The organism is Corynebacterium mustelae (assembly GCF_001020985.1).
In the GTDB taxonomy this organism is placed as follows: Bacteria; Actinomycetota; Actinomycetes; order Mycobacteriales; family Mycobacteriaceae; genus Corynebacterium; species Corynebacterium mustelae.
In genome coordinates, this window is the sequence record NZ_CP011542.1 from 3,227,162 (window position 1) to 3,391,554 (window position 164,393).

A 164,393-nucleotide genomic window follows, 5' to 3' on the forward strand; every position below is an offset into this window, starting at 1 on the left:
CGGTGGTATCAACTATCTCCATTCCGGTTGCGGCAGCCACGCTGAGTGCCTCGGGATGGATAACCGGATCAGTGATGGCAACAAGGATAACTGGAGTGGTCATGCTTTAAGTCTTCGCCACATCCACGGCACTTTTGCTCTAGCATCACCATCCTGTGGATAACCCACCATATGGCTGATGTGTCCACAATTTTTCTGTGGAATTTTATCCTCTCAGATCACATACGTACCACCAGCAACAGGCTTGCGGGTGGTACGCACCCCCGCTCGTCACACCCCCTGACGGGCCATCACTGCCATCACTGTTTCCAACCGCATCGATTCGGAAGCCGGATCGTAGGTTCCCAACCACACATCTTCTGCTATCTGACCATCAGCAAGCACCAAAACCCGCTGCGCATGACTAGCCACCAGGGGATCGTGTGTAACCAATATGATCGTTGTTCCAGCACCATGAATATCGTGCAGCAAGGACAAAATCTGGACAGATGTTGCGTGATTAAGAGCACCAGTGGGTTCGTCACCGAAAATAATTGCCGGTTCATTTATAAGTGCCCGACAAATCCCGGCGCGTTGCAACTGACCACCAGATACTTCCGAGATCGCCCGATCCCCCAATTCCCCAATACCCATGCGCTCCAACAGGCCATTTGCTAACTGTGTTACTTCCTGGCGTTGCCGTTTCGCAGCCAAGAATCCTGGCAAAATAATGTTATCGCGCACGCTTATCGACGGTAGAAAATGCGGCTGCTGAAAAACAAACCCTATATTTTGTAACCGAAATTGTGCCCGCTGTTGGTCTGTTAAAGCGGTTATTTCCGTGCCCTTTAGCTGCACAGATCCTCCGGTAGGACAATCAAGCCCACTGAGAATATGCAGCAGGGTAGATTTACCTGAGCCGCTTGGCCCCATGATCGCAACGAATTGTTCCTGCGGTATATCTACATCAATTCCCGCTAAAACCTGACTGTCATAGGTTTTTGTTATATTTTTGGCTTGCAGCATCGTTTTTCCTTCGTTCTTGTTTTAAGTCGCCGCTATGCAGGAGTGATTTTCTTTGCGGCAATCAGGGTGGCAACAACCATCACACCGAGCACCAGAGCGGGCAGGAGTATATAGCTGATCACAGGATTCGGTAGTAATTGCACACCTGGCGCGCCCACAAGTCCCAATGCGGAAGATAACAACGCAGTTCCGCCGAAAGCTGCGACGATCACCCCTATTCCGATTCCTATAATTCCAACCGTGAAAAATCGCGCAAGGTACTGCCCAATGATGGTTCTTCTACTGGCTCCGATCATATAGAGGGTACTGATTTGGCCCCGTTCTTGAGCGAATACCAAGATCAGAAACAATACAGTCATCAAAAACACTAAGCCGAGCGCCGCCCCTGCGGACAGCGCCACAATGATCGAGATTTGACCGGTAGTCGCACCAAGCGTTTGTCGGGTGTAGTCAGCAACATCGGTGATCGTGGCGAAGGGGAATTCCTCACTTAAAGCTTGTGTTTTGGCAGCGATATCCACGCCAGGTTTCACGGTTACATACATCACTTGCCATAGTGTGGGCGCATCGGTGGCAAAGGTGGCTTTAGCGGTTCGCCCGCCGTTTGTAATGTCTTGGTAGATTCCGCTAACCCGCACGTTGCGTTTGTCTGTGCCATCGGTTATCTGGATTTCTTGCCCCACCACCGCTTCTAGTTCCTGCGCCTGGTTGACTGAGACTGCTATTTCCGTCTCAGTAGTCGGGGCAACCCCACTGGTGTAATTCAATGGAAATACGGAATGATCGCCTCGCTCTACCACAATGTTTTCCCAACCTTCTGACCCTAAAACTTGAAGCCGGTTGGTCACAAGCGACACGCTTTCCGCTATATCCTCATCAGTTTGTATTTCCGCGGAAAGTTCCGAGAAATCCACACCACTACCAGCGCGGACGTCAATTCGGATATCAGACTTACCGATACCCAAATAGGTTGAGAAATTCGCGTTGTTGAAGGTGGCTAGGAGAGAGACGGGGAAAACCAACAGGAACGTAGCGACGGCAATCACCGCGACGAGTAATGCGTGAGATTTTTCAGTTGCTGCCGTCAAACCAAGCCAGATATTTGCTGGCAACATTCTACTGTTGCCCAAACGGAACTGACGTCTCCAGGTTCGGCGCTCAGTTCCGCTTCCTGCTAACACTTCAGTTGGGCTGACATGATCGAGTCGGCGTAAGAGCAACCAACAAAACGCAGCCACGATGAGTGGCACCACGAACGCTGCCACGATCGGCGGCGCAACCGTCGTAAAGCTTTGCGACGGTTTACCCAGGTACAATAAGACGGGTTTCATGGCCAGCCGGGTCAAGCCAACAGCCGCCACCGCCCCAATGAGGGTACCAATAACCGATAACACCAAATATTTCATGATGTACATGCGTTTAATCGCCCTACCTGGTGCGCCAATTGCCTTGAGAGTACCAATGTGCTGTATGTCATTGACAATGGACGTGATAAACGCAAACCGCAACGCCAAAACCGCGATACAAACCAGTAGCAATGCAATGCACAAGGCAAGCACTGCAGTAATCAACGTGGTGAGCGCATTCATAAGCTTCAACACTGCAGCGTCGATAGCAACACCCTGGGCAGGTAATTGTGCCTGGGTGTAGGCGTCTTGGATCGTACTGATGCTGGCATCATCAGCAACCATAAACTCAATGAGGTATTCGCTCTCAAGCCCCTTGTTGGCGAAATACTCGAAGTCTTCTGGGTGCACCACTAGCCGTTTGGAGGTAACCATTGACGGATTCATTTGCATGTCCCTGGCAAACCCCGCCACCCGCAGCCGTTTTTCTTCTCCTGCGATTGCGACGAGCATCTCATCACCTAAATCGGCGGTCCCCACTGCACTGTAATGTACTGGCAATATCACTTCCCCCGGCTCAGGTTGTACCCGCTGACCTGTTTCAGTGAGAAGAAAATCGAATTTTTCTGATGGTGTGACCAACGCCGGTTCAAGCACAGAGTCCGATTGTGAGGTGCCCGCCAGCCACAAACCATCAGGCGGGATTGGTAGGGTGCGAATGATCTGCACATCATCAATACCTGATTGGGACTGTGCCCAATCATAGATTCCTTGCTCATCGAGCGGACCAGCATGCATCTGCATCAAATCGGGTGGTTGCGCTTTATTCCACATTGCCGAAACCGCGCCAAAAGTTTGACTGGTCATAGCGGTTCCACTGATTACCAAAGTCGCCGCCACCGCTATCAGCAAGGTGAGGGTAATCGACAATGGAATACTTCGTCTAAAATCACCGATGAGAATTTGTCGCCACATGATCATCCTTAACCAAAAAGGCCGTTAACGTACCCGAGGAAAGCTGCAAGAGACGTTCGGCAGCAACAAATAACCCCATCAGACGCGCCGAACTAAGCTCCACAGATGCCGGGAAGAACCCGTGATCCGGCAAAATAAAACCTGCAGTGAGCAGAATTTCAGCATCCCGCAAAGGCTGCGGTGACGAACAACTGCCTGCAGTAACCCCCTCCGCAATCACATCGCCAAGAATCGGTGCGAGCTTTTCGACGGTTTTAGTTACCGACTGGATATGAAATTCCGCATTTGGCGCCTCATGCATATCCGAGACAAGACTTCGCGCCGGGCCTGAAACCTGCGCGGCTTGAACCACCCGAAGAAATTTCATTGGAAAATCTATTACCTCATTCGCCACCAACTGCGCCTGATGCGCAATTTCCCCTGCCGTTCGGTCAATAATCTGCATCATAATGTCAGTTTTGCTGTGAAAATGGTAATACAACGTGCCCCGGGCGATGCCGGTCGCAGCCAAAATATCCTCAATGGTGGCTTCCTGGAATCCTTTGGTAACAAACAATTCCAAGGCCGCATCCAAGATTTGTTCTTTTTTACTCTTTCCTGATGGTGACGCCATAGTGATCGCTTCCACTAACTCCACAGTTCTCGACCGACTGTCGGTCTAAAAGCAAGTCTAGCAGTTCCCCTGTAATTGAGGGTGGAAATAATAAATAAAAGGGCGACCTGCGCTAAAGGGGGGGGGGTACTGCGCAGGTCGCCAACCCGGCCATTTCAAAAGGGGGGGGATCCGGCCGGGGCAGGCCGCACTGTATATCGGGGCCTTGCATCGCCCATTATGACATACCCACCAACCCCGGAGCAATCCGAACATACTAAACTCTTGACAAGGAGGTCATCGATGAGTACCAACACCAGCCGTGAAATCGCACAACACCCACCTGAGGTCGCCGCTTTCTTCGATCTTGATAAAACGATCATCGCAACCTCCTCCGCCTACGTCTACGGAAAAGAATTCCTCAATTCCGGCCTTATCAGCCCAGCCGAAGCACTTCACATGTCCATGTCCAAAGCCAGTTACATGTTTAGCGGACACTCAAGCGAACAAATGGACGCAACCCGAGACCACCTATCCAACCTGGTCACCGGATGGGATGTCGAACAAATCCGAACCATAGCAAACGAAACCATGCATTCCGTGGTTACCCCCACCATCTATGCCGAAGCCCGCGCACTCATCGCCGACCACAAAGCAGCTGGCCACGACGTCGTTATCATATCAGCCTCAGCGCGAGTCCTCGTCGAACCCATAGCCAAGGAACTCGGAGTCGCCACCGTCATTGCCACCGAACTTGAGGAAGAAAATGGCAAATTCACCGGCAATATCTCGTTCTACTGCAAAGGCGACGCCAAAGCTGAAGCCATTCTCAGCCTCGCCACTCGCAACAACTACGATCTCAGCAAAAGCTACGCCTATTCCGATTCGGCTACCGATCTACCTATGCTTCAACTCGTTGGTTTTCCCAATGCAGTCAATCCAGACCGAGCATTGCGGAGAACAGCCATAGAAAAGAACTGGACCATTCACGCCTTCCGCAATCCCATCCCGCTGATTCCCCTACCCAGCGGCAAGGACATCAGCATCGGCACCGGAGTAGTCGCAGGCATTGCCGCCCTCACCGCAGGAATATGGTGGTGGATGCGCACCAAAACCCCCACCACCTAAACAGCCGCAACAATTCCAGCCGCCTCGGTTGCCCCAGCAACCATCGCCTGCAAGTAAAACCGCACGAAATCTCGAACCCCATCCTGCCCCGAAAAACCAGCGATCAACTCAGCAAATTCCGCTTTTCGACGCCCAAACCACACCTCAGGAACCATCAACCCCAATGGATCAAACCCACCAGCAACCGCCGCAACACGACTAGCAACCTGAGCCACAACGCCGCTGCGCTCGTCGAAAAGCTGATAGGCGAGAATCTCCCCCAAAACCACCGCCGGAATCACCGCCTCATGAGGCTTTGACACCACGACTTTCCCCAATAGAGACAACCGCCTAGCCGCAGCCTCATCCCCTGGACGCCCATCACCGCCACAAAGCAGATCAATACGCGCCAACACCTGCAATGGAGCCCGAAGAAATGTCCGCGCCGTTTCCTCCCGTACCGCAGGGACAAGCACCCCAAACGCACTCAATGCCTCCAATTGGGACACCCAACCCGCCTGGGCGCATAGCTTCGCACCGCGGGCCACCGACTCCGAACACACAACCTGTTCCTGGCGCAACACCGGCGGACGCCGATACACCGCCCCAATAGCGGCAGACGCCTCCCCAATCAGCAGGCGCACTGATTCGTCAGCAGCAATATGACCCAAAACATCCATGATTGTTAAGGAGAATAAAGCAAAAAGGTAACAAAACCCAACAAAAATTCCCCTTCCACACAAATTCGTGGCACGATTGGCAGTAACTGATGAAAAATCCCGGAAGGAACAACCCACGTGAGCAACGACAACGGAATGTTTACCAACAACCCCGAAACCTTTAAAACACAGGTAAACTCCATCCCGCTTTCCGACGTCGACACCAACACCCAAGGCTCTATTGGGGAACTCGTCTCTAATGCCACCGAACAAATGTCTTCCTTGGTGCGTGCCGAGATCGAACTAGCCAAAGCAGAGCTACGCGGCGAAGTCAAAAAAGGCGTCATCGGTGGCGGACTCTTTGGCGTCGCTGGAGTCATTGCACTCTACAGCTCATTCTTCTTCTTTTTCTTCGTGGCAGAACTTCTCAGCCTCTGGATCGAACGCTGGGCCGCATTCCTGATTATCTTCCTTGTCATGATCATCACGGCCGCACTGCTAGCACTTTTAGGCTTCAAGAAAATCCGCAAGATCAAAGCCCCCACCAAAACGATCGAATCCGCCAAAGAGCTCAAAGAACTAGTACCAGGTAAAGCTGAAGAAAAACTCGACGCCAAGCGGCGCGGCATGTTCAGCTAACCAACCCCGAACCACGCCCCTTCCGTAACAACCGAAGGGGCGTGCCCGTTTTACTCCACCGGAAAGCCCCAACCGTGAAAAACCTCTCCCCCAATGTGGTAGCACTTGAAGGCGAATTCCACCACCACAACGTACATACCCGCGGTATCCGACTCCACGCAGCCACCGCTGGTGACCCCAGCAACCCAGCCATAGTGTTGCTCCACGATGCGGTTAGTTGTTGGACAGATTTTAAAGATGTCCTCCCCTTATTGGGGAAAATGGGGTTCCATGCAATCGCCATTGACTTTCGAGGATTCGGTATGTCGGATAAGCCCCCAACCGGATACGACCTACGCCACTTTACCGGCGACATCGCAGGCGCAATCCGCACCCTCGGGCATGAAAGCGCTCACCTTGTCGGCATGGGCACTGGTGCGACAATCGCCTGGACCATGGCCACAAGTCACCCAAATCATGTCGCATCCATCACCACCTGCGGGGCGATCCACCCAACGGATATGCGTCGTATAGTGCTACGCAAACCATGGCTATTTTCAAACCTCATTACAAACTCACTGCTTTTTCGCTTACCAACATCAGTCATCAGGCGGCTGTGTGCAAGCCACAGTCGATTCATCCGCCGCGATCTTCGCAATAACACCGGCCTAGAATTCCAACAAACCCCCCAATTCACCCAAAGCATCCGACTACGCGAAACCGCCTTGGCAATCACCAACACCCGCAACGCAATGATTCGCAGCTTTCGCCTCATGTTGCGGCAACCACCCATGAAGTGGCTGGGCGAAAAAATCCATGTTCCGGTCCACATGCTTGTCGACGATTCCCTGCAATCCGCAGCCCTAATCACTGCAGCACGCCACCGCTGCCTATTGGGGATTCGCCTGACCCAAATCCCCAAGACCCGACTTCAACCACACTTAGAAAACCCTCAGGCATTCACCTCATTCGTGGGTACTTTCGTCAAAGAAATAGAGCAGCACTAAATATTAGACTCAAAAACCTACCCTGTTGGTTCCCAAATTGCTTAAATTAGAACACCAGATGTGACCTGCACAAACATATTCTTAAAGTTGGCAGCAACTCTTGAAACATCGGATGCAAGTTACATACGGTTGAAGCTATGACTACCGCAATTGAGGAGTTCGCCGCAACCGCGCAAAGCGGCTCTCAATTATTGGCAGAATTGCTCACCACACAACTCACCAAGGACGAACTGGCCGTCACACTAGCAATCAGCCGAACCGAAGCCAGCCTATACTTCTCCGTTGCCAAAACATTCGATGCAGACGAACTTTCCTACGCATGCGAACGCAAGCTCTCATTTTCGAAAATGCGACTCATAGCTCGCACCGAACGCCAATTAGCAAACCCAGATGTCGATCGTCGAAAAGTACGAATTGAACTCATGGATTTTGCCCACACCGCCTCCGTCGACGAACTAAAAGAACACATCACACACACCATCGCCGAACTTAACGACGGACACAGCCGCTGCCGCAAATGGTACCTACGCTACTCAAACCAAGCCGATGCTGACGGCATGCGTCACGTCATCATGAAGCTTCCCAGCCATATCGCATCCCGTATGGCAACTTCATTGGAGCCCCAAGCAACTCACCTAGCAGCAACAGGCGAAGCTGTCGACAAATCAGAAGGACATGCGCGAGCCCTTGTCGATAGGGTGCTCAACGGATACAAACTCTCCTCATTAGAAAAAATCGAAGAAGGAGAAAACCCTGAAAACCCACGTGACCTAAGGCAACGTCCCTGCTTCCTCGTCCCCATAGCAGAAATCACCGAAAATATCGACGGCACCATCACTAACACCGATGGTGAAACAATCAACATTGAAACCATGGTCGACGCCAAACTCGCCGACTTTGGCTTTGCAGTCGTCAGCTATAAAGACCAAAACGGAATAGCCCGCCCACAAAAAGTCCTCGAAGTCAAAAGACTTGCCGATGCCAACGATCGATTCCTCAGCATCGTAAGCCACCTCATCTGCCAAAATCCGCACTGCCGAATACCCGCAGTACGATGCGAAATCCACCATATCACAGCCTTTTCACGCGGAGGCAGCACCACGGCTGACAACCTGTGCCCCCTATGCCGCGAGCACAACCTCCACAACGACGACGATCCCCAAAAACTCGTCCACGGGCGCGTCATGACAGACCCAAAAACCGGACTAACCTGGTACAAACTCCCCGACGGCACCCTCACCCGCAACAAATCAAACGCCAACCGACGAAACGCAATCCACCACGCCAACCGAATACTCACACCTGAATGCGAGCATTCCTGGTACCCAATGGAGGAATAACCCCACACATTTCATGACAACCGGCCGAGCCAATCATGGCATCGGCCTATAACTGCTGCCCATTGGGGCGTCGAAAAGCTGGCTACCTAATAACGCATTCCTGGGTATCCACTGGTTGCGCCAATTGGGAAATATTCCCCACCGCCTTTCGGACCTCCGCCGCAGTCAACGCATAACCAATATCCGACGCATCAGCACTCGCACCAAATACAACGCCGATCACTTCACCATCCAAATTCAACATTGGGCCACCAGAATTACCCTGGCGAATGGATCCACGTGCCGTGTAAGCCTCACGCTCCACTCTGCCTGAAGCATAAATATCAGGCCCGGCGATCAACAACCGATCCGAAATGCGAGCTGGGGCTGCCTCAAATGGTCCCGATTCCGGGAACCCCATCACGATCGCATCATCACCGGTGGACGACACCTTGTCAGCCCACCGCAGCGGATCGATCTTCATCTCATCTGAACGCAAAACCGCAATATCAAGCGATGGATCATAAAAAACGACTGTAGCTGTATGAGTTCCCAATACAGTGTCCAACCGCACCACCTCAGTTCCCGCAACAACATGAGCATTGGTGATCACATGGTTTCTATCTATAACAAAACCAGAGCCCATTAACCGGCGACCACAGGCCTGTGATTCCCCCAAAACATGCACAACCGACGGGCGCAGCCTCTCCACCAAAACAACATCCTCAATAGTGATTGCAGGAGCCTCAACCGCAACATTTTTCGCAGAGTTAAACGGAGAAATGAGCGGAGGCAGCCCAGTCTCCGACAGCATTGCCGAAACCCGGGTAGGCAAATTCGCCAAAAACGGCGGAGCAGCTTTATCCACGTATCCCAATATCTGAGAGCTCTTAATACCATTTGCAAATCCACCAGGCAGCCCAGTAACCAAAGGAATAGCAACCAACCAGGCAACCACCAAGCTCGCTAGCGCCTGAAACGCCGAGCCAATGATCGAATCGAAAATGAGCGACGAACGCCACCTAATCCGGTCTCGCAACGCTGAACCCAATGCGCCGCCCACCAAATTTCCCACCCCCACAAGAAAAAAAATGATGCCTATAGCAAGCAAAAACCGCAATGCTACCGATTCAGTCAGCTCCATCATCAACGGAGCAAACGCAGCACCACAAATCAGTCCAGCGATAACACCAACAGTAGACAGCACCGAGGCAAACGCACCCTGACGCCACCCCGCATATATTGCAAAAACCACAACAAGCGCAATAACAACGTCCACTATAAGACCGGATGTAGAAAAACTACTCACTTCGGGCCGATCCTGCCTTTCCTAAAAATGCCGCTCATTATTCCGCGAAGCAGCAATCATCTCCGCTAAATCGTAATAGGTATCTTCATCCCATGGCATATCCCAGCCTGCATGAGTTAAAAGCGCATTCAACATTCCACCTGTAAAACCCCATATAATATAATCACGAATTCTAAATGCCGGCCCGCGCCAAGCCCCCTTCGAAACCACCAACCGATTCTCAGGAGCAGCAAGTTCCCCAATAGGGACGCTAAAAACCGCATCTGCTTCCACTGGATTCACTACACCAACACCATCAAGGTTTTCCCGATACGCCACAATAGGGTGAACCGGATTCCCCGTCACCCTGATGTGCACTTCCGGCAATTGCGCCAATGGCGTGACGGTTGCTCGATTAAGTCCAGTTTCTTCCCACGCTTCTCGTAATGCCGCGTCAACAGGATTTCTATCTGTCGGGTCAATCCTGCCACCGGGGAATGCAATTTGGCCTGAATGCGCCCTCAAATGTGGGGAACGATGAGTCAGAAGAACACTGGCGTCTTTAGGTAAAACTGATGCGCTGGCTTCGCCTTGGAGAAGAATAAGAACCGCAGATTGTTTTGTCCTGTTTACCGGAACCATGGGCTCTAGGCTTTGTTCAAGAGTGTGGTTTACGTTACCGCTGCGGATTTCTCTCATTAGGGGACTGAGCCATTGGGGGTGCCTATTAGGCTCTAGCTTTATATTTTGTCCGGGTGAATCGTTGAAGTGATGGTTCATGAGTTGATGATTTCCCCAATAGAGGTGGTTAGGTCTTCATAGTCAGTAAATGCTCTGGTCAGTATGCCTTTTTGCTGTCCGTTGTGAAAGATGATGGTAATCGGTACGACGTTTGGCAAATTGTTGGCAGTTGCGAATTCATTGCGGTTGTCTTGATATGAGGGGATCTTTATATCTAGATCGTTGAGCATGTCCGCACCGTTAGTGGCGTTGGGGTCAGCGTGTACCCCAATGACATCCCATTGGGGGTTTTGGGCAGCTAGGTCGTCGAAAAGTGGCAACTCGTCGCGACATGGCGCGCACCACCATGCCCATAGGTTAACGATTGTTATTGGTGCTGGTTGGTGATGGTCTGTTTCTGCGCCTAGGCAGGGCAGGTTTATGTGGGTTTGGGGGCATTTTGGCCGTTGTGCGATGTGAGCAGTTTTGTGTTCTGTGGGTGGCTTGTCGTTTGGGATGGTCAGGCTAATGAGTGCGATCAGCCCGATACAGAATATGGCGATTGAGGCAATGATTGTATTTCGCATGGTTTATAGGGATGCTAGTTGGAGCAGGTGTTGTCGTTCTGCGGTGTCTGTTTTTATGCGGTTTTGTGCTCGTACTGGGTCAGTTTCCCCAATACCGTAGCTGGGACACATTTTTGCCAGGAAGCAGACTCCGCATGCTGGGTTGCGACTGTGGCAGAGGCGTCGGCCGTGGAAAATTACCCGGTGGGAAAATATTGTCCATTCTGATTTCCCCAATAGGGAGGAGATGTCCTTCTCGATTTTTTCTGGCGTATCTTCTTCAGTTAATTCGAAGCGTTTCACTATTCGCGCAAAGTGCGTGTCGACGCTGAGTGCGGGTTGTCCGTAGGCGTTTCCTAATACGACGTTGGCGGTTTTACGTCCAACTCCTGGCAGTTTTGTCAGTTGGTCGCGGGTGTCGGGAACTGTTCCATTGTGTTGTTTGACGAGTTGTTGTCCGAGTTGTATGAGTTGCTTTGTTTTAGTTGAGTGTAGTCCGGTGGGACGGATGATGGCTTGTAGATGCTCTGGTGTCGCGGCTGCTAGTGCTTGGGCTGTTGGGTATTCTGCGAAGAGGGTTGGGGTGACTTGGTTGACTCTAGTGTCGGTGCTTTGTGCAGATAGGATTGTGGCGATGAGTAGTTGGAGGGGGTTGTCGTAGTTGAGTTCGCAGCGCGCATTGGGGTAGCCACGGGCGAGTTCTTGGTTGAGTGTGGTGGCGCGGTTTTGGGTTTTGCACTGCGGTTGTGTCATGGTTATCACCCTATATTCTTTACGACGGGTTAAGGTAACAGGTATGACGATTGTTCTTGTGCTTGTGGTGCCGGTGATTTTTGCGGTTTTTCCATTGTGGATGGATCGTTTGGAAAACTGGGTTATGCGGCTTGACGACGACGAGGATGGCGCTTCGGCTGTTGTGGGCTAACTAACGTTTACCCCCTTTTTGGCCCCCTAATTCAACTTTTGTGACGAAACTGTTTTTTGGGATGCAATAGTGACGCACTACATAGTAGAGTTGGGGGAAATTACGAATGTTAGTCATTTGATTACTGTGCCATTCACCAAGAGAGCATGAGGAGCACTTCATCGTGGAAGGTGTGCAAGACATCCTATCGCGCGCTGGTATTTTCCAGGGCGTCGATCCAATCGCGGTTGCCAATCTGATTAATGATTTGGAGACCGTTCGGTTCCCTCGGGGGGCGACCATCTTTGAAGAGGGCGATCCTGGTGATCGACTGTACATTATCACGTCTGGCAAGGTGAAATTAGCTCGGCATGCCCCGGATGGACGGGAGAACCTATTGACGGTAATGGGGCCTTCCGACATGTTTGGCGAATTGTCTATTTTCGATCCGGGCCCTCGCACTTCCTCAGCAGTGTGTGTGACCGAGGTGCATGCAGCGACTATGAATTCTGACATGCTTCGGAAATGGATTGCGGATCATCCGGAGATTTCTGAACAGTTATTGCGGGTTTTGGCTCGTCGGCTGCGTCGCACAAATTCAGCTTTAGCTGATTTGATTTTCACGGATGTGCCAGGTCGGGTGGCTAAGACACTGCTTCAGCTTGCCAATCGATTCGGAACTCAAGAAGGTGGCGCGTTACGGGTTAACCACGATTTGACGCAGGAGGAGATTGCCCAGCTGGTGGGTGCTTCCCGCGAAACTGTAAATAAGGCGCTTGCGACGTTTGCTCATCGCGGTTGGATCAGGCTTGAAGGTAAGTCTGTCTTGATTGTGGACACGGAGCATTTGGCAAAGCGCGCCCGCTAAAAATTGAAACTGGCCCCCAAGTTGCTTGGGGGCCAGTTTTGTTATGCAGACTCGGCCAGGTATCGCAACGCAACACGAGTAGATTGTTCAGCGGCGTGCCGCAATACTGGATCCACATCGTCGTAGATTTCAGCAATAAGTTCTTTTAGCTCAGCGTTTGGTCCTAGTTTTTCTAGGGCTGCGGTAAGCTGCTCTAGCCGTTGTTGTCGCCGTTGGATGTACCAGGCGGCGAAACTTGAGACGTCGTCTCCATCTGGACCATGCCCAGGTAGTAGTCGCACACCTGCGCCGCGTTTCTCCAATAGGGCAAGCGTCTCAAGATACTGCCCTAAGTTTCCATCTGTTTCGGAAATCATGGTGGTGTGTCGACCAGCGATCGTATCACCAGTGACAATACCTTCAAGGGTTGATTCGTATGGGGTACCTGACCAGATGAAAAAACATACTGAATCGCGTGTGTGGCCAGGGGTGTGTACAACCTCGACTTGCGGGGTGACACCGGCAAGCGTGATGATTTCGCCGTCGACAAGCGGGTCGGCGCCATGGCAGTACGGTGCTTCAAATGCACGCACGGGCGCCCCGGTTAATTGCCGGAAACGGTGCGCGCCATCGGCATGATCGTGGTGGCGATGAGTGAGCAGGACGACTCCCACTTCAGATGCTTTGTTGTTTAGGACGTTTAGGTGCCCTTCGTCCGCAGGGCCAGGGTCGATGACGATGCTATAGGGATCTCCCGGCGCACGTATCACCCATGAGTTTGTTCCTTCAAGAGCTGCATAACCTGGATTTGGACATAAAACAACGGAAGCCGACGGCGTTACCGGCCGCAGCTGACTGTAAGCGGGGTGCTCCATGGTTCTAAAGCTTAGCCACTTGCGGCTATTCACACTACATTTTGCCGAAGAAAATCAGGCTACTTCGACGATGATTTCGATCTCAACAGGAGCATTGAGGGGAAGTTCTGCAACCCCAACTGCTGAACGAGCGTGAGCGCCCGCTTCACCGAAAATTTCCCCAATAAGGGTAGAGGCACCGTTGACTACTGCTGGCTGCTCATGGAACCCGGGGGCTGAAGCAACAAAACCGACGATTTTCAGTACCCGCTTTACGTTGTCTATTCCGACTTGTGAATCCACTGCCGCCAGGGCGTTGAGTGCGCATTGACGGGCGTATTCTGCCCCTTTTTCAACGGTGATTTCGGCACCGAGTTTCCCGGTTTCGGGCAACTCCCCTTCGATGAACGGCAGTTGTCCCGAGGTCCACACCTGGTTGCCTACCGTAATCGCTGGAACATAGGCGGCGACTGGGGTCGCTACGGCTGGCAGCGTGATACCAAGTTCCGCCAAGCGGTTACTGATAGACATTACTGGACCTCGCGTTTCATGTATGCAACGAGGTTATCTGGATTTGCGCTAGGCAGTACGGTTACCAGTTCCCAGCCGTCTTCGCCCCACGTATCAAGAATTTGTTTGGTGGTGTGGATCAGCAAAGGTACGGTAGCATATTCCCATTTCTTCATGTGTTGTACTGTAGCGCATATCGCTACGGCGGAATAGGTTTTTGCTCACTGCCATTTCCCGTTTTTAGCGGACACTAAGAATACATATGCCACTTTCATTTTCTCAAGAGTGGATATTTTGGCATTGGTCTGCTAAAACTTAAATTCCTATGAGCTCGCCGCCGTTTGCTAAGTATTCAGCCCATGAGGTTATGTGCGGATTCTTACGCAACAGTGCTCGGCGTTGGCGTTCGGTCAGTCCGCCCCACACCCCAAATTCCACTTTGTTGTCGAGAGCATCTGCGCGACATTGCATAAGGACGGGGCATTGTCGGCAAATGGCTGCGGCGCGACGTTGCGCAGCTCCGCGTACGAATAATGCGTCGGGGTCGCCGTTGCGGCAGTTTGCTTGCATGACCCAATCGCCACGCTCAATTATTGTCGAATCCGAGTTATTCAGGAAAGGATTTCGTTTCGTATCGGATACCAGCGATGTGGTCATCGTATATTCCTCCTGACAATTGGGTACCAAGGCACTTACAAGGATAGGTAATCCCTACTAGACACGTGTAAGTCTATTCACAACAAACAAGCGAAGTCGAATGAATCACACGATGAGGGGTGATTGGCTATTCCCCCTTCCAAGGATTAGTAGCTAGTGTATGAAGGGTGCCTTTATGGAAACCTTTATCTCGAATAGCAGGCGCCACGATCGTCGCAGGCGTGGTTGGTGCCATTGCGTTATCCCCGCTTGCTGCGTTGGGCGGCATTGCTATCGCGCGCACAAACGAGACAATGCAGTCAAATATTCAGGATCTTGCTGTTGGGGCCACCCCTGGGGTGACCACTATTACCGACAAAGACGGGGTCCCGTTTGCGTGGTTATATGATCAGCGCCGGTATGAGCTCACTGGCGACCAGATCAATCAATCCATGAAAGATGCGATTGTGGCGATTGAGGATCGCCGGTTCTACGATCATCACGGCGTCGATATTCAGGGAAATATCCGCGCTGTCGCCACCAATTTCCTTGCTGGCGGTGTGGAACAGGGAGCATCAACAATCAACCAACAGTACGTGAAGAATTATCTGTTATTGGTAACCGCTAAGACAGATGAGGAGCGTCAAGCTGCCATCGAAACCTCTATCCCCCGAAAGCTGCGCGAAATGCGGATGGCTTCAGCTGTCGACGATTTGCTGAGCAAGGATGAGGTTTTAACCCGCTATCTCAATTTGATCCCGTTCGGCAATAACGCCTATGGCATTGAGGCTGCGGCTCAAACTTATTTCGGTATTCCGGCAAAAGACCTTAATGTGCCACAGTCTGCAATGTTGGCGGGCATGGTGCAGTCCTCAAGTTATCTCAACCCTTACACGAACGAGGAAGGCGTTTTAGATCGTCGAAACACAGTGCTGAACGCTATGGTGGCTGCAGGTACGCTTTCAGAGGAGGATGCAATATCGTTCTCACAGCAGCCTTTGGGTGTTTTAGAAAAGCCCGCAACGCTACCGAATGGCTGCATCGCGACCGGTAACCGGGGATTCTTCTGCGACTATGTGCTCAATTTCCTGAAAGAAAAGGGGTTGAGCCAGGAGGACTTGCACAAGGGTTCTTATACAATCACCACTACTTTGGATTCTAAAGTTCAAGACGCAGCCCATAATGCAGTCGCATCGCATGTTTCCTCGCAGACTCCAGGCGTTGCAGAGGTGTTCAATGTTGTGGAACCAGGAAAAGATTCCCGCCGGGTGTTGGCGATGACATCATCGCGTGATTATGGTTTGGAGTTGGAATCGGGCCAAACTGTTTTGCCGCAACCAACGTCGTTGGTAGGCAACGGTGCCGGTTCGGTTTTTAAGATTTTCACTGCGGCAGTGGCTCTTGAGCAGGGCTATGGTCTGGATACCCAATTTGATGTTCCGAAACGCATTGATGTTTCCGGGATGGGTGTTGGTGGCGCTGTTGGGTGTCCACCCGGCAAATACTGTGTGGAGAATGTAGGCCCTTACGCGCCACGTATGTCTATGCGTGAATTACTTGCGCAGTCGCCGAATACAACCTTTATCAAGATGATTGAGGAAGTTACGGTTCCGGCTGTGGTGGATTTATCCGTAAAACTGGGGCTTCGTTCCTACGAAAAGCCAGGTAGTTACGATGGTGAACAGTCCATCGCTGAGTTTATCAAGACGAATAATTTAGGGTCCTATACCTTGGGGCCAACCGCGGTAAACCCGTTGGAGTTGTCCAATGTTGCCGCTTCGATTGCCTCAGGTGGGGTGTGGTGTGAGCCTTCCCCTATTGTGGAAGTGCGTGACAATAAGGGGCGGGAAGTGTTCATCAACACCCCCGCTTGCGAGCAGGCTCTTAATGAGGATGTGGCCTATGCACTTGCTGCGGGGATGAGCGACGACATCATTCGCGGTACAGGCGCCGGCGCCGCGGGGAGTTATGGCTGGTCGGCACCACTAGCCGCGAAGACTGGTACCACGGAGTCGCATCAATCTGCCGCATTCTTAGCGTTCAATGATCGGTTTGCCGGGGCTACTTATATTTATAACGATGGCACAACGATTTCGCCGTTATGTACTGGCCCTGTGCAACAATGCTCATACGGTAGCCTGTTTGGCGGATTTGAACCTGCTCGCACCTGGTTCCAGGCGGCATCGGCGGTGGGGGCTTTTAACGGGGCGCTGCCAAGTGCTAAGTCGGAATTTAATCAGGGTCGTCGATCGGAGTTGACGGAGAAATACTTCGGCCGCTCGGCTGGCGATGTTGAGAAAGAGCTGGAGAAAGACGGCTATGACGTGGTTCAGCAGATTGTTGCCGGTAATGGCACCGCCAAAGGAACTGTGGTTCGGGTAGTGGCGGATTTGCCATTGAAGCCAGGCGCAAAGGTGGTCTTGCATGTCTCTGATGGGACGTCGTTTAGCCCTGATCCTGCCCCCGCTCCTGCGCCAACGCCAGCGCCAGCACCTGATCAGTTCGAACAAGATATTGCGTCGCTGGCGGAGGAACTACTGAGCTTGTTTGGCGGTAATTAGCGTTACGACGCCGACAATGCCGCCCGCACTGCTGTAGAAAGCCGCTTGCCGTCCGCTTGGCCAGCGGCTTTTTCGGTGGCGATCTTCATGATTTGCCCCATGTGCTTCATGGTGGCTTCTCCTTCGGCGGCGGCTACCTCAGCGATGGCGGCTTCAACGATTGCCGTGACTTCGGCGTCGTTAAGCTGCGCGGGCAGGTAAACCGCAAGGATTTCTGCCTCGGTACGCTCTTTTTCAGCAAGTTCGGTTCGGCCAGCTTCGGTGTAAACCTCTGCGGATTCCTTGCGCTTTTTAATTTCCCGTGCGATCACTTTCAATATGTCAGCATCGTTCAACTCGTGGCGAGCTTTGCTGGCGGTTTCCTCAGCGGTAATCGCAGACAGGAGCATTCGCAGCGCTCCAGTGCGGTCTTTTTCCCGCGCTTTCATAGCTGCGGTCATGTCGGTTCGGATTTGTTCTTTCAATTCACTCATACCCCCACACTTTAGCGGCTGTTCCCGGCAAGTTTCGTCGCGTTGTAGTGTTATGAGGGTGGGAAGAATAACAAAATTCATAACACGATTCGGGTTGACTGGTTTCTTCGCTGGCGCAGCAATTGTCAGCTGGGCGGTGCGAGAATGCCACCAATTTGAATTGAAAGTGGTGGAAGTGCCCCTTTTGCCTGCGGGAACTCTGCGCGGCAACCGCGAATTCCGGATTCTTCATATTTCTGATTTACATATGATCCCCCGCCACAAGAAAAAACAAGCGTGGGTGCGTCAGTTGGATTCGCTAAATCCAGATCTGGTAGTCAATACTGGCGATAATCTCTCGGATGAAAAGGCCGTTCCGCATGTGCTGCGTGCATTAGGCCCGCTTTTACAGCGGCCTGGTTTTTTTGTCTTTGGTTCTAATGATTACTTTGCACCTAAGATGGTAAATCCCTTCGTGTACCTATTGGGGAAAAAGCGTAAGGTTTCTGATGTTTCGTTACCGTGGCAAGGGATGCGGGCAGCGTTTATCGAACACGGCTGGGTGGATCTGAATAATCATCGCCACGAGGTGAAAATCAGTGGGGTGCGAATAGCTGCGGCAGGTGTGGATGATCCCCACCATGATTTAGATGATTATGATGCCATTGCTGGTGTTCCTCATGCTGATGCTGACCTTGCATTGGCGTTGTTACACGCCCCAGAGCCACGGGTATTGCAACGTTTTGCTGCCGATGGCTACAACCTGTCACTCTCAGGACATACCCACGGCGGGCAGGTATGTTTACCTACCGGGACTGCGATTGTCACCAATTGCGGCATTGATCGGGTGCGCGCTGCTGGCCTGCACGCTTTTGATGAGATGGCTATGCATGTGTCCAATGGCCTGGGTACGTCGAAGTTTGCCCCGATTCGCTTGTTCTGCCGCCCGTCAGCAACCCTCATTCGGGTCGTCGAAAAGCAGTAGTCTTTGCCTTTTACCCACGGTCCGGACTAACATTTTCTTCGGTGCAACGCACCATCGGGATATGGCGCAGTTTGGTAGCGCACTTCGTTCGGGACGAAGGGGTCGCAGGTTCAAATCCTGTTATCCCGACCACATCGCTGGTGAGATTTATGGCTCTCACCAGCATTTCTTTTGTTAAGCTTGTCTGGTGTGACCACTCTTTTGCCTCCGCTGTCATCATTTCGGGCCATTTTATTTGACCTTGACAATACGTTGCTTGATCACGACCACGCCGCTCATTTTGGCGTGATCGATTGGTCACACACACTGGGCATCGCAGCAGACCCGGCGCGTTGGGCCGCGATCGAGCGAAAGTATTTCTTGGCATTCGAGCGCGGGGAATTGAGTCATGACCAGCAGCGTTATATGCGTATCCGTGAGTACCTTAATCGCCCGGAATTAACCGACTCCCAGGCTGGCGAATTATTTTCCGATTATATTTCGCGTTATCGAAAGGCTTTGATTCAGATTCCGTTTGCGGCACAAACACTGGCAAAAGCGTTAACGCTTGTCGACGCCGGCAATGTCACGGTTGGGATACTCACCAATGGCGCGTCAGCGTTACAGAAACAGAAGATGCGGGTGGCAGGATTGTGGGATGATCGGTTGGTCATGTTAGCCGCTAAGGAACTAGGTTCAGCGAAACCTAACCTTCAGTGTTATACGCGCGCCTTAACCGCCATTAATGTTGCACCACAAGATGCGATCGTTATTGGTGACGACCTCAATAACGACGTCGTGGGGCCGTTATCGGCGGGGTTATCTGCGATTTATTTCGCGCGCGACGGCAAAAACTCTGCCGCTGCCCCGCCAGAAGTCCCGGTTATTTCGCAGTTGGCCGAGTTGGTGTGGTGATTCTAGCGGGTGGTGACTGGGGCGAGACTATCGTCGCTGCCGTTGTTTACCGGCTTTGTGGGTTTGTGTTGCACTGCGGGGTTGGTGGTGGTTTCAGTTTCTGCTCCGGTTACAAGGATGTGCAGTTCCATTCCTTGAATGCGATGCCCAGCTATGGTGCACCAGCCCGCCATGTTGGTGGTGATAACGCCCACTGTGATTTCGGTTTGCGCCCCAGGGTTGATTCGGCCTGATGTCACCCCGTTGTCGAAGGCGAGGTCGTGTGCTTGGTCGTCGTCGTTACGCAGGTTGACCACCAATTGGTTTCCGACGGGGATTTCCAGAACATTCGGGCTAAAACTCATGTTCATCATGGATACGTCCACGGTGGTGGTTTTTCCGGTACCGCCCGTGGTTACTGGTGTGCTGGGGGTGGGCACTAGTCCACCAAAGGCAGCGATCACTAGGGCGAGTGTGGCAAGGCCTGCGGTTATTTGGTTTAGTTTCGGTGCTGTAGCGGGGCTGAGGGGTTCTCGGTTTTTTCGGATAACTCCTAATTGGGCCCGTACCGCAAGCGGGCTGAGCACAACAAAAACGGCGAGAGACCCCATTGCCAAAATGGATAGGACGACTCGTAGCCAGGAATTATCGGTATAAAGCCAGGCTGCTAGGCCCACGTTGAGCAGGGTGGATCGAAATAGCCCGGCGCGATCGTAAACGGTTAGCCCGGTCCGGGTCGCATTGGGGCCACCACCAATGGTGGTGGGGAGAAGGTAGCTCATGACACCGATGAGCAGTTGGGCGGCAAATCCGACCAGAAACGTCATGGTGGGCAGCGTGATCGCAGCACTATGTGTAGCGGTGGCGGTGCGGTAGGTCAAGACGATAAGCGACCCGATGAGCCAGAGTGGGGCACACAAAACTGATGCTGCGGCGAAGGTGATGCGATCGCGAGGATCGGTTAGCACTGTCTGCACGCAACGCGCCCAGCTTCCTGCCGGTATAAGCAGGCCGACGATATAGATTGCGAGTCCGGCGGCGCTCATGTGGCTGTAGCCGAGCCCGGCACCGATCGCGGCGGTGAGAGTTCCGGTGACTAGGAGGCTGAATGTAAGCCCAGGGCGTTCGTAATGCGCCTGGGTTCGCCACACCGCTGGGAACAGCAGCATTAACGCCCCGATGGCGGCACAGCCGATAAATCCCAAAATATTGAGAACAAGGTGGCTTAATAAGAGGTTTTCTTTGAGTGGACTTGCCAGTTCACGAGCAAGCACCACTCCAACTATGGTGCCGATACTTAAGAATGCTGCAGAGCAGATGAAGGATATAACGCTAGCTCCGTAGCGGTGTGCGGTACCGGTTTTCCGGGAGTTTCGGTATTGCAGCGCCAGGTAGGCCGCATGTATTGCCAGGCTGACGCTAACGATAACCGCCCCAATAGCGGTGAGGTACCAATAGTACGTGACGCTGGTGTGGAGCAATTGCCCCGCCAGCGTGATGATAATCCCCAGGTTAAGTATCGCGATCCGCCGTAATTGCCAGGGCCGGGCGGATTCTGGCAATGGTTGGTGGAGGAATTTCTCCGTGAAGTGCTGGGACCATAACACGATGGAATTGGTGATAATCCCGAGGGTGAACATGTGGATGAGTACCCACCGGTAGTTGGGTAATGCCCAGTGAATTAGGGAGGCAGCTATGAGGGTTAGCATCCAAAAGGAGACAGGTTTGCTTGCTTTTCGATGCCAGGTTGCGCGACTACGGTTACGCAGGTGCGGCGGATTCGGGGTGGTACTGTCCGGCTGCATTGTGTCTCTTTCACACCCTTATGTGTTTTTGGTGCCGAGGAGTCTTGTTGCTGTTGATCTTAATCGCTTAGGGAAGATCTATTTGCGCCACTGATATTTCACCACCGTGACGAGGGTAACGAGCAAGATTAGCCACCCGCTAAGCCACAGGAGAAACCCGTACCAGCCCACCTGGTCATAAACACCACCAGATGCCCATCCCAAGGCCGAGGATCCGAGGTAGTACATCAATATGTACATGCCAGATGCCTGCGCTGTATTGGTGGTTAACTGACTGACCGCGGCGGATGCAGTGGAATGGATAAGAAAGAAGGCTGCGATAAACACCAGTAGTCCACAGCACACAACAATTGCGTTGCCTGCACATAACGCTAGTCCCACCAGCATGGCCAGAGAACCGTATATCAGGGTGGTGCTGTGTCCGTATCTGGCAATGATTTTCCCGGCGCGGGCGCTGGAGTACGTGCCCGCGAAGTACAACAGGAACAATAAGCCGACGTGGGATTCGTGGAAACCGAAGTCGTCGATAAGTCGAAAGCCTATTACGTTAAAAAGCGAAACAAATACCCCCATGAGTATGAAGGAACAGCAAAATAACAGTGCCAGCGGCACATGCCGCCACAGGGTAACCGCGGCGACTGTGTGGGTTTTTACGTTTAGCTGTGTGGGGGTGAAATTTCGTTGGGCAGGTATCACCACCGCGGTGGTGATAGCAAGCAATAGGGCGAATCCGCTGGTCATGAGGATTGCCCAGCGCCAATCAGTGATTCCTAGCGCCATGGAAGGGATCAGGCGGCCAGTGATGCCTCCGACGCTGGTTCCTGCAATGTAGAGCCCCATGGCTTTAGAGATGTCGCGGACGTGGATTTCGTCGCTTATCCAGGTCATGGCTGCAGCAGGGACTCCCGCTATGAATGCACCTTGGAGCGCGCGCAACGCTATGAGCGATTTGATCGTTGGCGCCAGTGGAACGAGCAAGCCAATGCTGGTGGCTGCGAGAACAGAAATGATAAGGGTTTTCCCCCGACCGAGCCGTTCGGAGAGTATCGCTGCGGGCACCACACATAGCGCCAGGCTTGCAGTAGCGGCTGACACCGAAAGTGTCGCGGTGGCTGTGGTGACGTGAAATTCTGTGGCTATTTTAGGCAATAGCGCCTGGGTGGTGTATAGCGCGTTAAACGTGGCAAGCCCTGCGCATACCAAGGCCAGAACCGCACGTCTATATGTAGGGCTTCCAGCACGTAGTCCGGGTTCGGGATCACAGGCCATGGTTCTATAGTGCCAAATAACGCAACGGCCCCGGTGTGGTATCAACCGAGGCCGTGGGCGAAACCGCCGTTATGCAGAGTGTTTTACTTGGTTGCTTCAGCGTAGCGACGAGCTACTTCGTCCCAGTTGAAGACGTTCCAAACAGCTGCAACATAGTCTGCTTTCACATTCTTGTACTGGAGGTAGAATGCATGCTCCCACATGTCCAGCAGCAGCAATGGCGCCAAGTCGATGGAGAGGTTACCCTGCTGATCGGTCATTTGCTCGATAACAAGGCGCTGGCCGATCTTGTCATAGGCTAGTACTGCCCAGCCGGAACCCTGCAAACCGAGTGCTGCGGCTGAAAAGTGCTCCTTGAATGCGTCGAAGGAACCAAAATCGCGTTCGATCGCTGCCGCAAGCTCATCGGTAGGGGTACCGCCGCCGTTAGGGGAAAGATTCTTCCAGAACAGCGAGTGGTTGGTGTGCCCACCTAAGTTAAACGCTAAATCCTTAGACAAGGCGGTAACAACAGCGGCGATGGTGCCGTTTTCGCGGGCGTCCTTGAGTTTATCGAGGGCGGCGTTAGCGCCGTTGACGTAATTTGCGTGGTGCTTGCTGTGGTGCAGCTCCATGATTTCTGCGGAGATGTGTGGCTCTAGCGCGTCGTATGCGTAGTCGAGCTCTGGTAGTTCGTATTGTGCCATGTGAGGGTCCTTTCGTAGTCTTTTACCAAATCTTGCCAGCATGCGTGAGTGCATGAACAAGATAGTGGCGTTATATGCCACTATAGGGGAATATGTGACCAGCGCGATATTTTCAGCGGGTATTTTCGCTATAAGCACACAAAAGTGCGAGTTTTGGGAATGCCACCACGTGGCTTTGCGTTGTCAAAAGTGTCAATAACCGAAAAGTTTTATGTAAGGAGTTGTCGTGGGTTGGTTATTTGGTAAGCCTGTTGGGTTGGTGGATACAGCGGATGCATTACGGGGTGGGACGCAACCAGTGTTGCCTGATCCAGCACCGCACGCGGTTTTGGGTACCCCGATTTCTGGCCCGTTTGAGCCGCATCACGAGGTAGTGTATGTGGCATTGGGGTGTTATTGGGGTGCTGAGAAGCTGTTTTGGGAAACCGATGGTGTGGTTTCCACAGCTGTTGGTTTCGCCGGTGGCATTACACCGAATCCAACGTATCGTGAGGTATGTACAGGGCGTACGAATCATACCGAGGTAGTGCAGGTTGTGTACGATCCTCGGGTGATTAGTTTCGAGGAAATCGTCGTTAAGGCGTTAGAGGCACATGACCCGACTCAAGGGTTTAGGCAAGGCAATGATGTTGGTACTCAGTATCGTTCTGCCATTTACACTGCAACCACGGATCAAGCTTCCTCAGCTGCAGAAATAGTCTCGGATTACGGCCCAAAGTTGAAAGCTGCTGGTTTTGGCGATATTACAACCGAGGTGTTGCCGCTTGCCCAGACCCCGGCTGGGGAATTTTACCTCGCCGAAGATGAGCATCAGCAGTATCTGCATAAGAACCCCGGTGGCTACTGTCCGCACCATTCCACGGGTGTTCCTTGCGGATAGTTTTTGCTTGTCGACGCTTGGACGCACGTCGGCATACGGTTTCTTCCTTAAATTCCCTGAAATCTTTTTGCTTTTTGATTTCAGGGTTTTTTAGGGGATACCCCGGAGGTTTTTTGCGAAACATGCGGGAAAACTCATCAGTGTAGTTTTTTATTACTCACTGGTGCTTTAGGAGCGTCATGTTCGAAAAATCCCGTCCACAACGTGGCGTCTTTACGTTTATAGTTCTCTGCTTCAGCTGGTCATGGCTTGCTCTAGCCGTATGCTACCTCTGGGGGATTCCGCAAAGTAATCCCATCGCGCAACTACTTACCATGGCTTTCGTTCCGGCTATCACGGCTGTGATCGTGCGGAGCGCAATCACCCGTGAAGGTTTTGCGGACGCGGGTTTGAAACCACAGTTTCGCACCGCCTGGTTTTACTATGTGTGCGCTATCTGCTTGCCGCTTTTTAGTTTCAGCCTGTACTTATTTCTTGCCTACCTGTTGGGTTGGTGGGAAACCGCAGGAGATATTACCGCAGACCGAGTCCTAAGCGTCATTGCGATGGGAAGCTTTTCCGCGCTTCCCGCTGCGTTTTTACTGTTTGGTGAAGAATTCGGCTGGACCGCTTACTTACGGGATCGCCTGCTGCCAGGTCGCACTACTGCCACTACATTACTAACCGGCGTGATATGGGGAATATGGCATATGCCGTTGCCCTGGGTGGGGTACAGCCCCACCGATTTGAATACCGCTGAGAAAATGTGGCTGTCATTGTTGTGGATTCCCTCGTGTATTCTGATTGAATTCCTAATTGGCTGGTTATGGAACCACTCGGGTTCGATCTGGCCGAGTTGCATTCTCCACGCCAGTTTGAATCTGGTTCAAGGCGTTGGTTTCACCACGTTATTCCTAAGCGCGGCACCTATAACATCGCTGATGGTCCTAGACTGCATGACGCTAGTTCCGTTTGTTTTATGGGTGATCTATTCCGATCGGCAATTGAAAAAACGCCACGTAGATCTGCCATTGCCTTATCATCGGGAATAGAAGTCTAGTCATTAATTGTTGTAGTCAACGAATGCCCGATACCATCGGCAATACACTATGCAACCAATTGGAATTACGAGGAGAATGAGATGAAGAAACTCTATTTAGATCAAGCAATCCCTGCGGTGTACCGCAGCCTTAACGGCACCACCGAAGAGCTGTCAAAAGTATATGAAACCGCAGGCCTTGACCGCAGTCTTGTCGAACTTGTAGTCATCCGCGCAAGCCAGATCAATCGCTGCCCCACCTGCCTATCGGTGCATATTCCCAAAGGCATTGCGGCAGGGCTTAGCCAACGTAAGATCGATCTTCTACCTAGCTGGCGGGAAGCTACCGGAGTTTATTCCGATCATGAACTAGCGGCCCTGGAGCTTGCGGAAACCATCACCCTACTGCCTGCGCAGCAACGCAACAGCGCCGCTATGGATGCAGCCCGAGAAGTATTTAATGACGAACAGGTTGCCGCCTTGGCTTGGGCTGTGATCCTCATCGGGGCTTACAATCGGCTGTCTATTTTTTCTCAGCACCCGGCTGCTAAATACTAATTACAGCTCCGTTGCCGTTGGTACCCCAGGTGCGCCTGCTACAAGAAAATGTCGTACGGCGCGGGTAGCGCGGCAATCATCGCCGTTGTAGCTCAGCAACGCCGCTTGGGCGTCGACAAGCGCTGTCGTTATCGGGATATCTCCTTTGAGCACCGCCCCAGTGGCGGCAAGGTAGAGGCCTACGCTTGCTTCGCCATCAACTTCGTCCTCTTCCCAGCTAAAGCCTGCTGCAGGTGCCACTACTTTAAGCCCCAGGCCATGGACACCAAGTAGTTGAGCACGCACCAAGGCGAATACGTCGATCCATTCGGGGGAATTGATAAATTGGGCGACTTCGGATTCGCTGGGAAGCTCTGGAATCTGGTCCCTATACTTCGCGTAAAACCGGCGCGCCGAGAACCGTAACCAGTGATTCTCGCCGTGATTGGAATAACAGAAAATGCCAATACTCTTCCCAGCGTCGTGTGCTTGTCGACGTTTGGTTTTAAGCCATGACCAAAACCTGGCAAAATTCTTCGCCTCAGCCAAAGAACCCAACTCATTCCATGTGACAAACGGGTGATACTTTTGGCCGTCAAACGCACCCCAAAGGTAAGCTCCCTGATCCAGGTAGGCTTCCACATCAATATCTATTTCGATGTCGAATTTCGGCGCTGTGATAGTGCTGTTTCGCTTCACTAACGCGATGTCTTTGGTATAAGCCCGAGCAAGAACAATATCATCACGGGAGATGTGTGCATAAGGTGGCTCGACCCGAGCGAGAGCTGAAACCGTTGGAAAACCGATATCCCTAAAGCGTGCACCTTTATCACCCGAAAACAGCAGACTAATATCATCCCTTTCTTGTAATTCAGCATGACAATAAGACCAATAACGGCAGCTTGCGCAGTCTTTTACCCGTAATGCCGTGGTGGGAGTTTCCACCATTAGCGCCTGATTAAGCCCCTGCCGAAAAAGCGAAGTGTCAACAATAAATGCCAGTTCGTGGTTCTGCCCAATCAGCACGCCGCGCTCAACACCGACCCCTAACTCGTCAAGTGCTGCCACGCTCAGTGCCAAGGTGTATGAGTCAACCGCGTGGTGCTTTAACCTATAGTTCCCAGCATTTGCTTTCCCTAATCCCAACCGACGGGTAGCGATGACATTGACAGTACGGTTGTTATCCTCCCTAGCCACACGATGATTAGTCACCACAACTGGCATATATGCCCCATCGGGACGTCGGATTAACGCGTCTATATCCATGCGGATTTTCGAACGGGTTTCCACAACTGGATCGGTGATAATGTTGGCCCCCGCAGCTAGTGCCTCTAAAGTTGCAAACCAACGTCGCTCCAAATCCTGTGCACGTTGCCGGGATGAGTATTCCAGCTGCGTTGCGGAAATCCGCCCCAGGTCAATGCGAAGAAAATTCTTAGGGTCACCAATTTGCGGCTTAGTTGGGATCAATGACAATACCCGTTTTCGTGTCCGATCCAGCCGGATTCGGCGGGAAATCGTAGCGGCAGTCGGCTCCGCAGTCGGGTACGCTGTCCGTTGGTGTAGTCGGTAACGGCACCCTACTAAATCCGAAGGCTGCAAATAGGTATCAATCTCCACAAGTTATAAAGCCTAAGCGAGGATGCAATGTAGTGTGGAATTCTACGACATTTGTACTCTAAGGAGTTTGACCATTATGGGATTGTTAAAAACAATTGCCAAAAACCGTCGGCAGCGCAAAGCCGAAATCAAAGCCGCTCAGGCGCGAGCTAAACAAGAGGTGAAATCCGCGGCCAAATTGGAGCTGCATCGCGCAAAACTGCTGAGCAATCAAGAGCAAAAACTACTCAAACAAGAGAAAAAAGAATTAAAGGCACAACGTAAACATGCGAAGAAAATGGCCAGTGCGGAATTGGCTCGCCTAAAAGCTGGCCGGTTTAATGCCAAACAGGTCATGCGCTATTCGGCCGCGATTCGGGCACTAGCCCCGTTGCTTTTGCCGCTCATTTACAAATTTGTTGTTTCCTTGCGAGAAAACGCCAACAAGCGAAATGTTCAGCAGTTAGGCATGGTTGCTGCCGAAACCGGGAAGCAATCGGAGCGGGCAAATGAACTGAAAAACCGGATATCTGAGATGGAAAAATCTTTAAATGAATACGGAATTCCAGCTGGTTTCAAACGCGATGCCCAGGACCGGCTGAAGCAGCTCTCCACTGCACTAACCAACGCCCAGCATATGAGCTCAGATCAGCAAGAACGTGCTCACAGCACCATTTCGGCCGACCTGGATGAGTTAAATAAAGAAATTCTGGCTAAAACGCTATAAAGGCGCATATGCTTTTAGCCAGGCGATTGCGCGTATTGCCAAGCCCTGTGATCCAAATGAAACCGCGATCACTTGCGCGCTTGGCAATTTTTATTTCAATCATTAAATACTCGCAATGAAATTAAATAACAGGCCGCTGTACCGATATTTTTCTCAATAAAATAGCCAAACCACCCGGTGATATGACTAGCGCCTAGCTGGTAATTCAATTGTTAATCCCAAGATTTTCCGTAATTAATGCACGCGTCAACAATATTTAGATTCAATTTTAATGCGCGCCGGTATTGCTTTTAATGACGTTTGTTCTGTACTGTTGACGATGAATTGGCGGAGATATTTCCCCGCCGGTTCCACAACAAATAATCACAGTTCATACTTTAAGGCTTAACAAAATATCCACCGCGATAGCATAAGCCAAAATGCATTTAATAATTGAGAGGTTTTTAGCATGGCGCGCCGGGAAATCACCCAGATTTTCGACGACCTTGACGATTCCCCACTGAACGAAAACGACGCCCATGTCCTTCGGTTCAGCATAGATGGATCTGGATACGTCATGGATGTTTCGACCAAAAATTGCGAAAAATTCAAGGACGCGATCGCTCCGTTTATTGAAAAAGCTCGTCCGGAATCTATTAGCGCCCGACGAAATTCGGAGCAGAAATACAATCCGAAAGACGTTCGTGAATGGGCAATTGCCCGTGGTTATGAGGTTGCAGTTCGGGGCAAGCTTTCTCGTCAGATTATCGACGATTACCTTGCCGCCCATTCTTAAATATTTTTTACGGCTTCGGCCGTTTTAAAATAAAATGCCATTTACCTAACGCGATTTTCACTAAAAGTTGCGGGGCAAATGGCGTTTTACTTTTAAAACGTAACGGACGTTATAGGACGCCTTGTTCCCGGGCTGCAGCAACCGCCGAAGTACGCGACCGAACCCCTAATTTGTCGTAAATGTGCACCAGGTGGCTTTTTACAGTTGCCTCTGATAGCAACAAGATCCGGCCTATTTCCCGGTTAGAAGAACCACCCGCCACCAGTTTCAGAACTTCCAATTCACGGGGAGTAAGTGAGGTGCGAGGAGTGCGCACCCGAGTCATCAACCGATTCGCGACAGTCGGTGACAATGTCGAATCCCCTTCGGCTGCGGATCGCACAGCGGCTAGCAGTTCTTCCGGCGGCGCATCTTTGAGCAGGTAGCCCAACGCGCCTGCCTCAATCGCTCCGAGAATATCGGCATCAGTGTCGTAGTTGGTAACAACGAGCACATGTGGCGGTTTATCCATTGTTCGTTTAATTTCGGCTGCGGCATCTGCGCCAGTCGCCAACCGAGTCCCCTCCACGCCGGGGCCAAACCGCAGATCCATGAGGATAACGTCTATCCCTCCGGCCTGCGCAGCGGCGATAGCGGCTTCTGCGGTCGCAACTTCACCGATTACTTCGATATCGTCTGCGCTTTCTAAGACAGCGCGCAACCCTAATCGGACGATCTCATGGTCATCGGCCAGCAGAACACGAATCATTATTGCGATTCCCCTTAAGGTTTTTAGACTTGGACGGGCTTAATTACTTAGAGCTTAACTTTAGATGGGGCTTTATGCGGTATTTACGTTGCCCAAATCCTAAAACTTTTTATCTATACGTTTAGTCTCCGGTGGTGGCAGCAACCGGAATTGCAACTGTGACCGCTGTGCCTTCCCCCGGCGCGGATTCTACCTCCAAAGTTCCACCTAATTCCGCTGCCCGCTGGCGCATCGCGTCTATTCCAATGTGGCCTAATCCAACAGGTTTCTCGGCAACCGCGGTGGGGTCGAACCCCATGCCATCGTCCACGATGTCAAGGCGCACTTCATCTTCTTCATAGGTTAGGGTCACAGCGCAACGACTGGCATTCGCGTGTTTTGATACATTGCCCATCGCTCCTTGGGCGATCCGCAGTAATCCTGCCTCGGTTTTCATGGGTAATTGTCGTTCATCACCAACGATCTCGATCCGCCATTCTATCCCCACAAACCCCGCTGACACCCGATGGAGGGCACCTTCTAAAGATGTCTTACTCAGCGCAGCTGGTTGTAGCGCCGCTATCATCGCCCGGGCTTCGGAAAGGTTATCCGCTGCAGTTTGGCGCGCAAGTTCCATGTATTTTAACGGTCCGGCTTTTTCGGCATCTGACAAGGTAGATGTCGCGATTTCACCTTCTGCGACACGCAGTAGCATCTGAATGGAGGATAGCCCTTGGGCGAGGGTGTCGTGAATTTCATGTGCGATCCGTTGCCGTTCCTTCGCAACGCCTGCTGCCCGTTCCGTTTCGGCTAGTTGCGACCGAGTTGCAATAAGTTCTTCGATGAGAGTTTCTCGTTCTCGCGCGCCTTTCCACAGCGCTTGAAATGCTAGATGGATCCCGATGACCACGAGCGCAGATACCATTGGCCCCATCACTGCACCATAGGTCAGGTGTGTGCGATAGCTTAGAATTGCTACAGCGGTTGCCCCCACGACCGCTATCATGCCGCGATAGTCGGGCAATGCTCGTAGATAGAGAAAGAACAGCGGAAATACCAAGTAGACGCTCACCGGCAGTACCGGCAACATAAGTATCCAGATGATGGTCAGCCCGGCTAACCAGCCAAGAGTCCAGGCGAGGTTGCGCCACACTCGAGTGACAGCCATTGCATATCCGAAGGCGAAAAGGGTACACAAGAGTACCGCAAGCAAAGCATCGTTACGGGGGAGTCGCACCGCCCCACCAAGCGCGCCTACGAGAAGAGCCACGGTCAAAACGGTCATGGCGCGTCGATAGTTGGCGGCACCGGGTTGCGCGTCATAAGCAATGACGTCGCCCGCTGCGATTGGTCTCAGCTTGGCAACAGTTTCTTCTCGGGCTTCTGCTTGTCGACGCTTAACTGCGCCGTCGATTAGCGGCGGGGTGGCGCCAGTTTCGGCATTACCTCCATGGGAATCTAGGCTGGAGTCCATGAAACGCACTTTACCCGCTTTGTGTCTTATCGGAACCGCCACCACGCTGCTACTGTCTGCCTGCTCCCCGGATCGGCAATCTCCACCGACAGCACCAGAACCAACAACAAACACCACCACGCCCCCAGTTGCTGATTCTGGTTTGCCGTTTGATGCTTTGCCTGACGTGCCGGAGGGCAAAGGTGGTTTCGTGGACTGCCCCTATTTAGACTCCCAGTGGGTTGCTAATACCAATGGCCAGCGCATGGTCGGCCAGGGCATAGACTCCCGGTTCGACACCCCGGCCTGCGTATTCTGGTCTTTTCCGGAAGAGCCGCAGGCAACGGTTATTGTCCGACGCATGCCCACCATCGCCGCCGCGACAGCCGTGGTGGATTGGGCAGCTCCGATCGACACCACTGAAATCGTGGAGGAAAATGGCTGGTCTGGCGGCCGGGGGAACACTGATGCCGGTGCGGTGTATGCGGTGCAAAAAGACACCATCGCGGTGGTGGTTTTCTCTAATCAGCACCAATCCGTCAAGGCTGAATCCATAGCTTTGGAGTCCATCAAAAACTTAGGGTTATAACCTATACCGCAACATCGTTGTATGGCATGAACATCGACACCCACGGAAAGATCACTTCCATGAGGAGGAAAAAGACGCCGACAGCCATGATGAGAGCGAGCAGTGCTTTAACCGGCCACGGGCCAGGTAAGATGCGCCAAATTAGTCCGTACATTAGCTTTCCTCCAATACAGCGGGGCGATAGGCTCCGTCTTTCGGGTGAGATTCCACAAGCATGGCATGAACGATCATGCGTTCAGCATTAGAAAATTGTGGATGACAGGTAGTCAGTGTCATTACTGGTTCCATATCATCAGTCGCAGTGTGATCGTCAATGCCTGGTTTGGCGCCGATGGTTGCCACATCAGTGGGGAGGGTTATGTAGCGACCAAATACATTTGAGTAGTCGCCGTTAATAACCCGTTCTGCTTGTTCGGGGCTTAGGCAGTTACGAGCATCGGCTGCCCGTTGTTCCTGGTTTTCCCCAATGGGCAGTACACGATAGGTGTTCCATGCAGTTTCGGTTTCGACTACTATTGCATCGCAGGATTTAAGCTTACCTAGATCATTAAATGGCGCGCCTTTGCCTACCCGATGTCCAGCAACCGCGAAGTTCCCTTTTTCACCGGGCAATTGTGTATCCGCATAATGGCCGGGACCGGCAAGAAGATCTTCCTCATCTGTGCCGTGCACGATAGCAAAGTTAAAGTCGGAGCCGAAGGCGGGAACATACATGCGGGCAAAAGCACTGCCTAATTCCACTGTGAGCTTTTGTCGGGGATTGGCTCGTTGGGTTTCCCATTCTTGGTCTAGTTTGTCGCTGACTTGCGCTTGGATCCGCGCCGACTCAATATTTGTCCAATAAGATTCATAGAATGCGAAAAGTAAGGCGAGACCACCAATGGTTAATAAAAGCTCACCGATAATAAGTGACAGGGTTGGTCGACGATTTTCGTTGTTTGCTTGTCGACGATCTTCGGTTGGTGCCAAACGAGCATGACGTCCCATAACCCAGCTTTCTTTATCAATCCCATTAAAAGAGCTACACCAGCTATTCATGTGGGGTATTCCGCATTATGAATAGCTTCCGCGTACCATCAATGACGGTCGGTGTAATTGGGGTGACCCCCAAGCCACAATAATACACTTAAAACTGCTTAAGATTTTCTACAAAAGATTGGTTGTTTTTCCACATGCTTGAGATCTTCATCTATCCGGTTTCGGCGGTCATGAAGCTATGGCATGTTTTTCTCCATTCCACTTTGGGAATTAACGATTCACTGTCGTGGGTCTTAAGTATCTTTGGCCTTATCATCGTGGTTCGCGGACTGATTACCCCATTTCAATGGCTAATCCTGCATTCCGGCCGGATGTCTGTAATGTTACGGCCGAAATTGCGGGCGCTTAACGACGAGTACGCCGATGTGATTGAATACAAAAAACTTGAGGAAAAGGAAAAACGCGAAAAAGATTTAAAGCGAGAATACAACTATCGGGTATCAGCAGGCTGCATTCCGCCCCTAATCCAAATTCCGGTTTTCTTGGGTTTGTATCAAGTGCTCTTGCGGATGGCACGGCCCAAAAACGGACTAGAGACGACTGTTCACGAACCAATCGGACTGCTCACGTCCGACGATGTCTCACAATTTTTACACGCACGATTCGGAAATGTCCCAGTTTCTGCCTATATTGCCATGTCCCCGGAACAATTTGGCCGGTTAGGTACCACCTATGAGGAAGTAGTTGTCTTCGTCTTTCCATTACTAGTGGCTTCAGCACTAGTGACGTTTATCAACATGATGATCTCAGTGGTTCGTAACTACTTCACTGTTGATCACGACTCCGCCATTGCTGTGGCAATCACGAGGATGTTGGTAGTTTTCGCCATTATTGTTCCGTTTATCTTGGTGAAAATTGGCGTCGACGGCCCGGTTCCTGCGGCTATCGCAGCATACTGGGTAGCCAATAATCTGTGGACACTGATACAAAATGTCGCTATCTATCTGGTTCTTTTCAAAAAATACCCGTTCGATGATGAGCTTCGTAGCTTCCAGAAAGAGCGCAGAGCCGAACGTATGGAGCGAAGTCGGGAGAAGCGCAAATTTATTTGGCAACGTCGCTTGGCGCTCATCGGTTTTGTCATAGCGCCGTGGTGGATTCCTGCCCATAGGACTAGACTCGCTGAAGCCAACCAGCACTTTGCAGCCAAGAAAGCCGAGAAGCGCGAAACGAAACTGGCCAATAAAGAAAAACGCAACCAACGCAATGCCTCCCGTAAGCAACACTGGCGGGAAGAACGGTTAGAAAAAGAACGCCAGAAAAAGGCCCAGCAGGAAGAATCGGCAGACCAAGCCGAAACTTAGATGCTATAGTCCGCCGGTGGTGCGGTAAGCAGTTGCACCGCTAATTCCCGTGCTAACTTCAACGGTTCAACCGACCTGGTTACTTGACCACCGGCCAAGCCGCCGTCGAGAAGCAGAAGCAATTGATTAGCCTGTGCGCGGCTAGGGTAGCCATTTTTCTCGGTTAATAATTCGGTTAACGTGGCCAATTTCCACTCTCGGTGATCCACTGCAGCCTGGATTATTCCGTATTCAGATTCTGATTCAGGTCGGGGATACTCGGTTACTGCATTGTGAAAATGCGAACCACGATACTGTTTTTGCGGTTCTTCAGCGATTGATTGATCAAAGAAAGCCAGTATTTTCGCTTCTGGAGTCGTTAAATTTTCGCACCGTTTCGCGTATGTTTCTCGCCAATCTGCATCAAGAGCTTGAAGGTAGGCAATAACAAGCGCATCTTTTGAACCATACAAGGAATATAACGACGCTTTGGCTACATCCGCTTCCTTAAGGATTCGGTCGATTCCGATCACCCGAATGCCTTCAGTGGTAAAAAGCTTAATCGCGCTATCGAGCAATCGTTGCCGTGGAGTTGGTCGATTTCGGCGGCTAGAGGATGCCCCTCTGGCTGCGCCCTTAGCCTTGGTTCGCTGCGTCTCACCATCTTTTGATTGGCTAGCCCTGGCATTACGCAGCTTCGTGGACGACATTACGTTTCCTTCCATTCAACCTAGACTAATTGGTTCATCGTCTATTGTGGCGCAACTGAAACGGTTAGTCTACTTTGGCCCTCGTTAGGCGAAAATAGAAAATGCGAGGAGCAGAAGCTCCTCGCATTTTCTATCCGTAGTGTTTATTTCTTCGTTACCGCCTGAACAATGGTCAGTAGAATCACAGCACCGATCAAACAGGTAATGAAGCTAAAGATAATTCCAGCACCAGCAACATTCACATTTAGCAGGCTAAGAATCCAGCCACCTAAAATACCGCCGATAATACCAACAACGATATTGAGCAAAATGCCTTGCTGCGCGTCAGTACCTTTGATCTTCGATGCAATCCAGCCAGCCAAACCGCCAATAACAATCCAGCCGATCCAACCTAATGCGAGCATGTTTTATCTCCTATTTTTCCAAGTATTTGAACATATAAACATTCACAGAGACGTATCAAATAATGTTGATCCATCACCGTGGAATTCCCAGTGTACCTACTTACTGAAAAATAAACGACAACGAGTACACAACAACTAAATAACGAATTATTAAGATGCCGGTCGAACAACCACCATCGGACAAGGAGCCGATTGCAGCAACGCTCGCGAAGTCGAACCTAATAACATGCCCCGGAATCCACCTCGACCGTGGGAACCTACAACCAATAGCTGGGCGTCTTTCGATGCATCCACCAGTGCCCGAATTGGCCGGTCACGTGTGATAACCATGTCGACTTCCACATCTGGATACTTTTCCAGCATCGGTGCTAGCCGCTCCTCCAACAGTTGAGTTTGCTCATCCTCGACGATGTTCCACTCTTGTTGCGCAGCAGCCAGACCAGCAAGCGAAGCCTGCACCTGCATATCCATCCACGTATGAATGGCAATCAGCTTGGTTCCCCGGGCTTGCGCCTCCGCGAAAGCAAAATCAGTTGCCTGTTGCGATACATCTGAACCGTCAACGCCAACAACAACTGGCCCATACTTAGTGGCCTCGGTAACATCATTATCTTCCCGAACCACAACCACTGGGCACTTAGCGTGGGAAACAACTGCCGCCGAGACCGAGCCCATTACCATCCCAGAAAGTCCACCAAGACCTCGAGAACCCATCACAATCATGGTCACCGTTTTACTCATTTCGAGCAGCATATCAATCGGTGTACCTTCAGCGATGGTGTAAGCGATCTTTAGATCGGGCGCCACCTCTAATGCTATTTGGCGGGCCTCTTCAATAGTGTGTTCAGTTTCGTTCTTTAACTCGTCGAAAAGCTCCTGCGGCGGAACCATACCCTCTGCATATAAAAACTGCGGCATGGTGTAACTAGCAGCTATGCGTAACGGTACGCCGCGTTTGGCAGCAGTGTTCGCTGCCCACCGCACTGCATTTTTCGAGGCATCGGAACCATCAACAGCAACAACAACGATGTCAGTTACAGTCATTGTTCTTCGGACCTTTCTTCTAACCTAACTACCATGTGCGTGATTACCACTGTGCGTTAACCGCACCAATGGGGAGATACTTTTAAGTGTACCCCGTTATATCCAGCCGTGGCACTGGTTAGAACCACCCAGCCTCGAACAGCAAGCTGCGAATATTTTTATTTTTCTACTGGCTTCGGCGCGGTACTTGGTGTCGGATTTGTAGTTGCCGCATCTGCATTAGCAGGGTAGAGGAAGTGATAGATTGCTTTGGCGATATTTGCAATGATCGCACCAATTCCATCAGAAAAGAACTTCAAGATTGGTTCCAAAACAGCATCCAGGTTCATGAAAGAGCACTCCTTATATAACGGTACGGTTACTAAGATCATCGTGAGAATGCTACGAGATCGTTACACATAATTTAGCAATCCTGAAGCCATGCTTAAAGCTCGCGACACACCCACCCCCTGTAATAGCATTAACCCCCATGAACCGTTCCGCCAACCGTCGCCGGATGCACAGCCCACCACTTCTTATCAAGGATGGGCTCAACCCTAGCCGGGTTCGTGTGCCAACTGAGTGCGCGGACATGCCTGCGTTCGAGTTTGTATGGCAGCTTAAGATTAGTCAACGGTATCGGCACCCAGACGATACCCAAGCAGAACTCTATGCCGCGTTTGCTCGCGGTGAAGTCCGGCTTGGTTTATGGCCCCATGACCAAGAGCTTAGCCCAACGACCCACCTTAGCGCGGGCTCTGACGTGTGGTTTTATCGAATGCCCGCGATTGAGCCAGAAGTTCCTTATCAGTGCGAGGTCATTGATGAAGACGAGAATCTTCTTGTTATAGATAAGCCGCCATTCCTTGCGACGATGCCCCGCGGTAAGCACATCACCCAAACTGCCACCGTCCAACTGCGTCGAACAACTGGAAACGGCGATTTAAGTCCCGCACACCGACTTGATCGTCTAACGTCCGGCGTTTTAGTTTTCACGAAAAAGCCGGATATTCGAGGTGCCTATCAACGGTTATTTGCCGAGCGTAAAACAGAAAAAATTTATGAGGCGATTGCCGCTGTTCAACCGGAGATCGTTCCAGGAACCGTCTGGCGCAGCCGCATGGAGAAAACCGCTGGTGAGGTACAGGGGAGAATCGTCCCCGGCGAGGTTAACGCGATCACGAATGTCTACTCCCAGACGCTTTGCGACGCGCCCCGGATGTCCACATTGCGCAAAATTCACGGCGACTCCCTGCCGCAACAAGCACTCTACGTCCTTCGACCAGAAACTGGTCGCACACATCAATTACGACTCCACATGTGGGCCGCAGGTATTGCCATTTTGGGGGATCCGGCCTACCCAATTATCGAACCAGAAAACTACGAGGATTTCGGCACCCCCATGCACCTCACAGCCCGTGAACTACGCTTTGACGATCCGCTCACCGGTAAACCGCGGGTGTTTCGCTCAAATCGACAGTGGTAACCCTAGCTCCCCAACTGCCGTCTATTCGTACCGTCAAGCTCAGTTGCAGACATCTTCTTGCCTGCTACATGCAGCATGAAGAAGATAAACAATGGAATACACAACCAAATTGGCCAAAAATAAACAAAACCAGATGTGGCACTCACGATCAACCAAATCACGACGTTGAGAGCGGTAACCCCAGCCATAAGATAAAACGGCACGCTTAACGCTGTAGCAACAAGACTAGTTGGTTGTGAATTTTGCACCCCGTACTGATTCTTAGGCACCGGATTATTCGGTACAAGAGCAGCTAACCGTGGCTGCAGCGGTGCCACCACTGCAAGAGCATCATGGGAAGTAGAAGCAGCAGCAACCTGAGCCAACGTAGAATCAAGTTGTTGCAAGTCAATGACACCTAACGAAAATGCTTGGTTGGCTATTTCCGTTGCCGCCTGATACCCGTCTGCAGGTAGTCCGAAATCTGTAGAGGTCATCCTTAACTTTCCTTGTTCTTACGAGAGCAGGTGAAAACACCATCATTCTAAACTAGATATACAGCCCAAAACCATAGATCGAAATTAATTCAATACCCTAACGGTGCAGAAAACCGTTACGGCTACGGAAAATATCACACTTCAGGCGCCACCAGCCCTTTCTACTTAAAATCATTCCCTACACTTGTGGAATGACCTTATTTCCTCTTCGACTGACTACTGCGCTGGTGCTTTCCGCACTTTCGTTGAGCGCTTGCGCCTCCGAAATCCCTGCCGAACCAACCTCAACAGCAGAAGAATCTATCCCGGAACCAGATGGCCCTCACGCACCAGCAGACCGTCCTTTGGAACCTGAATCCACAACTGTAAATGCAGCAGGAACAGCCCAGATCACCCAACTGGACTTAGGAAATACAACGGATAACGGCTACAGCGCGCCCATTCGAGGCATCCTAATCACCCCCACAACTGAAAAACCTGCACCGTTGATCGTGCTTAGCCACTTACGCGCGCCTAACTGCGGTGAACACACGTTTGCTTTTCCTTGCCCTAACGGCGAAACTGAACACCGCTATGACCACGGAATGATCTATCTCGGTGAAGCTCTCGCCGAACACGGCTACGCCACCGTCATCCCTGATCTAGGTGGAATTTTCTCTGGCGGGGATGTGGAAAGTCCCTACAGCCAAAAACAGATGTGGAAACAAGCGGTTGGTGCGCTCGTCGAAAAGCTCCCAGCAGAAAAAATCAACCGTGACACTATCGGCTTGTTTGCGCATTCACGTTCAGGTGCCTTCGTGGATTCTGCAATCGAGCTTTTTGGTGAAGGAAAACTACGTTCTGTCTACACCTATGGACCAGCATATGACACATTCGACATCGCCGAAATTTCGCCAGCACCAGCAGATATCCCCTATTTTTCGCTTATAGGAGATGCAGACATAGATGTTGGGCCCTCAGCAAATCTCTGGATCGGCCACTACTTAGATCAGGAGCGCACACAGCCGGCTCTTGTCGCTCAAGCACCAGGTCTTGGACACATGCTAATCAACCGTGGCGCCAAAGATGAGCGAATCGGATGCGAAGAAATCGACTGCCCTGATGCCGCCGCCCATGAACGAATCCTTACTGAATCCGCCGTTGAATGGTTTGATGCGACTTTGCTGGGTGCTAAAACTACACTTCCCGTGATAAACAGTGACCAGCTACCAGAAGCTCTCGCTGGGGTGGATGCCCGATGGTTAGCTGCGACGCCTAACGCCACTTACCGCATCAGCGCGCAACAGCTCGGACAGGTATGTCACCATGCAGATCCCATGAACCCTATAAAGCTGCCCGACGCCTGCACCGAACCAGAAAGAGGAGTCGTGCAGGTACTCACTGGAGTGACGCAGACCCAAGAATCCCAAGTTGAGGTAAATGTTGCCCAGGCGAAAACCATGGCTATTCATTTGTCCCCATCCGGTTCCTATGACACCGACAACGTGGTAACTATCACACTCACATTGAACACCGGTGAAGCTATCCCAATACCGCTCGATCCTAAGCACGCCGCACTACGAAACCGTGCCAATGCTATCGAGAACGGGTCTTACACCCTTGGTACGATCCGCATCCCGCTACCTGAAGTAGTTCGCAACGCCACCATAACGAAGGTAGAAATAGCTGCACCAAATCACCCAATTGAAGTACGCGGTATAGATTTTTCTTAACGACGACTAGAAGGCTTTTGGCAATCCGCCAAAAGCCTTGCTTGATTATTTGTGAAATGGAAAAACATCTTTACGACAGAGCCGAAGCACTGTCGTAAAGATGTTTGTTTTTGTTTGGGTATGTTTTAACCCCCACCTGTGTTGGGTGGGGGTTTGTTTGTTGAGTTTTTGTGGTCGGCGGTGTCTTACTCTCCCACAAACTTCCGTTTGCAGTACCATCAGCGCTGTCGGGCTTAGCTTCCGGGTTCGGGATGGGTCCGGGCGTGTCCCCGACGCTATTGCCACCGACACGATCATTATTATTATTGTTGTTTTTGTTTTGTGGTGGTGTTGTGTCAGATACTGTGTAGTGGACGCGGTTTTTGTGTTTGTTTTGGTTGGTTTTTGGGTGGTGTTTGTGGGTGTATTAGTACCAGTCACCTGAGCATATTACTATGCGTGCAGTTCTGGCCTATCGACCCGGTAGTCTTCCGGGCACCTCATAGTGAAACCTCATCTTAGAACAGGCTTCCCGCTTAGATGCTTTCAGCGGTTATCCTTTCCGTACGTAGCTAACCAGCTGTGCCACTGGCGTGACAACTGGCACACTAGAGGTACGTCCGTCCCGGTCCTCTCGTACTAGGGACAGCTTTCTTCAAGTTTCTACGCGCGCGGCGGATAGAGACCGAACTGTCTCACGACGTTCTAAACCCAGCTCGCGTGCCGCTTTAATGGGCGAACAGCCCAACCCTTGGGACCTACTCCAGCCCCAGGATGCGACGAGCCGACATCGAGGTGCCAAACCATCCCGTCGATATGGACTCTTGGGGAAGATCAGCCTGTTATCCCCGGGGTACCTTTTATCCGTTGAGCGACACCACTTCCACATGTAGGTGCCGGATCACTAGTCCCTACTTTCGTACCTGCTTGAGTTGTCACTCTCACAGTCAAGCTCCCTTGTGCACTTACACTCTCACACCTGATTGCCAACCAGGCTGAGGGAACCTTTGGGCGCCTCCGTTACGTTTTAGGAGGCAACCGCCCCAGTTAAACTACCCACCAGGCACTGTCCCCAACCCAGATCATGGGCCAAGGTTAAGGTGCTCAATCCGATCAGAGTGGTATTTCACTTGATGACTCCACCGGCACTGGCGTGCCGGGTTCGTAGTCTCCCACCTATGCTACACAAACCGAACCAAACACCAATACCAAGCTATAGTGAAGGTCCCGGGGTCTTTTCGTCCTGCCGCGCGTAACGAGCATCTTTACTCGTAGTGCAATTTCACCGGGCCTGTGGTTGAGACAGCAGGGAAGTCGTTACGCCATTCGTGCAGGTCGGAACTTACCCGACAAGGAATTTCGCTACCTTAGGATGGTTATAGTTACCACCGCCGTTTACTGGGGCTTAAATTCTCCGCTTCGCAACACAAAGTGTTACTAACAGGTCCTCTTAACCTTCCAGCACCGGGCAGGCGTCAGTCCGTATACATCAACTTCCACGTTTTCGCACGGACCTGTGTTTTTAATAAACAGTCGCTTCCCTCTCTTCTCTGCGACCACCACCAGCTCACATCAGTCTGTCACCAGCAGTGGTCCCCCTTCTCCCGAAGTTACGGGGGCATTTTGCCGAGTTCCTTAACCACAGTTCACCCGAACGCCTTAGTATTCTCTACCTGACCACCTGTGTCGGTTATGGGTACGGGCCATATACACACTCACTAGAGGCTTTTCTCGGCAGCATAGGATCACCAACATCCCCACACATACGTGGGTACGCATCACGCCTCACCCAACATGTAGAACGGATTTACCTATCCTACGGGCCACACGCTTACACCACAATCCAATAAGTGGCTCGGCTACCTTCCTGCGTCACCCCATCGTTTAACTACTACCCACGAAGGTCCCACGCACCATGAAACAACACCATGAAAAACACAGTCTCATCCCACAAATGGGTGGTTAGTACCATGGATTCATTAGGGGCGCATGTATACGGGTACCAGAATATCAACTGGTTATCCATCGACTACGCCTGTCGGCCTCGCCTTAGGTCCCGACTCACCCTGGGAAGATTAGCTTGACCCAGGAACCCTTAGTCATCCGGCGGATATGTTTCTCACATATCATTCGTTACTCATGCCTGCATTCTCACTCGCACACACTCCACACCACGGTCACCCAGATGCTTCACAGCTGTGCACGACGCTCCCCTACCCAACCACCACACACAAAAAACATATGATGGTTGCCGCGGCTTCGGCGGTGTACTTGAGCCCCGCTACATTGTCGGCGCAGAACCACTCGACCAGTGAGCTATTACGCACTCTTTCAAGGATGGCTGCTTCTAAGCCAACCTCCTGGCTGTCTTCGCGATCCCACATCCTTTCCCACTTAGTACACTCTTAGGGGCCTTAACCGGCGATCTGGGCTGTTTCCCTCTCGACCAACGGAGCTTATCCCCCGCAGTCTCACTGCCATGCTTACACTTCACCGGCATTCGGAGTTTGGCTGACATTGCTAAGATTGTAGTCCCGCTCAACCAACCAGTAGCTCTACCTCCAGGAAGAAACACACAACGCTGCACCTAAATGCATTTCGGGGAGAACCAGCTATCACGGAGTTTGATTGGCCTTTCACCCCTACCCACAGCTCATCCCCTCAGTTTTCAACCTAAGTGGGTTCGCGCCTCCACAGCATCTTACTGCTGCTTCACACTGGCCATGGGTAGATCACCCCGCTTCGGGTCCAAGACATGCCACTCAACACACCCTCATTAGGATTCGCTTTCGCTACGACTACCCCACACACGGGTTAACCTCGCGACATGCCGTTGACTCGCAGGCTCATTCTTCAAAAGGCACGCCATCACCCCACACAAAAAAGAGAGGGCTCTGACGGATTGTAGGCACACGGTTTCAGGTACTCTTTCACTCCCCTCCCGGGGTACTTTTCACCATTCCCTCACGGTACTTAATCCGCTATCGGTCACACTAAGTATTTAGGCTTACCGGGTGGTCCCGGCAGATTCACAGCAGATTCCACGAGCCCGCTGCTACTCGGGCACCCAACCAACCACACGCACACATGCATTCACGTACAGGACTCTCACCCTCTCCGGTAGGCGATTCCACACCACTTCCGCTTACACACACACGCACAGCAAAACGTCAACAGCCGTCTTATAAGTCAGGCCCCACAACCCCGCACACACAACCCCTGTCAAGTATCACATGCATACGGTTTAGCCTCCTCCACGTTCGCTCGCCACTACTAGCAGAATCACATATTGTTTTCTCCTCCTACGGGTACTGAGATGTTTCACTTCCCCGCGTCAACCCCCACACCAGCTATACATTCACTGATGGGTGACCACACATAACCATGGCCAGGTTTCCCCATTCGGACACCCTCGGATCAACGCTCGATTGGCAACTCCCCGAGGCATATCGCAGCCTTCCACGTCCTTCATCGGCTTAGCATGCCAAGGCATCCACCGTGCGCCCTTACACAACAACACACAAATGAACCAAACAAAAAACACTAAAACACAAAAAAGAAAAAACACACCACACCCACACACAAACATGCATGGGCACAATGCTCGCGTCCACTATACAGTTCTCACACAACACAACCTGCAACCTGCCACCACCCACACAGGCAGCACCAGACCACAGGCACCACACGGAACAACACACGTCATCCCAGACACCCAACAGCACACCAACACACAAAAGTTTCTCTACACAGTCATCTTCTATACCGCTGCTTCTCATCATGACAACCCCCACCCAGCACACACACAACGCATGCACCACACAACAGGGGCGGTTATGCTCCACCTGGATTAAACAAAAATACTCACAAAACGAGCACCACAACCACAACACGTGGCCAAAAAAACATGCTCCTTAGAAAGGAGGTGATCCAGCCGCACCTTCCGGTACGGCTACCTTGTTACGACTTCGTCCCAATCGCCAATCCCACCTTCGACCACTCCCTCCCCAAAAAGGGGTTAGGCCATGGGCTTCGGGTGTTACCAACTTTCATGACGTGACGGGCGGTGTGTACAAGGCCCGGGAACGTATTCACCGCAGCGTTGCTGATCTGCGATTACTAGCGACTCCGACTTCATGGGGTCGAGTTGCAGACCCCAATCCGAACTGAGGCCGACTTTCAGCGATTCGCTCACCCTCACAGGCTCGCAACGCGTTGTACCGACCATTGTAGCATGTGTGAAGCCCTGGACGTAAGGGGCATGATGATTTGACGTCATCCCCACCTTCCTCCGAGTTAACCCCGGCAGTCTCTCATGAGTCCCCACCACCACGTGCTGGCAACATAAGACAAGGGTTGCGCTCGTTGCGGGACTTAACCCAACATCTCACGACACGAGCTGACGACAACCATGCACCACCTGTACACCAACCACAAAAGGGAAAACGTATCTCTACGCCGATCTGGTGTATGTCAAGCCCAGGTAAGGTTCTTCGCGTTGCATCGAATTAATCCACATGCTCCGCCGCTTGTGCGGGCCCCCGTCAATTCCTTTGAGTTTTAGCCTTGCGGCCGTACTCCCCAGGCGGGGCGCTTAATGCGTTAGCTACGGCACAGAAATCGTGGAAGACCCCTACACCTAGCGCCCACCGTTTACAGCATGGACTACCAGGGTATCTAATCCTGTTCGCTCCCCATGCTTTCGCTCCTCAGCGTCAGTTACTGCCCAGAGACCTGCCTTCGCCATCGGTGTTCCTCCTGATATCTGCGCATTCCACCGCTACACCAGGAATTCCAGTCTCCCCTACAGCACTCCAGTTATGCCCGTATCGCCTGCAACCCCGAAGTTAAGCCCCGGTATTTCACAGACGACGCAACAAACCACCTACGAGCTCTTTACGCCCAGTAATTCCGGACAACGCTCGCACCCTACGTATTACCGCGGCTGCTGGCACGTAGTTAGCCGGTGCTTCTTCTACAGGTACCGTCACCTTAAAAAGGCTTCGTCCCTACCGAAAGAGGTTTACAACCCGAAGGCCGTCATCCCCCACGCGGCGTCGCTGCATCAGGCTTGCGCCCATTGTGCAATATTCCCCACTGCTGCCTCCCGTAGGAGTCTGGGCCGTATCTCAGTCCCAATGTGGCCGTCCACCCTCTCAGGCCGGCTACCCGTCGACGCCTTGGTAGGCCATTACCCCACCAACAAGCTGATAGGCCGCGGGCTCATCTCGCACCGAAAAAACTTTCCACCACCAACACTAAATGATGGTCCTATCCGGTATTAGACCCAGTTTCCCAAGCTTATCCCGAAGTACGAGGCAGATCACCCACGTGTTACTCACCCGTTCGCCACTCGAGCACCCCGCAAGCAGGGCCTTTCCGTTCGACTTGCATGTGTTAAGCACGCCGCCAGCGTTCGTCCTGAGCCAGGATCAAACTCTCCACAAAAAACAAGAACAAAAACAATTCCTGCACGGCTCTGCGAAAAGCCCAAAACCAGCAAAAAACAAACAACCAACAAAAAACAACGATCAGCCAAAACCAACCGCCATCAAAAAATTGATCATTAAAAAAACAACAACCACACACCCCACACAAAGCAGGACACACAGTCATCAAAAACAGTCCCCTCACCACGTTGGACGGGAATCACAACATAAGCAAAGAAACCAACAAAAAACAACAAGCCATCAACCCATCATCTTCTGCACAGCTAGTCATTTAACAAGCAAGCCACACTTGCCAGCCACAACCAAAAGCCACAACAAAAAACAACAAGAAAACAACCAAAAAAACAAAAGTACATTGGCACACTATTGAGTTCTCAAACAACATGAACAGACCTAACAAACTCTTCTTTGAAGAGATTTGTAAAAGTAATTCCTGTTCGTCCCGCTTGTTTTCCTCCTGCCATTCTCTCACTTTGTGAGGGGCAGTGTCGGTCGCGGCGACTCATATAAAGTTACACATTAACGCGGAACAAAACAAATCCGCAGGTTAATGCTATATTTTTGTTAAGTCCCCGCTGCGCACTGAGCCGTTTATTCAAATGTGCGCAACGGGGACGGCTTCATAATGCGTCAGAGTGTTTTCTTGTTATTAGGAAACACCCAGCCAAGTCTTTTCCCGTTCCTTTCGGCTTGCTTGGAGATTTCGAACATCCCGCATGAGATACCACGCCCACAGCGCATATATAGCCATGGCCAGCGCGACTTGACCAACGCCGGTGACGATTCCAGTGCCGGCAAGCACACCAAGAACCACGTATATCGCGATGAGAAGCACTGGGGTTAGCCAGCTTTTGGGTTGGCTAAGGCTGAAGTTGGCCACTACATAACGTAACGGGACTGTTAGCCAAGCAATCACGATTGCTACGTACATCAATCTGATTACTTTCTGTTGTTCGGTCAATGTTTGCTGCATCAAGCCGTTTCCCGATAACCAAGCAATGCCCGCACCGAAAATGATTGTTGCCACTATCGGAAACATGAGGTTAGCCAGTACTGTTGCCTGAGCCCAGGACTTTCGCGTTTGTCCAAATTGCAGCCAGGTAAAGAGCGTGTCCTGCTGACTTGCTACCAGGTGCGCAACAACAGGGTAGACGACGACCATTCCGATAAAGCCGCTAAAGAACGCCTGTTCATGTTGTGCGGGATAGAATTTAAAGAGCAATAACGACCCAGTCAGCATCAGCACTATCAGCAAACCAATCACAATGGTTATGTGTAGATGCAATACGTAGATAACGGAGTTTGCCAGGTTTTTCTGAGTAAGACGTGATTCACCTGGTAGGTAGAACTCCAGGATTTTTCGTATTCGCGGCCCTTGTTTTTGCAAGTCGATGTCTGTTTTAGCTAGTTGTCGCCAACGGTTTCTTCCGAGAAGTACCGAAAGTCCGTATCCGATTTGTGTCAGGCAGGCGATTGCAGCTACAAAAATCCAACTTGGGACATATCTTCCAGGGATAACAAAGAAAACGTGAATAGGCAACCATACCGCTGTCCATAATGTCATCACACAAACAGTTTTTGTCACCATGTGCGCCACATAGGTTCGTGCGCCGAGCCCGTAGCTGACATAGACGCTTTTACTGGGGAAGAAGTAACTTGAGAAAAGCACGGTAATGTATGCATAAATAACGGTGACGAACCGGTTGAATTCCGGGTCAGTCAGTACCGCAGCAACAAACCATAGCAACACAAACGCCAATACGTCCCGGCGTCGAAAAGCAAGGCGAAAAAACAGCTGGATCGGGTGCGCAACTTTAGTCATGGTTTCACTCCTAAGTCAGCTCTTTGTATTGCGGTTCGGTAATCGCTAGCACTGCCTTTTCCAGGGTGCATTCGGCAACCCGAACATTGAGATGGCCGGCGCAGGTGTATAGCTCGTCGACAAACTTTGGAAATTGCCGCAGGTCGAGAACGAGTTTCGTCGCCCCTGACTGGTCGCTGCGGTGCCGCACGGCCCCTGTAACCCCTAGTTGACTAATAAGGCGATCGACAGCTTCGGTTGTTCCGGTAATTTCTAAGACCTGTTCCATGAGGTCATCGATGACACCATTGAGGACGACCCGTCCGGCGTCAATAAGCATGACGCGATCAAGCAGCGCCGATATTTCGTTCAGGTGGTGGGTGGAGATAATAAAGGTACGGTCCCCGATCTCCGCATATTCGGTAAGTACTCGGTAGAACTCACCGCGTTTACTGACGTCTAGCCCCAGGTACGGCTCGTCAAGCAGTACCAGCGAACAGCCGGAAGCGAGCGCAACGATAATCCCCACAGCGGAGCGTTGGCCACGAGATAACTCCCGATACCGCTTGTCGACGCCGACACCGAAGCGAAGGGCTAAGGTTTCCGCGGCGTCCTGGTCCCACGTGACCCACCGATAGCCTCCGGCTTTAAAGATGTGTTTTACGCGCCAATCGCCAGGAAACGGTGAATCAATCCCCGTAAGGATCGTGTGATCCATGTGGTGCTGATTATCAAACGGTGAAGCACTACCGACTAAACACTCCCCGCTAAAGGCTAATTGTCCTGCGATAACCCTCAGCAATGTGGTTTTTCCGGCACCATTGGCTCCGATAAGCCCCAAAATTTCCGGCCCGGTTGGGATGGTGAAATTTAGGTCGGATAAAACGTTTTCGCCCTTGCTGTAGGCCACGGAAAGGTTATTGGCGTTAATCAAAGCAGTCGGCATCTTGTTCCCCTAAGTTCTTGATTGACAGATATAGATGGTTTAGCTGTACAAACCACGGCTTTCGGCGACGCGGTCGATAAGGGTGTGTAGATCAGCTCGACTGACATCCAATTTGACGGCTTCGTCGATAAGTGGTGCTAGATAAGCAGCAGCAAAGTCTTCCCTGCGGCGGCTGATAATGATGTCGTGCGCAGCTTCGGTTACAAACATTCCTAATCCCCTTCGTTTTTCTAGAACCCCGGCTTCCACCAAAATTGTCAGACCCTTTCGAGCGGTAGCCGGGTTGATTGAGTGAAAGACTGCTAATTCATTGGTGCTAGGCGCACGTTCTCCAGCTTTTAGCGATCCATCAACGATGGCATCTTCCACCAGTGTTGCAATTTGCCGAAACAATGGTGCTGTTGCGTCATCCATTTTCTGGAAAGTCTCCTCATTTCAACCGAACCCATCAGCTAAACAAACCTCATCGGTTGGTTACTGATGTAACTAACCATATAACCACTGGCGGGATAACGTCAACCCATTGCAACCAAGAAATTTCAGTCAAGGGAAAAGTAAATGTCACCGTCACCCCATTTACCTGCATATTTCAATCGCGTATCGACTTACGCGACGCAATAAGGCATGCTTGGTTTAAGTAACTTATTTAGAAAATTAGTAGCGAAAGTTAAACCAGGAGCCATGCTTGAACGCACACAAATTTACGTCGACACCTCTTATCTGCTTGCGAGTTTCTACAATTCGTGGGAAATTGGGGCACGAGCGCAATTAGAAATTGATTTACCCGAAGTAGTTCGGGTACTTGGATCAATGGTCCAAAACCAGCTTCACCAGCCAGTTCACCGCCAATACTGGTATGACGGAATCCCAGAAACCGGACCACACCGCTATCAACGGGCTCTGCGTACCTGTGACGGAGTTCAACTACGGGCCGGCACCCTCATCGAATGGGGTGAACGCCGTACCCAAAAGGCAGTAGATACCAGGCTTGTCGCCGACATGGTGCTTAGCTCGGTGCGTCGCGAAGTTACCGACATCGTTTTGGTATCTGGTGATGCTGATATGATCCCCGGCGTCCAGGAGGCAGTTAACCACGGCATCCGTGTACATCTTTACGGCTTCGGGTGGGATTCCATGTCATCGGCACTACGCCACGCCTGCGACTCCACGGTAATCCTCGACCCACGGGAAGACTTTGAAGACTGTATGCAGCTTCAGGTGCTAGAAGGACCATTGCCGCCAAGCGTGCGGCTGCACGATGATGACGACTGCCCCGACGATAGCCCCTGCGATGCCGAGGAAAAGGCAGCTGAAACCTGTTCAGAAATTGTATCTGCAGAACTGGCTACAACAGTCGAGTGCCATGAGCAATCAAAGACCCAATCTTCCAGCCCGGTTCGCCGAATTCGACCAGGTGAGCCAGCGTTTTGCGATGATGATCATGAGATGGAACCGCCACGCCCTTCCCCTAACCCCCGGCGCGCACAATCTGAACCACAATCTGACACTGAGTCCGAAGAGCAACCTCAGCTGCAACAGGCCGAGCAATCGTCGATAAGCACCATCGAAGTAAGTAGCACGGCGATTGAGGAAGTCACCAAAGACGGTCATTCTTATCAACAAACAGACCGCATTTCCGTGACCACCACGACAAATGGCACTGCACGAGCAACCAATCCCGGCGCTGACCAGAATCTGGCACAATCTGCCACCTCCCGCCCATCACCAGCCGATGCGCCCGCTAAACGGCCCGCACCAAATCCATCAATGATGGCACCGCGCCGCAAACTGCGGTCACGCTACGTTCCGCTCCCCAATGAAGTTTGGACCTCCGCAGGCTTCCTCACGCCGTTCGACGTGGGGCAACAATATGCCATCTGGTGGTATGAGAACGCAGCTACCGCGGAACAACGCGATTCTGCACACCTACTTTCTGGCGGTGGCCTTCCCCCGGAAATTGACCGCCCGTTACTGCAATTCGCCTGCGAAACTCTCCATGAATACACATTGACCGAAACCCAACGCGTGAATTTGCGTGATGGTTTCCACTCCGGAATCCGGGGTATTCTTGTCAATAATCAATTCGATTAGCAACAAACACAAAACCGCCGGTAACCATGGCGATTATTGGTTACCGGCGGTTTTCTCTTACAGTCGCAATTGTCAACTACACCCGAGATCGCACAAGTGCGCAGCTTAAAGATATGTGCATGCGACGAACTTTTCCACCGTGGCTAGCTGCTTGCCTTACCGTTGGTGACATCATCTTCCACGACATCAGCATCTTCGGCTTCGATATAGTCTGCGTCAGAGTTCGGGGTTGCGGACTCTTCGATTAAATCGTCGGCTGTCTCGACGGCGTCTGTTGCGTCCAAATCCTCCGAACTTTGGGTTACGGTTTCGCTTTGCGACGCTTTATCCGCCTCCGGCGCTGCCGCTTGCAACTCGCCAGCTGGTTCCTGCTTTTGTTCCAAGATATTATCGCCACGCATCTGTGCCCGGATCTCCTCAAGCCGGGCGGAGGCCTTCATATCAGTGCCGGACATTTCGATCTCAGTCATCCGCTCGCCCATAGAATTCTCCATCAATTCCTGAGCGCCTAATGCATTAGCGTAGCGAGATTCAATTTTCGCTCGAACATCATCTAAGGTTGGAACATTTCGATCTGGATCAATCTCGGCCATTTCATCCATAGCCTTAGTTGCGGTTTCCTGCATTTGAGCTTGATTAGCCTGCCGTAACAGCTGCTCCGCTTCCGCCAACTGCTGAGTTAACCGCGCCTCAGATTGCTGAACCTGGGTTTTGGCAGCTTCGGCATTCTGCGTCGCCTGGGCATGCAGTGCCTTCGTTTCCTCCAGCTGCTGTTCCACACTAACCAATTGGGTGGCGTAGATTTCTGCGGTGGAGGTGAACTCTTGGGATTTTACTTGATCACCATCGGCAGTTGCTTTATCTGCAAGCTGAATTGCCTGGCGAGCCTTTTCCTGCAAACCCGCCTGCTCTTTAACTAGCCGATCCAGTTTCATCTCCAGTTGGTTTTTATTACCAATCACTGCCGCAGCCTGCTGGGAAATTTCTTGATGCTGCTTCTTTGCCGCCTGAACCGCCTGGTTAATTTGAACTTTAGGGTCAGCATTCTCGTCGATAGCGTGATCTACCGATGCTGTGAGGTACTTCCAGCCTTTGATAAACGGATTCTTCGACATAGTGGTTAGACCTTCGCTTTCTTCTATAAGTCTCATTAACCCGGCCAGGATTGCAGCAACAATCCCAACACTATTTCGCCCCAACGCAATTCCTTACCTCATAAGGCCCAGCCTTACACATACGTATCACGTGTGATGCCGCAAGAATGGCACAGCCCAGGCATAAACCACTCAGGACGAAAGCACTTACCATTCTAACGATCTGGCCTTAGTAACGGGGTGAGCAAACCCTAAGCATTAACAAAAAAGCAGATATGATATGACAAGAATTATCGTAAATTTTAAATAAAAACTCCTCGCCAATCCAATTTTGGCTTTTGTGCTACGCATCTCGGACGATTTTATTTCACACCACACAAAAACCCAGGAACGCTTTACACACCACTTGTATCAGGCAACCTAAACACCCACGCATTATCTTCTTATCCGCATACTGTGTGATAAATCTACAAACAATGTATTACCGCAGCGGTGCCTACCTGTCCGGATATCCACGCAGAACTTAAGTTGTGCTACTAAGCTCTAACGTTGTGATTTCACACTCCGATCGCTCTAATCAGGAGAACAAGTGAACAAACTCAAACACAATACTGTTCAGATTGGCCTGATTTTTTTCCGCACTTAGCATTCACACACTAGTTTTTCTTTTTATAGTCCTGCACTGGGATAGGCTACCCGACTCGGTGATAATCCATTACGGGCCTGGTGGCCTAACTCCCTACGATGCCACAAGCTTTCTGACTGTCTTTTATTTTAGTGCGGTAGCACTTGCACTGGAACTCATCCTGCTTTTGGCGTGGGGCATTGCCACGGCCGCCACGATCTTTCGCCGCGCGAACACTCACGTCACAGCACGAGCTATCATCCCAGTCTGCATTCTTCTTTTATCTGCATCTTTCAGCGCAATTAACCTAGCAAGTGTTTACGGAGCCCCAGCTTTAAGCACAATTATTGCCACAATATCTGTTTTGGTGTGCATTTTTATCCCGGTGGTAGCAACATCAATTATGGGCTTCATTGACACGACAGAACGCAGAAAGTGAATATAGTCGCTTGCTACGATATTGGTTGGCATTTTGACTAACTATCTCCAACCGCAGTTTTCGGATGGAGTGCCTTTGCCGCGGAGAGGTTATGAGTGAAACTGATTTTGTCTGGGTTTTCCAGGGGGAACGCGCCAGTTTTCCGTCAGCTATTTTTTCGTCTAAGAAATCTGCCGTCCAATGGATAGAACAGCACAATGTTAGCGGAATGTTATCGAAATATCCGCTGGATGTGTCCGTTTACGAATGGAGCATTGCCTCTGGATTTTTCAAGCCACGAAAAGACGACCATCGAACGTCCGAATTTATCCAAAGCTTCTCAAGCGCATGTGTTGAGGATTCCCAGTACATAGATGGCATAGCCGTTGCTTAAACCATGTAGCTGGTTGGCTGGCGTGTTTTAAAGTCCAAGCAAAAATTATCGAAGGGTGTTAACGGATAAAAGGTAATCGGTGACACGCATAAGCGATTGTCACCGATTACCTTTATGCACCCTTACTGTGTGGTGTTATTCTTGATTTTCTTGGGCAGCCATTTGACGGCGTACCTCGTCCATATCAAGCGCACGCGCTTGGCTGATGAGATCATCAAAAGCTTTCGCTGGTAACGCACCCGTATTGCGATAGAGTGGAATACCGTCACGGAAAGCCATAATGGTTGGTACCGCCATAATCTGCAGTGCCATCCCCAATTCTGGTTGCTCAGCAGTATTGAGCTTTGCAAAGGTGACATCTGGATTCTCTTCGGCTGCCTTTTCAAAAACTGGCATGAACCGCATACATGGCCCACAAGTAGGCGACCAACAATCAACGATGGTTAAGCCCGGTTGGGTTACGGTCGCCTCAAAGTTATCTTTGGTTACATCAATCAAAGCCATGGTGATTTTCTCCTAACTACATTACTAAAACACGTTTGTTCGTGGTTTTACTTACAACAACACCGTCTCCCACCTTATTCCCATTGTGTGTTGTTCGTCATTTTTTATTCTGGCAGATCGCTTTTACGGCAGGTTCGCACTACGTTTAAAACCGGTCGCCTGTTTTGATCGTGGCCGTGGATATATAAACATGGAAAGGATCCTAAAAGCACCATGATAAAGAACTATGTTGTTAACGGAATGACTTGCCAGCACTGCGTGATGTCCGTCACTGAGGAAATTAGTGAGATCCCTGGCGTACAGGACGTTAACGTTGATTTAGAATCAGGCCGGGTCACAGTCACTGGTGAAGATTTTTCTGATTCCAGCGTCTCCGCAGCTGTAACGGAAGCCGGTTTCGCCCTCCAGCAATAATCAATTGGCCATGGTCACTACCAGTTTCGGCGGCGTGGAAACTCTGCGCTATTGAATTTGCGAGAGGTTGTTTGTAAAGTCAGCTAGCCATGAGCACTAAAACACCGGCGCATCCACTTAAGGGCACTTTCGGAGTTACCGGAATGACGTGTACTTCATGTTCAGGGCGGGTGCAACGAAAGCTCAATAAAGTCGCCGGTGTTTCCGCAACCGTTAATTTCGCTACCGAAACAGCAGCGGTATCCTACGACCCAGAGCAGGTAAACTCCGAGCAGATCATCCAGGTGATCCGCGATGCGGGTTTTGATGCCTTCGAAATCATGGGGGATCCCGGGAATTCTTCTTTTCTCGACGATTCACATACAGCGCTCCAGGCTCCTCAGCAACAGGTACCCGACCCAGAATTACAACGAGCCGCCCATGCTGCGGATCTACGCAAGCGGTTAATCATTTCTGCGGTCCTTGCTGCACCAGTCTTTCTTCTTTCCATGGTGCACCAGCTGCAGTTCGATAATTGGCAATGGTTGTGCTTCGCTCTTACAAGCCCAGTTTTCTTTTATGGCGGCAAACCCTTCCATTCTGCTGCGTGGACGAATCTCAAGCATGGTTCCTTCACCATGGATACCTTGATTTCGTTGGGTACCGGTGCCGCTTATACATGGAGTGTGTGGGCACTCTTCTTCGGCGATGCCGGGGCGAACTCAATGCGGATGCATATGAGCTTTTCCGCGCATTCACATCACGGATCCGATCAGATTTACTTGGAATCGGTCGCAATGGTTACGGTGTTTTTGTTGCTGGGTCGATGGTTCGAGACTCGCGCAAAAGGGCGGAGCTCGGAGGCCTTACGTACCCTGCTCAACTTGGGAGCCGCAGAGGCGGTTGTGCTTGTAGACACGGATACGCATCCAAAGGAGCAACGTGTACCGATCTCACAGTTACAGGTGGGTGACATTTTTGTAGTTCGACCTGGTGAGAAGATTGCGACGGACGGTGTGGTTGTTTCTGGGCATTCCGCTGTTGATGAATCAATGCTCACTGGTGAATCGGTGCCGGTGGAGATCGGTGTTGATGACACTGTTACTGGCGCGACCATTAATATGTCGGGTCGATTGGTTGTACGTGCAACCCGGGTAGGTGCGGATACCACGTTGGCCCAATTGGGCAAGCTAGTAAGCGACGCCCAAGCTAGAAAAGCTCCAGTGCAAAAGCTTGCTGATCAGATCTCACAGTTCTTCGTCCCCGCAGTGATCGTTATCGCTGCTATCACCCTCATGGTTCAGTTATGGGTGTTGGGCAATGACGTGACAGACTCATTTACTGCCGCAGTCGCTGTGCTTATCATTGCCTGCCCGTGCGCATTAGGCTTGGCGACGCCAACCGCGTTACTGGTGGGTACTGGTCGTGGCGCCCAACTAGGGTTATTGATCAATGGACCCGAAGTGCTGGAAAGCACCCGGAAGATAACCACTATTGTGTTAGATAAAACGGGCACGTTAACCACCGGAATTATGAAGGTTGCCGATGTCCATGCACTACCTGGTTTTTCGGAGACCACAGTAGTAGAAGCTGCGGCGGCGGTAGAAAAGGCATCAGAGCACCCCATAGCCCAAGCGATTGTGGCAGCTGCTGAGGAGAAGAACCTCACGGTGGTTGCGGTCTCCGATTTTAGGAATGAGCCTGGTGTTGGGGTCACCGGCACCGTTGCGGGTAATCGGGTTAGCGTCGGCAAGCTTGACAACGACGCACCGGAGGACGTCCGTACTATATTCGCCGATTCTGAGGCGCAGGGAGCTACAGCCGTAGCCGTGCGAATCGACGATAACCTCGCCGGAATAATAGCTATAACCGATCAGCCAAAACCGGGTAGCGCCGCAGCGATTGATCAGATGAAGAAGTTAGGGCTGACCCCGATTGTCCTAACTGGAGATAATGCTGGTGCCGCCGCACAAGTAGCTAGTCAGGTTGGGATTACTCCCGACAATGTGATCGCGGGCGTCCTTCCCGAAGGCAAGGTCGAAGCTATTTCTCAGCTGCAACAACGTGGTGAAGTAGTAGCCATGGTAGGTGATGGTATCAACGACGCTGCAGCATTAGCTCAGGCGGATTTAGGTATCGCTATGGGCGCGGGAACTGATGTGGCTATCGAAGCATCGGATATTACCCTCATGCATAACGATCCACAGGGCGCTGTTGATGCTATTCGGCTGTCGCGCCGCACCCTTTCGATAATTAAAGGTAATTTATTTTGGGCTTTCGCTTACAATGTTGTGTTGATTCCCGTGGCGGCCTGGGGGCTTCTTAATCCAATGCTGGCTGGTGCTGCAATGGCATTTTCTTCAGTTTTCGTGGTTTCCAATTCACTTCGCCTCAAGACTTTCCAATCGAGCACCCCCGCTAAGTAAAAGCATCACTCTACCGTAAGTGCTGGTTAATCGCAGAAATGTCTGCGATGTTCCGCCCTACCGCCATAGTTAGTGTAAATTTTACACCCCCATATGATTCAGCATTAGCTCATCCGTTGGCTCACTGCTTATCATGTGCACCACAAGCAAGGCCGCATAGCCCGTTCAATAAACGAGAGGATTATCGACCATGAACACCAACTCGGGAATCGAACTTAGCCGCAACCAGCGCCTGGATCGGTTGCCTTTAACCGGAAAACATAAACGAATGCTTGTTGGTTCCGGTGTTGGTTGGGCGCTGGATGCGATGGATGTGGGTTTGATCTCCTTTATCATGGCTGCCCTCGTAACACATTGGGGGCTTAGCCCTACTGAAACATCGTGGCTGGCTGCTATTGGTTTTGTCGGAATGGCTGTGGGGGCAACCTTCGGCGGATTATTGGCCGATAAATTCGGTCGACGTCAAATCTTCGCCGCCACACTGTTGGTCTACGGTCTCGCCACCGGCGCATCCGCGCTAGCAGGTGGTCTGGCTACCTTGATGGTGCTGCGTTTTATTGTTGGTTTGGGTTTGGGTGCAGAACTGCCTGTTGCGTCAACACTTATCTCAGAATTTTCGCCACGGGCGATTCGGGGACGCATGGTGGTCGCCTTAGAAGCGTTCTGGGCACTGGGCTGGATTATGGCAGCTATCATTGGCCGTTTTGTTGTCACAACCGGTCACGATGGTTGGCGTTGGGCATTAGCCTTAGGGTGCGTTCCTGCACTATATGCACTGTTCGTTCGGCTAAAACTGCCCGAATCTGTTCGTTTTTTAGAAGCAAAAGGACGCCATGCGGAAGCGGAAAAGATAGTGGCTGGTTTTGAATCAGAACTTTCTGTGAAACAACTTTCTGCGCTTAACGCCACCACGTCCACGCCACCTCCTAACGACAGCATGGACTCAGCAGTATCACTGTGGTCTAAATCTTTTCGTCGCCGAACAGCTATCCTGTGGATAATTTGGTTCTGTATGAACTTGGGATACTACGGCGCCTTCATTTGGATTCCATCATTATTGGTTGCCGACGGTTTTTCGCTGGTTAAAAGCTTCCAGTTCACACTTATTATCACGCTTGCACAATTACCAGGCTACGCGGTAGCGGCGTGGTTGATTGAAGTGTGGGGTAGGCGCGCAACCCTAGCAACATTCTTGGTCGGCTCAGCCCTAGCCGCCGCAGGCTACGGCTTCGCCGGATCAGAAGCAACGATCATAGTCGCTGGTTGCCTTTTATCATTTTTCAATTTAGGTGCCTGGGGTGCGCTTTACGCCATTTCACCAGAGCTTTACCCGACCGAAATCAGAGGCCGTGGAACTGGGGCTGCGGCTGGTTTCGGGCGTATTGCCTCGATCATGGCACCGCTGATCGTTCCACCGCTCATTAGTGTCGGTGGAACGTCGGCCCTATTTAGCCTATTCGGCGCAACTTTTATTTGCGCGACCTTTGCCTCGTTGCTCCTGCCAGAACAACGAGGCAAAAGTATCGACTAAGGGCGCTTCCACTCCGATGCAACCCCATCCGATCGGAGTAAATACAGGTGACCTGCTGCATCTAGATAAACCTTGGGGTTTGATTCGATGAAGGACAATGCTTCTGCATCCTGTGCATCTTGCTGAGGCGAACATGCCATCAGGGTGGAAACCCCTGCCTGGGTAGTTTTGAGCACGCTGCCTTCAAACCACAGCCCTTGAGTGCGGTGATTGCAGGTGGCACCACCGTAAAACTCCTGAAGATCTGCCGGGACAGCCCCTGGTTTGAATTCTTCCGTGAGGTACCCCAGCTCGGCAGGACGCTTCGAAACGAACTCACGAAATTCGATTTTCGTTGTTCGAGGTTCCTTGACTGCAACCCACGTTCCAGTGCGAATTTTTTTGAGTTGTGCTTCGGTTACCAAAGTTGCTCCCTTAGGCAACTTGGTTCCTAGTGAAATAGCTTTAGGGGCATCTGGCATAGGTGGAATGAAGGTCGAAGGTGAGGATAGAGAGGACAGCTGGTTGAGGTCCCGGGGTAAAGATACAATCCCCGAGGATGCATGAGCGGGTGCTACGGGGGTTGCCCCCGTAACTGAGCTTAAAAATTGCATGGCTGCGGTCAAAGCTGCCGCAACAGTGTGAGCTATCATCGCTGTTACTCCTTTCGCGTTTTACAATGGCTTCTACTTAGTAGTGACATTTAAGAGCGAAAGGTTACAGGTGTAGTAAAAAAATTTGTGCCGGATCTATCCTATCGATCACCTGGTGTTTTTATCACTTAAGCAATCCGTGAAAGCCATAGTTCCACGACCACAGCCAGGTACATAGCTTTTATAGTTGCCGTGCCATGTCTTTGAAGCGGGAGAAGTGCAACTGATGAGCAACCTGCACAGTATCGATAGGCCCGCCGCGGTGTTTCGCCAAAATGATATCCGCTTCACCAGCACGGGTGTCGTCTTTATCTTGACTATCGGGCCGGTACAACAGCATAACCATATCTGCGTCCTGCTCCAGGGAGCCGGATTCACGAAGGTCAGCAATCTGAGGTCGTTTATCAGTACGCGATTCCGGGCCACGGTTGAGCTGTGAAATAGCGATCAATGGCACATCGAGTTCTTTAGCCAATAGCTTTAATTGGCGGGAGAATTCCGAGACTTCCTGTTGGCGCGATTCAGTCTTTTTACCAGAACTCATCAGTTGCAAATAGTCCACCACGATCATGGACAGGTCGTGTTTCTGCTTCAGCTTGCGCGCCTTGGAGCGAATCTCCATCATGGTGAGATTCGCCGAGTCATCAATAAAAATGGGTGCTTGTTCAATCTGCCCGACTCTAGTGGCGAGTTTCGCCCAGTCTTCGTCGGTGAGTCGACCGGCTCGCATGTCAGAAAGCTTTATGTCGGTTTCCGCCGACAGCATGCGCATGACTATTTCGCTTTTCGACATTTCCAAAGAGAAAATTACCGCCGCTTTGTTATGGACGATCGAACACGAGCGGACGAAATCTAATGCCAAGGTTGACTTACCAACACCGGGACGAGCAGCAACGATAATCATTTGCCCGCCGTGCAAACCATTGGTTAAGTTATCAAGGTCTTGAAATCCAGTTGGTACTCCCTGCGCTAATCCGCCGTGAAGCGCAATAGCGTCTAATTCATCCATGGTCGGTTGAATCAAATCCCGCAGTACCGCATAGTCTTCGGCGGTGTTCTTTTGGGCAATGGCAAAAACTTGTTGCTGCGCCATGTCGATTACAGCATCTAGTTCGGCACCTTCAGTGCCTTCATAGCCCAGTTGCACAACGCGGGTACCAGCGTCGACTAGTCGGCGTAAAATGGCTTTCTCCGCCACAATCTCGGCGTAATATCGAGCGTTTGCCGCAGTAGGTACAGAGGAAATAAGGGTGTGGAGGTATGGGGCTCCACCCACTCGCTCCAGATCATTATTGCGATCAAGACGACCAGCAACGATTACCGTATCGATTTCCTTATTATCGGAAAACAGATCAATAATCGCCGTATAGATAAGCTGGTGCGCTGGTCGGAAAAAATCTTCCGGCGAAAGCGACTCGATGATATCAACAACGGTGTTGGGACTAAGCAGCATCGCGCCTAGTACGCCTTGTTCTGCTTCATTGTCGTGGGGAGGCTGCCGATACTCGTCGTAAGCCCGCCGCCCAGAATCATACCGATCCCGCTGTTGCGAATACCTAGCACGAGTCATCGGCGGCTCAGCAGGCCCGCTGGGTGGGTTCGGAAGATCGACGCTTGAATAATCTGTTTCCATCGGCGCGATTGCTGCGGAACCGTCGAAGGCAACGTTGTGGGTAGTGGTCCCCGCATCCGGCGCATCATCGAAGCTTTGCGACGAATAATCGCTGCTCATCTCTCGCATTCCTCTCCCCTATAGTTCACCATAAGGTAAGTGAACTTAGTGCCATATACGCACCCTAGGATTCTAGCGCACCAGTCTAATGAAGAAAGCATTGGCAAAATATACCCGCATAAGTTCCAACTATAAGCAAGCTAGATGTACTGCCGAACCTCAATTGAGTCCCGCCGCTGATGCTGGAATTATTTTTTCATAGTCTTCGCTTTATTGATCGCCGCGATTGCCCTGATTACGCCGATATGTGAAAACGCTTGCGGATAGTTTCCGGCTAGTCGGCCGTGCTCCGGGTCATATTCTTCGGCTAAAAACCCTAGATCCGTAGCATAACTTGCCAATTGATCCATTAATTTTTCGGCGTCTTCGATCCGTCCAGCGGCGGCATACTGTTCCACCAGCCAAAAATTACAGATAAGAAATGGGTACTCGTGCCCGCTCAAACCATCCATCGCCAGGTTTCCGGTACCAGTCGGATCGGTCCTGTATCGATAAATCAGACCGTGGCTGTCACCATGAATATCTTTCAGGTTCTGTTCAATGGCGGTGACGGTTCGTTGCATGAGTAGGTCACTAGCGTCAATAAAACCGGTTTGCGGTATTTGCAATAAAGATGCGTCGACGGAGCGAGGTTGTCCTTCATAGGTTTGGAGAAAAGTGCCGGTTTTCTCATCAAAACCACGTGAAATTATCTCTTCCCGAAGCTCAATCCGGCGTCGACGCCACATAGCAACATCAGCATCTTCCGCCAACTCCGGATACGTTTCCACTGCGGTGATACCGGCGTTGAATGCAGCCCACATCATCACGCGGCCGTGGGTGAAATAGTGCAATTCGCCCCGCATTTCCCAAATACCGTGGTCGCGTCGTTCAAAGTTCGCATCACAATAATCTAAGAGCTTCTTTTGCAACCGCCACGAATGCGGGGTTTCCTCAATACCGTATTCCCGTAATTTGGCTAAAACCAACATCAATTCACCCACAACATCAGCTTGATATTGTTCGACCGCACCATTACCAATCCGTACTGGTAACGAGCGTTCATAGCCAGGAAGGTGCGCAAGGATTCGTTCATCCAAATTGGTTTCACCACGCACGCCATACATGATCCGGAGCTTATCGACGTCCTCGCCGATAACCGCACACAACCAGTCCCGCCAGCGCCGCGCATACCCGGTGGCGTCGACAAGCCCCATGGATTGGGCAATCAACAATGCCTCGATACTGAAGGCCGAGTCACGCAGCCAGCAATAACGATAATCCCAGTTTCGCTCTCCCCCAAAGTCTTCCGGTAAAGACGCGGTTGGGGCTGCTAGAACCGCGCCGTTAGCCAAGCATAACGCCTTCAACGCGGTTACTGACTGATTAAGCAAAATCTCCCATTTGCCTGCCATGCCAGAGGCTGTAGACGATGCTGAAACGTCGGTGGCCGCTTCGACGAAAGTCGCCGCAAGCTTTTTATTGTCCGATTCTGTAGCGGTTAAAACTAATTCCCACCTCTGCTCGTCACCGGAGCTAAGAGAGAATTCTTCATAGAAATCGCTGGCAATATCGGAAACTAGCGTCGGCAATCGTCCGAAAAACGTGGATTCCAAAATACCGTCTTCATTAAAAAATTCGTAGACATCAAGTTCATTTTCATGACGCTGCCAGGCAGGACACTGCAAGCCATAATTAATACGAGGCCGTAAATCGTGCTGGACGGTAACGTCACCTTCGACACACACGAGTTCGCGGATGATGATACTTGCCCCTGTCTCCGCCACAGCCAAGGTATCGCGCAGCACTGCCACACCGGTTTCAGTAGTCCAGGTAGTACGCAATACCGGATAGGGAGAGTTGGTTTTCTCATACTCCCATTGGATAGCGGTTGGTTCACTTAAGCTAACGCGCCAGCATCCGTGGTTGCTTGTCCCCACCAATGCGGCGAAGATGGCTTCGCCGTCTACCTGTGGGCACAGCCAATCAATGCTGCCATACCGTGAGCACAATGCTACAGTGCGGTGATTGCTAAGCAGGCCGTAATCTTCGAGAGGGACACTTTCGCCTTGCTCGTAGTATCGGGCCACACCATCCAATACGGGATTCATGTATTCTTTTTTACCTGAAAACATCGGACATAAATAGTTACTAAGGATTTTTCCCCAGACTCACTGAGACGAAAACATCTTTATCTGCTTTCACATGAGTTTCAACCCCCAGGCCGTCACCCATAATCACATTCTCTACCAGATTTTTCCGGCTTAGACAATTCTAAAATCCCCGAGTTATCCACAGGCTCTGTGGATAAACCTGTTTATGGATGGTGGAATAATGTGAATGCCTGTGGATAACTTTCATCACATCATCAAAAATACCCCAGGTTTATCCCAAAAATGCAGGTTAATCCTAATTTCACCCCTGTGGATAACTTTCACCATATCCGTGGAAAACACCCACAAGCAGTGCATTTGACAACACGACTTTTGGCAGTTTTTCGATGCTGAAAATCAGAAAGCGTGAGTTTTCCCACAAGTTATCCACAGGAGGCTTGGGATAAAACACAATCGGGGGTGAATCGGTTCAGTTAAACACCATCCAGTAACCAAAAATATTGCACATCCCTACCGATAAAACTGAAAAGTATATTAACGTTAGAAATACGAACGGACCGGCCACGGCCTGGAAACTAAGGCCAGGCCGGCCGGTCCGTTCAATGCTGTTGTCGTTGGGTCCCTCACTGCGGGACCGTCGCTGCTTAGCGCCTGTGATTAGGCAGCAACGACCTCGAAGTTCACCGTTGCTGCGATGGTGGAGTGCAGCTTAACGTTCACCTTGTATGCGCCAGTGGTCTTAACCAAAGACTTAGGCAATTCGATGGAACGCTTGTCCAGGTTCGGGCCACCTGCTGCCTTAACGGCTGCGGCGATATCCTCAGCAGATACAGAGCCGAAGATCTTACCCTTCTCAGAGGTGCGCACAGAAACCTTCACACCTTCCAGTGCTTCCAGTTGTGCTTTTACTTCACGCGCATGGTCGAGGTCGCGGATAGCGCGAGCCTCCTGGGCACGCTTAATGCCCTCAATCTGCTTCTCAGCACCGCGGGAGGCTACGATTGCCAGGCCGCGTGGAAGCAGGTAATTACGTCCGTAGCCGTCTTTAACCTCAACAATGTCGCCTGCGACACCGAGGTTTTCAACGGCGGCGGTGAGGATCAGCTTCATGATCCCTGCCTTTCGTGGTCTTTAGCACCCAAGGTGACCTGCACCTCGGGAAAGTTTTACATCTGTGTTATTTGGTTACGTTAGGTACACGACTATCAGAACGGTGGTTCATCGTCGGCACCACCAAATCCACCTGCTGGTGGGGCACTACTCCACGGATCATTTGCAGGCGCAGACTGTTGTTGGACACCACCAAACCCACCTTGGTTTGCTGGTTGGCCACCGCCAAATCCGCCTTGATTGCCATTAAACCCGCCGGAATTGCCCCCAAAGTTACCGCCAGCGTTGCCGCCGCCGAAATTACCACCGCCGCCTTGGTAGCCGCCTTCTCGAGGATTGCGATTGACCTGTGCGGTTGCGTAGCGCAGGGATGGGCCGACTTCTTCGACCTCAAGCTCCATAACCGTTCGTTTCTCACCCTCACGGGATTCATACGAACGCTGCCGTAGCCGACCAGTAACAATCACGCGCATTCCCTTAGTAAGGGTCTCGGCGACGTTCTCGGCGGCTTGACGCCAGATGTTGCAGGAAAGGAACATTGCTTCACCGTCGACCCACTGGCCAGACTGTGAATCGTAGCGACGTGGGGTAGAAGCCACACGGAACGTAGCTACCGCAGCACCCGTTTGGGTAAAGCGAAGCTCGGGGTCGGCAACTACGTTGCCGACGATCGTGATATTGACGTCTCCTTGTGCCATGTTCGTTAGCCTTTCATCTCTGCTTTAGATTTTTAGGTAATCGGCGCAACAAGAATTGGTGGATTCTTATAACGCTTGAAGGTTTTTGGTTTCAACTAGCAACCTTAGTCATTGACACCGACATGAAAATACCCTTTGCTCAAGCTTTCGATATTTTCCCTGCGCAGTGCTCATCCTGACCTAGGTTTACTTGTCGTCCCGCTGAACCTTGGTGCGCAGAACGTTGTCGTTCAGGTTAAGAACACGGTCGAGTTCCTGAACGGTGGCTGGCTCACAGTGCAGATTGACGACAGCATAGATGCCCTCGTCTTTCTTATTGATTGGGTAGGCCAACCGGCGCTTTGGCCAGATGTCAACCTTTTCCACGGTGCCGTTTTCCTTGCGGACGATCTCTAGGAACTTGTCCAGGGACGGGGCAACAGTGCGTTCATCCTGGGAAGGATCCAGAATGATCATGACTTCGTAGTGACGCACGGACCTCATCACCTCCTATGGTCTTGTATATAAATCTCGTTTCGGCCACACCCGGAACTGGTTGTGGCAGGAGGGTCGTTGCGTCAGCAACCTGTCAAACATACCCCATCTGCTGCCAAAAGTCGATTCTTGTTTGCTCTCATCGCGGTTCTACAGAAACAAATACCGCTAGCACCACGGGAATAACCGTAATCAATAGAATAGCTACACTAAACAAACCCCAAATCAGTTTCGGCGATTTTTTATACATGAAGCTTGCAAAAGACCCGCCAAAGCATAAGAAACCAGCGAACACACTCGCCATGGTAAGAATCGTTGTGCCATCCATTGTTGCTGCTAGTTCTCCTTGACTGGGACTGCGACTTCTTTTAATCAGTGTAACCCCGCCAAATAGTATCCTTATCTTTTCGCCAACTCCTAAGTAGACCCCACCTGGTACCTAGTAGTGCCCGACGCGATTACAGGGGCGAAAGATGAGCCAAAAAGAGTCCAGCTAGTAGCAAAAAAGATGTGTTGATAGCGCACGAAACTACCAACACACCTGTCTCAAACATAGTGTTTATTTAGCCGCCAGCCGCACAGCTGTTGACATTTCACTATTCTTCAGTGAGCAACTCGCCCGGAATGACAACACCTGGCAGAATTTCTACTCCTTCTTCTGGGAAAGTAACCGCTGGGGGTTGCGGTATTGCTGGTTCAGCTGGCACTTCTACAGGTGGAGCCTCCGGTTGGAAGTTGTCTATTACTGGTGCCTGCGTGGCGATTACCGGCCCGATTGAGCCGCGACCCTTACTAAACCCAAACGGTTTAGGTGCTGGAAACTCTTCCAAATCGCGTCCTTCAAGTGCGCCGTCCAGGACACCTTTCCAGATGGTGGCGGGCAGGTCCGCGCCGTACATATTTGCTCCCCATTGGTTAAGTAGCGGGGAGTTGTCATGGGTGCCAACCCAGACTGCGGTAGCTAATTGTGGTGTCGCACCGATCATCCAAGCGTCTTTGTTCAACCCCGTATCACCAAGTTGGGTAGTACCGGTTTTAGCGGCGGATTCGCGCCCACCAGCCAGGTCCTTATATCCAGACCAGCCCGCAATCGGCAGCATTGCTTCTAGCACCGTGTTGGCAACATTGGCAGCCACCCGACGTTCGCCTTCTGTTGCGCCGTGCTGGTACAGGACCTGCCCGTCAGCGGTTTCCACCTTCTCAACGAAGTAGGTGTCGTGCCACACACCCTCGTTTGCCAGTGTCGCCAAGGCATGCGCCATGTCGATCGGCCGGGACTGATACTGTCCGAGAATAATACCTTCGAATGGCTGTTCACCGTGCTCGGTCAATGTTTTCTCAATCCCTGGCAGGGAGCGTGCCATGCCTAGCGCATGCGCCATGTCTGCTGTGTCTTGGGTGGTATTGGCGAGTTCGTCCTGCAACCGCAAAAATGGGGTATTCAGTGATTGCTTGAGCGCCTCTTTCATGGTGCACGCACCGTTACATCCGCCACCAGGTACGGTGACACCTGGCAGTTGGTACGGCGCGGTGGAGATGGTTTGGGTGGTAGGGATACCTTGCTGGACTGCGGCTGCAACGCCAAAGACCTTGAAGGTAGAGCCGGTTTGCAGTGGCGCATTGGCGTAATCCCAGCCGGTTGCTTCTTCACCACCGTAATAGGCGCGTACCGCTCCGGTGCCTGGTTCCACGCTCACAGCTGCGACTCGAATGTTGTCCTGCTGGTTGCGCATGCTTTCGGTCACTGATTTGGTGGTGGCGTTTTGGGCTTTCATGTCAATGGTGGTGGTTACTCGCAAGCCACGGGTTTCGACATCATCTTGGGTAATGCCTAAGGTTTCCAATTCCGCCATAACCTGGTTTTTGATCAAGCCATTGGGACCGGTGGCTTCGGTGTAGGCGCGGTTGAGAGCCGGGTCGGTGGTTTCGGGATACACAAGACCAGCACGAGTACCCTCGTCGAGCCACCCTTCGGAAACCATACCGTCAAGTACGTAGTTCCAGCGTTCTTCTGCTTCCTCCCGGTTAGCCCACGGATCCAATTGGGATGGACGCTGAATTGAGGCTGCCAAAACGGCAGCTTGAGCTGCGTTGAGTTCTTGTGCTGGCACGTCGAAGTATGCACGGGCGGCGGCGTCAATACCATAAGCGTTACGGCCAAAATAGATGGTGTTGAGGTATGCCTCTAGAACTTGTTCTTTGCTCCATTCATTGGCCATTTTGACCGAATAGACAAGTTCTTTGGCCTTACGTTTATAAGAGTAATCGTTACCAACCACCATGTTTTTCACGTACTGCTGGGTGATGGTTGAGCCACCGCCAGCTGAGGTGTTGCCAGTGATTTGGCCGATGATGGCGCGGGCGAAACCAGTAAAGGAGAACCCGTTATTGGTGTAAAACTGCCGATCCTCTGCGGCTAGAACCGCATTGCGGACGTCTTCTGGTATTTGGTCCAGCGGGACTTCTTGGCGGTTGCCTTCCGCTGGCACAATTCGTGCTAGTTCGGTAGTGGAGTCAGTAGCCATGATATGGGACACCTGTTTAGTCACCAGTTCTTCTGGCTCTGGCACATCGGTGACAATATAGGCCACCATGAATGCCAGCAAGGGTGCAACAAACACGGCTAACACCACTGCGATGATGCTGCCTTTTATCCAAGAACGCTTACGGTTAGGCGCAGGCGAGCCTTTGGCTTTTTTGCTATTTGTATTTGCCACTTACAGTTCTTCCTCAAAGCGGGCTACACAGTATGGGACTGCGTAGCTTGGTACTTCTTCTACCGCAGACTGGGGTTGCCGCTGTTTGGGAGTATCCCATAGCGTTTGCTCCAGCTTTTCGACGTCAACAGGTGTTCTCGCCGACGGTGCCGCAATGGCGGCCTGCACCAAGTGGTTCCACTTGCAATTGGTGCATACCTCCACCGTGTGAACAATAAACTCCCGACCTGAGTTGGCAAAGTTCTGAATCTCCGCCACAGATCGAGCGCTGCCTGATGCATTACCAAGCTGTTCACCATAAACCCACAGCACGTTCCGCAAGGTTTCTTCCGCACAGATCGGGCATGGGTTCGCAGCCGATACTCCATGAAACTTTGCTGCGGTGAGCAGCAGAAAATCAGCGTCACACACCTGGTCGTGCGACTTACGGCCAGCACGTACCAATTGAAGCGTCTTGGCTCGTGCCAGCCGGTGCGAAACCTGACCATGGAATTCAACCATTCCACAAGTTTAGCGGCTTAGGCACCTAATACGTAGCTTCCTGACTTGATCACATAGCCACCTGACCGCAACCGGCTACAATGCAACTGTTCATATTGAGCAAAACGGAAATATAAACCTGCACGCAAACTGCCAAATACATTCCTGCTATAAGCATGAATCGTTAGGTTGCACACAGAATGGATACAATTCAACTCATGAAATCAAACGCCCATTGGGAATTAGCAAATCGTATTAGGCCAGCGCTCACTCGGTTATATGTACTTTACTTTCGTATTGCCGAAGCATCCGATCTTACCGGGCCGCAACTAACAATTTTAGGCAGACTGGCTGAAGAAGGACCCTGCCGAATTAGCTATATTGCTAAGGTCGAGGGTATCCGAATGCCTACTGCATCAAATGCGTTGCATCAATTAGAAGAGCGAGGAATGGTAGAACGCATCCGGGAAGAAGCCGATCGGCGTGGCGTAAAAGTGCAGCTAACCCCGTTTGGCAAGCAAGAGCTTGAACGAGTAGGGAACGAACGCACCGATTATTTAGCGCAAATGCTGGCAACCTTACCCGTCGAAAAGCTCGGCGAAGCCGAAAAAGCAGCAGATATCATCACCGAACTCGCCGAGGCCTACACTGCGGAACTCATGCAGCAACAAGAAGGCAACAACTAAACCTAATTCACCCTAAGGCAACAACTCACCTACTGTTTCCCACGCTAAACTTTAAACCGACATAACTATCAGAACTATCTGCCACCTCCGTTGCCTATGCCCTCAAAAACCCAGTCCACGCCACGGCACCACATGCAACAATTTCGCATCTTGGTTGCGTGGCAACCCCAGTCCAGCGGCGACGAAGCGCTTGAAGTCGCCGCTTGGGTAGCTCGCACCGCAGATGTCACCATCCAATGTGTCACCACATTCTTGCGTCCTTGGCCGTCACCGGCAATGAGCAAACTTGGCTCCACGCATAAAAAATGGTTCAAGAAGGAAACCGAACGTTACACCAAAGCCGTCGCTGCGAAGCTTAACGACGTCGGCATTGACCGCACCCAATGGGCCGAGCCAGTCGCTGTCATCGCTGATGGCACCTCTGAATCCGTCATGCTCACCCAAGCCGCCCACGACTTCGGTGCGGACATGATCCTGCTTGGCTCCAAAGCCGCCGCCCCTAAAGGCCGGTTTTTACCTGGCACCACAGCCGACTCCATGCTGCACTCTTCGCCTCGGCCACTCCTCCTAGCACCCCGCCTACCCAAACTAGCCAAACGCGGCATCACCCGCGTTAATGTAGCTTTCATTGGCCAAGACACGGACGAATCTGCAACAACCACAGCCGCCGAACTCGCCGCCGCATGGGGCGTTCCACTGAGGATTCTCGCCCTCTCACCAGATGGATTCGGGGCACCTCCCGTTTCAGAATCAATCAAACCATCAATAGACTTAAGTCACGAATGGCGCGAAAACGCATTGGCAATCTTAGACCGACTCCGCAGCAGCGCTCACGCTGCATTTCCCCACATTGATATCACCTGCGACATAGGCTCCGGCAACGGGTGGCACGGCGCTCTTGACGTACTCAAATGGAAAAAAGGCGACCTACTCTGCTTCGGCTCCTCCCCCCTCGGTGCCTTTGAACGGGTCTTCATTGGCTCCCAAACTTCCGAAATCCTCCCGCACGTCCAAGTGCCAGTCCTCATGATCCCCACCCGAGGAAAGGAACAATAATGCCCACCGCAGTCATCACTGGCGCCAGCCAAGGCGTAGGCCTCGCCACCACCCGCACCCTTTTAGACGCTGGATACACCGTCTACGCGCAGTACCGTAGCCAACCCGCCAAACTAAACCACCCCAATCTGCACTGGTGGCACGCCGATTTCGCAAACCCAATAACGGTACCGGATCAGGTGACGTCGCAAAGCATCAACGCACTGATCCACTGCGCCGGTGTCGCGCAACTTGGCAGCACCCACGACCAGCCCCGGCGCGCCTGGGAACACCACATGGCAATCAATCTCCACGCCCCGGTCGAACTCACCCAACAGCTACTACCGCAACTTATACGCACCTTAGGGCACGTTATCTACATCAATTCCGGAGCCGGGCACCACACCCACCCCATGTGGGGCGCATATTCAGCCAGTAAGCACGCCGCCCGCGCCTGGTGCGAGGCACTCCGACAGGAAGCTCCTGAGATTCGGGTCACTAGCATTTACCCCGGCCGGATAGCCACCGAAATGCAACGCGCGATCCGGGCCCAGGAAAATCAAGACTACAATCCCTGCGAGTACATCTCGGCTGATACCATCGCTGGCACCATACTCAACGTCTTAAATACACCGACTGATGCCCACATCCCCGACCTCATAATCCGACCAAGGTAACTCATGGAACATCCCGAAAACGACCTCAGCTCCGACGCCGACCAGTCCAATCGGTTCCGTCCACAACCCACCACCTTTGATGAACTGGCCGACACCCCAGACCCGCTTAAAGAAGCTGCTCTTAATAAGAAATCAACAAAGCAAGCGATCGCCTGGGCACTACTAACCCCAGTTATCACCGGAATCGTCGCCTACATTCTCGCCTGGGTCGCCCGCATTCAAGGCGGCTCGCTTTGCGACGACGGGCACGCCACATGGATTTGCTCCCGGCAAGCGGAAATCTGGTGGCCAGCCGCAACCAGCATGGTCCCCATCATCGCCACCATCGGGTGCGGCGTAATCATGTACCGCAAATACCTCAACTACACTCGCTGGCGGCCATGGATGGGCACATTCTGGTTCCTCGTGCCGTTTGCAATGCTGTGGATGGTCACCGTGTTTCAGATGAGCATTGTGGGGCACTAAAAGATAGGAATTTTTGCATGTCAGGGTTGCAGGATTCAGCAGGTTTTCATAATTTCGACGCTCCCCTCGGGAACTGGGACAAAGATCTCTACGATCGCAAAATGTTTCCAACTAAGATCGCAAGATTCTACAAATCTATAAAGACCCAAGATAATTCTGTAGTCATGGCGATCACCGGCCCCTGGGGGGCAGGGAAAACCAGCATATTACAGGAGATCAAGGCAATCCTTACGCCTCATTACGAGTATCACAACATAGTTTTCAATTTCACACCTTGGGAGTATAAAGATCTGGAGGCTATGCAAGAGGGATTTTTTAATCTGCTGTCACAGAATCTGCGCTACACTGGTTTTCCCTTACGTTTACGTGCTGGCAAATTGTTCCAAAAAGCTCGACCAATTCTCGCTTTAGGCGAAGCCCTAGGATATATCCGAATCAGTTCACTTCAACTTGCGTTCCGGCATAAACCAGACAGTCAAAAACTACGCAAGTCGATCGGACGCACTCTAAAAAAGAAGAATAGAAATATCTTGGTGATAATCGACGACCTTGATCGTCTTGATTCCCAAGAGCTGATGGAAGTTTTTAAGCTAATTCGATCTGTTGGCTCTATTCCCCGTATTCATTATCTCCTCAGCTATGACGAGTCTGTGATTTTACAGCTCTTAGCAAACAGTACTTTCATTAAAGAAATCAATGGCATTGAGGCATCAAATTATCTTGAAAAAATTGTGCAAGTAACTTTCCCTGTTCCGCCATTACGTGATGAGCAAATACTGGCAGTTTTTGATGAAAGACTGAAGCTTTTAACGGAGGCTATGAATTTTGAACCAGACCCAACGGAACTCCGAGAACTGGAAATATTCTTCCGACAATCAATTATTAAACATATAGCAACACCCCGGGATCTCAATCGATTCTTCCTAAGCCTGCAAGCTGAGTTTCCCCGAAGCCCCAAAGAATTCAATTTTGCCGACCTAGTAGTTTTAAGTTGGTGTAAACATAGACACCCTCGGTTGCATGAAGCGATAAAATTAAACAAAGAGTGTAATCAAAAATCTGAATGGCAAAAAGAATTCACAAATCCCAGTACAGCAAACCCAGATTCCTTAGTCCAAATTGCCCGTGACGTATTAGGTTTTTTTGTATGCGGCTAGCATTGGACGAAATTCAGCCTCAACCATGAAAGGTTTTTCCCCCGAGCACCGAAGAAACGAATTTGCGCCCCAATGTACTTCGACAGGTATTTTTCTGCAGACATTCCTGCCGAAGACATTAACGACAGTTTTCTCTTGAAAGCAATTGATTCCTTAGAGAAGGAAAAACCCGATGAAAGGCAACGTTTCCACCAAAGGCAACTTATTCAATGGATCGAACAGGAACATCCGTACATCGTTGAAAAAATAAATACCCTTATATCGAACAAGCCCAACCTGTCCCAACCATTACTCATTTGGATTATCGAAAACCTTCTCCTTTTTGCAGAACACTATTATGCCATCCCTACTATCCTCTACCGGATTTGTTGGCGGTGTTTATGGCATACAGTGGATACTGATTCGAGTGGACAGTTCGGTCAATATGTAAAGCAACTTTCCGATGAACCTAAGACATTATGTATCGTCAGTCGATTCAGCGTTCCAAATCTGACTACAACTCCAGATCCACCACCTAATAACGCTGAACAATTTCAAAATTCGCTTTGCAATGCGCTATATGAGGCATACCGCAAATTGCATGAACGTACTGATAAGAATGACTTTACGGATAAACAATCACGATTTGATGTTTTGTCACGGCTTTGCATTCATAATCAAAATAAAGCTAAAGAATTAATTGATGAGTTAGGTCTATTTACCCAGTGGGAGATTCTTGATATCGCAACAATTTTCGTCGAGTGCACTATGGCCATTTCCCCAAAAGATGAACTTTATTTTAACGAACAAGTTTTTTCAAAATTATTCAATTCTGACCAACTTCAAAAATCATTAGATAAACTTTCTGATGACGATAAACCTAAAGATGAAACAGTAACGTCACTCAGTAGGTTTGAATCAGACGAAGAGTGGACCAAGAAGCGAAAATTCGTGTTCGAAGAACTGAGAAATATAACGTTTCCTCAATCCCCAGCAAAAAATGATTAGGTGATAGTTTTCTGGTGTCACTAACCAATTTTGATGTCTGGATAACCTCTTTTTGTGTAAAGATGACAGAAAAGTGTCAGGTAGCCCTGCAAAATGACAAATTACACCGAAAATGACACTTTTTCAGTTTCCTTTTGTAATTTTGTGTCATTTAGTGTCAAATAGCTGTCATTTTATGTAAATTTGTGTAATTTTCACGGTTCCCATGTGTCAAAATGACAAAAATTCGCTGTTTCCGGTCGGAAAATTTTGTTAGTTAATGCTTTAGGAAGCGGCTGGTGGGGCGTCGAAAAGCTAAGTGTATCGGTGACGTTTGCTTTTGCTATTTTGGCTCCTCTAGCCAAGTGTTCCACTGATTGGAACACTTGATAGTAAGCCAAGGTGCAGCACCTTACCATCATGACATAAGCAACCAATCTTTAATTTCTGGGGTTTTAGCAGCCCAGTTCTTTGCGGTTCATGAAGGAGGAAAATGTCTGATAAGCAATACACGAGTGTCTGGGATGATCTGGCTGAGGTTGAGTTCAGCCAAGGATATATAGAGGCAGGGGGATACCGGACTCGTTATCTTCATGCAGGTACTCCTGACAAGCCGACGCTATTTATGCTTCATGGAATCACCGGACATGCGGAGGCTTATGCCCGCAACTTGGCTGCGCATGCTGAACATTTCAATGTGTATGCTATTGATTTCATCGGGCATGGTTACTCCACCAAACCAGAGCACCCCCTGGAGATTAAGCACTATGTTGGCCAAGTGTTGGCGATCATGGATGAGCTTGGGGTTGAGAAGGCGTATTTCTCCGGCGAATCCCTTGGCGGTTGGACTACCGCACGATTGGCTCAGCTTTATCCCGAGCGGGTGGAACGCATTGTGCTTAACACCATGGGCGGCACGATGGCTAACCCACAGGTGATGGAGCGGTTGTACACCTTATCTATGGAGGCGGCGAAGGATCCTTCCTGGGAGCGGGTGAAAGCCCGGCTGGAGTGGCTTATGGCGGATCCGACAATGGTCACCCCGGATCTTATCCGCACCCGACAGCGGATTTTTGAACAACCTGATTGGCCGATGGCGTGTGAGATGAATATGGCGTTGCAGAACCTTGAGATCCGCAAGCGTAATATGCTTTCCGACGACGACCTGCGCGCAATCCAAGCGCCAGCGTTAGTGCTGTGGACAACTAAGGATCCATCTGGTCCGGTAGATGAGGGTCGCCGTATTTCAGAATTGATACCAAACGGGCAGTTGGCGGTCATGGAGAATTGTGGTCACTGGCCGCAGTATGAGGACACCGAGACCTTTAATAAGATTCACCTCGATTTCTTGCTTAACCGGTAACGGTTCTGGCTATTTTGTCTGTCTTTCACCCGAATCATCAGTGTTTTTGGTTGAAAACTGGTGGTTCGGTTTTACCCCTATCATTTTTGCTTTGTCGATGTAATCGAAAGCACTATTTTAAGGAAATCATCATGGCTCAATTTGCGCTTTTGGCTATGTCTCATAGCCCGTTGCTTGGGATCAATGATCCGGGTGATGAGGTCACGGCCAGCTTAAACGACGCGTTTTCACGCGTTCGTTCTTTTGTCAACGAATTCGACCCGGAATTGATCGTCACGATCGCCCCGGATCACTATAACGGTTTCTTTTATGATCTAATGCCGCCTTACTGCATTGGGTATGAAGCGTTAAGTGTCGGTGATTACGACTCCATTGAGGGCCCACTTTCTGTTCCCACCGAGATCAGCGAGGAGATGGCTCAGTTTGTCATTGATAAGGGAATCGATATTGCGATTTCTCGTCGTATGGAGATTGATCACGGCGCGGTACAGCCCATTGAGTTGTTATACGATTCTCTAACCGCAAAACCTACGGTTCCGGTTTATGTCAATGGCGTTGCCCGTCCGTTTGTTCCCATGGAGCGGGTTCGGAAAATGGGGCAGGCGATCGGTGAATACTTGGCTGGCCGGGATGAGCGGATTTTATTGATCGCCTCTGGTGGGCTGTCACATGATCCGCCGGTGCCGCAGTGGGCTACGGCAACTGATGAGCAGCGACAACTTTTGCTTAACGGTCGGCACCCCACGGCGGAGGCACGTAATAATCGGCAGATGAATGTTATTAATACTGCGAAAGCGTTCGCGCGGGGCGAGGCGGAAATTTTGGATCTTAACCCGGAGTGGGATCTGAAGTTCATGGAGGATTGCGCCGCCAACGACCCCACCTTATTCGACGCGTACCGAGCCGACGATATGGACGAACAGGCTGGTCATTCTTCCCATGAGGTGCGCTCGTGGGTAGCGGCCTTTTCCGCACTTCATAGTGCAGCGGGCGCGTACTCGGTGGAATTTGAATACTACAAACCCATCCGAGAGTACATTGCTGGGTTTGGCATCATGATTGCCGCCCCTTAATTGACGTATTCAGCACTATTGCGGTGGATACCAATGTGATTTCTTATCCACCCAAAAGCCAAGAAAGTATCCACCAGCATGAGTAAAAACGCTGTTTACCACACGATTGCCGACCAGCTTAAAGGTGCATATGCAACTAGACAGCCAGTAGAACCGCCCCGATTGCTTGTCGACGATTTAGATGTTGCAGGTGCTTACCGTATTCAGCAATTGCAGGAAGAAGCTTTTGTCGCAGAAGGCCACCGGGTGATTGGCCGCAAAATTGGTTTAACCTCGGTGGCAATGCAACAACAGTTAGGCGTCGATAGTCCTGACTTCGGGTTTTTCACCGAAAACATGCTCTATGAGGCAGATTCTGATATACCTGTATCGCGATTCATTTCCCCCAAAGTAGAACCAGAGCTGGGGTTTCGGTTGGGTTCCGACCTAAACCCAGATGCCACGATGGCCGAAGTTGAAGCCGCTATTGATTCCGTTTATCTTGCGGTTGAAATCATTGATTCGCGGGTACGTGATTGGGATATTCGTCTCGTAGATACCATCGCCGATAACGCCTCCTGTGGTGCCATTATTTTATCGACGGAGCCGGTCGACATTCCTGTTGCTGAGCTACCTGACGTTCGCGCAACGATGATAATCGACGACGTAGTCGCGGGTGAAGGCGCCGGGTCGGCGGTGATGGGTCATCCGGTCACTCCGATTGTGTGGTTGGCGCACACGCTTGCTGAGCAAGGAGTTCAGTTGAAAAAAGGCGACATTATCCTATCGGGCAGTTTCTGCGCTGCCGCCCCGGTTGTCCAAGGCCAATCGTTATCCGTTGACTACGGTAGTTTCGGCCGCCTCAACGTTCGTTTTGTTTAATCTCACCATCGTGCATTCCCTGCTTACCCATTGCCTTGATTAAGGATTATCCATGACTTCTAAACTAACCGCTGCCATTATTGGCCCCGGTAACATCGGCACAGATCTGCTGATGAAACTGTTAAAAAACTCCCGCAATATTGAACCGGTGTACATGATCGGGGTTGATCCCGAATCTGATGGTCTTCGGCGTGCCGAGAAACTCGGAGTGACCGCATCAGCCGGTGGCGTCGATTGGCTGTTGGAGCAAAAAGATCTCCCTGATTTCGTCTTCGAAGCCACCTCAGCGTATGCGCACAAAGCCAATGCCCCACGATTTGAAGCCGCTGGCATTCGAGCCATCGACCTCACTCCCGCAGCCGTTGGGCCTTATGTGTGCCCCTCCGTCAATCTTGATACCCTCAGCACGGTAAAAAATGTCAATATGATCACCTGCGGTGGTCAGGCAACCACACCGATTGTTGCTGCGGTTTCGCGGATTGTCCCGGTCGAATATGCCGAGATCGTCGCTTCTATTTCCTCGCGCTCAGCAGGGCCAGGCACCCGCGCCAATATTGACGAGTTCATGCAAACCACCTCCGCGGCTTTGGAAAAAGTGGGTGGTGCTCAAACCGGAAAAGCCATCCTGATTCTCAACCCAGTTGAACCACCAATGCTCATGCGCAATACCGTTTATTGCTCCCTGCCACCTGAGGCGGCTGAGCCTGGTGAATTGCAGGATCAGATAACAAGCTCGATCATGCACATGGTCGAAACTGTGCAATCATACGTCCCCGGGTACCACCTGACAGCTGAGCCGCAATTTGATACCGCCCGTAGAGAGTGGAACGGTTGGGGTCGGGTAACTGTGCTTATTGAAGTTCGAGGTGCAGCTGACTATTTGCCAGAGTATGCCGGAAATCTCGATATCATCACCGCCGCAGCCGTCGCTACAGCTGATAAATACGTCGATTTACTGCGTTCAGATTCGGGCAGTGCCTAACCCAAGGGAGTAATTATGACTAACATTCGGATCAATGACACCACGTTACGGGATGGTTCACACGCTATTCGGCATCAATACACCGCAGAACAAGTGCGTGCGGTGGTACGCGCCTTAGACGATGCCAATATCGAAATGATCGAGGTAACCCACGGTGACGGCCTTGGTGGTTCGTCATTTAATTACGGTTTCTCTAAGGTGAGCGACTTAGAACTTATTGAAGCTGCCGTGGACGAAGCCACAAATGCGAAGATCGCCTGTCTGCTTCTGCCCGGTCTAGGTACTGTCGCGGATCTTACTGAAGCGCATAAACGCGGCGCTGCGATGGTACGTATTGCCACCCACTGCACTGAAGCGGACGTGTCCATTAAACATTTTGAGGCTGCCCGAGAAATGGGAATGGAGACTGGTGGTTTTCTGATGCTTTCCCACCGGATTTCGCCTGCTGAACTGGCCGCCCAAGCGCGAATCATGGTTGATGCAGGTTGCCAATGTGTTTTCGTTGTCGACTCAGCTGGATCACTCATCATGGAGGAAGCGGGCGACCGGGTAGCGGCACTCGTAGATGAAATTGGTGACGAAGCCCAAGTTGGATTTCACGGCCACCAAAATTTGTCTTTCGGCGTCACCAATTCGGTTTTGGCGGTTCGCGCTGGTGCTCGTCAGATAGATGGCTCCTTAGCTGGGCTTGGGGCTGGCGCAGGAAATTCTCCCACAGAGGTGTTAGCTGTCGCGTTCGATCGGCTTGGAATCGAACACGGGGTGGATTTGCCCGCAATTTTGAGCGCCGCCGAAGACGTACTCAAGCCTATGGTAGAGCGACTTCCCATGATGGATCGTGGTTCGATCGTGCAAGGTCAGATGGGGGTTTACAATTCCTTCCTATTGCATGCTGAACGCGCTGCGAAGCGTTATGACGTCCCAACCGCCGATATTCTGCGCGAAATCGGTCGACGTGGCTACGTCGGCGGCCAGGAAGACATGATCATTGATGTTGCTGTCGCATTACGCGGCTAGTGACAATCTTCAGGACAAGTGGGGTGCTACTGCCCCACTTTTCGACGTTCTTCCTGCGCCCGTTGGAAGGTGATAGCTGCCTTTCCAGCTGCCTTGCAAGTTCGTCGTAAAGCTTGAACGTACATTTCTGGGTTGAAAGTAGCAGTTGGCCCGCTTACACTCATCGCCGCGATTGGCACGTTATTTCGACCGAAAATCGGCGCAGCAACGCAGGTTAACCCAGGCGTGATCTCCTCCCGATCGTAGGCAACCCCTTCTACCCGTACTCGCACCAATTCTTCACGCAATTTGTTTGGATCAACGATCGTGTTCTCGGTCCATGAGGTCAATCCTGCCTTAATTACAGATTCTGTGCGCTCGTAGTCCCACGCTAGCATCGCTTTACCCACGCCAGTGCAATATGCGGGTGCGCTGCCGCCGATCCGTGACGGCGCTGGTATCCGTTTGATCGAAAACAATTTATTAACGTATATCACTTGGGTACCTTGCAAAAAGGCCAAGTGAACAGTTTGCCTAGTCTGTTCAAAAAGCGCCGCTAGATAAGGTGTCAGCACCTCACCCACGACTTCTTTTTTCAACGAACCCGTCGTATGGGTTAGCTCGAAGCACAGGGGCCCAAGCCGATACACGTCACCGGCTCGCTCAATCGCCCCATTCGCAACCAAGGTGGCAAGGATACGATGACATGTCGTTTTCGACATCTGAGCCCGACGCGCCAGCTCGCTGACGCCAATCCCATTGGCGTCATGATCGCTAAAACAACGCAACAGGCTAAAAGCTTTGTCTACAGCACCGCGATTGTCGATTGGTTTTTCTGCTGCTGGAACTTTTAGTTTGTCAGTCATCGGTAGAAACTCCTCTCCTTCTGGTTGAAAATCCACTTTTAGCATTTTGATTAGTCCGCTGGTTGCGAAAAGAAAACATGCAGTGAAAATAGTTGAATCATCAATCAAAATGGTGAACCTGTATTACGCAATGAGGTTCACCCATTGGTGATTTATGCGTGTTATGGGCTGAATATTACTTCGGTTTCGACCTGTTATCGCCCACGATAACCGCATACCACCTTTGCTTTAATATTTTCGTTCCACTCTACGGAACAATGATTAGAACCTTTTCAGGCGTGACGGCACAGTATAGAGAAACTAAATGTGAACCAGCCTACAAAAAGGGTTGTGCGTAACACCCAAACCGCAACCCCTAAGGCACCCTCGTCTTTATGTCAACTTTAGGAGAGTTCAGTGTCTACCCCTGATAACCCAATGCCTCGTGGCGGCCTGACCCGACCACCGAATCTTGATGTCAATCTCGACGTCAGCGGTATGGTCGATCCAGATGGCGGACTCGTGGATCGCCGTATCTTCTCGGACACTCAGGTCTACCAACAAGAGATGCGCCGCATTTTCGCGCGTAGTTGGTTATTCATCGCCCACGAAGACCAATTTAAAAAGCCAGGCGACTTCTTCCAGACCTATATGGGCGAAGACCCGGTCATCGCAGTTTTAAACAAAAAGCGCGAAATCCGCGTCCTGCTCAATAACTGTCGCCACCGCGGGGCGCGTGTATGCCGGGCAGACATGGGTTCAACCAAAAACTTCACCTGCACCTACCACGGCTGGTCATTTGACCTGGATGGCAATCTGGCAAATGTTCCAGCCCAGGAAGCGTACGGTGAAAACTTCAACCCTGCCGATTGGGGCTTGGTTTCCGCTCCTCGTGTGGAAAGCTACAAAGGCTTGATCTTCGCCAATTGGGACGAAAACGCGGAACCATTGGAGGACACCCTCGGCGACATGCGCTGGTACATCGATGCCTTTATGGATCGCGATCCAGAGGGCACTTGTGTTGTTGGTGGTGTAACGAAGTGGGTTTTGGAAGGTAACTGGAAACTCGCGGCGGAACAGTTCGCCACGGACTGGTACCACGTGAATATGTCCCACGCCTCCGCGCTGATGGTGATGTCACCGACTGGTAAAGGCCCTAAGAAAGAAATTGCCATGCGTACCGGACGGCAATACTCCGACGAATACGGCAACGGTGCCGGATTCCCTGTTCATCCACGCAATAGGTTTGATGCCCAGCCAGTTCATGAGTACTACGACTATGACTTTCTTCGGCAGCGGTTATCCCCTGAACAAGTGATGGGCCCACTAACCAATGGGCATGCAACTGTCTTCCCCAATTTCTCCTACCTGCCGGTAAACGGCTCTATCCGAGTTTGGCATCCAAAGGGACCTAACAAAATGGAGGTATGGAGTTGGACGGTATTGGATAAATCAATGCCAGAGGATGTCCGCCACGCGCAGCGGCTCTATAATCTTCGGACTTTCGGCCCGTCTGGCATCTTTGAGCAGGATGACGGCGAAAACTGGTCTGAATGCCAGGCCAACGCTCATGCATTCATGGTTGGGAATACGGCGCTGAATTACCAAATGGGGCTTGGTGATCTACGCGAGGAACCTGGTTTCCCTGGCCAAACCTCAAGTCTGTATTCCGATGCCGCAGGCCGTGCCGTGTATCGCCGGTGGCGGAAGTTGATGGCCACCCCAGCCTGGCACGAGTTGCGCAACGCAGATGAAGACTCAAAAAATCCGAACTCTGACTGTAACGGAGGATGCACTCATGACTGACCCGGTAAAAGTTGCCCATGTGGATGACATTGAGCAAGAAGAAGGCGCTGTCTTCGAATCAGATGTCACTGGATATGACGCACCGATCGCCGTGTTTCGAACTGAAGACGACGAATTTTTCGCTCTTGATGATGTCTGCACCCATGGTGATGCATCGCTCGCGGACGGCTGGGTTGAGGGCACGGAAGTTGAATGCCCTATGCATTCCGGAAAGTTCTGTCTGAAGTCCGGCAAGGTTTTGTGCATGCCGGCGGTTGACGATACCAACACCCATAAGGTTGAGGTTCGCGGCGATGAAATCTGGTTGTATCCGGGAACCCCATCGGAGGCTGGCGATGATTAACACTGTCATCATTGGTGGTGGAATTGGTGGGTTCACTCTGGCACGTGAACTACGTTCGCTGAACGAAGAGGTTTCCATCGCAATCATTGATCCCGAAGGATTGCCGTACGACCGACCACCGTTAAGTAAAGAAATTCTGAATGGAGCGAAAACCACCGAGCAAATTTTGCTCGCACCAGCCGAATTTTACGAAGAAAAAGCCATTGAGATTATCACCGGCCATGCCGTCAGTGTTGACGCTGATGCCCGTGTGGTAACCCTTGAAGATGGCCGCACCATCGAATATGAGAACCTTGTTCTAGCGACCGGTGGTTTAGCTCGTAGCCTGCCAACACCGGGGTTTGATGATCCAGATGTGCGAGTTCTGCGTACCGCTGCCAACGCCCTTGATCTTAAAGCGGCCCTTGTTCCTGGCAGCCGACTTGCTATCATTGGCGCTGGATTAATTGGAGCTGAAGTCGCGTCTTCTGCCCACGAACTCGGTGCTGAGGTAACGCTGATTGACCCACAACCAGTGGCATTAATCCCAGCGGTTGGTGATGAGATTGCTCAGCGCCTGCATTCCTTGCATGCGGCAAACGGTGTTGAATTTGTCAACGGTGTTGTTACCCGCATCGACCGGGATGGCGCTGATTTTATCTTGCATGTCGACGATCACGCCGAGATTACGGCGGATCACGTCTTGATCGCGGTTGGCATTGTTCCAGAAGAAAAACTCGCCCGCAGTGCCAGGCTAGATTGCGACAATGGGGTTTTGGTTGATGCTTCCCAACAAACCTCACACCCGCATATCTGGGCAATTGGTGACTGCGCCCGGCACCGCAATCCTGATGGATCTTTAGAACGCCGCCATGAGCACTGGGAATCTGCTGTTTGCGATGCACAAATTGCCGCAGCGGCTATTAATCACTCGGAGCTTCCTACCCGAAATTCGTCGTGGTTTTGGACTGATCGTTACAACGTCCATGTTGAAGGTGTGGGTTCCATGTCTGTTAAAGGCACCACCATCATTCGCCCCGATGCCACGGGTCAACCACAGGTTGCATTTCGCATGAACGAGGACGGCACGATGGCGGGTTGCGCGGCGATAGATGCCGGAATGGCCGTCCGCGCAGCTCGCCGAATCATCGACCAGAAAATTGTGGTCGACCAGGAGAAACTGGCAGATCCAACCGTCAATCTAAAGAAGCTAGCCCGTTAGATAAGGGGTGAGAGAAAAATGACCGACTACTTACGACGTGAAGACATCACGGTTGGCGATCGTGTCAACAGTGAAATCTACTATGAGATTCAAAACCTCTATTACGACGAGGCGGATCTTTTAGACGAAGGCCGCTACGTCGACTGGCTCGAACGTTTCGACGATGACCTATATTACTGGTCCCCTACTCGAACCAATCGGTTGCGCAGGCAGCAAGCGCTTGCCATCGCAGCCCCAGACGAAGCCGCATTTTACGACGAGACAAAGGACTCGTTGGCGTGGCGAATCCGCCGGTTTGATTCTGGAATGGCCTGGGCTGAAGATCCCCCATCACGAACCCGCCATCTCATTACTAATCTTTCCGTGCGTCATGCCGAAGACCCAAACGGAAACCAACTTCTTGAGGTGCGCTCGAACTTTCTAGTGTGGCGCACCCGGCTGGAAAACGAACGCGATATTTTTGCTGGCACCCGCACCGATCTTCTGCGGAAAACAGACGCTGGATACAAGATTTTCGATCGGCGCATCCTTCTGGATATCAACGTCCTGCCCTCCAAAAACATCTCGACTTTCTTTTAGGAGGTGCCCGACATGATTGCAGGCCAAACTGTCTTCATCACGGGAGCTGGATCTGGTCTCGGCGCTGCGCTGAGTCGTCGGTTCGTTAAGGAGGGAGCCAACGTTGCCTTGGTCGACGTCGACCAGGAACGCGCCCGCACTATTGCCCAAGAACTCGACCCGGACAAAGTCCTTGCACTCGGCGCAGACGTTCGGGATCCCGCCGCCTTACATGCTGCTGTCAGCGCAACACTAGAAAAATTCAATCAACTAGATACTGTCATTCCCAATGCCGGAATCTGGGATTATAACCGCTCAGTTACTCGCCACAACGGCAATGAGTTGTCGCAAATCTTTGACGAAATTTTCTCAATAAACGTCAAAGGTTACCTTCTTACTGTTGAAGCAACGTGGCGGGAATTGGTAAAAACCCGAGGTTCTATCATCATGACATTGTCTAATGCCGCGTTCTACGCCGCTGGTGGCGGACCAATTTACACCGCCAGCAAATTCGCGGACCGTGGACTGATGCTGGAGTTTGCCTACGAACTAGCACCCAAAGTTCGAGTCAACGGAGTTGCGGTTGGCGGGATGCGCACAGATTTACGGGGCCCGGCCTCCATCGGGTTGGAAACTCGTAGTTTTTCCGATTCGCTTGATCGGTGGCAGGGATCCAACCCATATATTCCGCTTCACGATATTTCAACAGACCCTGCTGCTTTTACTGGCCCATTCGTGATGCTTGCTAGCCCTACCAATGCCGGAAATATTACCGGCGCCATTATTAACGCAGATGGCGGAATTGCCGCTCGTGGATTCCGAACTGCCGCTGGAGGTGATGAATTGTGATTGTTCAAGGTGTTTCACACACTGCCGATAAAGTCGACATTAATCCGTGCTCGCAAATTACGCGGCATGCTAAATATCAACCTAATCTCGTCGCGCTGAATTACGAAGGCGACGAAATTACCTATGCTGAACTCAAAGACACCATCATGCGGTGGGCGCAGCACCTCGACGAAGCTGGCGTCCGCCAAGGTGATCGTGTTGCTTATTTGGGAATGAATTCGCAGTCCTTCGTGTTCACCATGCTGGCCGCATGGTGGCTAGGAGCAACCTTCATGCCGTTTAATTTCCGGTTATCCGCCCCGGAAATTTCGCAATTACTTATGCAAGGCACCCCGCACACCATCGTTGTCGAAGGCCCCTACCTGCCCCAAGCCAAACATATTTATGGAATCGAACGGCACCATGTTGTCGTGGTCGATGACGACACCCACGCTCCTGTCGACGGTCGAGTTCCTCTCTATTGGCAAGCTACATCCACTATGGCACCGGCTGGTGATACCCAGTTAAAACCGCGCCCCATGTCCATGACGGATCTTGCGCTTTTGCTATTCACATCGGGTACAACCGGGCTACCCAAGGGCGTGCAACTAACCTTCGGTAATCTGTGGTGGAATTCCATCAATGTGGACACGATGGTCGACAGCCGACCAGGCGATGTAACCCTAGCTACCGCACCTTTGTTCCACGTCGGTGCACTTAATTCCTTCGCCATCCGTGCACTGGTTCGCGCCAACACACTGTTGATCCATCGCCACTTTGAGCCGGAACGAGTATTGGCTGACATCGAGCAGCATCAAATTGGATCTACATTCATGGTTCCGGCCCAATTAGAAGCGCTGTATAACCATCCACACTTTGCAACTGCGAAACTCGATTCCATGCGCGCCACCATTTGTGCAGGTGCCCCAGTTCCGCCTGTGCTGATTAGGCGATACATGGAGAAGGGGATCAATGTGCAACAAGCGTGGGGCCTTACTGAAACCGCCCCGTTTGCAACCTACCTCCCGCCTCATATGACGGATCAAAAAGCGGGATCCTGCGGTATCCCCATGCCTTACACTGAGGTTCGACTCATCGACCCGGATTCGGGCGAAGAAGTCAAAGAACCCGGTGTCACCGGCGAACTGTGGGTGCGAGGCCCAAATGTTGCCACAGGTTATTGGAATAATCCTGAGGTAACACAAAAGTCCTACACCGCAGGGTGGTTCCATTCCGGTGATTTAGGGCACCGAGACGACGACGGCTACTACTATATTGTGGATCGCCTGAAAGACATGATTATCACCGGTGGTGAAAACGTATACCCTGCTGAGGTTGAACGAGTCATCGCTGAATTCGATGGTGTACGTGGAAACGCAGTTATCGGTCTGCCGGATGAGAAGTGGGGTGAAATCGTCATCTCGGTGATTCAGCCCGATCCAGGAGCTGAAATCACCATTGATCTGCTTCGAGAACACTGCGAACGTCATCTTGCACGCTATAAACTCCCGAAGAAACTGATTCTTGTTGAAGAAATCATCCGAAATTCGGCCGGAAAGATCGACAAGCTAGCCATCAAACAGATGGTGCGCGAGATGTTGGACGAGGAGGCATCATAATGCACGCCATCCCGATCGAGTCCTCTCCCCTACGTCATACCTATCCTTATGGGAAAAACGACCTAGAACTGCCGTTTGGCACTGCGAAAGAAATGCAGCTGGAGGTCGCGGAGATTTTCGCCAACCACCCGGACTGCCGTCGGATCGTGGTAGCCGTTGAGGAGGGCGATGTAGACGCAATCAGTGAATGCGAACAAGCTGGACTGCGTTATGTCCTAGATGTCCAGCTACGCGACGGTAAAGACCTATCACTTATGGTCGCTGAACCTGATTGGGTAACCGAAATGAGCGAAGAAATTGAAGGGCTGAAACTGACATGAATTTTAAGGAACAATGGGAGAATTTTTATTCCCGAGTCGATGATGTCGCCATCACGTTAAAGCTATACCCAATCTCAGGTGACAAAGAACACGTCAAGGTAGGCATGCCATTGCATAAGGCAATCACTCAACCTGCTGGGATGTTCTCAGCCCCATCCCTTTTCGGCCTTGCCGACATCACCGGCACATGGCTGGCAATGCAACAAGTAGAACCTGGTACTTTCCCCTTGGCGGTAAGTTCCTCGGTTAACGTTGTTTCCAATAAGAAATCTGGCGACGCAGTTGCCACCGCGCATATCGTTCGCGCCGGAAGAACAATCATTGTTACTGATACGACCGTTGTATCCTCAGAAGATGATTCGGTTCTAGCAAAAGTGGTAACTACTTACACCGTCCCGCCTCGCAAGAACTAGGTTTTAGCCTATTCAATATCCGTCCCATAAAGCTGCTTTCAGCTGGGACGGATATTTGTGTTTTCTACAAAAATTTTTCTCACATCTCACTGCATTTACCTTATCCACCATGCAATAAAGCTGCATTTCACATGCCTTTTTATTCTCGTGCCATTGGGTGGAACGACTTTCCTGTTCGGGCGGGCATAGGCATTACCCTCTCATTAACCATGTCGCCTAGATCACACTTTTAAGGATGTGTCATGTCTGCTCAATCGCAAGATTTAGAACTGAGTCCGCACGGCCCTGCCAGTGGGTCTACCGTTATCGTTGGTAACGACGACCCCAAAGAGCGCCGTCGCGCGGTTTTGTCCAGCTTCCTTGGTTCCACCGTTGAATACTACGATTTCTTGCTGTATGCCGCCGCCGCTGGCCTCGTATTCCCCCAGCTATTCTTCGGCAATCTCTCCCCCACCATGGGCACGACATTGTCCTTCGCCATCCTTTTGATCGGCTATATTTCGCGTCCCATTGGCTCCATGGCCTTTGGTCACTTCGGCGATAAATATGGCCGCAAGAATGTTTTGGTTATCACCCTTTTGACCATGGGTATCGTGTCGGTAGCTATTGGGCTAATGCCTTCCGCCCAGTCCATCGGTGTAGCCGCGCCCATCATGCTGGTTGTGCTTCGCACAATTCAAGGACTCGCCGTCGGCGGCGAGTGGGCTGGTGCAACACTGATGGCAATGGAGCATTCAAAGGAAGAAAATAAAGGTTTTGGTGCCTCTCTAGCTATCGCTGGCGGCCCGGCTGGCGCTGTACTTTCCACCTTGGTTCTGTCGATTTTCTCTGTCATTTCTGGAGACAACTTTGCCAATCCAGAGCGTTATTTCGTCACTGACTGGGGCTGGCGGGTTCCATTCTTGTTCTCCGCTGGCATCGTTATCTTCGGCCTTTACTTAAGGTCACGTGTTACTGAATCACCAGAATTCGAAGCTGCCCGGCAACGTGGCGATGTCCATACTGGTGTGCCGCTGGTGAAAATGCTGAAGGATTCTCCGAAGGAGCTAGTTTTGGGTTCCCTTGCGGGTATGGCGGGCTTATTCGTTCAAGGACTCCAGGCATCGTTCATGGTTCCATATATCGTCAAAGCCACTGCGGAAACTGATGCACCTATTTCTCGTGCTGATGGCTTGATGATGGTCACCATTGGTTCTGTTATAGCGGTATTTGTCATGCCATTCCTGGCCTTTTTATCCGACAGATTCGGTCGCCGCCGGGTCATGTTAGCGGGTGGAATTGTCTCTGTCGCTGGCCTATGGATCGTAATCAACATGATCGAAACTGGAAATCCGGGCTTGATTTGGGCCGGTCTCATATTGATGGTTTCTGTGGTTCAGCCAGCCCAATTCGGGCCGATCGGTGCCTTCCTATCCGAGAAATTCGATGCCGCCCACAGGTACACTGGCGCGGGAATTTCATTCCAGGTTGCCTCAATTCTGGGCGCTGGCACTGCTCCGCTTATCGCCAACCGCATTGTTACTGAAGCCTCTGGGCTAACTCCCGTGGCTATCTATGCAACTGTGTTGTTCCTTATTTCATCCGCAGCGATTTGGCTCTCGAAGGAAACCGCTCATATAGAAACTCACGAGGAACGTTTCCAAGAAACTTCCGTGTTCAAGGCATAATTTTAGCCATTGCTTTTCGACGCCTGATGCTGCAGACTACCCTACCCGGTCGGCGTCGAAAAGCAATGAGAAATCCCCATAGCAAATCTGCACGTTGGTGTGGTTAATCGCCTCAATCGCAGCCTCTATACTGGGCAATTCCACCCACCACGAATGGTCACCCATAGTAACAGCGGCACAAAGTGTGACTTTTCTACAGCTCATTTCGTTAATCACTGGCCACCACAGCTTAGCCTGTTGATGTGTTAATGCAGCTATCAACAGGCCATGTAACCCTACGGCCACTTCCCCACCCTGTTGTGCATGTAATTCCACTTCCAAACACACAGCTTTGCGTTCTGCAACCTTTAATACACGGCGAACACGCCAACTGGTTATCGGTATGTTTTTTCGTACTAGCGGGTACCGTTTCGCGTCGCTGGATTCTGAAATAGAAATCTTCACGTTTTGCACCTTCTACACGTAAATATTATGTAGTGTTTTTCAGTGTCCACTTAAAAGCAGAATATCTAAGGAAAACATATATGGCACCGATCATTTGCCATGAGGGGCAAACCGTTGCCGCAGTTGAACAGTTTCTAACGCAGATGGATCTTCACGCATTTATGCGTTCAGTGGCGGTAGAGGTCAATGACGCTTGTTATTGCCAATCCGATTACGTCCCGACAGAAAAAGACCACAACGAATTAGCTGCAGATCTCCAGATTGAAAAGATTGAAGCCTGGCCCGAGGATGTTGTTTTTATCATTCTCTCGCCTACCTTCCTACCCGACATGTACATGTCCGTTCAGGTCATGCTAGTCGACGCCACCGCCTGGGAGCTAGAGATCCACGCGAAGTAAACCGCGCCGTGGCGGCGTCGACAAGCAGTGCATTACACCGCTGCGGCCTGCGCAACCGCGATGCATTCTTCGCGTCCACAGTGTCGGGTTGCAACGTTTTCGTAGCAGTCAGGGCACATCAGCACCAAGTCCCGACAGTGATCCTCGTTAATGCAGTGCTCAAACTTATTGGTGGGGTTACCGCATTTGCAATGCCCTAGTTGGATAAAACCGGGATCATCAACACCAGCGCCAAATTCCATATGCATCCGGCGGTCGAAAACATACAGCGAACCTTCCCACAACCCATCATTGCCATATTTTTCGCCGTAACGCACAATGCCACCGTCGATCTGATAAACCTCTTTAAAACCCCGGTTTAACATCAGCGAGGATAAGATCTCACACCGAATTCCACCCGTGCAATAAGAAACAACGGGCTTATCCTTCATCCAATCGTATTTGCCGGATTCCAGTTCCCGAATGAAATCGTGAGTGGTGCGAACATCAGGCACAATGGCATTTTTAAACTTGCCAATTTCTGCCTCCATAGCATTGCGGCCGTCGAAGAACACAACCTCATCGCCGCGCTCGGCCACCAATTGGTTCACTTCCTCCGGCTTAAGATGAACCCCGCCACCAATCACGCCTTTTTCATCCACCTTCAACTCCCCCGGCGCGCCGAACGCCACGATCTCGTCACGTACTTTGACACTGAGCTTAGGGAAGTCCTCGGCCCCGCCTTCCGACCATTTAAATTCGGTACCCCTAAACCCTGGGTATTCCCGGAATTTCCGGATGTATTTTTTACAGGCCTCCATAGAGCCACCAACCGTGCCATTGATGCCGTGTTCTGAAATGAGAATACGGCCCTTAAGTCCCAGAAGTTCGCACAGTTCACGCTGCCAGAGCATTACTGCTTTGGGGTCAGAAATCGGGGTGAATTTGTAGTAAAGGAGGATTTTGCCAACGGTCATGATTGTTAGCCTAGTGCGCTGATATTAAAGTGCCTAACCGGCGGATTGCACAACAGCATGAATGTGTTCCCCTTGCCTTAGCTTGTTTTCACATACGATAATATTTACCAAGTCATGTTGGGGCGATGTTCAAGACAGTCTGTGCTGGTTTCAGGGCGAGTGATCGAATAACCTAGCTGTTCCAAAGTTTCTGCAGCAACTTCCGGCGCATCGCGCACAGCGGCCCTTAGTTGGGTATCAAGCCAAAGTTTTTTTAAAATCGCGGAGCCTATTTTCCCAACCATGTAAGCCGACAAAACCGCATTCACGAATGATGAAATAAAGAAAATCTTCTAGACAAGGACGAAATCTCTGCCCACCAACAGGCATGTGCACTTTTTCCAGGTGCCCTTTTTTCTTGGGGTCTTTCGTATCGGCAAAATTACGCATGAGAGCAGGGCTTATTATTCCCGCGACACCGGTGTAGTGAATATGAGCTTTAGGAGCGCTCGTATTTTTACGTGAATACTCGAATCGGATTCCAGGTGCAGTGTGAACTCGCAGTTCGAATTTGCTTTCTGAGACAGCCAAATATTCTCCTGTTTGGTCTGTGCACATTTCGTATCTCACGATTATTTTAAACAAATCGCTGTATCCCCCAGTTTACTCCCGAAAGTCAGCGACTTTAGATTGTCCATTAACTGGATGCGCGAGCGGAACCGCAAACTCTCCCACCCAGATTCCCTTATCTTCGTTGTGGACTATGTTTCTAGATTCTTGATCGATAATGCTTTCATCTACCGGTAAGGCAGCGCATATCGTATCCCAAACCTGCTGGAAAAAACGTTCAACCTCGCCCTGAAAGCCCATTTGAGCTACTCACCCAGTAGCATTTCGACCCGGCGGAGTTCGTCATACAGCTTTCGTTCCGCAACGGAAAGCAATCCCAGCGATGCAAGATCGTTCAAATCACTTCGCGTCATCGGCGCGCCTTCTACCTTGCTGTATTCAGAAGTTAATTCCTTTATGAGGCGCTGTTTTTGGTGTGCCAATTCAGCATTATTAGTTCGCTTAAATTCGAGCTTCATATCTTACTCCTTTCCTTATCCCAGGTCTCTTATCATACATTATGACAGCTATCCTAACCCGAATACCTATCAAATGATTGTTCTAATTATCGCAGCATGAGAACTGCATTATTCCCGTGTAACCAGCTTGCCGGTTTTAGGTGGCATACCATATTCGTTTATTTCATCGCCTAGATTGACGTAGGCTTCGCCGTGCTGGAATTTCCGCATGAAAGTATCGCCTTCGCGCTGGATGTCACTTTCGATTTCTCCCAAATCTATGTCAGGAAATAACGGAATTCCATTGTATTTGTCATGCCCTGTCGCACTGACTGCGATGTCGCGGTGGGGCAGGAATACCCAGGCTGAAGCAAGCGCAAGCCGAAGATGGTGAGTGTAGTTTTTGGTCGACCCGGGAACCCGTGCGATGATTAAGCCATCGTCGTCCATGGCTGCCACTTGGTCCAGACAGTGATCGATACTGAGCCAGCCGTCACCGGAACTGCCCCAACCTAACCAACATTCCTCGTAGCCACCGCCGTAGCGGGAGTGGCGGTGCCATCTTCCTTCCTGCAGGCGTGATTCCGCGATGTTAGGGACGAGAATTTTTCCGTGTGCGTTAAGGTCAGTTCCTGCCTGGTTGATGATGGTTTCCAAGCCGGCGCGAGTTTGTTCCATGTCTAGGCCGTGCCCATAGTAGTCTTCCCACACATCGTTATCCGCCATGACGCCATCGAAGGGACTGTCCGCTATTTCAGATACGACATTGCTAACCCACGCTTCTTGGTAGGTAGGATTCCACACTTGTTGCTGAATATGACCACCATATCCTGCCCAATCGGCAACCCCGGCCGTGGTGCCTAGCTCAGCAGCTTGGTTGGGGCTAATGCCCGAAGAAAACACCGGGCCGGGTTCGTAGTCCCGAACGGAGGACAGGCACTTGTAGGCAAGCACGGTCATTGCTGGGTCGGCTTCTTTAAGCTTCGTGGCAATCTGCGTTTCCCAGGGTTGAAGGATGGCAACCCGAAAGTTTCCAACTGCACGTTTAAGCTGCCAGTCGGAAATAGGGTATCCGTATCGAATCCACGCCAGTCGGGGGCGCGGTTTAGGCTCGTTGATAGCCACCACCACCAGAGTTCTTCTTAAATTGGTGTTGCCTAGGATACTTATCCCACACCCACTCGGCAATGTCGTGAATGTCCTCCGGTCCGCGTGCCAGGTCAGCGGTGCGGACCCCACCAGTACCAGCCCCCAGCCGTCGATAGATCGCATTGTAGCGTGCCATCACCTGCGGCATGAGGAAGATGGTTTTGATCCGTTCCAGGGCATTGTGGTGCCATTCGAGATACATATCAGGATTTTGGGTTAGCCGAACCATCATTTCAGCTAGCCCTTGACTGTCGCCTGGTTGCACTAGGTCACCGCAGGGGTAAATGTCATTGCCGTTCTCATCAGTTAACACATCAGTGACAAGCTGATCCATCCCGCCAACTAGCGTTCCAATAACAGGTAGGCCGATCACCATGGATTCCAAAACGACGATGGGTTGACCTTCGTTAAAGCTGGACAAAACCAACGCGTCGTAATCGTGAAGAACGTCGCGGACGTTCACGGTGCCACGTAGTACCACCCGGTCTTCAAGATCAAGTTCTTTAATATGCGCTAAACAGCGTTGGTAGTACTTAGGAAGGTGATCGGTGGGCCCAAGGACGTCAACTTTGATGTTGTCGTAACCGTTGTCTTTGAGAATTTTGACTGCGTCGATGAGCTCGATGATGCCTTTGATTGGCACAACCCGGGCGATGCAGGCAAACCGCCAGATCGCTTTGGTATCAAGGTTGGCATTTGCTTCTTTTCGACGGTTCCTGGGGTACTCAAATTCCTCCCACACAATTCCATTGGGCAGAATTTCCGATTTAGATCGATCACCAGCAAGGTCTTGGGCTTCGATGACCGCTTGCGGATACAAGTAGGTGATGTGCTCCGCCTCGGTGTAGAGCATGGCCCCTAATTCAACCCACCATCTGGACCAGAATCGTTCGAAGGTGTTGGTGGCCAACTCGCGGGGCGAATTCATGGTCACTGGTAGGTTCATGTCACGTTGGAGTAAATCGTTGACCGTGTCACGCACATAGAGGTTGTGTTCAGTGAGGAAGAACTTGCCACCGTTTTGGATGGCTGCTGTCGCGCCCACCAACGAAGCATATCCGGTGGTATGTGCGTGGTACACCTTAGCTGGGGGATTGATGCGATCAAGGAGGGTATAGGCAAGTGAAAAGAAATCGCGAATAAGCCAGAATAATTCACCTAGCGTGATGTCTTCGGTATCGCCTGCAGCTTCAACTGCAGCGCGCATGAGATCCCGGTGACTAAGCACAGACCATAGGCGCCATTTGCGGGACTGTGGATTCATAGCGTCGTCGTAAAGCCTGCGCATTGGGACATAATCACCCGCAATGGTGGATCTGATGGCGTCGACAAGCTGTTTTACCTGTTTGGAAGATACTGGATCGTTACATGCTTGTTTGAAATCATCGATGGTTTCCTCCAACGAGAGGTACATCATGTCTACCCATTTCACGTTGTCAGGGACACCGTAGAGATCCTCATTGGGAGATTTGGAATCCCATGCAATGTGCAAAATGCCGAAACTTAAGTCAGGGTTGTGGGTGATGATGTCGTGCACCACCGCCGACACGCCACCCTTGAGAAATGGGTATGTTGATTCCATCACGATGGCGACGTCCACTGTTTCAAGTGGTTTGTCTTCGCCAGGGAAACGATAAATGGTTGCGCTCACCAAGCCACCGCCTTTTGCCAGAAGAGTTCATATGGGGCATCTGCGACGCAAGCAATGACGCGTCGCACTGCAAGGATTGCCGCTATTGCGGAAAACACCATCGCGATAATGAGTGCTACAACTTGGTTAAATAGCACAAACCCCATTGCAACAAACAAAACATACACACCGCCGCACATAGCTGCGTCAAAGGTACGCTGCATTTGGGATAGTTGCATTGTTCCCAAATACAAGCTCAAAAGCATGGGCGGAAGTAAGAACAATAACAAGCTTTCAAGGTTATGTTGCAACCCTAGCGCTGGGCTAAGCAGCATAACCCCTAGACCGGTAACTGTACTGACACAAATAGTCCCAACCGCGGACAGCGCTAGGTTGCGTTGCGCGATAACAATATCAGTATCAAGTTTATTGAGCGGAGTTTCGTTGACGCCTCGGATGAGACGCTGGAAACTGCTTTCTAACACGGGATACTGAGTAGTGTAGTACATTGCCAACGCCACAACGATGGGAACGAGGGCGACGTATACCATGAAAATATCGATCTCAGTTGGGTGCAATGCGATTAAAAAGAACTTATCTGCCCACAACACGCTGCCGATAAGAAAACCGTAGATTGTCTGTATCAACGCCAATTTTGGATCCATCTGCATCGGACGAAACAGCCCAGTTAACTGCCGCCCCATCAACATCAACTGCGGAATCACGCCCATCAACGGCACCACGAACCATAGATGTGGGAATAGGAACAAACCTGCGGCATAAGCAAACCAGCCAGCGAAAACGAAGCTGAATCGGCGAGTTTCCTGTGCGGGAATAAGTGAGTGGGCGAAGATCAGGTTTGATAGCAAACCTACGATATAAAGCCAAATCTTATCGAAACCCCATCCGGTAATTCCGGACATAACGGTGGTAAAAAACACCAAAGGGATCAACGACACCACAGTCACGGTTGGCCACAGTCTGGCAAAAGCTTTATAGAAGACAGGACGATCGTCACGGCTATAGCGCACCAATGGCTCATACACCGGCATCACTGCCGCACTACTGGCCCATGGCACGGTCACTGCGACCATCAAGACAATGATTATCTGCTGCCCAAGCTGCTGTAAAATGATGGGAAATACGATCATCAACAACGCGGTGGGGGACATGTTCACCAACATTTGCCAGGGTTTACCTTGGGAAAACACCCCAATGGCCACGATAATTAACAGCACGATGCCAAGAATTACCGGCACAGTGGTGTCTGCCCCTGAGGTATTCGACGCGCTGGTGCTTAACCAGCCCCATACCGCGGCCATGGCAGCCATCGACACAATTGTGATGGCCGCGTAGGCACCTAGCGGTAATCGAATAAGTGGGCGTTGTTGTGTTGACACAATATTCTCCTCATAAAAACAAGAAGCGCCAAACGACGGCTAAATGCATATAAAAATCTTTGCTTAATTGGCAAAAGTTACCGTTTTGCAATTTTTTTAATTACGGCTTCCTGTCAAAAATTATAACAATGAGCTGCGGATTCACGACATTAGCTGCTGGACAATAGGGATTAATGCAAAGATTTCAGCAAACGGAAAATATGGAAAAACTAAGAAAAATCCCGCAACCTCGCATGCGTTCACCCGTATGTGATTAGCCCCTCATCGACACGCCGACTACCCCCACACCCTAACCCCGCCTGAGCCGCTCTGGGTAGCCAAAAGATACTTTAGTGCCGGTCATATCCCGATTCTGCGGCCACTAGACATTCTAAAGCCTTAGGCGACGACCGTACAGTGATTTTTCCCATGTTCTACAACTAGTATGCAGAAATCATGATTTTAAATCCGTTGTAATGCCAAAAAATTCAATCGGTAAACTTACTAAAGGAGAAATTTGTTTAAAATACTTATAAATTCGTCTTTTTAATCGATCGGTTAATTAAGTTGTAATAGTTTTATTCACGTTTTGGGAGCGCACATCTCTTTAAAAACTGGCTCCGCAATTCCTGCCGTTCCCACAAAGCCAATCAACCCGCTACACTTAACCACCATGCCCGAAGGCCATGTCATTCACCGTCTTGCTCGCGATCTCAACACAGCGTTTTCACATACGATTCCTGCTGTTAGTTCGCCTCAAGGGCGGTTTGCTACCGAAGCTGCACGTCTCGACGGCAGCGCTTATGACACCGCGACTGCTGTAGGCAAGCACTTATTTGTCGCCTTCAAAAACTCCTCACCTTTTCATATCGTCCATATTCACCTTGGGCTTATTGGAAGCTTTCGCTTCGGCAGTCCTGACGATGTCACAGGGATAATCCGGCTACGGATAGCCACCGACACCATTGCGGCTGATCTACGGGGGCCACAGTGGTGTCGACTAATAACGGAGGAAGAACAGCAAGCAGCCGTCGCAAAGCTGGGGGCTGATCCACTACGAGCAGACGCGGATCCCACCGCTGTGTTTGAGCGGATAGGACGGTCATCGAAAAGCATAGCTGCGCTACTAATGGACCAATCTCTTTTCCCAGGTGTTGGCAATATTTATCGTGCGGAAACCCTATTCCGATTAGGCATTAATCCTTCGCTTCCGGGCCGTGATTGCACACAGCTGCCGGAAATCTGGGCGGATTTAGTTGAACTCATGGCCGATGGGGTAGACACCGGCCGTATTGATACCGTGCGACCCGAACACACTCCGGAGGCGATGGGGCGGCCGCCTCGTAAAGATGACCACGGTGGAGAGGTATATGTCTACCGTCGGGCGGGACAACCGTGTTACGTTTGCGGGACCCCTATAGCGGCCACCGAGCTAGCTGGTCGGAATCTTTTTTGGTGCCCTAACTGTCAGAAAGGGTAATCGCAGTAGGCTAGAAAGTATGCCTTCTCTGCTTCATACTGCCTATTCCGTTTCCGCCATTCGTACCGCCGAACAACCAATTGTCGCCGCCGCTGAACGTATTAAACCAGATGGACTCATGCAGCAAGCAGCACGCGCAGTCGCCGATGTTGCACTTAGCCTTTTATCCGGGGTCAACACACCTCGAGTGCTAGTTCTAGCCGGTTCTGGTGGCAACGGCGGTGACGGATTGTATGCAGGCGCATTTCTCGCCGAAGCTGGCATTGCGGTCGAAGCGATAGCTACTAGCGCATCCGGGACCACCTTACCGCGCGCCACCGAAGCTTTCACAAAAGCTGGGGGAGTGCTTGTCGACGCTCCCACTGCACCGGCGCAGTTAGTCATCGATGCTATCGCGGGGCTTGGGCTTTCTGCTGGTCTCGCGCCCGAGTTAGCGGAGACAGTGTCTCATATGGTCTCACGAGGAGCGAAGGTGCTCGCAGTTGATGTCCCAAGCGGCATTTCTCCTGATACGGGTGACCCGCTTGGGCCACACATTACAGCCGATGTGACTGTTACTTTCGGGGCACTGCGGTTTGCCCACACAGTTTCAGCAAGTTGCGGTGATGTGGTTGTGGCTGATATCGGAATCGCTGAATCATTGCACACAATGAATGGGCCTCGAGTGTATGCATACCGCGCAGTACCAGCAGATCATTCATGGCCCGATACGGTCACCCCGCTTCCAGCTATTCCCGCGATTAATTCGATGGAACCGCGACCAACGGATCATAAATACAGTGGGGGAGTGGTGGGCCTGTTAGCAGGCAGTGAGCTTTACCCTGGTGCGGGCGTCCTATGTGTTGCAGGTGCAGTGCGCGCAACCCCAGCCATGGTTCGCTACGTTGGTGCAGCACGTGAATTTGTATTGCATGCAATTCCTGAAGTGATCGCCAGCAGTCTCGCCACCGCCGGCAAAGTCCAGGCATGGGTAGCAGGACCTGGTGGGGCAACGGAGTCTGAATTACTTGATCTGATTCGCCGTCCGATTCCGCTGCTTATCGACGCCGATGGTATTCGTCTATTAGCAAAAAGCACTCACCTTATCGATGCCCTTCGCCAACGGGAACACCCAACAGTCCTTACTCCGCACGACGGAGAGTTTGCCACCTTAGTTGCCGCAATTGGTATCCCAGAAGCGGCAACCGCAAATCGCCTAGCTGCATGCCATGAGGCGGCTCAGGCACTGGGAGCGATCATTGTGCTCAAGGGACGCCGCACCCTAATTGCCCCACCACACGGGCCGATAACCAGCATTGATGCTGGACATTCATGGTCAGCAACTCCTGGTAGTGGTGACGTCCTGGCTGGCGTAATGGGCGCATGGATTGCCCGATACGCCGCTCAAGACAAGCCATTGGCGGAAGCAATTGCCATCGCGGTTCATCTATGCGCCGATGCCGCCTGGCTGTCTGCCCAAACCAACTTCGGTGCAGCCCCAACATCAGCTTCCCGGATCGCTGATGCTATCCCGGCAGCCACCGCCCGGCTAAGCAATAAGTAGCCGTCGCCATTTAATGCCTCGTTTCCCATCGCATTTTATCATGCCCTGCTAATGAATTTAGATAGACAAATGCGTCTAGCGCGTGATCCTATCAGGTCAGAATTAAAGAATGCGAGACTTAAAAAAGAGCAGGTATTAAAAATCGTGTAATAGAAAAACGTTTTGCAAAAAGAGAAAAGATTGTGACAAAAATTGTTGACCAAAAACCGGGAACCGAAATTCTAGCATGCACAATCACTGGCATCACATAAGCCACAGAAATCCCAACGGACTGCTTATATTTACCGCAATTTCTTAATTCGCCAAAAATTTTATCAGCTATTTTTCGACGCTATTGGCACACAATCCAGACAAGCGGGATCGTCACCCCAACAATGTCAAATTCTTAAATTCATTCATGGAAACTTTTTTATAGATAATATTCAAAAAAGATGAAGATTTATGGCATTTTGATTATGAAACTAGCTACAGATTTACAACTTCCAATAACTGAATTTTATATCAGATTTATTCTATGGTTTTCACGTCGGTCGTAATTCTTTTTTATCGCCATGGGATACCCGCCCACCGCATGACGCTAGCTATCCGCGGCGCGTCGCCAAGTTCTTCGCCGTAAGAAACAATAACTCCAAAAACTACAGCGGCCGCTAATGCAATCCAACACCATAAACGATAGCGCTGCGGACCAGCCGCTACCGCCAAGCCAACACCAATAATGGTTCCAAGAGTATTGCACCATAAGTCGTCTATGTCCGAACGGCCAAGGGCAAAAACATATTGGGCGGTTTCTATAATCAAGCTAAACCCAGCGCCAACTACGATGCTCACCAGGGCCAGCCGCGCCCGTGACCAGGTAGAAAGTCGATTACTTTGGTGTAAAACGACGAAAACCAATAAGCCAAACGGGATGAATAACAAGATATTTCCGACGGTTTCGAACACCGGGGCAAACCAATTCTTTGAATTGAGGATCATATCAAACGGTTGCCATTCAATTTTCCGCACCCGCTGCCGCTCGGGTAACCACAGGTAACCTATTCGGTAAAACGCCTTTAGCATGGTCAACGCGAGAATGACCAGTGTGGTAACGCCTAACGCAGTTAATGTCAACGTCTTATCTTTAAGAAAATTCATGCCCAGAGTTTACAGCCGGATTCCATATCTATCAGCATCCCTGCGCACAGCGTTTCCAAGGCTCCCCGAAACCCCAAACGATCATTATCCACCGTAATTCCGACTGATTGCAAGCACCCCGTGGAACTGGGTCGACACGGGGTGCTTGGTGTGTAACAACTTAGGCGGGTACGGCTGGGCTGTTGGTTATTTCACTACCAAATTCACCATACGCCCAGGTACAACAATGTGCTTAACAACGGTCTTGCCATTTGTGTGCACCTGAATTGTTTCGTTTGCCAGCGCAGCAGCAACAATCTCATCTTCACTGGCGGAAGTGGCAACCATGATTCGACCCCGGACTTTACCGTTGATCTGAACAGGCAATTCGATTTCATCATCAACAAGCCATTTTTCATCAAAAGTAGGGAAGGGTTCGAAAGTAATGGTTTCCGTATTCCCAAGCCGCTGCCATAGTTCTTCAGCGATGTGAGGCGCAACTGGGGCAATCATTTGCACCAATGGGCTAACCGCATCTTGCGGGGCCCCGGCAGGGAATTGTTTGGTTAGGTAATTGACGTATTCAATCCCTTTGGCAACCACTGTGTTGAGGCGTAAATTAGCATAATCGTCCCGAATACCAGCGATAGCCCGGTGTAGTGCTTTGTTGGTGGCGTCGTCAAGCGGAGCATCAGTAACCGCCAACTCGCCAGTGTCCTCGGTAACAACCAGACGCCACAATCGCTGTAAGAAGCGCTGCGCGCCCACAACATCCTTGGTCGCCCACGGCCGAGAAGTATCCAATGGCCCCATCGCCATTTCGTAGACACGCAAGGTATCAGCACCAAAACCATCGCAAATTTCGTCCGGCGACACGGAATTCTTCAGCGATTTACCCATCTTGCCGTATTCTTGGGTAACTTCTTCACCGTTGTAGTAGAACTTTCCGTCTTTTTCTTCCACCTCAGCAGCGGGAACGTAGACACCACGCGAATCAGTATAAGCAAATGCCTGAATATAACCCTGGTTATACAACCGCCGATAAGGCTCACGGGAAGAGACAAAACCCAGATCAAACAGTACCTTGTGCCAGAACCGGGAATACAGGAGGTGTAAAACGGCATGCTCCACGCCACCCACATACAGATCGACACCGCCACTGTCACCGTCGAATTGCGGGCCGGTCCAGTATTTTTCGTTTTCCGGATCGCAGAATTTTTCTGAATTCAACGGATCGATGTAACGCAGCTGGTACCAGGAGGAACCCGCCCACTGCGGCATGACATTGGTGTCGCGCCGATATTTTTGCGCCCCATTACCCAAATCGAGTTCTACTTCCACCCAATCAGTGGCTTTTGCTAGCGGCGGTTGCGGTTCGGAATCTTTGTCTTCCGGGTCAAAGGCCACCGGCTTGTAGTCTTCAACCTCTGGCAACACTACTGGCAGCATGGATTCTGGTAGAGCGTGCGCGACACCATCGGAGTCGTAAACTACTGGGAATGGTTCACCCCAATACCGTTGCCGGGCAAAAAGCCAGTCGCGCAATTTGTATTGGATTTTCTCGGCACCAAGGCCACGGGTGACTAACCAATCAATAGTGGCATTCACTGCGGTCGGAGTATCCATACCGTTTAGGTCCAACCCATCATCATTGGCCGAGTTAATATGCGGCGCATCACCAATGAATGGTTCATTGGTGACATCGCTTTCCAAAACCTGCAGGATTGGCAGGCCAAAGATAGTTGCAAATTCAAAATCGCGACTGTCGTGGGCAGGAACTGCCATAATGGCACCGGTGCCGTAGCCGGTCAAGACATAATCGGCGATGAATACCGGAATTTCTGCGCCATTAACTGGATTGACGGCGTATGCCCCGAGGAAAACACCAGTTTTATCCTTATTTTCCTGCCGCTCAACGTCGCTCTTTGCCGCAATAGCTGCACGATAGGCCGCAACTGCTTCGGCAGGAGTTGCGCAATTATAGGTCCAAGAGGGGTTTATGCCTTCATAGTTTCCGGTTCCACCCGCGACAAGGGCGTCGACAAGCTCGTGTTCAGGTGCAAGAACCATATAGCTAGCACCGAACAAGGTGTCCGGACGGGTGGTAAATACCGTCAGTTTTTGCCCTTGACATAAGAAGTCAACCTCAGCGCCGCGGGATCGACCGATCCAATTGCGCTGCATATTCTTCACTTTGTCCGGCCAATCCAGCAGCTCTAAATCGTCGATAAGCCGATCGCCGTACGCGGTAATCCGCATCATCCACTGGCTCAGTTTCTTACGGAATACTGGGAAGTTTCCGCGTTCTGATTTTCCATCTGCGGTTACTTCTTCGTTTGCCAAAACCGTACCCAAGCCTGGGCACCAATTCACCATGGAATGGGATTGATAAACCAGGCGGTAGTGATCAATCACCTTCGCCTGTTGCACGCGGTCCAAAGCTGCAAAGTCTGATGTTCCAAACTCTTCTACTAAATCCTCTGGAATGTTCCGAGCTCCGGATTCCAGCAGTGGTTTGAGTTCGTCAATCCGCCGTGCTTTTTGGGATTCTTCATCGAACCACGCATTGAAAATTTGCAGGAAGATCCACTGCGTCCACCGGTAAAATTCCTCATCGGTTGTCGCGATGGCACGTCTTTTATCGTGTCCCAACCCAAGCCGATTTAATTGCCGCTCCATGTTATCAATGGATTCTTGCGTTTTTACCGCTGGATGGGTGCCGGTCTGAATGGCGTATTGTTCGGCTGGTAGGCCGAATGCGTCATAGCCTAAGGTGTGCAGAACATTCTTGCCCAACATTCGATTAAAGCGGGCATAGACATCCGTAGCGATATATCCAAGCGGGTGACCAACATGCAGCCCTGCACCAGACGGGAACGGGAACATATCCTGCACAAAGAGCTTTTCGTTAGGTACGTCATTTCCGTCGGCTAGGGTCCCTACCGGGTTTGGCGCCTGGAAGGTGCCATTTTCCCGCCAGAAGGTTTGCCATTTTTCCTCGATAGACCCGGCCAGTTCCGGAGTATATCGATGTATTGGTGTCTCGCTCGGATTCGTCATGGATAAACAGTGTAGTACGCGAGACTTGCGCCTGGGTATTTGGTTGCAACCGTGGTCGAGCCGCTTAGAAGATTAGTGAGAATTGTTCGCCAATTTTAGTTGTTTCCGCAATGCACGCGCTTATCAGTCGCCTACTGATATGGGGTTTACGTCCCGGTTTATCCAGTACTGTTTCCTCGATTTCGCAATCTAGCTTCAGCGGTTGTGGGGAACTACCAAGCATTCCGGCGACTGTCTTTAACAATTCGTCATCGGCGTAGACGGCGTAGGATGTGTTTTCAATAAGTAGAAACACGGTGTCCGATGAGTCTTTAAAACCGTCGAAAATGTACGTTCCATTTATAACGTTGACGTATTTTTTCTCCGTCTTGAATTCTGTGACCAAGTTCTGGGCATGGTCGGGATTACCGGTATAGTTTTTAGTTTCTTGCGCTTGCTGTCGAATCTCCACTTCGAAAGTATTGCGCTTTTTACTCAAGATTCGCGCCGCGTGTGCCAGAGGCTGCTGGGCAGCATGCGGCAGGTCGGTCAAGTTTTGACCCGGATCAAATAGCGTGTCCAATACAGTACAGAGCGCTTGATCATCAATGTCTCGAACAGCGAAATCCATTTCGATGTCGGTTGGACGTTTGGGCCTAGGGGCAGCAGCTAAGCGAAAACCTTGTTCAACCGGGCTTAGGATGAGTGGACGTCCGCAGGAACCAGTGGCCCCGGCGGCTGCGGCAGAAGCTTTTGCGGTGGCGGAAGCCGCGTTGGAGATATTGGCAACTAGTGCTGCAAATTCACGCGCATTGAGGGGTTTTCCGCTTGTGGCTTTAAAAACGGCTTCAGCTCGCTCCGGATCACGAGGGGCTGGATTGTTAGCGGTTTCCATCACGTAACCTAGCGTCCTTTCACATCGTACCTTTGATGCCTAGAAAGTCTAATGCACGCGTGCCTTAGGACGTATCCGGCAGACATCAGGTACGGTTTAATACATCCCATAATAGATATAACTTATAAGACGTGAAAGGCGGCCAAATGAAAGTATCACACTTGATTTGGGAAAATTTCCTGTCAAATTTAATCACATATGCAAGAAATGCCTATTATTGACTTAACAACAAGTAAGTTTTCCACAATATTAATTGCACAAATAACAAAGGTTGTTTTAAGGTTTTAGGGTGTGTAATTAAAATTTCCGCTTTATAACCAACTAGGCGTGTGGTTTTCACTCGTTTCCGATAACCGAAGTCCACACTACTTGCCGCCAGAAAGGTGACGATATGTTACTGCATACGCACAACGACACCGCTATAGCCGGTGGTGGCCCAGTGAAGACTCGATCCTTCACCGCAACCATCCGGTCACTTTTTCGGAGCTTTAAAACTGGAGAATTTACCGAGGCGGACCAGGCAGAACACATCGAATCATTCCACGGACTTTTTGAAAACGATCGGTTCTGGGTGCTGCGACACTTGCCAGAGGACACCGACACCTGGCTTGAAGAAGCCATAGCCCGCGAGATCCTCAACGGTGGACACCCCGGCCGGTTAGAAGGCGAGGTAGCCGAAATGGCGGATCGTTGTTTCCGCGCAATCGGCAATGGTGGTACGGCAGCGCGCGCATCCATGATTCGGTTGTGGGATAACGACAGTCGACTTGATTTTTATCGCAAGGAAATCACCGAATACCGCCCCCGCATCGCGGAGATTTCCAAAACTGAACCCATTTAATTCTGTATCGATAATGTACCGTCAAGCATCTTCGCAACGGTATCGGCCACCGCTAATTGGCTGCGGTCATGGGTAATCAATAGGGTCGCAAGCTGGAATTCGTCGGTCACGGTGCGCAGCAACTCTACAATTTCCTGCGATAACCTGTGGTCAAGCGCCGACGTAGGCTCGTCGGCAAGCAAAACCGCAGGCGAACCCATCAATGCCCGCGCGATATTCACCCGTTGTCGCTGACCGCCGGACAGTTTTGTTGCCTTACGATCCCCGTAGCCAGGCAACCCAACCGCCGCTAACAATTCATCAGCGCGGGCTTTCCGCTTCTTAAGTTCTCGGCCCCGCAACCCACGAATATGATCGGTAACCAATAACTGCTCCCTCACCGTCAGCGAGGCTAACATATTAGGGGATTGGAATACGATTCCAATTTTCTCACGGCGTAATCGCGCCAATGAATCGTCACCATATGCGGTTATATCCTGGCCTTGAAGCAGCACCGTACCTGATGTTGGGCGCAACAACGTAGCCGCCACCGATAAAAACGTGGATTTTCCGGAACCAGATTCGCCCACCAACGCGGTTAGCGTTCCTGGCTGCAAAGCCAAACTAACGTGATTTAATGCCGTAACTTGTTGGTCGCCATCAGGAAAGACCATGCTGACATCGCGCAGTTCCATAGCCGCCGCTGTGGCGTCATATAAAGCCGTAGACGCGACCATGTGCCGTGGCTGGGGATGAGTTGAGTGTGTAATGGTAGTCAATTTCTTTCTCCTGAAATAACTGGCACGAGATAAAAGCGCCATCGGGATGTAACAGATTAAGGGGATACAAGGGGTAGTGAGGTTATTGCGTTGCGTTCAATGCTTCCAGCGGATCAACTTTCGTCACCGTTCGCACCGCCACCAAAGACCCCACAATGCCCAAGACACAAACCCCCACAGCGGGCAACACCACGGTTGCGGTATCAAACGCAACGGGCACGGTACCGGTTCCGCTGATAACCGAGCCTAGGGCCCAAGCCAAACCAGCGCCGATGCTGGCACCGAGCAAAAGGATAATGGCGGATTGCGTTAACGCGTCTATCAATACATAGCGTTTCGACGCCCCCATCGCCCGTAAAATTGCGATATCGCGGGACCGCTGCAAGGTCCACACACTTAAAAACGCGATCGTAACCAGCGCAGAAATGCCGTATAAGAATCCTTGCATCGCCTGCAACGACCCTTGTTCGCTACTGTAGGCGGCCAATCCCTTAAAAGAATCTGGAAGATCTGTGACAATAGCGTTCGTTTGTCGTGTCGCTTGCGCAATATCCTCCCCACCCCAGATGCCGGCATCAGCGCGCACAAGCAATACTGTGCCAACCGCATCTGTATGGCTGATCTCCTGCCAGGTTGTGGTGTCTACCCACACAACGGGGGAGTGGGCATAGTAATTATCAGAAGCATTGTCTGAATCCGCGAGTACCGCACTCACAGAAACTTCTTGACCACCAATGGTGATCTCATCGCCGACACCTACCGCCAAATCCTCGGCCAGTGAGACCGGAAGCGCAGCACCGTAAGAAATCACACCCCCTGGGATCACCGCATTTTCTGGCAAGCCAAGAACGGCGGCGGGATGTGCCGCGGAGCCTGATTCAATGCGGCTTTGCATCGCACCCAAGGGTTGTACTTGGGTGATGCCTTCTACATCCCGCCACGTATTCCACGCAGTCAACGAAACGGAGGAGTTACTGAATGAGACCTCTGGTTCAGCAACCTCAGTTGGTGCCATAAACACCACCCGATCTGGCGCCAGCGACTCCAATGCTCCGGTGTTCTGCCGACCAAGCCCATTAGTAAGGCCGGTAAGCATGACAATAAGCAATGTAATAAGAACGGTTACGCTACCAATGAGCGCAAACCTTCCACCAGCGCCACGAATCTCTCTTACACTTAGAAACACAGTGAACTTTCCTTAACTTTTTCGTTTTCATCAACTACCCTCCAGCTAACCCGTAACCTGCGACGATTCCATCACCTAGCGACTTGAAAGTTCCGTCAACCACTCGGTTGACAGGCACTCAATACCTGTCTGTACCCGCCTACACCCATCTGTAGAACGAATGCGCTTACTCACCAACCCACGCCACTTACCCACCTCGCCAAACCAACACGAAGCGATTAGCGTAAGTGATGTGACCTCACGTCGATTCGATTCCCACACCGGATTATCAACACCGGAACAATCCGACTCACCGCTGCGCAGGATCTTGGTGCTCCTTCGGGTAGGCCTACACGTGTCCTTCGCGTTTTTCCTCTGCCTTGGTGCCATCCAAACCCCCGCCGACAGAAAACAACCACTCTCTGCCCACTACACCCTCATCATGTTGGGGCTGGTCGGTGTGTTAGCCGCCGTCTATCTCGTGGGTACAACATGGGAGAAACGCGCAGTTGCCAATAATGGCAATCCTGCCTTTCGGGCCCAATCCACACTTGCATCGTGCTGGCTGATCCTGGTGACAGCGTTATGGGTAGCGTTGGTCGCAGTATCACCTTCGTTTGTATGGCTGCTATTTCCGCTGGCATTTATTTATCTACACGTCATTCCGCTGCCCATTAATCTCCTAGCCGTCGCGCTGGGCTGGGCTTTTGCCGCCTTTATCCCCATGTACATGGCACCGGAAACATGGACTCCCTCAGCCGCGGTGGGACCAGGTATCGGCTCCATCTTCGCCACCGTCGTGTACTTCACCTACCAAGCACTAGGCCGCGAAATTGACCGCCAAACGCAACTATCCCAACAACTCATCGCCGCCCAGCAGGAACTCGCCGAAAAAGAACACCAAGCAGGTCGACTGGAGGAACGGGAGCGGCTGAGTAGAGAAATCCACGACACCGTCGCCCAAGGATTAAGCTCAATCCTGTTGCTTTCGCGGGCCGCCCAGAATGAGCTCATGCACGGCGACACCGACACCGCCCGCGAACAATTGCACACAATACATGAGCAGGCTGGGGCGTCGTTAAGCGAAGCACGCCGCTTCGTCCGCGACCTCGCCTCTCCAGATCTCAGCGACCCACTACCACAGGCATTGCAACGCGTTGTGGCACGCGCTAGCACCCGCGACACCGCACTAGGCATCGACCGGGATTACAGCCTGGAAGTGCTCGGTGACGAAACCCACCCAGTACCCGAACCCGTTTCCCGCGCAGTCATCCGCGTCGTTCAAGAAGCAATAAACAATATCCACAAACATTCAACCGCAACCAAAGCGGTGATTACAGTAGGAATCTGGGAAGAAGAAATAAGCATCGACGTCATGGACAACGGCCACATCGATCACAGCCCAACCCCAGGCTTCGGCATCACCGGTCTGAAAAAACGCATAGCTGACTTGGGTGGTAATTTGACGGTAGAGTTTGGGCTAAACGACGGTGAAGCTGTGGCGCTGACGTGCCGCATCCCGCTAACAAGTAGGAGAGACGACTAAATGACTCCCATTCGCGTCATGCTTATCGACGACCACCCCGTCGTCCGCGCCGGGTTGCGCGCAATCTTAAATAGTTTTCCCGACATCACCGTTGCTGCCGAGGCATCCAGTGGTAAGGACATCACCGCCGCCTCGCTTGTCGACGCCGCCATTGATGTCGTCGTCACCGATATTCAAATGCCCGACATTGACGGCATCACCCTGACAAAAATTCTCGCCCAGGATAAAACCGCACCCCCGGTGCTCATTCTCACCACCTACGACACCGAAGCGGACATCGTCGCCGCAGTGGAAGCAGGGGCAATGGGGTACTTGCTCAAAGATGCCCCTGAGAACGTCTTACATGACGCCGTCATCGCCACAGCCAACCGGGAACGCACCCTTGCACCTGGCGTGGCTACCGCATTAATGAACCGGATCTCCAAACCCCGAGAAGCGCTTTCAGCGCGGGAAATCGAAATCCTCCAGGAATTGGAATCGGGGGCAAGCAATCGACAACTAGCCGCCAAGTTGTTCATTTCTGAGGCAACAGTCAAAACCCACCTGGTGCACATCTACTCAAAACTCGGGGTGGATAACCGCACTGCCGCCATCACTGCCGCACGGCAACAACGGCTGATTTAACTTTTCAGTTTTCTCGCTAAAAAATGCCTGTGGAATTCTGACCTGTGTTTTTCTTAGAACTAGTGGGCATTGCAACGCGAAGCGCGTGGATAATCCATCAGCATAATTTTTGCTAAAGAAAACATATGTTTAGAAGGCTTTCCGCGCGCTATGGCGGTCCCATCTCAAAAGCTTAGATTTTAAAATGAGACCACTATACTTTTCGGGCCCACCCGTCTGTATTTGACGCCCATGCGTGAGGGGAGGGGGCCGGGGTACATGAAGCGGTTCTGACGCCGAAAATGCTGAAGAAAAACGCATATATAGAAAACTATTGACCTGCTTAAGCTCCTAGGTATAGTATGCGCTACAAGCACTTAGCTTGAAATGCTAAAGGTCAGACAGGTTAATTGGTCTTACCATCTTAGGCAGGGTTGAGTGCGAGCCCCTTGTCAGATATGCATAAGGTAAAGAAGTTTGAATATTATGCGTATTAAAACGAAAAAGCCAGCAGGCACTAGCTTAACAACCCCCTTGCTCACCGAAATAGGTGTAGCTTCAGCGGAGCCTCGCGATGGCGGCTGGTGGGATCACGGAAACTCCGGTGGACGAGTGTGGTCAAACTACTGGCATCCAGACTGGAATCACGGTGCATCGGTTTCGGGTCATACCTCGGTCGACTCTGGTTGTGTTTCGCCTAACCAATGGGCACATGCGCAAACGAGATCTAAGTGGCTTCCATGGAGTATAGATGGCTCTTATTATAGGTTCTGCTAGATTGGTCCATGCCCGTCATGCAGACTTTTAGGGTATCCGCTATGGATACGACCTCCGATAAGACTCGTCGTTCGGGATCCAATTCTGGGACCGCGCTTATCCGCTGTGCTTTGGTTATGGCTGTGCTGGTGGGCGCGGTTCTCAGCTACTGGTCTAGCGCTACACTTGAGCAGGTCATGATGCCTGGCACTAATGCTGCTATTCGGGTGCAAACTTTTGCTAAAGATGGCAGTGATCCAGCGGTCATTGTGACTGATTTGAATGATCTCGCGCGTTCTTCGGGTGGAACGATCTATGTTAATATTCCGCACCCTGAAGGCAAGACCGTTTATGCTGCGGGAACACGGACGGATGATTGGATTGCACACGGCTACACCGGTATCTTTGGCTCTCCGTCGATTACGGTCGCGGAGTTATCACAGCTACCTCATGGTGATTACCGGCAAATTCTAGAACTTACTGGTGGTCGGGATTTCTATGGCGAGGTTTCTGCGTATCTTACCGAACATGGAGCCCAACATGAGTTCATGGTTTTCCAACCGTGGACGTTGTTTACAGGAGCCGCTGCGTTAGGTGATTTAACCAAGCTATTGGTGGGGTTTTGTGTGGCGTTGTGTGTGATTGGTGTGATGTTGAATTCTCACGCAGATGCTGTGCGCAGGCTGCATGGGTATGGCATCTGGAAAAGCGCAATACACGAGTTAAAACGTGCCGCTGGTTGGGCAGCACCTATTATGGTGGCGCTGGTGGTTGTGGGGACCGTTGTCTTGGGGTTGTCGACCAATGTATATTCAGCAATTCAGTTGGCGATATTTAACGCATTGCTTATTGGTGGGTCATTGGCGGTGTGCGTTGGTTCCATTGTTTTATCGTTAGTTGGGTTGCGTCAATTATCGATTGTGTCGTTACTAGCAGGGAAACTACCGGGGAAAACGGTGCTCGCTGGGGTGTATGCCATTCGTGTCGGTGCTGGCGTTATGGCGTTGGTGATGCTGATTGCAGCAGTAAATCACAGTACTGAATGGTTGAGACAACACAGCGAAGTGCAACGGTGGGCAAACGCAGGCGAAGCATACGCGCTGGAATTAAGTGGTGCGCGAAGTGCGGATGATCTTTTAGCGTCTGGTCGAGACATGGCGACAAAGCTGCGGGAGATTTCTACCGAACACCGCCTGTTATACGCGCAATATAACTATCGAGGTTCCATGCCGACAAGTGGCTTGGATCGTGATGTGATGGTGTATAACGAAACAGCAGCACGTCAATCACTATCGGGTCCGTTGCGAGACGCATTTATAAACGCCCCACATGATGGCCAACTGCTATGGCTGCAGCCGGATAATCTGCCAAAAGAAACGAATATTGCAATGTTGCAGCAATTGTCTAATGAGAGCATACAGGTTGACGGGGAATGGGAGACGGTGATTTATCCGGCAGGAAGTTCTCAGGCTTTCACCTGGGAGACTAGCTTTGATGAATGGATTAATCCTGCTGAAACTCCTGACCCGATTGTTGCGGTTTTCCCCGACGACAACATTCCTGTTAATGATCGTAATTTGACAGCGGCGTTGACGCAATCTGATGTGATGCTTACTGATTATGCTGATTATCAACGCCTTCAATCGGATGAGCAGGTGGGGAGTTTTATTCGCTCGGCTGATAATGTTGCCAGCAAGTGGGCGTCGAATCATCAACAAATGAGCCGGAACACGTGGGTGTATCTGGGTGGATTTGTTGCGGGAGTGTTATTGAGTTTTATTGCCGCGCTAGCATTGTTGTACAGCTGTTTGCGGGTGTTGCATCAGCGTTTGCGTGCTTCCTATATACATGGGGTGTGGCCACGGGGGATCATGTGGGGGATTGCCGGTGCGGAAATCATGACGCTGATTGTTTATCTCGCATTCTTGTGGAATAGGGGTGCTCTTGTACGTGGATGGACCAATGGCCCAATGGCTGGTGCGGCCGAACCTTCGCTCATGGCGTTATTCAGTGTCCCAACTGCTGCTTGGTGGTTTGCTGTTGTCTTATCAATTGTTCTTTCGTTGCCGGTCACCGCGCTGTGGTTGCGTCGCTACAGTATCAACCAACTAATCCACACAAGAAAGTAGAACATGGTGGAAAGAATCAAAGCAGTGGGTGTGACCAAGCAGGTGGGGCCAAAGTCTCATGCACGCACCTTGTGGAAAGATCTTGATCTTGAGGTGAATTCTGGTGAAATGGTGTGCATCACCGGCGCGTCGGGGAGCGGGAAAAGTACCCTATTGAATTGCTTGGGATTATTGGACACAGTGGAGGCTGGCACAATTTCGTTGAATGGTACCAATGTTACGGGCGCGTCGGAACGCGCGCGCATGCGCATGCGACGGGAGAACATTGGGTATCTGTTTCAAGACTACGCGCTGATTGATAACGACACAGTCGAGCAAAATGTGAAGATCGCGCGGACTACTAAAAACAAAAATGCGTTAAGTGTTGAGGATGCGTTGGAAGCTGTTGGTTTGGGAGGCCGCGGTTCCGAGCAAGTTTTCCAGTTCAGTGGTGGTGAGCAGCAGCGCGTGGCGATGGCCCGGTTATTGGTGCGAAAACCCAGCATTGTATTGGCGGATGAACCAACAGCGTCGTTGGATCGTAGGAATGCAGCCATAATTTTAGGGCATTTACGTAACCTGGCGCACGAGGGCGCAGCGGTAGTGGTGGTGAGCCATGACCCGTGGGTTATTGAACAATGCAGTAGAACGAAGGAGTTGAAAACAGCATGAAAGCCAAGAAAATCGCAGCGGTTGTAGTCGCGATGGTCGTCATTATCGGCGGTGGTGGCTACGCATCGGCGGAACGAAAGAACATAGGTTCACACACCATTACCCCACCTGAAGGTGGCGAGTGGGATTATGGCGCTTCAGGTGGTCGAACATGGTCAAACTTCCTGCATGATAAGCCACATGCCACGAGTGTTCACGGTCATGAATTTCACGACAGTGGTTGCGTTAAGGGTGGGCAGTGGGCGAGAGCGCAAGCCTCTCAACGGTGGATGCCATTCGTGAGAGACGAACAATCACGACGCCTATGCGAGGACTAATTGTGCGCAACTAAACACCACGCCGAACCTCGCCCCATGAGACGCAGGGGTGAGGTGATGCAGGTGGCGTCGACAAGCGAAAACAGCGTTCGCGGTTTACCAGAAAAACTCCCACACACCTTCGTACTGCACTTGCTCAAAGTAGAAGTCGAACCCTGTGGTGTTTCCGTCAGCGGTGGAGCCAAAAACGAATTGTTCCATCGCCATGTAAACGTCGTCTACATCGCTGTCGATCGGCGGATTCTGTAACTCCAGCCCTTCTGGCGACAGATGGGTGACTGCGGCCCCAAAACGTTGTTCCCAACTGGCCAACACCGCAGTAAATTCTGCTGGTGTAAGCGCCGGAACGTTTGTTGGTCGCCACTGTAAGGTCATGGGAACCTCGGCGGGACGGGCCACCTGAACTACCAGGAAATCTTCACCTGTGTAAAACTCCCCGCGTTCGGAAAAATTCGTTGTGAATTCATGGTTGGTAGCGAAGAAATTGCGGTAGTCCAGCTCCGTGTCTAACGTGTATTCCGCCAACCCGGCAACCTTGAACGCACCATCGGCAAACCGTGCCGTGAAAAGCTCACCCACCTCAATCGATTGATAATCGCTAACCGGGGGCGTAACTGTGGCAGGTGCGAAATCTCTCACACTAATTGGCCACCAACCATCCCGGTGGAAATTGCCAATCAAGTCAATCGCAAAGCGGGAGAACTCCCCATTACTCGCCTCAGCGACCGTGGCGGGCACCCGTAGCGCAATGGGATTTCCGGTCTCGGAACTGGCAACCGGAATGTAGCCGAAGCCATTGGCGTCTAGCACTGGCATTAATTCGGTTATGGGACGCGGTGCTAGGCATTCAAGCACCACCCCTTCAGCCTCCGCCAACTTCCGACGAGAAAATAACTTCCATAATGACATGGCACCACATACCTTCAGCCGAGTTCCCAATTCAACCAGTCTCAATGCTAAAGCATGCTGCCATGCCAATAGTGCATTAGCGGAACACCACCGTCCCGATAGTCACCCCACCAGCGGTAATCTGTTGCTCACCCGTCACCCCGGCGACCTGCCCGATCTCCCGGCGCGCCATGCTGTCGATGCCGACGTTATGCGCGGTGGATACTTCCGCCGTCACCGCCCATTTTCCATCGCCACGTGGTTCCAGCCACGGGTTAGCTATCGCCACTTCCACGGCATTGTATTTCGCCGTTGCGGTCACAGTGCCCCGATAACGCATAATACCGTCGCCCGCATCATCGGCCTTGCTGAAGGTCACGCGATTGCCGGTTTTCGCCGCACCACGGGTCGGGTTGATGCCGCCTTTCATAGCGCCGGTGATGGCGCTAAGCCTAGTGGCGTCGAAATCCAAGTCGGGGCTTGCCGGTTTGGGGGTATTAGGACCTGGTTCCGCGCTATAGGGGATAGGGATATAAATTTCCTCAGCCTGGTTGATAGAACCAGCCGCGGCATACACGTAGATTCCCCAGTTATTTCCCGGCGTGTGTTCTGGCGGATCAACCACGACGCGAGCGGTGAAACTTCCGTCGGCGTTCATCGGCTGTGCAACTCGGGCAATCGAGCGCCGGAAATCTACCGGCGCGGTGGGGATCGCTTCGAGGGTGCCCGCTGGCATCACCCAGGCCATGCGATCGTGTGGGTGTTTTCGGTTAGCTTCCGGGGCGCCTTCACTCGGTTTCCAGTGATCCGGCAAGCCGGTGTACATGACAAACACGCCATTTGGCACCCCAGGTGGTACTGGTATAGCGAAACCGCCGCGGTTTGCCCCTGGGTCGAACCCGGTGCCATGCACCAAGAGCGTGTCGCCGCGGTGAACTGGGCCGGTGACCGGGTTACCGGCCGCATCGGTCACAGTGACCTTGGGATGTGCTTGAACCGAGGATTTCGGTAGTGCTGGGTGATTATCGGGAATGGTAGGTATCGCCACCGCCGCCGTACCAAACGACGCGCTCAGTACAGCTGTTGCAGCGGCAATTGACAGGAGGAAGGCACGCGAAAACTTCATACTTTTAGGGTAGCCTTTACTCACCGTTGCCGATATGGGGTGCGGCACGTTTCACAACTTCGCTTGTCGACGCCCCATCGCCGAAGTGGTTACACCAGTCCTAGATATTTCCGCCCATGATCCGACAATTTAAACCGCTTCGGCTTCGTCGCAGTCGCTTCCACCACACCTTCTTGTTCCAACTCTTGTAGGTAACGGCGGGTTTGTTGCTCGCTTTTTTTAATCATCTCCGCAAGGTCTTTAAGGATCACGCCTCCTGCCGAACCGAATATCGATTCTTGCCCAAGAATAAACAATATATCGATAGTGTGCTTACGCATTTTGCTGGAATTATCTTGCTCAAGCTCCCGCAGCTTGTCTTCCAGCTGATCCATGCGTTCTTTATAATCGCGTAGTTGTTGGGTCACTTTGCGCTGGGCAGCCTCGATGAGTTCAAGCAGGTCAAGAACAAATGGCGTAACCTCGCCGTAGTTAAGCGACTCTTCAACTTCCATAAACGCTTTGTAATATTTGTTTTTCTGCTTATTAATAACCTGCGATAGCGATAACGCAGTGGGAATAGACAGCAGGTGCGTAAGGCTGAGCCCGAACATGAACCTACCGACCCGGCCATTGCCTTCATAAAACGGATGGATATACTCGAACATGAAATGTGAAACGATCGCCGCAATTAATTGAGGCACCTTTTGATCCGCCATAACGGTGAACATGACGTTCACTGCGTCGATGATTGTCGATTCTGGGGTTAAGCCACTGTGAACTTTCTCGTTGCTTCCATCGAAAATGTGGACCGGTTCATTCCGAAAAAGCTCGCCATCGAGCTGATCTTCGTCAGCTATTTCCCCGGCCAACAGGTCGTCGTAAAGCGCACGTAGCTCTGTTGCCGTTTCTGGCAGACGTAGTTTGCCATCGGCAATCCCCAGATATAGCCGCGCCATTTCCAAAAACCGTCGGTTCTTGGGTGATGTGCTGCCCTTGATCGCAGCGATCGCCTCGCCAATCTCCTGCCTGGTTGAACGTACTCCCTCAATATCGTTTGTGGCAACGATTTCGTCCATGATGAGGTTCTCCGCCCACGACCGCTGTGCGACCCGTGGCAGCCCACCCCATAGGGCAAAATTCTCTAATTCGTGGTGCACGATGCGCTCGATGCTGCGCGTCATGGTCGGTGTGACTAGACAGAACAACTGGTGCTCTCCGACTGTAAAATCCCAGTTGAGTGCGGATTCGGAATGAAACCGCGCGCGGTAAAGCGCCAGGGCCGTGTCCTTATCGGACGCGTGAAACTGCTGTTTAAGCGTACGATACTTTTTCGCCACAGCTCCTGCCTAACCTAAGTCATCAGAATCGGCATTTTTGATAATCTTTCTCCCCAAACCCTAACAAAGATTATCAAAAATGGCGGTTTTGACAATCTTTGGGTGCGAAGCGAGCCCTAAATTACCAGAATCGGGGTTTTTGATAAGTTTTAAGGTTTCAGTCGGTGCTTTGCTTCTGCTGGGCGGAATCTTTTCTTGTAGTTATTCGTTGGTGGTTACATGAACATTGATATTTGGTCTGATTACGTATGCCCATTTTGCTGGGTAGGGAAGCGAAATTTGGAAATCGCATTGCGTGAATTTGAACATGCTGATGCGGTGACCATTACCTGGCACCCATTTGAGTTGGACCCACACGCGCCGACCGAGGTAACCGGCACGTTGGTGGAGAAAATAGCACAAAAATACAACCTATCACTTGAGCAATCCTTGGCCACCCAAAAAGGACTGCAAGCGAAAGCCAAGGCAGTTGGATTGGATTTTAATTACGAAGAAGCCAAGGCCACCAATACGTTCGATGCACACCGGCTTAGTTTCTTGGCCAGTAAGTTTTCGCTTGCCGACGTCTTCGACGACGCAGCGAAAAAGGCATACTTCACAGATGGGAAATCGCTTGCCCATCACGACACTTTGGTCGAACTTGCCACAAGTGTTGGATTACCTAAAGAAGAAGTCCTAAACGTACTAGCCTCGGATGCATATTCCGATGAGGTTCGACAATCGGAAGAGACCGCCCACAGGTTAGGAGTGACCGGCGTTCCGTTTTACGTGTTTAACAATACAATCGCGGTTAGCGGCGCCCAGCCACCCGGGGTGTTTGTAGAAGCATTGCGGCAGGCTTGGGCGGCTGGGGAACCTTAATCTCACCACTAATTCAACTATTCTTTATCATCGTTACGCTTTTTTCGAGTCTGCTTTTCTGGAACAATGAGTTTGGGTTCTACTCGTTTCATAAATTGCGCAAAATGGGGAACAGTAAATGCTGTAACCCCATAGGACGGTGTATATAACAGTCCCATATCAATAAGCTGTTTGCGTACTGATGCCACGTTGATTACTTCCCGTCCCATTACATGCGCAACGGCAGCAGAGGATTGCGGTTCAGACCCCAATTCGGCCATCGCCCGCAAATAGGCTCGCTGAAGCACGGTGCATCGATCAAGCCTGACACGAAAAAATGAAGAATCTAGTTTATTTTCATACCTATCACAAGCATTATCCACATCTTCACTTGTTATCGGTGACTGTTCCGCTTGCAGCCATATTGCTGAACCGATTTCTTGAAGAAAATAGGGATACCCTTCCGTAATACTGATTGCCTTGTCCAAAGCATTATCGTCAATCTCCACATCTTCTTCACGTGCTGGATCGACAAGCGCTTTTTTAGAATCTTGCTCTTTAAGCGAACCTATTTCTATAAAAACAAATAAACGCTCCGCATAAGATTTTGCGTCACCTAACAGTTCAGCAATCTGCGGCAATCCGGCACCAACCATCGTGACAGGCAACTTTCGTTGAACCGTCTTGTGCAACGCCGTAATTAGTGCTTCTAATTGTGCCCTAGTCAAAAATTGAATCTCGTCAATAAGTAAGACCACACCCCGTTCTTTTTCTTTCGCAGCTTCACCTACTGCAATCAAAACCTCAGTTAGGTCTTGGCTCATAATGTTGGTGTCCGCACGACCTTCAAGGGGTTCTACATCCAGCCCTAGCGATAATGAACCTTCTGGGTTTACTGTGACACTAAATGAACTTAAGATCGCCGCTAGGCGTTTCACTTTTCCCGACCATTTCGACTTTGGCGAAAGCTCAAATAGACACTCTCTTATTTTATATAGGAAAGTAGTTTTAAACGCTTGATCGTCATGTTTAACCGCCTCAATTTCCAATACAACCCAGTCTTTTTTGAGGGCGCGGTCTCTGAACTCGCTGAGCAAAACAGTCTTGCCGACTCCTCGCAAGCCAGTGATAATCATTGATTGAGCAGTTCTGCCCTTTTCGAGACGCCCAAGCAATAGGTCGAATTTTTCTACTTGTTCATCACGCCCAACAACTACCGGAGGTTGCGCGCCAGCGTTAGGCGTATAGGGGTTATTCAAAGCATCCATAGTGCAAGTTTAGCAAGTTTAGTGAAGTTTAGTTGAAATAACTAAACTTCACTAAACTTGCTAAACTAATGGCAACTACCCGCTTTACCGTTTCTGATACAGCGATTTCCGTTGGAACTTAGGGTCTGAAGTAACCAGAATTCCTAAATTCCGGAAAATTGTTTCATCAACGGAACCAAGAATGGTGGTGGTGTGCACGTCGCAGCCACGTAGCTGTTTTAGTTGGTCCAATGCACGTTTGGCTTCATCACTGGTTCCTGCGGAGACGGAAAGTGCGATCAGCACCTCATCGGTGTGCAGCCTGGGGTTCCTACTTCCTAGATGCTGCGTTTTTAAGGTCTGGATCGGCTCGATGGAGGCGGGGGAGAGCAAATGAACGCTGTCATCAATTCCAGCCAAATGCTTTAATGCGTTAAGCAGCATCGCTGCCGAACAGCCCAAAAGTTCAGATGTGCGTCCGGTAATGATGGTGCCATCGGCAAGCTCAATGGCGGAACCAGGTTCACCAGTTTCGATTTCCCGTTGCCTGGCAGGTGCAATCACCCGTCGCTTATCCGGAGTGATTCCGGCCTTGGCCATCACCACCGCCGCGCGGTCAGACTGGGTGGAATCGCAGCCATCCCGGGCCTCGTCGACAAGCGCCTTGAAATAACGTCGAATAATCTCTTGATTAGCTGCTTCCCGGCATACATCATCATCGATAATGCATAGTCCCGCCATGTTCACACCCATATCGGTGGGGGATTGGTACGGAGTGGTGCCAGTGAGCCGCTCTAACAACGTTTTCAGTAGTGGGAAGGCTTCAACATCGCGGTTGTAATTGACGGTGTGTTCGCCATGTGCGGTGAGGTGGAAATGGTCGATCACGTTGGCATCGTTAAGGTCGACGGTCGCCGCTTCATACGCCAAGTTCACCGGGTGTTCTAGCGGTAAATTCCACACCGGAAAAGTCTCAAATTTGGCATACCCAGCCTGCACCCCGCGTTTATGCTCGTGATAAACCTGGGATAAACACGTGGCTAGCTTTCCAGAACCAGGTCCCGGCGCGGTCACCACCACCAGATCACGGGTTGTCTCGGCATATTCGTTAAGACCTAATCCCTCCTCAGACACGATCAGATCCATGTTGGTGGGGTAACCAGGAATTACGTGATGCCGGGCAACTGTGAGCCCCAAACGTTCTAGCCGCTGTTTGAAGGCAGTGGCCAGTCGGTTGTCGTCCTCCATCTGAGTGAGCACAATGTGCTCCACCAGAAACCCCCGCGCCCGAAACACGTCGACGAGCCGCAACACATCGTCCTCATAAGTAATGCCAAGGTCCGCGCGCATTTTTTGTCGCTCGAGATCCTTGGCATTGATACAGATGAGGATTTCTACTTCATCCCGGATTTGCTCCAACATGGCAATTTTGTTGTCCGGGGTGAATCCGGGGAGAACCCGGGAGGCGTGCATGTCGTCGAAAAGCTTGCCGCCCATTTCTAGATACAGTTTTCCACCGATCTCTTCGCGGCGGGTTTTGATGTGTCGAGACTGCATCTCGATGTACTTATCACGGTCAAAGCCAATCGTTTTTACCATGGACCTTTATTAAACCAGATTGAGACGCACTCACTCAATATGACACGGCTAACCAGGAAAGACGCGCAGTTGACCACACTTTTCTAGTTGTGTCTCTGTTAGGGTTTTACGCATGAATCGTGAATTGAGTGTTGCGGAGAACGCGGTCTTAGAACAGATTATTCGCCATGCCCCACCATCGATGCCAAACGAGATCACCGTTTCCTCTAAACAGCGCGACTATCTGATTCAATTACTTCCGTTTCTTAGAGTTACTGGCACCTGTGGCTGTGGTTACTGTCCATCTGTATATCTCCATCCCACTGGTGACTGGCCAAAGCCTGTGGAAACTTGTAGCTACGTTTTGGACTCATGGACGGAGGATGATCCGGCGATGGTGATGCTGTTTATTGAAAATGGCATACCAACGTTTTTAGAAGTTGCGCCTTTTGGCGATTTCTCGGTGTCGTTGCCAGACCCGGACGCATTACGGTTTGATTTTTAAGACCCTGTAGCTTTGAGGTTCCTGCCACACTCGAAACTTTTGCGTTAGCACAGCTTAATTAGGGAAACCGCTACCGGGAAGATGCGGTACACATCACATAATTATTTGCCCCTTATACGGAATAAAACAAAATCGCCCCGCTGTTGCACCAAGTGTGAAGCCGCCGAGCCTCAGCACCCATAGCATTGTAGCACATAAGCAGCACGGCTGAGGGGCAGGCTCGCCGACTTTAACGTTGACTTAAGTTTCCCGAAACGGAAAGGACACCTCATGCGCTCTATGAAGACCCTACTTACCCTCGGTGTGGCTGCCGCTGTCATCGCCAGCCCAACCCAGGCTCTTGCCCAATCGGCGCAGCACCCTATCACTTCCACTTACTCAAACAACGTTTGCAGCATTAACGTCCATAAGGAAAATGAGAAAGCTGCGCACTGGTTTGGTTACGACATGGCTGTTGACCAGTTCGTTTTCCGCAAGATCGCGTTGGAAAACTCTGATTTCCGCACATTCGTCCAAACCTACAAGGACGCCCCTGCCCAGTCGGAAGCTGCTGTTAAGGCATACGATGGCATCAAGAACATCCTGCGCACCAACTATGGCTTCGAGGATAACGACATGGTCAGTGCCATCCACATCATCCAAGGAAACTTCGACTACGTCTTAAACGGCACCGGCGACATCGCAGGTGGGATCACCACCCCAGTCTCATTCAGCCCGGAACAGGCAAAACAAGCCCTAGCTGCTGATAACTTCCTGCAACGCTTCACCAAACACACCCCTGTTAACCCTGCAGATGTACAGTCAAGCGCTTTCAGTGAGGGTTACAACGCCCTTCGGGAACAGCGCGCTGCAGAACGCAACGAGTTCTTGCAAACCTTGAAAACCGAAGCATCCGCAGCATTGCGGGCATGTGCCGAAATGAAGAACTATCCAGAATCAGCCCCACGCGATGGGGAAAAGCCTCAGGCACCTGAGAAGAAGGGTGGATTGGGTGTAGGTGCCATCATCGGCATCGTTGCTGGTGTGCTTGCAGCAATTGCAGGTCTCATTGCTCTTACATTCCCGCTACTTAAACCCACCCTTGATCGTCTCATCCGTTTCTAAAGTGCCAAAAGGTACCGTGTAATCTTCCCAGAATCTAGGCGGAATAAAGCCCTGCTCTTCATTTCCATAGAATGTCGTGATAAAGAGCAGGGCTTTTCCCATGATTTATATGTGCAATTTTGTGGAACTGGGTAACAGGTGCCGTCAACACACTACGACGTTAAGCGGGATCAATTTCCCCACCGGAGATAGCCACAGCGAGGCCAAGATCGTCAGCGTCGTCAAGCTCATTGCGCACGATATTGCCCTTGGCAAACTTATCCACAACCAGTGCAATTGCGCCGTCGCCGGTGACGTTGCAGGCGGTGCCGAAGGAGTCGATCGCAATATAAGCAGCGATCATGAGCGCCACTTGGTCGTCGGTGAAGCCCAGATTAGCGGAAAGCAAACCCACGGCAGCCATGATCGCACCACCTGGAACGCCAGGGGCGGCAACCATCGTTACACCTAGCATGAGAATAAAACCAAGCGCTGTGGGTAGTGGCAGCGCCATGCCATCCATAAACATAATGGCAGAGGCAAACAGCGTGATCTTCATCATCGAACCGGAAAGGTGAATCGTGGCGCAGAGTGGAATGACGAAAACAGCAACGGATTGCGAAACACCGTTCTTGCGGGCCGATTCGTAGGTGACCGGGATTGTTGCTGCGGATGAGGATGTGCCCAGAGCCGTGAAATAGGCGGGCATCATGTTCTTCAGCGATTTCAGTGGGTTACAGCCCGTGATGAGCCCAGCGAGCAGGTATTGCAGCAGCAAAAGCGCGAATGAGCCGATAATCGCAAGAAGTAGAACTTTGGCGAATGCAGAAAGCACGTTGGTTAGATTGCCGTTCATGCCCAGCGATAAGAAAAGACCAAAAATGTAAATCGGAAGTAGCGGGACGATGAATTTAACGATCACTTTCATTACTACCCGGCGTAGATCCGCAACACCGCCATACAAGGTGTCAGATTTAACGGTGGTCATCGCCACGCCAACCACGAAAGCCAGCACCAACGCGGTCATAACCGGCATGGGGGCGGGCATATCGACCGAAATATAAGGCGACAGTTCGCCTTCGGAAATATCGGCAACGGAAATTTTTTCTTGGCCATTCAGAAGCCACGGATAAATAAGCACCGCCGCACCCCAGGACACGAGTCCCGCAAAAACAGCGGAACCGTAGGCTATACCTGTGGTGACAGCCAACCATTTACCAGCACCCCGACCCAAACCTGCGATGGCTGGGGTAATGAGGGCGAAGATGAGCACTGGTACGAAGAAACCCAGGAAGTTGCCGAATAAGCCGTTAAAGGTGACGAACACCCTGGCGAGCTGTTCGGGGAAGAAGCTGCAGATGATGCCGAGAATGATCGCAATGATGATCTTAAAAAGCAGCGACGATGTCAGCTAGCGTAGATTCATGAGTATTCCAAATCTATGTAGGGGACATAAGCACTAAGATAAGGATGCGACCAGTGCATCTCACTGCGCTTTCCTTGGTGGTTTACTGATAGTGGAATCGATAAACCTGTTAAACCCTAATCTAGCGTGTTAGGAAGTTAATTCATATTTTTCCAACTGTTGCATATATCGCATAAAAGTAGTTGGGCAACAAGAATCGTCGTTTTGCCATACAGGTGGCTAGAGTAATCACCATGACTGTTGTTGGAACGCTGCTTGCCATCTTCGCCGTCGCTTTGCTGATTATTGGAGCCTTGGCTTGGTCACGGCGCTTACCGGGCAATAAGTACATTGGGGTGCGTGTTACGGAAGTCCGTAAATCCAAGGAAAATTGGGATACTGCCCACCAGTTCGCTGGCCCGTTATGGGTAGCTGCCGGAGTGGCATTAGCTGTGGCTTCCGTACCGCCGTTTAGTGGCATTTCCTGGTTGTTAATCATCACGGTCATTGGGGTTATCGCGGCTGTGTATTTCGTCGGGCTGGGGGCGTCACTGGCAACGCGTGCCGCAGGGGTGATGGGGCGAGAAGACAGCCAAGAGGGTGGTTGTTGCGGCGGTACGCCTGAACAGACACCATCACCCAAGGAAGAAATGCCGTGCGAAATTACCGGCGACTGCGATCCCGGCGCATGCTCTGGTGCTGGTATCTGTGGTGGTCATGACATCGATATTGCCGCTTTACGACGCGCAGCGAAGTCTGCGGACGGTTAAAATTTCTGGTTTTAGGTTCTCATGTCGGACTCATGTGTAAGAATCATTGTGAATTGATCCGTGGGATCGGCAAAGGAGCACTGCCGTTATGGCTACAAAGGACTGGACTCCAGTTATTTCGCTTTTCGACGAACTAGGGTGGCGGAAAGCGAAAATGAAGCAGGTGGCGGCCCTGCCATTGGGCACCGCGGAGCAACACAAGCTAGCCAAACGGTTATTAAGTAGCGGGCAGCTTCCCACCAAAAATGGCGCGAACCCGTTGATGTTGTCGTTATTTGCCCTCCGGTTGGGGGTCGCACCGAAGCGGGTCGTGCAATTACTACGGCGGTATAATTCTCGGGGCGATCATCGATTAGTTGCACAGTGTGTGGCAGAACACGACGCAGAATACGCCACTGGTTTTATCGACGAAGCGGCACGATCAAATGGCATTGAGGGTTCCCGGTTGTATGTGGATAGTGATTTCAATGCCGCTAGTTTCTTCATTCTTACCCAGTACTTTCCTGAAATCCCGATCCCATCGCACGAAAACTATCTTTATACCTGGTCTTTTCTTGCCGCTCACGCGCTGAAGGTCCCCGAAGGTGGCGTCAGCAGTTCTAGGGATAGCAATCCCACACTCGATGAAATTGTGCCTACTCTTCGTGAGCATTTGCATGCTTGCTTTGCCGGTGGGCTCGATATGTGGGGCATGATCGGACACGTGGCGTTGCGGGCGTTACACCGAAACGAAGTGGAACGGGAAAAGGTAGTTGCCGCCGCTTTTTATTCCTTAAGCACCGCCGTCCGACCGGGGCAGCGCCGCCGAATGGTGGAGATTTTGACCAAGGAGCTTAACGTCACGGACGATGAAATCCGCGAGCATTTCAAAATTCTCACCGGTTGTTTGACCACCGCCGACCCGATAATCATCTCCGCCTTTGGCAAACGGGCAATCGCACTCGCACCCGCAGATGCCATCGGTGATCTGGTGTTACCCATGCTGTATGTGACCACGCTCAAGGGGCAAAAAGACACCCTTAGCGCGGTTGTGCGCCGAGGCGATATTCCAGCTGGCTCCCAGGCTATTCTGACCGAGCGAGTGGCGGAATTAGCTGGCAGCACCGATGAAAAGGTGGCGGGATATGCGACCAAGCTTCTTTCACGGTGGGGCGCTGCGGGCGATGGGTCGTCGACAAGCGAAGAAACCGTGATATATCCCTGGAACGACCCACCCCAGCTATGGGCGCTGCCGCGATTTGAACGGATTGCGCCAACCCCCGACAGCATTATTGATGCGATGCGGCACAAGGCGGTGTCTGAGCGCACAACCACCGTCGAATCAGAACAGTGCCTTGTCGCCTTCCACCAGCTAGCCACAGCCGATATTGACGCGGCTAAGCGGCTATCTACCACGTTGGGTTCGCACGCGCCGTGGTGGTTTGTCATTCCAGAAACCCCTGACATCTTTTCCACACAAAGCTATTACGGATACAACTCCAGCGTTGGCATTCGTAATGCCCAGCTACAACACACAATCGGCACGATCCCGAATATCTTGTCCGAACCCAGCTATGTGGATTTGAGCATCACTGTGGACGATCTTCTTGCCCGGCTGGCAGAATACGCAGATAGCGGCGCTCACGCCATCGAAGCAGATTTTACGTTGGCGTTATCGCGGCTGATCCTTGATGGGATTGATGTTGCAGCAGCCCAAGCCGAAGCATGCCGATACCAGGTGCCAATTTTAAGACCCATCAATGAGACAGATGACGTTTTGATGGCAGGCGAAATTCTGGCGAATTTTATCGCTGATCCATACCCCGTTCCGGAAATGATGTCTGGTGTAACCCGGAACCGGTGGGAATACGGTGAGGTCTTTCAGCCACGCACCATTCCGACTCCGCGTAGCCTCCGGAAGATAACGGAACGATTGACCGAAGACATCTACCGTGGTGGGTTAAACCCGGCGGCGGTACCACGCTGGGGTGACGTCGGATGGACCCAAATGAAGTACCACAAAACCGCAACCGATGCCGTCGAAGGCGCGTTAGCTCTCCAAGCGGCCCGGAGTGCCACAGCGTTAGAGCCTGGCACCGCGATGAACCTCATTGCACTCATGCAACCCACCACCAGAGGCGGATTGGAATTAGCCCAGCAAGCGATAAGCGATGCCTGGAACCGGGGCCTGTTGCGTCCAGGGGTTGCCGATCCCCGCTATCTCCATTGGGATCCTCACAACACCACGTACACCGCCATTGCCACGATTGCTGTGGAATTGGCAGAAACCGGGATGCTGGCGGTGGCGTGGCAGCTTCTCGACGACATCCTCGTCCTATCCAGCAAACGCCCCGCATCCAGCGCCAGCACTTCAGCCATAGCGCAAGCGATGGCGCAGCTCGCGCCGTCTATCGCGCAGGCAATCTCTCAGGGGCAAGCACCAGCTAAAGCCGCTAACGTCCCTGGGTTACGGCACTTGGCAGCGAAACCCACCAAGAATAAATCAACCACTGCTGCCCGCTCGGTGACCGCGGTTTTGCCGGAACCAACGGAAGCAACCAGCATCGCAATCAATGTCGATCTTTCGGCCTGGGAAGAACCCCAGCCAAACGTTATCGCCGATGATGCGATCTGCACTCTGGTGGCACCGACCGTGATCGCTGTGCAGTTTCCGCCCTCCGATACCACCAACCTCATCGGGGAGAAAACCTGTTATATCTCCATTTTTGAGCTGCGTAATTTCCTCAATTACCAAGAACTCACCCTTTACACCGATGGCGGTTTTGATTCTGGTTGGAGCCTTTTTGCCAAGTGGAGCAAGAACGCCTGGCATATTAACGAAAAGGGAAGCCGAGGTTTCCCCAAAGACAATCTTCAATTGACCACAACAGTTCTATATGCACTGTTAGGCGCACTGGTTACCGGTAAGGAAGGTGCCGATACCTTCACGACATTCAGTAGGTTTTTAACGGAAGGGAAAATCTCCGACGAGGCAATCCGCACCACCACCAAATTACTTGTACGCAATGAATTATGGTCCCCGGCTCGCGCGTTGAGCCTGTTAAAAACAGACGACCAACTGCACTACTTATGGCCGCTACTCACCGAGTGCATTTCAGCCGCAACCGAGGCTGTGGAATCCGGCGCAAATCCACCGAAATGGTTAACCAAGGTGCTCGATGTAGTCAGCACCTACTCCCACATTCTGGTTGCAGCAACACAAGCTGGTTTTATCCCCGCTGATTCATGGGAACCATTAACAAAAATCGCGCAGCACAAGAAAAAGACAGCTGCGGTGCAGAAAGCAGCCGCCCTCACCACAATTTTAAACCCAGCCCAGAAAGCCGGAGATGCCTCATAAAGATTTACCGAAAGCGGTTGCATTGTTCGACGAGCTAGGTTGGGCAACCGCACAGCCTACAGACACACCAACATTGGACATTGGCACCAAAGAACAGCAGGCAGTAGCAAGACGTGGCTTAAGTACCGGCAACTGGGAGGACTACCAGTACCAACCGGAGTATCGTCGGATTGATTATCTCGACGGCGCCAACGAATACATGATGACCTTGTTCGCTTTGCGGTTGGGGGTGGCGCCGAAGCGGATCATCAGCATCTTCCGCCGTACCGGCCATAGTGCGGATTACCGACTCATTGCTGAGCTGGTTGCGTTACAAGGCGAAGACTACGCCCGAAAGTTTATTGCCGAGGCAGCCCGGTATAACGAAACCGAGGGAATGGAGATAATCTCACATAACGAGTTCAATATTTCATCGTTTTTCCTAGTCAATCGGCATTTCCCGGAACTGGGAATTCCACGCGATCCCAATTATCTACACGCGTGGGCGTTATGCGTAGCACACCGCTTCAGGGTTCGAGGAGTGCGCATGAAATTCACCAAGCTGGCTGAACAATTACCGCGCTGGACCGAGCTTGAATCCACGTTCGAAGAACACCTCAAGCTGTGCCTCAAACGTGGTGTGGCGTTGTGGGGAGCCGCTGGCCATGTCGTCGTTAAGGCAGTGGCGTTAGGAAAACTACCACGCGAAACCGCAATTACACAGCTCATCGCTTCGCTCGATACTGCCGTGCGCCCGCAGCAGCGCCGCCAGATTATCGCGTTGCTTTTCGACGATCTCGCGATTACCGAATCGGAAATACTAGCGCAATTAGAACCACTGAGCGCCTTACTTACCACCGCGGAACCGCAACTGATCAGTGCATTTGGGATGCCACTCATTCGGAAGGCACCCGCCCACAAACTCGGCATATTGGTTCTGCCCATGTTGTATGTTTCAACCCTCAAAGGACAAAAAGAAGTATTAAACGCACTGACCACCCGAACCGATATGGGCATCGAAGTGCGCACTGAATTGCGTGAGCGGGTAAGAGAGTTATCCCAGGTAACAGACAAAAAAGTTGCGGCCCTCGCATCAACTCTCCTTGAAACGTGGGGGATAGTCGACCAGGAGCCGTCGACAAGCGAATCCAGTGTGCACTATCCCTGGCATAGTACACCAGAGCTTTGGCGGCTACCCCGGTTTGAACGGATCTCGCCCACCCCCACCGCGATTACCGAAAAGCTCCATTCATTTCCCGTTTCGGCAGAGGTTACAACGGTCGAATCGGAGCAGTGCTTGGTGGCGTTTAACCAACTGGCCTGCCAGGATTTAGAGGCGGCACGTAGCTTATCGTCCACCCTTGGCCCGCAAGTTCCTTGGTGGCTTAAACTGCCGGAAGAGCAGGAACCCTTAGGAGTTTCAGTAAAAAGTCGCGAATACCACATCCAGACCAACCTGGGGTCGGTACCATGCTTACTCTCCGAACCAAGTTTTATCGACCTCAGTATTACCTTTGAGGATCTTTTAACGCGCTTGGATAGTTACGCTAACGCAGGAATTGCGGTGCTTGGCGCGGACTTCGCCATCGCGCTATCTCGGTTGCGGTTTACAGGGCTTGATGTCGACGCTGCACAGGTAGAAGCACGCCGTCGCACGGTACCAGTTTTAAGCGATCACAAATCAGACAAACCGCTGGTTGCGGGCGAAATCCTTGCCGAGTTTCTCGCCGATCCTACAACACCGCCACCATGGTTAACCACGCAGCTAGCGACGGCAAATCAGTCGGACTCTAGTTCGCTGCGGTACCGAAAAACCGCTATAAATGAGCGCGAAGGCGCTATAGCATTCCAAGCAGCTCGAAGCGGCTCCATTTTGGAACCAGGTGTCGCCATGAACCTCATTGCATTGACAAAACCAACGGTTACTGGCGGCTTGGAACTCGCACAGCAAGCGCTTATCGACGCTTGGGATCGTGGTATCCTTCCACCGGGTGTCGCTGATCCCGCTTGCTTAGACTGGAATCAACGAACTACCAGCTACGCCAACATTGCTGAGGTGGCAGTGGAACTAGCTGAAAACAGAATGTTGGCGGTCGCTTGGCACTTACTCGACGATATCCTCAGCCATATATCCCGCCTACCAGTGGCTACTTCTCAGACGGTTAACATAGCTGAGACCATGCACCAACTGGCTCCTTCTATAGCTCATGCAATTTCCTCTGGACAGGCACCATCCGAAACCGCCAACGTACCGGGTTTGCGCCATTACGCTGCGAAAACATCCACAAATAAAACAACGGAGGCGGCACGTGCCACCATTAATCTACTACCGGAACCGGTATCTCTAACTACCAAGGAAAATGAAGTCGATCTGTCCGCCTGGAAACAACCACAACCAATTGTCGAAGCAGATACAGCAACCTGCCATGTGACCGTCTCGTCTGCCAAAAACCAACCCAATACAATACAGGTTCTATTCCCACCCAATGAGACCACGGGGCTCATTGGAAGAAAAGCCTGCCATATCGTGGGTAAATTGGGTGATTTCCTCGACGTCCAAGAACTAGCCCTTAATACACCAGATGGTTTCGATTCTGCATGGACGTTATACGCTCAATGGCGTGGTGACAGGTGGGACATTAGCAAGGAAAGCAATCAAAAACCTCCTATCAATGAACGCCTATTAACCACAACTGCTGTATTTGCTCTCGTAGGACGGCCAGTGATGGGTAAAGCGGGAGATTCCTGGTTCGAAGAATTTAACGACTTTCTTTCCAAGGATAAGATTTCTTCCGAGTCACTCCAAACAGTCACTAAAGGTCTTTTACGCAATAGAAATTGGTCGCCGGTTCGCATCTTAACTGTATTAACCAGCGAAAAGTACCTGCACTACATGTGGCCAGTCCTGAGCGAATGCCTAGCTGCTGCCGCAAAACGCATAGCCGCCGGTGATCCGGCACCGAAATGGCTTGGCAATGTCCTCCGTGTCTGTGACACCTATGATGATATTTTGATTGCCGCAACTACTGCAGGTTATATCCCGCCCGATGCGTGGGAACCGGTAGGCGTGATTGCGCAGCAGAAGAAGAAAACCGCAGCGGTGAAAAAAGCGCAAGCGTTGGTGCCTGTTTTCCTAGCTGCGCAGAAGGACTGACCGTTATGCCCCATAAGTATCTGAATGCGGCGATAGCGCTGTACCGGGAATTGGGTTGGCCTGATGCGGCCATAGAACAGATCCCAACGTTGCCGTTGGGTGATGCTAAGCAACAGGAAATCGCACGTCAAGGGCTTAGTTCCGGTAAATGGGACAGGATAGAGCGGCGTCCGATATACCGACATGTGGATTACCTTTCCGGGGAATCGCCGCATAAGCTGACTCTTTTCGCGCTGCGCCTTGGGGTGGCACCGAAGCGGATTATCGAACTGCGGATAGAGCATGGTCACCGCACTGATTTCTGGCTGTTCGCACAGCTTGCCGCAGCTAGAGGGCGCGATTACGCGCTGGAGTTCATAGCGGCGGCGTGTGCATCTGGTGGAAATCAAGACGTGCTGGACAGCGACACAGATTTTAATCTCATGTCGATTTTCCTCATCACCAGCTATTTGCGCGATTACGATATTCCGACCGATACGCACTATTTAATGGCATGGTTGCATGCTGCGGCACTGGCATTAGATTGCCCCGACGCCATAAATATTGGACACAATCAAAATCTGCCAAACTGGGTGGAGTTGGAACCTACTTTTACCAGGCATTTGCGGGCCTGTTTCGCTGCGAATATACCATTGTGGACGGTTGCTGGATCGGTAGCGATGGCAGGACTGGAGCTTGGGCTAATCCCCAGGAAAGAAGTCGTTTCTGCTGCAGTTTCATCGCTTGCAACCGCAGTTTCGCGATCCCAGCAACGCCACATGGTGGATTTCTTGTTCCAGGAACTTGCACTTACAGATGACGACATCGTTAACCACTGGGATGGGTTCATTGAATTTTTGAATGTCGCAGCGCCCCACCATGTGGTCGCATTGGGGGAGCGCATGATTACTAGCGCCACCCCGGAGTGTGTGGCGGATGCCGCAATCCCTGCCTTATATGTGCCAACGCTTACTGGTCAGCGCCGTATTCTTAAAGCGCTTACATTGCGTGCAGATTTAGACGATACAGCAATAAAACCCCTGTTAGATCGCGTATTAGAGTTAGGAGGTTCCACCGATAAAGAGGTCAGTCGGCGAGCATTAGCACTGGCGGAGCAGTGGGGGAGAGCACCTGAAACGTCGACAAGCAAAGCACTGTATCGGTGGCAGAATCCGCCGTCGCTATGGCAGTTACCCCGGTTTGAGCGGATGCCCGCATCAGTAACAGCGATCGTCGAGGTACTAGCAACGGGACTTTTCGACACCGGAGTCACCACAGTAGAAACCGAACAATGCATGGTCGCATTCCTGGAATTGTGCCGCTTGGACCCGGATGCAGCAGCGCGAATAGGGGCAGGCAAAACTGTCGATGATGCCTGGTGGTGGCCATTTTTTGCCCCGGAAATTCAAAGCACGCCCGCATCGATGTACGACAATGGCTCTGCTATCGCTGAACGTAATTATCAACTCGTTCGATCATCGGTGCCATGCATGCTGTCGGAACCTAGCTTCGTCGATTTAAGCATTAGCTTCGATGACTTATTGGCACGTCTTGATATTTATAGTGCCCACAATGTTTCCATACTGGAACCAGATTTGGTGGTGGCGTTATGCAGGTTAAACACTGCCAATATTGACATTTCTAGTGCGCAACACAAACTTCGATCGTACACAATTAAAATTGTGCGAAACCTTACGCACGAATTGCCACACACGGTGGGCGAGGTTATCGCTGATTTCCTTACCACACCACTCGGGCTACCCAGCTTGGAGCGTGGGGTTTCGCGTGGCAACGCATACCACACGCTGGTTACTCACGCCGAAGAAGCGGCCACCACATCGCATTTTATCGATGTAGGGGGATACCTATTCAATTACAGCAACCACGATCACCTTGACCCGGGAATCGTACCTCGTTGGGGCGATGTTGCGTGGACACGACTGCGGTTTCGGCGCAATGCGGAAAATATCGCTGCCAACCAGCTGGCACAGCAGGCTGCCCGGAGTGCAACACCACTAATGCCAGGGATCGCAATGAACCTCATCGCCGCAACAGTTGGAGGTAACGGCGCTGGTCAACAGGCTATTGTGGACGCATGGTCACGTGGTTTACTTCTACCGGGGATGCCAGATCCGGCATTTCTTGACTGGAACCCTCAGGGAAATAGTCACGCCAAGCTGACGAGAATAGCGCAAGAACTTGCCGATATGGGGATGGTGGCAATCGCCTGGCACCTTCTTGATGCTGCGTTAGCCCGGTGTATAACCCCAACGACTGGCACCGCCCAGGTTGCGCGAACCTTGCTAGAATTTGCGCCTAGCGTCGCGAGCGCGATCGAAAATGGCGATGCCTCGCGCGATGTCGCCCAACTGCCAGGGGTACGTCGGTTTGCTGACCTTGATGGTGAAAATTCGACAAGTAAGCATGCCCGGCAAGTCATTGAGAAACTTCCTTCACCAGCGAATATTGCTGCTATTAATCAGCCGACCCTTGCGGGTTGGGACGATCCGGAACCACCGGTGATTATCGATAACGCGCCCGTTTATTGCCGGACATCACCGATTGACCCCAAAAGATGTGTGGTCAAAATTGACCACACCCGCTTAAATCACCGATGCTGGGAGCTATCCGGTGCGCAGCTATATGTCAGTCCGTTCTGCTTTGATATGGTTCTGGATTCACATGAAATCATCCTTGATAAATACCAGGATGGACGGATGACCAGCGATTACGCAATGCGATGGAACGGAAGTCAGTGGATTTTGAAACCCAAAACTCCATTAGATTTTTCTTACCCGCCGATACCAATGCCGCAAACGGTCGTATTTATTTTGCTCGCGACCATGGGACCGGGCAAAACCGGCAATGCTGCGCAGCGACTATTTCTCAATTTCCTCATTGAAAAGAAAATTTCTTCGCAACTAATTGCCCTAACCACCCGTGAACTTGTGAGAACCCCCGAATGGTCACCACTACCCGCATTGAAATTGCTACGCACAACCGACTATCTTCCCACCCTATGGCCACTTCTTAGTGAGTGCGTTTCCGGCGCCGTCGCGGCTATCAGTGCAGGTGAAGCACCACCTGCGTGGCTCGGGAAGATTCTTAACTCCTGCATAGCCCACGGCGAAACTTTAAGGGCGGCTACTGCAGCTGGTTATATTCCGATCGATACCTGGATTTCGCTCCAACAGATGACGGAAATTGCCACGGGTAGTATCAAAACCAAAGCATTAGCGGCATATGCAGCAATTATCCAGCAGTAATGCCGTATTTTTCGCTTGTCGACGGCCCCTTGGGGGCATTATCATCAGTGTTTCACGTGAAACATGTGCATCCAGGACAGCAAAATCTGCATTGGGGTTGCGCTTAACCTGGATCACACAGTAAATTAACTAAGCGATGGATACGATAAACAACAACTACTGGTGGTGGCGCGCGTAACAGCGGGCCCGATTAGTTGATTGCAAGTTTCCGGCCCAGATGACCAGCTTCCCGGCTGCGAAGGGCCTTAATTTATTTCGGGAACCCATTCACAGCACGGAAGTACCCGCACCGCTGCATACGAAAGGTTCCCATGACTGACAAAAATCTTCGCAAAACCCTCATCGACGCCTACTTCGGTGATTTCGGTGGCCAACACGTCCCAGACGTGTTGCTTCCAGTATTAGACCAACTCGAAGCGGGTTTTGTCGAGGTTCTCTCCGATCCCACCTTTGAAAAGGAATTAGACGAGCTTCGACGGAATTTTCTTGGCCGACCAACCCCGATCACTGAATGCGCGAACCTTCCACTACCGGGCCGGGGAAGGGGGAAGGCCCGAATTTTCCTTAAAAGAGAAGACCTGGTACATGGCGGCGCCCACAAAGGTAACCAAGTATTGGCGCAAGCACTTATTGCTAAGCGGATGGGAAAGACTCGCCTCATAGCAGAAACTGGTGCTGGCCAGCACGGAACCGCCACTGCTATGGTCGCAGCTTTGATGGGCATGGACTGCACAATCTATATGGGGGCCAAGGATGTAGCCCGGCAGCAGCCTAATGTATATCGAATGCGGTTGATGGGGGCAACGGTTGTACCAGTTACCAACGAACACGGCGATTCCATGTCGGATGCCATCGATGTCGCGTTAGCGGACTGGGTAGAGAACTTGGACAGCACTCACTATCTGCTAGGTTCTGCCTGTGGCCCTCACCCTTTCCCAACATTGGTTAAAGAATTCCAAGCCGTTATTTCCCGCGAGTCCCGCGAACAAATGATTGAACGGCTAGATGGTGCGCTCCCTGATGTAGTGGTTGCGTGTGTCGGCGGCGGCTCCAATGCCATTGGCGCATTTGCAGATTATCTCACCGATAAGCCAGGAAACGACGATGTTACTCTCGTTGGGGTTGAACCAGCCGGTGAAGGACTTGATTCCGGCAAACATGGAGCGCCACTAAACCGCGGGGAAGTCGGAGTACTACATGGATCCCGCACCTACGTCATGCTGAACAGTGATGGAACACTCCAACACTCACATTCCGTCTCCGCTGGACTCGACTACCCAGGAGTTGGACCGGAACACTCTTATTTAATGAACACCGGGCGCGCTCAATATGTTGGCATTACAGACGCAGAAGCGTTGCAGGCATTCCGATTGCTCAGTCGATATGAAGGCATCATTCCCGCATTAGAGTCCGCGCATGCGCTGGCATATGCCCTCAAATTAGCCGAACAGGCCGAAGAAACCGATAAACCAGTTAACATCCTGGTCAACCTTTCAGGCAGGGGTGACAAGGATGTTAATTATGTTCGAAATCTCCTCGGTGACCTCGCTGCCGAGGACCCCGCTACAACTGATGTTACAAGTCCAAAGGTTGCAGAAGTTTTAGCGGCCATGATCACCGAGTCAAATGCTCAGGAAGGTGTGGGGCAATAAGGATGAGTACCACGACGCCTTCACAAACCCCTCTCGGAAATTCGTCAATGTTTCACGTGAAACATTCATCAGTTCGCTATCATGCCGACGCCGCTGCTTTATTTGAGGCACTAGGTGGGGTAACCAACCCCAATACTCTACTTTTGGAAAGTGCAGATATAGACTCCAAAAAGAACACGGCATGCATGGCAATTATCACGGCGGCGTTGCGGATAACCTGCGAACAGTACTCCGTGACCGTTGATGCTTTGACGTTAACCGGCGAGGCGATGCTCCGTCGGCTGGCAGGGCAGTTGCATGAATATGTGACATCTGATCGTGCAACTAGGTTGGTATTTCAGTTTCCACCGACCAGCGCACATAACGAACGAGAACGATTAAAAGCACCGAGCACCGCAGCTGTTTTACGCGCCTTGCAGCTAGACGCTGGCTACCATAGTGAAACCCTGCCAATGCTGGGAGGTGGATTCGCATTTGACTACATCGATTCCTTCGAACAATTACCAGAAGTACAGGTCGGCCAGAATACGTTTCCCGACTATCAGTTCCTCGTAGCGGAACAATTGCTGCGCATCGATCACCTCACACAAACCGCAAGTATTGAATGCGTAGCGCTTTCTCAGGATGCGGTGACTGAAAGCGTCGAAAAGCTCAGCGATGCGGTGGCCAGTTTTGTAGCTGAATCGACTGAATCAACACCAACACCAACTTCGGCGCTACCAGTTATGGCCAGCGTTACCGACGCGGATTTCCGGGGGCACGTGGAACGTTTGCAGGGCAACATTGCTGATGGGGATATATACCAAGTCGTTCCGGCACGATCGTTTAGCGCTAGCTGCCCCGATGCCTTCGCAGCCTATCGATCACTGCGTGCTGTTAATCCGAGCCCCTACATGTTTTATTTTCATGGTCTTGCTGCTGGAGAGCCATTTGAGCTGTTTGGGGCATCGCCGGAATCTAACCTGAAGTTCACCGCCACCTCCCGCGAAGTTCAGCTATATCCTATCGCTGGTACGCGTCCGCGCGGCTTGACTGCCGACGGGCAGATCAATCACGAACTAGATATTCGGGCCGAACTCGAGATGCGTACCGACGCCAAAGAAATGGCCGAGCATATCATGTTGGTAGATTTAGCCCGCAACGACCTCGCTCGTGTGGCTGTACCAGCTACCCGGAAAGTGGCGGAACTACTGCAAGTCGACCGTTATTCGCGAGTCATGCATTTGGTCAGTCGGGTTACGGCTACTCTTGATTCTGATTTTGATGCACTTGATGCCTATCGAGCCTGTATGAATATGGGTACATTGACCGGCGCGCCGAAGCTACGCGCGATGGAACTCATTCGGGAAACTGAGGGGGTACGGCGCGGCTCCTATGGTGGGGCAGTGGGATATCTCAGTGGTGACGGATCCATGGACACCGCGATCGTCATTCGCTCAGCCTACGTTCAAGGAGGAATCGCCACCGTCCAAGCGGGTGCAGGCGTTGTACGTGACTCCCAACCACAGGCCGAGGCCGACGAGACGGTTCATAAGGCATATGCAGTACTAACCGCGATAGCTACAGCCCAATCAAAGTTTCCGGAGGTACAACGATGAGTGACGCTTCGATTCACGTCGTTTTGATCGACAATCACGATTCTTTTGTCTACAACCTGGTTGATGCCTTTGCGGTTGGTGGCTACCGCTGCACTGTCTTTCGCAATTCCGTCCCCGTAACCGAAATTTTGGCTGTTGAACCAGACATTATTTGTTTGTCACCGGGTCCTGGTCATCCGCTCGATGCTGGCACCATGATGCAGCTTATCGACGCAACCCTGGGACAAATCCCAATTTTAGGAATTTGTCTCGGCTTTCAGGCACTATTGGCACATTATGGTGCAACGGTTCAGCCCTGCGGGCCAGTACACGGTGTCACAGACGCAATGCAGCTGACACACGCTGGCCGTGAGAGCAAAATTTTTGAACAGCTAACAACAGACGACCGACCCGAGATCGGGCATATCGGAAAAACCGTTCCGGTCGCCCGCTATCATTCGCTTGGCTGCCGCGCCACTGATGCACCCGCTGACATTGTTGTACTTGGCACCTGTGAAACCACTAAGCTTGGCGCGGTCATCATGGCAGCCAGGACGGCCGATGGCATGGCTATCGGGCTACAGTTCCATCCTGAGAGCATTTTGAGCCCGAATGGGCCGATAATTCTCGATCGGTGCATCGAGACTCTCATCTCCACCACTACCCCCAAATAACATCACTGTGACAAAACAGGTCTTCACGCGAAAGTTGAATAAACATGACTTCATCTCACCATCTTGATCGACTCATAGCGTATCTTGATAACCCCCAACCGACAGCCGAGGAAGCGCAAGCCGTATTCACCCCTCTCACGACTGGGGAATACGACGACGTACACATCGCCGCATTGCTCGCCACTCTACGTACTCGTGGCGAAACGCTGGCTGATATTCTGGGGGCCGCCCGCGCCTTCGTAAACGCAGCGCGACCTTTCCCTATCACCGGGGAAGGAGTGCTAGATACAGCAGGCACCGGCGGCGACCGTTCTAATACTTTCAATATTTCGACCGGGGCATCGCTAATCACCGCGGCAGGCGGTTGCCGTGTCGTCAAATGCGGGAACCGATCGGTAAGCTCACAGTCTGGTTCCGCTGATGTGCTAGAGGCCCTCAATATCCCACTAGACCTTGATCCAGAACGTGCAGTACGTCAGGTTGAGGCGTCAAACTTTACCTTCCTATTCGCCCCGGCATACCATCCAGCCGTCGCACATGTAATGCCAGTCCGACGTGCACTTCGGCTACCCACGATCTTTAACACACTCGGTCCGATCCTGTCGCCCGCCCGCCCTGAACTACAAATAATGGGTATCGCTAACCCCCGTATGGGGCATATGATCGCCGAGGTATTTAGAGAACTCGGACGCAGTCGCGCCTTGGTGGTCCACGGCTCCGGTGTCGACGAAATCGCCGTGCACGGTTCCACGCAGGTATGGGAGCTGAAGGACGGCGAAATTACCCATTACGAAATCGAACCAGAAGATCTGGGGCTCAGCCGTCATCCACTGTCCGATTTGGTGGGCGGTGATGGCATAGCCAATGCCACGATTCTGCGCAGTATTTTTAAAGGGGAAGGAACGACTGCCCAAAACCATGCACTCGCAGCATCGGCAGGAGCAATGTTTTATTTGCATGGTGCAGCTGATTCCATGCGTGAAGGTGCAGAACTAGCCCTGGAATTATTGCATAACCACACTGTACACAATTGGCTCGCCACTCATGAGGATGCAGATTATGGAACTACCTAATAACAATGTTTCACGTGAAACATCGGTACTACCGACAGTCCTTGAGAAGATCGTCGACAAGCGTCGCACCGATATACCGCGCATAGGTGCACGAATCGCCCATGTGGACGTTAATTCTTTAGCAGAATCAACACGCAGTCTCTATGCCAACCTTAAACAGGCAGGGCGTGGGGGAGCGGCATACATCATGGAGTGCAAGAAGGCGTCACCTTCCTTAGGTCTAATTCGCCAACACTTCAATCCTGGAGACATTGCCCGGGTGTATAGTCGTTACGCCGCAGGAATCTCGGTGCTGTGCGAACCAGAGTTCTTTGAAGGCGACTATGACCACTTGCAGGCGGTGGCCGCCACCACCCATCTGCCGGTTTTGTGTAAAGATTTTATAATCGATCCGGTACAAATACATGCCGCACGCTATTTTGGCGCGGACGCCATCCTTTTAATGCTAAGTGTGCTTTCCGATGAGGAATACCAAACACTGTCGCAATTGGCCGCACGCTTCAACATGGATGTACTAACCGAAGTCATCGATGAGGCTGAAGTAGCGCGAGCGATCCGCCTGGGGGCACGCATCTTTGGAATTAACCACCGCAATCTCCACGACCTCAGCATCGACCTCAGTCGGTCGGAGAAGCTATCAGCATTACTTCCCGAGGATGCTGTTGTGATCGCAGAATCCGGCATTCGAGATAACGCAACCGTTCGTAGGTTAAGCGCACATTGCAATGGTTTTCTGGTCGGCTCTCAGCTCACCAGCCAGCCAGACATCGACAAGGCCGCCCGAATGCTTGTGTACGGCCCCAATAAGGTCTGTGGCCTAACCACCACCACAGCCGCACAAGCTGCTCGCGCTGTCGGTGCAACCTATGGCGGATTGATCTTTGAGGAAACATCACCGCGTAATGTTTCACGTGAAACATCGGAAAAAATCATTGCGGCAGAACCTAATCTAGATTACGTTGCCGTTTCCCGCCGTACTACTGGTTGGCAAGAACTGATCCAACCGGGCATCACGGCCGTGCAGATACATAGCCCGTATCAAGGATCGATAGACAGCGAACTAGCGCTAATTGCGCGGATACGACAAGAAATTCCAGCCGATATCGCTATCTGGCGCGCAATATCCATGACCGAACCATACGGGCCAGAATGGGCACTTGCCCTGAGTGAGGCTACGGATATGCTGGTACTTGATTCAGGTAGCGGTGGCACCGGAACCCGCTTTGATTGGTCTGTTATACCTGAAAAAGTGAAATCCTCATCGCTCATCGCAGGCGGGATTTCACCAACCAACACCAACGCCGCCCTGACTACTGGCTGCGCTGGTCTAGACATCAATTCCGGAGTTGAATATGGCAGCGTCAATACCAAGCAGTGGCATGGTGTTAAGGACACAGCTGCTTTAAACCGAGCCTTTTCCACCATCCGAACCTTTCAATTCAATACTCACTAGAAAGAGTTTTTTCATGAACCAACCACCAAAAAGCGCCGGTGGCGCGACTATTCTACCCGCCTATTTTGGTGAATTTGGCGGCCAATACGTTCCAGAATCGCTCATCCCGGCACTCGACCAATTAGAGCAAGCATTCGTGGACGCAATGGCCGACCCGAGCTTTAAAGCGGAGTTATCCGATTACCTCCGCGATTATTTGGGTCGGCCTACCCCCATCACCGAATGCCTTCACCTTCCCACGGAAGGAAAGGGGAGGGGATATGCACGGATTTTTTTGAAGCGGGAAGATCTAGTGCATGGTGGCGCACATAAAACTAATCAGGTTATCGGTCAGGCACTGTTAGCTAAGCGCATGGGCAAGACCCGTATTATCGCGGAAACCGGTGCCGGACAACATGGCACCGCAACTGCACTCGCCTGCGCGCTACTGGGTTTGGATTGCGTGATTTACATGGGTGCAAAAGACGTCGAACGGCAACAACCGAATGTGTATCGTATGCAGCTCATGGGTGCTACGGTAGTACCGGTTGATTCCGGCTCAGGGACCCTAAAGGATGCGGTCAATGAAGCACTACGGGATTGGACGGCTACATTCCACGAGTCTCATTATCTGCTAGGCACTGCGGCTGGTCCACACCCATTTCCCACAATCGTTAAAGAGTTCCACCGGGTCATCTCCGAAGAGGCCAAGCTGCAAATGCGGGAGCGCATTGGTGGCCTTCCGGACGTTGTTGTCGCGTGCGTCGGTGGCGGTTCTAATGCCATTGGCATGTTTGCCGAGTTTATCGACGAACCCGAGGTCGAGTTAATCGGCACCGAGCCAGGTGGGTACGGTGTAGATTCTGGACATCACGGCGCAACCATTTGCAACGGGCAGATTGGAATTCTTCACGGCGCACGCAGCTATCTTATGCGCGATAGTGAAGGTCAGGTGGAAGAATCCTATTCCATCTCAGCAGGTCTTGATTACCCGGGCGTTGGTCCAGAGCATGCGTATTTAGCCAGCACCGGTCGTGCTTCGTATGTGCCGATCACCGATGCTGAAGCGTTGCAAGCATTTCAACTATTAGCGCGCCATGAGGGAATTATTCCAGCGTTAGAATCTTCCCACGCGTTGGCCTACGCTTTACGACGAGCAGAAGAAGCTGAAGCAAACGGTCAACATCTCACGATTCTCGTTTCTCTATCCGGCCGAGGCGATAAGGATGTTGACCACATTCGTCGCACACTTACCACGCATCCAGAGCTTGCATTAAAGGATTAGACCCATGATTTCTTCAATAACCGACCGCTACCACAGCATGTTCGAACGTCTTGCCTCCAATCAGGAGGGCGCATTTGTTCCGTTTATCATGTTGGGCGATCCAACCCCGGAAGTTTCGATGGAAATCGTACGAACCGTGATAGCCGCTGGAGCGGACGCCTTAGAGCTAGGGGTGCCATTTTCCGACCCAGTAGCTGACGGCCCAACAATCCAACGTTCCCATATTCGGGCACTTGCCAACGGCGCAACGATAGAATCCGCCATTGACCTTATCGGACGCATTCGCTCAGAATTCCCAGATGTACCTATTGGCCTATTGATCTACGGAAATGTCCCTTTCAGCCGAGGGCTCGACCGCTTCTATCAAGAATTCGCTGCGGCGGGAGCGGATAGCATTTTAATTCCTGATGTCCCCGTTAGGGAGGGCAGGCCCTTTATCGCGGCAGCCGAACAGGCTGGCATCTTCCCGATTTTCATAGCACCTGCCCAGGCGGCGGAACAGACTTTGGCTGGTGTTGCGGCTCATTCCAAAGGCTACATTTACGCAATTTCCAGGGATGGTGTTACCGGCACAGAACGAGAATCCTCTACTACCGGACTATCCGACGTAGTAGCTAATATCAGCAAATATGGGGGTGCGCCAGTGTTGCTCGGTTTTGGTATTTCCACACCGCAACACGTTACAGATGCCATCACATCCGGCGCCGCCGGAGCGATTACCGGCTCCGCCATTACCGCCATCATTGAAAAACACTGCGCTACTGACTCTACTGGAAGAGTAGTCATCAACGATCATGGAACCATGCTTCAGGAGCTTCATAATTTCGTCAGCACAATGAAGGCCGCCACCCGCTAAAAGTTCCACAATATTTTCAAGGTGATGTTTCACGTGAAACATCACCCATTATTCTTTTTAGAAAAAGTCACAGTGACGAAATTAATCCGCCTGCAAAAGTAGGGCTCATATCTTAGGAAAATAATCAAATTCCACTCCAGCTATAAAGGTGCCATACTAGAAACATGACCGATCACGATGCAACGTCATGCAGTCGCCGAATGTTTCTTATTGGTACGGCAACCACTTTCGCCGGAGCAGTGTTAGCGGCGTGCAGTAGCAGAGCGGATAAAATTTCAGTCACTGCCACTGACGTACCGGTGGGAAGCGCGGTTATTGATGGTGACATTATCATCGCCCAACCCGTAGCAGGGGAGTACAAAGCATACTCCAGTATCTGCCCACACCAAGGATATCCCATCACTCAGGTGACCGGCAGTGCCGTTCGATGCACCCGACACGGTTCCACCTTCGATATCGTCGACGGTTCCGTAATCGATGGGCCCAGTCGAGACGGACTCAGGCCTCGAAAAGTCACATTGGAAGGGGAAACCTTTAACGTGGCAGAATAGGAATGTTTCACGTGAAACATTCCTATTCATCACCCCCACATGCCACGATGATAACTTTCCGGCACGGGCCATTCCCCTTCAGCCAACCCTAGTAACCGGGCTGCCCGCAAGGGCCACGCCGGGTCAAATAATGCGGCACGGCCAATATCCACTGCATCAGCTTTAGCGTCGAAAAGCACGCGCTGCGCTAATACTGGATCGCCGAGTTGTCCCACCGCCACCACCGGAATGTCAGCGCCTTGGCGCACCGCCTCCGCAAACGGCACCTGATACCCAGGGCCAGAGACGATCGGTGCCGGAACCAAACCACCACTCGAAACATCGACTATATCTACGCCACGATCGCGGAGAATTCTTGCCAACGCAACGCTTTCTTGAATTGTCCATGAGGTTAAACCTGGGGCGTCTTCTAACCAATCCGTAGCCGAAATTCGTAGGAATAGTGGTGCCGTATCAGAAATAACAGACCGGACTGCGTCGACAACCTCAATCAGCAACCGGATCCGATTTTCAAAGCTTCCACCATAGTTATCTGTCCGGCGGTTGGAAACAGGGGAGAGGAATTGATGCAATAGGTACCCATGTGCCGCGTGGATTTCTACCGTATCAAAACCAACCGTCATAGCTCGCCGCGCCGCGGCCGCAAAGTCGGCTACAACGCCCTTGATCTCTTTAACAGTAAGTTCCTCAGGTGGGGCTAGCCCCGGGAACGGCTCTGCGCTTGGTGCCACAGTAACCCAGCCGCCATCATCAACCGGGATCGACCCGGACTCGAAACCGGGAAGTCCTGGATATGTCGCCGCTTTTCGGCCAGCATGGATCAACTGCACCCCCATCGCTGCACCTTGGGCATGACAAAAATCAACGATTGGACGCCATGCCGAAGCTTGTTCATCATTCCACAACCCAACACATTGATTAGAGATTCGACCGTTCGGAGAAATTGCGGCAGCTTCCACCATGATCAAGCCGAAACCACCTGCAGCGCGGGCACCATAATGCACGAGATGCCAATCGGTTGGCATTCCGTCTAACCCTGTCGCTTGATACTGGCACATAGGTGGAAGAAAAATACGATTGCGAATATCAAGTCCACGCAGCGTTATTGGCGTGAAAAGAGGAGACTGCTTAGTTGTACTCATGCTTCAACGCTACCCGTATTACACACCGCGTGCTGGCAACTTCTACACTTAGGGGTATGCGGAGTTGGTTAGCGAAACTTGATCCCCTGATTGTTCTTATTATCCTCGCGGTAATCATCGCCATCATAGCGCCAGCCGGCGGATGGTTTGCAGTCTGGTTTGGCTATGCCACAAAGATTGCGATCGCAGTGCTGTTTTTTCTCTATGGCGCGCGCTTATCCACCGCCCAAGCGCTCGATGGTGTTAAGCATTGGCGCCTGCACTCTACTATCGTTGCCTTTACATTTTTAGTATTCCCTGTGATTGGCATTGCACTTCGACCGCTGGGGATGCACCTAAATCCAGAGCTCTATCTGGGAGTTTTATATCTGACGCTGGTGCCATCAACAGTGCAGTCTTCGGTGGCTTTTACATCGATCGCTAAAGGCAACGTCGCAGGTGCGATCGTGAGTGCGTCGTTAAGCAATGTGCTTGGGGTAGTACTCACCCCGGTCTTAGTCATGCTGACGATGAACGCCGCACTTCTGGGCGGTGACGGTGTTCAGATTGATACCCAAGTGTTTATGGATATTGCCATACAATTACTGCTGCCGTTTATTCTTGGGCAGTTATGTCGACCCTGGCTTGCGCAGTTTGCAGCGCGAAACGCAACCAAAGTTGTTGATCGTGGTTCGATCGCGATGGTGGTATATGCGGCGTTCTCGGCAGGCGTGGTATCCGGAGTGTGGCAGAAGGTGGGCCCGATCGAGATAATCAGCTTGGTACTGTTTTCAGTAGCCTTAGTTGCGGCAATGCTATGGCTTTCCCGCTGGGTCGCCCAAAAACTTGGGTTTACCGAAGCCGATATCAAAGCAATCCAATTCTGCGGTTCTAAAAAATCGCTTGCCACTGGGTTACCGATGGCGGCGGTTATTTTTGGCGGCGGAAATATCGGCATCCTTATTGTTCCGCTGATGATTTTCCATCAGGTGCAATTGATGATGTGTTCCTGGCTGGCAAGCCGGTATGCACGCAGTGCTGGTTAGACTATAAGCTGAGATACATGACTATTTTTATCCGATTAGACATGACAATCCCCGGAGCGGGTAGCACCACACACATTGCTGAATTAGAAGAAATCGATAGCTCTAGCTGCAGAATGCTGCGCATTATTGAATTAGATCCGCATGGAGTGATTCATGGGGGCGCTGCCAGTGGGGTAGTGGCTGGGCTCGCCGCACCACCCCAAGATATAGTTCCACACCCACGAAACTATGGAGATTTCCCAGATATTACGACCACTGAAATTTCCGAGACGGATTTTAATGCGTTATGGGCCGAAACCCTAGCGAAATTTCCAGAATTAAACTAAAAGTGGGGCGTTTCACGTGAAACGCCCCACTTTTAGTTTTCTCCGAGTTCTGCCGGGAATGTGGCAAACAACGGAAGTGGCATTGCTTGTCGACGCATCACGTCGCCCCAAATATCAACGTTACCTGCAGCAATGACGTCCGAAGGCAAGCATGGAGCCACAAACCATTCACCACGCTCAATTTCCGCAGCCAATTGCCCCGGCGCCCATTCCGAATATCCAATAAACATTCGCATCCCACTAAGGTCAGGTTTTACCTCAGCTGGATCGGATGTTAAATCAACCAAAGCAATTCGATTAGCTAGCCGATTAAAGTGCGCTCGACTAACCAGATCAACCTCCGGCTTGGTCACCGCAACCCCGACCGCAGACTGATGGGCAAGCGGACCACCCAGATACATCGCTTGTGGCTTGGAAACACATTCAGCCCATTCCGGAAGAACATTAGCTACAGCAATATCTGTTCGATAAGCCAAATTGACGCCAAATGTAGTTGTATGATCGTGCTCAATCAACATGATGACCGAGCGAGCAAATTCTTCTGACTGCATCCCAGGGGCAGCCACAAGCAGCATTCCCGGTGCAGGCTCAGCACGTTCCATCCCATTAAACAGACGATCTGAGTATACTTCAGACATTGATTTCCCTCTCAGTCGTTAGAACTAGCGTTCTGATTAGCCCACCACTCCAGGAGTTTTTGTATAGCCACATCACGCTCCAACGGCCCGTATTCTAGCCGTAATTCTTTAAGGAACGCCCATGCCTTGCCCACTTCGGGTCCTGGTTTAAGGTTCAGAATCTGCATAATTTCGTTTCCGTCTAGGTCAGGCCGTACCCGCGCCAGATCCTCTTGCGCCGCAATATCCGCGATGCGGCTTTCTAAATGATCATAGGTACGCTGCAACCGCTCAGCTTTGCGTTTATTGCGAGTAGTGCAATCAGCGCGCACCAGTTTATGCAGTTTCGGAAGCAATTCCCCAGCATCAGTAACGTATCGTCGCACAGCAGAATCGGTCCATTGGCCTTCGCTGAAACCATGAAACCGCATGTGCAGGTAGACCAATTGGCTCACATCTTTCACCACTGCCTTTGGGTATTTAAGTGCGCGTAACCGTTTCCGCACCAACTTTGCCCCCACCACTTCGTGGTGATGAAACGTCACTTTCCCGGCCTCAGTAAATTCCCGGGTGTCAGGTTTACCAATATCGTGGGTCAATGCCGCCCACCGCAAAATCAGATCAGGTTCATCCTCCCGATCGACAGCCTGTTTGAGCACGGTGAGGGAGTGCCGATACACATCTTTATGCTGTTGATGTTCGTCTTGAGTGAGTTTGAGAGCAGGCAACTCGGGGAAAACAAAGTCTGCCAGCCCTGTTTCAACCATGAGATCTATCCCGTCCCACGGCGCTGCACCCAGGATGGTTTTGTCCAATTCAGCTTGGACTCGTTCCGCTGTGATGCGTTGGATATGTGGTGCTAGTTCAACCAATGCATCATATACCCGGTCTGCAACTTTAAAACCCAATTGTGATACGAATCGAGTGGCACGTAGCATCCGTAACGGATCATCGTTAAAGCTTTGCTCTGGAGCTGCCGGGGTGTCCAAGGTCCCAGTTACCAAATCCGCCAAACCCGCCACCGGATCGAAAAACTCCATGGTGCCATCGGGCAGGATTTCAATAGCCATCGCATTAACTCGGAAATCCCGCCGAATCAGGTCCCCCGCCAAGGTGTCGCCAAACTGGACTTGTGGGTTGCGGGAATCGCCGTCATATACATCGGAGCGGAATGTAGTAATTTCGATTTGTTGGCCTGCCATTTCAGCTGACACGGTGCCAAACACAATGCCAGTGTCCCAGACTGCATCTGCGCAGCCCTCCAAAATTTTCAAAACTACATCTGGCCTGGCGTCGGTAGTGAAATCTAAATCGTGACCTAAGCTTCCAAGCAAGGCATCCCGCACCGATCCGCCCACGAGATAAAGCTTGTGTCCCTGGTTATGAAACAACTCGGCCAATGGTGCCACCACAGGCATGAGCGGCTGCAGCGCAGTCTGAGCCTGTGCCAACGCCTCTTTAGGGGTACGGACGGAAAGAGTTTCGATGTGTTCAGTCACAGGGCATGATTCTACCCGCCGGCACGCGCTATCATTGAATACTTCGTAGAGGAACTTTGGGCACACCTGCTGCAAATGCCCCAACTAATACAGCTTTAAGGTTACGATCACTAGGATGACTGAGAACAACAGACCGCATCACACCAAGCGGTCCGGGGACGACACTAGCCGCCGACGCCGCCATCGGCGTGGCCGTGGCGAGGGCAGCGGCAAAAACACCCACGATTCTCACAAAACAAACCGGAAAGCCCCTAACCGAAATACCCGTCAGTCTGAGCAATCAGCAAACCCATCTTCACCCACCCCAAATGCGGTAGCCGGGGGCAAGCGCGAAAAACCCAATAATGCTCAATCCGCTACCAATCGCACAAAAAACCGCCGACGCCGCACATCCGAGCCCGCACAAACCGCAACTAACAAGCGCACGAAGGGGCGTCGAAAAGCAGCGGCTAAAACCCAACGTACTGGCACCCACAGAAAAAACTATCGGCGTAGTACCTACCCAAGTACGCAGATGGAGACCCGCATCGAAACCTCTGCGGGCGGTTTAGTTATCTCTGGTTTAGCGGAATCGGTGCAACCAGACGGGAACGTCGATCTTAGCCGGATTTATGTCGCGCTCATTGGCCGCTTGGATCGGCGGGGCCGATTGCTGTGGTCCATGCCTAAAGGGCACGTGGAAAACGGTGAGGACATCGCTGTCACTGCCGAGCGAGAAGTGTGGGAAGAAACTGGAATCCACGGTGAGGTATTCGCCGAATTAGGAGTCATTGATTACTGGTTCGTTTCCGATGGAACCAGAATCCATAAAACCGTGCACCATCACCTCCTACGCTACGTCGATGGGGCGCTTAACGACGAAGACCCCGAGGTAACCGAAGTCTCTTGGATACCCGCTTCCGCATTAATAGAGCATTTCGCTTACGCCGACGAACGCAAACTTGCCCGAATCGCCCACACTCTTCTGCCAGATCTAGCGCGTAAAGAACTAGCAGAAGGAAGGGGTACCCCGCGATGACTTATATCCGTCACATGTCGTGGCCCCGCACCCTTACTAGTACAATCACGGGTGCCACCGTCATCGGCATCATGGCCGTTTACGGCGGAATCCATCCGCCTGAAGTCTTAGGCGATGCACTGCCCAATTCGCCGACGAATCCGGCAACCGCTGCGCGATGGGTCAATCCCGACGTGCGCACTGAAGAAAACCATCCGGAATTTCGCCTTGAAGTAGTAGGACTCCAGTCTCATATTGCAGTTGGTGAAACACTACCCATCACAATCCGAGTAATAAATGATTCTCCGGAACCACTCCACGGGTTTAGCATTGTCGCACAGCACGCCAATATCCCTGAGTCGTTATCCGCTGCACGTAATATTCTGGCTCAAGATTCCAGCGCGTTCCCGTATTTTGCGGAGCCTATCAATAAATCCGACACGATAGCCCCTGGCCAATCCCGCGAAATCAGCATCTCCATGGCTACCAATGCCACAACGCCAGGCGGGTTAGCCATTGCAACCCCCGGTACCTACCCAATTTCGCTCGGGTTGCGATCCGCTGCCAGCCAAGAATTACTCAGCACCCAACGCTTCCTTATTCATGTCGGGCGGGACACCCCACCAGAACCCACCGATCCCACATCTAACGGAGCAACCAGCACCCCACTCGGCGATACATCATCTGCACAACAACCTACTCGAATGAGTGTGGTTTTCCCCCTCACCGCCCAAGTGGACATCGTCGGTGGCGAGATGGGTGAGGCGCCGAAACAAGCACCGCTGATACTGCACAGTGAGCAATTAGCACAACAATTAACCGAAGGCGGGCGGCTAGATGAATTGCTTGACGATTACGCCGACGAAACAACTGCCTCACCAGGCTTATCTAATGCCATATGTCTGGCATTAGACCCACAATTGGTAGATACCGTCGCACGCATGGCAGATGGTTATATGGTGTCCCACCAACGACCGAGTTCCGTTAGCCAAAACCGCCGCCTTCGTGACTCCTGGAATTTCCAAGCCGAGGAACCACGCGGAACTGTCGGATATGGTGCCGAGGCGGCCCGCGAGTGGCTCGACCGTTTAGCACAGCTTGCCCAACAGGCATCCTGCACTGTCGCTTTGCCGTGGGCGAACACTGACATCAACGCGGTTGCAGCCACCGGAAACCAATGGACCATGCGTGAGGCTATTCAGCAAGGCACCGCCACTATCGCGCGCGTGCTGAATATCACCCCGTTAAGCAATGTTGTTATTCCAGGCAGTGGTTATATCACCGAACAAACCGCACCCCAATTGCGGTGGGCGGACACCGCTAGCTTCACCACCACTAACGATGATGGCGAAATCTCCTATCCGGATATCGCCGCCGATTGGTCGAAGCGAGCCAGCGGTACTGCACCGTCCGAACCAGCAATCAGCGAGCCCGTTTCGGTTCTCGTTGCCGACAATACGGTGTGGAACACCCCCCAATCAGGACGTTTCGCCTACCTTGCCCCCGGCGTTCGGGCAGTTAGTTACCCTGGTTCGCTAGCTGCGACATTAGCCGAAGCGACCCCTAATCCCATTACTGTTGGCTACGGCAGCTACAGCTCCCGCTACGATTCCCGAATCGATGCCCTCGCTGCCCGGCGCGCCACTGGTGATGCCGCTATCCGCATGACCGTTGGGGAATATAATTTCGCCGCAACGGACAAACCATTGTTGGTTCAAATGCCGCCCACGCTTTCTGATGCCACCCAGTGGTTATCTACTATCGGCCAGTTGCTTGACTCCGCGGCTGCAAGCCCAATGACATTATCGGAATACGTTACGCCTTCCGGTGTGGAGACAACGGAATTAGACCGGTTGACCGCCGAACGGCTCGCTAGCGGTGAAGCACTTGAATTTGGTGCGCCTTACGACGACCCCACGGTTATCTCCGATACGGAGGTGCTACAGGCGCAGCGTCAATTACAATCAGTGGATAATCTGACCCAATTAATGATGACTGATCCAGCCATTGCGTTGACCCCTTATGGGTTTACTGCGCCGCTGCGCCACGACGTGCTGCGTGCGTTTACCCATAACGACCGCGCCGCGATCGCGACCTACGACGCCCATGTCGCCGATGCCAAGAGCCTGCTTAATAACAATTATCAAGTGTTGACGGAACTTCGTACCTCAGTGACATTGCTCCCGCCAGGTAACGTCTATACCCGAATCTCAGATTCCTCGCCGCTTCTCATTGTGGCTCAGAACGGCTTGCCACTTCCGGTAGATGCCCGAATTAGGTATAACGGCCCACGTGGCGCCCATATTAATGTGCCAGAAAACTTGTTTATTCCCGCCAAAGGATCCATCACGGTTCACATGACCGCCGACCTACCCACCAATTCCGCAGATCACCGTACCGATTTGTCGCTGTGGTTGGCAGCGAACGATGATTCGCAGTTCTCGGAACCAGTAACAATTGGTGTGCAAACCCGTTCCGGCATCATCGGCGCTTCCGGTTTGGTGGTAGTCGCGCTTATCGGCTTAGTAACTGCGCTGTTTGGCCGCATTGCTTATCGACGAATCCGGCACCAGCGCCCAGAAGAACACTAATCGCTTCGGCCACACCGACACTGGTAGAACCAGCACTTTTGGTGCATCGCTGTACATTACATCTGGCTGTTCCAGGTTCATTGGTGATGCTGGGGTATCGCTTGGGGGTACGCCGCGCTTGATATAGTACATTATCTATATGGATTCACGCTGGTGGCCAGTGGATTTGTGAGGGTAGATAAAAATGATCATGAAAAAATCAGAAACCATTCCGCGCGAAAAAGCGAATTCTCATTTAACACGCCGCATCGCGGCTCCGATTGTAATCTGCTGTGTCTTTTTTCTATCTGGCTGCGGGTTAGCTGGCCCCATTAGCCACTATCTCGCCGCCAAAAACCAGGCACAGACTCAGCAGCATTTGGTGTCAACACCTGCCGCTGAACCGGAAACGCTAGGGGAGGTTTTAGAAGCGGGTACTGGCACGTTTGATTTGAATGATCCGAACTTCAAAATTTTTAATCCGTGTACGGAGATCTCTCAGGAAGAATACGCGCAGCTTGGTTTCACGTTTTCGGTGGAGCCTCATGTGACGATGGATCATTTAATCATTTGTTCGTTAAAGTCCATTGATAGTTCCAATAGTGACTTTGGCGTTAGTATCGCAGCTGACACTGTCACGCCGGACCAGGTCACTACTTATGCGGAAGTGGTCACCGATCCAGTAATTCCACTACCTGAGCACTGGTATCAACATAAATACCATGACTTCGGTGATGAAGATTTAGAAAATAACTGTACTATTGTCGTGCCGACCAATCGGGGACGAATCGTTGTTACCTCACTAACGTCTTCTTCTGTTTTTAAATTGGCACCAGAAACTGTGTGCCAGAAATCAGTAGATACATTGCAGAAAATCTTCGCACTACAGCGTTAATGGGACTTCGAGCCAACGTGTACGCGATATAAAGTGGCGTCATTGAAAAAATTGAAGTCACACAGAGTCTGGGGTGGGTAGTTCCATGAAGTTCACTTCCAATTACTACAATTTTTTCGGCCATAGGGTTCGAAGCTTCACTAAGGAGATCATTCCCGAGTGTTTGGATTTGTTGGATCGTAACGGCATGGCTGTAGATGTGGCGCACGATCGCGCGCTTCTGACACGTAGCCGACTATACGGTTTGTAACGCCTTCGGTGGGTCCAGCAACCCAGTATGATTACACACCATCCCCACTCCTTAAAGCATTGAGGTTTGGGGATGGTTTTGTTTTTAGGCAGCTACCCCGGATCACCTGGTGTATGACGGGCTGTGGTAGGTCTGCGGCGTTTAAGCGTCGAAAAGCAAAGAACAAATTTCCGGGTTAACGTGCTGGCTAATACCTTGCTTGGACACAGGCTAACAGGTCATCCGCGCTGGTTAGTTGTGACTAATGCTACAAGAACTCCTGCGATAGCTTTTATCACTGATAATCTGAATTATTTAAGTAGTAATCAATGCGGCCGTTACTGATCGTTATCAGTGAGGCTGCTTGATGGACCCACATCAACCCAAGGAGTGTTCGCACTTGAGTGAGAACGGTCAACAGCCGGGACTTCGCCGACGAATAATCCCGCCCACGCCGCCCGCACCTGTGCCCACAGCGCGGAAGGTCCAGGCACAACCCAAACCTGCCAACGACCGTTCCAAGCTCAATCAGGCACCCCCGGCCATCGCCGCGTTAGCGGCAGCGGAATCTGGCACGACTACCACGACGCCGCACCGCGACCGGGGGACACACCAAGCTAAAAACAACGGATCGGTAGCGGTAGCAACTGAAGCGCCGGATTCGGTTGATACAACAGAAACTTCGACGGAAACATCTGATTCCAAGGTGCTGCAATCAACCGGTTCCATGGCGATAGCCACCTTGCTAAGCCGTATTACTGGGTTCCTGCGCAATGTTTTGATCACCGCGACACTGGGCAATGCGATCGCTTCGGCATTCAATATCGCCAACCAGTTACCCAACCTAGTAACCGAAATCGTCTTGGGTGCGGTGCTAACCTCACTCGTGGTGCCGGTGTTAGTGCGTGCCGAAAAAGAAGACCCGGATCGGGGTGAAGCCTTTATTAGGCGACTATTTACGCTAGCGATGACGTTATTGGGAGTCATCACGATAGCCTCGGTGATAGCCGCACCGTTGCTGACCCGAATCATGTTGAAATCCGAGGGTCAAGTAAATGTGGTTCAGGCGACGAGTTTCGCTTATTGGCTGCTACCACAGATCTTTTTCTATGGGCTTTTTGCTCTACTCATGGCGGTGTTAAACACCAAAGATATCTTCAAACCCGGCGCGTGGGCCCCGGTGATCAATAACATCATTGTGCTGGCGGTGATGACCACCTACTGGTTTGTTCCGGGTGAAATCGATCCTAAAAACCCGGCGGGTATTTTCGATCCACACATCATGCTGTTAGGCATCGGCACCACCCTTGGTGTGATTGTCCAGGCTTTGATTCTCATTCCGTATATTAAAAAGGCTGGGGTATCCCTCAAACCGCTGTGGGGGATTGATGCCAGGCTCAAACAATTTGGTGGTATGGCGGCAGCCATTGTGGTGTATGTGGCCATATCGCAATTGGGTTACACAGTAACGACACGTATCGCCTCCGAGGCAGACGCCGGCGCACCGAATACCTATTATCAGGCGTGGTTATTGCTGCAGGTACCGTACGGCATCATCGGCGTTACTCTTCTGACGGCGATCATGCCACGGTTGTCGCGTAATGCCGCCGATGGTGACGATCGCGCGGTGGTGCGGGATTTGGTGGTTGGTTCCAAACTGACCTTTATCGCGCTTATTCCTATCGTGGTGTTCTTCACCATTTTCGGCACCGCGATTGCCAAGGGATTGTTCCTGTACGGCAAGTTTGACCTCAATGACGCCACGATCCTTGGGTGGACGTTAAGCTTCTCCGCGTTTACGTTAATCCCGTATGCCACCGTACTGCTGCATTTGCGCGTGTTTTACGCCCGGGAAGAGGCGTGGACACCGACGTTTATTATTGCTGGCATCACCGCAACAAAAGTGGCGCTGTCCATGCTGGCACCAGTTTTCGCCAGTTCGCCGCAGCGAGTTGTGGTGTTGCTGGCGGCGGCTAATGGTTTCGGTTTCATCGCTGGCGCGGTTATCGGTGGGTTTTTATTACGCCGCAAACTCGGTCGGCTTAGCACCGTTGAGGTGGGGCGCACCTGCGCCTGGGCATTGGGGGCATCCATCTTCGCGGGAATGTCAGCCTACGGCCTGATTGCGGTGTTATCGGACACTTTGGATCCAGTGTGGAACATGCTGGGCAGCATCGGCTACCTGGTGCAATTGGCGATCGTTGGCCTGTTTTTCCTCATCATTACTGGCATTGTTCTTTCCAGGTCCGGCTTGGATGAGTTGGCAGTTTTGGGCCGGGTGGTTCAACGCATCCCTGGGGTGGGCAAGTACATCAACCCACCTTTAGCAAGCGACGAAATTCCAGAGGCAGGTGGTGTGCAGCAATTACGGGCTGCGGCTACCTATATCGACGATTCCTTCAACGCGACCCCAGTACCGCCGCCGATGTCAGCTGGCATTGTGCGGGGGCCGCGCCTGGTTCCCGGCGCGGAAGTTTCCGACGGCATGTTCCGATTATTGGCTGACCACGGCTCGGTGCCGGGGGCGCGGTTCTGGCATGCTAAAGAAAAAGCAACCGGTAGGGAAGTGGCGTTGACGTTTGTGGATACTTCCGGGTTGGCACCGTTGGCACCAGCAAGCCCGGCGGATGCCCGCGCCGCAAGTGAACGGGTTGCTCTGCGTACCTTGAACCTCGGGCGGCTTTCTAGCCCGGCCATTGCGTCAAATATTGAGGTACGTTCATACCGTAATGGGTGTTTAGTAATCGCCGATTGGGTTCCGGGAAGTTCCCTTGCCTCGGTGGCAGACGAAGATGTTAATCCCTATGCTGCTGCCCATGCGATGCGACCGTTGGTTGCGGCCTCCACGCACGGAGTTCTTGGCGTGGATAACCGGGCACGTATTCGTATCAATACCGATGGCATTGCAGTTTTAGCGTTCCCTGCTGTTTTGGATTCGGCATCCACCGAACAAGATTTACGGTCACTACGTACCGCGCTGAGTTCGCTTGTCGACGCCCCCACCGCACCCGAGAGCATACATTCGTTGCTTACCTGCGAATTGGCGGACCTACCGGGCGCCTACGACAACCTATTCAAGGACGTACCGCAGGAACACACCAGCAAGCTGGATCAATCACTCGCCGTTACCGAGGAGGAAGCACCGAAACCAGTTGAAACGCCTGGATTTGGCCGCAAAGGTTACTCCACCACAGCCACCGGTATCGTCATTGTTGGTGCAACGTTGCTCGTGATTGTCGCCGCGTTGATTACCGCTTATCTGACTTCCTGGGTCAACCGAGATAACGATGAGTCGCCGCTTAAACCGGAAACGCTGCATTCGATTCCGTCGACAAGTCAGACGCACCCAGGTGTGATTCTTGATTCCGAATCCGCATGGGGCTGGCCAGTGCCAAACGAAACCGCAGCACTAAGTCATGATGGTGACCCGGCAACAGTGTGGAATGCGGAACCAGAATCCGGATTACTGATCACGCTACCCGAAAATCAGATGCTCAATACCGTAGTGGTTAGTGGGGCATCTGTCGGGACCGAAATTACAATTTTGGGTGCAGCTGATACGGAATTGACCACCGCTGCAGCCCGAACTGGTATTGACACGCTGGTAGAGGAGTACACACTTGCCAGCACTACCATCACTCAGTCTCGCACTAACATCCCACTGGATACCCCAGAATCGGTGAACGAGGTCGTTGTGTGGATCAACACCAGAGCCGATGGTGAACCCACAACAATTGCGGAAATCCAGTTAGTTGGGTCCCCGTAGCTCATTAAATTACAAGGCTTTACCCCACCGGCAGTACCAGTCACCCTTGGTTCTGCTAGTGGGGTTTTCTCATGGGGATTAGTCGGTAAAAATACGACGGGGGCAGTGGATAGGTGTGCCTTATCGGGGTTAGAACGAACGCTAAAAAATCAAAGGCACGACAGAAGGCTTTTAGAATATCTGCTGGTAGCACCCCACAAAAATAACAAAACTGCTAACTTTAATTTTCGCAGCAAAATCGCGATAAATATATTGCGCAGCCAAAACCTTTAAAAACCACCACATATTAGTCAAACATTAACTAGGAAGTTATTTCCAATAGTACGTATCTAACCCAACTAACCAGAAGGCTAATTTATACATCTTGGGGGAGAAATGGTGGAACACACACTACAACACACCACATCAACCACGGAGTCAACCGCAGAGTTACTCACCGAAGAAATCACGCGGTTATCCGATGCCAATCTGTATAAACAGCCACATTCCACCGTCGAAAAGTACCAAGATGCAACCGACGACGAACTCATCGCCGCCTACCTAGGTGGCGACACCAACGCTTTTACCGCAATCATCACCAGGCACCACCGCATGCTATGGTGGGCGGCACGCCGCCACGTTGACTGCGATCATGACGCCGAAGACGTACTACAGGAAACGTTGCTGACCGTTAGCCGTAGTCTTGATAAATACAGCGGTTACGCCAAATTACGAACCTGGCTATACCGACTAGTCTGCAACGCCGCATACGATTACCGACACCGAGTAATCAAAAAAGAAGTAGCTGAACTCGATGATCCCGAAGGGCAGTATTCCCGCGACTCCCGCATCAGCTACGATCCCCTAAAAACCCACGCCGAAACTATGACAGTAAACACAGTTGTTAACTCACTGCCAACTGAGCATCGCGACGCCATTATCCTCATGGACTTCCAAGGATATAACCTCACTCAAGCAGCGGAATTACAAGGTGTTAAGCCTGGAACCATCAAATCGCGCCGGGCTCGGGCTAAAGCACAAATCAGAGAAATGTTGGGCGAAATCGCGGGCTAAACACAACGACACAAAGCAAGGCGGAATAGACTGGACTTCCACATGGTTGTATTGGATGAGGACGATACATCCCAATAGAAATTATTATTGACAAAATTTTTTACTGGAAGGCAGACTACATGACCGAAGCAGAAACCTCGGTACATGATCTGATCATTATCGGATCCGGCCCAGCTGGTTACACAGCGGCACTCTATGCTGCACGGGCCGAACTTAAGCCGGTTGTTTTCGAAGGCTACGAATCAGGTGGATCGCTAATGACCACCACAGAGGTGGAGAATTTCCCTGGATTCCCCGAAGGCATTCAAGGTCCTGAGCTCATGGATCACATGCGCAACCAAGCGGAAAAATTTGGTGCTGATCTCAGAATGGAAGAAGTAACCAAGGTTGATCTCACCGGAGACATCAAAAAAGTGTGGTCCGATTCGGGTGAACACCATGCACGTAGCGTGATTCTTGCCACTGGTTCCGCCCCTCGCTACCTGAATGTTCCAGGAGAACAAGAGTTACTTGGTCGAGGTGTATCCGCATGCGCTACCTGTGACGGGTTCTTCTTTAAAGACCACCACATCGCCGTTATCGGCGGTGGAGATTCAGCCATGGAGGAAGCAATCTTCCTCACCAAGTTCGCAACCACCGTCACCATTGTGCATCGTCGCGAAGAATTCCGAGCTTCTCCGATCATGTTGGAGCGGGCACGAAACAACGAGAAAATCAATTTCCTCACGAACAAGACCGTTGCGAAGGTGCTGGGGGACAACGCTGTTTCCGGCCTGGAACTCACCGACACCGTCACCGGGGAAACCTCAACCTTAGATGCGACCGCGCTTTTCGTCGCTATCGGGCACGATCCTCGTTCACAGCTTTTTAGCGATGTCGTAACCACCGACGACGCAGGCTATGTTGTTGTGGAACACCCATCTACCCGGACCAATATTCCCGGTGTATTTGCCATCGGTGACCTGGTAGATAACCATTATCGCCAAGCGATCACCGCAGCAGGTTCTGGTTGTCGTGGCGCTATCGATGCCCAAAACTACCTAGCTGAGCTATAAGCTGTTGTGTACAGTTTGCAGTCCGCTTAACTAAAACCACAGAAAGAAAAGGATACAGTCATGTCCATTGTTACCATCACCGAACAAAACTTCCGTACCGAAGTAGTCGAATCCGATAAACCAGTCCTCGTGGACTTTTGGGCTGAGTGGTGTGGTCCCTGCAAGAAACTTAATCCCGTCATCGAGGAAATCGCAGCTGAGTATTCCGACAAACTTGTGGTTGGCAAAGTCAATGTCGATCAGGAACGAAACTTAGCTGCCATGTTCCAAGTCATGTCCATTCCTACCCTTATTGTGTATAAGAATGGCGAGCTAGTGGACCAGTTCTTGCCTGGTCGCAACAAGCAAGCGATCGTGGCAAAATTCGAGAATCATTTGTGACTGGTATTCTGATCCAAAGCAACAATCGATTTACTACATTAGAACTAGATTGAATTGCAATGGATTGGAGTACCGTGTCTGAGGTGTTGAAAGTCGGCGACCATAGCCCCCGGGTCGCCGAAGTGCGTGCTGCATTAGCGCGTCTTGGGTTAATCCCAAATTTTAGTCAAGATGTTAAAACTGATCAGGTTTTCAAAGACTCAGACACGATCTTTGACGCGGAATTGGAAGCTGCACTACGTGGCTTCCAACAATCCCGAGGCATCATCGCCTCCGGCGAAATCGACGAAACCACACTTCGGGTTCTAAGGGAAGCGTCCTATAGGCTAGGTGCCCGGGTTTTAAGCTATCAACCCAATAATGAGATGATCGGCGACGATGTCGTCCAACTGCAAAAACAACTGCAGGAACTCGGCTTCTATGCTGACCGGATCGATGGTCATTTCGGACCCTGCACCCACCAGGGTTTGTTGAAGTACCAAATGAATTACGGGCTGAATATGGATGGGATTTGCGGCCCCAATACTATCCGCGCCCTTGGACGACTCGGTCGCAGAATTACCGGCGGTTCACCACAAAACCTCCATGAACGCGAACGCATGCGCGCCGCTGGCCCTAGATTAACCGGAAAACGGGTAGTTATTGACCCATCACTTGGTGGGGCTGATAAGGGGCTAACCGTTAGTGGCATCTATGGTGACATCACTGAAGAAGAATTAATGTGGGACCTGGCCTGCCGGGTTGAAGGCCGCATGATTGCAGCCGGCATGGAAACCATCGTGTCACGTCCCCGTCAAGACAACCCATCGCTTCGGCAGCGAGCGGACATAGCCAACGCTTTCAACGCCGATTTGATGATCTGCCTGCAAGCTGATCGCTATCGCAACGACAAAGCCTCTGGCTGCGCGACATTTTATTTCGGATCCGAAATGGGTAATTCCTCTATGACCGGAGAATTGCTCTCTGGTTTTATTCAGCGGGAAATCGCCGCTCGCACCAAGCTGGTCAACTGCGGAAATCATGCTCGCACATGGGATTTGTTACGAATGACACAGATGCCTTGTGTGGAGGTTGTTACTGGTTATCTTACTAACCCAGGCGATGTCCGGATTCTTACTAATCCGGCAAAACGTGACGCCATTGCCGAAGCGATTGTCGTCGCTGTTAAACGACTATATTTAATGGATCGTGACGATCAACCTACTGGAACTTACAAGTTCAGTCAGTTACTGGAACAAGAAATGCTTGATGTTTAAGCATAAATCCGGTTAAGTAGTTCTTCCGCCGCCAGCTCCGTGAGTAATTCGCGCACTGGCGGCAATTCCATTCTCAGCCTAGGTAACACTGGATGATCCTGGACCACCATAAAACCAGCGGATTCCCAGAAATGGACATCAATAAGCCCCACAGAACCCGCACATTCGACTATTCGCGCCACCGATTCATCGGTAAGCGAAGCGGCTCTCGACGCTGCTTCACTACGGAGTCCAAAAACCTCAACAGCGGGTACTTCTGCTGCGACCAATTCCATCACCACAGCATCAACCATCACCGTTTCTAATCCAGTATCAGCAATCACCGGATCAATGTGCAACGAGGTTATCAGTCGCGCATCTGGTGACACTGGCGCACTGGGTAGTTGCACCACCCCTGGCGCAACAGCGGGATTACAATAAAGGATCGTTGCGATTGCCCTAATTGGCGCAACTGTTGGACGCGGGTGAATCAGATTGAAACCACCAGAATCCCCCTCCAATAACCCGGTGGCCAACCACACCTCCTTTTCAAAAGCAGCATCCAAACGGGGAGTGCCCTGCACGCTGGGGCACAACTCCCAGAAAACACTGCGTGCGCAGTTATAATGCACCAGCGGAATCGCTTCGGTAGTCAAGCGTTGCAGCCGGGCGTCCATGATGAGTCATCCCTTATGGCTTAACAGGGCCATGATGCGTTCAAAGTCCTCCCGACCACCAAACTCAACAACAATTTTGCCTTTGCGCTTACCCATCGACACCGATACTTTGGTGTCAAGATCATCAGCAAGCGATTCGGCAGCATGGGTCAAAAACTCTGGAGTCGGTGCTTTTTCCCGCTTCGGGGCTGGAATTTTCTTATCCCCTCGGTTCAGCAGTGTCACAGCTTCTTCCGTAGCACGCACTGACAAACCTTCCGCCACAACCCGTTCAGCGAGTTTTTCTTGCGTTTGTTTGCCAGCTTTGAGCCCCAACAGGGCGCGAGCATGACCAGCCGATAGAACCCCGGCAGCAACCTTACGTTGCACAGCCACTGGCAGCTGCAATAGTCGAAGCATATTGGTGATTACCGGCCGAGAACGCCCGATCCGATCAGCAAGCTCGTTTTGGGTAACCTCAAATTCTTTGAGCAACTGCTCGTAAGCTGCCGCCTCTTCCAATGGGTTTAATTGCACCCGGTGGATGTTTTCCAGTAATGCGTCCCGCAACATGGAATTATCTGGGGTGTCGCGAACAATAGCTGGAATGGTTTTTAGTTTCGCTTTGGAAGCGGCACGCCAACGACGTTCACCCATGATGATTTCGTAGCGGCCATCCCCGGAATCCCGCACGATAATTGGCTGCAATAATCCAAACTCTTTAATGGAATGCACCAATTCCGAGAGGTCTTCATCATCAAAAACCTTCCTGGGGTTCTTCTCATTGGGAAACAGCAACCCGATCGGAATTTCTTGATACGTCGCTCCATACTCGGCTGCGGTTTCCGGCGCAGCAGGCGCATTCTTCCGTCCCGCATTCCGTTCGGCGGCCTCAGCAACAATCGGGTTAATCCGAGCACCGTTTGCATCACGTTGGGCAGGCTTTTTCTTTTGTGCGGACCCGGATTTTCCTGACGTAGTTTGGGCACTAGCAGGCGCACTTGCCCCGCCGATAACAATATCGGCTGCACCATGACCCAGACGGGAATCTGGTTGACCAGTAATCAACGCCGCAAGTCCGCGGCCCAACCCGCCTTTACGCTGGTCTTGTGAGGTCATCGGTTAGTCCTCCTCATTGGTGGCAAGAGAATCAAAGTCATGGAAATCGTCAGTGGTGGCATCCGGAGAGTCGTCGGGTGACGCGCCGCTTTCCGGGGACATCCCGATTGCGCCGGAGTCCTGCGTTGGTGGGTAGTCACCGCGTTGAGCCAATTCGCGGGCAGCATCCAGATACGCCATCGCACCCCTTGAGCCCGGATCGTAGGTTAAAACGGTTTGGCCGAAACCGGGTGCCTCGGAGACCTTCACTGAACGAGGAATTCTCGTACGCATGACAACCTCGCCGAAGTGATCACGCACCTCGTCCGATACTTGCTCGGCAAGTTTCGTGCGAGCATCAAACATAGTTAGCAAAATCGCTGATATATGCAGATCTGGGTTGAGATGCTGCCGGATCATCGTGATGTTATTAAGTAACTGCCCGACACCTTCCAGGGCGTAGTATTCGCACTGGATTGGGATTAATACCTCATTGACGGCATTCATGGCGTTAATGGTGAGTAATCCCAATGAGGGAGGACAATCAATAAAAACATAGTCGAAACCGGCTTCTTCGATGAATGTGGAATGCAAAGCATCTGAGAGCCGATACTCCCGCCGCACCATTGAGACTAGTTCGATTTCGGCACCCGCTAAATCAATGGTGGCAGGGATACAGTAAAGGTTTTCACTGGTAGTGGATTGTTGCATCGCCTGTTCGGCGGTGCATTCACCGATAAGCAATTCGTAGCTTGATAATGTACCTGCCCGGTGGTCAACCCCCAATGCGGTTGACGCGTTACCCTGCGGATCAAGGTCAACTACCAACACCTTTAAACCCCCCACCGCTAAACCGGCCGCAAGGTTCACCGAAGATGTGGTTTTGCCAACCCCACCTTTTTGGTTAGCCACCACCAAATGACGTGGTTTTGGCGGCCGTGGAAGTTGGAGAGTATTAGGTGTCAACACCTGAGCTGCACGCCGCGCAGCTGCAGCGATAGGAGTGTCGTCCCAGTTCGTTTCTTCCATGACTACCTAACTATCTTTTCGTGTTTTATTGGGGTTTTGTCGTTTCCAGATTAGTGCCTATTTCCCGGCTATTCCACACCACATATGTTCTATCGAATCTTCGGTATTTCGATCACTGTAGTAGGTTCCGATAATTGTGCGCCGACGACAAAAATTTTCGCCTTACCGCCACCAGCTTTTTTAATCTGCGCACCATCACGAGCTAATTCTTCATGAACGGAAGAACCCTTCATGGCCAGCATTTTTCCACCTTTGGCAACCAAGGGTAGCGACCAACCGCATAATTTACCCAGCGGTGCAACCGCCCTGGAGGTAACCACATCGACGGTGCCGACCTGTTTTTTAATGTCTTTATCCTCAGCACGACCCCGTAGTACTGTCACATTCGGCAAATCCAAGGATGCAACCACCTCGGATAAAAACGTGGAACGTTTCAGCAATGGTTCAATCAGAAAAACTGTAAGATCCGGTCGGGCCAGTGCCAAAGGAATGCCGGGTAAGCCTGCACCAGAACCGATGTCGGCAACGGTGACTCCGGGGTTAATAGCCTCGCCGATAACTGCACAATTGAGGATGTGCCGTTCCCATAATCGGGGTAGTTCCCGTGGGCCCATAAACCCACGTTCTAATCCATCAGTCGCAAGCAGGTGATGGTAGCGAATCGCGTTAGTGATGTTTTCCTTAAAGATTTCTGCAGCAATAGCAGGTGCGGGAAAGTCACTGGGTGCGGTGGTTTCGGTTGGGGTGGGATGTTCTTGCTCTACCACGCACTATTCCTTTTCTTTCCAGATGCGTTTTCTGCATTGCATTGCGGTTATCACGTCAATTGGTGGGGTACAACCAGAAAGATCATGTTTTGGCTCTATAAGGTTTTCTGCCACCATTTGCTCACTAAAAACTGTACACGGCAAATCACCTCACCCCATGCAATTCACACGCGAAAACCGCCATCAAACATTGACACAATGCTGACGGCGGTCGAGACGTCGAAAAGCTAATCAGCGCTTCTTACGCTTTTTGCTACCAGCTGGCCGTTGGCCAGGTTTCGGCGCGGTGGCTCGTTTCGCATCGCGCTTTACTTGTAGTTCAGCTTCTTCTTCCGCATCCATCTTGGCAAAGACGTAGCGCTGCTGGAAGAAAGTCCACACGTTATTGGACACCATGTAGAACAACAAACCAATGTGCCACAAAACACCGGTGGCCAAGATGGTCAGCGGTAGGAACCACAACATCATCTTGTTCATCATGTCCATCTGCATCTGCATTTGGTCATTTCCGGCGGGCTTTTGCTTGCCGGAGGCAATCCGGGCTTTTTGACGTTCGATGCTGAGTCGAGCGTTCATATGGATAGCCACGACGATGATGATAATAAGCGGTGCGGCCACCCAGGTGATGTCCAACCAGTCGAAATCGACTGGTTGGAAGGCTTGATACATATCTTCCGGCATCCAGATATATGCCGAAAGTGGAATGCCGAAGACTCGGGCGTCCAGGAAGGACTGTACATCTTCTGCAGAGAAGATGTAGTTGGGGGTCATTCGGTTTTGCTCGATACTCAAACCTAATTGGCCAGCACCGGTACCGGTGCGGTTGAAGGAGCGAAGCACATGGAACAGACCCAAAAATACTGGCATTTGCACCAAAATGGGCAAACATCCAGCTATGGGGTTAACACCCATTTCTTTTTGTAGTTTTCGGGATTCTTCCAGCATTTTTTGCTGGTCGTTTTTGTACTTGTTTCTAATCTCCTGCATGCGCGGCTGCAGTTCTTGCATTTTGCGCATGGACCGCATTTGCTTAATTGTCGGCCGCACCAGTAGCACACGGATGGTGACGGTGAGTAGGACGATGGCTAGTACCCAGGACAGGCCGGAATCCGGGTTGAGGACAAGGCTTACAACCTTGTGCCAGAACCACAAGATGGCCGAGATTGGCCAGTAAATGAAGTTGAGCACTGTGAGTCAAAACTCCTCAAGTATTTTATGTTTCTAAGGTGTGAAGCTAAAGCTATGGAACTAAAGTGTACTTAGCTTTGGTCAGAACAACTATTTATAAGTTTTCAACCGTGGAATATTCTTAGTTCTTCCACTGGGTATCGCTGCGCGATTTCGGGATAACCGGATCATAGCCACCAGGGTGCCACGGTCCGCATTTCGCCAATCGGGCTAGGGTTTTAATTAGTCCCCAAAATGCGCCGTATTCTTCGATAACGCCTAAGGCGTAAGCGCTACAGCTGGGTTCGAACCGACAACTAGGTCCGGATTTTAACGGGGAGAGATATCGTTGATAGCCAAGAACTAGGTACCGAAACGCCCGGGCGATACGCGAATGTTTGCTTTTCGACGTCTCAGCCGCGCCGTTTGATTTTTCCAAGTGCTTTTTGCACATCAGCAGTCAGCTCCTTCGAGGTGGCGGTGGCCGCTGGTGGTAGAGCTCGAATGATTAGTCGGTCTCCCGGGGCCAATTCAGACACCAGATCCAACATGATTGGGCGAAGTTTCCTACTCACCGCATGTCGCACAACTGCATTTCCGACGGCTTTGGAAACAATGAGGCCAAATCGTGGTGGGGAAGTGGTCAGATCTTTGATACTTGATACAGCGGTCAAAGTTTTAGTCTGAGCATCAGATGGCTTTGGAGATTTTTCGTGCTTTAAATGCACAACAACGGTGCCCCCACCTGCACGTTTACCCTTCCGAATTGTTTGACGAAACTCTTCGGAGTTGGTGATTTTGTGCTGTTGCGGGAGCACCGTTGTTATTACTTTGCGTTGTATGTGCGCTTAAGCGGTGAGCTTTGCACGACCCTTACGACGACGTGCAGCCACAATTGCGCGGCCAGCACGAGTGCGCATACGGATACGGAAGCCGTGCTTTTTCGCGCGACGACGGTTGTTCGGCTGGAACGTCCGCTTACCCTTGGTCACGGTAAACACTCCTAATGTAGGTGATAACAGGTGGGCCTTTTAGCTCAGCTTGAATAGCTGGGATAAAAAGAACACCCAAAGTTGGATGATGATAGTTAAGGAGCACATTCTTTAACACACCGGCATAATGCTGGAACAATAAGAAAGCACAAAACAGTCAGCGGAAGATCCGGTGATAGTTCTCTCCTTAAAAATGCACATTCAGTAGGAAGATACTGATGTGACAGACCTGTACAGACTACGTGAACTAACCAGCGCAAACCAAATCGACACGCTTGCACCCCCGCACCACCCCAATAATGACATTTTTGTAATTCACTTGCCGGTCAGGCTAAAAATTTTGCCCCTGCCTTGGGTGATGTTATCTATCCGTTATTTCATCGCTACTGTGAAGCCTAATTACATCCATAGCATTCGATGCATATGTAGACATTCCTCCAAACAAGCGAGTAACAATAGATTCTGACATTCTCATTCACAGGCTGTGCGAAACCATACCTGTGGATAACTTTGCAATATCGCTTGTTAATCTTGATGTTTAGCGGTGTTATTGCAGGTAAAATCACATAAATTCCGATCACCAGTTATCCACAATCACTGTTGCAGGTTGTGGATAAGTTGGTGAAACGCGTAATTTAAAGAGTTATTCACAGCTGTGGATAACTCTGTGGAAGCCGTGGTCAATTGACTAACAAGCGGCTTTAACATGTGGATGAAGCGGTGAGTTTCTTTACAGAAAGGTAACGGTAATCAGTCTTTATGGTTAAGACTATAGAAAGGCGCAAAACACACATAAGGTAGCTGCTAACCCGTTGAAGAAAAACCGCATCTTATCTGTGCCGCTACACCCCCATTGCGTGTGCCAGCGTGATGGGTACTTCAGATACCAGATTGCTGATCGATTGGTGTTGTGGCCAAGCTGCTAGTTAACCTGCAATGTGGCTGTGACTTAGCAATTGACGTTTTAGAGTTTTAGAAATTTAAGTAGAAACAAGGATTTACCAACA

General features: G+C 51.5%; 147 protein-coding genes, 1 tRNA gene, 3 rRNA genes and 3 pseudogenes (1 of these 154 cut by a window edge). 80 read left to right on the forward strand and 74 right to left on the reverse strand.

From position 1 onward, the window contains the following. The 4 genes from ssd to CMUST_RS14455 form a co-directional block, all read right to left on the reverse strand. Window positions 1-103, reverse strand: the 5' portion of a protein-coding gene (ssd, locus tag CMUST_RS14440) for a septum site-determining protein Ssd (RefSeq protein WP_047263097.1). Its footprint begins 977 nt before the window's first position; the window shows 103 of its 1,080 coding nt (coding positions 1-103); the start codon lies at window positions 101-103; its stop codon lies beyond the left edge, outside the window. 167 nt (window positions 104-270) lie between these two features. Then, window positions 271-1,005 carry an ABC transporter ATP-binding protein gene (locus tag CMUST_RS14445; protein WP_047263098.1) on the reverse strand — a complete coding sequence of 245 codons (735 nt, stop codon included), beginning with the start codon at window positions 1,003-1,005 and terminating at the stop codon, window positions 271-273. A 32-nt stretch (window positions 1,006-1,037) separates the two neighbouring features. Further along, window positions 1,038-3,326, reverse strand: coding sequence for an ABC transporter permease (locus CMUST_RS14450; RefSeq protein WP_047263099.1), 2,289 nt, complete (start codon window positions 3,324-3,326; stop codon window positions 1,038-1,040). Then, window positions 3,301-3,939, reverse strand: a complete 639-nt coding sequence (locus tag CMUST_RS14455; protein WP_047263704.1) for a TetR/AcrR family transcriptional regulator — start codon at window positions 3,937-3,939, stop codon at window positions 3,301-3,303. Before CMUST_RS14455 ends, CMUST_RS14450 begins: the two co-directional genes overlap by 26 nt. 282 nt (window positions 3,940-4,221) lie before the next feature. On the opposite strand from CMUST_RS14455, the gene CMUST_RS14460 reads away from it, so the two are divergent. Further along, a complete protein-coding gene (locus tag CMUST_RS14460; protein WP_047263100.1) occupies window positions 4,222-5,046 on the forward strand; it encodes an HAD family hydrolase in 825 nt (274 codons plus the stop codon). On the opposite strand, the gene CMUST_RS14465 is transcribed toward CMUST_RS14460, so the two are convergent. Continuing rightward, a complete protein-coding gene (locus CMUST_RS14465; protein ID WP_047263705.1) occupies window positions 5,043-5,705 on the reverse strand; it encodes a hypothetical protein in 663 nt (220 codons plus the stop codon). The genes CMUST_RS14460 and CMUST_RS14465 overlap by 4 nt on opposite strands. A gap of 117 nt (window positions 5,706-5,822) precedes the next feature. On the opposite strand from CMUST_RS14465, the gene CMUST_RS14470 reads away from it, so the two are divergent. The 3 genes from CMUST_RS14470 (at window position 5,823) to CMUST_RS14480 (ending at window position 8,649) form a co-directional block, all read left to right on the forward strand. Beyond that, window positions 5,823-6,323, forward strand: coding sequence for a phage holin family protein (locus CMUST_RS14470; protein WP_047263101.1), 501 nt, complete (start codon window positions 5,823-5,825; stop codon window positions 6,321-6,323). Between the two features lie 41 nt (window positions 6,324-6,364). Further along, the gene (locus CMUST_RS14475) at window positions 6,365-7,309 is read left to right on the forward strand and encodes an alpha/beta fold hydrolase (RefSeq protein ID WP_047263102.1); all 945 of its coding nucleotides are present in this window, start codon (window positions 6,365-6,367) and stop codon (window positions 7,307-7,309) included. Between the two features lie 137 nt (window positions 7,310-7,446). Next, window positions 7,447-8,649 (forward strand): HNH endonuclease, encoded by a 1,203-nt coding sequence (locus CMUST_RS14480; RefSeq protein WP_047263103.1) that lies wholly within the window; start codon window positions 7,447-7,449, stop codon window positions 8,647-8,649. 82 nt (window positions 8,650-8,731) lie between these two features. Here the strand turns inward: CMUST_RS14480 and CMUST_RS14485 are convergent, their stop codons facing one another. From CMUST_RS14485 to nth, 4 genes are read right to left on the reverse strand one after another with little or no spacing between them, the layout of a single operon-like run. Further along, window positions 8,732-9,937, reverse strand: a complete 1,206-nt coding sequence (locus tag CMUST_RS14485; protein WP_047263104.1) for a MarP family serine protease — start codon at window positions 9,935-9,937, stop codon at window positions 8,732-8,734. A 21-nt stretch (window positions 9,938-9,958) separates the two neighbouring features. Next, window positions 9,959-10,696: an NUDIX hydrolase gene (locus CMUST_RS14490; protein ID WP_047263105.1), complete on the reverse strand. Its 738-nt coding sequence runs from the start codon at window positions 10,694-10,696 to the stop codon at window positions 9,959-9,961. After that, window positions 10,693-11,223 (reverse strand): TlpA disulfide reductase family protein, encoded by a 531-nt coding sequence (locus CMUST_RS14495; RefSeq protein ID WP_047263106.1) that lies wholly within the window; start codon window positions 11,221-11,223, stop codon window positions 10,693-10,695. The genes CMUST_RS14490 and CMUST_RS14495 overlap by 4 nt, the downstream gene beginning before the upstream one ends. Window positions 11,224-11,226: 3 nt before the next feature. Beyond that, the gene (gene nth / locus CMUST_RS14500; RefSeq protein WP_047263107.1) at window positions 11,227-11,955 is read right to left on the reverse strand and encodes an endonuclease III; all 729 of its coding nucleotides are present in this window, start codon (window positions 11,953-11,955) and stop codon (window positions 11,227-11,229) included. 43 nt (window positions 11,956-11,998) lie between these two features. Between nth and CMUST_RS17145 the strand changes: the two genes are divergently transcribed. Beyond that, window positions 11,999-12,127, forward strand: a complete 129-nt coding sequence (locus CMUST_RS17145) for a hypothetical protein (RefSeq protein WP_269082583.1) — start codon at window positions 11,999-12,001, stop codon at window positions 12,125-12,127. 163 nt (window positions 12,128-12,290) lie between these two features. Beyond that, the gene (glxR, locus tag CMUST_RS14505; protein ID WP_047263108.1) at window positions 12,291-12,974 is read left to right on the forward strand and encodes a CRP-like cAMP-activated global transcriptional regulator GlxR; all 684 of its coding nucleotides are present in this window, start codon (window positions 12,291-12,293) and stop codon (window positions 12,972-12,974) included. A gap of 41 nt (window positions 12,975-13,015) precedes the next feature. Here the strand turns inward: glxR and CMUST_RS14510 are convergent, their stop codons facing one another. The 4 genes from CMUST_RS14510 to CMUST_RS14520 form a co-directional block, all read right to left on the reverse strand. Then, a complete protein-coding gene (locus tag CMUST_RS14510) occupies window positions 13,016-13,828 on the reverse strand; it encodes an MBL fold metallo-hydrolase (RefSeq protein ID WP_047263109.1) in 813 nt (270 codons plus the stop codon). 54 nt (window positions 13,829-13,882) lie between these two features. Next, window positions 13,883-14,338 (reverse strand): RidA family protein, encoded by a 456-nt coding sequence (locus CMUST_RS14515; RefSeq protein WP_047263110.1) that lies wholly within the window; start codon window positions 14,336-14,338, stop codon window positions 13,883-13,885. Next, entirely contained in the window at window positions 14,338-14,493 is a 156-nt protein-coding gene (locus tag CMUST_RS16650; RefSeq protein ID WP_144414242.1) for a DUF4177 domain-containing protein, read from the reverse strand. The genes CMUST_RS14515 and CMUST_RS16650 overlap by 1 nt, the downstream gene beginning before the upstream one ends. Window positions 14,494-14,632: 139 nt before the next feature. Beyond that, window positions 14,633-14,974 carry a WhiB family transcriptional regulator gene (locus CMUST_RS14520; RefSeq protein ID WP_047263111.1) on the reverse strand — a complete coding sequence of 114 codons (342 nt, stop codon included), beginning with the start codon at window positions 14,972-14,974 and terminating at the stop codon, window positions 14,633-14,635. A gap of 167 nt (window positions 14,975-15,141) precedes the next feature. Between CMUST_RS14520 and CMUST_RS14525 the strand changes: the two genes are divergently transcribed. Next, window positions 15,142-17,514: a transglycosylase domain-containing protein gene (locus tag CMUST_RS14525; RefSeq protein WP_047263112.1), complete on the forward strand. Its 2,373-nt coding sequence runs from the start codon at window positions 15,142-15,144 to the stop codon at window positions 17,512-17,514. A gap of 2 nt (window positions 17,515-17,516) precedes the next feature. Here CMUST_RS14525 and CMUST_RS14530 read toward each other — a convergent pair whose 3' ends face one another. Then, complete coding sequence (locus CMUST_RS14530; RefSeq protein ID WP_047263113.1) at window positions 17,517-17,987, reverse strand: GatB/YqeY domain-containing protein; 471 nt, start codon at window positions 17,985-17,987, stop codon at window positions 17,517-17,519. A gap of 52 nt (window positions 17,988-18,039) precedes the next feature. Between CMUST_RS14530 and CMUST_RS14535 the strand changes: the two genes are divergently transcribed. The 3 genes from CMUST_RS14535 (at window position 18,040) to CMUST_RS14545 (ending at window position 19,845) form a co-directional block, all read left to right on the forward strand. After that, window positions 18,040-18,951 (forward strand): metallophosphoesterase, encoded by a 912-nt coding sequence (locus CMUST_RS14535; RefSeq protein ID WP_047263114.1) that lies wholly within the window; start codon window positions 18,040-18,042, stop codon window positions 18,949-18,951. 55 nt (window positions 18,952-19,006) lie between these two features. After that, window positions 19,007-19,083: transfer RNA gene (locus CMUST_RS14540), tRNA-Pro, on the forward strand. A 57-nt stretch (window positions 19,084-19,140) separates the two neighbouring features. Beyond that, complete coding sequence (locus CMUST_RS14545; protein WP_052844816.1) at window positions 19,141-19,845, forward strand: HAD family hydrolase; 705 nt, start codon at window positions 19,141-19,143, stop codon at window positions 19,843-19,845. A gap of 2 nt (window positions 19,846-19,847) precedes the next feature. Here the strand turns inward: CMUST_RS14545 and CMUST_RS14550 are convergent, their stop codons facing one another. The 3 genes from CMUST_RS14550 to CMUST_RS14560 form a co-directional block, all read right to left on the reverse strand. Next, window positions 19,848-21,629, reverse strand: a complete 1,782-nt coding sequence (locus CMUST_RS14550) for a cupredoxin domain-containing protein (protein ID WP_047263115.1) — start codon at window positions 21,627-21,629, stop codon at window positions 19,848-19,850. 78 nt (window positions 21,630-21,707) lie between these two features. Further along, complete coding sequence (locus CMUST_RS14555) at window positions 21,708-22,898, reverse strand: MFS transporter (protein ID WP_047263116.1); 1,191 nt, start codon at window positions 22,896-22,898, stop codon at window positions 21,708-21,710. Window positions 22,899-22,981: 83 nt separating this feature from the next. Then, on the reverse strand, window positions 22,982-23,584 hold the full coding sequence (locus CMUST_RS14560) for a superoxide dismutase (RefSeq protein WP_047263117.1): 603 nt from the start codon (window positions 23,582-23,584) through the stop codon (window positions 22,982-22,984). 226 nt (window positions 23,585-23,810) lie between these two features. Here CMUST_RS14560 and msrA point away from each other — a divergent pair, with 226 nt between their 5' ends. From msrA to CMUST_RS14575, 3 genes are all read left to right on the forward strand, one after another. Further along, complete coding sequence (gene msrA / locus CMUST_RS14565; protein WP_047263118.1) at window positions 23,811-24,464, forward strand: peptide-methionine (S)-S-oxide reductase MsrA; 654 nt, start codon at window positions 23,811-23,813, stop codon at window positions 24,462-24,464. A 179-nt stretch (window positions 24,465-24,643) separates the two neighbouring features. Then, window positions 24,644-25,495, forward strand: a complete 852-nt coding sequence (locus CMUST_RS14570) for a CPBP family intramembrane glutamic endopeptidase (RefSeq protein WP_047263119.1) — start codon at window positions 24,644-24,646, stop codon at window positions 25,493-25,495. Window positions 25,496-25,584: 89 nt separating this feature from the next. Continuing rightward, window positions 25,585-26,040 (forward strand): carboxymuconolactone decarboxylase family protein, encoded by a 456-nt coding sequence (locus CMUST_RS14575; RefSeq protein WP_047263120.1) that lies wholly within the window; start codon window positions 25,585-25,587, stop codon window positions 26,038-26,040. Here CMUST_RS14575 and CMUST_RS14580 read toward each other — a convergent pair whose 3' ends face one another. Next, a complete protein-coding gene (locus CMUST_RS14580; protein ID WP_047263121.1) occupies window positions 26,041-27,639 on the reverse strand; it encodes a TM0106 family RecB-like putative nuclease in 1,599 nt (532 codons plus the stop codon). A gap of 76 nt (window positions 27,640-27,715) precedes the next feature. Here CMUST_RS14580 and CMUST_RS14585 point away from each other — a divergent pair, with 76 nt between their 5' ends. Both CMUST_RS14585 and CMUST_RS14590 read left to right on the forward strand, forming a co-directional pair. Further along, window positions 27,716-28,345 carry a DUF6474 family protein gene (locus tag CMUST_RS14585; protein WP_047263122.1) on the forward strand — a complete coding sequence of 210 codons (630 nt, stop codon included), beginning with the start codon at window positions 27,716-27,718 and terminating at the stop codon, window positions 28,343-28,345. A gap of 448 nt (window positions 28,346-28,793) precedes the next feature. Further along, window positions 28,794-29,120, forward strand: coding sequence for a histone-like nucleoid-structuring protein Lsr2 (locus CMUST_RS14590; protein ID WP_047263123.1), 327 nt, complete (start codon window positions 28,794-28,796; stop codon window positions 29,118-29,120). A 109-nt stretch (window positions 29,121-29,229) separates the two neighbouring features. On the opposite strand, the gene CMUST_RS14595 is transcribed toward CMUST_RS14590, so the two are convergent. Beyond that, window positions 29,230-29,868, reverse strand: a complete 639-nt coding sequence (locus tag CMUST_RS14595; protein WP_047263124.1) for a LuxR C-terminal-related transcriptional regulator — start codon at window positions 29,866-29,868, stop codon at window positions 29,230-29,232. A 121-nt stretch (window positions 29,869-29,989) separates the two neighbouring features. Beyond that, the gene (locus CMUST_RS14600; protein ID WP_236690212.1) at window positions 29,990-31,132 is read right to left on the reverse strand and encodes a sensor histidine kinase; all 1,143 of its coding nucleotides are present in this window, start codon (window positions 31,130-31,132) and stop codon (window positions 29,990-29,992) included. Between the two features lie 187 nt (window positions 31,133-31,319). On the opposite strand from CMUST_RS14600, the gene CMUST_RS14605 reads away from it, so the two are divergent. Continuing rightward, window positions 31,320-31,889: a DUF2020 domain-containing protein gene (locus tag CMUST_RS14605; protein ID WP_047263125.1), complete on the forward strand. Its 570-nt coding sequence runs from the start codon at window positions 31,320-31,322 to the stop codon at window positions 31,887-31,889. 1 nt (window position 31,890) lies between these two features. Here the strand turns inward: CMUST_RS14605 and CMUST_RS16925 are convergent, their stop codons facing one another. Together CMUST_RS16925 and CMUST_RS14615 are read right to left on the reverse strand one after the other, a co-directional pair. Beyond that, complete coding sequence (locus tag CMUST_RS16925) at window positions 31,891-32,043, reverse strand: hypothetical protein (protein ID WP_047263126.1); 153 nt, start codon at window positions 32,041-32,043, stop codon at window positions 31,891-31,893. Further along, entirely contained in the window at window positions 32,043-32,876 is an 834-nt protein-coding gene (locus CMUST_RS14615) for a class E sortase (RefSeq protein WP_047263127.1), read from the reverse strand. Before CMUST_RS14615 ends, CMUST_RS16925 begins: the two co-directional genes overlap by 1 nt. Before the next feature lie 185 nt (window positions 32,877-33,061). Here CMUST_RS14615 and yidC (CMUST_RS14620) point away from each other — a divergent pair, with 185 nt between their 5' ends. Continuing rightward, on the forward strand, window positions 33,062-34,231 hold the full coding sequence (gene yidC / locus CMUST_RS14620) for a membrane protein insertase YidC (RefSeq protein WP_047263128.1): 1,170 nt from the start codon (window positions 33,062-33,064) through the stop codon (window positions 34,229-34,231). On the opposite strand, the gene CMUST_RS14625 is transcribed toward yidC (CMUST_RS14620), so the two are convergent. The 4 genes from CMUST_RS14625 to CMUST_RS16930 form a co-directional block, all read right to left on the reverse strand. Then, window positions 34,228-34,920, reverse strand: coding sequence for a TetR/AcrR family transcriptional regulator (locus tag CMUST_RS14625; RefSeq protein WP_083987632.1), 693 nt, complete (start codon window positions 34,918-34,920; stop codon window positions 34,228-34,230). The two genes, yidC (CMUST_RS14620) and CMUST_RS14625, sit on opposite strands and share 4 nt — an antisense overlap. Window positions 34,921-35,063: 143 nt before the next feature. Beyond that, the gene (locus CMUST_RS14630; protein WP_047263129.1) at window positions 35,064-35,324 is read right to left on the reverse strand and encodes a GlsB/YeaQ/YmgE family stress response membrane protein; all 261 of its coding nucleotides are present in this window, start codon (window positions 35,322-35,324) and stop codon (window positions 35,064-35,066) included. Between the two features lie 150 nt (window positions 35,325-35,474). Then, complete coding sequence (locus CMUST_RS14635; RefSeq protein ID WP_047263130.1) at window positions 35,475-36,368, reverse strand: universal stress protein; 894 nt, start codon at window positions 36,366-36,368, stop codon at window positions 35,475-35,477. A 158-nt stretch (window positions 36,369-36,526) separates the two neighbouring features. Beyond that, window positions 36,527-36,697, reverse strand: coding sequence for a hypothetical protein (locus CMUST_RS16930; RefSeq protein WP_169748511.1), 171 nt, complete (start codon window positions 36,695-36,697; stop codon window positions 36,527-36,529). 140 nt (window positions 36,698-36,837) lie between these two features. Here CMUST_RS16930 and CMUST_RS14640 point away from each other — a divergent pair, with 140 nt between their 5' ends. Continuing rightward, complete coding sequence (locus tag CMUST_RS14640; RefSeq protein ID WP_047263131.1) at window positions 36,838-37,833, forward strand: pseudouridine synthase; 996 nt, start codon at window positions 36,838-36,840, stop codon at window positions 37,831-37,833. Window positions 37,834-37,835: 2 nt separating this feature from the next. On the opposite strand, the gene CMUST_RS14645 is transcribed toward CMUST_RS14640, so the two are convergent. Continuing rightward, window positions 37,836-38,309, reverse strand: a complete 474-nt coding sequence (locus CMUST_RS14645) for a hypothetical protein (RefSeq protein WP_047263132.1) — start codon at window positions 38,307-38,309, stop codon at window positions 37,836-37,838. Between the two features lie 191 nt (window positions 38,310-38,500). On the opposite strand from CMUST_RS14645, the gene CMUST_RS14650 reads away from it, so the two are divergent. Continuing rightward, window positions 38,501-40,021 carry an alpha/beta hydrolase gene (locus tag CMUST_RS14650; protein WP_047263133.1) on the forward strand — a complete coding sequence of 507 codons (1,521 nt, stop codon included), beginning with the start codon at window positions 38,501-38,503 and terminating at the stop codon, window positions 40,019-40,021. Window positions 40,022-40,193: 172 nt separating this feature from the next. Here the strand turns inward: CMUST_RS14650 and rrf are convergent. The 6 genes from rrf to CMUST_RS14685 all read right to left on the reverse strand — a co-directional run bounded on the left by rrf (window position 40,194) and on the right by CMUST_RS14685 (window position 48,611). Next, a 5S ribosomal RNA gene (gene rrf, locus CMUST_RS14655) occupies window positions 40,194-40,310 on the reverse strand. 97 nt (window positions 40,311-40,407) lie between these two features. Continuing rightward, a 23S ribosomal RNA gene (locus CMUST_RS14660) occupies window positions 40,408-43,520 on the reverse strand. A gap of 398 nt (window positions 43,521-43,918) precedes the next feature. After that, window positions 43,919-45,448 (reverse strand): 16S ribosomal RNA (locus tag CMUST_RS14670). Together the 16S, 23S and 5S rRNA genes form the textbook arrangement of a ribosomal RNA operon. A 651-nt stretch (window positions 45,449-46,099) precedes the next feature. Further along, window positions 46,100-47,272: a hypothetical protein gene (locus tag CMUST_RS14675; RefSeq protein WP_047263134.1), complete on the reverse strand. Its 1,173-nt coding sequence runs from the start codon at window positions 47,270-47,272 to the stop codon at window positions 46,100-46,102. Window positions 47,273-47,282: 10 nt separating this feature from the next. Further along, entirely contained in the window at window positions 47,283-48,197 is a 915-nt protein-coding gene (locus tag CMUST_RS14680; RefSeq protein WP_047263135.1) for an AAA family ATPase, read from the reverse strand. Between the two features lie 39 nt (window positions 48,198-48,236). Beyond that, on the reverse strand, window positions 48,237-48,611 hold the full coding sequence (locus CMUST_RS14685) for a GntR family transcriptional regulator (protein ID WP_047263136.1): 375 nt from the start codon (window positions 48,609-48,611) through the stop codon (window positions 48,237-48,239). Window positions 48,612-48,878: 267 nt separating this feature from the next. Between CMUST_RS14685 and CMUST_RS17245 the strand changes: the two are divergent. Next, window positions 48,879-49,455 (forward strand): annotated as a pseudogene (locus tag CMUST_RS17245) (NYN domain-containing protein); the annotation flags it as partial. A 470-nt stretch (window positions 49,456-49,925) separates the two neighbouring features. Continuing rightward, window positions 49,926-50,288: pseudogene (locus CMUST_RS17250) on the forward strand (NYN domain-containing protein); the annotation flags it as partial. Between the two features lie 143 nt (window positions 50,289-50,431). Here the strand turns inward: CMUST_RS17250 and CMUST_RS14695 are convergent. Then, complete coding sequence (locus tag CMUST_RS14695; RefSeq protein ID WP_047263709.1) at window positions 50,432-51,403, reverse strand: PspA/IM30 family protein; 972 nt, start codon at window positions 51,401-51,403, stop codon at window positions 50,432-50,434. 1,134 nt (window positions 51,404-52,537) lie between these two features. On the opposite strand from CMUST_RS14695, the gene CMUST_RS14705 reads away from it, so the two are divergent. Further along, entirely contained in the window at window positions 52,538-52,819 is a 282-nt protein-coding gene (locus CMUST_RS14705; protein ID WP_047263139.1) for a DUF7710 domain-containing protein, read from the forward strand. Window positions 52,820-52,954: 135 nt separating this feature from the next. Here CMUST_RS14705 and CMUST_RS14710 read toward each other — a convergent pair whose 3' ends face one another. Beyond that, window positions 52,955-53,323, reverse strand: coding sequence for a thioredoxin family protein (locus CMUST_RS14710; RefSeq protein WP_047263140.1), 369 nt, complete (start codon window positions 53,321-53,323; stop codon window positions 52,955-52,957). Between the two features lie 213 nt (window positions 53,324-53,536). Here CMUST_RS14710 and CMUST_RS14715 point away from each other — a divergent pair, with 213 nt between their 5' ends. The 3 genes from CMUST_RS14715 to CMUST_RS14725 all read left to right on the forward strand — a co-directional run bounded on the left by CMUST_RS14715 (window position 53,537) and on the right by CMUST_RS14725 (window position 57,673). After that, the gene (locus tag CMUST_RS14715; RefSeq protein ID WP_047263141.1) at window positions 53,537-53,737 is read left to right on the forward strand and encodes a heavy-metal-associated domain-containing protein; all 201 of its coding nucleotides are present in this window, start codon (window positions 53,537-53,539) and stop codon (window positions 53,735-53,737) included. Between the two features lie 89 nt (window positions 53,738-53,826). Further along, window positions 53,827-56,142, forward strand: coding sequence for a heavy metal translocating P-type ATPase (locus CMUST_RS14720; RefSeq protein WP_047263142.1), 2,316 nt, complete (start codon window positions 53,827-53,829; stop codon window positions 56,140-56,142). A gap of 190 nt (window positions 56,143-56,332) precedes the next feature. Continuing rightward, window positions 56,333-57,673, forward strand: a complete 1,341-nt coding sequence (locus CMUST_RS14725; protein ID WP_047263143.1) for an MFS transporter — start codon at window positions 56,333-56,335, stop codon at window positions 57,671-57,673. On the opposite strand, the gene CMUST_RS14730 is transcribed toward CMUST_RS14725, so the two are convergent. From CMUST_RS14730 to CMUST_RS14770, 9 genes and pseudogenes are all read right to left on the reverse strand, one after another. Continuing rightward, window positions 57,670-58,305: an META domain-containing protein gene (locus tag CMUST_RS14730; protein WP_052844817.1), complete on the reverse strand. Its 636-nt coding sequence runs from the start codon at window positions 58,303-58,305 to the stop codon at window positions 57,670-57,672. The two genes, CMUST_RS14725 and CMUST_RS14730, sit on opposite strands and share 4 nt — an antisense overlap. Before the next feature lie 181 nt (window positions 58,306-58,486). Further along, on the reverse strand, window positions 58,487-59,875 hold the full coding sequence (gene dnaB / locus CMUST_RS14735) for a replicative DNA helicase (protein ID WP_407922013.1): 1,389 nt from the start codon (window positions 59,873-59,875) through the stop codon (window positions 58,487-58,489). 350 nt (window positions 59,876-60,225) lie between these two features. Further along, a complete protein-coding gene (locus CMUST_RS14740; protein WP_047263145.1) occupies window positions 60,226-62,127 on the reverse strand; it encodes a glycoside hydrolase family 15 protein in 1,902 nt (633 codons plus the stop codon). A 660-nt stretch (window positions 62,128-62,787) separates the two neighbouring features. Then, a complete protein-coding gene (rplI, locus tag CMUST_RS14745) occupies window positions 62,788-63,240 on the reverse strand; it encodes a 50S ribosomal protein L9 (RefSeq protein ID WP_047263146.1) in 453 nt (150 codons plus the stop codon). 95 nt (window positions 63,241-63,335) lie between these two features. Beyond that, window positions 63,336-63,938: a single-stranded DNA-binding protein gene (locus CMUST_RS14750; RefSeq protein WP_047263147.1), complete on the reverse strand. Its 603-nt coding sequence runs from the start codon at window positions 63,936-63,938 to the stop codon at window positions 63,336-63,338. Window positions 63,939-64,124: 186 nt separating this feature from the next. Beyond that, window positions 64,125-64,412: a 30S ribosomal protein S6 gene (rpsF, locus tag CMUST_RS14755; RefSeq protein WP_201779253.1), complete on the reverse strand. Its 288-nt coding sequence runs from the start codon at window positions 64,410-64,412 to the stop codon at window positions 64,125-64,127. Window positions 64,413-64,551: 139 nt separating this feature from the next. Next, a complete protein-coding gene (locus CMUST_RS17100) occupies window positions 64,552-64,740 on the reverse strand; it encodes a hypothetical protein (RefSeq protein WP_047263149.1) in 189 nt (62 codons plus the stop codon). A gap of 268 nt (window positions 64,741-65,008) precedes the next feature. Next, a complete protein-coding gene (locus tag CMUST_RS14765; RefSeq protein WP_144414286.1) occupies window positions 65,009-67,006 on the reverse strand; it encodes a transglycosylase domain-containing protein in 1,998 nt (665 codons plus the stop codon). Between the two features lie 267 nt (window positions 67,007-67,273). Next, a pseudogene (locus CMUST_RS14770) lies at window positions 67,274-67,630 on the reverse strand (DUF5318 family protein); the annotation flags it as partial. Window positions 67,631-67,827: 197 nt separating this feature from the next. Here CMUST_RS14770 and CMUST_RS14775 point away from each other — a divergent pair. From CMUST_RS14775 to dmpG, 11 genes are all read left to right on the forward strand, one after another. Next, on the forward strand, window positions 67,828-68,295 hold the full coding sequence (locus CMUST_RS14775) for a MarR family winged helix-turn-helix transcriptional regulator (RefSeq protein WP_047263712.1): 468 nt from the start codon (window positions 67,828-67,830) through the stop codon (window positions 68,293-68,295). Window positions 68,296-68,427: 132 nt separating this feature from the next. Continuing rightward, window positions 68,428-69,351, forward strand: coding sequence for a universal stress protein (locus tag CMUST_RS14780; RefSeq protein ID WP_144414287.1), 924 nt, complete (start codon window positions 68,428-68,430; stop codon window positions 69,349-69,351). Continuing rightward, window positions 69,351-70,007 (forward strand): SDR family oxidoreductase, encoded by a 657-nt coding sequence (locus tag CMUST_RS14785; protein ID WP_047263152.1) that lies wholly within the window; start codon window positions 69,351-69,353, stop codon window positions 70,005-70,007. Before CMUST_RS14780 ends, CMUST_RS14785 begins: the two co-directional genes overlap by 1 nt. A 3-nt stretch (window positions 70,008-70,010) precedes the next feature. Then, window positions 70,011-70,472: a hypothetical protein gene (locus tag CMUST_RS14790; protein ID WP_047263153.1), complete on the forward strand. Its 462-nt coding sequence runs from the start codon at window positions 70,011-70,013 to the stop codon at window positions 70,470-70,472. A gap of 17 nt (window positions 70,473-70,489) precedes the next feature. Then, window positions 70,490-71,629 (forward strand): P-loop NTPase fold protein, encoded by a 1,140-nt coding sequence (locus CMUST_RS14795; protein WP_047263154.1) that lies wholly within the window; start codon window positions 70,490-70,492, stop codon window positions 71,627-71,629. 135 nt (window positions 71,630-71,764) lie between these two features. Next, the gene (locus CMUST_RS14800) at window positions 71,765-72,616 is read left to right on the forward strand and encodes a hypothetical protein (RefSeq protein WP_144414245.1); all 852 of its coding nucleotides are present in this window, start codon (window positions 71,765-71,767) and stop codon (window positions 72,614-72,616) included. A gap of 472 nt (window positions 72,617-73,088) precedes the next feature. Continuing rightward, window positions 73,089-73,958 carry an alpha/beta fold hydrolase gene (locus tag CMUST_RS14805; RefSeq protein WP_047263156.1) on the forward strand — a complete coding sequence of 290 codons (870 nt, stop codon included), beginning with the start codon at window positions 73,089-73,091 and terminating at the stop codon, window positions 73,956-73,958. 131 nt (window positions 73,959-74,089) lie between these two features. Then, complete coding sequence (locus CMUST_RS14810) at window positions 74,090-75,031, forward strand: 3-carboxyethylcatechol 2,3-dioxygenase (RefSeq protein ID WP_047263157.1); 942 nt, start codon at window positions 74,090-74,092, stop codon at window positions 75,029-75,031. A gap of 78 nt (window positions 75,032-75,109) precedes the next feature. Then, a complete protein-coding gene (locus CMUST_RS14815; protein WP_047263158.1) occupies window positions 75,110-75,892 on the forward strand; it encodes a 2-keto-4-pentenoate hydratase in 783 nt (260 codons plus the stop codon). A gap of 52 nt (window positions 75,893-75,944) precedes the next feature. After that, the gene (locus CMUST_RS14820; RefSeq protein ID WP_047263159.1) at window positions 75,945-76,874 is read left to right on the forward strand and encodes an acetaldehyde dehydrogenase (acetylating); all 930 of its coding nucleotides are present in this window, start codon (window positions 75,945-75,947) and stop codon (window positions 76,872-76,874) included. A gap of 15 nt (window positions 76,875-76,889) precedes the next feature. Then, entirely contained in the window at window positions 76,890-77,891 is a 1,002-nt protein-coding gene (dmpG, locus tag CMUST_RS14825; RefSeq protein WP_047263160.1) for a 4-hydroxy-2-oxovalerate aldolase, read from the forward strand. Window positions 77,892-77,917: 26 nt separating this feature from the next. On the opposite strand, the gene CMUST_RS14830 is transcribed toward dmpG, so the two are convergent. After that, complete coding sequence (locus CMUST_RS14830) at window positions 77,918-78,736, reverse strand: IclR family transcriptional regulator (protein ID WP_047263713.1); 819 nt, start codon at window positions 78,734-78,736, stop codon at window positions 77,918-77,920. A 417-nt stretch (window positions 78,737-79,153) separates the two neighbouring features. Here CMUST_RS14830 and CMUST_RS14835 point away from each other — a divergent pair, with 417 nt between their 5' ends. From CMUST_RS14835 to CMUST_RS14875, 9 genes are all read left to right on the forward strand, one after another. Then, window positions 79,154-80,521, forward strand: coding sequence for an aromatic ring-hydroxylating dioxygenase subunit alpha (locus CMUST_RS14835; RefSeq protein WP_047263714.1), 1,368 nt, complete (start codon window positions 79,154-79,156; stop codon window positions 80,519-80,521). Then, a complete protein-coding gene (locus CMUST_RS14840) occupies window positions 80,514-80,864 on the forward strand; it encodes a non-heme iron oxygenase ferredoxin subunit (protein ID WP_047263161.1) in 351 nt (116 codons plus the stop codon). The genes CMUST_RS14835 and CMUST_RS14840 overlap by 8 nt, the downstream gene beginning before the upstream one ends. Next, window positions 80,857-82,065: an NAD(P)/FAD-dependent oxidoreductase gene (locus CMUST_RS14845; RefSeq protein WP_047263162.1), complete on the forward strand. Its 1,209-nt coding sequence runs from the start codon at window positions 80,857-80,859 to the stop codon at window positions 82,063-82,065. Before CMUST_RS14840 ends, CMUST_RS14845 begins: the two co-directional genes overlap by 8 nt. Window positions 82,066-82,083: 18 nt before the next feature. After that, complete coding sequence (locus tag CMUST_RS14850; protein WP_047263163.1) at window positions 82,084-82,644, forward strand: aromatic-ring-hydroxylating dioxygenase subunit beta; 561 nt, start codon at window positions 82,084-82,086, stop codon at window positions 82,642-82,644. 12 nt (window positions 82,645-82,656) lie between these two features. Beyond that, entirely contained in the window at window positions 82,657-83,472 is an 816-nt protein-coding gene (locus CMUST_RS14855; RefSeq protein WP_047263164.1) for an SDR family NAD(P)-dependent oxidoreductase, read from the forward strand. Next, window positions 83,469-85,070, forward strand: coding sequence for an acyl-CoA synthetase (locus CMUST_RS14860; RefSeq protein ID WP_047263165.1), 1,602 nt, complete (start codon window positions 83,469-83,471; stop codon window positions 85,068-85,070). Before CMUST_RS14855 ends, CMUST_RS14860 begins: the two co-directional genes overlap by 4 nt. Continuing rightward, a complete protein-coding gene (locus CMUST_RS14865) occupies window positions 85,070-85,390 on the forward strand; it encodes a hypothetical protein (protein ID WP_047263166.1) in 321 nt (106 codons plus the stop codon). Before CMUST_RS14860 ends, CMUST_RS14865 begins: the two co-directional genes overlap by 1 nt. Then, complete coding sequence (locus CMUST_RS14870; RefSeq protein WP_047263167.1) at window positions 85,387-85,803, forward strand: PaaI family thioesterase; 417 nt, start codon at window positions 85,387-85,389, stop codon at window positions 85,801-85,803. The genes CMUST_RS14865 and CMUST_RS14870 overlap by 4 nt, the downstream gene beginning before the upstream one ends. A gap of 242 nt (window positions 85,804-86,045) precedes the next feature. Then, window positions 86,046-87,470: an MFS transporter gene (locus CMUST_RS14875; RefSeq protein WP_083987636.1), complete on the forward strand. Its 1,425-nt coding sequence runs from the start codon at window positions 86,046-86,048 to the stop codon at window positions 87,468-87,470. A gap of 36 nt (window positions 87,471-87,506) precedes the next feature. On the opposite strand, the gene CMUST_RS14880 is transcribed toward CMUST_RS14875, so the two are convergent. Beyond that, the gene (locus tag CMUST_RS14880; protein WP_047263168.1) at window positions 87,507-87,914 is read right to left on the reverse strand and encodes a hypothetical protein; all 408 of its coding nucleotides are present in this window, start codon (window positions 87,912-87,914) and stop codon (window positions 87,507-87,509) included. Window positions 87,915-87,994: 80 nt separating this feature from the next. Between CMUST_RS14880 and CMUST_RS14885 the strand changes: the two genes are divergently transcribed. Beyond that, window positions 87,995-88,312 carry a hypothetical protein gene (locus CMUST_RS14885; RefSeq protein WP_047263169.1) on the forward strand — a complete coding sequence of 106 codons (318 nt, stop codon included), beginning with the start codon at window positions 87,995-87,997 and terminating at the stop codon, window positions 88,310-88,312. Between the two features lie 32 nt (window positions 88,313-88,344). Here CMUST_RS14885 and trhO read toward each other — a convergent pair whose 3' ends face one another. The 6 genes from trhO to CMUST_RS14920 form a co-directional block, all read right to left on the reverse strand. After that, window positions 88,345-89,268, reverse strand: a complete 924-nt coding sequence (gene trhO / locus CMUST_RS14890; protein ID WP_047263170.1) for an oxygen-dependent tRNA uridine(34) hydroxylase TrhO — start codon at window positions 89,266-89,268, stop codon at window positions 88,345-88,347. Window positions 89,269-89,505: 237 nt separating this feature from the next. Next, window positions 89,506-89,838 carry a hypothetical protein gene (locus CMUST_RS16655; protein ID WP_144414246.1) on the reverse strand — a complete coding sequence of 111 codons (333 nt, stop codon included), beginning with the start codon at window positions 89,836-89,838 and terminating at the stop codon, window positions 89,506-89,508. 284 nt (window positions 89,839-90,122) lie between these two features. Further along, window positions 90,123-90,335, reverse strand: coding sequence for a hypothetical protein (locus CMUST_RS14905; protein WP_047263173.1), 213 nt, complete (start codon window positions 90,333-90,335; stop codon window positions 90,123-90,125). Between the two features lie 108 nt (window positions 90,336-90,443). Further along, window positions 90,444-91,439: a putative glycoside hydrolase gene (locus CMUST_RS14910; RefSeq protein ID WP_158408247.1), complete on the reverse strand. Its 996-nt coding sequence runs from the start codon at window positions 91,437-91,439 to the stop codon at window positions 90,444-90,446. Next, window positions 91,420-93,114: a GT4 family glycosyltransferase PelF gene (gene pelF, locus CMUST_RS14915; protein ID WP_052844819.1), complete on the reverse strand. Its 1,695-nt coding sequence runs from the start codon at window positions 93,112-93,114 to the stop codon at window positions 91,420-91,422. Before pelF ends, CMUST_RS14910 begins: the two co-directional genes overlap by 20 nt. Next, window positions 93,111-94,493, reverse strand: coding sequence for a hypothetical protein (locus tag CMUST_RS14920; RefSeq protein ID WP_052844820.1), 1,383 nt, complete (start codon window positions 94,491-94,493; stop codon window positions 93,111-93,113). The genes pelF and CMUST_RS14920 overlap by 4 nt, the downstream gene beginning before the upstream one ends. A 652-nt stretch (window positions 94,494-95,145) precedes the next feature. Here CMUST_RS14920 and CMUST_RS14925 point away from each other — a divergent pair. Both CMUST_RS14925 and CMUST_RS14930 read left to right on the forward strand, forming a co-directional pair. Then, the gene (locus CMUST_RS14925) at window positions 95,146-95,952 is read left to right on the forward strand and encodes an Fpg/Nei family DNA glycosylase (protein ID WP_047263719.1); all 807 of its coding nucleotides are present in this window, start codon (window positions 95,146-95,148) and stop codon (window positions 95,950-95,952) included. Window positions 95,953-95,971: 19 nt separating this feature from the next. Then, window positions 95,972-97,495, forward strand: a complete 1,524-nt coding sequence (locus tag CMUST_RS14930) for an NAD(P)H-hydrate epimerase (RefSeq protein WP_047263174.1) — start codon at window positions 95,972-95,974, stop codon at window positions 97,493-97,495. A 543-nt stretch (window positions 97,496-98,038) separates the two neighbouring features. On the opposite strand, the gene CMUST_RS14935 is transcribed toward CMUST_RS14930, so the two are convergent. The 3 genes from CMUST_RS14935 to CMUST_RS14945 all read right to left on the reverse strand — a co-directional run bounded on the left by CMUST_RS14935 (window position 98,039) and on the right by CMUST_RS14945 (window position 102,542). Next, window positions 98,039-98,629, reverse strand: a complete 591-nt coding sequence (locus tag CMUST_RS14935) for a VanZ family protein (RefSeq protein ID WP_047263175.1) — start codon at window positions 98,627-98,629, stop codon at window positions 98,039-98,041. A gap of 186 nt (window positions 98,630-98,815) precedes the next feature. After that, window positions 98,816-101,668 carry a leucine--tRNA ligase gene (leuS, locus tag CMUST_RS14940; RefSeq protein WP_047263176.1) on the reverse strand — a complete coding sequence of 951 codons (2,853 nt, stop codon included), beginning with the start codon at window positions 101,666-101,668 and terminating at the stop codon, window positions 98,816-98,818. 64 nt (window positions 101,669-101,732) lie between these two features. Further along, window positions 101,733-102,542, reverse strand: a complete 810-nt coding sequence (locus CMUST_RS14945) for a hypothetical protein (RefSeq protein ID WP_047263177.1) — start codon at window positions 102,540-102,542, stop codon at window positions 101,733-101,735. Window positions 102,543-102,933: 391 nt separating this feature from the next. On the opposite strand from CMUST_RS14945, the gene CMUST_RS14950 reads away from it, so the two are divergent. Continuing rightward, on the forward strand, window positions 102,934-103,383 hold the full coding sequence (locus CMUST_RS14950; RefSeq protein ID WP_047263178.1) for a hypothetical protein: 450 nt from the start codon (window positions 102,934-102,936) through the stop codon (window positions 103,381-103,383). Here CMUST_RS14950 and CMUST_RS14955 read toward each other — a convergent pair. Beyond that, window positions 103,380-104,099 carry an ABC transporter ATP-binding protein gene (locus tag CMUST_RS14955; protein ID WP_083987640.1) on the reverse strand — a complete coding sequence of 240 codons (720 nt, stop codon included), beginning with the start codon at window positions 104,097-104,099 and terminating at the stop codon, window positions 103,380-103,382. The two genes, CMUST_RS14950 and CMUST_RS14955, sit on opposite strands and share 4 nt — an antisense overlap. A 124-nt stretch (window positions 104,100-104,223) precedes the next feature. Next, window positions 104,224-105,327, reverse strand: a complete 1,104-nt coding sequence (locus tag CMUST_RS14960) for an ABC transporter permease (protein WP_047263179.1) — start codon at window positions 105,325-105,327, stop codon at window positions 104,224-104,226. Between the two features lie 232 nt (window positions 105,328-105,559). On the opposite strand from CMUST_RS14960, the gene CMUST_RS14965 reads away from it, so the two are divergent. The 6 genes from CMUST_RS14965 to CMUST_RS14985 all read left to right on the forward strand — a co-directional run bounded on the left by CMUST_RS14965 (window position 105,560) and on the right by CMUST_RS14985 (window position 111,308). Continuing rightward, the gene (locus tag CMUST_RS14965; RefSeq protein ID WP_052844864.1) at window positions 105,560-106,852 is read left to right on the forward strand and encodes a sensor histidine kinase; all 1,293 of its coding nucleotides are present in this window, start codon (window positions 105,560-105,562) and stop codon (window positions 106,850-106,852) included. Further along, complete coding sequence (locus CMUST_RS14970; protein ID WP_047263180.1) at window positions 106,853-107,476, forward strand: response regulator transcription factor; 624 nt, start codon at window positions 106,853-106,855, stop codon at window positions 107,474-107,476. Between the two features lie 465 nt (window positions 107,477-107,941). Next, window positions 107,942-108,232, forward strand: a complete 291-nt coding sequence (locus CMUST_RS17255) for a lactococcin 972 family bacteriocin (RefSeq protein ID WP_083987644.1) — start codon at window positions 107,942-107,944, stop codon at window positions 108,230-108,232. Window positions 108,233-108,273: 41 nt separating this feature from the next. Next, a complete protein-coding gene (locus CMUST_RS14975; RefSeq protein ID WP_047263181.1) occupies window positions 108,274-110,340 on the forward strand; it encodes a hypothetical protein in 2,067 nt (688 codons plus the stop codon). 3 nt (window positions 110,341-110,343) lie between these two features. Beyond that, window positions 110,344-110,991 carry an ABC transporter ATP-binding protein gene (locus tag CMUST_RS14980; RefSeq protein WP_047263182.1) on the forward strand — a complete coding sequence of 216 codons (648 nt, stop codon included), beginning with the start codon at window positions 110,344-110,346 and terminating at the stop codon, window positions 110,989-110,991. Further along, the gene (locus CMUST_RS14985; protein ID WP_052844821.1) at window positions 110,988-111,308 is read left to right on the forward strand and encodes a lactococcin 972 family bacteriocin; all 321 of its coding nucleotides are present in this window, start codon (window positions 110,988-110,990) and stop codon (window positions 111,306-111,308) included. Before CMUST_RS14980 ends, CMUST_RS14985 begins: the two co-directional genes overlap by 4 nt. A gap of 96 nt (window positions 111,309-111,404) precedes the next feature. Here CMUST_RS14985 and CMUST_RS14990 read toward each other — a convergent pair whose 3' ends face one another. The 3 genes from CMUST_RS14990 to CMUST_RS15000 form a co-directional block, all read right to left on the reverse strand. Further along, the gene (locus CMUST_RS14990) at window positions 111,405-112,217 is read right to left on the reverse strand and encodes a DUF4253 domain-containing protein (RefSeq protein WP_047263183.1); all 813 of its coding nucleotides are present in this window, start codon (window positions 112,215-112,217) and stop codon (window positions 111,405-111,407) included. A 76-nt stretch (window positions 112,218-112,293) separates the two neighbouring features. Then, window positions 112,294-113,322: a hypothetical protein gene (locus CMUST_RS14995; RefSeq protein WP_047263184.1), complete on the reverse strand. Its 1,029-nt coding sequence runs from the start codon at window positions 113,320-113,322 to the stop codon at window positions 112,294-112,296. Window positions 113,323-113,411: 89 nt separating this feature from the next. Beyond that, window positions 113,412-114,641 (reverse strand): Fic family protein, encoded by a 1,230-nt coding sequence (locus tag CMUST_RS15000; RefSeq protein WP_047263185.1) that lies wholly within the window; start codon window positions 114,639-114,641, stop codon window positions 113,412-113,414. Window positions 114,642-114,860: 219 nt separating this feature from the next. Here CMUST_RS15000 and CMUST_RS15005 point away from each other — a divergent pair, with 219 nt between their 5' ends. Further along, complete coding sequence (locus tag CMUST_RS15005; protein WP_047263186.1) at window positions 114,861-115,502, forward strand: DsbA family oxidoreductase; 642 nt, start codon at window positions 114,861-114,863, stop codon at window positions 115,500-115,502. Between the two features lie 17 nt (window positions 115,503-115,519). On the opposite strand, the gene CMUST_RS15010 is transcribed toward CMUST_RS15005, so the two are convergent. Next, window positions 115,520-116,749, reverse strand: coding sequence for an ATP-binding protein (locus CMUST_RS15010; RefSeq protein ID WP_047263187.1), 1,230 nt, complete (start codon window positions 116,747-116,749; stop codon window positions 115,520-115,522). An 84-nt stretch (window positions 116,750-116,833) separates the two neighbouring features. Then, on the reverse strand, window positions 116,834-118,327 hold the full coding sequence (locus CMUST_RS15015) for a DUF1846 domain-containing protein (protein ID WP_047263188.1): 1,494 nt from the start codon (window positions 118,325-118,327) through the stop codon (window positions 116,834-116,836). A gap of 112 nt (window positions 118,328-118,439) precedes the next feature. Here CMUST_RS15015 and CMUST_RS15020 point away from each other — a divergent pair, with 112 nt between their 5' ends. After that, window positions 118,440-118,811 carry a hypothetical protein gene (locus CMUST_RS15020; protein WP_047263189.1) on the forward strand — a complete coding sequence of 124 codons (372 nt, stop codon included), beginning with the start codon at window positions 118,440-118,442 and terminating at the stop codon, window positions 118,809-118,811. 270 nt (window positions 118,812-119,081) lie between these two features. Beyond that, window positions 119,082-119,915: a hypothetical protein gene (locus CMUST_RS15025; RefSeq protein WP_047263190.1), complete on the forward strand. Its 834-nt coding sequence runs from the start codon at window positions 119,082-119,084 to the stop codon at window positions 119,913-119,915. A gap of 160 nt (window positions 119,916-120,075) precedes the next feature. On the opposite strand, the gene CMUST_RS15030 is transcribed toward CMUST_RS15025, so the two are convergent. Next, window positions 120,076-121,305, reverse strand: coding sequence for a dicarboxylate/amino acid:cation symporter (locus CMUST_RS15030; RefSeq protein WP_236690214.1), 1,230 nt, complete (start codon window positions 121,303-121,305; stop codon window positions 120,076-120,078). Between the two features lie 248 nt (window positions 121,306-121,553). Here CMUST_RS15030 and CMUST_RS15035 point away from each other — a divergent pair, with 248 nt between their 5' ends. The 12 genes from CMUST_RS15035 (at window position 121,554) to CMUST_RS15090 (ending at window position 140,887) form a co-directional block, all read left to right on the forward strand. Continuing rightward, window positions 121,554-122,069 (forward strand): SdpI family protein, encoded by a 516-nt coding sequence (locus CMUST_RS15035; protein ID WP_047263192.1) that lies wholly within the window; start codon window positions 121,554-121,556, stop codon window positions 122,067-122,069. An 88-nt stretch (window positions 122,070-122,157) separates the two neighbouring features. Beyond that, window positions 122,158-125,409: a hypothetical protein gene (locus tag CMUST_RS15040; RefSeq protein WP_047263193.1), complete on the forward strand. Its 3,252-nt coding sequence runs from the start codon at window positions 122,158-122,160 to the stop codon at window positions 125,407-125,409. Continuing rightward, window positions 125,399-128,542 (forward strand): hypothetical protein, encoded by a 3,144-nt coding sequence (locus tag CMUST_RS15045; RefSeq protein ID WP_047263194.1) that lies wholly within the window; start codon window positions 125,399-125,401, stop codon window positions 128,540-128,542. Before CMUST_RS15040 ends, CMUST_RS15045 begins: the two co-directional genes overlap by 11 nt. Window positions 128,543-128,547: 5 nt before the next feature. Then, window positions 128,548-131,787 carry a hypothetical protein gene (locus CMUST_RS15050; RefSeq protein WP_047263195.1) on the forward strand — a complete coding sequence of 1,080 codons (3,240 nt, stop codon included), beginning with the start codon at window positions 128,548-128,550 and terminating at the stop codon, window positions 131,785-131,787. Window positions 131,788-132,098: 311 nt separating this feature from the next. Then, on the forward strand, window positions 132,099-133,439 hold the full coding sequence (gene trpB, locus CMUST_RS15055) for a tryptophan synthase subunit beta (RefSeq protein WP_047263196.1): 1,341 nt from the start codon (window positions 132,099-132,101) through the stop codon (window positions 133,437-133,439). Window positions 133,440-133,486: 47 nt separating this feature from the next. Further along, window positions 133,487-135,037 carry an anthranilate synthase component 1 gene (locus tag CMUST_RS15060; protein ID WP_047263723.1) on the forward strand — a complete coding sequence of 517 codons (1,551 nt, stop codon included), beginning with the start codon at window positions 133,487-133,489 and terminating at the stop codon, window positions 135,035-135,037. After that, window positions 135,034-135,690 carry an anthranilate synthase component II gene (locus tag CMUST_RS15065; RefSeq protein ID WP_047263197.1) on the forward strand — a complete coding sequence of 219 codons (657 nt, stop codon included), beginning with the start codon at window positions 135,034-135,036 and terminating at the stop codon, window positions 135,688-135,690. Before CMUST_RS15060 ends, CMUST_RS15065 begins: the two co-directional genes overlap by 4 nt. Before the next feature lie 44 nt (window positions 135,691-135,734). Next, on the forward strand, window positions 135,735-136,763 hold the full coding sequence (gene trpD, locus CMUST_RS15070; RefSeq protein WP_047263198.1) for an anthranilate phosphoribosyltransferase: 1,029 nt from the start codon (window positions 135,735-135,737) through the stop codon (window positions 136,761-136,763). Continuing rightward, a complete protein-coding gene (gene trpCF / locus CMUST_RS15075) occupies window positions 136,750-138,216 on the forward strand; it encodes a bifunctional indole-3-glycerol-phosphate synthase TrpC/phosphoribosylanthranilate isomerase TrpF (RefSeq protein WP_047263199.1) in 1,467 nt (488 codons plus the stop codon). The genes trpD and trpCF overlap by 14 nt, the downstream gene beginning before the upstream one ends. Window positions 138,217-138,229: 13 nt before the next feature. After that, on the forward strand, window positions 138,230-139,480 hold the full coding sequence (gene trpB / locus CMUST_RS15080; protein WP_047263200.1) for a tryptophan synthase subunit beta: 1,251 nt from the start codon (window positions 138,230-138,232) through the stop codon (window positions 139,478-139,480). Window positions 139,481-139,484: 4 nt separating this feature from the next. Next, window positions 139,485-140,336, forward strand: a complete 852-nt coding sequence (gene trpA, locus CMUST_RS15085; RefSeq protein WP_047263201.1) for a tryptophan synthase subunit alpha — start codon at window positions 139,485-139,487, stop codon at window positions 140,334-140,336. A 164-nt stretch (window positions 140,337-140,500) separates the two neighbouring features. Further along, window positions 140,501-140,887 (forward strand): Rieske (2Fe-2S) protein, encoded by a 387-nt coding sequence (locus tag CMUST_RS15090; protein WP_047263202.1) that lies wholly within the window; start codon window positions 140,501-140,503, stop codon window positions 140,885-140,887. A gap of 29 nt (window positions 140,888-140,916) precedes the next feature. Here the strand turns inward: CMUST_RS15090 and CMUST_RS15095 are convergent, their stop codons facing one another. Beyond that, window positions 140,917-142,029, reverse strand: a complete 1,113-nt coding sequence (locus CMUST_RS15095) for an NADH:flavin oxidoreductase/NADH oxidase (protein WP_047263203.1) — start codon at window positions 142,027-142,029, stop codon at window positions 140,917-140,919. Between the two features lie 56 nt (window positions 142,030-142,085). Here CMUST_RS15095 and CMUST_RS15100 point away from each other — a divergent pair, with 56 nt between their 5' ends. Beyond that, window positions 142,086-143,054 carry a bile acid:sodium symporter family protein gene (locus CMUST_RS15100; protein WP_047263204.1) on the forward strand — a complete coding sequence of 323 codons (969 nt, stop codon included), beginning with the start codon at window positions 142,086-142,088 and terminating at the stop codon, window positions 143,052-143,054. Between the two features lie 17 nt (window positions 143,055-143,071). Beyond that, the gene (locus tag CMUST_RS15105) at window positions 143,072-143,380 is read left to right on the forward strand and encodes a hypothetical protein (protein ID WP_047263205.1); all 309 of its coding nucleotides are present in this window, start codon (window positions 143,072-143,074) and stop codon (window positions 143,378-143,380) included. 32 nt (window positions 143,381-143,412) lie between these two features. Here the strand turns inward: CMUST_RS15105 and CMUST_RS15110 are convergent, their stop codons facing one another. Both CMUST_RS15110 and CMUST_RS15115 read right to left on the reverse strand, forming a co-directional pair. Then, window positions 143,413-144,018 (reverse strand): YqgE/AlgH family protein, encoded by a 606-nt coding sequence (locus tag CMUST_RS15110; RefSeq protein ID WP_047263206.1) that lies wholly within the window; start codon window positions 144,016-144,018, stop codon window positions 143,413-143,415. 11 nt (window positions 144,019-144,029) lie between these two features. Next, window positions 144,030-145,496 carry a CCA tRNA nucleotidyltransferase gene (locus CMUST_RS15115; protein WP_047263207.1) on the reverse strand — a complete coding sequence of 489 codons (1,467 nt, stop codon included), beginning with the start codon at window positions 145,494-145,496 and terminating at the stop codon, window positions 144,030-144,032. Window positions 145,497-145,611: 115 nt separating this feature from the next. Here CMUST_RS15115 and CMUST_RS15120 point away from each other — a divergent pair, with 115 nt between their 5' ends. From CMUST_RS15120 to CMUST_RS15155, 8 genes are all read left to right on the forward strand, one after another. Further along, window positions 145,612-146,514, forward strand: coding sequence for an NUDIX hydrolase (locus tag CMUST_RS15120; protein ID WP_047263208.1), 903 nt, complete (start codon window positions 145,612-145,614; stop codon window positions 146,512-146,514). Beyond that, window positions 146,511-149,084: a hypothetical protein gene (locus CMUST_RS15125; RefSeq protein ID WP_047263209.1), complete on the forward strand. Its 2,574-nt coding sequence runs from the start codon at window positions 146,511-146,513 to the stop codon at window positions 149,082-149,084. The genes CMUST_RS15120 and CMUST_RS15125 overlap by 4 nt, the downstream gene beginning before the upstream one ends. 190 nt (window positions 149,085-149,274) lie before the next feature. Continuing rightward, a complete protein-coding gene (locus CMUST_RS15130) occupies window positions 149,275-149,958 on the forward strand; it encodes a DUF3558 family protein (protein ID WP_158408248.1) in 684 nt (227 codons plus the stop codon). 596 nt (window positions 149,959-150,554) lie between these two features. Continuing rightward, window positions 150,555-153,953, forward strand: coding sequence for a murein biosynthesis integral membrane protein MurJ (murJ, locus tag CMUST_RS15135; protein WP_047263211.1), 3,399 nt, complete (start codon window positions 150,555-150,557; stop codon window positions 153,951-153,953). Between the two features lie 375 nt (window positions 153,954-154,328). Further along, on the forward strand, window positions 154,329-155,006 hold the full coding sequence (locus tag CMUST_RS15140) for an RNA polymerase sigma factor (RefSeq protein ID WP_052844822.1): 678 nt from the start codon (window positions 154,329-154,331) through the stop codon (window positions 155,004-155,006). 119 nt (window positions 155,007-155,125) lie between these two features. Next, on the forward strand, window positions 155,126-156,061 hold the full coding sequence (trxB, locus tag CMUST_RS15145) for a thioredoxin-disulfide reductase (RefSeq protein ID WP_047263212.1): 936 nt from the start codon (window positions 155,126-155,128) through the stop codon (window positions 156,059-156,061). 60 nt (window positions 156,062-156,121) lie between these two features. Beyond that, window positions 156,122-156,442 carry a thioredoxin gene (trxA, locus tag CMUST_RS15150; RefSeq protein ID WP_047263213.1) on the forward strand — a complete coding sequence of 107 codons (321 nt, stop codon included), beginning with the start codon at window positions 156,122-156,124 and terminating at the stop codon, window positions 156,440-156,442. Between the two features lie 74 nt (window positions 156,443-156,516). Then, window positions 156,517-157,698 (forward strand): N-acetylmuramoyl-L-alanine amidase, encoded by a 1,182-nt coding sequence (locus CMUST_RS15155; RefSeq protein ID WP_047263214.1) that lies wholly within the window; start codon window positions 156,517-156,519, stop codon window positions 157,696-157,698. Here the strand turns inward: CMUST_RS15155 and CMUST_RS15160 are convergent. The 8 genes from CMUST_RS15160 to rpmH form a co-directional block, all read right to left on the reverse strand. Next, the gene (locus tag CMUST_RS15160; RefSeq protein WP_047263215.1) at window positions 157,695-158,354 is read right to left on the reverse strand and encodes a hypothetical protein; all 660 of its coding nucleotides are present in this window, start codon (window positions 158,352-158,354) and stop codon (window positions 157,695-157,697) included. The two genes, CMUST_RS15155 and CMUST_RS15160, sit on opposite strands and share 4 nt — an antisense overlap. 6 nt (window positions 158,355-158,360) lie before the next feature. Next, entirely contained in the window at window positions 158,361-159,452 is a 1,092-nt protein-coding gene (locus CMUST_RS15165) for a ParB/RepB/Spo0J family partition protein (RefSeq protein WP_047263216.1), read from the reverse strand. A 3-nt stretch (window positions 159,453-159,455) separates the two neighbouring features. Continuing rightward, complete coding sequence (locus CMUST_RS15170) at window positions 159,456-160,460, reverse strand: ParA family protein (RefSeq protein WP_083987649.1); 1,005 nt, start codon at window positions 160,458-160,460, stop codon at window positions 159,456-159,458. Between the two features lie 89 nt (window positions 160,461-160,549). Further along, window positions 160,550-161,161, reverse strand: a complete 612-nt coding sequence (gene rsmG / locus CMUST_RS15175; RefSeq protein WP_047263726.1) for a 16S rRNA (guanine(527)-N(7))-methyltransferase RsmG — start codon at window positions 161,159-161,161, stop codon at window positions 160,550-160,552. A gap of 297 nt (window positions 161,162-161,458) precedes the next feature. Then, entirely contained in the window at window positions 161,459-162,415 is a 957-nt protein-coding gene (gene yidC / locus CMUST_RS15180) for a membrane protein insertase YidC (protein ID WP_047263217.1), read from the reverse strand. Between the two features lie 121 nt (window positions 162,416-162,536). After that, the gene (yidD, locus tag CMUST_RS16455) at window positions 162,537-162,782 is read right to left on the reverse strand and encodes a membrane protein insertion efficiency factor YidD (protein ID WP_236690216.1); all 246 of its coding nucleotides are present in this window, start codon (window positions 162,780-162,782) and stop codon (window positions 162,537-162,539) included. A 25-nt stretch (window positions 162,783-162,807) separates the two neighbouring features. Further along, window positions 162,808-163,212 carry a ribonuclease P protein component gene (gene rnpA, locus CMUST_RS15185; protein ID WP_047263218.1) on the reverse strand — a complete coding sequence of 135 codons (405 nt, stop codon included), beginning with the start codon at window positions 163,210-163,212 and terminating at the stop codon, window positions 162,808-162,810. A 30-nt stretch (window positions 163,213-163,242) separates the two neighbouring features. Next, window positions 163,243-163,386, reverse strand: a complete 144-nt coding sequence (gene rpmH / locus CMUST_RS16460) for a 50S ribosomal protein L34 (RefSeq protein ID WP_083987655.1) — start codon at window positions 163,384-163,386, stop codon at window positions 163,243-163,245. Window positions 163,387-164,393: the final 1,007 nt, after the last annotated feature.

Excerpts from the sequence above, each read along its gene's own strand:
- CMUST_RS14995 (WP_047263184.1), bottom strand. The coding sequence starts at position 113,322 with ATGAAGTTTTCGCGTGCCTTCCTCCTGTCAATTGCCGCTGCAACAGCT.
- CMUST_RS14555 (WP_047263116.1), bottom strand. The coding sequence starts at position 22,898 with ATGGCCTGTGATCCCGAACCCGGACTACGTGCTGGAAGCCCTACATAT.
- CMUST_RS14450 (WP_047263099.1), bottom strand. The coding sequence starts at position 3,326 with ATGTGGCGACAAATTCTCATCGGTGATTTTAGACGAAGTATTCCATTG.
- CMUST_RS15100 (WP_047263204.1), top strand. The coding sequence starts at position 142,086 with ATGCGGAGTTGGTTAGCGAAACTTGATCCCCTGATTGTTCTTATTATC.
- CMUST_RS14675 (WP_047263134.1), bottom strand. The coding sequence starts at position 47,272 with ATGACTAAAGTTGCGCACCCGATCCAGCTGTTTTTTCGCCTTGCTTTT.
- CMUST_RS15025 (WP_047263190.1), top strand. The coding sequence starts at position 119,082 with ATGCGCTCTATGAAGACCCTACTTACCCTCGGTGTGGCTGCCGCTGTC.
- CMUST_RS14840 (WP_047263161.1), top strand. The coding sequence starts at position 80,514 with ATGACTGACCCGGTAAAAGTTGCCCATGTGGATGACATTGAGCAAGAA.
- CMUST_RS14990 (WP_047263183.1), bottom strand. The coding sequence starts at position 112,217 with ATGTCATTATGGAAGTTATTTTCTCGTCGGAAGTTGGCGGAGGCTGAA.
- trpB (WP_047263196.1), top strand. The coding sequence starts at position 132,099 with ATGACTGACAAAAATCTTCGCAAAACCCTCATCGACGCCTACTTCGGT.
- CMUST_RS15050 (WP_047263195.1), top strand. The coding sequence starts at position 128,548 with ATGCCCCATAAGTATCTGAATGCGGCGATAGCGCTGTACCGGGAATTG.
- trxA (WP_047263213.1), top strand. The coding sequence starts at position 156,122 with ATGTCCATTGTTACCATCACCGAACAAAACTTCCGTACCGAAGTAGTC.
- CMUST_RS16925 (WP_047263126.1), bottom strand. The coding sequence starts at position 32,043 with ATGTACGGACTAATTTGGCGCATCTTACCTGGCCCGTGGCCGGTTAAA.
- CMUST_RS14750 (WP_047263147.1), bottom strand. The coding sequence starts at position 63,938 with ATGGCACAAGGAGACGTCAATATCACGATCGTCGGCAACGTAGTTGCC.
- dnaB (WP_407922013.1), bottom strand. The coding sequence starts at position 59,875 with ATGACTCGTGCTAGGTATTCGCAACAGCGGGATCGGTATGATTCTGGG.
- CMUST_RS15125 (WP_047263209.1), top strand. The coding sequence starts at position 146,511 with ATGACTTATATCCGTCACATGTCGTGGCCCCGCACCCTTACTAGTACA.
- CMUST_RS14535 (WP_047263114.1), top strand. The coding sequence starts at position 18,040 with ATGAGGGTGGGAAGAATAACAAAATTCATAACACGATTCGGGTTGACT.
- CMUST_RS14560 (WP_047263117.1), bottom strand. The coding sequence starts at position 23,584 with ATGGCACAATACGAACTACCAGAGCTCGACTACGCATACGACGCGCTA.
- CMUST_RS14495 (WP_047263106.1), bottom strand. The coding sequence starts at position 11,223 with ATGCGAAATACAATCATTGCCTCAATCGCCATATTCTGTATCGGGCTG.
- CMUST_RS14445 (WP_047263098.1), bottom strand. The coding sequence starts at position 1,005 with ATGCTGCAAGCCAAAAATATAACAAAAACCTATGACAGTCAGGTTTTA.
- CMUST_RS14865 (WP_047263166.1), top strand. The coding sequence starts at position 85,070 with ATGCACGCCATCCCGATCGAGTCCTCTCCCCTACGTCATACCTATCCT.
- CMUST_RS14710 (WP_047263140.1), bottom strand. The coding sequence starts at position 53,323 with ATGGCTTTGATTGATGTAACCAAAGATAACTTTGAGGCGACCGTAACC.
- CMUST_RS14845 (WP_047263162.1), top strand. The coding sequence starts at position 80,857 with ATGATTAACACTGTCATCATTGGTGGTGGAATTGGTGGGTTCACTCTG.
- CMUST_RS14870 (WP_047263167.1), top strand. The coding sequence starts at position 85,387 with ATGAATTTTAAGGAACAATGGGAGAATTTTTATTCCCGAGTCGATGAT.
- CMUST_RS15015 (WP_047263188.1), bottom strand. The coding sequence starts at position 118,327 with ATGGTAAAAACGATTGGCTTTGACCGTGATAAGTACATCGAGATGCAG.
- CMUST_RS14830 (WP_047263713.1), bottom strand. The coding sequence starts at position 78,736 with ATGACTGACAAACTAAAAGTTCCAGCAGCAGAAAAACCAATCGACAAT.
- CMUST_RS15110 (WP_047263206.1), bottom strand. The coding sequence starts at position 144,018 with ATGTCTGAAGTATACTCAGATCGTCTGTTTAATGGGATGGAACGTGCT.
- CMUST_RS14600 (WP_236690212.1), bottom strand. The coding sequence starts at position 31,132 with ATGACCGTTTTGACCGTGGCTCTTCTCGTAGGCGCGCTTGGTGGGGCG.
- trpB (WP_047263200.1), top strand. The coding sequence starts at position 138,230 with ATGAACCAACCACCAAAAAGCGCCGGTGGCGCGACTATTCTACCCGCC.
- CMUST_RS14820 (WP_047263159.1), top strand. The coding sequence starts at position 75,945 with ATGACTTCTAAACTAACCGCTGCCATTATTGGCCCCGGTAACATCGGC.
- CMUST_RS14640 (WP_047263131.1), top strand. The coding sequence starts at position 36,838 with ATGAACCGTTCCGCCAACCGTCGCCGGATGCACAGCCCACCACTTCTT.
- leuS (WP_047263176.1), bottom strand. The coding sequence starts at position 101,668 with ATGACGAATCCGAGCGAGACACCAATACATCGATATACTCCGGAACTG.
- CMUST_RS14630 (WP_047263129.1), bottom strand. The coding sequence starts at position 35,324 with ATGCTCGCATTAGGTTGGATCGGCTGGATTGTTATTGGCGGTTTGGCT.
- CMUST_RS14725 (WP_047263143.1), top strand. The coding sequence starts at position 56,333 with ATGAACACCAACTCGGGAATCGAACTTAGCCGCAACCAGCGCCTGGAT.
- CMUST_RS14465 (WP_047263705.1), bottom strand. The coding sequence starts at position 5,705 with ATGGATGTTTTGGGTCATATTGCTGCTGACGAATCAGTGCGCCTGCTG.
- CMUST_RS15165 (WP_047263216.1), bottom strand. The coding sequence starts at position 159,452 with ATGACCTCACAAGACCAGCGTAAAGGCGGGTTGGGCCGCGGACTTGCG.
- CMUST_RS14460 (WP_047263100.1), top strand. The coding sequence starts at position 4,222 with ATGAGTACCAACACCAGCCGTGAAATCGCACAACACCCACCTGAGGTC.
- CMUST_RS16650 (WP_144414242.1), bottom strand. The coding sequence starts at position 14,493 with ATGAAGAAATGGGAATATGCTACCGTACCTTTGCTGATCCACACCACC.
- CMUST_RS14925 (WP_047263719.1), top strand. The coding sequence starts at position 95,146 with ATGCCCGAAGGCCATGTCATTCACCGTCTTGCTCGCGATCTCAACACA.
- CMUST_RS14680 (WP_047263135.1), bottom strand. The coding sequence starts at position 48,197 with ATGCCGACTGCTTTGATTAACGCCAATAACCTTTCCGTGGCCTACAGC.
- CMUST_RS14490 (WP_047263105.1), bottom strand. The coding sequence starts at position 10,696 with ATGAACCATCACTTCAACGATTCACCCGGACAAAATATAAAGCTAGAG.
- CMUST_RS14480 (WP_047263103.1), top strand. The coding sequence starts at position 7,447 with ATGACTACCGCAATTGAGGAGTTCGCCGCAACCGCGCAAAGCGGCTCT.
- CMUST_RS17145 (WP_269082583.1), top strand. The coding sequence starts at position 11,999 with ATGACGATTGTTCTTGTGCTTGTGGTGCCGGTGATTTTTGCGGTTTTT.
- trxB (WP_047263212.1), top strand. The coding sequence starts at position 155,126 with ATGACCGAAGCAGAAACCTCGGTACATGATCTGATCATTATCGGATCC.
- CMUST_RS14905 (WP_047263173.1), bottom strand. The coding sequence starts at position 90,335 with ATGAAGCTCGAATTTAAGCGAACTAATAATGCTGAATTGGCACACCAA.
- CMUST_RS14720 (WP_047263142.1), top strand. The coding sequence starts at position 53,827 with ATGAGCACTAAAACACCGGCGCATCCACTTAAGGGCACTTTCGGAGTT.
- CMUST_RS14985 (WP_052844821.1), top strand. The coding sequence starts at position 110,988 with ATGAAAGCCAAGAAAATCGCAGCGGTTGTAGTCGCGATGGTCGTCATT.
- trpCF (WP_047263199.1), top strand. The coding sequence starts at position 136,750 with ATGGAACTACCTAATAACAATGTTTCACGTGAAACATCGGTACTACCG.
- CMUST_RS15065 (WP_047263197.1), top strand. The coding sequence starts at position 135,034 with ATGAGTGACGCTTCGATTCACGTCGTTTTGATCGACAATCACGATTCT.
- trpA (WP_047263201.1), top strand. The coding sequence starts at position 139,485 with ATGATTTCTTCAATAACCGACCGCTACCACAGCATGTTCGAACGTCTT.
- CMUST_RS14515 (WP_047263110.1), bottom strand. The coding sequence starts at position 14,338 with ATGTCTATCAGTAACCGCTTGGCGGAACTTGGTATCACGCTGCCAGCC.
- CMUST_RS15160 (WP_047263215.1), bottom strand. The coding sequence starts at position 158,354 with ATGGACGCCCGGCTGCAACGCTTGACTACCGAAGCGATTCCGCTGGTG.
- CMUST_RS14530 (WP_047263113.1), bottom strand. The coding sequence starts at position 17,987 with ATGAGTGAATTGAAAGAACAAATCCGAACCGACATGACCGCAGCTATG.
- CMUST_RS14930 (WP_047263174.1), top strand. The coding sequence starts at position 95,972 with ATGCCTTCTCTGCTTCATACTGCCTATTCCGTTTCCGCCATTCGTACC.
- CMUST_RS14780 (WP_144414287.1), top strand. The coding sequence starts at position 68,428 with ATGCAACAATTTCGCATCTTGGTTGCGTGGCAACCCCAGTCCAGCGGC.
- CMUST_RS14590 (WP_047263123.1), top strand. The coding sequence starts at position 28,794 with ATGGCGCGCCGGGAAATCACCCAGATTTTCGACGACCTTGACGATTCC.
- CMUST_RS14585 (WP_047263122.1), top strand. The coding sequence starts at position 27,716 with ATGGGATTGTTAAAAACAATTGCCAAAAACCGTCGGCAGCGCAAAGCC.
- trpD (WP_047263198.1), top strand. The coding sequence starts at position 135,735 with ATGACTTCATCTCACCATCTTGATCGACTCATAGCGTATCTTGATAAC.
- CMUST_RS14980 (WP_047263182.1), top strand. The coding sequence starts at position 110,344 with ATGGTGGAAAGAATCAAAGCAGTGGGTGTGACCAAGCAGGTGGGGCCA.
- CMUST_RS14815 (WP_047263158.1), top strand. The coding sequence starts at position 75,110 with ATGAGTAAAAACGCTGTTTACCACACGATTGCCGACCAGCTTAAAGGT.
- CMUST_RS14835 (WP_047263714.1), top strand. The coding sequence starts at position 79,154 with ATGCCTCGTGGCGGCCTGACCCGACCACCGAATCTTGATGTCAATCTC.
- CMUST_RS15035 (WP_047263192.1), top strand. The coding sequence starts at position 121,554 with ATGACTGTTGTTGGAACGCTGCTTGCCATCTTCGCCGTCGCTTTGCTG.
- CMUST_RS15105 (WP_047263205.1), top strand. The coding sequence starts at position 143,072 with ATGACTATTTTTATCCGATTAGACATGACAATCCCCGGAGCGGGTAGC.
- CMUST_RS14650 (WP_047263133.1), top strand. The coding sequence starts at position 38,501 with ATGACCTTATTTCCTCTTCGACTGACTACTGCGCTGGTGCTTTCCGCA.
- CMUST_RS15045 (WP_047263194.1), top strand. The coding sequence starts at position 125,399 with ATGCCTCATAAAGATTTACCGAAAGCGGTTGCATTGTTCGACGAGCTA.
- CMUST_RS14550 (WP_047263115.1), bottom strand. The coding sequence starts at position 21,629 with ATGCAGCCGGACAGTACCACCCCGAATCCGCCGCACCTGCGTAACCGT.
- CMUST_RS14685 (WP_047263136.1), bottom strand. The coding sequence starts at position 48,611 with ATGGATGACGCAACAGCACCATTGTTTCGGCAAATTGCAACACTGGTG.
- CMUST_RS16930 (WP_169748511.1), bottom strand. The coding sequence starts at position 36,697 with ATGAACCTGGATGCTGTTTTGGAACCAATCTTGAAGTTCTTTTCTGAT.
- CMUST_RS14595 (WP_047263124.1), bottom strand. The coding sequence starts at position 29,868 with ATGATTCGTGTTCTGCTGGCCGATGACCATGAGATCGTCCGATTAGGG.
- CMUST_RS14510 (WP_047263109.1), bottom strand. The coding sequence starts at position 13,828 with ATGGAGCACCCCGCTTACAGTCAGCTGCGGCCGGTAACGCCGTCGGCT.
- CMUST_RS14625 (WP_083987632.1), bottom strand. The coding sequence starts at position 34,920 with ATGTCGTCCACGAAGCTGCGTAATGCCAGGGCTAGCCAATCAAAAGAT.
- CMUST_RS14730 (WP_052844817.1), bottom strand. The coding sequence starts at position 58,305 with ATGATAGCTCACACTGTTGCGGCAGCTTTGACCGCAGCCATGCAATTT.
- CMUST_RS15060 (WP_047263723.1), top strand. The coding sequence starts at position 133,487 with ATGTTTCACGTGAAACATTCATCAGTTCGCTATCATGCCGACGCCGCT.
- CMUST_RS14950 (WP_047263178.1), top strand. The coding sequence starts at position 102,934 with ATGTTACTGCATACGCACAACGACACCGCTATAGCCGGTGGTGGCCCA.
- CMUST_RS14955 (WP_083987640.1), bottom strand. The coding sequence starts at position 104,099 with ATGGTCGCGTCTACGGCTTTATATGACGCCACAGCGGCGGCTATGGAA.
- trhO (WP_047263170.1), bottom strand. The coding sequence starts at position 89,268 with ATGACCGTTGGCAAAATCCTCCTTTACTACAAATTCACCCCGATTTCT.
- CMUST_RS17100 (WP_047263149.1), bottom strand. The coding sequence starts at position 64,740 with ATGGATGGCACAACGATTCTTACCATGGCGAGTGTGTTCGCTGGTTTC.
- murJ (WP_047263211.1), top strand. The coding sequence starts at position 150,555 with ATGGACCCACATCAACCCAAGGAGTGTTCGCACTTGAGTGAGAACGGT.
- CMUST_RS14520 (WP_047263111.1), bottom strand. The coding sequence starts at position 14,974 with ATGACCACATCGCTGGTATCCGATACGAAACGAAATCCTTTCCTGAAT.
- rplI (WP_047263146.1), bottom strand. The coding sequence starts at position 63,240 with ATGAAGCTGATCCTCACCGCCGCCGTTGAAAACCTCGGTGTCGCAGGC.
- CMUST_RS14875 (WP_083987636.1), top strand. The coding sequence starts at position 86,046 with ATGTCTGCTCAATCGCAAGATTTAGAACTGAGTCCGCACGGCCCTGCC.
- CMUST_RS14850 (WP_047263163.1), top strand. The coding sequence starts at position 82,084 with ATGACCGACTACTTACGACGTGAAGACATCACGGTTGGCGATCGTGTC.
- CMUST_RS15090 (WP_047263202.1), top strand. The coding sequence starts at position 140,501 with ATGACCGATCACGATGCAACGTCATGCAGTCGCCGAATGTTTCTTATT.
- CMUST_RS14805 (WP_047263156.1), top strand. The coding sequence starts at position 73,089 with ATGTCTGATAAGCAATACACGAGTGTCTGGGATGATCTGGCTGAGGTT.
- dmpG (WP_047263160.1), top strand. The coding sequence starts at position 76,890 with ATGACTAACATTCGGATCAATGACACCACGTTACGGGATGGTTCACAC.
- CMUST_RS15170 (WP_083987649.1), bottom strand. The coding sequence starts at position 160,460 with ATGGAAGAAACGAACTGGGACGACACTCCTATCGCTGCAGCTGCGCGG.
- CMUST_RS14790 (WP_047263153.1), top strand. The coding sequence starts at position 70,011 with ATGGAACATCCCGAAAACGACCTCAGCTCCGACGCCGACCAGTCCAAT.
- CMUST_RS14975 (WP_047263181.1), top strand. The coding sequence starts at position 108,274 with ATGGATACGACCTCCGATAAGACTCGTCGTTCGGGATCCAATTCTGGG.
- CMUST_RS15020 (WP_047263189.1), top strand. The coding sequence starts at position 118,440 with ATGAATCGTGAATTGAGTGTTGCGGAGAACGCGGTCTTAGAACAGATT.
- CMUST_RS14695 (WP_047263709.1), bottom strand. The coding sequence starts at position 51,403 with ATGTCGAAGAATCCGTTTATCAAAGGCTGGAAGTACCTCACAGCATCG.
- CMUST_RS14705 (WP_047263139.1), top strand. The coding sequence starts at position 52,538 with ATGAGTGAAACTGATTTTGTCTGGGTTTTCCAGGGGGAACGCGCCAGT.
- CMUST_RS14575 (WP_047263120.1), top strand. The coding sequence starts at position 25,585 with ATGAAGAAACTCTATTTAGATCAAGCAATCCCTGCGGTGTACCGCAGC.
- CMUST_RS15130 (WP_158408248.1), top strand. The coding sequence starts at position 149,275 with ATGAAAAAATCAGAAACCATTCCGCGCGAAAAAGCGAATTCTCATTTA.
- CMUST_RS14605 (WP_047263125.1), top strand. The coding sequence starts at position 31,320 with ATGAAACGCACTTTACCCGCTTTGTGTCTTATCGGAACCGCCACCACG.
- CMUST_RS14615 (WP_047263127.1), bottom strand. The coding sequence starts at position 32,876 with ATGGGACGTCATGCTCGTTTGGCACCAACCGAAGATCGTCGACAAGCA.
- CMUST_RS15040 (WP_047263193.1), top strand. The coding sequence starts at position 122,158 with ATGGCTACAAAGGACTGGACTCCAGTTATTTCGCTTTTCGACGAACTA.
- CMUST_RS14455 (WP_047263704.1), bottom strand. The coding sequence starts at position 3,939 with ATGGCGTCACCATCAGGAAAGAGTAAAAAAGAACAAATCTTGGATGCG.
- nth (WP_047263107.1), bottom strand. The coding sequence starts at position 11,955 with ATGACACAACCGCAGTGCAAAACCCAAAACCGCGCCACCACACTCAAC.
- CMUST_RS14945 (WP_047263177.1), bottom strand. The coding sequence starts at position 102,542 with ATGGAAACCGCTAACAATCCAGCCCCTCGTGATCCGGAGCGAGCTGAA.
- CMUST_RS15120 (WP_047263208.1), top strand. The coding sequence starts at position 145,612 with ATGACTGAGAACAACAGACCGCATCACACCAAGCGGTCCGGGGACGAC.
- CMUST_RS14765 (WP_144414286.1), bottom strand. The coding sequence starts at position 67,006 with ATGGTGGCCTATATTGTCACCGATGTGCCAGAGCCAGAAGAACTGGTG.
- CMUST_RS14810 (WP_047263157.1), top strand. The coding sequence starts at position 74,090 with ATGGCTCAATTTGCGCTTTTGGCTATGTCTCATAGCCCGTTGCTTGGG.
- CMUST_RS17255 (WP_083987644.1), top strand. The coding sequence starts at position 107,942 with ATGCGTATTAAAACGAAAAAGCCAGCAGGCACTAGCTTAACAACCCCC.
- CMUST_RS14785 (WP_047263152.1), top strand. The coding sequence starts at position 69,351 with ATGCCCACCGCAGTCATCACTGGCGCCAGCCAAGGCGTAGGCCTCGCC.
- CMUST_RS14935 (WP_047263175.1), bottom strand. The coding sequence starts at position 98,629 with ATGAATTTTCTTAAAGATAAGACGTTGACATTAACTGCGTTAGGCGTT.
- CMUST_RS14855 (WP_047263164.1), top strand. The coding sequence starts at position 82,657 with ATGATTGCAGGCCAAACTGTCTTCATCACGGGAGCTGGATCTGGTCTC.
- CMUST_RS15095 (WP_047263203.1), bottom strand. The coding sequence starts at position 142,029 with ATGAGTACAACTAAGCAGTCTCCTCTTTTCACGCCAATAACGCTGCGT.
- CMUST_RS15010 (WP_047263187.1), bottom strand. The coding sequence starts at position 116,749 with ATGGATGCTTTGAATAACCCCTATACGCCTAACGCTGGCGCGCAACCT.
- CMUST_RS14795 (WP_047263154.1), top strand. The coding sequence starts at position 70,490 with ATGTCAGGGTTGCAGGATTCAGCAGGTTTTCATAATTTCGACGCTCCC.
- CMUST_RS14570 (WP_047263119.1), top strand. The coding sequence starts at position 24,644 with ATGTTCGAAAAATCCCGTCCACAACGTGGCGTCTTTACGTTTATAGTT.
- CMUST_RS14775 (WP_047263712.1), top strand. The coding sequence starts at position 67,828 with ATGAAATCAAACGCCCATTGGGAATTAGCAAATCGTATTAGGCCAGCG.
- CMUST_RS14645 (WP_047263132.1), bottom strand. The coding sequence starts at position 38,309 with ATGACCTCTACAGATTTCGGACTACCTGCAGACGGGTATCAGGCGGCA.
- CMUST_RS15005 (WP_047263186.1), top strand. The coding sequence starts at position 114,861 with ATGAACATTGATATTTGGTCTGATTACGTATGCCCATTTTGCTGGGTA.
- CMUST_RS14885 (WP_047263169.1), top strand. The coding sequence starts at position 87,995 with ATGGCACCGATCATTTGCCATGAGGGGCAAACCGTTGCCGCAGTTGAA.
- CMUST_RS14715 (WP_047263141.1), top strand. The coding sequence starts at position 53,537 with ATGATAAAGAACTATGTTGTTAACGGAATGACTTGCCAGCACTGCGTG.
- CMUST_RS14970 (WP_047263180.1), top strand. The coding sequence starts at position 106,853 with ATGACTCCCATTCGCGTCATGCTTATCGACGACCACCCCGTCGTCCGC.
- CMUST_RS14740 (WP_047263145.1), bottom strand. The coding sequence starts at position 62,127 with ATGAATCCCGTATTGGATGGTGTGGCCCGATACTACGAGCAAGGCGAA.
- yidC (WP_047263128.1), top strand. The coding sequence starts at position 33,062 with ATGCTTGAGATCTTCATCTATCCGGTTTCGGCGGTCATGAAGCTATGG.
- CMUST_RS15140 (WP_052844822.1), top strand. The coding sequence starts at position 154,329 with ATGGTGGAACACACACTACAACACACCACATCAACCACGGAGTCAACC.
- CMUST_RS14635 (WP_047263130.1), bottom strand. The coding sequence starts at position 36,368 with ATGACTGTAACTGACATCGTTGTTGTTGCTGTTGATGGTTCCGATGCC.